Annotated in this window: 218 protein-coding genes and 3 pseudogenes (1 of these 221 only partly in view); 74 read left to right on the top strand and 147 right to left on the bottom strand. The window is 60.6% G+C overall.

What is annotated here, in order from left to right:
- Positions 1-173 precede the first annotated feature (173 nt).
- The 6 genes from HFK74_RS06175 to HFK74_RS06200 all read right to left on the bottom strand — a co-directional run bounded on the left by HFK74_RS06175 (position 174) and on the right by HFK74_RS06200 (position 5,501).
- Entirely contained in the window at positions 174-827 is a 654-nt protein-coding gene (locus HFK74_RS06175) for an O-methyltransferase (RefSeq protein ID WP_180202773.1), read from the bottom strand.
- A gap of 18 nt (positions 828-845) precedes the next feature.
- Complete coding sequence (locus tag HFK74_RS06180) at positions 846-1,382, bottom strand: C40 family peptidase (protein ID WP_180202774.1); 537 nt, start codon at positions 1,380-1,382, stop codon at positions 846-848.
- Between the two features lie 165 nt (positions 1,383-1,547).
- Entirely contained in the window at positions 1,548-2,195 is a 648-nt protein-coding gene (locus tag HFK74_RS06185) for a C40 family peptidase (protein ID WP_180202775.1), read from the bottom strand.
- 228 nt (positions 2,196-2,423) lie between these two features.
- The gene (gene hda / locus HFK74_RS06190; RefSeq protein ID WP_008063324.1) at positions 2,424-3,128 is read right to left on the bottom strand and encodes a DnaA regulatory inactivator Hda; all 705 of its coding nucleotides are present in this window, start codon (positions 3,126-3,128) and stop codon (positions 2,424-2,426) included.
- A gap of 197 nt (positions 3,129-3,325) precedes the next feature.
- Entirely contained in the window at positions 3,326-4,399 is a 1,074-nt protein-coding gene (locus tag HFK74_RS06195) for an AI-2E family transporter (RefSeq protein WP_180202776.1), read from the bottom strand.
- 37 nt (positions 4,400-4,436) lie between these two features.
- The gene (locus tag HFK74_RS06200) at positions 4,437-5,501 is read right to left on the bottom strand and encodes a DUF2066 domain-containing protein (RefSeq protein ID WP_180202777.1); all 1,065 of its coding nucleotides are present in this window, start codon (positions 5,499-5,501) and stop codon (positions 4,437-4,439) included.
- 387 nt (positions 5,502-5,888) lie between these two features.
- On the opposite strand from HFK74_RS06200, the gene purM reads away from it, so the two are divergent.
- The 5 genes from purM (at position 5,889) to HFK74_RS06225 (ending at position 9,834) form a co-directional block, all read left to right on the top strand.
- Positions 5,889-6,947 (top strand): phosphoribosylformylglycinamidine cyclo-ligase, encoded by a 1,059-nt coding sequence (gene purM, locus HFK74_RS06205; RefSeq protein ID WP_180202778.1) that lies wholly within the window; start codon positions 5,889-5,891, stop codon positions 6,945-6,947.
- Positions 6,947-7,597, top strand: a complete 651-nt coding sequence (gene purN / locus HFK74_RS06210; RefSeq protein WP_180202779.1) for a phosphoribosylglycinamide formyltransferase — start codon at positions 6,947-6,949, stop codon at positions 7,595-7,597. The genes purM and purN overlap by 1 nt, the downstream gene beginning before the upstream one ends.
- Positions 7,598-7,605: 8 nt before the next feature.
- Positions 7,606-8,319, top strand: a complete 714-nt coding sequence (locus HFK74_RS06215) for a DUF3108 domain-containing protein (protein ID WP_180202780.1) — start codon at positions 7,606-7,608, stop codon at positions 8,317-8,319.
- Positions 8,320-8,467: 148 nt separating this feature from the next.
- The gene (locus HFK74_RS06220) at positions 8,468-8,884 is read left to right on the top strand and encodes an OsmC family protein (protein WP_180202781.1); all 417 of its coding nucleotides are present in this window, start codon (positions 8,468-8,470) and stop codon (positions 8,882-8,884) included.
- A 62-nt stretch (positions 8,885-8,946) separates the two neighbouring features.
- Positions 8,947-9,834, top strand: coding sequence for a pirin family protein (locus HFK74_RS06225; RefSeq protein WP_180202782.1), 888 nt, complete (start codon positions 8,947-8,949; stop codon positions 9,832-9,834).
- A gap of 120 nt (positions 9,835-9,954) precedes the next feature.
- Here the strand turns inward: HFK74_RS06225 and HFK74_RS06230 are convergent, their stop codons facing one another.
- From HFK74_RS06230 to HFK74_RS06245, 4 genes are all read right to left on the bottom strand, one after another.
- On the bottom strand, positions 9,955-10,683 hold the full coding sequence (locus tag HFK74_RS06230) for a dienelactone hydrolase family protein (protein WP_180202783.1): 729 nt from the start codon (positions 10,681-10,683) through the stop codon (positions 9,955-9,957).
- 67 nt (positions 10,684-10,750) lie between these two features.
- Positions 10,751-12,655: a molecular chaperone HtpG gene (gene htpG / locus HFK74_RS06235; RefSeq protein WP_008063312.1), complete on the bottom strand. Its 1,905-nt coding sequence runs from the start codon at positions 12,653-12,655 to the stop codon at positions 10,751-10,753.
- An 81-nt stretch (positions 12,656-12,736) separates the two neighbouring features.
- On the bottom strand, positions 12,737-13,189 hold the full coding sequence (locus tag HFK74_RS06240; RefSeq protein ID WP_008063310.1) for a PaaI family thioesterase: 453 nt from the start codon (positions 13,187-13,189) through the stop codon (positions 12,737-12,739).
- Positions 13,186-13,662 (bottom strand): PaaI family thioesterase, encoded by a 477-nt coding sequence (locus HFK74_RS06245; protein WP_180202784.1) that lies wholly within the window; start codon positions 13,660-13,662, stop codon positions 13,186-13,188. The genes HFK74_RS06240 and HFK74_RS06245 overlap by 4 nt, the downstream gene beginning before the upstream one ends.
- Before the next feature lie 159 nt (positions 13,663-13,821).
- Between HFK74_RS06245 and HFK74_RS06250 the strand changes: the two genes are divergently transcribed.
- Positions 13,822-14,058, top strand: coding sequence for a hypothetical protein (locus tag HFK74_RS06250; RefSeq protein WP_180202785.1), 237 nt, complete (start codon positions 13,822-13,824; stop codon positions 14,056-14,058).
- Positions 14,059-14,125: 67 nt separating this feature from the next.
- Here the strand turns inward: HFK74_RS06250 and HFK74_RS06255 are convergent, their stop codons facing one another.
- The 12 genes from HFK74_RS06255 to sdhC form a co-directional block, all read right to left on the bottom strand.
- Positions 14,126-14,527 (bottom strand): MAPEG family protein, encoded by a 402-nt coding sequence (locus tag HFK74_RS06255; protein ID WP_180202786.1) that lies wholly within the window; start codon positions 14,525-14,527, stop codon positions 14,126-14,128.
- A complete protein-coding gene (locus HFK74_RS06260; protein WP_180202787.1) occupies positions 14,527-15,264 on the bottom strand; it encodes a DUF599 domain-containing protein in 738 nt (245 codons plus the stop codon). The genes HFK74_RS06255 and HFK74_RS06260 overlap by 1 nt, the downstream gene beginning before the upstream one ends.
- 250 nt (positions 15,265-15,514) lie before the next feature.
- Complete coding sequence (gene brnQ, locus HFK74_RS06265) at positions 15,515-16,828, bottom strand: branched-chain amino acid transport system II carrier protein (RefSeq protein ID WP_008063303.1); 1,314 nt, start codon at positions 16,826-16,828, stop codon at positions 15,515-15,517.
- A gap of 401 nt (positions 16,829-17,229) precedes the next feature.
- A complete protein-coding gene (sucD, locus tag HFK74_RS06270; RefSeq protein WP_007919877.1) occupies positions 17,230-18,111 on the bottom strand; it encodes a succinate--CoA ligase subunit alpha in 882 nt (293 codons plus the stop codon).
- Positions 18,111-19,277 carry an ADP-forming succinate--CoA ligase subunit beta gene (gene sucC, locus HFK74_RS06275; protein ID WP_007919879.1) on the bottom strand — a complete coding sequence of 389 codons (1,167 nt, stop codon included), beginning with the start codon at positions 19,275-19,277 and terminating at the stop codon, positions 18,111-18,113. The genes sucD and sucC overlap by 1 nt, the downstream gene beginning before the upstream one ends.
- A gap of 196 nt (positions 19,278-19,473) precedes the next feature.
- Positions 19,474-20,910, bottom strand: a complete 1,437-nt coding sequence (gene lpdA, locus HFK74_RS06280; RefSeq protein ID WP_008063301.1) for a dihydrolipoyl dehydrogenase — start codon at positions 20,908-20,910, stop codon at positions 19,474-19,476.
- A gap of 98 nt (positions 20,911-21,008) precedes the next feature.
- The gene (gene odhB, locus HFK74_RS06285) at positions 21,009-22,229 is read right to left on the bottom strand and encodes a 2-oxoglutarate dehydrogenase complex dihydrolipoyllysine-residue succinyltransferase (RefSeq protein ID WP_008063300.1); all 1,221 of its coding nucleotides are present in this window, start codon (positions 22,227-22,229) and stop codon (positions 21,009-21,011) included.
- 42 nt (positions 22,230-22,271) lie between these two features.
- Entirely contained in the window at positions 22,272-25,103 is a 2,832-nt protein-coding gene (locus HFK74_RS06290) for a 2-oxoglutarate dehydrogenase E1 component (RefSeq protein WP_008063299.1), read from the bottom strand.
- A 253-nt stretch (positions 25,104-25,356) separates the two neighbouring features.
- Positions 25,357-26,061 (bottom strand): succinate dehydrogenase iron-sulfur subunit, encoded by a 705-nt coding sequence (locus tag HFK74_RS06295; protein WP_008063297.1) that lies wholly within the window; start codon positions 26,059-26,061, stop codon positions 25,357-25,359.
- A gap of 11 nt (positions 26,062-26,072) precedes the next feature.
- Positions 26,073-27,845, bottom strand: coding sequence for a succinate dehydrogenase flavoprotein subunit (gene sdhA / locus HFK74_RS06300; RefSeq protein ID WP_008063296.1), 1,773 nt, complete (start codon positions 27,843-27,845; stop codon positions 26,073-26,075).
- 3 nt (positions 27,846-27,848) lie between these two features.
- On the bottom strand, positions 27,849-28,217 hold the full coding sequence (sdhD, locus tag HFK74_RS06305; protein WP_180202788.1) for a succinate dehydrogenase, hydrophobic membrane anchor protein: 369 nt from the start codon (positions 28,215-28,217) through the stop codon (positions 27,849-27,851).
- A complete protein-coding gene (gene sdhC, locus HFK74_RS06310) occupies positions 28,211-28,585 on the bottom strand; it encodes a succinate dehydrogenase, cytochrome b556 subunit (RefSeq protein ID WP_016773673.1) in 375 nt (124 codons plus the stop codon). Before sdhC ends, sdhD begins: the two co-directional genes overlap by 7 nt.
- 363 nt (positions 28,586-28,948) lie before the next feature.
- Between sdhC and gltA the strand changes: the two genes are divergently transcribed.
- On the top strand, positions 28,949-30,238 hold the full coding sequence (gene gltA / locus HFK74_RS06315) for a citrate synthase (protein ID WP_007959044.1): 1,290 nt from the start codon (positions 28,949-28,951) through the stop codon (positions 30,236-30,238).
- 1,070 nt (positions 30,239-31,308) lie between these two features.
- Here the strand turns inward: gltA and HFK74_RS06320 are convergent.
- From HFK74_RS06320 to HFK74_RS06330, 3 genes are all read right to left on the bottom strand, one after another.
- Positions 31,309-32,967, bottom strand: coding sequence for a cation acetate symporter (locus HFK74_RS06320; protein ID WP_180202789.1), 1,659 nt, complete (start codon positions 32,965-32,967; stop codon positions 31,309-31,311).
- Positions 32,964-33,275, bottom strand: a complete 312-nt coding sequence (locus HFK74_RS06325; RefSeq protein WP_180202790.1) for a DUF485 domain-containing protein — start codon at positions 33,273-33,275, stop codon at positions 32,964-32,966. Before HFK74_RS06325 ends, HFK74_RS06320 begins: the two co-directional genes overlap by 4 nt.
- Positions 33,276-33,515: 240 nt before the next feature.
- Complete coding sequence (locus HFK74_RS06330; protein WP_008061176.1) at positions 33,516-34,367, bottom strand: glycine betaine ABC transporter substrate-binding protein; 852 nt, start codon at positions 34,365-34,367, stop codon at positions 33,516-33,518.
- 288 nt (positions 34,368-34,655) lie between these two features.
- On the opposite strand from HFK74_RS06330, the gene HFK74_RS06335 reads away from it, so the two are divergent.
- Positions 34,656-36,251 carry a beta (1-6) glucans synthase gene (locus HFK74_RS06335; RefSeq protein ID WP_180202791.1) on the top strand — a complete coding sequence of 532 codons (1,596 nt, stop codon included), beginning with the start codon at positions 34,656-34,658 and terminating at the stop codon, positions 36,249-36,251.
- Between the two features lie 152 nt (positions 36,252-36,403).
- On the opposite strand, the gene HFK74_RS06340 is transcribed toward HFK74_RS06335, so the two are convergent.
- The gene (locus tag HFK74_RS06340) at positions 36,404-36,772 is read right to left on the bottom strand and encodes a hypothetical protein (RefSeq protein WP_180202792.1); all 369 of its coding nucleotides are present in this window, start codon (positions 36,770-36,772) and stop codon (positions 36,404-36,406) included.
- Between the two features lie 223 nt (positions 36,773-36,995).
- Here HFK74_RS06340 and HFK74_RS06345 point away from each other — a divergent pair, with 223 nt between their 5' ends.
- Both HFK74_RS06345 and HFK74_RS06350 read left to right on the top strand, forming a co-directional pair.
- Positions 36,996-38,294, top strand: a complete 1,299-nt coding sequence (locus tag HFK74_RS06345; protein WP_180202793.1) for a serine/threonine protein kinase — start codon at positions 36,996-36,998, stop codon at positions 38,292-38,294.
- Positions 38,287-39,075, top strand: coding sequence for a VacJ family lipoprotein (locus tag HFK74_RS06350; protein WP_180202794.1), 789 nt, complete (start codon positions 38,287-38,289; stop codon positions 39,073-39,075). The genes HFK74_RS06345 and HFK74_RS06350 overlap by 8 nt, the downstream gene beginning before the upstream one ends.
- Positions 39,076-39,265: 190 nt before the next feature.
- On the opposite strand, the gene HFK74_RS06355 is transcribed toward HFK74_RS06350, so the two are convergent.
- Positions 39,266-40,180: a DUF808 domain-containing protein gene (locus HFK74_RS06355; protein WP_180202795.1), complete on the bottom strand. Its 915-nt coding sequence runs from the start codon at positions 40,178-40,180 to the stop codon at positions 39,266-39,268.
- A gap of 134 nt (positions 40,181-40,314) precedes the next feature.
- On the opposite strand from HFK74_RS06355, the gene HFK74_RS06360 reads away from it, so the two are divergent.
- The gene (locus HFK74_RS06360) at positions 40,315-40,920 is read left to right on the top strand and encodes a TetR/AcrR family transcriptional regulator (protein WP_180202796.1); all 606 of its coding nucleotides are present in this window, start codon (positions 40,315-40,317) and stop codon (positions 40,918-40,920) included.
- A gap of 100 nt (positions 40,921-41,020) precedes the next feature.
- Here the strand turns inward: HFK74_RS06360 and HFK74_RS06365 are convergent, their stop codons facing one another.
- A complete protein-coding gene (locus tag HFK74_RS06365; protein WP_180202797.1) occupies positions 41,021-41,479 on the bottom strand; it encodes a transposase in 459 nt (152 codons plus the stop codon).
- A gap of 211 nt (positions 41,480-41,690) precedes the next feature.
- A complete protein-coding gene (locus tag HFK74_RS06370; protein ID WP_180202798.1) occupies positions 41,691-42,131 on the bottom strand; it encodes a heme-binding protein in 441 nt (146 codons plus the stop codon).
- Positions 42,132-42,399: 268 nt separating this feature from the next.
- On the opposite strand from HFK74_RS06370, the gene gcl reads away from it, so the two are divergent.
- The 8 genes from gcl to HFK74_RS06410 all read left to right on the top strand — a co-directional run bounded on the left by gcl (position 42,400) and on the right by HFK74_RS06410 (position 51,864).
- Complete coding sequence (gene gcl / locus HFK74_RS06375; RefSeq protein ID WP_180202799.1) at positions 42,400-44,175, top strand: glyoxylate carboligase; 1,776 nt, start codon at positions 42,400-42,402, stop codon at positions 44,173-44,175.
- Between the two features lie 135 nt (positions 44,176-44,310).
- Positions 44,311-45,093, top strand: coding sequence for a hydroxypyruvate isomerase (gene hyi, locus HFK74_RS06380; protein WP_008026777.1), 783 nt, complete (start codon positions 44,311-44,313; stop codon positions 45,091-45,093).
- A gap of 147 nt (positions 45,094-45,240) precedes the next feature.
- On the top strand, positions 45,241-46,134 hold the full coding sequence (locus tag HFK74_RS06385; RefSeq protein ID WP_180202800.1) for a 2-hydroxy-3-oxopropionate reductase: 894 nt from the start codon (positions 45,241-45,243) through the stop codon (positions 46,132-46,134).
- Between the two features lie 68 nt (positions 46,135-46,202).
- The gene (locus HFK74_RS06390; protein WP_180202801.1) at positions 46,203-47,477 is read left to right on the top strand and encodes a glycerate kinase; all 1,275 of its coding nucleotides are present in this window, start codon (positions 46,203-46,205) and stop codon (positions 47,475-47,477) included.
- The gene (pyk, locus tag HFK74_RS06395) at positions 47,474-48,889 is read left to right on the top strand and encodes a pyruvate kinase (RefSeq protein WP_180202802.1); all 1,416 of its coding nucleotides are present in this window, start codon (positions 47,474-47,476) and stop codon (positions 48,887-48,889) included. The genes HFK74_RS06390 and pyk overlap by 4 nt, the downstream gene beginning before the upstream one ends.
- 114 nt (positions 48,890-49,003) lie before the next feature.
- Positions 49,004-49,918, top strand: coding sequence for an urea transporter (locus tag HFK74_RS06400; protein ID WP_180202803.1), 915 nt, complete (start codon positions 49,004-49,006; stop codon positions 49,916-49,918).
- Positions 49,919-49,939: 21 nt separating this feature from the next.
- Positions 49,940-50,764: an ion transporter gene (locus HFK74_RS06405; protein WP_180202804.1), complete on the top strand. Its 825-nt coding sequence runs from the start codon at positions 49,940-49,942 to the stop codon at positions 50,762-50,764.
- Between the two features lie 104 nt (positions 50,765-50,868).
- Complete coding sequence (locus tag HFK74_RS06410) at positions 50,869-51,864, top strand: sulfate ABC transporter substrate-binding protein (RefSeq protein ID WP_180202805.1); 996 nt, start codon at positions 50,869-50,871, stop codon at positions 51,862-51,864.
- Between the two features lie 124 nt (positions 51,865-51,988).
- Here the strand turns inward: HFK74_RS06410 and HFK74_RS06415 are convergent, their stop codons facing one another.
- On the bottom strand, positions 51,989-52,432 hold the full coding sequence (locus HFK74_RS06415) for a hypothetical protein (protein WP_180202806.1): 444 nt from the start codon (positions 52,430-52,432) through the stop codon (positions 51,989-51,991).
- Positions 52,433-52,647: 215 nt separating this feature from the next.
- On the opposite strand from HFK74_RS06415, the gene HFK74_RS06420 reads away from it, so the two are divergent.
- Positions 52,648-53,853 (top strand): MFS transporter, encoded by a 1,206-nt coding sequence (locus HFK74_RS06420; protein WP_180202807.1) that lies wholly within the window; start codon positions 52,648-52,650, stop codon positions 53,851-53,853.
- Positions 53,854-53,913: 60 nt separating this feature from the next.
- Here the strand turns inward: HFK74_RS06420 and HFK74_RS06425 are convergent, their stop codons facing one another.
- Positions 53,914-54,318, bottom strand: coding sequence for a type II toxin-antitoxin system HicB family antitoxin (locus tag HFK74_RS06425; protein ID WP_008061213.1), 405 nt, complete (start codon positions 54,316-54,318; stop codon positions 53,914-53,916).
- Positions 54,318-54,530 carry a type II toxin-antitoxin system HicA family toxin gene (locus tag HFK74_RS06430; RefSeq protein WP_180202808.1) on the bottom strand — a complete coding sequence of 71 codons (213 nt, stop codon included), beginning with the start codon at positions 54,528-54,530 and terminating at the stop codon, positions 54,318-54,320. Before HFK74_RS06430 ends, HFK74_RS06425 begins: the two co-directional genes overlap by 1 nt.
- Before the next feature lie 251 nt (positions 54,531-54,781).
- Between HFK74_RS06430 and HFK74_RS06435 the strand changes: the two genes are divergently transcribed.
- Together HFK74_RS06435 and HFK74_RS06440 are read left to right on the top strand one after the other, a co-directional pair.
- Complete coding sequence (locus HFK74_RS06435) at positions 54,782-55,249, top strand: helix-turn-helix domain-containing protein (protein WP_180202809.1); 468 nt, start codon at positions 54,782-54,784, stop codon at positions 55,247-55,249.
- The gene (locus tag HFK74_RS06440; protein ID WP_180202810.1) at positions 55,246-55,821 is read left to right on the top strand and encodes a PIN domain-containing protein; all 576 of its coding nucleotides are present in this window, start codon (positions 55,246-55,248) and stop codon (positions 55,819-55,821) included. Before HFK74_RS06435 ends, HFK74_RS06440 begins: the two co-directional genes overlap by 4 nt.
- Positions 55,822-55,839: 18 nt before the next feature.
- Here the strand turns inward: HFK74_RS06440 and phnP are convergent, their stop codons facing one another.
- The 23 genes from phnP to ccmA form a co-directional block, all read right to left on the bottom strand.
- Entirely contained in the window at positions 55,840-56,589 is a 750-nt protein-coding gene (gene phnP / locus HFK74_RS06445) for a phosphonate metabolism protein PhnP (protein ID WP_180202811.1), read from the bottom strand.
- Positions 56,580-57,146, bottom strand: coding sequence for a phosphonate metabolism protein/1,5-bisphosphokinase (PRPP-forming) PhnN (phnN, locus tag HFK74_RS06450; protein WP_180202812.1), 567 nt, complete (start codon positions 57,144-57,146; stop codon positions 56,580-56,582). Before phnN ends, phnP begins: the two co-directional genes overlap by 10 nt.
- Positions 57,146-58,291: an alpha-D-ribose 1-methylphosphonate 5-triphosphate diphosphatase gene (locus HFK74_RS06455; protein WP_180202813.1), complete on the bottom strand. Its 1,146-nt coding sequence runs from the start codon at positions 58,289-58,291 to the stop codon at positions 57,146-57,148. Before HFK74_RS06455 ends, phnN begins: the two co-directional genes overlap by 1 nt.
- The gene (gene phnL, locus HFK74_RS06460) at positions 58,281-59,000 is read right to left on the bottom strand and encodes a phosphonate C-P lyase system protein PhnL (protein ID WP_180203300.1); all 720 of its coding nucleotides are present in this window, start codon (positions 58,998-59,000) and stop codon (positions 58,281-58,283) included. The genes HFK74_RS06455 and phnL overlap by 11 nt, the downstream gene beginning before the upstream one ends.
- Positions 59,000-59,809, bottom strand: a complete 810-nt coding sequence (phnK, locus tag HFK74_RS06465) for a phosphonate C-P lyase system protein PhnK (protein WP_180202814.1) — start codon at positions 59,807-59,809, stop codon at positions 59,000-59,002. Before phnK ends, phnL begins: the two co-directional genes overlap by 1 nt.
- Positions 59,806-60,678, bottom strand: a complete 873-nt coding sequence (locus tag HFK74_RS06470) for an alpha-D-ribose 1-methylphosphonate 5-phosphate C-P-lyase PhnJ (protein WP_180202815.1) — start codon at positions 60,676-60,678, stop codon at positions 59,806-59,808. Before HFK74_RS06470 ends, phnK begins: the two co-directional genes overlap by 4 nt.
- On the bottom strand, positions 60,671-61,747 hold the full coding sequence (locus HFK74_RS06475) for a carbon-phosphorus lyase complex subunit PhnI (RefSeq protein ID WP_180202816.1): 1,077 nt from the start codon (positions 61,745-61,747) through the stop codon (positions 60,671-60,673). Before HFK74_RS06475 ends, HFK74_RS06470 begins: the two co-directional genes overlap by 8 nt.
- Positions 61,747-62,337, bottom strand: a complete 591-nt coding sequence (phnH, locus tag HFK74_RS06480; RefSeq protein WP_180202817.1) for a phosphonate C-P lyase system protein PhnH — start codon at positions 62,335-62,337, stop codon at positions 61,747-61,749. Before phnH ends, HFK74_RS06475 begins: the two co-directional genes overlap by 1 nt.
- Complete coding sequence (gene phnG / locus HFK74_RS06485) at positions 62,337-62,786, bottom strand: phosphonate C-P lyase system protein PhnG (protein WP_180202818.1); 450 nt, start codon at positions 62,784-62,786, stop codon at positions 62,337-62,339. The genes phnH and phnG overlap by 1 nt, the downstream gene beginning before the upstream one ends.
- An 11-nt stretch (positions 62,787-62,797) precedes the next feature.
- A complete protein-coding gene (gene phnF, locus HFK74_RS06490; RefSeq protein ID WP_180202819.1) occupies positions 62,798-63,502 on the bottom strand; it encodes a phosphonate metabolism transcriptional regulator PhnF in 705 nt (234 codons plus the stop codon).
- Positions 63,503-63,539: 37 nt separating this feature from the next.
- Positions 63,540-64,322 carry a phosphonate ABC transporter, permease protein PhnE gene (gene phnE / locus HFK74_RS06495; protein WP_180202820.1) on the bottom strand — a complete coding sequence of 261 codons (783 nt, stop codon included), beginning with the start codon at positions 64,320-64,322 and terminating at the stop codon, positions 63,540-63,542.
- Positions 64,323-64,480: 158 nt separating this feature from the next.
- The gene (gene phnD, locus HFK74_RS06500; protein ID WP_180202821.1) at positions 64,481-65,494 is read right to left on the bottom strand and encodes a phosphonate ABC transporter substrate-binding protein; all 1,014 of its coding nucleotides are present in this window, start codon (positions 65,492-65,494) and stop codon (positions 64,481-64,483) included.
- A 41-nt stretch (positions 65,495-65,535) separates the two neighbouring features.
- Entirely contained in the window at positions 65,536-66,369 is an 834-nt protein-coding gene (gene phnC, locus HFK74_RS06505; RefSeq protein WP_180202822.1) for a phosphonate ABC transporter ATP-binding protein, read from the bottom strand.
- A gap of 388 nt (positions 66,370-66,757) precedes the next feature.
- The gene (locus HFK74_RS06510) at positions 66,758-67,165 is read right to left on the bottom strand and encodes a hypothetical protein (protein WP_180202823.1); all 408 of its coding nucleotides are present in this window, start codon (positions 67,163-67,165) and stop codon (positions 66,758-66,760) included.
- A 14-nt stretch (positions 67,166-67,179) separates the two neighbouring features.
- Positions 67,180-68,382 carry a c-type cytochrome biogenesis protein CcmI gene (gene ccmI, locus HFK74_RS06515; protein ID WP_180202824.1) on the bottom strand — a complete coding sequence of 401 codons (1,203 nt, stop codon included), beginning with the start codon at positions 68,380-68,382 and terminating at the stop codon, positions 67,180-67,182.
- On the bottom strand, positions 68,379-68,849 hold the full coding sequence (locus tag HFK74_RS06520) for a cytochrome c-type biogenesis protein (protein ID WP_180202825.1): 471 nt from the start codon (positions 68,847-68,849) through the stop codon (positions 68,379-68,381). The genes ccmI and HFK74_RS06520 overlap by 4 nt, the downstream gene beginning before the upstream one ends.
- Positions 68,846-69,382, bottom strand: coding sequence for a DsbE family thiol:disulfide interchange protein (locus HFK74_RS06525; protein WP_008055373.1), 537 nt, complete (start codon positions 69,380-69,382; stop codon positions 68,846-68,848). The genes HFK74_RS06520 and HFK74_RS06525 overlap by 4 nt, the downstream gene beginning before the upstream one ends.
- Positions 69,379-71,367, bottom strand: a complete 1,989-nt coding sequence (locus HFK74_RS06530) for a heme lyase CcmF/NrfE family subunit (RefSeq protein WP_180202826.1) — start codon at positions 71,365-71,367, stop codon at positions 69,379-69,381. The genes HFK74_RS06525 and HFK74_RS06530 overlap by 4 nt, the downstream gene beginning before the upstream one ends.
- 3 nt (positions 71,368-71,370) lie before the next feature.
- A complete protein-coding gene (ccmE, locus tag HFK74_RS06535) occupies positions 71,371-71,826 on the bottom strand; it encodes a cytochrome c maturation protein CcmE (RefSeq protein WP_180202827.1) in 456 nt (151 codons plus the stop codon).
- Complete coding sequence (gene ccmD, locus HFK74_RS06540) at positions 71,823-71,999, bottom strand: heme exporter protein CcmD (protein ID WP_008055370.1); 177 nt, start codon at positions 71,997-71,999, stop codon at positions 71,823-71,825. The genes ccmE and ccmD overlap by 4 nt, the downstream gene beginning before the upstream one ends.
- On the bottom strand, positions 71,996-72,751 hold the full coding sequence (locus HFK74_RS06545) for a heme ABC transporter permease (RefSeq protein WP_008055369.1): 756 nt from the start codon (positions 72,749-72,751) through the stop codon (positions 71,996-71,998). The genes ccmD and HFK74_RS06545 overlap by 4 nt, the downstream gene beginning before the upstream one ends.
- A gap of 80 nt (positions 72,752-72,831) precedes the next feature.
- Complete coding sequence (ccmB, locus tag HFK74_RS06550; protein WP_007980754.1) at positions 72,832-73,500, bottom strand: heme exporter protein CcmB; 669 nt, start codon at positions 73,498-73,500, stop codon at positions 72,832-72,834.
- Entirely contained in the window at positions 73,497-74,132 is a 636-nt protein-coding gene (gene ccmA / locus HFK74_RS06555) for a cytochrome c biogenesis heme-transporting ATPase CcmA (protein WP_032831327.1), read from the bottom strand. The genes ccmB and ccmA overlap by 4 nt, the downstream gene beginning before the upstream one ends.
- 198 nt (positions 74,133-74,330) lie before the next feature.
- On the opposite strand from ccmA, the gene HFK74_RS06560 reads away from it, so the two are divergent.
- On the top strand, positions 74,331-75,899 hold the full coding sequence (locus tag HFK74_RS06560; protein WP_180202828.1) for a flagellar hook-length control protein FliK: 1,569 nt from the start codon (positions 74,331-74,333) through the stop codon (positions 75,897-75,899).
- A complete protein-coding gene (locus HFK74_RS06565; RefSeq protein WP_180202829.1) occupies positions 75,896-76,225 on the top strand; it encodes an EscU/YscU/HrcU family type III secretion system export apparatus switch protein in 330 nt (109 codons plus the stop codon). The genes HFK74_RS06560 and HFK74_RS06565 overlap by 4 nt, the downstream gene beginning before the upstream one ends.
- A gap of 148 nt (positions 76,226-76,373) precedes the next feature.
- Here the strand turns inward: HFK74_RS06565 and HFK74_RS06570 are convergent, their stop codons facing one another.
- The 14 genes from HFK74_RS06570 to flhA form a co-directional block, all read right to left on the bottom strand.
- Positions 76,374-76,766 carry a DUF2802 domain-containing protein gene (locus HFK74_RS06570; protein ID WP_180202830.1) on the bottom strand — a complete coding sequence of 131 codons (393 nt, stop codon included), beginning with the start codon at positions 76,764-76,766 and terminating at the stop codon, positions 76,374-76,376.
- Entirely contained in the window at positions 76,767-77,252 is a 486-nt protein-coding gene (locus HFK74_RS06575) for a chemotaxis protein CheW (RefSeq protein WP_007980742.1), read from the bottom strand.
- Between the two features lie 42 nt (positions 77,253-77,294).
- The gene (locus HFK74_RS06580) at positions 77,295-78,194 is read right to left on the bottom strand and encodes a CheW domain-containing protein (protein WP_180202831.1); all 900 of its coding nucleotides are present in this window, start codon (positions 78,192-78,194) and stop codon (positions 77,295-77,297) included.
- A 123-nt stretch (positions 78,195-78,317) separates the two neighbouring features.
- A complete protein-coding gene (locus tag HFK74_RS06585; protein WP_180202832.1) occupies positions 78,318-79,106 on the bottom strand; it encodes a ParA family protein in 789 nt (262 codons plus the stop codon).
- A 38-nt stretch (positions 79,107-79,144) separates the two neighbouring features.
- Positions 79,145-80,035 (bottom strand): flagellar motor protein MotD, encoded by an 891-nt coding sequence (motD, locus tag HFK74_RS06590; protein WP_180202833.1) that lies wholly within the window; start codon positions 80,033-80,035, stop codon positions 79,145-79,147.
- A 15-nt stretch (positions 80,036-80,050) separates the two neighbouring features.
- Positions 80,051-80,791: a flagellar motor protein gene (locus HFK74_RS06595; RefSeq protein ID WP_180202834.1), complete on the bottom strand. Its 741-nt coding sequence runs from the start codon at positions 80,789-80,791 to the stop codon at positions 80,051-80,053.
- Positions 80,791-81,927, bottom strand: a complete 1,137-nt coding sequence (locus HFK74_RS06600; protein ID WP_180202835.1) for a chemotaxis response regulator protein-glutamate methylesterase — start codon at positions 81,925-81,927, stop codon at positions 80,791-80,793. Before HFK74_RS06600 ends, HFK74_RS06595 begins: the two co-directional genes overlap by 1 nt.
- Before the next feature lie 51 nt (positions 81,928-81,978).
- Entirely contained in the window at positions 81,979-84,258 is a 2,280-nt protein-coding gene (locus HFK74_RS06605) for a chemotaxis protein CheA (protein WP_180202836.1), read from the bottom strand.
- A 37-nt stretch (positions 84,259-84,295) separates the two neighbouring features.
- On the bottom strand, positions 84,296-85,084 hold the full coding sequence (locus HFK74_RS06610; RefSeq protein ID WP_180202837.1) for a protein phosphatase CheZ: 789 nt from the start codon (positions 85,082-85,084) through the stop codon (positions 84,296-84,298).
- Between the two features lie 19 nt (positions 85,085-85,103).
- Entirely contained in the window at positions 85,104-85,475 is a 372-nt protein-coding gene (locus tag HFK74_RS06615; RefSeq protein WP_007975363.1) for a chemotaxis response regulator CheY, read from the bottom strand.
- 166 nt (positions 85,476-85,641) lie between these two features.
- The gene (fliA, locus tag HFK74_RS06620; RefSeq protein WP_008055347.1) at positions 85,642-86,382 is read right to left on the bottom strand and encodes an RNA polymerase sigma factor FliA; all 741 of its coding nucleotides are present in this window, start codon (positions 86,380-86,382) and stop codon (positions 85,642-85,644) included.
- A complete protein-coding gene (fleN, locus tag HFK74_RS06625; protein ID WP_007975361.1) occupies positions 86,379-87,209 on the bottom strand; it encodes a flagellar synthesis regulator FleN in 831 nt (276 codons plus the stop codon). Before fleN ends, fliA begins: the two co-directional genes overlap by 4 nt.
- Before the next feature lie 116 nt (positions 87,210-87,325).
- Entirely contained in the window at positions 87,326-88,651 is a 1,326-nt protein-coding gene (gene flhF / locus HFK74_RS06630; RefSeq protein ID WP_180202838.1) for a flagellar biosynthesis protein FlhF, read from the bottom strand.
- An 11-nt stretch (positions 88,652-88,662) separates the two neighbouring features.
- Complete coding sequence (gene flhA / locus HFK74_RS06635; protein WP_180202839.1) at positions 88,663-90,792, bottom strand: flagellar biosynthesis protein FlhA; 2,130 nt, start codon at positions 90,790-90,792, stop codon at positions 88,663-88,665.
- A 389-nt stretch (positions 90,793-91,181) separates the two neighbouring features.
- On the opposite strand from flhA, the gene HFK74_RS33065 reads away from it, so the two are divergent.
- Positions 91,182-92,243, top strand: coding sequence for an RHS repeat-associated core domain-containing protein (locus tag HFK74_RS33065; protein ID WP_257230265.1), 1,062 nt, complete (start codon positions 91,182-91,184; stop codon positions 92,241-92,243).
- A gap of 275 nt (positions 92,244-92,518) precedes the next feature.
- Here the strand turns inward: HFK74_RS33065 and flhB are convergent, their stop codons facing one another.
- From flhB to HFK74_RS06815, 35 genes are all read right to left on the bottom strand, one after another.
- A complete protein-coding gene (flhB, locus tag HFK74_RS06645) occupies positions 92,519-93,658 on the bottom strand; it encodes a flagellar biosynthesis protein FlhB (protein ID WP_180202840.1) in 1,140 nt (379 codons plus the stop codon).
- 3 nt (positions 93,659-93,661) lie between these two features.
- Positions 93,662-94,447, bottom strand: a complete 786-nt coding sequence (gene fliR / locus HFK74_RS06650) for a flagellar biosynthetic protein FliR (protein WP_008058628.1) — start codon at positions 94,445-94,447, stop codon at positions 93,662-93,664.
- A gap of 3 nt (positions 94,448-94,450) precedes the next feature.
- A complete protein-coding gene (fliQ, locus tag HFK74_RS06655) occupies positions 94,451-94,720 on the bottom strand; it encodes a flagellar biosynthesis protein FliQ (RefSeq protein ID WP_008058625.1) in 270 nt (89 codons plus the stop codon).
- Positions 94,717-95,475 (bottom strand): flagellar type III secretion system pore protein FliP, encoded by a 759-nt coding sequence (fliP, locus tag HFK74_RS06660; protein ID WP_180202841.1) that lies wholly within the window; start codon positions 95,473-95,475, stop codon positions 94,717-94,719. Before fliP ends, fliQ begins: the two co-directional genes overlap by 4 nt.
- Positions 95,475-95,927 (bottom strand): flagellar biosynthetic protein FliO, encoded by a 453-nt coding sequence (fliO, locus tag HFK74_RS06665; RefSeq protein WP_180202842.1) that lies wholly within the window; start codon positions 95,925-95,927, stop codon positions 95,475-95,477. Before fliO ends, fliP begins: the two co-directional genes overlap by 1 nt.
- Positions 95,928-96,386: a flagellar motor switch protein FliN gene (gene fliN / locus HFK74_RS06670; RefSeq protein ID WP_180202843.1), complete on the bottom strand. Its 459-nt coding sequence runs from the start codon at positions 96,384-96,386 to the stop codon at positions 95,928-95,930. It lies immediately after the preceding gene.
- Between the two features lie 63 nt (positions 96,387-96,449).
- On the bottom strand, positions 96,450-97,418 hold the full coding sequence (gene fliM / locus HFK74_RS06675; RefSeq protein WP_180202844.1) for a flagellar motor switch protein FliM: 969 nt from the start codon (positions 97,416-97,418) through the stop codon (positions 96,450-96,452).
- Between the two features lie 9 nt (positions 97,419-97,427).
- Positions 97,428-97,925, bottom strand: coding sequence for a flagellar basal body-associated protein FliL (gene fliL / locus HFK74_RS06680; protein WP_180202845.1), 498 nt, complete (start codon positions 97,923-97,925; stop codon positions 97,428-97,430).
- A gap of 271 nt (positions 97,926-98,196) precedes the next feature.
- Positions 98,197-99,483: a flagellar hook-length control protein FliK gene (locus HFK74_RS06685; RefSeq protein WP_180202846.1), complete on the bottom strand. Its 1,287-nt coding sequence runs from the start codon at positions 99,481-99,483 to the stop codon at positions 98,197-98,199.
- A gap of 101 nt (positions 99,484-99,584) precedes the next feature.
- A complete protein-coding gene (locus tag HFK74_RS06690; protein WP_180202847.1) occupies positions 99,585-99,935 on the bottom strand; it encodes an Hpt domain-containing protein in 351 nt (116 codons plus the stop codon).
- A gap of 30 nt (positions 99,936-99,965) precedes the next feature.
- Entirely contained in the window at positions 99,966-101,672 is a 1,707-nt protein-coding gene (locus HFK74_RS06695) for a fused response regulator/phosphatase (protein WP_180202848.1), read from the bottom strand.
- Between the two features lie 5 nt (positions 101,673-101,677).
- The gene (locus HFK74_RS06700; protein WP_180202849.1) at positions 101,678-101,977 is read right to left on the bottom strand and encodes an STAS domain-containing protein; all 300 of its coding nucleotides are present in this window, start codon (positions 101,975-101,977) and stop codon (positions 101,678-101,680) included.
- A 217-nt stretch (positions 101,978-102,194) separates the two neighbouring features.
- Positions 102,195-102,644 (bottom strand): flagellar export protein FliJ, encoded by a 450-nt coding sequence (gene fliJ, locus HFK74_RS06705; protein WP_042955322.1) that lies wholly within the window; start codon positions 102,642-102,644, stop codon positions 102,195-102,197.
- 6 nt (positions 102,645-102,650) lie between these two features.
- A complete protein-coding gene (fliI, locus tag HFK74_RS06710) occupies positions 102,651-104,009 on the bottom strand; it encodes a flagellar protein export ATPase FliI (RefSeq protein WP_008058601.1) in 1,359 nt (452 codons plus the stop codon).
- Positions 103,999-104,781, bottom strand: a complete 783-nt coding sequence (fliH, locus tag HFK74_RS06715; protein WP_180202850.1) for a flagellar assembly protein FliH — start codon at positions 104,779-104,781, stop codon at positions 103,999-104,001. Before fliH ends, fliI begins: the two co-directional genes overlap by 11 nt.
- 4 nt (positions 104,782-104,785) lie before the next feature.
- Complete coding sequence (fliG, locus tag HFK74_RS06720; protein WP_180202851.1) at positions 104,786-105,805, bottom strand: flagellar motor switch protein FliG; 1,020 nt, start codon at positions 105,803-105,805, stop codon at positions 104,786-104,788.
- Positions 105,798-107,585: a flagellar basal-body MS-ring/collar protein FliF gene (gene fliF / locus HFK74_RS06725; protein WP_180202852.1), complete on the bottom strand. Its 1,788-nt coding sequence runs from the start codon at positions 107,583-107,585 to the stop codon at positions 105,798-105,800. The genes fliG and fliF overlap by 8 nt, the downstream gene beginning before the upstream one ends.
- Before the next feature lie 15 nt (positions 107,586-107,600).
- On the bottom strand, positions 107,601-107,930 hold the full coding sequence (gene fliE, locus HFK74_RS06730) for a flagellar hook-basal body complex protein FliE (protein WP_180202853.1): 330 nt from the start codon (positions 107,928-107,930) through the stop codon (positions 107,601-107,603).
- A 225-nt stretch (positions 107,931-108,155) separates the two neighbouring features.
- Entirely contained in the window at positions 108,156-109,532 is a 1,377-nt protein-coding gene (locus HFK74_RS06735; protein ID WP_180202854.1) for a sigma-54 dependent transcriptional regulator, read from the bottom strand.
- Between the two features lie 5 nt (positions 109,533-109,537).
- Positions 109,538-110,743: a PAS domain-containing sensor histidine kinase gene (locus tag HFK74_RS06740; protein WP_180203301.1), complete on the bottom strand. Its 1,206-nt coding sequence runs from the start codon at positions 110,741-110,743 to the stop codon at positions 109,538-109,540.
- A 130-nt stretch (positions 110,744-110,873) separates the two neighbouring features.
- On the bottom strand, positions 110,874-112,349 hold the full coding sequence (locus HFK74_RS06745) for a sigma-54 dependent transcriptional regulator (protein WP_008058586.1): 1,476 nt from the start codon (positions 112,347-112,349) through the stop codon (positions 110,874-110,876).
- A 173-nt stretch (positions 112,350-112,522) separates the two neighbouring features.
- Positions 112,523-112,819: a flagellar protein FliT gene (gene fliT, locus HFK74_RS06750; RefSeq protein WP_180202855.1), complete on the bottom strand. Its 297-nt coding sequence runs from the start codon at positions 112,817-112,819 to the stop codon at positions 112,523-112,525.
- A gap of 24 nt (positions 112,820-112,843) precedes the next feature.
- On the bottom strand, positions 112,844-113,233 hold the full coding sequence (fliS, locus tag HFK74_RS06755) for a flagellar export chaperone FliS (protein ID WP_180202856.1): 390 nt from the start codon (positions 113,231-113,233) through the stop codon (positions 112,844-112,846).
- 113 nt (positions 113,234-113,346) lie between these two features.
- Positions 113,347-114,711, bottom strand: a complete 1,365-nt coding sequence (gene fliD / locus HFK74_RS06760) for a flagellar filament capping protein FliD (protein WP_180202857.1) — start codon at positions 114,709-114,711, stop codon at positions 113,347-113,349.
- Positions 114,712-114,792: 81 nt separating this feature from the next.
- Complete coding sequence (locus HFK74_RS06765) at positions 114,793-115,137, bottom strand: flagellar protein FlaG (protein ID WP_180202858.1); 345 nt, start codon at positions 115,135-115,137, stop codon at positions 114,793-114,795.
- A gap of 73 nt (positions 115,138-115,210) precedes the next feature.
- Positions 115,211-116,932 (bottom strand): flagellin, encoded by a 1,722-nt coding sequence (locus HFK74_RS06770; protein WP_180202859.1) that lies wholly within the window; start codon positions 116,930-116,932, stop codon positions 115,211-115,213.
- A 241-nt stretch (positions 116,933-117,173) separates the two neighbouring features.
- Positions 117,174-118,100, bottom strand: coding sequence for a ketoacyl-ACP synthase III (locus HFK74_RS06775; RefSeq protein WP_020796943.1), 927 nt, complete (start codon positions 118,098-118,100; stop codon positions 117,174-117,176).
- A 350-nt stretch (positions 118,101-118,450) separates the two neighbouring features.
- Positions 118,451-120,040, bottom strand: coding sequence for a flagellar hook-associated protein 3 (locus HFK74_RS06780; RefSeq protein ID WP_180202860.1), 1,590 nt, complete (start codon positions 120,038-120,040; stop codon positions 118,451-118,453).
- Positions 120,041-120,054: 14 nt separating this feature from the next.
- Positions 120,055-122,079, bottom strand: coding sequence for a flagellar hook-associated protein FlgK (gene flgK / locus HFK74_RS06785; RefSeq protein ID WP_180202861.1), 2,025 nt, complete (start codon positions 122,077-122,079; stop codon positions 120,055-120,057).
- Between the two features lie 17 nt (positions 122,080-122,096).
- Complete coding sequence (gene flgJ / locus HFK74_RS06790; RefSeq protein ID WP_180202862.1) at positions 122,097-123,380, bottom strand: flagellar assembly peptidoglycan hydrolase FlgJ; 1,284 nt, start codon at positions 123,378-123,380, stop codon at positions 122,097-122,099.
- Positions 123,381-123,391: 11 nt separating this feature from the next.
- Positions 123,392-124,465 carry a flagellar basal body P-ring protein FlgI gene (locus tag HFK74_RS06795; RefSeq protein ID WP_180203302.1) on the bottom strand — a complete coding sequence of 358 codons (1,074 nt, stop codon included), beginning with the start codon at positions 124,463-124,465 and terminating at the stop codon, positions 123,392-123,394.
- 42 nt (positions 124,466-124,507) lie between these two features.
- Positions 124,508-125,212 (bottom strand): flagellar basal body L-ring protein FlgH, encoded by a 705-nt coding sequence (gene flgH, locus HFK74_RS06800; RefSeq protein WP_180202863.1) that lies wholly within the window; start codon positions 125,210-125,212, stop codon positions 124,508-124,510.
- Between the two features lie 52 nt (positions 125,213-125,264).
- Positions 125,265-126,050: a flagellar basal-body rod protein FlgG gene (flgG, locus tag HFK74_RS06805; RefSeq protein WP_008055493.1), complete on the bottom strand. Its 786-nt coding sequence runs from the start codon at positions 126,048-126,050 to the stop codon at positions 125,265-125,267.
- A 45-nt stretch (positions 126,051-126,095) separates the two neighbouring features.
- Positions 126,096-126,836, bottom strand: coding sequence for a flagellar basal body rod protein FlgF (locus HFK74_RS06810; RefSeq protein ID WP_180202864.1), 741 nt, complete (start codon positions 126,834-126,836; stop codon positions 126,096-126,098).
- Positions 126,837-127,141: 305 nt separating this feature from the next.
- Positions 127,142-128,704: a sigma-54-dependent transcriptional regulator gene (locus tag HFK74_RS06815; RefSeq protein WP_180202865.1), complete on the bottom strand. Its 1,563-nt coding sequence runs from the start codon at positions 128,702-128,704 to the stop codon at positions 127,142-127,144.
- 352 nt (positions 128,705-129,056) lie between these two features.
- On the opposite strand from HFK74_RS06815, the gene phhA reads away from it, so the two are divergent.
- The 6 genes from phhA (at position 129,057) to HFK74_RS06840 (ending at position 133,460) form a co-directional block, all read left to right on the top strand.
- A complete protein-coding gene (gene phhA, locus HFK74_RS06820) occupies positions 129,057-129,848 on the top strand; it encodes a phenylalanine 4-monooxygenase (RefSeq protein ID WP_180202866.1) in 792 nt (263 codons plus the stop codon).
- Between the two features lie 104 nt (positions 129,849-129,952).
- A complete protein-coding gene (locus HFK74_RS06825) occupies positions 129,953-130,309 on the top strand; it encodes a 4a-hydroxytetrahydrobiopterin dehydratase (protein ID WP_008055502.1) in 357 nt (118 codons plus the stop codon).
- Positions 130,306-131,502, top strand: coding sequence for an amino acid aminotransferase (locus tag HFK74_RS06830; RefSeq protein ID WP_180203303.1), 1,197 nt, complete (start codon positions 130,306-130,308; stop codon positions 131,500-131,502). Before HFK74_RS06825 ends, HFK74_RS06830 begins: the two co-directional genes overlap by 4 nt.
- A gap of 266 nt (positions 131,503-131,768) precedes the next feature.
- On the top strand, positions 131,769-131,900 hold the full coding sequence (locus tag HFK74_RS33070; protein ID WP_007984112.1) for a hypothetical protein: 132 nt from the start codon (positions 131,769-131,771) through the stop codon (positions 131,898-131,900).
- Positions 131,901-131,972: 72 nt separating this feature from the next.
- Positions 131,973-132,155, top strand: a complete 183-nt coding sequence (locus HFK74_RS06835; protein ID WP_020796929.1) for a hypothetical protein — start codon at positions 131,973-131,975, stop codon at positions 132,153-132,155.
- Positions 132,156-132,260: 105 nt separating this feature from the next.
- On the top strand, positions 132,261-133,460 hold the full coding sequence (locus HFK74_RS06840; RefSeq protein WP_180202867.1) for an MFS transporter: 1,200 nt from the start codon (positions 132,261-132,263) through the stop codon (positions 133,458-133,460).
- On the opposite strand, the gene arfB is transcribed toward HFK74_RS06840, so the two are convergent.
- The 7 genes from arfB to HFK74_RS06875 form a co-directional block, all read right to left on the bottom strand.
- Entirely contained in the window at positions 133,457-133,870 is a 414-nt protein-coding gene (arfB, locus tag HFK74_RS06845) for an alternative ribosome rescue aminoacyl-tRNA hydrolase ArfB (protein ID WP_180202868.1), read from the bottom strand. The genes HFK74_RS06840 and arfB overlap by 4 nt on opposite strands.
- A 187-nt stretch (positions 133,871-134,057) precedes the next feature.
- A complete protein-coding gene (locus HFK74_RS06850; protein ID WP_180202869.1) occupies positions 134,058-135,470 on the bottom strand; it encodes an amino acid permease in 1,413 nt (470 codons plus the stop codon).
- An 877-nt stretch (positions 135,471-136,347) separates the two neighbouring features.
- Complete coding sequence (gene rluB / locus HFK74_RS06855) at positions 136,348-137,559, bottom strand: 23S rRNA pseudouridine(2605) synthase RluB (RefSeq protein ID WP_008055514.1); 1,212 nt, start codon at positions 137,557-137,559, stop codon at positions 136,348-136,350.
- 274 nt (positions 137,560-137,833) lie between these two features.
- On the bottom strand, positions 137,834-138,799 hold the full coding sequence (gene scpB, locus HFK74_RS06860; RefSeq protein ID WP_180202870.1) for an SMC-Scp complex subunit ScpB: 966 nt from the start codon (positions 138,797-138,799) through the stop codon (positions 137,834-137,836).
- 11 nt (positions 138,800-138,810) lie between these two features.
- Positions 138,811-139,509, bottom strand: coding sequence for a ScpA family protein (locus tag HFK74_RS06865; protein ID WP_172901685.1), 699 nt, complete (start codon positions 139,507-139,509; stop codon positions 138,811-138,813).
- Between the two features lie 120 nt (positions 139,510-139,629).
- The gene (locus HFK74_RS06870) at positions 139,630-140,259 is read right to left on the bottom strand and encodes an L-threonylcarbamoyladenylate synthase (RefSeq protein ID WP_032831338.1); all 630 of its coding nucleotides are present in this window, start codon (positions 140,257-140,259) and stop codon (positions 139,630-139,632) included.
- Positions 140,260-140,272: 13 nt separating this feature from the next.
- Positions 140,273-141,136, bottom strand: coding sequence for a PHP domain-containing protein (locus tag HFK74_RS06875; RefSeq protein WP_180202871.1), 864 nt, complete (start codon positions 141,134-141,136; stop codon positions 140,273-140,275).
- A gap of 87 nt (positions 141,137-141,223) precedes the next feature.
- On the opposite strand from HFK74_RS06875, the gene HFK74_RS06880 reads away from it, so the two are divergent.
- The 6 genes from HFK74_RS06880 to HFK74_RS06905 all read left to right on the top strand — a co-directional run bounded on the left by HFK74_RS06880 (position 141,224) and on the right by HFK74_RS06905 (position 145,527).
- Positions 141,224-141,820: a septation protein A gene (locus tag HFK74_RS06880; RefSeq protein ID WP_008055521.1), complete on the top strand. Its 597-nt coding sequence runs from the start codon at positions 141,224-141,226 to the stop codon at positions 141,818-141,820.
- Between the two features lies 1 nt (position 141,821).
- Positions 141,822-142,121, top strand: coding sequence for a YciI family protein (locus HFK74_RS06885; RefSeq protein WP_007944409.1), 300 nt, complete (start codon positions 141,822-141,824; stop codon positions 142,119-142,121).
- Positions 142,122-142,231: 110 nt separating this feature from the next.
- Positions 142,232-142,645: a translation initiation factor 2 gene (locus tag HFK74_RS06890; RefSeq protein ID WP_180202872.1), complete on the top strand. Its 414-nt coding sequence runs from the start codon at positions 142,232-142,234 to the stop codon at positions 142,643-142,645.
- Positions 142,646-142,652: 7 nt separating this feature from the next.
- Positions 142,653-143,330 carry a response regulator transcription factor gene (locus HFK74_RS06895; RefSeq protein WP_180202873.1) on the top strand — a complete coding sequence of 226 codons (678 nt, stop codon included), beginning with the start codon at positions 142,653-142,655 and terminating at the stop codon, positions 143,328-143,330.
- Between the two features lie 229 nt (positions 143,331-143,559).
- A complete protein-coding gene (locus tag HFK74_RS06900) occupies positions 143,560-144,006 on the top strand; it encodes a Spy/CpxP family protein refolding chaperone (protein WP_180202874.1) in 447 nt (148 codons plus the stop codon).
- A 177-nt stretch (positions 144,007-144,183) separates the two neighbouring features.
- Positions 144,184-145,527, top strand: a complete 1,344-nt coding sequence (locus HFK74_RS06905) for a HAMP domain-containing sensor histidine kinase (RefSeq protein ID WP_180202875.1) — start codon at positions 144,184-144,186, stop codon at positions 145,525-145,527.
- A 108-nt stretch (positions 145,528-145,635) separates the two neighbouring features.
- On the opposite strand, the gene HFK74_RS06910 is transcribed toward HFK74_RS06905, so the two are convergent.
- Positions 145,636-146,202 (bottom strand): NAD(P)H nitroreductase, encoded by a 567-nt coding sequence (locus HFK74_RS06910; RefSeq protein WP_180202876.1) that lies wholly within the window; start codon positions 146,200-146,202, stop codon positions 145,636-145,638.
- Between the two features lie 119 nt (positions 146,203-146,321).
- Between HFK74_RS06910 and HFK74_RS06915 the strand changes: the two genes are divergently transcribed.
- Complete coding sequence (locus tag HFK74_RS06915; protein ID WP_180202877.1) at positions 146,322-147,776, top strand: TrkH family potassium uptake protein; 1,455 nt, start codon at positions 146,322-146,324, stop codon at positions 147,774-147,776.
- Here HFK74_RS06915 and HFK74_RS06920 read toward each other — a convergent pair.
- A complete protein-coding gene (locus HFK74_RS06920; RefSeq protein ID WP_218953590.1) occupies positions 147,733-148,794 on the bottom strand; it encodes an AraC family transcriptional regulator in 1,062 nt (353 codons plus the stop codon). The genes HFK74_RS06915 and HFK74_RS06920 overlap by 44 nt on opposite strands.
- A 161-nt stretch (positions 148,795-148,955) precedes the next feature.
- Between HFK74_RS06920 and HFK74_RS06925 the strand changes: the two genes are divergently transcribed.
- Together HFK74_RS06925 and HFK74_RS06930 are read left to right on the top strand one after the other, a co-directional pair.
- Complete coding sequence (locus HFK74_RS06925) at positions 148,956-149,267, top strand: DUF962 domain-containing protein (RefSeq protein ID WP_180202878.1); 312 nt, start codon at positions 148,956-148,958, stop codon at positions 149,265-149,267.
- A gap of 18 nt (positions 149,268-149,285) precedes the next feature.
- Positions 149,286-149,876, top strand: coding sequence for an HD domain-containing protein (locus HFK74_RS06930; protein WP_008055538.1), 591 nt, complete (start codon positions 149,286-149,288; stop codon positions 149,874-149,876).
- A 148-nt stretch (positions 149,877-150,024) separates the two neighbouring features.
- Here HFK74_RS06930 and HFK74_RS06935 read toward each other — a convergent pair whose 3' ends face one another.
- Positions 150,025-150,840: a UDP-2,3-diacylglucosamine diphosphatase gene (locus HFK74_RS06935; RefSeq protein WP_180202879.1), complete on the bottom strand. Its 816-nt coding sequence runs from the start codon at positions 150,838-150,840 to the stop codon at positions 150,025-150,027.
- Positions 150,841-150,999: 159 nt separating this feature from the next.
- Here HFK74_RS06935 and HFK74_RS06940 point away from each other — a divergent pair, with 159 nt between their 5' ends.
- Positions 151,000-151,758: an AraC family transcriptional regulator gene (locus HFK74_RS06940; protein WP_180202880.1), complete on the top strand. Its 759-nt coding sequence runs from the start codon at positions 151,000-151,002 to the stop codon at positions 151,756-151,758.
- 76 nt (positions 151,759-151,834) lie between these two features.
- Positions 151,835-152,728, top strand: coding sequence for a DMT family transporter (locus HFK74_RS06945; RefSeq protein ID WP_180202881.1), 894 nt, complete (start codon positions 151,835-151,837; stop codon positions 152,726-152,728).
- Here HFK74_RS06945 and HFK74_RS06950 read toward each other — a convergent pair.
- The 4 genes from HFK74_RS06950 to recQ form a co-directional block, all read right to left on the bottom strand.
- On the bottom strand, positions 152,722-153,012 hold the full coding sequence (locus tag HFK74_RS06950) for a SelT/SelW/SelH family protein (RefSeq protein ID WP_008055542.1): 291 nt from the start codon (positions 153,010-153,012) through the stop codon (positions 152,722-152,724). The genes HFK74_RS06945 and HFK74_RS06950 overlap by 7 nt on opposite strands.
- A gap of 512 nt (positions 153,013-153,524) precedes the next feature.
- Positions 153,525-154,709 carry a FimV family protein gene (locus HFK74_RS06955; RefSeq protein ID WP_180202882.1) on the bottom strand — a complete coding sequence of 395 codons (1,185 nt, stop codon included), beginning with the start codon at positions 154,707-154,709 and terminating at the stop codon, positions 153,525-153,527.
- A gap of 129 nt (positions 154,710-154,838) precedes the next feature.
- Positions 154,839-155,273, bottom strand: coding sequence for a MarR family transcriptional regulator (locus tag HFK74_RS06960; protein WP_008055544.1), 435 nt, complete (start codon positions 155,271-155,273; stop codon positions 154,839-154,841).
- Between the two features lie 120 nt (positions 155,274-155,393).
- Complete coding sequence (gene recQ, locus HFK74_RS06965; RefSeq protein ID WP_180202883.1) at positions 155,394-157,520, bottom strand: DNA helicase RecQ; 2,127 nt, start codon at positions 157,518-157,520, stop codon at positions 155,394-155,396.
- A 304-nt stretch (positions 157,521-157,824) separates the two neighbouring features.
- Between recQ and HFK74_RS06970 the strand changes: the two genes are divergently transcribed.
- The 4 genes from HFK74_RS06970 to lapD are packed head-to-tail and all read left to right on the top strand — an operon-like array spanning position 157,825 to position 161,543.
- Positions 157,825-158,412, top strand: a complete 588-nt coding sequence (locus HFK74_RS06970) for a YecA family protein (RefSeq protein WP_008055546.1) — start codon at positions 157,825-157,827, stop codon at positions 158,410-158,412.
- 10 nt (positions 158,413-158,422) lie between these two features.
- Positions 158,423-158,818 carry a YbaN family protein gene (locus tag HFK74_RS06975; RefSeq protein ID WP_180202884.1) on the top strand — a complete coding sequence of 132 codons (396 nt, stop codon included), beginning with the start codon at positions 158,423-158,425 and terminating at the stop codon, positions 158,816-158,818.
- Between the two features lie 54 nt (positions 158,819-158,872).
- On the top strand, positions 158,873-159,580 hold the full coding sequence (gene lapG, locus HFK74_RS06980) for a cysteine protease LapG (RefSeq protein ID WP_180202885.1): 708 nt from the start codon (positions 158,873-158,875) through the stop codon (positions 159,578-159,580).
- A gap of 22 nt (positions 159,581-159,602) precedes the next feature.
- Positions 159,603-161,543, top strand: coding sequence for a cyclic di-GMP receptor LapD (lapD, locus tag HFK74_RS06985; protein ID WP_180202886.1), 1,941 nt, complete (start codon positions 159,603-159,605; stop codon positions 161,541-161,543).
- 74 nt (positions 161,544-161,617) lie between these two features.
- Here the strand turns inward: lapD and HFK74_RS06990 are convergent, their stop codons facing one another.
- The gene (locus HFK74_RS06990) at positions 161,618-168,052 is read right to left on the bottom strand and encodes a retention module-containing protein (RefSeq protein ID WP_180202887.1); all 6,435 of its coding nucleotides are present in this window, start codon (positions 168,050-168,052) and stop codon (positions 161,618-161,620) included.
- A 596-nt stretch (positions 168,053-168,648) separates the two neighbouring features.
- On the opposite strand from HFK74_RS06990, the gene HFK74_RS06995 reads away from it, so the two are divergent.
- From HFK74_RS06995 to HFK74_RS07005, 3 genes are read left to right on the top strand one after another with little or no spacing between them, the layout of a single operon-like run.
- The gene (locus HFK74_RS06995) at positions 168,649-170,016 is read left to right on the top strand and encodes a TolC family outer membrane protein (RefSeq protein WP_180202888.1); all 1,368 of its coding nucleotides are present in this window, start codon (positions 168,649-168,651) and stop codon (positions 170,014-170,016) included.
- A 17-nt stretch (positions 170,017-170,033) separates the two neighbouring features.
- Positions 170,034-172,193, top strand: coding sequence for a type I secretion system permease/ATPase (locus tag HFK74_RS07000; protein WP_180202889.1), 2,160 nt, complete (start codon positions 170,034-170,036; stop codon positions 172,191-172,193).
- Between the two features lie 9 nt (positions 172,194-172,202).
- A complete protein-coding gene (locus HFK74_RS07005; protein WP_180202890.1) occupies positions 172,203-173,567 on the top strand; it encodes an HlyD family type I secretion periplasmic adaptor subunit in 1,365 nt (454 codons plus the stop codon).
- 115 nt (positions 173,568-173,682) lie between these two features.
- On the opposite strand, the gene HFK74_RS07010 is transcribed toward HFK74_RS07005, so the two are convergent.
- Together HFK74_RS07010 and HFK74_RS07015 are read right to left on the bottom strand one after the other, a co-directional pair.
- Positions 173,683-174,276 (bottom strand): tRNA-uridine aminocarboxypropyltransferase, encoded by a 594-nt coding sequence (locus HFK74_RS07010; RefSeq protein ID WP_180202891.1) that lies wholly within the window; start codon positions 174,274-174,276, stop codon positions 173,683-173,685.
- A gap of 5 nt (positions 174,277-174,281) precedes the next feature.
- Complete coding sequence (locus tag HFK74_RS07015; protein WP_007972518.1) at positions 174,282-175,175, bottom strand: LysR family transcriptional regulator; 894 nt, start codon at positions 175,173-175,175, stop codon at positions 174,282-174,284.
- Positions 175,176-175,525: 350 nt separating this feature from the next.
- On the opposite strand from HFK74_RS07015, the gene speB reads away from it, so the two are divergent.
- The 6 genes from speB to HFK74_RS07045 all read left to right on the top strand — a co-directional run bounded on the left by speB (position 175,526) and on the right by HFK74_RS07045 (position 181,125).
- Positions 175,526-176,476, top strand: a complete 951-nt coding sequence (speB, locus tag HFK74_RS07020; RefSeq protein WP_008060136.1) for an agmatinase — start codon at positions 175,526-175,528, stop codon at positions 176,474-176,476.
- Positions 176,477-176,485: 9 nt separating this feature from the next.
- The gene (locus HFK74_RS07025; protein WP_180202892.1) at positions 176,486-176,908 is read left to right on the top strand and encodes a nuclear transport factor 2 family protein; all 423 of its coding nucleotides are present in this window, start codon (positions 176,486-176,488) and stop codon (positions 176,906-176,908) included.
- Positions 176,909-176,963: 55 nt separating this feature from the next.
- Positions 176,964-178,472 (top strand): cytosine permease, encoded by a 1,509-nt coding sequence (locus HFK74_RS07030; protein WP_180202893.1) that lies wholly within the window; start codon positions 176,964-176,966, stop codon positions 178,470-178,472.
- Positions 178,473-178,617: 145 nt separating this feature from the next.
- Entirely contained in the window at positions 178,618-179,997 is a 1,380-nt protein-coding gene (locus HFK74_RS07035) for a sodium:solute symporter (protein ID WP_008060130.1), read from the top strand.
- An 85-nt stretch (positions 179,998-180,082) separates the two neighbouring features.
- On the top strand, positions 180,083-180,808 hold the full coding sequence (locus HFK74_RS07040) for an MBL fold metallo-hydrolase (RefSeq protein ID WP_180202894.1): 726 nt from the start codon (positions 180,083-180,085) through the stop codon (positions 180,806-180,808).
- 65 nt (positions 180,809-180,873) lie between these two features.
- A complete protein-coding gene (locus tag HFK74_RS07045; RefSeq protein WP_180202895.1) occupies positions 180,874-181,125 on the top strand; it encodes an acyl carrier protein in 252 nt (83 codons plus the stop codon).
- An 84-nt stretch (positions 181,126-181,209) separates the two neighbouring features.
- Here HFK74_RS07045 and HFK74_RS33075 read toward each other — a convergent pair whose 3' ends face one another.
- From HFK74_RS33075 to HFK74_RS07055, 3 genes are all read right to left on the bottom strand, one after another.
- Complete coding sequence (locus HFK74_RS33075) at positions 181,210-181,338, bottom strand: PA1414 family protein (RefSeq protein ID WP_007914492.1); 129 nt, start codon at positions 181,336-181,338, stop codon at positions 181,210-181,212.
- Positions 181,339-181,524: 186 nt separating this feature from the next.
- A complete protein-coding gene (locus HFK74_RS07050; RefSeq protein WP_180202896.1) occupies positions 181,525-182,457 on the bottom strand; it encodes a DMT family transporter in 933 nt (310 codons plus the stop codon).
- A 171-nt stretch (positions 182,458-182,628) separates the two neighbouring features.
- The gene (locus HFK74_RS07055) at positions 182,629-183,465 is read right to left on the bottom strand and encodes a S1 RNA-binding domain-containing protein (protein ID WP_008060121.1); all 837 of its coding nucleotides are present in this window, start codon (positions 183,463-183,465) and stop codon (positions 182,629-182,631) included.
- A gap of 348 nt (positions 183,466-183,813) precedes the next feature.
- On the opposite strand from HFK74_RS07055, the gene HFK74_RS07060 reads away from it, so the two are divergent.
- The 3 genes from HFK74_RS07060 (at position 183,814) to HFK74_RS07070 (ending at position 185,866) form a co-directional block, all read left to right on the top strand.
- Positions 183,814-184,002, top strand: coding sequence for a hypothetical protein (locus HFK74_RS07060; RefSeq protein ID WP_177325074.1), 189 nt, complete (start codon positions 183,814-183,816; stop codon positions 184,000-184,002).
- A gap of 194 nt (positions 184,003-184,196) precedes the next feature.
- The gene (locus tag HFK74_RS07065) at positions 184,197-184,919 is read left to right on the top strand and encodes a TorF family putative porin (protein ID WP_180202897.1); all 723 of its coding nucleotides are present in this window, start codon (positions 184,197-184,199) and stop codon (positions 184,917-184,919) included.
- Between the two features lie 77 nt (positions 184,920-184,996).
- A complete protein-coding gene (locus HFK74_RS07070) occupies positions 184,997-185,866 on the top strand; it encodes a DUF6279 family lipoprotein (protein WP_180202898.1) in 870 nt (289 codons plus the stop codon).
- Between the two features lie 118 nt (positions 185,867-185,984).
- Here the strand turns inward: HFK74_RS07070 and HFK74_RS07075 are convergent, their stop codons facing one another.
- Positions 185,985-186,374 (bottom strand): transcriptional regulator, encoded by a 390-nt coding sequence (locus HFK74_RS07075; protein WP_180202899.1) that lies wholly within the window; start codon positions 186,372-186,374, stop codon positions 185,985-185,987.
- 181 nt (positions 186,375-186,555) lie between these two features.
- Here HFK74_RS07075 and HFK74_RS07080 point away from each other — a divergent pair, with 181 nt between their 5' ends.
- Together HFK74_RS07080 and HFK74_RS07085 are read left to right on the top strand one after the other, a co-directional pair.
- Entirely contained in the window at positions 186,556-187,290 is a 735-nt protein-coding gene (locus HFK74_RS07080; protein ID WP_180202900.1) for a thioredoxin family protein, read from the top strand.
- Positions 187,291-187,395: 105 nt separating this feature from the next.
- On the top strand, positions 187,396-187,671 hold the full coding sequence (locus HFK74_RS07085) for a hypothetical protein (RefSeq protein ID WP_033043015.1): 276 nt from the start codon (positions 187,396-187,398) through the stop codon (positions 187,669-187,671).
- A 328-nt stretch (positions 187,672-187,999) separates the two neighbouring features.
- Here HFK74_RS07085 and HFK74_RS07090 read toward each other — a convergent pair whose 3' ends face one another.
- Positions 188,000-189,340 carry a DEAD/DEAH box helicase gene (locus HFK74_RS07090; RefSeq protein ID WP_008060106.1) on the bottom strand — a complete coding sequence of 447 codons (1,341 nt, stop codon included), beginning with the start codon at positions 189,338-189,340 and terminating at the stop codon, positions 188,000-188,002.
- A gap of 192 nt (positions 189,341-189,532) precedes the next feature.
- Between HFK74_RS07090 and HFK74_RS07095 the strand changes: the two genes are divergently transcribed.
- Entirely contained in the window at positions 189,533-190,831 is a 1,299-nt protein-coding gene (locus tag HFK74_RS07095; protein WP_180202901.1) for a mechanosensitive ion channel family protein, read from the top strand.
- 137 nt (positions 190,832-190,968) lie between these two features.
- Positions 190,969-191,601: an isochorismate family cysteine hydrolase YcaC gene (gene ycaC, locus HFK74_RS07100; protein ID WP_180202902.1), complete on the top strand. Its 633-nt coding sequence runs from the start codon at positions 190,969-190,971 to the stop codon at positions 191,599-191,601.
- Between the two features lie 150 nt (positions 191,602-191,751).
- Here ycaC and HFK74_RS07105 read toward each other — a convergent pair whose 3' ends face one another.
- From HFK74_RS07105 to HFK74_RS07120, 4 genes are all read right to left on the bottom strand, one after another.
- A complete protein-coding gene (locus tag HFK74_RS07105) occupies positions 191,752-193,395 on the bottom strand; it encodes an acetolactate synthase large subunit (protein WP_180202903.1) in 1,644 nt (547 codons plus the stop codon).
- Between the two features lie 117 nt (positions 193,396-193,512).
- A complete protein-coding gene (locus HFK74_RS07110) occupies positions 193,513-194,379 on the bottom strand; it encodes a carboxylate/amino acid/amine transporter (RefSeq protein ID WP_180202904.1) in 867 nt (288 codons plus the stop codon).
- Positions 194,380-194,608: 229 nt separating this feature from the next.
- Positions 194,609-195,208 (bottom strand): FMN-dependent NADH-azoreductase, encoded by a 600-nt coding sequence (locus HFK74_RS07115; protein WP_008060100.1) that lies wholly within the window; start codon positions 195,206-195,208, stop codon positions 194,609-194,611.
- 150 nt (positions 195,209-195,358) lie between these two features.
- Entirely contained in the window at positions 195,359-195,673 is a 315-nt protein-coding gene (locus tag HFK74_RS07120; protein ID WP_180202905.1) for a 3-phosphoglycerate kinase, read from the bottom strand.
- Positions 195,674-195,723: 50 nt separating this feature from the next.
- Between HFK74_RS07120 and HFK74_RS07125 the strand changes: the two genes are divergently transcribed.
- The 4 genes from HFK74_RS07125 (at position 195,724) to HFK74_RS07140 (ending at position 199,951) form a co-directional block, all read left to right on the top strand.
- On the top strand, positions 195,724-196,647 hold the full coding sequence (locus HFK74_RS07125) for a LysR family transcriptional regulator (RefSeq protein WP_180202906.1): 924 nt from the start codon (positions 195,724-195,726) through the stop codon (positions 196,645-196,647).
- A 14-nt stretch (positions 196,648-196,661) separates the two neighbouring features.
- The gene (locus HFK74_RS07130; RefSeq protein ID WP_180202907.1) at positions 196,662-197,465 is read left to right on the top strand and encodes an alpha/beta fold hydrolase; all 804 of its coding nucleotides are present in this window, start codon (positions 196,662-196,664) and stop codon (positions 197,463-197,465) included.
- A gap of 3 nt (positions 197,466-197,468) precedes the next feature.
- Positions 197,469-198,026: a peptidylprolyl isomerase gene (locus HFK74_RS07135; RefSeq protein ID WP_046816816.1), complete on the top strand. Its 558-nt coding sequence runs from the start codon at positions 197,469-197,471 to the stop codon at positions 198,024-198,026.
- A 92-nt stretch (positions 198,027-198,118) separates the two neighbouring features.
- Positions 198,119-199,951: an ABC transporter ATP-binding protein gene (locus HFK74_RS07140; protein ID WP_008060090.1), complete on the top strand. Its 1,833-nt coding sequence runs from the start codon at positions 198,119-198,121 to the stop codon at positions 199,949-199,951.
- A 122-nt stretch (positions 199,952-200,073) separates the two neighbouring features.
- Here the strand turns inward: HFK74_RS07140 and HFK74_RS07145 are convergent, their stop codons facing one another.
- On the bottom strand, positions 200,074-201,198 hold the full coding sequence (locus tag HFK74_RS07145; RefSeq protein ID WP_180202908.1) for a GNAT family N-acetyltransferase: 1,125 nt from the start codon (positions 201,196-201,198) through the stop codon (positions 200,074-200,076).
- Positions 201,199-201,480: 282 nt separating this feature from the next.
- Here HFK74_RS07145 and HFK74_RS07150 point away from each other — a divergent pair, with 282 nt between their 5' ends.
- A complete protein-coding gene (locus HFK74_RS07150) occupies positions 201,481-202,800 on the top strand; it encodes a putative porin (protein ID WP_180202909.1) in 1,320 nt (439 codons plus the stop codon).
- Between the two features lie 201 nt (positions 202,801-203,001).
- Here the strand turns inward: HFK74_RS07150 and HFK74_RS07155 are convergent, their stop codons facing one another.
- From HFK74_RS07155 to aceK, 3 genes are all read right to left on the bottom strand, one after another.
- Positions 203,002-204,123: a beta-ketoacyl-ACP synthase III gene (locus HFK74_RS07155; RefSeq protein WP_180202910.1), complete on the bottom strand. Its 1,122-nt coding sequence runs from the start codon at positions 204,121-204,123 to the stop codon at positions 203,002-203,004.
- 317 nt (positions 204,124-204,440) lie between these two features.
- Positions 204,441-208,352, bottom strand: coding sequence for an ATP-dependent RNA helicase HrpA (hrpA, locus tag HFK74_RS07160; protein WP_180202911.1), 3,912 nt, complete (start codon positions 208,350-208,352; stop codon positions 204,441-204,443).
- 167 nt (positions 208,353-208,519) lie between these two features.
- Positions 208,520-210,232: a bifunctional isocitrate dehydrogenase kinase/phosphatase gene (gene aceK / locus HFK74_RS07165; RefSeq protein WP_180202912.1), complete on the bottom strand. Its 1,713-nt coding sequence runs from the start codon at positions 210,230-210,232 to the stop codon at positions 208,520-208,522.
- A 162-nt stretch (positions 210,233-210,394) separates the two neighbouring features.
- Between aceK and HFK74_RS07170 the strand changes: the two genes are divergently transcribed.
- Positions 210,395-211,294, top strand: a complete 900-nt coding sequence (locus HFK74_RS07170; RefSeq protein WP_180202913.1) for a DMT family transporter — start codon at positions 210,395-210,397, stop codon at positions 211,292-211,294.
- A 116-nt stretch (positions 211,295-211,410) separates the two neighbouring features.
- Here the strand turns inward: HFK74_RS07170 and HFK74_RS07175 are convergent, their stop codons facing one another.
- The 6 genes from HFK74_RS07175 to HFK74_RS07200 all read right to left on the bottom strand — a co-directional run bounded on the left by HFK74_RS07175 (position 211,411) and on the right by HFK74_RS07200 (position 218,890).
- Complete coding sequence (locus tag HFK74_RS07175) at positions 211,411-212,991, bottom strand: aldehyde dehydrogenase (NADP(+)) (RefSeq protein ID WP_180202914.1); 1,581 nt, start codon at positions 212,989-212,991, stop codon at positions 211,411-211,413.
- Positions 212,992-213,126: 135 nt separating this feature from the next.
- Complete coding sequence (gene araD1 / locus HFK74_RS07180) at positions 213,127-214,122, bottom strand: AraD1 family protein (protein ID WP_180202915.1); 996 nt, start codon at positions 214,120-214,122, stop codon at positions 213,127-213,129.
- A gap of 42 nt (positions 214,123-214,164) precedes the next feature.
- The gene (locus tag HFK74_RS07185) at positions 214,165-215,340 is read right to left on the bottom strand and encodes an L-rhamnonate dehydratase (protein WP_180202916.1); all 1,176 of its coding nucleotides are present in this window, start codon (positions 215,338-215,340) and stop codon (positions 214,165-214,167) included.
- Positions 215,341-215,662: 322 nt separating this feature from the next.
- A complete protein-coding gene (locus HFK74_RS07190; protein WP_180202917.1) occupies positions 215,663-216,667 on the bottom strand; it encodes a 4-hydroxythreonine-4-phosphate dehydrogenase PdxA in 1,005 nt (334 codons plus the stop codon).
- Positions 216,664-217,620 carry an amidohydrolase gene (locus tag HFK74_RS07195; protein ID WP_180202918.1) on the bottom strand — a complete coding sequence of 319 codons (957 nt, stop codon included), beginning with the start codon at positions 217,618-217,620 and terminating at the stop codon, positions 216,664-216,666. The genes HFK74_RS07190 and HFK74_RS07195 overlap by 4 nt, the downstream gene beginning before the upstream one ends.
- A complete protein-coding gene (locus HFK74_RS07200; protein WP_180203305.1) occupies positions 217,613-218,890 on the bottom strand; it encodes an MFS transporter in 1,278 nt (425 codons plus the stop codon). The genes HFK74_RS07195 and HFK74_RS07200 overlap by 8 nt, the downstream gene beginning before the upstream one ends.
- 501 nt (positions 218,891-219,391) lie before the next feature.
- Here HFK74_RS07200 and HFK74_RS07205 point away from each other — a divergent pair.
- The 4 genes from HFK74_RS07205 (at position 219,392) to HFK74_RS07220 (ending at position 223,527) form a co-directional block, all read left to right on the top strand.
- Positions 219,392-220,405: a tripartite tricarboxylate transporter substrate binding protein gene (locus tag HFK74_RS07205; protein ID WP_180202919.1), complete on the top strand. Its 1,014-nt coding sequence runs from the start codon at positions 219,392-219,394 to the stop codon at positions 220,403-220,405.
- Between the two features lie 54 nt (positions 220,406-220,459).
- On the top strand, positions 220,460-220,993 hold the full coding sequence (locus HFK74_RS07210; protein ID WP_180202920.1) for a tripartite tricarboxylate transporter TctB family protein: 534 nt from the start codon (positions 220,460-220,462) through the stop codon (positions 220,991-220,993).
- A complete protein-coding gene (locus HFK74_RS07215; protein WP_180202921.1) occupies positions 220,990-222,519 on the top strand; it encodes a tripartite tricarboxylate transporter permease in 1,530 nt (509 codons plus the stop codon). Before HFK74_RS07210 ends, HFK74_RS07215 begins: the two co-directional genes overlap by 4 nt.
- A gap of 69 nt (positions 222,520-222,588) precedes the next feature.
- Positions 222,589-223,527 carry a LysR family transcriptional regulator gene (locus HFK74_RS07220; protein WP_180202922.1) on the top strand — a complete coding sequence of 313 codons (939 nt, stop codon included), beginning with the start codon at positions 222,589-222,591 and terminating at the stop codon, positions 223,525-223,527.
- A gap of 121 nt (positions 223,528-223,648) precedes the next feature.
- On the opposite strand, the pseudogene HFK74_RS07225 reads toward HFK74_RS07220, so the two are convergent.
- The 3 genes and pseudogenes from HFK74_RS07225 to HFK74_RS07235 form a co-directional block, all read right to left on the bottom strand.
- Positions 223,649-224,008, bottom strand: a pseudogene (locus HFK74_RS07225) (EamA family transporter); the annotation flags it as partial.
- Between the two features lie 77 nt (positions 224,009-224,085).
- On the bottom strand, positions 224,086-224,442 hold the full coding sequence (locus tag HFK74_RS07230) for a helix-turn-helix domain-containing protein (protein WP_180202923.1): 357 nt from the start codon (positions 224,440-224,442) through the stop codon (positions 224,086-224,088).
- Positions 224,443-224,552: 110 nt separating this feature from the next.
- A complete protein-coding gene (locus tag HFK74_RS07235; RefSeq protein WP_180202924.1) occupies positions 224,553-224,993 on the bottom strand; it encodes a hypothetical protein in 441 nt (146 codons plus the stop codon).
- A 91-nt stretch (positions 224,994-225,084) separates the two neighbouring features.
- Between HFK74_RS07235 and HFK74_RS07240 the strand changes: the two genes are divergently transcribed.
- Positions 225,085-225,339 (top strand): helix-turn-helix domain-containing protein, encoded by a 255-nt coding sequence (locus tag HFK74_RS07240; protein ID WP_218953593.1) that lies wholly within the window; start codon positions 225,085-225,087, stop codon positions 225,337-225,339.
- 422 nt (positions 225,340-225,761) lie between these two features.
- Here the strand turns inward: HFK74_RS07240 and HFK74_RS07245 are convergent.
- Positions 225,762-226,093: pseudogene (locus tag HFK74_RS07245) on the bottom strand (histone-like nucleoid-structuring protein, MvaT/MvaU family); the annotation flags it as partial.
- 260 nt (positions 226,094-226,353) lie between these two features.
- Here HFK74_RS07245 and HFK74_RS33080 point away from each other — a divergent pair.
- Positions 226,354-226,545, top strand: coding sequence for an AMP-binding protein (locus HFK74_RS33080; protein ID WP_368738157.1), 192 nt, complete (start codon positions 226,354-226,356; stop codon positions 226,543-226,545).
- A 37-nt stretch (positions 226,546-226,582) separates the two neighbouring features.
- Here HFK74_RS33080 and HFK74_RS07255 read toward each other — a convergent pair whose 3' ends face one another.
- From HFK74_RS07255 to HFK74_RS07260, 3 genes and pseudogenes are all read right to left on the bottom strand, one after another.
- Positions 226,583-227,890 carry an OprD family porin gene (locus HFK74_RS07255; protein WP_180202926.1) on the bottom strand — a complete coding sequence of 436 codons (1,308 nt, stop codon included), beginning with the start codon at positions 227,888-227,890 and terminating at the stop codon, positions 226,583-226,585.
- 263 nt (positions 227,891-228,153) lie between these two features.
- Positions 228,154-228,311: pseudogene (prpB, locus tag HFK74_RS33085) on the bottom strand (methylisocitrate lyase); the annotation flags it as partial.
- A gap of 126 nt (positions 228,312-228,437) precedes the next feature.
- On the bottom strand, positions 228,438-228,531 hold the final stretch of the coding sequence (locus HFK74_RS07260) for an MFS family transporter (RefSeq protein ID WP_180202927.1). The gene runs 1,274 nt beyond the window's last position; only the last 94 of its 1,368 coding nucleotides appear in the window; the start codon falls outside the window, past its right edge; the stop codon is at positions 228,438-228,440.

A 228,531-nucleotide genomic window follows, 5' to 3' on the forward strand; every position in this document is an offset into this window, starting at 1 on the left:
GCAAGAGCCCTTGGTTACTTGGGGCTCTTCCAAGTGACTCGCTGTAAGAGCGAAACCCTAGGTGGCCGTTACCGCAGGAATGGATATGTACACCTGAAAGACAATCATCGAATGTCAGGCCCCCTTCACCGGCAGGCCAGCTCCCACAGTAGATCGGGTACAACCGCGAGAGATCAGCGCTTACGGCAAAGGGTCAGCCCATCCCCCAGCGGCAACAGCGACAGGTCCACCCGCGCATCATCCTTCAAGGCACGATTGAGCGCCTGGATGGCGCGGGTATCGGCGCTCTCTGGATTGTCCTCAAGCACCCGGCCACTCCACAGCGTGTTGTCGAATACCGCCAGGCCACCGATCCGCAACAGGCGTAGCGCATGCTCCAGGTAGACGGGATAATTGGCCTTGTCGGCATCGATGAACACCACATCGAACTGACCGGGCTCGTCCAGCTTGCCCAGGGTTTCCAGTGCCGGCGCTAAACGCAGGTCGATGCGCCCGGTCAGGCCGGCCTCCTGCCAATAACGGCGCGCGATGGCGTTGTAATCCCCGGGAATGTCACAGCAGATCAGCGAACCGTCATCCGGCAATGCCGCGGCCATGCACAGGGCGCTGTAACCGGTGAACGTACCGACTTCCAGTACACGTCGGGCACCGGTGAGTTTTACCAGCAAAGCGAGAAACTGCCCCTGCTCCGGTGCCACCTGCCAGCGCGCCATGGGCAGCGCCTGGGTTTCGTCGCGCAAGCGCTTGAGCACCGGCGTTTCGCGCAGGGAGACGTCGAGCAGGTACTGATAGAGCGAATCGTCGAGATTGAGCGTGCGGGCGGTCATGGCAACACCCTCCGTCTGTTACGGATTACGCGCCAGATGCTCGGGTTGCAGGACGCGCTTGGCACTCAGGTAGGCTCTCTGCCAATAAGCCTTGGACAAGCTGTCGAGCTTGACCGTGCCACCGGTAGCCGGCGCATGCACGAACCGGCCTTCACCGACATAGATGCCGGCATGGCTGACCTGGGAACCACCGTTGGTGGCGAAGAAGATCAGGTCACCGGTTTGCAGGCCTTCCTTGCCGACATCGGCCGCTTGCATGGAAATCATTTCGCGAGTGGTGCGCGGCAGGGAAATACCGGCCATGTCACGGTAGACGTAGCCAATCAGGCCACTGCAATCGAACCCGGAGTCCGGCGTGTTGCCGCCCCAGCGATAAGGCGTGCCGACCAGCCCCAACGCACGAAACAGCACGTCTTGCGCTTCAGGCGAAAAGTCCTGGGAGGAATTGAATACGATGGGCGCGCGAACCACCGGCGCAGGGGGCGGTGTACGGCTGGCACAAGCACTGAGCAGCGCTGCGAACAGCATGATTGCGAGGCGGGCCGACATCGTCATAAGCAGAGCATCCTGATCAGGCTGCGGCTAAATTTCTGCGGGAGCGCAGAAAAGAAAACCGCCTGCGGATTACGCAGGCGGTTTGCCATCATTCATGATCAGAATTTTAGCGCTTATCAGGCAAACTTCAAGTAAGACTTTAAGTTCGCCTTACGAAATGTGCGCTTACTTGCGAGCCGTGACGATTGGCGTTGCTGCAGGCGCCATGGCGAGTGCACGCTTGGCTTCGATGAAGGTCTTGCTCCAGTAGCTGTCACCGAGGTTATCGATGCGCACACCACCGCTTTTGCGGCTGCTGGAATGGATGAACTGGTTGTCACCCAGGTAGATCCCGGCGTGACTGACGCGACCGCGGCGACCGTTGGTGGCGAAAAACAGCAGGTCGCCTGGCTGGAGCTTGCTGCGCGAAACCAGCGGCGCGTCCACGTTGATCATTTCGCGGGTGGAGCGTGGCAGGTTCATGCCCGCTTCTTCACGGAACAGGTAACCGATGAAACCGCTGCAATCGAAACCGGCTTCGGAGGTGCCGCCGAAACGGTAACGGGTACCGATCAGGGACATGCCGCGTTCGAGGATGCTGTCGGCCAGGACCGGAAGCTGGTACGACTTGCCGTCGGCGAAGCTGGCCAGTTCTTTTTCGGTGGCCGCTTCTTCGAGCTCAAGCGTTTGCTTATAGAGAGCGGAAGACTGGGCAGTAACGGAATGTTGAACCTGCTGTTGTTGTGCTTGCTCGGACACCGGGGTGTGGGCAGCGCAACCGAACAACAGGGTAACGAGTGCGAGGGGCACGAGGGGTGCAAAGCGATTTAGCATGGGCACGACCGTGGCTGAATAGGTTATCAAGAGCCGAGACTATGCCTTCTATCATTCTCATTTGCAAATTCAATCGAACTTTTTGTGACTTCCTGGTTTCTCGATAACATCTAAGCGCTAAAGCCCGTTCTAGACACTTGCGCAGCCTGCACCCGACAGGAAAGCGGATTTTCTGACGCCTTGAATATGGCGAATATCCGCTGCAGGCCTTGAATTTACGGGGCTTGGCTACCAGCCCAGGGTTTCTTTGAGGAACGGAATGGTCAGCTTGCGCTGCGCTTGAAGTGAGGCCTGGTCGAGCTGCTCGAGCAGTTCAAACAGCGCGCTCATGCTGCGGGTACCGCGAGTCAGGATAAAGTGCCCGACTTCATCGGTCAGGTGCAGGCCGCGACGCGACGCACGCAACTGCAGGGCGCGCAACTTGTCTTCGTCGGAGAGTGGGCGCATCTGGAATATCAGCGCCAGGGTCAGGCGCGACTTGAGGTCCGCCAGCTTTACTGGAAGTTCGCGTGGCGAGGTCGATGCGGCAATCAGCAGGCGCCGACCACTGTCACGCAGCCGGTTGAACAGGTGGAACAACGCTTCTTCCCAGTCAGCCTTGCCTGCCACCGCCTGCAAGTCGTCCAGGCAGACCAGCTCGTATTGCTCAAGGTTGTCGAGAATCTCGATGCCGCGATCCATCAACTCGGCCAGCGGCAGGTAAACTGCCGGTTCGCCCATCTGTTCGAAACGCAGGCACGCGGCCTGCAACAGATGCGTGCGCCCTACCCCGTGCTTGCCCCAGAGGTAAATCAGGCTTTCGGTCCAGCCGGCGTCGGCTTCGCACAGCCGCTCGACATAGCCGAGTGCAGCGGCATTGGCGCCTGGGTAGTAGTTGATGAAGGTGGCGTCGTCACGCAGACGCACACCTAGGGGCAGCTGAATCGGTTTCATGCTGACTGAACAGTTCCAAAGGAACCGTTAGTGGCCTCTGTGTAAAGTTTGCGAAGTTTATACCCGTGAAGCCGACCGCACAATGCGACAGACCACAAGCAAAATCAAAGGTTTGCGTTAGCGCACCGGTTTTATGACAGATTCTTTGGCGCCATGGGCAGTCACCGGGTATCGATCCGGGCTGCCCGTGCCCCCCTCTAGAGCTCTGATTCGTCCACACCACTGTACATGCCGGAATCCTTATACAAATCATGCACATGGCGCAGCAGCACCATGATCACCGCCGCCACGGGCAGCGCCAGCAACACACCGGTAAAACCAAAGAGCTCACCCCCGGCCAGAATCGCGAAGATCACCGCCACCGGGTGCAGGCCGATGCGGTCTCCCACCAGCAATGGCGTAAGCACCATGCCCTCCAGCGCCTGACCGACCATGAACACCGCGACAATCCCCATCATGGGATACAAATCGCCGCCAAACTGGAACAGGCCGGCAATCAGCGCCGCGCCAATGCCGATGATAAAGCCCATGTACGGCACAATCGCCGCCAGACCGGCAATCATCCCGATCAACAGGCCCAACTCCAGGCCCACCAGCATCAGGCCTGCGGCGTAAATCACGCCCAACGCGACCATCACCAGCAATTGCCCGCGGACGAAAGCGCCGAGCACTTCATGGCACTCCGCGGCCAGCGACACTGCGCGCTCTTCGCGATCGCGTGGCAGCAGGCTGCGGATCTTGGCCATCATCAGGTCCCAGTCCCGCAGCAAGTAGAAACTCACCACCGGAATCAGCACCAGGTTCGCCAACCAGCCAATCAACGCCAGGCCCGAGGCCGTTGCCTGGCTCAGCACCACGCCAACGATGTCGGTGGTCTGCCCCATGTGCTCACTGATCGCCGCCTTGAGCTTGTCGAACTTCCAGAAACCCTCCGACAAGCCAAACTTCGATTGCGCCCAGGGCAATGCCGTGTGCTGCAGCCAATCGAGCATCTGCGGCGCCAGCTCATACAAGCGAAACAACTGCTTGGCGAGCATCGGCACCAACACCAGCAACAGCGTGGTGAAGATCAGGGTGAACAGGGCGAACACTGCAATCACACCCCAGGTCCGTGACAGGCCGGCGTTTTCCAGCCGATCGACCAAGGGGTCGAATAGATACGCCAACAACAACGCCACCAGGAACGGCGTGAGGATCGGGTGCAACAGCCAGATAAATGCGCAGAGCAACAACACTCCACCCAACCAGAACCAACGCCGCGTATCGGCCATGAACCACTCCATTGCTTCTATATAAAGAAAGAAAATCCTACCAGCGGAAACGCAATTGCGGCGTCGGAGCCGGCGCTGGCGTTACCGCGGGGACTGAACCAGCGACTACAGGCTGGACCGGTGCCACTGGTGCCGGTGCCGGCACCGGCTCCACCGCGACCTCCTGCAATCTGGCCAGCGACAATTGCGCGCGCAGTTGCTCGCTACTGCCGTTGACCCGATAAAGAATCCGGTCGCCATTGACACTTTGCGGACGACCGCCAAAAGGCTCCAGCAAACGCCCAAGGGCCGCATACCGTTCCAGGTTCATGCCCTGGACTTCCAGCAACTGTGCGGCCGATGCCCCGGGCTTGGTGACGAATCGCGGCGCCAGTCGCTGGTTGACCGCCAGCATCACCGCGTCCGCCAAAGCGGCTTGATCGGCGCCCTGGGCGCTGCCGGCCTCTTTCTGATCGCCCAACCACAACTGCCACTTGGCTTGCCATTGGCCACCCTCTTCACGGGCATGGACCGCCAGCAAGGCGTCGGCATTGTAACGCTGCGATGCGCTGCGCAGGGCCGACGGATCGGCACTGTCCAGATTCGGTGCGGTACCGATGATTTGTTCATTCAAGTCCGCCAGCGGCAAACGCAGGGGCAAGCCACGGTGCTGCGCGGCGCGGCGCAGGGGTGCCGCACCGGCCTGGCCATCACCCACCAGGCTCGAGCCCTCGGTATAGTCGTTCAACCACCACCCCAGGATCGACGGCCGATTGGAGCCCCACATCGCCAACCCGGCCCGACGCAAGGCCTGTGCGGTGGTGCCCGGGTCGAAATCGACTTTCAACACTTCCGGCGGGCCTGCCTCGAAGCCGTACTGGCTGATGATTTGCTGCGGGTCGTTGCGAAGCGCCGCCAGTCCCGGACTCTGTGGTGCCTTGGGATCGCCGGTCAGGCGCAACACCAGCGTATCGAGCGCCCGCTGAGTGGCTTGCTCACGCTCCTCTGGCGACTGGCCATTGACCGGCTCGCGCACCTGATAAAGGCCTTTGACGGTTTCAGCGTGGCTTATCAAGCTAACCAGCGACAAACAGCCCACAAGCAAGAATTTACAAAAACCCATGGAAGATTCCTGAAGACAAAGGCGGCTGGAACAGACCGCATGAAACGATCGGGCAAGGCTGTGACCATCGCCCGACGTAAAACATTCACACGCCCCGGGTAAGTTTTCGCACTGTGCTAACGATAGACGGTTAATGACGACAACCCGTAGAGGCGAGCAGGATGTCATTCATATCGGGTAAAGGCGGTTTTTTTTCGGCCGATATGCCCCCTGCCGTCGGCGTGAGGATGGCCGCTGCCCTTCAAGCCTGATAAAATCGCGCGCCTTCGCAGACCGGCAACAGCCGGGCACCCTCGAATATCGCGTGAGGCATTCACCTTCGTCGATTTCGGCGGTCCCGATGGACTCGGTCGTTACCCAGAAATCCCCCCCCTAAAGGCCTGGATCATGAGCAAGCAACCCTCCCTGAGCTACAAGGACGCCGGTGTAGACATCGACGCCGGTGAAGCATTGGTCGAACGCATCAAGAGCGTCGCCAAGCGCACTGCGCGCCCGGAAGTCATGGGCGGCCTGGGCGGTTTCGGCGCCCTCTGCGAAATCCCGGCCGGCTACAAGCAGCCCGTGCTGGTTTCCGGTACTGACGGCGTCGGCACCAAGCTGCGCCTGGCATTGAACCTGAACAAGCACGACAGCATCGGCATCGACCTGGTTGCCATGTGCGTCAACGACCTGGTGGTCTGCGGCGCCGAGCCACTGTTCTTCCTCGACTACTACGCCACCGGCAAACTGAACGTCGACACCGCCGCCCAGGTCGTGACCGGCATCGGCGCTGGCTGCGAACTGTCGGGTTGCTCCCTGGTGGGCGGCGAAACCGCTGAAATGCCTGGCATGTACGAAGGCGAAGACTACGACCTGGCCGGCTTCTGCGTCGGCGTCGTGGAAAAAGCCGAGATCATCGACGGTTCCAAAGTCGCTGCTGGCGATGCCCTGCTCGCCCTGCCGTCTTCCGGCCCGCACTCCAACGGCTACTCGCTGATCCGCAAGATCATCGAAGTGTCCGGTGCCGACATCGAGAACATCCAGCTCGACGGCAAGCCGCTGACCGACCTGCTGATGGCTCCGACCCGCATCTACGTGAAGCCGCTGCTCAAGCTGATCAAGGACACCGGCGCGGTAAAAGCCATGGCCCACATCACCGGTGGCGGCCTGCTGGACAACATCCCGCGCGTGCTGCCAAAAGGCGCACAAGCAGTGGTTGACGTGGCGAGCTGGAACCGCCCTGCGGTGTTCGACTGGCTGCAAGAGAAAGGCAACGTCGACGAAAACGAAATGCACCGCGTGCTGAACTGCGGCGTGGGCATGGTCATCTGCGTCGCTCAAGAGCACGTGGAAACCGCACTGAACGTGCTGCGTGAAGCCGGCGAGCAGCCTTGGGTCATCGGTCAGATCGCCACCGCTGCCGAAGGCGCAGCCCAGGTTGAACTGAAGAACCTTAAGGCTCACTGATGCCTAAGACCTGTGATGTCGTGGTGCTGTTGTCCGGCACCGGCAGTAACTTGCAGGCCTTGATCGACAGCACGCGGACCGGCGACAGCCCGGTCCGCGTCGCTGCGGTGATTTCCAACCGCGCCGACGCTTATGGCCTGCAGCGCGCCAGGGACGCGGGTATCGACACCCGCACCCTGGATCACAAGGCTTTCGAGGGCCGCGAGGCCTTCGATGCCGCGCTGATCGAACTGATTGACGCCTTCAATCCCAAACTCGTGGTGCTGGCCGGATTCATGCGCATTCTCAGCGCTGACTTCGTACGCCACTACGCGGGTCGCCTGCTCAATATCCATCCTTCGCTGCTACCCAAATACAAAGGGTTACACACTCATCAGCGCGCGCTGGAGGCTGGCGATGCCGAGCACGGCTGCTCCGTGCACTTCGTCACCGAGGAACTCGATGGCGGGCCACTGGTCGTACAAGCAGTAATACCGGTAGAGTTGCATGACTCGCCGCAGAGCCTGGCGCAGCGGGTCCATGTGCAGGAACACCTGATCTACCCCCTGGCCGTACGCTGGTTTGCCGAAGGCCGGCTATCGCTCGGTGAACAAGGTGCTTTACTGGATGGACAGTTGCTTGCGCCCAGCGGCCACTTGATTCGAACCTAGGAGATTTTATGCGTCGTGCCCTGCTCCTCGCTTGCGCTCTGCTCACCTTGCCCTTCGCACAGGCTGCAGACCTTCAACCTTTCTCCGCCAGCTACACCGCCGACTGGAAGCAGTTGCCCATGAGCGGTACGGCTGAACGCAGCCTGACCAAGGAAGCCAACGGCGTCTGGAAGCTCAACTTCAAGGCGTCGATGATGATCGCCAGCCTGTCCGAAGAAAGCACCCTGACCGTCGACAAGGACACCTTGCTGCCACAGTCCTACCACTTCGAACGGGGCGGTCTGGGCAAAGCCAAGAAAGCTGACCTGGACTTCGACTGGACCGCCAAGAAGGTCACCGGTACTGACCGTGGCGACGCGGTCAATATCCCGCTCAACCGCGGCATGCTCGACAAATCCACCTACCAGCTGGCGCTGCAGCATGACGTGGCCGCCGGCAAGAAAAGCATGAGCTATCAGGTTGTCGATGATGGCGAAGTCGATACCTATGACTTCCGCGTGCTGGGCTCGGAAAAAGTCGACACCAAGGCTGGCCAGATCGATGCGGTCAAGGTCGAGCGCGTGCGCGACCCGACACAAAGCAAGCGCATCACCGTGCTGTGGTTCGCCAAGGATTGGGATTACCTGCTGGTTCGCCTGCAACAGGTCGAGACCGACGGCAAGGAGTACAACATCATGCTCCTGGACGGCAAGGTCAACGGCAAGACTGTTAAAGGCAGCTGATCAGCCAGACATGAAAACGCCCCGCCCATGCGGGGCTTTTTTTCGCCTGTGATTACGCAAAAAAGTGGAACGCGCCCCAAGGGGAATGCTCTATAACTTCGAGGTCTTTTTTGCTCAAATGACTCTTCCCATTGCCAGCGAGGCTCCAATGACCATTACCGTCAACACCGTTTCCGCCGAAGGTTATCGCCATACCGTGCAGATCGATGACCACGAACTATTTGCCGATGCGCCCGTGTCCGCCGGCGGCGAAGGTTCGGCCCCGGAGCCACACGATTACTTCGATGCCGCGCTGGGCGCCTGCAAGGCCCTGACCTTGAAGATGTACGCGAAGAAAAAGGACATTCCGCTGACGGGTGTTGGCGTGGAGGTCAAGCGCGACAACAGCCAGGAGCAAAAAGGCAAATACGCATTGCACGTCAAGCTGACCCTCAAGGGCGTGCTCACCGACACCCAGCGCGATGAGTTGCATCGCGTGGCCGACCGCTGCCCGGTGCACAAGCTGATGACCAGCAGCGAAGTCAGCATCGAAACCCATCTCTCTGAAGGCGCGTTCAGCCAATAGCGGCAACGGTTGCGCAAGCGGGTTATGCTCGACCGCATCACCCGCTCAGCCTGGAACGCACCATGAACACTCTGCTCGTGATCCGCCCCCGCGCCGAAGATGTCGAAGGCCAGCCGATTCTGCGCCCGTTGCCATCAGCCAAATGCCGCAATGTCGGGCCCTTCGTGTTTTTCGACCATATGCTGCAAACCCGCTACGCCGCGGGAGAAGGCATGAACATCCGTCAGCATCCACACATTGGCCTGTCCACCCTCACCTACCTCTTTGAAGGCCAGTTGCAGCACAAGGACAGCCTGGGTTCGGATCAGGTGGTCAATGCCGGTGATGTCAGCTGGATGACCGCCGGTAGCGCCATCGCCCATGTCGAGCGCACCCCCCAAGCGCTGAAAGAAAGCGGCTTTACGATGCACGGCTTGCAGATCTGGCTGGCGTCGCCAAAAGACCGGGAACAGGGCCCGGGACACTACAGTCACCACCCGGCGAACACCTTGCCGGTCAGCGAGAACCTCGGGGTGAAGATCCGCATGATCGCAGGCGCGGGCTTTTGCCTGGAATCGCCAGTGCCGGTGCTTTCTCCTACGCTGTATGCCGAATTGCACCTGCAAACGGCGACGACCCTGCTGATACCCACCGAGCATGAAGAGCGCGCGCTGTATGTGTTGAGCGGTGAGGTGCAGCTGGATGGAGAGCCCATGGAGCCGCATTCGCTGGTGGTGTTGCCGCCCGGGGTAGAGATGACGTTGTTCGCCGAGAGCGACAGTCATGCGGTGGTGTTCGGCGGCGCGCCGCTGGATGGGCCGCGTCGGATCAACTGGAATTTTGTGGCGAGCGATCCGGCAGCCATCGATGAAGCGCGTCGACGCTGGGCGGCCGGGGACTGGCCGAAGGTGCCGGGGGAAGTTGAGCGGATTGAACTGCCAAAAGGGCGAAGCGAGCCAAGCCCCCTGTGATGATCGTTCCCACGCTCTGCGTGGGAATGCCTCATTGGACGCTCCGCGTCCGCTTCAGCAGGGACGCGGAGCGTCCCTGGCTGCATTCCCACGCAGAGCGTGGGAACGATCAAAAAGTGGTTAACCTTTGAACACTTCATCCAGCAGGTTGTGCATGGAAGTGAACGCGCGAGCCGCAACCTTCGCGTCGTACATCATCATGCCCGGCACATTGGCATGCGGGTCAGTGAACGAGTGGAAGGCGCCACCGTAGCTCAGCAGCTGCCAATCCACACCCGCGGCATTCATTTCATCTTCAAACGCCGGCAGCTGCTCCTTGGGCACCAATGGATCGGACGCACCGTGCAACACCAGCACCGAACCCTTGATGTTTTTCGCGTCGTTGACGTCCGGAGTATCGAGGGTACCGTGGAACGACACCGCCGCCTTCACCGGCGCACCGGTACGGGCGAACTCCAGGGCGCAGCAACCGCCGAAGCAGAAACCGAAGGTCGCCAGTTTCGACGTATCGACCGCTGCTTCCCCCTGGGCTTGCAACTGTTCGAACGCCACTTGCATGCGCTTGCGCAGCAACGGGCGGTCATTCTTCAGCGGCATCATTGCCGCGCCTGCCTCATCGTTGTTCTGCGGACGAACCGATTGGCCGTAGAGGTCTGCGATCAGCACCACGTAGCCCTTGGCCGCGACCGACTTGGCGATCTCCTCGGCACCGGCACCCACGCCCATCCAGTTCGGCGCCATCAACAAACCCGGACGCGGGCCCTTGTGGTCAGCGTCGAAGGCCAGGCGGCTTTCGTAGGACTGGCCGTCAATCTGATAGGCAACAGAACGTACAGTGATTTGGCTCATTTCTGACTCCTGATTTGTAAACACCAGAATGAAAAAACCCGCCGAAGCGGGTTTTTCTACAACGCGATTAAGCGGACAGCTCAACCAACAGCTTGTTCAGGCGGCGCACATAGGCCGCCGGGTCTTTCAAGCTGTCGCCGGCCGCCAGGGCCGCCTGGTCGAAGAGGATGTGCGACAGATCGCCGAAGCGCTCGTCGCTCTGCTCGCTGTCGAGCTTCTCGATCAACGGGTGAGCCGGGTTGAATTCGAAGATCGGCTTCGAGTCCGGAACCTTCTGCCCGCTGGCTTCCAGGATCTGACGCATCTGCAGGCCCAGGTCCTGCTCGCCGATGGCCAGGATCGCCGGAGAATCGGTCAGACGATGGGAAACCCGCACTTCAGCCACGGACTCGCCCAGCGCGGTCTTCAGGCGCTCGACCAGACCCTCCTTGGACTTGGCGACTTCTTCCGCGGCTTTCTTGTCCTCTTCCGAGTCCAGGTTGCCCAGGTCCAGGTCACCACGCGCCACGTCGACGAAGCTCTTGCCGTCGAAATCGCTGAGGTAGCTCATCAGCCACTCATCGATACGGTCGGTCAGCAGCAGCACTTCGATGCCTTTCTTGCGGAAGACTTCCAGGTGCGGGCTGTTCTTGACCTGCGCGTAGGTTTCGCCGGTCAGGTAGTAGATCTTGTCCTGACCTTCCTTGGCGCGTGCCAGGTACTCGGCCAGGCCGACCACCTGCTCGCCGTCATCACCGTTGGTCGAAGCGAAGCGCAACAGACCGGCGATTTTCTCTTTGTTGGCGAAGTCTTCCGCCGGGCCTTCTTTCATGACCTGGCCGAAGTTTTTCCAGAAGCCCTTGTATTGCTCCGGATCGTTCTTCGCCAGTTTTTCCAGCATGTCCAGGACACGCTTGGTCAGCGCCGACTTCATGGAGTCGATGATCGGGTCTTTCTGCAGGATTTCCCGCGATACGTTCAGCGACAGGTCGTTGGAATCGACCACGCCCTTGATGAAGCGCAGGTACAGCGGCAGGAACGACTCGGCCTGGTCCATGACGAACACGCGCTGCACGTACAGCTTCAGGCCTTTCGGCGCTTCACGCTGGTACAGGTCGAATGGAGCACGGGCCGGCACGTACAGCAGCGAGCTGTATTCGAGCTTGCCTTCGACCTTGTTGTGGCTCCAGCTCAGCGGGTTTTCGAAGTCGTGGGCGATGTGCTTGTAGAACTCCTGGTATTCCTCGTCCTTGATCTCGGTACGCGGACGGGTCCACAGGGCGCTGGCGCGGTTGACGGTTTCCCACTCGACGGCCGGCTTCTCTTCGCCTTCGACGGCTGCCACTTCTTTCGGCAACTCGATCGGCAAAGCGATGTGATCGGAGTATTTCTTGATGATGTTGCGCAGGCGCCAGCCATCGGCGAACTCGTCTTCACCGGACTTCAGGTGCAGGACGATACGGGTGCCGCGGTCAGCCTTGTCGATGGTTGCGACTTCGAAGTCGCCCTCACCTTTGGACGACCAGTGCACACCCTCGCTGGCATCGCTGCCGGCACGACGGCTGTACACGTCGACTTTATCGGCAACGATGAAAGCCGAGTAGAAGCCCACACCGAACTGACCGATCAGGTGCGAGTCTTTCTTCTGGTCGCCCGTCAGGTGCTTCATGAAATCGGCGGTACCGGATTTGGCGATGGTGCCCAGGTGGGTGATCGCGTCTTCGCGGCTCATGCCGATGCCGTTGTCTTCGAGGGTGACGGTCTTGGCGTCCTTGTCGAAGCTCACACGGATTTTCAGTTCAGCGCCGCCTTCGAGCAATTGAGGCTTGGCCAGCGCTTCGAAACGTAATTTGTCTACAGCGTCAGAGGCGTTCGAGATCAGTTCGCGAAGGAAAATTTCCTTGTTGGAATACAGCGAATGGATCATGAGGTGCAGCAGTTGCTTCACCTCGGTCTGGAAGCCCAGGGTTTCCTTTTGAGTTTCCACACTCATGGTCATCAAACTCCAATCAGATGGCATAAGCCGCGACCATGAGGGTCGGCGGCGGGTTGTCATCAGAGTTGGGGGCTCCATTCAGGATTTCAAGGGCTCATCGAGTTTGAAATGCGCCCGGGCCGTGGCAATGGGTTCGGCCTCCGTGCTTTGCCAGGCGGTAATCGCCACGTTGGCGACCCGGCGCCCCTGGCGACAGACCTGGCAGCGAGCCCAGGTATCACGAAACTGCCCGGCGCGCAGGTAATCGAGGGAGAAGTCGATAATCTTCGGCACGCCCGGCGAACCGGTCGCCACCAGCAGGTGCAGCGCGGCGGACAACTCCATGAAACCGGCAATTACGCCGCCATGGATGGCGGGCAATAAAGGATTGCCGATGTTGTCCTTGTTGGCCGGCAGGCGAAACAGCAACTCATCCCCCACCCGCGAGCATTCGACGCCGATCAACCTGGCGTAGGGAATCAGGTTCAACAACGGCGCGTACTCGCCCCGCTCATGGGCCAGTTGCACTTGCTCCTTGAACGACTCACTCATGCCGCACCTCCGCCGATGGCGCCGCCAAAACCCTTGGTGCCCTTGATGCCCTTGCCCATGCGCATGAACGTGCCCACGACATGGGCGATGGGCTGTTCGGGATCATCCTGATAGGCAAAGCCACGGGCAAAGATCACATCGGTGGTCACCCGATAGCATTGGGCAAAACCGTACACATCCTTATGCGGTGCGGCGGCGTGCATGTAGTCGATGCGCAGGTCGAGGGTCGGGCAAACTTCGAACTCCGGCAGCACGCAGAGGGTAGACATGCCACACGCGGTGTCCATCAAGGTGGTCAGCACGCCGCCGTGAATCACGCCAGTCTGGGGGTTGCCGACGATTTGCGGGCTGTAGGGCAACACCACGGTGAGCCCTTCGGCGCTGGCGCTGTGAACGCGCAGACCCAGCACCTGGCAATGCCGCAGCGCCGACAGAAAGCGTGTCGCACGCTCAAAAACGGGGTTTTCGGCCATTTGATAAAGACTCTTGTTTATAGTTTTGTAGTGAAGTTGAGGTCCGGGTAAAAGTTCCGTGTTAGAACAAACTTATATATCTGAGAGAATTGAGGAACTTAACCCTGAGCGCTGTGCTCTTAAGGCCAGATAGATAATTTCCATCAGGAGAAACACCCCATGCGTAAGACTTTAGCTATTGCCTTGATGTTGACCGCTTCCCTCGGTCTCGCTGCCTGCGATAAAAAATCCGAGGACAAAGCTCAAGATGCTAACCAACATGCCGAGCAAGCCCAGGAAAAAATGAGCGAAGCTCAGGATAAAGTGAACGAAGCAGCGAAAGAAAACGCCGAAGCCGCCAAAGATCAGGCTGAATCGAACGCTGCCGCACAAGAAGAAGCCGCCAAGAAGCAATAAGTCGCTTCTCGCTGCGTTAAAAGAAAACCCGCCAAGTGCGGGTTTTCTTTTGTCTGCGATTTACTCGCTAGAGCAAAATCGTTCGAAAAGTCGGACTAATCATCAGCAACAACGAGCAGATCAAACCCACCAGCCAGACCAGGCTGCGTTGCCAGGCCAGGTCCTTCCAATAGCACACTAGATAGATAACCCGCGTAACCACAAAGATGATCGCCAGCCAGTCGATGAGCCATCCCGCCGTTTGCGTGGTGTGGGCCATCAACACACCCACTGCAAACAAGATGAAAGCTTCGAAGCTGTTCTGATGGGCCGCCACCGCGCGCGCACCCAGGCCTGTAAGTTGCGCCTGTTGTTGGCGCGGCAGGTGATTGTTGTAACCACCCTGCTCTTTCATGGCCGTGGTCACGGGCATGCGCGCCACGTATATCAGCACGGCACTGATAAACACGCACCAGAATGGAATACTCATCAAGCGGCCTCTTTATTCACCTCGGGCAACGGTGCCTCTGTAGGGGTATAGACCATGACATCGAGAACGTCGGAATGAAACTCGCGGCGATACAACACGAACACCACGCCGGCACTCATCAACATGAACAACCAGGGGCTGACGAACCAGGCCAGCATGGTCATGCCGAAATAGTAAGAACGCAGGCCGAAGTTGAACTGGTTGGCGGCCATGGAGATAACCCGGGCCGCGCGGTTGGCAAAAGCCTTGCGCTCCTGCTCCGAGACATGACGCTCACCGACCATGGGTGCGGAGCCTACTAGAATGGCCGCGAAGTTGTACTGGCGCATGCACCAGCTGAAGGTAAAGAACGCATAGACGAACACCAGCGCCAGGCACAACAACTTGATCTCCGACATCCCCTGGGATGCCTGTTGCACCATCGGGATATCCGCCAGCAACGACACCGCCCTTTCCGACGCCCCGAGCACCGTGAGAATACCGGCCAGGATAATCAGGGTGCTGGAGGCAAAGAACGACGCATTGCGCTCCAGGTTGCCGATCACGCTGGCATCGGCGATGCGGTTGTCGCGCAGCAGCATGCGGCGCATCCAGTCTTCGCGATACAGGTGCAGCACGCTGGCCAGGCAGGCGGTGTCACGGCCTTTCCAGGTCGCATAGCGGGTGTATCCGCCCCAGCAGATAACGAACCAGATGGCAGCGAGGATGTGGATCAGGTTGGCTTGGATGAACGACATGCAGGTCCTTGTGATGTAGAAAACCTGTAGGAGTGAGCCTGCTCGCGATGGCGGTAGATCAACCAATATTTCTATTGAATGTAAAACCGCTATCGCGAGCAGGCTCGCTCCCACATTGGATTTTGGCAACCCTTCGACGTTAGCGCAGAAGAAAAGACACCGCATCACCCCATAAAAAAATGCCCCGTATCGATTGATACGGGGCATTTCAGTTTTGCTCACAAGCCTGCTTGTGACAGGCCGGTAAAGCTTAAGCCAGCGCTTCTTCGCGCTTGCCCAGCAGACGGTCGCAAACCACGGCAACCACCAGGGTCATTACCGACGGCACCAGCCATGCCAGGCCCTGCTCGCTCAATGGCAGGTGAGCCAACTGAGACGGCATCCAGTCCGCCAGACCCGCACCCTTGAGGGCATCGATCAGGCCGAAGATGAACGACACCAGCATCACCGGGCCGACAATGCGCCCTTGTTCATGCCAGAAGTCCTTGCAGAAGCTCAGGGCCACCAGGGCGATGCACGGTGGGTAGATCGCGGTCAGTACCGGGATCGAGAACGCGATCAGCTTGGTCAGGCCCAGGTTGGACACCAGCAGGGAGAACGCCGCGAGGATGATGACCAGCGTCTTGTAGGACAGTGGCAGCACCCGGCTGAAGTATTCGGCGCAGGCGCAGGTCAGGCCGACCGCCGTCACCAGGCACGCCAGGGAAATCAGCACCGCAAGGAATCCGCTGCCCAGGGAACCGAAGGTGTGTTGTACGTAGGCGTGCAATACCGCCGCGCCGTTGGTAGCACCAGCCGCGACTTCATGGCTGCCCGAGCCCAGGCGGAACAGGCTGATGTAGACCAGTGCCAGGCCGACACCGGCGATCAAGCCGGCAATGATCGCATAGCGGGTGATCAGCGCTGGCGACTCGACACCGCGCGAGCGTATGGCATTGACGATGACGATGCCGAACACCAGTGCACCGAGGGTATCCATGGTCAGGTAACCATTGATGAACCCTTGGGAGAATGGCGCCGCCACGTATTCAGGCGTTGCATGGCCGATGTCACCGGCTGGCAAGGCGAACGCGGCGATGCCCAGGGCGGCCAGGGCGATGATCTTCAGCGGCGCGAGGAAACGCCCGACGGTATCGAGCAAACGGCCCGGATACAGCGAGATGAAGAACACAATCAGGAAGTACACCGAACTGTAGAGGAACAACGCCAACGGGCTTTCGCCGGTCAGTGGCGCCAGGCCAACTTCGAACGACACGGTGGCGGTACGCGGCGTCGCGAACAACGGGCCGACCGCGAGGTAGCACGCCGCAGCGAGCAGGCCACCGGCGACTTTACCGATCGGGCTGCTCAAGGCATCCATGGCGCCACCGACCTTGGCCAGCGCCACGACGGTGACCACCGGCAGACCGACTGCAGTGATCAGGAAGCCCAGCGCCGCCATCCAGACGTGAGGCCCGGACTGCAAACCGACGATAGGCGGGAAGATGATGTTGCCAGCCCCGACGAACAGGGCAAACGTCATAAAACCAAGTGCCAGGATGTCCTGGCCTTTCAACACTTTCATTAAGGAAATACCACACTACTGAATCGGAATTTAGAGAGGGATTTCCCTATGGGTGAGGGAAATGCTGTCGGTCCGTATGGGACCAACCCTTTTAGCGCGTTGCAGCCTTGTGGGCGCGGACGCAAAAATGGCGCGTAGCCTAACGAATTTGGCCGATAAACGCACTGTTAGAGGGCGAACTATCCGATATACGACATCTTTGTGTCGCGTTTTCGCATGTTAATGGTTGTCGACTGCAAGTCCGTCTTCGCGAGCAGGCTCGCTCCCACATTGGAATGCACACACCTGTGGGAGCGAGCCTGCTCGCGAAGGCGTCTGTTTCATCAACACGTTTCCCGAAAAACGACAAAGGCCACCCGAAGGTGGCCTTTGCTTGGTGAAGCGTCAGCTAAGCGCGAAGCTTACTTGACAGCCCAACCGGTCAGCTCGGCCAGGGCCTTGCCGATGTCTGCCAGCGAACGCACGGTTTTAACGCCTGCGTCTTGCAGAGCAGCGAATTTCTCGTCTGCAGTGCCTTTGCCGCCAGAAATGATTGCGCCAGCATGGCCCATGCGCTTGCCCGGAGGAGCAGTCACACCAGCGATGTAGGAAACAACCGGCTTGGTCACGTGTGCCTTGATGTAGGCAGCCGCTTCTTCTTCAGCCGAACCGCCGATCTCACCGATCATCACGATCGCTTCGGTCTTCGGGTCTTCCTGGAACAGCTTCAGGATGTCGATGAAGTTCGAACCCGGGATCGGGTCACCACCGATGCCGACGCAAGTCGACTGACCGAAACCAGCGTCAGTAGTTTGCTTCACAGCTTCGTAGGTCAGGGTGCCGGAACGGGAAACGATACCGACCTTGCCTGGCAAGTGAATGTGACCTGGCATGATGCCGATCTTGCATTCGCCTGGGGTGATCACGCCTGGGCAGTTAGGGCCGATCAGGACTACGCCCAGCTCGTCGCACTTAACTTTAGCGTCCAGCATGTCCAGGGTAGGAATGCCTTCGGTGATGCACACGATCAGCTTGATGCCGCCGAAGGCAGCTTCCAGGATCGAGTCTTTGCAGAAAGGAGCCGGAACGTAGATCACGCTGGCGGTGGCGCCAGTGGCAGCTACAGCGTCTTTCACGGTGTTGAACACTGGCAGGCCCAGGTGCTCGGTGCCGCCTTTGCCTGGAGTTACACCACCAACCATCTTGGTGCCGTACTCGATGGCTTGCTGGGTGTGGAAACTACCTTGCGAACCGGTAATACCCTGGCAGATAACTTTGGTGTCTTTATTGATCAGGACGCTCATTATTTGCCCTCCGCAGCTTTGACAACTTGTTGAGCAGCGTCGGTCAGGCTGGTAGCAGCGATGATGTTCAAACCGCTTTCTGCCAGTACTTTAGCGCCCAGCTCAGCGTTGTTGCCTTCAAGGCGAACAACAACCGGGATTTTCACGCCGACTTCTTTCACTGCACCGATGATGCCTTCGGCAATCATGTCGCAACGAACGATGCCGCCGAAGATGTTAACCAGTACTGCAGCGACGTTGGTGTCGGACAGAATGATCTTGAACGCTTCGGTAACGCGTTCTTTGGTAGCACCGCCGCCCACGTCGAGGAAGTTGGCTGGCTTGCCGCCATGCAGGTTGACGATGTCCATGGTACCCATGGCCAGGCCAGCACCGTTGACCATGCAACCGATGTTGCCTTCCAGTGCTACGTAGTTCAGTTCGAACTTGGCAGCGTGCGCTTCGCGCGGATCGTCTTGCGACGGATCGTGGAAAGTCTTCAGCTTAGGCTGACGGTACATGGCGTTGGCGTCGATGTTGATCTTGGCGTCCAGGCAGTGCAGATCGCCGTCAGCCTTGATCACCAGCGGGTTCACTTCCAGCAGGGCCAGGTCGTGATCCTTGAACAGTTTGGCCAGGCCTACGAAGATCTTGGCGAACTGAGCAACTTGCTTGCCTTCCAGACCCAGCTGGAATGCCAGCTCGCGACCCTGGAATGGCTGAGCGCCAACCAGTGGATCGATAGTGGCTTTCAGAATTTTTTCTGGAGTGTCGTGAGCGATTTTCTCGATGTCCACGCCACCTTCGGTGGAAGCCATGAACACGATGCGACGGCTCGAACGGTCAACGACAGCGCCCAGGTACAGCTCTTTAGCGATATCAGTGCACGATTCAACCAGGATCTTGGTGACTGGCTGGCCATTGGCATCAGTCTGGTAAGTCACCAGACGCTTGCCCAGCCACTGCTGTGCGAAGGCTTTGGCGTCTTCTTTGCTGCGAACCAGCTTTACGCCGCCCGCTTTACCGCGACCACCGGCGTGGACCTGGGCTTTGACAACCCACTCGCTGCCGCCGATTTTGTCGCAAGCTTCTGCTGCTGCTTCCGGGGTGTCTACTGCGTAACCAGTGGAAACTGGCAGGCCGTATTCAGCGAACAGCTGCTTACCCTGATACTCGTGAAGATTCATGCTTTTTACCGTCTTCGTTAGGTACTGCGCATTCGGTGCTGCACTCATTCAAGTGCCGCACCACCTGTGACTGCTGCTTGCATGGCCTTTCCGGATACCCGGTACGGCCATGCAAGACTGCGTCCAGCGGATATTCCGCGGTGAGTCTTGCATGCAAGGCTCACGACGGGCCATTCCGCCGTGGTTTCTTATTGTCTTAACGCTTCTTGCGGTTGGCGATGTGGATGGCGCCGCCATTCACTGCCAAAGCAGCTTCGTGCAAGGCTTCAGACAGGGTCGGATGGGAGAAAACCATCATGCCCAGGTCTTCAGCGCTGGTGCCGAATTCCATACCGATCGCGCCCTGCTGAACCAGTTCTGCAGCGCTTGGGCCAATCACGTGGACGCCCAGTACGCGGTCCGTCTTGGCATCTGCGATGACCTTGACGAAACCACCGGTGTCGTTGGCAGCCATGGCACGGCCGGAGGCTGCAAACGGGAAGGTGCCGACGTTAACTTCAACGCCTTCAGCTTTCAAGGCCTGCTCGGTTTTACCAACCCATGCGATTTCCGGGTGAGTATAAATAACCGAAGGGATCAAATCATAGTTCATCTGGGCCTTGTGGCCCTTGATGCGCTCGACAACCATGATGCCTTCTTCCGACGCCTTGTGCGCCAGCATCATGCCGCGAACCACGTCACCAATGGCGTAGACGCCCGGTACAGTGGTGGCGCAGTGATCATCGACGTGCACGAAACCGCGCTCGTCCAGGGTCACGCCGCAGTCGGCAGCCAGCAGATCAGTGGTCACCGGACGGCGACCAACGGCTACGATCAGCTTGTCGAAAGTGATGGTCTGTTCGCCGTTGGCATCGGTGTAGTTCACCACGACTTCGTCGCCGTTCACTTTGGAACCGGTTACGCGAGCGCCCAGCTTGATGTCCAGGCCCTGTTTGGTCAGGGTTTTCAGTGCTTCCTTGGAAACAGCGGCGTCAGCGGCCATCAGGAAGGTGTCCAGGGCTTCCAGGACAGTCACTTCTGCACCCAGGCGCGACCAGACCGAACCCAGTTCCAGACCGATCACGCCAGCGCCGATCACGCCCAGGCGTTTTGGTACGGATTGGAATTCCAGGGCACCGGTGGAGTCGACGATCACATTCTGGTCGACCGGAGCCGGTGGAATGTCGATCGGACGCGAGCCTGGCGCCAGGATCACGTTTTCGGCTTCGATGACTTCAACCGAACCGTCAGGCTTGGTGACTTCGACTTTCTTGCCGGCCAGCAGCTTGCCGTGACCCTGGATGGAGGTCACACCGTTGGCTTTGAACAGGGTCGCAACGCCAGAGGTCAGGCCTTTGACGATGGTGGCTTTACGGCCGACCATTGCTGGCACGTCCATGGTCACGCCAGCGTGGTTGATACCGTGGATCGCGAAACCTTCTTTGGCTTCCTTGTACTTCCAGGAGCTGTCCAGCAGCGCCTTGGACGGAATGCAGCCGACGTTCAGGCAAGTACCGCCCAGAGCCAGTTTGTCATCCTTGTCGGTGTACTTCTCGATGCAGGCGGTCGAAAGACCCAGCTGTGCGGCCTTGATGGCGGCAACGTAACCGCCAGGGCCCGCACCGATCACTACTACGTCAAATTTCTGCGACATTCAAAAAATCCTCTTTAGCGAAAAGCTTGAAGCCGCAAGCCACAAGCCAGGCTGCGGGTTTTCCGACAGCCTGGGCTTGCAGCTCGCGACTGCTTCTATCAGATATCCAGCAACAGACGAGCCGGATCTTCCAGCAGGTTCTTGATGGTCACCAGGAAAGTCACAGCTTCTTTGCCATCGATCAGACGGTGATCGTAGGACAGGGCCAGGTACATCATCGGACGGATAACGACCTGACCGTTGATGGCCATAGGACGCTGGATGATGTTGTGCATGCCCAGGATGGCTGCTTGTGGCGGGTTGACGATCGGGGTCGACATCATCGAACCGAAAGTACCGCCGTTGGTGATGGTGAAGGTACCACCGGTCATTTCGTCCATCGACAGTTTGCCGTCGCGGGCTTTCTTGCCGAAGGTGGCGATGCCGCCTTCGATTTCAGCCAGGCTCATCAGTTCGGCGTTACGCAGAACCGGTACAACCAGGCCGCGATCGCTGGAAACTGCAACGCCGACGTCAGCGTAGCCGTGGTAAACGATGTCGGCGCCGTCGATCGAGGCGTTGACAGCCGGGAAGCGTTTCAGCGCTTCGGTAGCAGCCTTGACGAAGAACGACATGAAGCCCAGGCGTACGCCGTTGTGGGACTTCTCGAACAGGTCCTTGTACTTCGAACGCAGGGCCATGACTTCGGTCATGTCGACTTCGTTGAAAGTGGTCAGCATCGCCATGTTCGACTGGGCTTCGACCAGACGCTTGGCAACGGTGGCCCGCACGCGGGTCATCGGTACGCGCTTCTCGATGCGATCGCCAGCAGCGAACACTGGAGCAGCAGCGGCAGGTGCGGCAGCCTTGGCAGGCGCGGCAGCCGGAGCGGCTTTCTTGGCAGCAACGGCTGCAACCACGTCTTCCTTGGTCACGCGACCGCCTTTGCCGGTGCCGGCAACGGAAGCGATGTTGATGCCGTTTTCTTCAGCCAGCTTGCGCGCAGCAGGAGCAGCGACTGGATCGTCTTCGCCTTCGGCGGCAGGGGCAGCAGCCTGGGCAGCGGCGGCAGGTGCCGCAGCCGCTGGAGCGGCAGCAGCGCCGCCCGCTTCGATGGAGCCCAGGACTTCGTCGGACAGAACGGTGTCGCCTTCGTTCTTGACGATAGCGCCCAGCACGCCGTCAGCGGTAGCCAACACTTCGAGTACGACTTTATCGGTTTCGATGTCGACGATCAGTTCGTCGCGCTTGACCGCGTCGCCCGGTTGCTTGTGCCAGGTGGCAACGGTGCCATCGGCAACCGATTCCGGGAAAGTGGGGGCTTTGATTTCGATAGCCATTATCTGTGGGTCCTTAAATTCGGTTTCAGGTGCGCGAAGGCGTTAAACAGTAAAGGCGTCTTGCAGCAGTTTTTCCTGCTGTTCGGCGTGCATCGATGCGTAACCGCATGCTGGCGCAGCAGAAGCCTCACGGCCCGCGTACTCGAGTACGAGAGACTTGTTGAGGTTGCTGATGCTGCGACGCATGTGGTGTTGGCTGCAGTACCACGCACCCTGGTTCATCGGCTCTTCCTGGCACCAAACGGCAGCTTTGGCGTTGGTGTAAGGAGCCAGGACTTCTTTCAAGTCGTCCTCAGGGAATGGGTACAGCTGCTCGATACGCACGATGGCGATATCGTCACGGCCTTCGGCACGACGTTTTTCCAGCAGGTCGTAGTAGACCTTGCCGCTACACAGGACAACGCGCTCGACCTTTTTCGGGTCCTGGGCGTCGATTTCCGGGATAACGGTCTGGAACGAACCTTCGGCCAGATCTTCCAGGGTCGAGATGGCCAGCTTGTGGCGCAGCAGCGACTTCGGAGTCAGGACTACCAGTGGCTTGCGCAGCGGGCGAATCACCTGACGGCGCAGCAAGTGGTAGATCTGTGCCGGCGTCGTCGGCATGCACACCTGGATGTTGTGCTCGGCGCACAACTGCAGGTAACGCTCCAGACGAGCCGAGGAGTGCTCCGGCCCCTGACCTTCATAACCGTGCGGCAGCAGCATGGTCAGACCGCACAGACGGCCCCACTTGTGCTCGCCACTGGTGATGAACTGGTCGATTACAACCTGGGCGCCGTTGGCGAAGTCGCCGAACTGGGCTTCCCAGATAACCAGTGCGTTCGGCGTGGTGGTCGAGTAACCGTACTCGAACGCCAGTACCGCTTCTTCGGACAGGAACGAGTCGTACAGGTCGAAGCGTGGCTGACCGTCGTACAGGTTCTGCAGCGGGATGTAGGTGCCCGCGTCCTTCTGGTTGTGCAACACGGCATGACGGTGCGAGAACGTACCGCGGCCGATGTCCTGGCCGGTCATGCGGATCGGGTGACCTTCGAACGCCAGGGTCGCGTACGCCATGGTTTCGGCGTAACCCCAGTTGATCGGCAGGCCGCCGGCTTGCATCTTCTGACGGTCTTCGTAGATCTTCGCAACCTGGCGCTGAACCACGAAGCCTTCCGGGATCTCCAGCAGCTTGGCGGACAGTTCCTGCAAGGTCTTCAGGTCGAAGCGAGTGTCGTGACGCGCGGTCCAGGCGTGGCCCAGATACGGACGCCAGTCCACGAACAACTCTTTGTTCGGCTCTTTGACCAGGCTTTTCACTACGTGCAGACCGTTGTCCAGCGCGTTGCGGTATTCGTCGACCTTGGCCTGAACACGCTCTGCGTCCAGCACTCCGCCCTGGGTCAGGCGATCGGCATACAGCTCACGAGTGGTGCGCTGTTTGGTGATCTGCTGATACATGATTGGCTGGGTGCCGCTTGGCTCGTCGGCCTCGTTGTGGCCGCGACGACGGTAGCAGACCAGATCGATCACCACGTCACGCTTGAACTGCATGCGGTAGTCGATGGCCAGCTGGGTCACGAACAACACGGCTTCCGGATCATCACCATTCACATGGAGGATCGGCGCCTGGATCATTTTCGCAACGTCGGTGGCGTACTCGGTGGAACGCGAGTCCAGCGGGTTGCTGATGGTGAAACCAACCTGGTTGTTGATCACGATGTGCACGGTACCGCCGGTCTTGAAACCGCGGGTCTGCGACATCTGGAAGGTTTCCATCACCACGCCTTGACCGGCGAATGCCGCGTCACCGTGGATGGAGATCGGCAGGACTTTCTCACCGGTCAGGTCGTTACGACGGTCCTGACGGGCGCGAACCGAACCCTCGACCACCGGGGAAACGATTTCCAGGTGGGACGGGTTGAACGCCATGGCCAGGTGAACTTCACCGCCGGTGGTCATCACGTTGGACGAGAAGCCCTGGTGGTACTTAACGTCACCGGAACCCAGCTCGACCTTCTTCTTGCCTTCGAACTCGTCGAACAGCTCGCGCGGGTTCTTGCCGAAGGTGTTGACCAGCACGTTCAGACGGCCACGGTGGGCCATGCCGATGACGATTTCCTTGGTGCCGTAGGAGCCGGAACGCTGGATCAGCTCGTCGAGCATCGGAATCAGGCTTTCGCCGCCTTCCAGGCCGAAACGCTTGGTACCCGGGTATTTGGTGCCCAGGTATTTTTCCAGGCCCTCACCGGCAGTCACGCGCTCGAGCAGGTGGCTCTTGATGTCGGCGGAGTACGTCGGACGGCCACGCACGCTTTCCAGACGCTGCTGGAACCACTGGCGCTGCTCGGAATCGGTGATGTGCGTAAACTCAGCGCCGATGGTGCGGCAATATGTCTGCTGCAACGCTTCGTGAATTTCGCGTAGGCTCGCTTCCTCTTTGCCGATGAACAGGTCGCCGGCACGGAAGGTCGTATCAAGATCGGCATTGGTCAAGCCGTAATGATTGATCGACAGGTCTGCAGGTGCAGGACGCTGCCACAGCCCCAGCGGGTCAAGCTGGGCTGCCTGGTGGCCACGCATACGGTAGGCCTGGATCAATCGCAGCACTTCAACTTGCTTCTTCTCGTGCTCACTGCTCACGCTGCCGGCGGAAACCGGTTGAGCGCGGCGCTGGTTCTTTGCCAGCAAGACGAAATGATCGCGAATTGTGGAGTGCGAAACATCGGTGGCAGAGTTGCCGTCAGCAGGCAACTTCTGGAAGTAGGTGCGCCACTCTTCTGGCACAGCGTTAGGGTCGTGCAGGTAGAGCTCGTAGAGCTCTTCCACATAGGCAGCGTTACTACCGGATAGGTAGGCGCTGTTCCACATGCGCTGCATCACGCTTTCTTGCATGCTTGGTCACCCTCGGTTAGGGGAACACCACCGGTGTCGACACCGAGCAAACTTGCAGAAGTCCGAATGCAGCGACCAAAACAAGCCACTAGGATCACACTGATAGTCCGGGTACCAGCCCGGATGCCCCTGCTTGTCTCATTTCTTCAAAATAAGAGCCGCAGCCTTTTAAGCTGCTGCTCAGGTTAAAACTACGGCGCCGGTTGAAGCCTGCGCCGCAGCATCTACGGGTACAACGGGTACAGCAGCTGAATCACACGCCGCTGGAGAGCAGCATGTTACGGATGTGACCAATGGCCTTAGTCGGGTTCAGGCCTTTGGGACATACGTTGACGCAGTTCATGATCCCGCGGCAGCGGAATACGCTGAACGGGTCATCGAGCGAAGCCAGACGCTCGGACGTCTTGGTGTCACGGCTGTCTGCCAGGAAGCGGTACGCTTGCAGCAGGGCAGCTGGACCCAGGAACTTGTCCGGGTTCCACCAGAAGGACGGGCACGAGGTCGAGCAGCAGGCGCACAGGATGCACTCGTACAGACCGTCGAGCTTTTCACGCTCTTCAGGGGACTGCAGACGCTCGATGGCCGGAGCCGGCGTGTCGTTCTGCAGGTAAGGCTTAACCTTTTCGTATTGCTTGTAGAAGATGCTCATATCGACGACCAGGTCACGGATAACCGGCAAACCTGGCAGCGGACGAACGATCAACTTGTTACCTTTTACGACGGCAGACAGCGGCGTGACGCACGCCAGGCCGTTTTTGCCGTTGATGTTCATGCCGTCGGAACCGCAAACACCTTCACGGCAAGAGCGACGATAGGAGAAACCTTCGTCCTGCTCTTTGATCAGGGCCAGTACGTCCAGCACCATCAGGTCTTTACCACCGGTATCGACCTGGAATTCCTGCATGAACGGCGCAGCGTCCTGATCAGGGTTGTAACGATAAACACTGACTTGCAACATGGCGGCCACCCTTAATAAGTCCGAATCTTAGGTTCAAAAGTCGGAACAGTCTTCGGCGAGAAGTTCACGGCACGCTTGGCAACGCGCTTCTCACCCGGGAAGTACAGGGTGTGGCACAGCCAGTTTTCGTCGTCACGATCTTCGAAGTCTTCACGGGCGTGAGCACCGCGGGACTCTTTACGTACTTCGGCAGCGATGGCGGTGGCTTCGGCCACTTCCAGCAGGTTCTGCAGTTCCAGAGCTTCGATACGCGCAGTGTTGAACGCCTGCGACTTGTCGTTGATCTTCACGTTGGCGATGCGCTTGCGCAGATCGGCCAGCTGGGCAATACCCTTCTGCATGTATTCGCCGGTACGGAATACACCGAAGTAGTTCTGCATGCAGCTTTGCAGCTCGCGACGCAGGGTTGCCACGTCTTCGCCATCAGTACGCTCGTTCAGAGCGGCAAGGCGCGACAGGGCCGCGGTGATGTCGGCTTCGGTGGCGTCGTCGTATTCGATACCGTCGGTCAGCGCCTTTTCCAGGTGCAGGCCGGCAGCACGGCCGAAGACCACCAGGTCGAGCAGCGAGTTGCCGCCCAGACGGTTGGCACCGTGAACCGATACGCAAGCCACTTCGCCTACAGCGAACAGGCCTGGGATGATGGTGTCCACGCCTTCGGCGTCCTGGGTGATCGCCTGGCCGTGAATGTTGGTGGCAACGCCGCCCATCATATAGTGGCAGGTCGGAACAACCGGAACTGGAGCGACAACCGGGTCAACGTGCGCGAAAGTCTTCGACAGTTCGCAGATGCCTGGCAGACGGCTGTGCAGCACTTCCTCGCCCAGGTGGTCGAGTTTGAGCATCACGTGGTCGCCATTCGGACCGCAACCGTTGCCAGCGATGATTTCCTTAACCATCGAGCGGGCTACAACGTCACGACCGGCAAGGTCCTTGGCGTTCGGAGCATAACGCTCCATGAAACGCTCGCCGTGCTTGTTGATCAGGTAACCACCTTCACCACGGCAACCTTCGGTTACCAGTACACCGGCGCCGGCGATGCCGGTCGGGTGGAACTGCCACATTTCGATGTCTTGTACCGGAACGCCAGCACGCAGGGCCATGCCAACGCCGTCGCCGGTGTTGATCAGGGCGTTGGTGGTGGACGCATAGATACGACCTGCACCGCCGGTGGCCAGAACGGTAGCCTTGGCACGGATGTAGGTGGTTTCGCCGGTTTCGATGCAGATGGCGATAACGCCGACGAATTCGCCAGCCTGGTTTTTCACCAGGTCAACGGCGTAGTACTCGTTCAGGAACGTGGTACCGGCTTTCAGGTTGCCCTGATAAAGGGTGTGCAGCAGCGCGTGACCGGTACGGTCGGAAGCGGCGCAAGTACGAGCAGCCTGCCCGCCTTTACCGTAATCCTTCGACTGACCGCCGAACGGACGCTGGTAGATACGGCCGGTTTCGGTACGCGAGAACGGCAGGCCCATGTGGTCCAGCTCGAAAACGGCGGCCGGGCCTTCCTGACACATGTATTCGATAGCGTCCTGGTCACCGATGTAGTCGGAACCCTTGACGGTATCGTACATGTGCCAGCGCCAGTCATCGTTCGGGTCAGCGGACGCGATGGCGCAGGTGATGCCGCCCTGGGCGGATACGGTATGCGAACGGGTCGGGAAAACCTTGGTGATTACCGCAGTCTTGTGACCGCCTTGCGCCAGTTGCAGCGCAGCGCGCATGCCGGCACCGCCACCACCAATAATGATGGCGTCGAAAGAAATCGTTGGAATGTTAGCCATGAATCAGATACCCCAGAGAATCTGCACGCCCCAGACGAAGTAAGCGAACATCGCAACGCCGCATACTGCCTGGAAGAGGAAACGTATAGCCGTTGCGGACTTGCCGAACGCCATTGGCGTCAGGTAGTCGGTCGCGATGGTCCACATGCCGACCCAGGCGTGAGCGCCGAGGGCAACGAGGGCCAGGAGGCTGAAGATACGCATCCAGTTACTGGCGAACAGTTCATGCCATTGGGCATACTCGAGGCCAGGATGGGCCACGACGTATCCGATCAGGAAGATGAAGTAAGCCGCGAGAACGACCGCAGACACACGTTGCGCCATCCAGTCATAGAGGCCCGAACGCGACAGGTTCGTGACGTTAGTTACCATATCCAAACTCCTGCCAGAACGATTACCACCACGGAAACGGCGATAACGATTTTCGAGCCCAGCTTGCCGCCTTCCAGCGTCTCACCGATGCCCATGTCCATGATCAAGTGGCGCACACCGGCTACCAAGTGATACAGCAAGGCGGACAGGATGCCCCAAATCACTAGCTTGGCTAGCGGACTGGTCAGACACGCTTTCACCTGACCGAAGCCTTCCTCGGAGCTCAGCGACTTGTCCAATGCGTAAAGCATGATGGCAAGGCACACGAAGAGGATGACACCGGAGATACGGTGAAGAATGGACGTGTAAGCAGTGACTGGGAGTTTGATGGTCCTTAGGTCTAGGTTTACAGGTCGTTGGCTTTTCACGGCTTTTTTTTCACACTGAAGAGCCCCTAACAATCAGGGCAAAGTTGTTGGGGAGCGCACTGGTCAGGTAACCACTACCCAGGGAGGCGACCCCCAATAACGCAAGCCCAAAAGCCCTTGGCGGTCGGTGGCCGAGTATAGACAGTTAGGCTACTAATGACAACGGACATACCTTCCCAAAACGGCGCATTGCGCAACACGTATAAAAGGCGTAAATGGCGGTCAATTTCGATAAAAAAGTAGGGTTAAAGCCTTCTGGAGCAAGACTTTAGGCAAATTGACATTCAAATTTATCTCACTATAGTGGTGCGGGCCCTGCGTGGGGGGTCTGTCTGATGATTTCAAGCATAAATAGGAGGCCACATGGCTGACAAAAAAGCGCAGTTGATCATCGAGGGCGCAGCCCCCGTCGAGCTGCCCATTTTAACCGGCACCGTTGGTCCCGATGTTATCGATGTTCGGGGCCTGACGGCCACGGGCCGCTTCACTTTCGACCCCGGTTTCATGTCGACCGCTTCCTGCGAATCGAAGATCACCTATATCGACGGCGACAACGGCATCCTGCTGCACCGCGGCTACCCGATCGAACAGCTGGCTGAAAAGTCGGACTACCTGGAAACCTGCTACCTGCTGCTCAACGGCGAACTGCCGACCGCAGAACAGAAGGCCCAGTTCGTCGGCACCGTGAAGAACCACACCATGGTTCACGAGCAGTTGAAGACCTTCTTCAACGGTTTCCGTCGCGACGCCCACCCGATGGCCGTCATGTGCGGCGTAGTCGGCGCCCTCTCGGCCTTCTACCACGACTCCCTGGACATCAATAACCCGCAGCATCGCGAAATCTCCGCGATCCGCCTGGTTGCCAAGATGCCAACCCTGGCCGCGATGGTTTACAAGTACTCCATGGGTCAACCCATGATGTACCCGCGCAATGACCTGTCGTATGCGGAAAACTTCCTGCACATGATGTTCAACACCCCGTGCGAGATCAAACCGATCAGCCCGGTACTCGCCAAGGCCATGGACCGGATCTTCATCCTCCATGCCGACCACGAGCAGAACGCATCGACTTCCACCGTACGCCTGGCAGGCTCCTCGGGTGCCAACCCGTTCGCCTGTATCGCTGCCGGTATCGCTGCACTGTGGGGCCCTGCCCACGGCGGCGCCAACGAAGCCGTACTGACCATGCTCGACGAAATTGGCGATGTCTCGAACATCGACAAATTCATCGCCAAGGCCAAGGACAAGAACGATCCGTTCAAGCTGATGGGCTTCGGTCACCGCGTTTACAAAAACCGCGACCCACGCGCCACCGTGATGAAGCAGACCTGCGACGAAGTGTTGAAGGAACTGGGCATCCAGAACGATCCGCAACTCGAACTGGCCATGCGCCTGGAAGAGATCGCCCTGACCGACCCGTACTTCATCGAACGCTCGCTGTACCCGAACGTCGACTTCTACTCGGGGATCATCCTCAAGGCGATCGGCATTCCAACCAGCATGTTCACCGTGATCTTCGCCCTGGCGCGGACCGTCGGCTGGATCTCCCACTGGAAGGAAATGCTCTCCAGCCCGTACAAGATTGGCCGTCCACGCCAGCTGTACACCGGCTACGAGTCGCGTGACATCACCAAGCTGGAAGACCGCAAGTAAGATCTTTCTTGCGATAGCGTGTTGAGTTGTACCGGGAACGGCCTCTATATATAGGGGCCGTTTTTGTTTGTGCGATGGTGGCTGTTTGGGATTGGGGTTGGGGTTGGATACATATCCATTCCTGCGGTAACGGCCACCTGCGGTTTCGCTCTTACTGTAGGAGCCCGGCTTGCCGGCGAAGGCGTCCTGACGACCAATGGGTTTTTGTTGACTGAGTACATATCCATTCCTGCGGTAACGGCCACTTAGGGTTTCGCCCTTACGGCGAGTCACTTGGAAAAGCCCCAAGTAACCAAGGGCTCTTGCCCCTGGCGTTCGGCCCCTCGCTGGGGCAAGAAAATCAAAAACCAGATCAAGATCAAACGCGAAAGCGAGGCGGCCTTAAAGCCGACCTGATTACAGGCTTGTCCCCGATCCCCTGTGGGAGCCAGCCTGCTGGCGATGGACTTACAGGCAACGTGTTCATCCAGACGTCGCGCGTTATCGTTGACGTCCATCGCCAGCAGGCTGGCTCCCACAGGGAATTGGGGGTATCTACAAAAATCATGTCGGCCGCAGCCCCCATCACGGGCAACTCCTCCTACAAATACACTTTGGCGCACACCCGCCCCTCACCACTCATCAGGCCGAGCGTTAGCTCGCCTCCAGCTTTTGATCTTGATCTACCCGCCCCTTCGGAAGGCTGAGTGGAGGTGTTCATCCGGGGATTGGCGCGCAGCGCCGTTCGACGCAGTCGAACACATCGCATGTAGGTGCCAGCGAAGCCAACCGGAGGGCGATGCCCCCGGATGAATGCCAGAGCGAAGGAACGCCGAGCCTTAGCGAGGGGCCGGACGCTGGGGCGAGCGTTTTTTTGCTTACTTTTTTTTGGCGCTTGTAAAAAAAGTGAGTCGCCGTAAGGCGAAACCATAAGTGGCCGTTACCGCAGGAATGGATATGTACTCGCCCAACAACACCCAGGTCGGCTGTAAGGCCGCCTAAACGTCCGATAACCGCCCAATAAAAAATGCCCCAATCTCTCGACCAGGGCATTTCTGTTTAACCCAACCTACACAGACAAACCTGAAGCCTTAGTGCGAAACCGCCCCACTCGCCCCCAAACCAGTCTGCGAACGAACGAACTGCGGGAAGAACAGCGCCCGCTCGTTATCGGCCGCAGTCGACTTGTCGGTAATCGAGAAGAACCAGATCCCGACAAAGGCAATGATCATCGAGAACAGCGCCGGGTACTCATACGGGAAGATCGCCTTCTCGTGATGCAGGATCTGCACCCAGATGGTTGGCCCAAGGATCATCAGGCCCACTGCACTCACCAAGCCCATCCAGCCGCCGATCATCGCACCGCGGGTGGTCAGCTTCTTCCAGTACATGGAAAGCAGCAGGACCGGGAAGTTGCAGCTCGCCGCGATGGAGAACGCCAGGCCCACCATGAACGCGATGTTCTGGCTTTCGAACAGGATGCCCAGGGCAATCGCCAGCACCGCCAGGGCGATAGTGGTGATTTTCGAGACGCGGATCTCATCCTTCTCGTTGGCCTTGCCCTTCTTGATCACGCTGGCGTACAGGTCGTGGGACACCGCCGAGGCACCAGCCAGGGTCAGGCCGGCAACCACTGCCAGGATGGTCGCGAACGCTACCGCCGAGATGAAGCCCAGGAAGATACTGCCACCGACCGCATTGGCCAGGTGCACCGCCGCCATGTTGTTACCGCCCAGCAACGCGCCAGCCGCGTCTTTGAAGGCAGGGTTGGTGCTGACCAGCAGGATCGCGCCGAAGCCGATGATGAAGGTCAGGATATAGAAGTAGCCAATGAAGCCGGTTGCGTACAGCACGCTCTTGCGTGCTTCTTTCGCGTCACCCACGGTGAAGAAGCGCATCAGGATGTGCGGCAGGCCCGCGGTACCGAACATCAGTGCCAGCCCCAGGGAGAACGCGGAGATCGGATCTTTCACCAGACCGCCCGGGCTCATGATCGCTTCACCTTTAGGGTGAACCTTGATCGCCTCGGAGAACAGCATGTTGAAGTCGAAGTTGACGTGCTTCATTACCATCAGCGCCATGAAGGAGGCGCCGGACAGCAGCAATACAGCCTTGATGATCTGCACCCAGGTGGTCGCCAGCATGCCGCCGAACAACACGTAGGCACACATCAGGATACCGACCAGAATCACCGCTACGTGGTAGTCGAGACCGAACAGCAGCTGGATCAGCTTGCCGGCACCGACCATTTGCGCGATCAGGTAGAACGCCACCACCACCAGCGAACCGCAAGCGGACAGCGAGCGAATCTGGGTTTGCCCGAGGCGATAGGACGCCACGTCGGCAAAGGTGTATTTACCCAGGTTACGCAGGCGCTCGGCGATCAGGAACAGAATGATCGGCCAGCCCACCAGGAAGCCGATCGAGTAGATCAGGCCATCGTAGCCAGAGGTGAATACCAGCGCGGAAATACCCAGGAAGGACGCCGCCGACATGTAGTCACCGGCAATCGCCAGGCCGTTCTGGAAACCGGTGATCTTGCCGCCCGCCGCGTAGTAGTCGGAGGCCGACTTGTTTTTCTTGGACGCCCAGTAGGTGATGCACAGAGTTGCACCGACGAATGCGACGAACATCAGGATTGCGGACACGTTAAGCGGTTGTTTCTGCACGGCGCCGGTCAGGGCGTCAGCCGCCCAGGCGCCCGGTGCGAATGCTGCGATGCTCAAGAGAGCCATTAGACGCCGGATCATTGCTGAGCCTCCTTGAGAATCGCATTGTTCAGGTCGTCGAATTCGCCATTGGCGCGTCGCACGTAGATACCGGTCAGGATGAAGGCCGAAACAATCAGCCCGACACCGATCGGTATGCCCCAGGTAATCGATGACTCAGGGCTGATTTTCGCCCCCAGTACATGCGGCCCGTAAGCAATCAGAAGGATGAATCCGGAGTAAAGCCCTAGCATGACCGCCGAAAGAATCCAGGCGAATCGTTCCCTCTTGCTAACCAGCTCCTTGAATCGCGGGCTGTTTTGAATCGAGAGGTAAATGCTGTCGTTCATTGTTTTTATCCTCGCAGCACAGATTTAGTTGGAACGGTATCCACTCTATGCGGCTGCGAGCCGGGTTCCAGACGACCTTAGTCTTAGAGCCACGTGACGTATTTGCCAATTTCCAGCACACCTGAAACAACTGTAGGAGCGAGCTTGCTCGCGAAGGCGGCGTAACAGACAACAATGATGTTGAATGTCATGACCCCTTCGCGAGCAAGCTCGCTCCTACAGGGTGCAGCGAGATGCCTGTTACTTGATCCAGTCAGCCACGCGCTCCGGGTGCTTGGCGACCCAATCCTTGGCCGCCGCTTCAGGCTTGGCGCCTTCCTGGATGGCCAGCATGACTTCGCCGATTTCGTCTTTCGAAGCCCACTGGAAGTTCTTCAGGAACTTGGCCACTTCCGGTGCCTTGGTCGCCAGCTCTTTGCTGCCGATGCTGTTCACGGTTTCAGCCGCGCCATACACGCCTTTCGGGTCTTCCAGGAAACGCAGTTTCCACTTGGCGAACATCCAGTGCGGCACCCAACCGGTGACGGCAATGGATTCGTTTTTCTTCTCGGCACGGGTCAGCTCGGCAATCATGCCGGCGCCGGAACTGGCCTTGAGTTGATAACCGGTCAGGTCGTAGTCCTTGATCGCCTGCTCGGTCTTGAGCATCACGCCTGAACCGGCGTCGATGCCGACGATGCGTTTCTTGAAGCTGTCATCGGTTTTCAAGTCTTCAAGGGACTTGGCCTTGACGTACTCCGGCACGATCAGGCCGATTTTCGCGTCCTTGAAGTTCGGGCCATAGTCGACGACCTGGTCCTTGTTCTTGGCCCAGTAATCGCCGTGGGTCACCGGTAGCCAGGCCGACAGCATGGCGTCGAGCTTGCCGGTGGCCACGCCCTGCCACATGATCCCGGTGGCGACGGCTTGCAGCTTCACATCATAATTCAACTTCTGCTTGATCACTTCAGCGGCCACGTGAGTAGTCGCGACGCTGTCGGACCAGCCGTCAACGTAACCGATGCTCAGGGTCTTGTTCTCGGCATTGGCGAATGTGGAGCCCATCGCAAGCACCAGAGCGGCACCCGCGCCTAAAAGTCGTCGCATCTTCATCGTTACTTCCCCGAAAGTGCTGCGCTCGACGGATGCCGAGTCGCGTCAACGTATAGTTATAGTGCACAGCGCCCCCATCACGCCCCACCGCAAACTCGTTCGAACGTCAGTGGAGTACTGACACTAGCGATCATCAACCTGACGCTATCGGCGACCTGCTCTGCCAGCGACCTCAAGGCAGCGAGAAACGACATCAGAAAGCCATTAACGTTGAGCGCGTGAAACCTCCCGGGCAATCCGCCCGAACTTTGCATGTCAAAATCATGCAGGCCACCAAGCGTGCGACAAATGCAGGTAACATGCGCCGCTTTGCTCCCAGACGGCCCGACCATGCCTGCGACATCGCGCTTTCCTTTTTTTGCTTATCTATTCGCCTGCCTGCTGGGGCTGTTTGCCCTGGGTGGCTTCTGGTACGGCCTCGGCAAACCGGTGATCCTGCCGGACGTCGCCAGCGCGACGCACAAGTTGCAATGCGCCTCCTACACCCCGTTCGACAAGGACCAGTCGCCGTTCGACGTGCCGTTCAACCTGCGTCCCGAGCGCATGGATGCCGACCTCGCGCTGCTGGCAACTCGCTTCGAATGCATTCGAACCTATTCGATGACCGGGCTCGAAGCGCTGCCGGACCTGGCGCGCAAGCACGGGCTGAAAATGATGATCGGCGCCTGGATCAACAGCAATCCGGTGGACACCGAAAAGGAAGTCGACCTGCTGATCGCCTCGGCCAACGCCAACGCAGACGTGGTCAGCGCGGTGATCGTCGGCAATGAAACCCTGCTGCGCAAGGAAGTCACCGGCGCCCAGCTGGTGAAGCTGATCAACAAGGTCAAGAGCCAGGTCAAGCAACCCGTTACCTATGCGGATGTGTGGGAGTTCTGGCTCAAGCACCCGGAGATCGCACCGGCCGTGGATTTCCTGACCATCCACTTGCTGCCGTATTGGGAAGATGACCCGTCGAACATCGATGCCGCACTGCAACATGTGGCGCAAGTGCGCCAGGTGTTCGGCAACAAGTTCGCCCCCAAGGACGTGATGATTGGCGAAACTGGCTGGCCGAGCGAAGGCCGCCAGCGTGAAACCGCGCTGCCGAGCCGGGTCAATGAAGCCCGGTTCATTCGTGGTTTTGTCGCCATGGCCGAGCAAAATGGCTGGCACTACAACCTCATCGAAGCCTTTGACCAGCCGTGGAAACGGGCCAGCGAGGGGGCTGTCGGCGGTTATTGGGGGCTGTTCGATGCCGATCGCCAGGACAAGGGCGTGCTCGCAGGGCCGGTGACCAACGTGCCGTACTGGTCGCAGTGGCTGGTGGTGGGCGGCTTGATCTTCCTCGCAACACTGATCCTCGGCGGACGCGTGAACAACACGCGCTCCGCTCTGATCTTGCCTCTGCTCGGCGCACTGGCGGCCTGTTCGATAGGCGCCTGGGGCGATCTGGCACGGGTCACCACGCGCTTTACCAGTGAGTGGTTGTGGGTTGCTGTGCTGACCGCGTTGAATGTGTTGGTGCTGGCCCATGCCGCGCTGACGCTGAGCCCTCGCACCGGCTGGCGTGGCTGGGCGTTCAATGCGTTGGAACGCCGGGCTGGCTGGATACTGGCAGTGGCGGGATTTGCCGCGGCGGTGATGATGCTGGAACTGGTGTTCGATCCGCGTTATCGGAGTTTCCCAAGCGTCGCCTTCATCCTGCCAGCGCTGGTTTACCTGTGTCGCCCGGTGAGCGTGCCGCGTCGGGAGATCGCCTTGCTGACCTTTATCATCGGTGCCGGCATCGCGCCGCAGCTGTATAGGGAAGGATTGCAGAACCAGCAGGCCTGGGGATGGGGGTTGGTGAGCGTGTTGATGGTGGCGGCATTGTGGCGCAGCTTGCGGGTTCGCAAGGCTTAAGCTTTCAGCGAGCTTCCCGGCCTCTTCGCGGGCAAGTCGAATCGTCGCACCGCCACTCCCACAGGATTTGTGTCGATCGCACAAAATGTGTACGACTCTAATCCTGTGGGAGCGGCGGTGCGACGATTCGACTTGCCCGCGAAGGCTATCTATCAGGCGCTATGGGAGGCCCTGACCAACCGCAACCCGGCAATCACCACCGCAAACACCGCCATCGTCGTGTTGTACAACGCCAGCGCCGGAAACCCCAGCACCAGCGCCAGTGCCGCCAACCACCACCCCGCCCGCCCGGGCAACACAAAACCGATCACGGCGGCGGCCAACGCCCCCCAGCCCAACACCTGGAAATGAATCATCAGGCCCAGGTTCGAACGCACCTGGCATTCCCAGCGGCTTGCCTCATCCACGCAGATGCCAACCCACTGCGCGTCTTCCATGAAGCCATAACGCGCGCCATAACTGGCGGCCAGCCAGAGGGGCAGCAGGACAAGCAGCAGAATCACGGGCAGACGGCGGGACATGGAGCACTCCAATACACGAAAACGGCGGCCAGCTTAATCGCCCGGCAGCCCGACGCAAGCAATAACAACGGTTAACTGGTCATTCATTCACTGCAAAGTGTATCGTCGAGCTACTATTACTCGGAATTCAGGCCTGTTTGGTGCCGATGCGTGGCACTTTGGCGCAGATCCAATGGTCATAGCCTGCGAACTTCATTCGGCACCTTCTCTAAGGGATCTAGTCATGCTCCGTTCCTTGCGCTTCGCCGCCCTGTTTGGCGGCCTTATCTTGAGTGCGTCCGCACTGGCGGTCGATATCGACGCCGCCAGTTATGGCTACCCCTTGACCAACCCGTTTGAGGCGACGATTGCCACGACGCCGCCGGACTTGCGTCCGGAACTGCCGCTGGACGACGACATCGACCAGGCGGATCGCAGCGTCACCTTGCGTCCAGAACGCGCGTTCGAACTGCCGGACAACTTCTGGCCAGTGAAGAAACTCACCTATCGCATTGCCACCCAGGATAAAGCCGCGCCGTTGATTTTCCTGATCGCCGGCACCGGTGCGCGCTACGACAGCAGCCTCAACGAATACCTGAAAAAGCTCTATTACAAGGCCGGGTACCACGTGGTGCAGTTGTCGTCGCCCACCAGCTTCGATTTCATGAGCGCCGCCTCACGCTTTGCCACGCCCGGCATCACCAAGGACGATGCTGAAGACATGTATCGGGTGATGCAGGCGGTGCGGGCGCAAAACCCGAAACTGCCCGTCACCGATTACTACCTGACGGGCTACAGCCTGGGCGCACTGGACGCGGCGTTCGTCGCGCACCTGGACGAAACCCGCCGCAGCTTCAACTTCAAGAAAGTCCTGCTGCTCAATCCCCCGGTCAATCTCTACACCTCGATCACCAACCTGGACAAGCTTGTACAAACGGAAGTCAAGGGCATCACCAACACCACCACCTTCTATGAGCTGGTGCTGAACAAACTCACCCGTTACTTCCAGCAGAAGGGCTATATCGATCTCAACGACGCCCTGCTCTACGACTTCCAGCAGTCCAAGCAGCACCTGAGCAACGAACAGATGGCCATGCTGATCGGCACCTCGTTCCGTTTTTCGGCCGCCGACATCGCCTTTACTTCGGACCTGATCAACCGTCGCGGCCTGATCACTCCACCGAAAACGCCCATTACAGAAGGCACCAGCCTCACGCCGTACCTCAAGCGTGCGCTGCAGTGCGACTTCGACTGCTACATCACCGAACAAGTGATCCCGATGTGGCGCGCCCGCACCGACGGCGGCAGCCTGCTGCAACTGATCGACCAGGTGAGCTTGTATGCCTTGAAAGACTACTTGCACGACAGCCCGAAAATCGCCGTGATGCACAACGCCGACGATGTGATCCTCGGCCCTGGAGACCTCGGTTTCCTGCGCAAGACGTTTGGCGATCGCCTGACCGTGTACCCGCTGGGCGGCCACTGCGGCAACCTTAACTACCGCGTCAACAGCGACGCCATGCTGGAGTTCTTCCGTGGCTAAATACCTCCTGCTCATCGCCGCGCTCCTCAGTGCAGGCATTGCCCACGCGGACAACAGCAAAGCCAACGCCCCTGTCGTCATCGACAGCGACGGTTTCAAGGAACCCCTGAGCAAACTCAAGTTCAACCCGGGCCTGGACCAGCGCGAATTCGAACGCTCGACGCTCAGCGCCCTGAACGTCTACGACCCCCTGGAGCAGTGGAACCGCCGCGTCTACCACTTCAACTACCGGTTCGACCAATGGGTATTCCTGCCGGTGGTCGACGGCTATCGCTACATCACGCCGAGCTTCCTGCGCACCGGCGTCAGCAATTTCTTCAACAACCTCGGCGACGTACCGAACCTGCTCAACAGCCTGTTGCAGTTCAAGGGCCAGCGTTCGATGGAAATCACCGGCCGGCTGCTGCTCAACACCACCATCGGCATCGCCGGCCTGTGGGACCCGGCCACCGCCATGGGCCTCCCGCGCCAGAACGAAGACTTCGGCCAGACCCTGGGCTTCTATGGTGTTCCGGGCGGCGCCTACTTCGTACTGCCGATCCTTGGACCGTCCAACCTGCGTGACACGGGCGGATTGGTGGTCGACTTCAGTGCCGAGAATGCAATCAACTTCCTCAACGTGGCCGAAGTCAGCTCCAACCATCCGGAAGTGTGGATCCTGCGTGGCATCGACAAGCGCAATCAGACCAGCTTCCGTTATGGCCAGCTGAACTCGCCGTTCGAGTACGAGAAGGTGCGCTACGTGTACACCGAGTCGCGCAAGTTGCAGATCGCCGAGTAATTACGGCGAACATAAAGCACTGTAGGAGTGAGCCTGTGTGGTGAGGGGATTTATCCCCGTTCGGCTGCGAAGCAGTCGCTAAGCCAGACAATTCGGTGTGCCTGAAGGAATGCTGGGGCCGCTTCGCGGCCCAACGGGGATAAATCCCCTCACCACACAGGCTCACTCCTACATTTGTTATGCGTTGCTCTTAGCCTTTCAGCGCTTTCCAGATTTTGCTGACGGCCATCACCCCCACCAAAACCACCGCCCCCGCCACAATCCCCGCCACGGCATTGAGCAGCGTCGGCACGATAAACCCGGCACCGCCGGCGCCTGCGCTGACAGTTTCGATCCAGTGATGCACCACCGGAACACCGTGGGTAAGGATGCCACCACCGACCAGGAACATCGCCGCCGTACCAATCACCGACAGGCTTTTCATCATGTACGGTGCCGCGCGCAGGATGCCGCCGCCTATGCTTTTGGCTATCTGCCCCGGTTTCTGGGTCAGCCACAGGCCCAGGTCGTCGAGCTTGACGATGCCCGCCACCAGCCCGTAGACACCAACCGTCATGACGATGGCGATGCCCGAGAGCACGATGACTTGTTGGGTCAGCGCCGAATCGGCCACGACGCCGAGGGTGATGGCGATGATCTCCGCCGAGAGAATGAAGTCGGTGCGGATCGCGCCCTTGATCTTGTCCTTTTCGAACGCCACCAGATCGACCGCCGGATCCGCCACGGCCTCGACCAGTTCGGCATGTTCGGCCTGGTCTTCCGCCTTGCTGTGCAGGAACTTGTGGGCGAGCTTCTCGAACCCTTCGAAGCACAGGTAAGCGCCACCGACCATCAACAACGGCGTAACCAGCCACGGGATGAACGCGCTGATGGCCAAAGCCGACGGCACCAGGATCAGTTTATTGACGAACGAGCCCTTGGCGACCGCCCAGACTACCGGGATTTCCCGCTCGGCACGCACGCCGCTGACCTGCTGGGCGTTGAGCGCCAGGTCATCGCCCAGCACCCCGGCGGTCTTCTTGGCGGCCATTTTAGTCATCAACGCCACATCGTCCAGCACCGCGGCGATGTCGTCGATCAGCACGAGCAAACTGCTTCCTGCCATGAATCGGCTTTCCTTCTTGAGTGAATGCCGTGCAGCATAGCGCGGCCCGACGCCGCGCGGAGCATTCTTGAGCGGTGCCGAAGGCCGGTGATACCATGCGCCACCGCCAGTACAGGCAAGGAACCCCCTGGTTTATGAGCACCATCCGCGAGCGCAACAAACAACTGATCCTGCGTGCCGCCAGTGAAGAATTTGCCGACAAGGGCTTCGCTGCGACCAAAACCAGTGACATCGCAGCCAAGGCGGGATTGCCCAAGCCCAACGTCTACTACTACTTCAAATCCAAGGAAAACCTCTATCGCGAGGTCCTGGAAAGCATCATCGAGCCGATCCTGCAGGCCTCGACGCCGTTCAACCCCGAGGGCGTGCCCAGTGAAGTGCTGAGCGGCTACATCCGCTCGAAAATCCGCATCTCCCGCGACCTGCCTTTCGCCTCCAAGGTGTTCGCCAGCGAAATCATGCACGGTGCCCCGCACCTGAGTTCCGACCTGGTCGAACAGCTCAACGGCCAGGCCAAGCACAACATCGACTGCATCCAAACCTGGATCGACCGTGGCCAGATTGCGCCCATCGACCCCAATCACCTGATGTTCAGCATCTGGGCCGCGACCCAGACCTACGCCGACTTCGACTGGCAAATCACCGCCATCACCGGCAAGGCCAAGCTGGACGAAGAGGATTATGAAGCGGCGGCGCAGACCATCATCCGGTTGGTGCTCAAGGGGTGTGAGCCGGACTGATGGACCGCGGTGCGGCTATCGCGAGCAGGCTCACTCCTACAGGGAGATGGATTTTCTGTAGGAGTGTGCCTGCTCGCGATGAAGGCAACTCGATTTCAGCTCAAACCCAAACAGCATCCCACAACGGATAATCGCCAAGCCTCTCGACCAGTCCAGCCCGTAACGGGTTGGCTACTACATATCGAGCCAGCTTCACCAAATCCTCTTCCCGTCGCAGTGCCCGATCATGAAATCCTCTCTGCCAGATACTGGTGCTTCGACCGGTAGACTGCTTTATGGCTTTGGTACTCATCGACTTGGTTTTTTGCATCAATTCACTCAGAGATCCCTTCTGCAACTCAATTAACCAGTGAAAATGATCTGGCATGACCACCCAGGCCAACGAGTTCGCAAAACCTAGATTCTGTGCATTGCGAAATTGATCGACCACCAGCCGGCCCAAGGTGAAATCCTTGAAAACGGGGACTCTGTGAGCTGTGTTGGTGGTTAACAGGTAAATTCGGCTGGTTTCTGCATAGCGACCGATTCGCAATCGATTTGCGGCAGGTAAATCCGGCATTCCATTGCCTCCCATGATCAAGTCATGGGAAGACTAGCTCTGTGGATTCGAGTGGGTGGGGCAATCTGTTGTCTAGGTGTGTCTGGTAGATAGCTATCGCGAGCAGGCTCACTCCTACAGTGGATTTGTGGCGTTCAGACATTTTGTGTCCAACCCCCGATCCTTGTAGGAGTGAGCCTGCTCGCGATGGCTTTGGATCAGGCGCTACAGATCAAGCAGCAACCCCAGCATCCGCCCTCAACCCCAACGCCTCGATCGCATTGATCGCACACTGCTCATCAACATCCGACAAATCCCCGCTGATCCCCACCGCCCCCAACACATTCCCGCCCTGATCCCGGATCAGCACACCGCCCGGTGCCGGCACGACGCTGCCCTGCCCCAGGCTATTCAATGCCGCGATGAATGCCGGACGCTGTTGGGCGTCCAGTGCCAGCAGGCGTGAGCCTTTGCCCAGGGCGATGGCGCCCCAGGCCTTGCCGATGGCGACGTGCGGGCGCAGCAGGCTGGCGCCATCCTCGCGCTGCAAGGCGATCAGGTGCCCGCCGGCATCCAGCACTGCAATGGTCAGGGGTGCCGCGGAGATGGCGCGCCCTGCGTTGATGGCTTCGTTGACCAGGTTAACTGCGACTTTCAAGGTTAAAGCGCTCATGGTGCCGTCCTCATTTTGTTTTTCGGAAAGCCGGTGACCTGCTTCGTTCTGCCGCAGGCCGATGCAACAAATAGAACACAATGAATTATTTTTTTGTATACAATAATTCTCGAAAAGCGCCGCATGCGACGAAAAGCCACAGTAGAACGGGCTTCCGACGAATGAAACGACCGCTTGAGAAAATGGATTGACCTGCGCCGTCCGCCGTGAATACACTCTGCGCAAAGCCACTTGTATACAATTACAAAACGTAAAGAGGCACAAAACCATGAGCAAAATGAGAGCAATCGAAGCCGCCGTTCTGGTGATGCGCCGTGAAGGGGTTGATACCGCTTTTGGCATCCCCGGTGCCGCCATCAACCCGCTGTACTCCGCCCTGCAAAAGGTCGGCGGCATCGATCACGTACTCGCTCGCCACGTTGAAGGCGCCTCGCACATGGCCGAGGGCTACACCCGCACCAAGGCTGGCAACATCGGCGTGTGCATCGGCACCTCCGGCCCTGCCGGTACCGACATGGTCACCGGGCTCTATAGCGCCTCGGCCGACTCGATTCCAATCCTCTGCATTACCGGCCAGGCACCCCGCGCCCGTATGCACAAGGAAGACTTCCAGGCTGTCGACATCACCAGCATCGTCAAGCCAGTGACCAAGTGGGCAACCACCGTCCTGGAACCGGGCCAGGTGCCTTACGCGTTCCAGAAAGCGTTCTATGAAATGCGCTCCGGCCGTCCAGGCCCAGTGCTGATCGACCTGCCGTTCGACGTACAGATGGCGGAAATCGAATTCGACATCGACGCCTACCAGCCGTTGCCATTGGCCAAACCAACCGCTAGCCGCGTTCAAGTCGAGAAGGCCTTGGCCTTGCTGGACCAGGCCGAGCGCCCATTGCTGGTGGCCGGCGGCGGCATCATCAACGCCGACGCCAGCGACCTGCTGGTGGAATTTGCCGAACTGACCGGCATCCCGGTCATCCCGACCCTGATGGGCTGGGGCACCATCCCGGACGATCACCCATTGATGGTGGGCATGGTGGGTCTGCAAACCTCGCACCGTTATGGCAACGCCACGATGCTGAAGTCCGACGTAGTACTGGGTATCGGTAACCGTTGGGCCAACCGTCACACCGGTTCGGTCGACGTCTACACCGAAGGCCGCAAGTTCATTCACGTCGACATCGAAGGCACGCAGATCGGTCGCGTATTCACCCCGGACCTGGGCATCGTGTCCGACGCCGCCGCCGCGCTGACCGTGTTCATCGAAGTCGCTCGCGAGTGGCAAGCTGCCGGCAAGCTGAAAAACCGTAGCGCCTGGCTGCAAGACTGCCAGCAGCGCAAGGCCAGCCTGCAGCGCAAGACCCACTTCGACAACGTGCCGGTCAAGCCGCAGCGCGTTTACGAAGAGATGAACCAGGTGTTCGGCAAAGACACTTGCTACGTCAGCACCATTGGCCTGTCGCAGATTGCCGGCGCGCAGTTCCTGCACGTCTACAAGCCGCGCCACTGGATCAACTGTGGTCAGGCAGGCCCTCTGGGCTGGACCATTCCTGCCGCGCTGGGCGTGGTCAAGGCTGACCCGAGCCGCAAAGTCGTGGCCCTGTCGGGGGACTATGACTTCCAGTTCATGATCGAAGAACTGGCGGTGGGTGCGCAGTTCAAGCTGCCGTACATTCATGTGGTGGTGAACAACTCGTACTTGGGCCTGATCCGTCAGGCGCAGCGCGGGTTCGAGATGGACTACTGCGTGCAGCTGTCCTTCGACAACCTGAACGCACCGGAACTCAACGGTTATGGCGTCGATCACGTCGCAGTGGCCGAAGGCCTGGGCTGCAAGGCACTGCGTGTGTTCGAACCGACTGACATCGCCCCTGCCCTGCGCAAGGCGCAAGAGATGATCGAAGAGTTCAAGGTTCCGGTGATCGTCGAGATCATCCTGGAGCGCGTGACCAACATTTCCATGGGCACCGAGATCAACGCCGTCAACGAATTCGAAGACCTGGCGCTGGTCGGCAACGATGCGCCAACGGCGATTTCGTTGCTCGACTGATTGATCGCCCCCCCTGTGGGAGCGAGCCTGCTCGCGATGAGGCCGGTACATTCAACATCAATGTTGACTGACATTACGCTATCGCGAGCAGGCTCACTCCTACAGGGGGCCTACACAAATTTACGGGAGACCACCATGCCGCGTTTCGCAGCCAACCTGTCCATGCTGTTCACCGAACAGGACTTTCTCGCCCGTTTCGAAGCGGCCGCCAAGGCCGGCTTCAGTGGTGTCGAGTACCTGTTCCCGTACGACTTCAGCTCTGCCGAAATCAAGGCCAAGCTCGACGCCAACGGTCTGACCCAAGTGCTGTTCAACCTGCCGGCCGGTGACTGGGCCAAGGGCGAGCGCGGTATCGCCTGCCTGCCGGATCGGGTTGAAGAGTTCCGCGCCGGTGTCGACCTGGCGATCGCCTACGCACAAGTGCTGGGCAACACCCAGGTCAACTGCCTGGCCGGCATCCGCCCACAAGGCGTTGACGATGCCACCGTGGAAAAAACCTTCGTCGCCAACCTCAAGTACGCGGCCGACAAGCTGCAAGCGGCGGGCATCAAGCTGGTGATGGAAGCGATCAACACCCGTGACATCCCAGGCTTCTACCTGAACAACACGGCGCAAGCCCTGTCGATTCGCGAGCAGGTCGGCAGTGCCAACCTGTTCCTGCAATACGACATCTATCACATGCAAATCATGGAGGGCGACCTGGCCCGCACCCTGCAATCGCACCTGGGCGAAATCAACCATGTGCAGCTGGCAGACAACCCGGGGCGCAACGAACCGGGCACCGGTGAAATCAACTACCGCTTCCTGTTCGAACACCTGGACCGCATCGGGTATCAGGGCTGGGTCGGTTGCGAATACAAGCCGTTGACCACCACTGAAGCGGGTTTGGGCTGGCTCAAAACCCATAACGCGATCTGATCCGAGACCGCGTCATCGTTCTTCGCGGGCAAGCCTCGCTCCTACGGGATAGGGGGTTGTCTGTAGGAGCGAGGCTTGCCCGCGAAGGCGCCCTCGCTGACACCCCCACGAATTTTGCGAACAAAGCAATAAAAAGAGGATTTTCTCATGGCTAAAATCGGATTTATCGGCACCGGCATCATGGGCCACCCAATGGCGTTGAACCTGCAGAAAGCCGGTCACAGCCTGTTCCTGTCGGCGCACCACGATGCCGCCCCTGCCGACCTGGTTGCCGGTGGCGCCGTCGCCCTGGCGAACCCGAAGGAAGTGGCCCAGGAAGCCGAGTTCATCATCGTCATGGTGCCGGATACCCCGCAGGTCGATGACGTGCTGTTCCGCGCCGACGGCGTTGCTGCCGGTGTTGGCAAAGGCAAAGTTGTGATCGACATGAGCTCGATCTCGCCGACTGCCACCAAGGCTTTCGCCGCCAAGATCAACGAAAAAGGCGCCCAATACCTCGACGCGCCAGTGTCCGGCGGTGAAGTCGGCGCCAAGGCGGCGACCCTGAGCATCATGGTCGGCGGCGATGCCGATGCCTTCGAACGCGCGCTGCCGCTGTTCCAGGCCATGGGCAAGAACATCACCCTGGTGGGCGGCAATGGTGACGGTCAAACCGCCAAAGTGGCGAACCAGATCATCGTCGCGCTGAACATCCAGGCCGTAGCCGAAGCCCTGCTGTTCGCTTCCAAGAACGGTGCCGATCCAGCCAAGGTGCGTGAAGCACTGATGGGCGGTTTCGCTTCGTCGAAGATCCTCGAAGTGCACGGCGAGCGCATGATCAAGGGCACCTTCGATCCAGGCTTCCGCATCAGCCTGCACCAGAAGGACCTGAACCTGGCCCTGCAAGGCGCCAAGGAACTGAACATCAACCTGCCAAACACCGCCAACACCCAGCAAGTGTTCAGCACTTGCGCGGCCATCGGTGGCAGCAACTGGGACCACTCGGCGCTGATCAAGGGCCTGGAACACATGGCGAATTTCTCGATTCGCGATAAGAACTAAGCCCTGCCCCGCCCCTATAAGAGCGAACCGAGTTGCCCCTCCAATAACAAGAATTCCGGGAGCCCGCCATGTCGGTCGATCCGCAACAATTGCTGCGTGAGCTGTTCGCCACAGCCATCGACGCGGCCCATCCGCAACAAGTCCTCGAAGCCCATCTGCCTGCCGACCGCAGTGGTCGGGTGATCGTCATCGGTGCCGGCAAAGCCGCGGCCGCCATGGCCCAGGTGGTCGAGCGTTGCTGGCAGGGTGATGTGTCTGGCCTCGTGGTGACGCGTTACGGTCACGGCGCCCCCTGCGAAAAAATCGAAGTGGTTGAAGCCGCGCATCCGGTTCCGGATGCCGCCGGTCTGGCCGTGGCCAAACGCGTGCTGGAACTGGTCAGCGACCTCACCGAACAAGACCGCGTGATATTCCTGCTTTCCGGCGGCGGCTCTGCGCTACTCGCCCTGCCGGCTGAAGGCATCACCCTGGCCGACAAGCAATCGATCAACAAAGCCCTGCTCAAATCCGGCGCGACCATTGGCGAGATGAATTGCGTACGCAAACACCTCTCGGCGATCAAGGGCGGCCGCCTCGGCAAGGCTTGCTGGCCAGCCACTGTTTATACCTATGCGATTTCCGATGTACCGGGCGACCTCGCCACGGTCATCGCCTCCGGCCCTACCGTGGCCGACCCGAGCACTTCGGCCGAAGCGCTGGCGATCCTCAAGCGCTACAACATCGAAGTGCCTGCCTCTGTGCGCACCTGGCTGCAAAGCCCGGAATCGGAAACCGTCAAACCCGGCGATCCGAGCCTGGCCCGCAGTCACTTCCAGCTGATCGCCCGCCCGCAGCAATCCCTGGAAGCCGCGGCGGTGAAGTGCCGTCAGGCCGGGTTCAGTCCGCTAATCCTCGGCGACCTCGAAGGCGAATCCCGCGAGGTGGCGAAAGTCCACGCCGGCATCGCCCGACAGATCGTCCAGCACGGTCAGCCGCTGGCCGCGCCCTGCGTGATTCTCTCTGGCGGCGAAACCACGGTCACCGTTCGCGGCAGCGGCCGTGGCGGGCGTAACGCCGAGTTCCTGCTCAGCCTGACCGACAGCCTCAAGGGCTTGCCCGGCGTCTATGCCCTGGCCGGTGACACCGATGGCATCGACGGTTCCGAAGACAACGCCGGGGCAATCATGACCCCGGACAGTTACGCCCGCGCCGCGGCCCTCGGCTTGAGCGCCAGCGATGAATTGGACAACAACAATGGCTACGGCTATTTCGAGGCGCTGGATGCACTGATCGTCACCGAGCCGACCCGCACCAACGTCAACGACTTCCGCGCCATCCTGATTCTTGAGAGCCCTAAACCATGACGCCTGACAAAAAGGTCAAGATCCTCGCCACCCTCGGCCCCGCCACCAACGGGATCGATGACATTCGTCAACTGGTGCAAGCCGGAGTCAACATCTTTCGCCTGAACTTCAGCCACGGCGATCACGCCGACCATGCTAAACGCTACCAGTGGATCCGTGAAGTCGAGCGCCAGCTGAATTATCCGCTGGGCATTCTGATGGACCTGCAAGGGCCGAAACTGCGGGTCGGCAAATTTGCCGCCGGCAAGGTGCAACTGCATCGCGGGCAAGCCCTGCGCCTGGACCTCGATGCCACGCCGGGCGATGAACGCCGGGTCAACCTGCCGCACCCGGAAATCATCGCGGCGCTGGAGCCGGGCATGGATCTGCTGCTGGACGACGGCAAGCTGCGCCTGCGGGTGGTCACCAAGTACGCCGACGCCATCGATACCACCGTGCTCAATGGCGGCGAACTGTCGGACCGCAAGGGCGTGAACGTGCCGCAAGCGGTGCTCGACCTGAGCCCGCTGACCGCCAAGGACCGTCGCGACCTGAGCTTTGGCCTCGAACTGGGGGTGGACTGGGTGGCCCTGTCGTTCGTGCAACGTCCTGAAGACATCCGCGAGGCCCGTGCCCTGATCGGCGACAAGGCGTTCCTGATGGCCAAGATCGAGAAGCCGTCAGCGGTCACGCAATTGCGCGAAATCGCCGAATTGAGCGACGCGATCATGGTCGCCCGCGGTGACCTGGGCGTGGAAGTGCCGGCCGAAAGCGTGCCGCAGATCCAGAAAAACATCATCGCTACCTGTCGCCAGCTCGGCAAACCGGTGGTGGTGGCGACGCAGATGCTCGAATCGATGCGTTTCTCCCCGGCGCCCACCCGCGCCGAAGTCACCGATGTCGCCAATGCGGTGGCCGAAGGTGCCGACGCGGTGATGCTGTCGGCGGAAACCGCCTCCGGCGAATACCCGCTCGAAGCCGTGCAGATGATGAGCAAGATCATCCGCCAGGTGGAAAATGGCCCGGACTATCAGAACCAACTGGACGTCAGCCGGCCGAAAGCCGAAGCGACTGTTTCCGATGCGATCAGCTGCGCGATTCGCCGCATCAGTAATGTGTTGCCGGTGGCGGTATTGGTGAACTACAGCGAGTCCGGCACCTCGAGTTTGCGCGCGGCGCGGGAGCGGCCGACGGTGCCGATCCTCAACCTGACGCCGAACCGGCAAACCGCTCGTCGCCTGACCGTGGCCTGGGGTGTGCACTCGGTGGTCAACGATCGCCTGCGCCAGGTGGACGAAGTGTGCTCTACGGCGCTGGAAATTGCCCAGGCCCAGGGCATGGCGCAGCGTGGCGATACGTTATTGATCACTGCGGGTGTGCCGTTTGGGCAGCCGGGGTCGACTAACTCTTTGCGTATCGAGACGTTGATCTAGAACGCACACCGGCCTCTTCGCTGGCAAGCCAGCTCCTACAGGAATGCGCTGCCCCTGTAGGAGCTGGCTTGCCAGCGAAGCAGGCGACTCGGCCCCCTTTGACACACTGAAAAAATGCCTGCCAATCACTTCAACACCCACTGCCCCGACTGGGCCGAGGCCTTGCTCAACGGCTTCAGTCAAATCTTCCTCCAGCGTCATCCGCTGTTTGGCCTGCTGTGCCTGCTCGCCATCCTGTTTACCGCGCCAGCCTTGCTCGGCGGTGCGCTGCTTGGCGGCGTCGCCGGGTTGCTCACCGCGCAACGTCGCGGCTACGCCAAGGCCGATCGCCAAGCCGGGCTCTACAGTTACAACGGCGTCTTGCTGGGCTTGCTGGTCAGCCTGTATTTCCCATGGTCAGCGATGTCGCCGCTGCTGATCCTCGCCGCTGGCGGCCTGAGCGCCATGCTCACGCAACAGTGGCTCAAACGCGCCCGTTTCAGCCAATACCTGCCCGCCTATACCGCGCCTTTCGTGGTGCTCAGCTGGGTGCTGCTGTGCTTCGCCACGCCCTCGACCGAGGCGCATCTGATCGAAGTCAGCACGCTGAACATGCTCGCCGCCCCCCTCAAAGGCCTCGGCCAGGTGATGTTCCTCGGTCATCCGCTGGCTGGTGCAATGATTGCCGCCGGCTTGCTGATCGCCGACCGTCGCGCCTTCTGCTGGGCGTTGCTGGCGTCCGTCGCGGGCATGGGTTGGAGCCTGCTGCACCACGACTTCTACACCGCACTGCTGGGCCTGGGTGGCTATAACGCCGTGCTCGCCGCCCTCGCCTTCAGCGCGCAGCGCCAGCAACGCTGGCTGCCACTGGCCGGCATTGCCTTTGCGCTGCTGCTGACGCCAATGTTTGCCGCGATTGGGCTGCCCACGCTGACTGCGCCGTTCATCCTCGCCTGCTGGCTGATCCGTACGGCCGCTCAAGTGTTCGGCAAAGCGACGGGCGCCACTGCGCCTTGCGCTCCCGGGGAGAATCAACCTAGGCTGCGCTGATCATTGAGTCAGGCGTTATCCATGGACAGCAGCAAACACTGGCGTGAAGACCTCTACGTCATGATTTTCCAGAGCGACACCAAGGCGGGTCGGCGCTTCGACGGCATTTTGCTGTTGATCATCCTCGCCAGCCTGGTGATCGTGATGCTCGACAGCATCGATACCGTTCACCGTAACTACGCCGACGTGCTGGCGTATATCGAGTGGGGCTTCACCGTCATCTTCGCCATCGAATATGGCCTGCGCCTGTACTGTTCGCCCAAGCCCCTGCGCTACGCCTTCAGCTTCTATGGGCTGGTGGATTTGCTGGCGATCGTGCCCGGCATACTGGCGTTGTATTACGCCGATGCGCAGTACCTGTTGATTATCCGGATCATCCGGATGCTGCGGATTTTCCGCGTGCTCAAGCTCAGCCCTTACCTGAAGCAAGCCAACTACCTGATGTCTGCGCTGCGCGGCAGCAAGCAGAAGATCGTGGTGTTCCTGGTCAGCGTCTGCACCCTGGTGACGGTGTTCGGCACGCTGATGTACGTGATCGAAGGACCGGAGCACGGCTTTACCAGCATTCCCAAAGGCATCTACTGGGCCATCGTGACCCTGACTACCGTGGGTTTTGGCGACATCGTGCCAAAAACGCCATTGGGCCAGGTGATTTCCTCGCTGGTCATGATCACCGGTTATTCGATCATCGCCGTGCCCACCGGTATTTTCACCGCCGAACTGGCCAACGCGATGCGTGGCGAACAGCTGCAACATGATTGCCCGGTGTGCAAGAAGAACAACCACGAACACGGCGCCGCGTTCTGCTCTCGCTGCGGCAACGCATTGTTCAAGAAAATAGAATAAGCACAGAGCTTTTTAATCTTTAAACGACTATGCGAGCCCGGCTATAGTCGCTGGCAAATTGCCTCGTTGTTTACAAAAACATCTTCTCGAACAAGGAATTCGCAGTGAAAAAACTCTTTGGCGCCTCACTTCTGGCCGCTGGCCTGGCACTGGCCAGCGTGGCCCAGGCCGCACCGACCCTGCTCAACGTTTCCTACGACGTGATGCGTGATTTCTACAAGGACTACAACACTGCGTTCCAGAAACACTGGCAAGCGGAACACAACGAAAACATCACCCTGCAGATGTCCTTCGGTGGCTCCAGCAAACAGGCACGTTCGGTCATCGATGGCCTGCCCGCTGACGTGATCACCATGAACATGGCCACCGACATCAACGCCCTGGCCGATAACGGCAAACTGGTCCCGGACAACTGGGTCACCCGCCTGCCGAACAACAGCGCGCCGTTCACCTCGGCCACCGTGTTCATCGTGCGCAAAGGCAACCCCAAAGCCCTGAAAGACTGGCCGGACCTGCTCAAGGACGGTGTGCAGGTCATCGTGCCAAACCCGAAGACTTCAGGTAACGGCCGCTACACCTATCTCTCGGCCTGGGGCTACGTGCTGAAAAATGGCGGCGACGAAAACAAGGCCAAGGAGTTCGTCGGCAAGCTGTTCAAGCAGGCTCCGGTGCTCGATACCGGTGGCCGCGCCGCGACGACGACCTTCATGACCAACCAGATCGGCGACGTGCTGGTGACCTTCGAGAACGAAGCGGAGATGATCGCCCGCGAGTTTGGTCGCGATCAGTTCGAAGTCATCTACCCAAGCGTCTCCGCCGAAGCCGAGCCACCGGTGTCGGTGGTCGACAAGACCGTCGACAAGAAAGGCACCCGCGCCGCCGCCGAGGAATACCTGAAGTACCTGTGGTCGCCGCAAGGCCAGGAAATCGCCGCCGCCAACTACCTGCGTCCGCGTGACCCGGCCGTGCTGGCCAAGTACACCGACCGCTTCCCGAAAGTGGACTTCCTGTCGGTGGAGAAAACCTTTGGTGACTGGCGCACCGTGCAGAAAACCCACTTCAATGATGGCGGGATTTTCGATCAGATTTACGCCCAGTAACCACCACCTGTAGGAGCGAGCCTGCTCGCGATGGAAGCCGGGACAACGAGGGCATTCAGACAGCCCGCGTCATCGTTGACGTCCATCGCGAGTAGGCTCGCTCCTACAGTGTTCCGTGGGTGTTTCAGCTCAGATTGCCGCAAAAGATAGCCTGGTGACCATCGGCCGGGCTTTCACGCACTACCAGCGCATAGCCCCCCGCTCGAAGTGTCTCGACCGGTACGGGTGCGCTTTTCCAGAAATATTGCATGGAGGCTTGCGAATAGAACCGCGCATTCGGGCCGTCATTCATGTCATAGGTGGGTTTGGCACCCAGGCTTCCACAGCTTCCCGGGTAGATGTAGGCCTGCAAACGACCTGGTAATGCGCTACCCATGGATTCTCCACTGACAGCAAACCAGAACACTGTTGTTTGCCCATCGGGCATCATGATTGGCCGGGCGATATTTCCGGCGTTGATGGAAGTAGCGTTCATGGGAACGTTGGTGACCTGACGATCAGGCACTGTCGAGCACCCGAAGATCGACCCAACCGCTACCACCAACGCCAGCGAAGATACGATTTTCATCGTGATACTCCCGCTTTGTAAGGACACGTTGAAGTGATCCCCCTGTAGATTTTAGCTGTCACGGTAAAACGGGCCGTTCTTCGGATAGCCGGTGTTGCTTGCATCGGCGGTGTCACATTGCGCAACGAAATGATTACTATCACTCCAATTACCTTCCGCTGCCTCATTCAGCCCTTTAGCCTGCGCGCATTCCCTTATTTCCATCGAGACACGTTATGAACCCAGCGACCCAGCTGCCCCATGGCACCGCGACAATGACCCGAGGCATGGTGCTGCTGTTCGCCTTCTGCTGTGGTGCGATCGTCGCCAACATCTACTATGCGCAGCCAATCATTGGCCTGATCGCACCGGACATCGGCCTGACCAGCACCATGGCCAGCCTGATCGTGTCGCTCACCCAGATCGGCTATGCCCTGGGCCTGTTTTTCCTCGTGCCCCTGGGTGATCTGCTGGAAAACCGCCGGCTGATGATCATCACCACCCTGGTGGCCATTGCCAGCCTGCTGGGCGCGGCGTTTACCGATCAGCCGAACGTGTTCCTGCTGATTTCGCTGCTGGTGGGCTTCAGCTCGGTGTCGGTGCAGATCCTGATTCCGCTGGCCGCGCACCTGGCGCCGGAAGAATCTCGTGGCCGCGTGGTCGGCGGGATCATGGGCGGTTTGTTGCTGGGGATCTTGCTGGCGCGACCGGTGTCCAGCGTGGTGGCGGATCATTTCGGTTGGCGGGCGATGTTTGTGATTGCCGCACTATTGATGGCGGCGATCAGCATCGTGCTGGCGGTGACCATCCCCAAGCGCCAGCCTGACCACAGCGCCTCCTACGGCCAATTGCTGGGCTCGCTCTGGACGCTGCTGCGCCAACAACCGGTATTGCGCCAGCGGGCGTTCTACCAAGGGTGCATGTTCGCCACGTTCAGCCTGTTCTGGACCGCCGTGCCGCTGGAACTGGCGCGCAATCATGGCCTGTCGCAAAGCCAGATCGCGATTTTCGCCCTGGTCGGCGCTATCGGCGCCATCGCCGCGCCTATCGCCGGACGCCTGGCCGACGCCGGTCACACCCGCATCGCTTCACTGCTGGCCCTGCTGGGCGCCAGCCTGAGCTTCCTGCCCGCCTTCATCCATCCGGCCTACAGCGTGATCGGCCTGGCCGTGACCGGCGTGCTCCTGGACTTCTGTGTGCAAATGAACATGGTCCTCGGCCAACGCGCGGTCTACGCCCTGGACGCCAAAAGCCGCAGCCGCCTGAATGCGTTGTACATGACCAGCATCTTCATCGGCGGCGCATTTGGCTCATCCGTGGCCAGTGCGGTGTACGAACACGGCGGCTGGTTGTGGATCGTGGTGGTCGGCAGCGCGTTCCCACTGTTGGCGTTGTTGCGGTTCCTGAGTGTTTCGCAGAAGCCTTCGTTGGCGACGGCGTAAAGACTCAAGCACCTGGCGGGCGAGTCGGATTGCCCGCCAGGTCTACGTTGCGAGTCCCCCTCAATTGCGCACCAGTTTCTCCATCGCCGCATCCGCCAGGAACGACGACCGGCTTTTGACATTGTGCTCGCGCACATAGCGGTCAATGCGCTGGATCACATAACCAGGCAACGTCACGTTGACCTTCTCGGTCTTGCCCAGGTACGGCGAGATGTCCAGCTCCAGCATGCCCCAGCCCATGTCGGCGAACTCGGGATTACTGCGATGCACCGAAGCCGAAGTCGGCATCGGAATCGGCTCTCCGTCCGCCGCCAACTCCTGCAACATGATGTGGGCGATTTCGACGGCTGCGTTGTAGGCCTCTTCAAAGCTGTCCCCGGCGGTTACCGCACCTGGGATATCGGGGATCTGGATACCGATGGCGGTGTTCTCATCGCCCCATTCGATACAGATTGGATATTGCATTATGGATCTCCTGCGTAACTGGCTGGCGGGCAGTACAGCCCGGCTCGCCTCCTGATGCTCTTGACCGTTCCGACCGGCAAATCCTTTTTCGGATGGGGAACGGGAATGGTGTACGGGTTGTAACGGTGGGTGAAGATGTGATGACTGCCAGTGACCCGGTCCAGGGCCCAACCCGCCTCCATCAGTTCCTTGATCAATAGCCTGCTCTGCACCACCAGCCTCCTTGCTTTGGTCTAAACAAAAATAACTCTAGAGTTATCTTTACTCAAGCACAAAAACCGCAAGTGCGACGTTCGGTTGTATTGCGGGGTGTGATGAAAGAAGGCCTCATGCCAGCGTGTTATGCAGTTGGTCGCAGGGTAGCTGAGAAACGAGGAGGGAATTTTGTCCGTTTCGTTTATTGCGATTTTCGATTATTTCGAATAATCTGCCAACATCGATTATCAAGATATGGAAAACCGTCATGTCGACAGTCATTCATCCGTCAATCAACCTGCCCGTTGAGCGAGAAGTTAAGGCAGCAATCGAAGGGCAACGTGCCTTGGCCGCCTATGTCGCCACTCAACTGGAAACCCAACCCATCCAGATTTTCGACGAGCAGAACGAGGCACATACCGTCGAACTTCCGACCTCGGCACTCCGACTATTGGTCGACATCCTGGCAGCACTCGCTGCGGGCAACGCCGTCATGGTGGTTCCGGTTCACGCCGAGCTAACCACGCAGGAAGCAGCAGACCTGCTCAACGTCTCACGTCCGCACCTGATCAAACTGCTCGAATCCGGCGAATTGTCCTACCACAAAACCGGCAAGCACCGACGTGTGCGCTTTGCCGATCTGATGGACTATAAAAAACGGCGCGATGCAGCCAGCGAACAAGCAATGATGCTCCTCGCCGAGCAGGCACAAGCGTTAAGGACAGGATACGAGTGAGGCACTCCTCTTTTACCGCTGTATATGACGCTTGTGTGCTTTATCCCGCGCCCTTGAGAGACTTTCTGATGTGGCTCGCACTCTGCGGCCGTTTCAGAGCGCGATGGTCAATGGAGATACATGACGAATGGAAACGCAATCTGCTGAGAAACCGTCCGGACCTGACCGCAAGCCAACTGGATCGCACATCCGAGTTGATGGATCAGGCCATACCTGACGCTTGTGTCACCTGTTATGAGGCGCTGATCGAAGGGCTGACTCTGCCCGATATCGATGATAGGCATGTGCTCGCAGCCGCGATTCGCTGCAATGCCAGTGTCATCGTGACTTTCAATCGGAAAGACTTTCCCTGTGCAGCACTGGCTCCATACGGTATCGAGGCTCAACATCCAGATGAGTTCGTTGATAATCTTTTTGACCTGGATCCCGCGGCAGTGATCTCAGCGGCCGAACGGCAACGCAAGCAGTTGAAAACACCTCCGATGGATGTCAGCACCTATCTCGACCTTCTGTTGCGCCAAGGGTTGGTTCGGACGGTGAAAGGACTGAACAGGTACCGAGCGATGCTTTGAAGGCAATTGCACCCGCCGCTACAGCACACACCCGTCAAAGCCCACACTGACATTGCCCGGCAAATCGTGGCGATGCTCGATCAGCCACGCATCCAGCGTATGCCCGACATGCGTCAACACCGTCGACGAGGGTCGCAACTCGTCAACGCACTGCAACGCCAGGTTCAGGTCGTTGTGGTTACGCGGCGCCTGGGGTTGTGGGGGCATCGAGCAATCGAGCACCAGTAAATCCAGTGACTGGCGTTGCAGCCAACTCATTGTTTGCGGCGGCAGGCCCACGGTATCGGTCAGGTAGGCGATCCGGCGGCCTTCGCCCTCCAGCAGGTAACCGAGGGTCGGTTTTGAATGCAACAAGGGCAACGCGGTAACGCTCAGCGTGCCGAAGGCGCGGGTTTCAAAAGCCTCGAATGGCTGGCTGAAGTCGAGAATGCCCGGGTGCTTGTAGAGGTCGGCCAGGCCTTGCGGGTCGATCGGGCCGTGAACCGGAATCACCAAACCCTGCCCCCAGCGCAGATGCAGTAAACCCTGGGCATGATCGGCGTGGTAGTGGGTCTGGAAAATGCCGTTGAAGCTGCGCGGCGGGAAGCGTTCGGTGAGGTCTGGCAGGCCGCTGTCGATCAACCAGCGCTGATCGCCGCATTCGATCAGCGCGCAGCACGGGCGACGTTGCAATTGCCCGTCGATACGCGCCCGGGCGCAGGCCAGGCATTCGCAGCCATACACCGGGACCTGCCGGGCATCGCCGGTGCCCAACAAGGTCAGGCGCATTGGGCGGGCTCGTCGAGGCAGGCCAACAGTCGATCGACGGTGTGCTCCAGCGGCCCGGAGTTGTCGAGCACATGCACTGTCGGATCATCGGCCAGCAGGTGCTCGTTGAAACGGGCATTGCGCGCCAGGCGCTGATCGATCTCGGTCACGGACTCACGCCCACGCGCCAGCAAGCGCTGGCGCAACACCGCCTGGTCCACGGTCAGCAACACCGCCAACACCTGCGGATAACGTTCGCGAGTGTTCTGCAGATGCCCCCGCGAGCCGTTGACCAGCACATCCTGGCCGGCAGCCAGCCAGTCGTCGATTTCCCGCGGGATGCCGTAGTACAAGCCATTGGCGTGCCAGCTCAGGGCAAAGGCGCCCTGGGCCTGCATCTCGGTGAACTGCTGCGGGCTGACGCCCAGCGCCGCCTCGCCCACAGCTTCCGCCGAACGGGTGATGACCCGTCGCACGATACGGCAGCCGCGCTCGGCCAACCGCTCGCGCGCGGCATCGAGCAGGCTGTCCTTGCCCGAACCCGAAGGCCCGATGAGATAGATCAACCTGCCTGCCATCAAAACACCCTCTTCGCTTGTCGCCATACTTGCTGGACCACCGGTAAACCCTCCTGGCTGCGCGCTTGCACCAGGTCGGCGCGCAAGCCCGCTGCAATCTCGCCGCGATCATTGAGCCCGGCGGCTCGCGCCGGGTTCAGGCTGACCATGCGCACCGCTTCGGCCAACCCGATCCGATCACTCTGCGCCGCCAACGCGAACGCCGATTGCAGCAGGCTCGCCGGGTAGTAATCGCTGGACAGAATGTCCAGCAGCCCTTCGGCGGCCAGATCGGCGGCGGCCACGTTACCCGAGTGCGATCCACCGCGCACGATGTTCGGTGCGCCCATCAACACTTTCATGCCCCGCTCCCGGCATCCGCGCGCCGCCTCGACGGTGGTCGGGAACTCGGCGATGGTCATGCCATAACGCGCCGACTCTTCGACGTGGGCCAGGGTCGCGTCATCATGGCTGGCCACCGATAACCCGCGGGCCAGGCAGTGTTCGACAATCGCGGCGCGATAACGGTCGCTGTAGCTGCGGGAGTTGGCCATTTGCAAGGCGATGAATTCATCCATCTGCGTCGTGGTCAGGTGGTACTTGCCCATGTAGTACTCACGGTACTTGGATTCCAGCACGAACTGGCGCTGACCCGGCGAGTGGTCCATCACCGACACCAGTTGCACCAGCGGGTTTTCCACCAGGTCGCGGAACACGCTCAGGGTGTCCGGGTGGCACAACTCGCAGCGCAAGTGCAAACGGTGTTCGGCGCGGGTCAACCCGGCGCCCGCGGCGCTGGTGATCGCTTCCAGCATCGCCGGCAACTTCTGCATGCGATTGCCTTTGGGGTTCACGTCGCCGATGGACACCGCGTCGAACACCATGGTGATGCCGGCTGCGATGATCTGTGCATCGTGGCTGAGCACCGCCGGGACGGACGGCCAGTCCACCCCCGGGCGCGGGGTCATGTGGCGTTCCAGGTTGTCGGTGTGCAGCTCCACCAGGCCGGGCAGAAGGTAATCGCCGTTGAGGTCCTGGGCCTGGGGCAAACGGCTCGGACCTTCGCCGACATCGGCGATCAAACCGTCGCGCAGCACCACGGTGCCGTAGAACACGCGGTCAGCGGTGACCAGTTGGGCATTGCTGAGGATCTGTTCAACGGGCATCGGCGCATTCCTTTTCGGTCACAGCGGCTGGCGTCATGTCGAGATGGCGATCGGCGACCGCCTTGCGGGCGACGTGGTCGTGGAAGATGCCGATCAACGCGGCACCGGCTTCCTTGGCTTCATTGATCAGTTGCAGCACCACTTGACGATTGCTGTCGTCGAGGGAAGCCGTCGGCTCGTCGAGCAGCATCACCGGCCACGCCACCATGAAACCGCGGGCGATGTTGACCCGCTGCTGCTCGCCCCCGGAAAAGGTGCCGGGCGCCAGTTGCCACAGGCGTTGTGGAATATTCAGGCGGCTGAGCAGCAGCTCGGCACGGGATTGCGCCAGGTGTCTCGACCAGCCACGGGCCAGGGCCGGCTCCATCACCACGTCCAGGCAGGCGACTCGCGGGATCACCCGCAGGAACTGGCTGACATAACCCAGGGTACGTTGGCGAACCTGCAGAATGTCCCGGGGCTCGGCGCCCACCAGCTCCAGCCACTGCCCGTCGTGCTGCACGCGGATGCTGCCGCCCGCTGGCAGATAGTTACCGTACAAGGTACGCAGCAAGGTGCTCTTGCCGGCGCCGGACTGGCCGTGCAGCACCAGGCATTCACCGCCCGCCACACTGAAATCGACCCCGCGCAAGACGTTGAGGACTACGCCGTTCTGCTGATGCAGGGTGAAGGTTTTCGAGAGGTCACGGACCTCGATCAAGGTATTCATCATGGCTGCAACACCGAAGACACCAGCAGTTGAGAGTAAGGGTGCTGCGGATCGTCGAGGATCTGATCGGTCAGCCCGGTTTCCACCACCCGCGAGCGGCGCATCACCATCAAGCGATCGGCCAGCAGCCGCGCCACCGCCAGGTCGTGGGTGACGATCACCACCGCCAGGTCCAGCTCACGCACCAGCCCGCGCAGCAAGTCGAGCAAGCGCGCCTGCACCGACACGTCGAGGCCACCGGTCGGTTCGTCCATGAACACCAGGCGCGGGCTCGACACCAGGTTGCGGGCGATCTGCAGGCGCTGCTGCATGCCGCCGGAAAAGGTCCGGGGCAAGTCATCGATGCGCTGCGGGTCGATTTCCACCTGACTCAGCCAGTCCAGCCCGGCGCCACGCAGTTGCTGGTAATTGCGCACGCCCTGGGCCATCAGCCGTTCGCCGATGTTGGCCCCGGCGGACACGCCCATGCGCAAGCCGTCCCGCGGATTCTGTTCGACGAAGCCCCATTCGGTGCGCAGCAAGGTGCGGCGCTCGGCTTCGCTGGCGCTGTAGAGGTCCAGCCATTGGCCCTGTTGGTCGCGATACCCGATGTTGCCGCGCAGGGGTGGCAGGCGTCCGCTGAGCAACGAGAGCAACGTCGACTTGCCCGAGCCGGATTCGCCAACAATGCCCAGCACTTCACCGGGGTACAGATCGAAGCTGACGTCCTGGCAGCCCTTCTCGGGCCCGTACAACAGCGACAGCTCGCGCACTCGCAGCAGCGGCTCGGCGGTGGATACGGACAGTCCGTTTTTCAGCGCCTGGTTCATTGGCCCTGCTCCTGCTGGCTGACGCGCTGGGCGCAGTAATAAGTGTCGGAACAGACGAAGCTCTGGGTGCCGGCGTCGTCGAGGATCAGCTCGTCGAGGAACGAATCACAGCTGCCGCAAATGGCGCAGCACTCGTCCCACTTCTGCGCTTCGAAGGGGTGGTCCTCGAAGTCGAGACTGGTGACCCGGGTATACGGCGGCACTGCGTACAGGCGCTTCTCGCGGCCAGCACCGAACAGCATCAGCGCCGGGCTCATGTCGAGTTTCGGATTGTCGAATTTGGGGATCGGCGACGGATCCATCACGTAGCGCTCGTCGACCATCACCGGGTAGGCGTAGGCGGTGGCGATATGGCCGAAGGTGGCGATATCTTCGTAGAGCTTGACGTGCATGACCCCGTAATCGTTGAGGGCGTGCATGGTCCGGGTCTCGGTTTCCGACGGTTCGATAAAACGCAACGGCTCCGGAATCGGCACCTGGTAGACCATGATCTGATCGGCGTGCAGCGGCGTTTCCGGGATGCGGTGACGGGTCTGGATCACCGTCGCCTGCGGCGTGCTTTCGGTGGTGGCGACGCCAGCGGTACGGGCAAAAAAACGACGGATCGACACGGCGTTGGTGGTGTCGTCGGCGCCCTGGTCAATGACCTTGAGCACGTCATCGTCGCCGAGAATCGCGGCGGTCAACTGCATGCCGCCAGTGCCCCAGCCGTAAGGCAACGGCATCTCGCGGCCACCGAACGGCACCTGGTAACCGGGGATCGCCACGGCCTTGAACAAGGCGCGGCGGATCATGCGCTTGGTCTGCTCATCGAGGTAGGCAAAGTTGTACGCCGCGTCGCGGACCGGCGCTTGGGTCATGTCATTCATGGCTTTGCCCCTCGGCAGGCTTGCGCAATTTGCGGATCAGTTCCAGTTCGGCCTGGAAGTCGACGTAGTGAGGCAGTTTGAGGTGGGAAACGAAGCCGGCGGCCTCGACGTTGTCGCAGTGCATCAGCACGAATTCTTCCTGCTGCGCCGGGGACACGATCTCTTCGTTGTACTCGTCGGCGCGCAATGCCCGGTCGACCAGCGCCATGCCCATGGCCTTGCGCTCGGCATGCCCGAAGGCCAGGCCATAGCCACGGGTGAACTGTGCAAGCTCGGTGGCCGAGCCGACGAACTGGTTGACCATCTCGCACTCGGTGACTTCGATGCTGCCCAGGTTGATCGGGAACCCCAGTTCTTCAGGGTCGATCCACACCTCGACTTCACCGATGCGGATTTCCCCGGCGAACGGGTGGTTGCGCCCGTAGCCACGCTGGGTCGAATAGCCCAGCGCCAGCAGGAAACCTTCGTCGCCACGGGCCAGGGCCTGCAAGCGTTCGGCGCGGCTGGCGGGCAGTTCCAGCGGATCGCGGGTGATGTCGGCGACGTTGTCGCCGTTGTCCGATTCGTTCTTGATCAGGCCTTCCTTGGCCAGCAGGCCGAGCACGCGCGGGCAGGCCTCCAGGCTGGCGTTCGGCGTGGTTTGCGGCCCCGGATATTCGCCTTCGGCAAGCAGCGCGAAGTCGAGCAGGCGATGGGTGTAGTCGAATGTCGGTCCCAACAGCTGGCCACCGGGTACGTCCTTGAATGTGGCGGACAGACGACGGCTCAGTTGCATGTTCGAGGTGTCGATCGGCAGGCTCGGGCTGAAGCGCGGCAACGTGGTGCGGTAGGCACGCAACAGGAAGATCGCCTCCACCAGATCCCCCGCCGCCTGCTTGATCGCCAGCGCGGCGAGTTCTTCGTCGTACAGCGAGCCTTCACTCATTACCCGCGCTACCGCCAGCGGCAGTTGCTGGCGGATCTGCTCGACACTCAGCTCAGTGACCGAGGTATCGCCCCGGCGCTTTTTCGCCAGCAGGCGATGGGCATTGTCGATGGCCTGTTCGCCACCCTTGACGGCTACGTACATCAGGCACGCTCCTCTGTGATGCGGGTACTGCGCGGCAAGCCGATCAGGTCATGGCCGGCGGCAAAAAACAGGTCGAGCCCGCGGGGGAATTCGTTGCGTCGTTGACGTTCGTGCCAAAAGCCATCGGCCACTGGCAGCGCAACGTCGTTTGCGGTTTCGATCCCCGGCCCGCGCCAGGCCAGGCCTGCCCCGCCGTCGAGACTTTGCAGCTGGACCAGCAAGGTGCAGGACTGATCGGGATAGCGGTCGTTGCCATGGTCGAAACCGCTCAGGTCGAGCAGGTCGTCGGCGGCGAGCAAGGCAAACCGCGCGTCTTCACGATTGGCGGTCATTGGGCAGCCGCAGTGGAACGCCAGGTTGGTGCGGATCAATGGCGTGTCGAACGTCGGCGCCAACCACAGCGGCGTGTCGACATCCAGCAACGAAAGGCACAGTGCGTAGGTCGCAGGCATAAGGCCTTCGAGGCTCGGCGTGGCCTGCAGGGTCTGGATCAAACCGGGACCGGCGAGTGCCTTGAGCGCCGCGCGAAACCCGCGCTGGGCATCCAGTACCGGGTCGGCGAACGCCGGTTGCAATAGCTGTGCGCTCATCAGTTTTCTCCTCGCACCAGGGTGAAGAATTCGACTTTGGTGGCGGCGGTCTCCGCCTCTTTCCGGGCCCGGCGTTCGGCCTGGGCTTTGGCCAGCGGCGTGATCACTTGATCGAGCCAATGGCGCTGCTGTGTGCCCTGCAAATGCGCATCGGCGAGCGCGGCCAGTTCGGCGTGGACCTTGTCGCGGCCCGCCAGGTAGCTGTAGCCGGTGCGACCATCGGCCAGGCGCACCACGCAACGGGTGACGCTCATTTCGCCGACGTTGAACGGCGCGCCGTTGCCACCCATGCGGCCACGGACCAGGGTCATGCCGATTTCCGGGGCGCGGATCAGTTGGTACTCGATGTCGCGCAGTGCGGCTTCATGGGGCTGCAATTCATCGCGACGGGCACGGGCCAGCACACCGATCCAGTGCTGCCGCTCGGTGTGGGGTACAGGGTTGTGCATGGCGTTCTCCATCAGGTGACGACCTGGTACTGGAAGCGATCCGAGCGGCTGGTGGACTGGGCCAGCTCCACCGCACGGCCATCGCGATCGCGGGAAAGGGTAAACACGCTCAGCGCCGGCAAATGCCGGGGCATCATCAGCAACGCGGCTTCTTCGCGGTTGGGCAAACGGGCGCCGATCAGGCTCTGGGTGCGGGTCAGCGGCAGGTCGCGTTCGCTCAGGTACTGGCGCAAAGACCCACCGGTGTAGTCCGCCAACAACGGCGCATGACTGGCGCAATAGCGATGACGAATCAGGCTGACGGGCTGACCGTCGAGCTTGCGCAGGGTCTGCAGTTCGATCATCGGTGCCATCTCGGCAATTCCGAGGTGCTGCGCTTCTTCACGACTGGCGAAGCAGTAGCGGCGCTTGAGCAACACCGCCTCGACGCCCAGGCCCTGGGCCGACAACGACTGGCTGTAGGCACTGTCGGCGGTCATCGAATAAATCAGTGGCCGCTCCAGTACTTGGGTGCCCTTGCCCTGGCGCCGCAGCAGGCTGCCTTCGAACACCAGCTCATCGATGGCCCGGCGCAAGGTATGGCGATTGACCCCGAAGCGTTCTGCCAACTGCACTTCCGCCGGCAGGAAATCCCCGGCGCGGTAGTCCGCCAGTTCCCGACGCAGGATGTCGGCCAATTCGCGGTACACCGGCTCATCTTGTCTAGACAACTGCATACTTTAAAAAAAGCGCCCGGGGGCACCCCTCCGAAAATCAGATGAACTGCTTGCGCAGGCGTTGCGACAGGATGTCGATCAGGCTGACGACGACGATGATCACCAGCAGGACGGCGCAGGTTTGAACGAACTGGAAGGCGCGGATGTTCTCCCACAGGATCACGCCGATCCCGCCGGCACCGACCATCCCCACCACCGTCGCCGAGCGCACGTTGGCCTCGAAGCGGTACAGCGCGTAGGAAACCCACAGCGGCATCACTTGCGGGATCACGCCGTAGATCACTTCTTGAAGGGCGCTGGCACCGGTGGCGCGTACGCCTTCGACCGGGCCTGGGTCAATCGCCTCGACCGCTTCGGCGAACAGCTTGGCGAGTACGCCAGTGGTGCTGATCCACAACGCCAGGACACCGGCAAACGGGCCCAGGCCGACCGCCACCACGAACAACATGGCGAACACCATTTCGTTGATCGAACGGAAGGCGTCCATCACCCGGCGCAACGGTTGGTGTATCCACCAGGGGGTGATGTTTTCCGAGCAGAGAATGCCCAGCGGGACTGAGCAGACAATCGCCAGCACCGTGCCCCACAGGGCGATTTGTACGGTGACGATCATTTCCTTGAGGTACGAGCGCCATTCATGGAAGTCCGGCGGGAAGAAATCCGCGGCGAACGTCGCCATGTTTCCCGAGTCGCGGTACAGCGCCATCGGATTCATTTCGGCGCCATGCCAGGCCCAGGCCAGCAGGACCAGGAACAGGCCCCAACCGGCGTATTGAGGCCAGGTACGCTTGTCGACAGCTTCAGCGTGCAGAGTGGTCATAAGGGTTCTCTAAAAAAGGCGCGACACATCAGAAATTGCCTGGTGCAAAACCTGTAGGAGTGAGCCTGCTCGCGATGGCGGTATGCCAGTCGACATCGATGGCGCATGTGCCGCCGTCATCGCGAGCAGGCTCGCTCCCACAGTTGTCCTGCGGTGAATCAACCGGCGGTGGCGGCGGTCTTTTTGTCGCTCTTTTCAAGCGAGGTGATGCGCTCTTGCAGCTTGGCCAGCTCGGCGTCGATCTCGGCCAGTTTTTTGGCTTTTTCGCCAGCCTCAAGCTTGCTGTCAGCACTGATCGTGCTGCGCTGCTTGAACAGCTCCAGCTGACGGATCGGCAACAGTTGGTCGTCGCTGGACTTGAGGAACTTGCCCAGCTGCATACCCGCAAGCACGGCTTTCTCGGCATCGGTATCGCCGTAGCTGAAGATGAAATCGCGGATCTTGGCCTTCTCGATGTCGCTCAGCGCCTTGCTCCACACCAGCGGGTCGGCGGGAATCAGCGGCGACTTCCAGATCACCTTGAGCAGTGCAGCCTTGTCCGGCTGGGTGACTTCCAGGCGATCCCAGCTTTCGGTGTTGAAGGTCGCCACGTCCAGTTGCCCCTTGGCCACGCTCAAGGCATTGACCTCATGGCTGGAGTTGAGGGTGCGTTTGAACGCGGTGGCGGCATCGACGTTGTTCTTGGCGAACACGTAGTAGCCCGGCACCAGGTAGCCCGAGGTGGAGTTCGGATCACCGTTGCCGAAGGTCAGGGTCTTGGCGTTCTTGAGCATGTCATCGACAGAATTGATCGGGCTGTCCTTGCGCGCGATCAGCAGGCTCCAGTAACCGGCTGCACCACTGGCAGCGGCGGTCTGGGCGAAGATCTCGCCATTGGAGCGGTCCACCGCCTCGATGGCAGCCTTGTTGCCCAGCCAGGCGACGTCGACCTTGTTGAAGCGCATGCCCTGGATCAACCCGGCATAGTCCGAGGCGAACGTGGCGTTGATCTTCAGGCCGGTCTTCTTCTGCATGTCATCCAGGAACGGCTGCCAGATGCTCTTGAGGTTCTGCGAGGACTCGGTGGACATGATGCCGAAGTTGATGGCTTTTTCTTCAGCCTGGGCGGTGCCCAGCACACAGCCGGCGAGCAGTGCTGCACCAGCAAAAACGCGACCGATACGGTTCAACATGGAAAGGTTTCCTGAGGGTGAACGGTTGGGAAAAAGAGGATTCACGCGCGCGCCAACACCAGCCGGGGCGCGGCTTCAGCTGGGCGAAGCTGGTCGGAACACATCAGGCTGGTGTCGATGTCGGCACCGTACAAATCGTTGAGGAACTGGCTGCTCAGCTCGCTGGCACGGCCATCGAAATGAATGCGTCCGCCCTTGAGCGCTACGGCACGCGGGCAATAACGGGTGGCGTAATCCACTTGATGCAGGGTCACCACCACCGTCTTGCCGTCGCGGCGATTGATATCGGCGAGGATCTCCATGACCTTGCGTGCGGACTCCGGGTCCAGGGAAGCGATCGGCTCATCCGCCAGGATCACCTCGGCACGCTGGGTCAGCGCCCGGGCAATCGCCACGCGCTGCTGCTGACCACCGGACAGGGTCGAGGCCCGTTGCCCCGCCAGATCGGCCAGGCCAACACGGTCCAGGGACTCCAGGGCGAACTGTTTTTCCTCGGCGTTGAACAGGCACAAATTGCCCCGCCAGCGCGGCATGCGCCCCAGGCAACCGAGCAGCACGTTGTCGAGCACGCTCAGGCGATTGACCAGGTTGAACTGCTGGAAGATGTAGCCGATGTCGGCACGCAAGCGCCGCACCTTGCCATTGAGCCGGCCGCTGGCCTGCACTTCGCGCCCCAGCACCTTGACGCTACCGCCGTTGTTGCGATCGCAACAGGCCAGGCCGGCCAGATGGCGCAGCAACGTGGATTTGCCGGAGCCGGACGCGCCGATCAGCGCGACCATCTCACCGGACGCGATGGTCAGCTCGAGGTCGACCAGTGCGGTTTTACGCGCAAAGGTCTTGTTCAGATGATCGACATGGATAGCTGCGTTCATGGGCTTCTCTGTCTGGTTGAACAGCCGTCCGTGGCCGTATTTGAGTTCAACCGACTTTAGGCACCGGGCGTGTCAGCCCTATGACTCGCACAAGTCGCTGGAATAACTATTTGATGAAGGTTTTGTGAAAGGTTGAGCGGGAGGGATCAGCGCTGAACCTATGGGGGTGAGCCTGCTCACGAATGATCGTTCCCACGCTCTGCGTGGGAATGCCGCCAGGGACGCTCCGCGTTCCGCTGACGACGCATGACGTGAGCCGTGCGCAATGGTGACGCGGAGCGTCACAGGACGCATTCCCACGCAGAGCGTGGGAACGATCAGATCAGAGCGGTGATCCCACGATTTTCCGCATGCACAAAAAAGGCGACCCCGAAGGTCGCCTTTTGCATCACTGCCCGAATTGCCGTCCCAAACCACCCGGCACTCCATGAATATCCGTCTCCTCCCACGGCCCTTTCGGGCTGATCGAGCGGCTCCAGCCGTTGTCCCAACGGTAGTAGGTGCGTTGGCGGTAGAAGGTGTTCGGCTGATCGTCGAGCACGTACACACCCAGTTTCGGGTCCCAATGACTATTGCCCCCCGGTGGCGGCGCAAAGCTCGCCGAGGTGCGCGGCAGCGGCTTGGCCGGTTTAGCGGGAGCCGTCGGCTTGCTTGGCGCCGTCGAGGGCGCCGGTTTGGTGCTGGGCTGCGACGGCGGGATCCGTGGCGGGGTCGGCTCTTCAGGTGGCCGTTGGACCGCACAAGCGCTCAGCCCCAAAACAACGCTGAGCAGGGTGATACGAGCAATGGCGGTCATGGTGGCGTTTCCTGTTATTTATCCGGGCTGTCGATGGTCAGTTCTTGCGGCGCGGTGGTGCTGCTGGCCAAGGGCTGGCTGCGACCGATCCACTCACCCGCCGTCGGTTGGCCGGCGCGGGAAATGCGTGCAACCAGTTGGACTTCAGGGAAGTTCGACAGTTTCAATTGCGGCATCATTGCATCGCCATCACCCAACTCGACAGTGGCCGGCAGATCGGCCACGGTCAGGCGCTTGGCCGCCAGTGGCGCGGGAGGGCCCGAGGTGGCGCGGGCGAAGATGAACACGCTGTCGCCCGGCTGGACCTTGGCCTTCAGGTCGGCCGCCAGGTCCACCCGAACCTTGAGCAGCGCTGCCGGCTTGACCGCTGGCGCTTGGGCCACCTTGCCACCGCTGGCCACCAGTTTCTCGCTGGCGCGGGTAATACCACCCTGCAGCGCGATACGGGACTGGTCGTCCGGCGGCAGTTGCTCCAGCAGGCGATTCCAGTAATCGATCGCTTCCTGATAACGCTGGCCTTCGAAGGCAGCGATGCCCAGCAGGCCAAGGCTGGTGACTTCTTTCGGATCGGCCTTGAGTGCTTCGTCAGTCAGGGCCTGGACCTTGTCCGACCACTTCTTGCCATCGGCGAAATACTGGGCCTGGGCCCATTGTCCCAACAGTTCAGGTTGGCGCCCGGCGAGGTTCACGGTGCGCTCGAAGACTTTCGCCGCATCAGCCGGACGATCCTGGGTCATGTAGGTGCGACCGAGGAAGTACAACGCTTCGGCGGAATCGGGTTGCGCCGCGACCGCGCGCTCCAGGCGCCGGGTCATTTCTTCCATCGACTGCGGCGCCTGGGCGAATTCCCGGGTCAGCTCGACTTTGTCGCTGGCACCGAAATGCAGGTACAGCCCCAGGCCCAACACCGGGACCAGGATGGCGGCCAGCAATGGTGCCACCTTGCCCAGGCGCGTCACCCGCGGCGCAGCGACGCCTTCGGTGTCGGCGAGCAATTCACGGGCGGCTTCGGCGCGGCCAGCGTCCATTTGCGCGGCATCGAGAACACCCTCTTGCTGCTGAACCTGAAGCTCAGCCACGCGCTCCTGATAGAGCGCCACGTTCAGGGCAGTACGATCCTCTTCGAGCTGGGCGCGACGGCTACGCAGAACGGGGATCAGCAGAAAACTCAGGGCCACCAGGAGCAGCAGGCCTGCAGCGAGCCAGAAATCAATCATTCTTGGTTTTTATCCAACAGTTGATCGAGGCGCTTGCGCTCCTCGGCAGAAAGCGAGCCCGGCGTTTCGGCGCGTTGCACGCGGCGACGGCGCACGATCACCGCGATGATCACCACACCGCCCAGCAGCAGGCCGGCGGGGCCGAACCAGAGCAGCGCGGTCTTGGCGTTCAGGGCCGGTTTATAGCGGACGAAATCACCATAGCGATCGACCATGAAGTCGATGATCTGCTGGTTGTCCTTGCCCTCACCGAGCATGCGGAAAATCTCTTTGCGCAGGTCGGCGGCGATCGGTGCGTTGGAGTCGGCGATGTCCTGGTTCTGGCACTTGGGGCAACGCAGCTCCTTGGTCAGCTCGCGAAAACGCTCGCGATCACCTTCCTTGGCGAACTCGTAGGTGTCGATGGCGGCGTGGGCCACGCCGGCCAGGCTCAAGCCCAGGATAACGGCGGCAATCCAGCGCTTCATGGCTTGGCCTCGTCGACCAGCGCCTGGTACTTGGCCGCCAGTTTTTCGCGCCAGACCTGCTCGTCGATCACGCCGACGAATTTGTCGCGGATGATGCCCTTGGCGTCGATGAAGAAGGTTTCCGGGGCGCCGTACACACCGAGGTTCAAGCCCAGGGTGCCGGCGTCGTCGCGGATGTCCAGTTGATAGGGGTTGTGGAAATCCGCCAGCCACTTCAGGGCGTCGGCGTTGACGTCCTTGTAGTTGATGCCGTAGATCACCACGCCCTTTTCGGCCAGCTTGTTCAACACCGGGTGCTCGACCCGGCAGGAAATGCACCAGGTGCCCCAGACGTTGACCAGCGCCGGCTTGCCGAGAATGTCGGCGCGGGTCAGGGTCTTGTCGCCCTGCACTGCCGGCAGGGAAAACTCCGGAAAGGGTTTGCCGATCATCGCCGAGGGCAACTCGGCCGGGTCCAGGTACAGACCGCGATACAGGAAAACAGCCACCACCAGGAAAATCGCCAGTGGCAAGAGCATCAACCAACGCTTCATGCAGTCGCTCCAGACATGCCCAGTGCTTCACGCACACGGGTTTTCACCTTGACCCGATAACGCCCGTCCAGCGCTGCCAGCAAGCCGCCGAGACCGGTGAGCAAACCACCGAACCAGATCCAGCGCACGAACGGCTTGACGTGCACGCGTACCGCCCAGGCGCCATCTCCCAAGGGTTCGCCCAGTGCGACGTAGAGGTCACGGGTGAAACCGGCGTCGATCCCGGCCTCGGTCATCACCGAATTCTGTACCGTGTAGAGGCGTTTTTCCGGGTGCAGCACGCTGACTTCCTTGCCGCCCTTGATCACCCGGACGGTGCCCTTGTCTGAGGTGAAGTTCGGGCCTTCGAAGTGTTTGGCGCCTTCGAAGATGAACTGATAACCGCCCAGGGCCATGGATTCGCCGGGCGCCAGGCGCAGGTCGCGCTCGGCACTGTTCTGGCTCGACAACACCACGCCCAGGGCGCAGACGGCGATGCCCAGGTGTGCAACCTGCATGCCCCAGTAGCTGCGGGTCAGGGTCGGCACGCCTTTGATCAGGCCTTTGTGCCGAGTCTTGTCGAAGATGTCTCGCACACCGGCCAGCAACACCCAGGCTGCGAGCATGAAGGTCGCCAGCACCGCCCAGTTGAAATCGCCGTAAGCCACGCCAGCCACCACCGCCAGCGCGGCGCTGCCGAGCAGTACCGGGGTCAGCATGCTCAGCAGCCACTTCACCGGGGTGTCTTTCCAGCGCACGATCACGCCGACCGCCATCACCAGCATCAACAAGGCCATCAACGGAATGAACAGCGCGTTGAAGTACGGCGGGCCGACCGACAGCTTGGCGCCGGTCATGGCATCGAGAATCAACGGATACAAGGTGCCCAGCAGGATCATCGAAGCCGCCACCACCAGCACCAGGTTGTTACCCAGCAACAGGGTTTCCCGGGACCAGAGGTTGAAGCCGACCTGGCTCTTGACCACCGGAGCGCGCAAGGCGAACAGCGTCAGCGAACCACCGACCACGAACAGCAGGAAGATCAGGATGAACACGCCGCGCTCGGGGTCCGAGGCAAAGGCATGCACCGAGGTCAACACGCCGGAACGCACGAGGAAGGTGCCCAGCAGGCTCAACGAAAAGGCGGCGATGGCCAGCAACACGGTCCAGCTCTTGAACACGCCACGTTTTTCCGTGACCGCCAACGAGTGAATCAGCGCGGTGCCCACCAGCCAGGGCATGAACGAGGCGTTTTCCACCGGGTCCCAGAACCACCAGCCGCCCCAGCCGAGTTCGTAGTAGGCCCACCAGGAGCCGAGGGTGATGCCGATGCCGAGGAAGGCCCAGGCGACGATGGTCCACGGACGCGACCAGCGCGCCCACGCGGCATCCAGGCGACCGCCCATCAGCGCTGCGATCGCGAACGCGAACGCCACCGAGAAACCGACGTACCCCATGTACAGCATCGGCGGGTGTACGATCAGGCCGATATCCTGCAGCAACGGGTTGAGGTCGGCGCCATCGCTGGGCATTTGCGGCAGGATGCGCTTGAACGGGTTAGAGGTGAGGATCAGGAACAGCAGGAAACCGGTGCTGATCATGCCCATCACTGCCAGCACCCGTGCCAGCATCACCTGCGGCAACTGCCGGGAGAACACCGACACGGCAAACGTCCAGCCGCCGAGGATCAGCGCCCACAACAGCAACGAACCTTCGTGCGCGCCCCATACGGCGCTGAATTTGTAGTACCAGGGCAAGGCACTGTTGGAGTTGCTGGCGACATAGGCGACGGAGAAGTCGTCGGCCATGAACGCATAGGTCAAGCATGCAAAAGCGAACAGCAGGAAGGCAAACTGCCCCCAGGCCGCTGGCTGGGCCAGGCTCATCCAGAAACGGTCACCGCGCCAGGCGCCGACCAATGGCACGACGGCCTGAACCAGCGCAAAACACAGCGCCAGGATCATGGCCAGGTGGCCCAGTTCGGGAATGAAGATGCCGGAAGTCATGGATCAACCCTCCTTAGCGGGTGTTGGGGCGGATTGACCACTGTCTTTCAAGGCCTTGGTCACTTCCGGCGGCATGTACTTTTCATCGTGCTTGGCCAGCACTTCATCGGCTACCACCACGCCTTCGGCATTGAGCTTGCCCAAGGCGACGATGCCCTGCCCTTCGCGGAACAGGTCAGGCAGGATGCCGCGATAGGTGATGGTCACGGATTTGTTGAAGTCGGTGACGACGAACCTCACGTCCAGCGAGTCGCTGGAGCGCTGCAGGGAGCCCGCCTCGACCATGCCGCCGGCGCGGATGCGCGTGCCCTGCGGGGCTTCGCCATTGGCGATCTGGGTCGGCGTATAAAACAGGTTGATGTTCTGCTGCAGGGCGCTCAGGGCCAGGCCCACGGCGGCGCCGACCCCGACCAGGATCGCCAGAATAATGATAAGACGCTTTTTACGCAGCGGATTCACTTGCCGTTCTCCCGGCGCAGACGACGCGCCTCTTGTTGCAGATACCGCTTGCGGGCCAGGATCGGCGCCGCCACGTTAAGGGCCAGCACCGCCAGGCAGATGCCATAGGCCGACCAGACATACAGGCCATGATGGCCCATGGCGAGGAAGTCGCCGAATGAAGCAAAACTCATCGAACGACCTCCAGGCTGTTTTCCACTTCGGCTTTCACCCAACTGGCCCGAGCCTCGCGCTTGAGCACTTCGAGGCGCATGCGCAGCAGCAACACCGCGCCGAAGAAACAGTAGAAACCCAGCGCCGTCAGCAGCAACGGCAGCCACATCTCGGCGGGCATCGCCGGTTTTTCCGTGAGGGTGAAGGTCGCGCCCTGGTGCAGGGTGTTCCACCACTCCACCGAGTACTTGATGATCGGGATGTTGATCACGCCGACAATCGCCAGCACCGCGCAGGCCTTGGCCGCGCTGTCACGATTGCTGATGGCGTTGCCCAGCGCAATAAGACCGAAGTACAGGAACAGCAGGATCAGCATGGACGTAAGGCGTGCATCCCAGACCCACCACGAGCCCCAGGTCGGCTTGCCCCAGATCGCCCCGGTGACCAGCGCCACGGCGGTCATCCAGGCACCGATGGGCGCCGCGCACTGCAGGGCGACGTCGGCCAGCTTCATCTTCCACACCAGCCCGACGATGCCGCACACCGCCAGCATCACGTAGATGGACTGCGCCAGCATGGCGGCCGGAACGTGGATGTAGATGATGCGGAAGCTGTTGCCCTGCTGGTAGTCAGGCGGCGCGAAGGCCAGGCCCCAGACCACGCCGACGCCGATCAGCAGCAACGCCGCGACGCTCAACCATGGCAGCAGTTTGCCGCTGATGCCGTAAAACCATTTGGGCGAGCCGAGCTTATGAAACCACGTCCAGTTCATTACTGTTTCCATCACGGTTGCCGCTCGTTGTCACGAGACAGCCAAAGGGTCTTTACTGGTCAATTTTTGACCAGACCTCATTATTCGCCGACGCTGATCTTCAGGCCAGCGGCTATTGCAAAGGGTGTCAGGGTTATCGCCAGGGCGGTCAGGCTGCCAAGCCACAAGAGATAACCGGTCGCCGGCATGCCCTGCAAGGCTGCCTGCAAGGCGCCACTGCCAAGGATCAACACCGGGATGTACAACGGCAGAATCAGCAAGGCCAGCAACAGGCCGCCACGCTTCAAACCGACCGTCAACGCCGCGCCCACCGCACCGAGCAGGCTCAGTACCGGTGTACCCAGCAATAAAGAAAGCAGCAACACCGGCAGACAGGCGGCAGGCAAACCGAGCATTAACGCCAGCAAAGGTGCGAGCAAAACCAGTGCCAGGCCGGAAAAAGCCCAGTGTGCCAGCACCTTGGCCAAAACCAGAAGAGCCAGGGGGTGCGGCGAAAGGACCCACTGTTCCAGCGACCCATCCTCGAAATCACTGCGGAAAAGCCCGTCCAGCGAGAGCAGGACCGATAAAAGGGCCGCCACCCAGACCAGTCCCGGAGACAAGGTTTGCAACAATTGAGACTCGGGACCGACCGCCAGCGGGAACAGCGAAACGACGATGGCGAAGAACACCAACGGATTGGCCAGTTCAGCCGGGCGGCGGAACAGCAGACGGGCCTCACGGGCGACCAACAGGCCGAAAACACTCATACGGCCCAGTTCCCCAGATCAATGTCGCGATAAGCGGCCGGCAGGCGGCTCAGCGTGTGGTGAGTAGTCAAGACCACCATGCCACCGCGCTCGCAGTGGCCGGCCAGATGTTCTTCGAGCTGCGCCACGCCTTGCTTATCGAGGGCGGTGAACGGCTCATCGAGTATCCACAGCGGCGGACTGTCCAGATACAACCGCGCCAGTGCCACGCGGCGCTGTTGACCCGCGGACAGCGTGTGGCAGGGAACATCCTCGAAACCACGCAGCCCGACAGCCGCCAGGGCCTGCCAGATCGCCTCGTGTGAAGCCGGTTGATGCAGGGCACACAGCCAGCTCAGGTTCTCTTGCGGGGTCAGCAAGTCCTTGATGCCGGCAGCATGGCCGATCCACAAGAGATTGCGTGCAAGCTCCGCACGTTGCTCGCTCAGCGGCTGACCGTTGAGCAGCACTTGACCGGCGGTCGGGTGCATCAGGCCGGACAACAGGCGCAACAGACTGGTCTTGCCACTGCCGTTGGGACCACTGATTTGTACCATTTCGCCACTGGCCATTCTCAAATCGAGATTTTCGAAGAGCAGCCGAAGGTCTCGCTCACAGGCAAGGGCAACGGTTTGCAGGACTGGACTGGTCAAGGGTTCACGGGCCTTATACGGTTCAAGTCGGCGCTGGTGCGGCCGTTAAAGAGATGCAGGATAAAGGTATTGGCGGCCCGGACGAGAGAGCTGCGTCAATTAACTGTGAAATTTTCCGCATTCTGTATACAACGGGGCGGCATTATACATGCCATTTCCTACTCTCAAGCGTGCATTTTCCCAAGGTTGTGACCGCGTATGACAGGCGAAATGAACATCCTCCCGCTCCCGCAGGCCACCGCGACGACCCCGCGTGCGCCGGCGGTCAGTGGCGAGTTGCTCAAGCTGCTGACGCCGACGGAGGGCCTGATCACTGCCGGCCAGACCGCCAAGGCTGAAGTGCTGTCGCTCAAGCAGGCGGATCAGGCCTTTCAGTTACTGCTCAAGCTCACCCTCGAAAACGGTCGGCAGACCATGCTCCAGGCCATCAGCAATCAGCCCTTGGCCCAAGGCACCCGCATCGCGGTCACCCAGCCTTCAGCGGGTAACCTGGCGGTCACCGTGCAGCAAGCCATCGCCGCAAGCGTCGCCACCCTCACCCGCATCGACACGGCGCAACTGCCGGCGGGCACCCTGCTGCAGGGTAAAGTGCTGACCTCCCAGGCGTTGCCGCCTGTACCGGGGCAAGCCACGGTGTTCCGCTCGATGGTCAGCCTGCTCAACACTGTGCTGAGCGGCAGCACCCTTAGCATCGACAGTTCGCAGCCGTTGCGCATCGGCACCTTGCTCAGCGCCCAGGTGCAGGACGCTCAGACCTTGAAGTTCGTACCCTTGAGCAGCCGCCAGGAACAATTGGCCGTGACCCAGCAACTTGTCAGCCAACAAAGTCGCCAGGGCTCGCTGGACGGCTTGCTCAAACTGCTGCAAAACCTGCCGCCCTCGACACAGACTTCAAGCGACCTGCGCACGGCCGTGGACAGATTGCTCGCCGGCCTGCCGGACATCCAGCAATTGAGCAGCGCCAAAGGCCTGGCCCAGGCGCTGGCCAGCAGCGGTGCATTCCTGGAATCGAAACTGCTGGGCGGCCAGAACCTGGCGCCCGACATGAAAGGCGACCTGCTCAAACTGATCGGCCAGCTGTCATCCGGGCTGCCTGCCAGCACCCAGCTCAGCGCGATCATCGCCGCCAACACCCTGGCCCAGGCCATGCCGAGCTTTGTGCGCAATGCCTTGGGCATGCTCGGCCAGGTCAGCGCCAAGCCGTCGCCGACCGGATTCCCGCTGCCTGAGCGGCTGTTGCAAAGCGCCGAAGGCGAAGACGACCTGGAACACCTGCTGCGCCTGGCCGCCGCCGCGGTTTCACGCCTGCAAAGTCACCAGCTGTCCAGCCTGGAGCAGAGCGGTGTCACGCCGGACGGGCGCCTGATGAGTACCTGGCAGCTGGAGATTCCGATGCGCAACCTGCAGGACATCGTGCCATTGCAGGTCAAATTCCAGCGCGAAGAGGCTCCCGAAAGAGAACAACCCAAGGAACGCCAGGAGGAACGAGCGCCCAAGCAACAACTGTGGCGCATCGAACTGGCGTTCGCCATGGAACCGCTCGGGCCGTTGCAGGTTCAGGCACAGCTGATCCAGGGCAGCCTCAGCAGCCAACTGTGGGCCGAACGCGCCTACACCGCCAGCCTGATCGAAAACAACCTGGCGGCCTTGCGCCAACGAATGCTGGCCGCAGGGCTGAACGTCGGTGATCTCGACTGCCATTTGGGCAAACCACCCCAGGGTCCGCAAACCCGCCTCGAACAACGCTGGGTCGACGAAAACGCATGAAAAACCCCAACGCCCCACGCCAGGCCATCGCCCTCAAGTACGACGGCACCCACGCCCCTACCCTCACGGCCAAGGGCGACGAAGAACTGGCGGAAGAAATCCTGCGCATCGCTCGCGACTGCGAAGTGCCGATCTACGAAAATGCCGAGTTGGTGAGCCTGCTGGCGCGGATGGAGTTGGGGGACAGTATCCCGCAGGAGTTGTATCTCACGATTGCCGAGATCATTGCGTTTGCGTGGAACTTGAAGGGGAAATTTCCGGCGGAGCAGGATGCGGATGGGCTGATGGTCGAGAAGGACATCACCGAACGCGGGGATGACTACTGAAGGTTCCAGGACGCCATCGCGAGCAGGCTCGCTCCCACAGGTGATCTTCGCTGAACACATGTTCTGTGCCCGACATGGAACGACTGTGGGAGCGAGCCTGCTCGCGATTGATCGTTCCCACGCTCTGCGTGGGAACGATCCGGGCGGCTCAGTTCTTGTGCACCTTGCTCATCAACTCCGCCTCGGCCTGGGTCAGGCCGCAGGACTGGGTCAGTTCGTCGACGCTGGCGCCCATGCCGACCAGTTTTGCCGCCTGGTCAAAAGACAGGCTCTTGGGATCGCGTTGTTCCAGCCGGGTCAGCTTGTCCGGCAATGGCTCGACGAGCGCACGCAATTCCTGCAGCTCTTCGCCCATGCGCACATTGCCGTCCTGGTAATTGTCGACGCGCCTGCCCAGGTCCTTGATGCGCTGGTCGCGCTGCGCATCGCCCTGGGCCTGTTGCGCGGCGATCAGCTTTTGCCCGCGGATGTAGGCCAAAAACATTGCCAGCGTGCCTGCCCAGAACAGAAAGAGGACAATGACCGCCACTTCGAGAATCAATCAGATACTCTCCAGTTCCGACCATTCTTCTTCGCTCATCATCTTGTCCAGTTCGACAAGGATCAGCAGTTCGTTGTTCTTGTTGCACACGCCTTGAATGAACTTGGCGGATTCTTCGTTACCGACGTTCGGCGCTGTCTCGATTTCCGACTGACGCAGGTAAACCACTTCGGCCACGCTGTCGACCATGATCCCGACCACTTGCTTGTCGGCTTCGATGATGACGATGCGGGTGTTGTCGCTGATTTCGGCATTCATCAGGCCGAAGCGCTGGCGGGTGTCGATCACGGTGACCACGTTGCCGCGCAGGTTGATGATGCCCAGCACATAGCTCGGAGCGCCCGGTACCGGGGCGATTTCGGTGTAGCGCAGGACTTCCTGGACGCGCATCACGTTGATGCCGTAGGTCTCGTTGTCCAGCTTGAAGGTGACCCATTGCAGGATCGGATCTTCGGAACCCTTTGCCGCCGTCGCCTTGTCATTCATACCCTGATCCCCTCAAGAAACCGCCCTGGCGGTATTGTTCTGTTATTTGGTTTTATGGGGTGGCTTCGTGCCACCCATGTGCCTGGCCCCACCGCTGGCGATCAACTCGGCCAGTTCGGAGACATCGAGCAATGCACACATGTGTTCAATCACCGTGCCCGCCAGCCACGGCCGTTGGCCACGGTGGCTGCGCCATTTGATTTCGTTCGGGTCCAGGCGCAACGAGCGACTGACCTGATGCACCGCCAGCCCCCACTCGTAGCCCTGGACGGAAATCACGTATTGCAGGCCCTGCTTGAAATCCTCGCGGTAACGATCGGGCATGACCCATCGTGCCGTGTCCAACACCTTCAGGTTGCCTGCCTGGCTCGGCAAGATGCCGAGGAACCACTCCGGCTGGCCGAACAACGACGTCAGCTCGTGACCGGCCAGTGGATAGATCGAACCCAGGCACACCAGCGGCACCGCCAGGGTCAACCCGGCGACATCGAACAACAGGCATTCGAAAGGTTCGGCGGCCCAGGCGGGTCGACCGTCGGTTTCTGCCGGTGGTGGCGTGTCAGCGGGTGGCAGATGCACTTCCACCACGGGTGGTACCAGTACCTGTTGGTCTTCGACGGCGGGTGGCACCCAGGTTTGCAGCAAGGGTGCGATCGTCGAGACCGGTGCCAGAACAGGTGTCGGGGCATCGATCACCGCAACAGGTGCTTTCACTACCGGCGCTACCGCCGGGGCAGCCACGACGACGATGTTCTGTGCATCGCGAGCCTGCTCTTCGAGAACTGCCGCCTGGAATTCGTCCAGCACAACTTCAGCCTCAATCACCTCGGGAGGCGTTTCGGTGGGCGTTTCAAATTCTTCGGTGATGTCTTGCAGCAGGCTGTCCAGATAGGACTGCAGCGCCAGTTGCGGGCGTGAGGTGGTCTTCAATAATGAATTCATAAGCGTGCCCCTGTAGGAGCGAGGCTTGCCCGCGAAGAACGATAACTCGGTACGCCTGCAGAAACTGCGGCGTCTGGTTCGCGGGCAAGCCTCGCTCCTACAACGGTCAGGATCGGTGTCATTTCATGCCACCTGCGCGACAAGTTGCGCCGCCAGCAGATGCTTGAGCAGCGCGCGGTAGGCGACGACGCCGCGGCTCTTGCCGTCGAATTGCGAAGGCGTCAGCCCCGCCCGGCTGGCATCGCGCAAGCGCGTGTCGACGGGGATATAACCCTGCCAGATTTCGTCTGGAAACTTGTCGCGCAACACCCGCAGCGTACCGAGGGACGCCTGCGTGCGGCGATCGAACAGGGTCGGCACGATGGTGAACGGCAAGGCCTGCTTGCGCGAACGATTGATCATCGCCAGGGTGTTGACCATGCGCTCCAGCCCTTTGACCGCCAGGTGTTCGGTCTGCACCGGGATCACCAATTGCTGGCTCGCCGCCAAGGCATTGACCATCAGCACCCCGAGCAACGGCGGGCTGTCGATCACTGCGTAATCGAAGTCCTGCCACAACTGCGCCAGGCTCTTGGCGATCACCAGGCCCAGGCCACTCTGGCCCGGCGACTGGCGTTCCAGGGTGGCCAGCGCGGTGCTCGATGGCAACAGCGAAATGGATTCGTGACTGGTGGGCAGCAACAGCTGGCCGGGCAGGCCTTGGGGCACGCTGCCTTTATGCAGGAACAGGTCGTAGCTGCTGTGTTCCAGGCTGTCGGGGTCGTAACCGAAATAGCTGGTCATGGAGCCGTGGGGGTCGAGATCGACCACGACCACGCGCTTGCCCGCCTCGGCCAGCAACCCGGCTAAAGCGATGGAAGAAGTGGTTTTACCGACACCACCCTTTTGATTGGCAACTGCCCAGACTCTCATTCGATTGTTCCTCCCGGCCGGGTCGACCGGGAATTAGCTCAACGTGTTAATGCGGGCGACGGAGAATTGACGGCGTTCTCCCGTACCGGCGACTTGACCTGGGTCGGTGCAGTTTGTGTGCCAGCACGCTTCAAGGCGGCATCCGGTTGTGCATTGGCCGCCCCCGTAGCGGTGAGACTGCGCCGCACGTCGAGGTTGCGCGACACCACCAGCACCACGCGACGGTTGCGTGCCCGGCCCTCGGCCGTGGCGTTATTGGCCACCGGCTGGAACTCGCCATAGCCCACCGACGCCAGGCGTCCGGGATTGACCCCCTGCATGGCCAGCATGCGCACGATGCTGGCCGAGCGGGCCGAGGACAGCTCCCAGTTGGTCGGATACTGCGCGGTGCGGATCGGTTGATCGTCGGTGAAGCCCTCGACATGGATCGGGTTGTCGAACGGCTTGAGGATCGCCGCGACCTTGTCGATGATGTTGAAGGCGATGTCGCTGGGCATGGCATCGCCGCTGCCGAACAACAGGCTGGAATTGAGTTCGATCTCGACCCACAGCTCGTTGCCGCGCACGGTCATCTGCTTGGAGCTGATCAGGTCGCCGAAGGCCGCACTGATGTCATCGGCAATGCTTTTGAGCGGATCGCTGGCACCCGAGACACCGGCATCGACCTGGTCACTGTCCTTGACCAACGGCTTGGCCGGGGTCACGGTCTTCGGCCGCTCGTCACCGATGGGGATCGGCTTGAGCGCGCGATCGCTATCGGTGAAGACGCCGATCAATGCCTCGGAGATGACTTTGTACTTGCCTTCGTTGATCGACGAAATCGAGTACATCACCACGAAAAACGCGAAGAGCAAGGTGATGAAGTCGGCGTAGGAAACCAGCCAACGCTCATGGTTTACATGTTCATCATGTTGACGACGACGAGCCATAGTCCATTACCCCCATCAATCCATGAAGCCCTGGAGCTTCAACTCGATAGAGCGCGGGTTTTCACCTTCGGCGATCGACAGGATTCCTTCCAGCAACATTTCGCGATAACGCGACTGGCGCAACGCGATGGACTTGAGCTTGGCGGCAATCGGCAGCAACACCAGGTTGGCACTGGCCACGCCATAGATGGTGGCGACGAAGGCCACGGCGATGCCATTGCCCAACTGCGACGGATCGCCCAGGTTGCCCATGACATGAATCAGGCCCATCACCGCACCGATGATGCCGATGGTCGGCGCATAACCGCCCATGCTTTCGAACACCTTGGCGGCTTCGATGTCGCGGCTTTCCTGGGTGTAGAAATCCACCTCGAGGATGCTGCGGATCGCTTCCGGCTCAACGCCATCAACCAGCAATTGCAGGCCTTTGCGCGAGTAGCTGTCGGGTTCGGCATCGGCCACCCCTTCCAGCCCGAGCAGGCCTTCCTTGCGAGCGGTCAGGCTCCAGTTGACAACGCGATCGATGCCACCGGCCAGGTCGACCCGCGGAGGAAACAGGATCCACGCCAGGATCTGCATGGCCCGCTTGAAAGCGCTGATGGGCGATTGCAGCAACGCCGCGCCAATGGTCCCGCCCAGCACGATCAACGCGGCCGGACCGTTGGCCAGCGCCCCGATATGTCCGCCTTCGAGGTAGTTGCCGCCAATGATGGCGACGAACGCCATGATGATGCCGATGAGACTTAAAACGTCCATCAGACACACGCCTCGACGATGTGCCGGCCGATGTCGTCCAGTGCATACACCGCGTCGGCCAGTTCGGCCTTGACGATGGCCATGGGCATGCCATAGATCACGCAGCTGGCTTCATCCTGGGCCCAGATCGAACTGCCACTCTGCTTGAGCAGGCGCGCGCCTTCGCGACCGTCGGCGCCCATGCCGGTCAGTACCACCGCCAGAACTTTGTCGCCATAGGACTTGGCCGCCGAACCGAAGGTGATGTCCACGCACGGCTTGTAGTTCAGGCGCTCGTCGCCCGGCAGGATTTTCACCGCACCCCGGCCGTCGATCATCATCTGTTTGCCACCCGGCGCCAACAACGCCAGGCCCGGGCGCAGGATATCGCCGTCCTCGGCTTCCTTGACGCTGATCCGGCAGAGCTTGTCCAGGCGCTCCGCGAACGCCTTGGTGAAGGCTGCCGGCATGTGCTGGACCAGCACGATCGGGGCCGGGAAGTTGGCTGGCAACTGGGTCAAAACCCGCTGCAACGCCACCGGGCCGCCGGTGGACGTACCGATGGCCAGCAGTTTGTAGGCTTTGCGTTTCGGCGCAGGCGATGACGGTGCGTGCGCAGGTGCACGGCTAGGGATCGGTGCTGGAGCCGGGCGCACCGGCGCGCTGCTGCCATAACCGAGGGTGCTCGAAGGCGTTGGCGTTGGCATCGGAGCCGGCGCGGCCACCGGCGCCGGCGCGCTGTAGCTGCTGACGCGACGATTGCTGCGCGAGATGCTGAGGATCTTCTCGCACAGCAGTTGCTTGACCTTCTCGGGGTTGCGCGAGATGTCTTCGAAGTTCTTCGGCAGGAAGTCCACCGCGCCGGCGTCCAGCGCGTCCAGGGTGACCCGGGCGCCTTCATGGGTCAGCGAGGAAAACATCAGGACCGGGGTCGGGCAGCGTTGCATGATGTGCCGTACCGCGGTGATGCCGTCCATCATCGGCATCTCGTAGTCCATGGTGATCACGTCCGGCATGAGGGCCAACGCCTGATCGATCGCCTCTTTGCCATTGGTCGCCGTGCCGACGACCTGGATATTGGAATCCGCTGAAAGAATTTCCGAGACGCGGCGACGGAAAAACCCCGAATCGTCCACCACCAGGACCTTGACTGCCATAAACACTCCATTAGACGCAGCGAGGCGTCAGTCGCCACCGCTGCGCCAGAATCAAATACGCCGTGTGGCGTAACGCTTGAGCATGCTCGGAACATCGAGAATCAGCGCGATGCGACCGTCACCAGTGATGGTGGCGCCCGACATGCCGGGGGTTCCCTGGAGCATTTTGCCCAATGGCTTGATGACCACTTCTTCCTGGCCCACCAGCTGGTCGACGACAAAGCCGATCCGCTGGGTGCCCACCGAAAGGATCACCACGTGGCCTTCGCGCTGCTCTTCGTGAGCGGCGGAGCTGACCAGCCAGCGCTTGAGGTAGAACAACGGCAGTGCCTTGTCCCGAACGATCACCACTTCCTGGCCGTCCACCACGTTGGTGCGCGACAGGTCGAGGTGGAAGATCTCGTTGACGTTCACCAGCGGGAAGGCGAACGCCTGGTTGCCGAGCATGACCATCAGGGTCGGCATGATCGCCAGGGTCAGCGGCACCTTGATGACGATCTTCGATCCCTGGCCCTTGGCCGAGTAGATGTTGATAGAGCCGTTGAGCTGGGAGATCTTGGTTTTCACCACGTCCATGCCCACGCCACGACCCGACACGTCGGAGATCTCGGTCTTGGTCGAGAAGCCCGGGGCGAAGATCAGGTTGTAGCACTCGGTATCGCTCAGGCGATCGGCCGCGTCCTTGTCCATCACACCGCGTTTTACCGCGATGGCACGCAGGACATTCGGGTCCATGCCCTTGCCGTCGTCTGAGATCGACAACAGGATGTGATCGCCTTCCTGCTCGGCCGCCAGGATCACCTTGCCGCCACGGGCCTTACCCGACGCTTCGCGTTCTTCCGGCGATTCGATGCCGTGGTCGACCGCGTTGCGCACCAGGTGGACCAGCGGGTCGGCCAGGGCCTCGACCAGGTTCTTGTCGAGGTCGGTGTCTTCGCCGACCAGCTCCAGATTGATCTCTTTCTTGAGCTGGCGTGCCAGGTCGCGAACCAGGCGCGGGAAGCGCCCGAAGACTTTCTTGATCGGCTGCATCCGGGTCTTCATGACCGCGGTCTGCAGGTCGGCCGTGACCACGTCGAGGTTCGACACGGCCTTGGACATGGCTTCGTCGGCGCTGTTGGCACCCAGGCGCACCAGGCGGTTACGCACCAGCACCAGTTCACCGACCATGTTCATGATTTCGTCGAGCCGCGCGGTATCGACCCGCACGGTGGTCTCGGCTTCGCTGGCCGGCTTTTCCGCGGGCGGCGCGGCCGGGGCACGGGCCGCAGCCGGTACCGCGGCGGCAACCGGCGCGGGTGCTTTGGCTTGCGGTTCTGGCGCCTTGGCCACGGGCTTGGGTGCAACAATCTTGGCAGTCGATGCCGCCACTGAGGCGTTCGGGCCGCTCGCCGCTGTCGCGGTGCCGACTTCGCTGAACTTGCCTTTGCCATGCAACTCGTCGAGCAGAGCCTCGAATTCATGGTCGGTGATCAGGTCACTGCCGGCCGCTGCTGCGGTGGGCGCTGCCGGAGCAGGCACCGATGCAATGGCCGATTCCAGCGCCTCGACGGCAAAGTTGCCCTTGCCGTGCAGTTGGTCGAGCAAGGCTTCGAATTCTTCGTCGGTGATGTCGGAGCTATCACCCGCGGTTTTCTGTTCTGGCGGCGCGGCGGGCGCCGGGGCCACTGCATCGACGGCGAACTTGCCTTTGCCGTGCAGTTGATCGAGCAACGACTCGAACTCGGCATCGGTGATTTCGTCGCTGCCAGCCGTATCGCTTGCAGCCACTTCGCTGGCAGGTGCAGGAACAACTGCCGGCGCCTCTGCCTGGGCCTTGACGGCGTTCAGCGAGTCCAGCAACTGTTCGAATTCGTTATCGGTAATATCGCCTGAATCAGCTTCAACCACAGCCGCTTCGACCACTGCGGCAACAGGCGCAGCAGCCACCTCGTCAGCCGCTTGCGGCTCGGCCAGACGCGCCAGCGCCGCCAGCAGCTCAGGTGTTGCAGCCGTGATCGGGCAACGTTCGCGCACTTCGCTGAACATGCCGTTCACCGCATCCAGCGCTTCGAGGACCACATCCATCAATTCCGAGTCGACGCGACGTTCGCCCTTGCGCAGGATGTCGAACACGTTCTCGGCGATGTGGCAGCACTCCACCAGCTCGTTGAGCTGGAGGAAGCCGGCGCCCCCTTTTACAGTGTGAAAACCGCGAAAAATTGCATTGAGCAGGTCCGCATCATCCGGACGGCTTTCCAGCTCGACCAGTTGCTCGGACAGTTGCTCTAGAATCTCGCCGGCCTCAACCAGGAAATCCTGAAGGATCTCTTCATCGGCGCCGAAGCTCATTAAGGGGGTGCTCCTAAAGGTCTAAAAACCCGAAAACCTAAAATCCAAGACTGGATAACAAATCGTCCACATCGTCCTGACCGGACATAACGTCTTCTCTTTTATCGGCATGAATCTGCGGACCTTCACCCTTCGAGAGATGTTTTTGTGGATCTTTTTCTGCAAGCATCGCCGCACGGTCATGTTCGATGCCCGCAAAGCGGTCCACCTGGCTGGCCATCAGCACGAGCTTGAGCAGGTTGCTTTCTACTTCGGTGACCAGTTGGGTCACGCGCTTGATCACCTGGCCGGTGAGGTCCTGGTAATCCTGGGCGAGCAGAATGTCATTGAGGTTGCTCGACACCGCGCGGTTGTCGGCGCTGCTGCGCGCCAGGAAGCCGTCGACGCGCCGGGCCAGCTCACGAAACTCTTCAGCCCCGACTTCGCGACGCATGAAGCGCCCCCAGTCGGTGCTCAAACCCTGGGCTTCGTCAGCCAGGCTGTTGACCAGCGGCGTGGCGTTTTCCACCAGGTCCATGGTGCGGTTGGCGGCGGCTTCGGTCAGCTTGACCACATACCCCAGGCGCTCGGTGGCGTCGGTGATCTGTGACACTTCCTCGGCCTGCGGCATGTGCGGGTCAATCTGGAAATTGACGATCGCGCTATGCAGCTCGCGGGTGAGCTTGCCCACTTCCTGATACAGGCCTCGGTCACGGGTCTGGTTGAGCTCATGGATCAATTGCACAGCATCGCCGAACCTGCCCTTTTCAAGGCTCGCGACCAATTCGACGGCGTGTTTTTTCAGGGTCGATTCAAAATCGCCCTGGGATGATTCGTTATGCCCCATAGCTCCCCCGTGGCGCAGTTCAACCGATGCGTTCGAAAATCTTCTCGATTTTTTCTTTCAACGCCTGGGCCGTGAAGGGTTTGACGACATAGCCGTTTACGCCGGCCTGGGCCGCTTCGATGATCTGCTCGCGCTTGGCTTCGGCAGTCACCATCAGCACGGGCAGGTGCTTGAGCCTTTCATCGGCGCGCACGTGGCGCAGCAGATCGATACCGGTCATGCCAGGCATGTTCCAGTCCGTCACCAGAAAGTCGATGCTCCCGCTGTTGAGTACCGGAATGGCGGTAGTGCCATCGTCGGCCTCGACCGTGTTGGTGAACCCAAGGTCACGCAACAGGTTCTTGATGATCCGCCGCATCGTTGAGAAGTCATCAACGATGAGGATTTTCATGTTCTTGTCCAATTCGACCTCCAAGCAGACTAAAACGCGCCCAGCACCTGGACGCGCCATTTCAATCAATCTGGCGAAACACTTGATGAGTGTTTGGGTTACAACGGATCGAGGCCGGCACGGTTCATCACCCCACCAACCGCGTCGCAGTGCCCCCACACTGCCTTCAGCGCGCTCGCCACTCTCCCAGACGCCCCCGCAAACGGGCCGCGCACTGGCTGTGTAACTGGCTGACCCGGGATTCGCTGACCCCCAGGACCTCACCGATTTCCTTGAGATTCAGTTCTTCGTCGTAGTACAGCGCCAACACCAATCGCTCACGCTCCGGCAAGTTGGCGATCGCGTCCGCCAGCGCGGCCTGGAAGCGTTCATCTTCCAGATCGCGTGACGGTTCCAGATGAGCACTGGCGCCGTCCTCGTGCAGCCCTTCGTGTTCGCCGTCCTGCAACAGGTCGTCGAAACTGAACAGGCGGCTGCCCAGGGTGTCGTTCAAAATCCCGTAGTAATCGTCAAGACTCAATTGGAGTTCGGCCGCAACTTCGTGATCTTTAGCGTCACGGCCGGTTTTCGCTTCAATCGTGCGAATGGCGTCGCTGACCATCCGCGTATTGCGGTGGACCGAACGTGGTGCCCAATCGCCCTTGCGCACTTCATCGAGCATGGCGCCGCGGATGCGGATGCCTGCGTAGGTTTCGAAACTGGCGCCTTTGCTGGCGTCGTATTTGGTCGAGACTTCCAGCAGGCCGATCATCCCGGCCTGGATCAGGTCTTCGACCTGGACACTGGCCGGCAGACGCGCCAGCAAGTGATAGGCAATGCGTTTAACCAGCGGCGCGTAACGCTCGATCAGCTCGTACTGCGCGTTACGCGCCGATGCCTTGTAGAGGTTGTAACCGCTTGCGGTCATAGCACCGGTCCTGCCGTTTGTTGCACGAGGCGCTCGACGAAAAACTCCAGGTGCCCGCGCGGGTTGGCGGGCAGCGGCCAGGTATCGACCTTCTGCGCGATCGCCTTGAATGCCAGCGAGCACTTGGAGCGCGGGAAGGCCTCGTAGACGGCGCGCTGCTTCTGCACGGCCTTGCGCACGCTTTCGTCGTAAGGCACCGCGCCGACGTATTGCAGGGCGACGTCGAGGAAGCGGTCGGTGACCTTGGTCAACTTGGCGAACAGGTTGCGCCCTTCCTGGGGGCTCTGCGCCATGTTGGCCAGCACGCGGAAACGATTCATGCCGTAATCGCGGTTGAGCAATTTAATCAAGGCGTAGGCATCAGTGATCGAGGTCGGCTCGTCGCAGACCACCAGCAACACTTCCTGGGCCGCGCGCACGAAACTGACCACCGATTCACCAATGCCCGCCGCCGTGTCGATCACCAGCACGTCGAGATTGTCGCCGATGTCGCTGAAGGCCTGGATCAGGCCGGCATGTTGGGCCGGGCTCAAGTGGACCATGCTCTGGGTACCGGACGCCGCCGGCACGATGCGGATGCCGCCAGGGCCCTGCAACAGCACGTCGCGCAATTCACAACGGCCTTCGATCACGTCGGCCAGGGTACGTTTGGGTGTCAGCCCCAACAGAACGTCGACGTTCGCCAGGCCCAGGTCGGCGTCAAGCAGCATGACGCGCCGGCCAAGCTCAGCCAAAGCCAGGGACAAGTTCACTGACACGTTAGTTTTGCCGACGCCACCTTTGCCGCCGGTCACCGCGATCACCTGTACAGGATGCATGCTGCCCATGTTATTTCTTTACCTTGTTCTGCATAGACGGGGCCACATAACTGGCTGCGCGTTCACAACCGGAACAATGCATGGCAGGCCATCGATGTAGGGTACAAAAACTATTCATTGTTACCTCAGCCAACCTGCTTGGTCGGACTGTGGTAGATATCAGCGAACATGTCAGCCATGGCTTCTTCGCTGGGTTCTTCCTGCATTTGCACGCTGACGGCCCGACTGACCAGTTGATGACGACGCGGCAGATGCAGATCATCTGGAATCCGCGGGCCATCGGTCAGGTAGGCCACCGGCAACTCATGGCTGATGGCCAGGCTCAACACCTCGCCCAGACTTGCCGTTTCATCCAGTTTAGTCAGGATGCAGCCAGCGAGCCCGCAACGCTTGTAACTGTGATAAGCGGCGGTTAGAACCTGTTTCTGGCTGGTGGTTGCCAGGACCAGATAATTTTTTGACCGAATGCCTCGAGCGGCCAGGCTTTCGAGCTGCATGCGCAGGGCCGGGTCGCTGGCTTGCAGGCCGGCGGTATCGATCAGCACCACACGCTTGCGCAACAAGGGATCCAGCGCCTGGACCAGCGACTGGTTCGGATCGACGTGGGTCACCGGCACATTGAGGATCCGCCCGAGGGTCTTGAGTTGTTCCTGGGCACCGATGCGGAAGCTGTCCATGCTCACCAGGGCAATGTTCTGCGCGCCGTACTTGAGCACGTAACGGGCCGCCAGCTTGGCCAGGGTGGTGGTCTTGCCCATGCCGGCCGGGCCGACCATGGCGATCACACCGCCCTCTTCCAGCGGTTCCATTTCCGGCGTAACGATCATCCGCGCCAGGTGCGCCAGCAACATGCGCCATGCCTGACGGGGTTCTTCAACTTCGCTGACCAGCGCCAGCAAGTCCCGCGACAACGGGCCGGACACGCCAATGCGTTGCAGGCGACGCCACAGGGTCGCCTGGTCCGGGCGGCTGCCCTGCAGCTGGTTCCAGGCGAGGGAACCGAGTTGCACTTCCATCAGTTCACGCAGGCTGTTGAGCTCCGAACGCATCGAGTCGAAGATCCGCGTATCGATCGCGGCCGCCGGGGCAGGTGCTGGCGCGGGACGGTGCGCTTCGGCCATGGTCGGTTCGATCAACGGTTCGGCAGCGGTCAGCGGCAGGCCGGCAAACAACTGTTGATTGGTGCCCTTGTCGCTATCGCCCTCGCCGCGCAGGCTCAATTCGGCCTGGGCTGTGACGATCCGCGACTGAGTCTTGCGCAGCTCGTCCTCGAGCTCCATGTTCGGGACGCGCGGGGCCAGCGCCGACAGTTGGTAATCCAGGGCAGCCGTAATCTCGACACCACCGGCGATGCGGCGGTTGCCAATGATGGCAGCATCGGCGCCCAGTTCTTCACGAACCAGCTTCATGGCCTGACGCATATCGGCGGCGAAAAAACGCTTAACTTGCATGAATCACTACCTCAGCCGTTGGGCCCTACTGTCGCAACGATGGTCACTTGCTTGTTGTCAGGAATTTCCTGATAAGCCAACACATGCAGACCCGGGACCGCGAGCCGGCCAAATCGCGAGAGCATCGCGCGAATCGGACCGGCTACCAGCAGAATCACCGGTTGACCTTGCATCTCTTGCCGCTGCGCCGCATCGATCAATGAGCGCTGCAGCTTCTCAGCCATGCTTGGCTCCAGCAGAACGCCCTCTTCAGAGCCTTGTCCTGCCTTCTGCAGACTATTGAGCAATATTTGTTCCAACCTGGGTTCCAGCGTGATCACTGGCAGCTCGGAGTCAGTGCCTACAATGCTTTGCACGATTGCGCGGGATACGCCAACGCGCACCGCGGCGACCAGTGCGGCGGTATCTTGACTCTTGTTGGCATTGTTCGCGATGGCTTCGGCAATGCTGCGAATGTCGCGTACCGGCACCTGTTCGGCCAACAGCGCCTGCAGGACCTTGAGCAATTGCGACAGCGACAGCACACCCGGCACCAGCTCTTCGGCCAGCTTTGGCGAGTTTTTCGCCAGCAATTGCATGAGTTGCTGGACTTCTTCGTGGCCGATCAGCTCGCTGGAGTGCTTGTACAGGATCTGGTTCAGGTGGGTGGCCACCACGGTACTGGCATCCACCACGGTATAGCCCAACGATTGCGCCTGGGCGCGCTGGCTGATTTCGATCCACACCGCCTCCAGGCCAAAAGCCGGATCTTTGGCGGTTATGCCGTTGAGCGTGCCATAGACCTGCCCCGGGTTGATCGCCAGTTCGCGATCCGGGTAAATCTCCGCCTCGGCCAGGATCACCCCCATCAGCGTCAGGCGATAGGCACTCGGGGCCAGGTCGAGGTTGTCGCGGATGTGCACCGTGGGCATGAGAAAGCCCAGGTCCTGGGACAGCTTCTTGCGCACGCCCTTGATCCGCGCCAGCAATTGACCACCCTGGTTGCGGTCCACCAGCGGTATCAGCCGGTAGCCCACTTCCAGGCCAATCATGTCGATCGGCGTCACATCATCCCAGCCCAGCTCCTTGGTTTCCTGGGCGCGGGCCGGCGATGGCAACAGCTCCTGCTGACGCTTGACCTCTTGCAGGGCCTGCACCTTGGCCGTGTTCTGTTTTTTCCAGAACAGGTACGCACCACCCGCGGCCAGGGCCGCCATGGACAGGAAGGAAAAGTGCGGCATGCCAGGCACCAGCCCCATCACCGCCATCAAGCCCGCCGACACCGCCAACGCCTTGGGCGAGGCGAACATCTGCCGATTGATCTGCTTGCCCATGTCTTCGGAGCCCGAAGCACGGGTCACCATGATCGCCGCCGCTGTGGATAACAACAGTGATGGCAATTGCGCCACCAAACCGTCACCGATGGTCAGCAGGGCGTACACCTTGCCGGCATCGGCGAAGGTCATGTTGTGCTGGAAGATACCGACCGCCATGCCGCCGATCAGGTTGATGAACAGAATCAGCAGGCCGGCGATGGCGTCACCGCGCACGAACTTGCTGGCACCGTCCATGGAGCCATAGAACTCGGCCTCCTGCGCCACTTCCGAACGCCGGGCCTTGGCCTGGGCCTGGTCGATCAGGCCGGCGTTGAGGTCAGCGTCGATGGCCATTTGCTTGCCGGGCATCGCATCGAGGGTGAAACGCGCGCTCACCTCGGAAATACGCCCGGCCCCCTTGGTCACCACGACGAAGTTGATGATCATCAGGATCGCGAAGACCACGATACCAACCACGTAGTTACCGCCGATCACCACCTCGCCGAAGGCCTGGATCACCTTGCCCGCGGCGGCATGACCATCCTGGCCGTGAAGCATCACCACCCGGGTGGACGCCACGTTGAGCGCCAACCGCAAGAGCGTCGCCACCAGCAGAATGGTCGGGAACACCGCAAAATCCAGCGGCCGCAAGGCGTAGACGCACACCAGCAGGACGACGATCGACAGGGCAATGTTGAAGGTGAAGAACACGTCAAGCAGGAACGGCGGCATCGGCAACATCATCATCGCCAACATCACCAGCAACAACAGCGGCACGCCCAGATTGCCTCGGCTGAGGTCTGCCATGTTCGTGCGGGCACTGTTGATTAACTGAGAGCGATCCACCGGTATTCCCCGTTCCTTTGAAGCAAAACTTTTGACGCCAGAAGCTGGCGCAAAGCGGCTACTGCAAGAAGCCTTCCAACTTTTGTGGGGGGGTGAAATAGAGGGGTAGGTCAGAAATTTGCATCGCCAATACCGACGCCTTCGCGGGCAAGCCTCGCTCCTACAGGGGATCGGCTCTGGCCACATGCCTTGTGTACAACACTGATCAAATGTGGGAGCGAGCCTGCTCGCGAAGGCGTCGGCACTGCCAACGATTTTCTTGGAAAACACGATGCCGACCCGCAAATCCAACGCGAAAGCCCAGCACACCTATCAGTTCTGCTAGTTCCCAACTTTTGTGATGAGACCAATACTGACCTCCCGCACTTCGGACCTTGGGGTAACTACCCATGACATCATCACCAAGCGAAACCGTGCTCTGCCATTACCACTACGACCCCCTCGATCGCCTGATCAGTCATGCATTGGCAGACACCCCCGGGCGCCAGCGCTTCTACTGTAAAAGCAGGCTGACCACCGAGATACAGGGTGCGATGTGCTACTCGATCGTCCAGCAAGATGACCAGTTGTTGGCGCAACAACGAAGTGGGGGTGATGTGCCTGACACCACGCTACTGGCCACCGATCAGCAGCGTTCGGTTCTGCAGACGGTCAAGGCCAATCATCCAACGCAGCCCATCGCTTATTCGCCCTATGGCCACCGCTCTGTTGAAAGCGGATTACTCAGCCTGCTCGGTTTTAACGGCGAACGGCCGGATCCGGTGACGGGGTGTTATTTGCTGGGGAATGGGTATCGGGCGTTTAATCCTGTTCTGATGCGTTTCAACAGCCCGGACAATTTTAGTCCATTTCAGGAGGGCGGCCTGAATTCATATGCATATTGCAAAGGCGAGCCAGTAAACAACTCGGATAGCTCCGGACACCTGACAGATAAAATAATGCTGCGCATGCTTAACACATGGCGCAACAATACAAAAATTTTAAAACAACGATCAATAACCCCAAAACTATTCATCACCAATGAGAAAACCACATTCGAACACCGGATGATAGAGTTCCCTTATTACCCACTGGATCACACAAAAACTTTCCCGATCACAAAAATATCCTCCGCACAAGACATCGCTACCATGCCATCCCCGGCCAAGCTAGCGAGGTTAAATACTTCCAGAAACCACATAATGCACCCACTCAGAAACAAACTTGACTTCATTTACACATCAAAAAAGGAACTTTATATCTCAACCACCGGACATCAATATTTAAGTGACATGACTGGCAACCCTGAACTAATCAGCGCAGGCTCATTATTTAAAGAGAGCAACTCAAGAATAACAATTGATAACTTTTCAGGACATTTCATACCCGACTTTACGTCTCTAAAACCCGTCAGAGAATATTTAGAAAAGCTTGGCGTAAAGAAGATAACGACCATACGCAAATGGAAGTAAAAACAAACAAAAAACAAAAAACAAACGAAGGGGACAGATTTATTTAAGCACCACGTACAACAAAGAAACGAGACATCGCAAACAAATACCTTGAAGAAAATGACATCTTTTAGCGCCAACTTGGCAATAGGGGTTCCCAATTCACTGATTTACCGGCCTCCCCCAATCACTGTAGGAGCTGGGCTTGCGCGCGGTGAGGACTGTCAGCCAACTTCAATGTTGGATGTCCCGGCCTCTTCGCGAGCAAGCTCGCTCCTACAGGGTTTGTTGCTGGATCAGGAATCCCGGCGCAGGTCCGGCGGGATAGGTAGATCATCCTTAAGCGGATCCGGGCGTTTTCCCTTGCCTGCGCGGTACTGGCGAATCTGATAGACGTAGGCCAATACCTGGGCGACGGCGAGGTACAGGCCGCCTGGAATCTCCTGCTCCAATTCCGTGGAGTAGTAAATCGACCGCGCCAGCGCCGGTGACTCCAACAGCAGAATTTCATTGGCCGTCGCAATCTCGCGAATCTTCAACGCCAGGAAATCGCTGCCCTTGGCGATCAGCATCGGCGCCCCGCCCTTGTCCGGGTCGTACTTGAGCGCCACGGCATAGTGGGTCGGGTTGGTGATGACCACGTCGGCATCAGGCACCGCTGCCATCATCCGGCGCTGGGACATCTCGCGCTGCAGCTGGCGAATCCGCTGTTTGACCTCCGGCCGCCCTTCCTGGTCCTTGTGCTCGTCGCGGATTTCCTGCTTGGTCATCTTGAGCTTCTTGATGCTTTCCCAGATCTGGATCGGAACGTCGACGGCGGCGATGATGATCAGCCCGCAGGCCATCCACAGGGTGCTCCAGCCGACCACTTGCAGGCTGTGAGTGATGGCGCGGTCCAGCGGTTCGTGGGCGATGCGCAGCAGGTCGTCGATGTCCGCCGACAACACCGCCAGGGCCACGAACAGGACGATGAAGAACTTGGCAAGGGCCTTGAGCAGTTCGGTCAGGGCCTTGGCCGAGAACATGCGCTTGAGACCCGCGCCAGGGTTCATGCGGCTGAACTTGGGCGCCATGGTGCCGGCGGAGAACAGCCAGCCGCCGAGGGAGATCGGGCCGATCAGCGCGGCCAGCAGCAAGGTGATCATCACCGGCTGAATTGCCAGCAAGGCGATCTGCCCCGAGTGCAGCAGGTAGGTGCCCATTGAGCGCTGGTCCAGCACCACGTCCCGCGATAGGGAAAAATTCAGGCGCATCAGGTCCATCAGGTCCTGGGCCAGGGCGCCACCGAACACCAGCAGCGCACCGGCGCCGGCGAGCATGATCGCCAAGGTATTGAGCTCTTTGGAACGGGCAATCTCACCCTTCTCACGGGCGTCCTTTTTCTTTTTCTCCGTGGGGTCTTCTGTCTTGTCCTGACCGCTTTCGCTCTCAGCCATGCCTCAGCGCGCCTGTGCCAGTTCGCGTAAAAACTGCAGGGCCTCGGAGGCCAGCGGTTGATACTGGTTGAGAATGTCCGCCAGTCCGACCCAGAGGATAAACATCCCCAGCACCAGGGTCAGCGGGAAGCCGATGGAGAAGATGTTCAGTTGCGGTGCCGCCCGGGTCATCACGCCAAACGCGATGTTGACCACCAGCAACGCGGTGATCGCCGGCAGCACCAGCAGCAGCGCCGCGCCGAGCACCCAACCGAGCTTGCCGGCCAGCTCCCAGTAATGGTTGACCATCAGGCCGCTGCCGACCGGCAGCGTGGTGAAGCTCTCGGTCAGGACCTCGAACACCACCAGATGACCGTTCATGGAGAGGAACATCAGCGTCACCAGCATGGTGAAGAACTGCCCGATCACCGCCACCGAGACGCCGTTGGTGGGGTCGACCATCGAGGCGAAGCCCATGCCCATCTGGATCGCGACAATCTGCCCCGCCACCACGAAGGCCTGGAAGAACAGTTGCAGGGAAAACCCCAGGATCGCACCGACGAGGATCTGCTCGGCAATCAGCAGCAGCCCGCTCAGGTCCAGCGCGTTCACCGGTGGCATCGGCGGCAGGCCCGGGGCGATGACCACGGTGATGGCCAGGGCGAAGTACAGGCGGATGCGCTTGGGCACCAGGGCGGTGCCGAACACCGGCATGACCATCAGCAAGGCGCCGACGCGAAACAGCGGCAACATGAACGTCGCCACCCAGGTGCTGATCTGGGTATCGGTCAGTTGCAGCAGCGACGACATGGTTTAGCCGATGACCTGCGGAATACTGCCGTACAACTGCAGGATGTATTCCATGAAGGTCTGCACCAGCCATGGGCCGGCCACGATCAGCGTTACCAGCATCACCAGCAGGCGCGGCAGGAAGCTCAAGGTCTGTTCGTTGATCTGGGTCGCGGCCTGGAACATCGCCACGATCAGGCCAACCAGCAGGCTCGGGATCACCAGCACCGCGACCATCAGCGTGGTCAGCCACAGGGCTTCGCGGAAGATGTCGACGGCGACTTCAGGCGTCATGGCGACACACCGCCGAAGCTGCTGGCCAGGGTGCCGATGATCAGCGCCCAGCCATCGACCAGCACGAACAGCATGATTTTGAACGGCAGGGAAATGATCAGCGGCGAGAGCATCATCATACCCATGGCCATCAGCACACTAGCCACGACCAGGTCGATGATCAGGAACGGGATGAAGATCATGAAGCCGATCTGGAACGCGGTCTTGAGCTCCGAGGTGACGAACGCCGGCACCAGGATGGTCAGCGGCGCCTGGTCCGGCGTGGCGATGTCGGTGCGCTTGGACAGGCGCATGAACAGCTCCAGGTCACTGGTGCGCGTCTGGGCCAGCATGAAGTCCTTGATCGGCACCTGGGCCTTGGCTACGGCATCCTGGGCGGTCATTTTTTCCGCCAGGTAGGGCTGCAAGGCGTCCTGGTTCACCCGGTCGAACACCGGTGCCATGATGAACATGGTCAGGAACAGCGCCATGCCGGTGAGGATCTGGTTCGACGGCGTCTGCTGCAAGCCCAAGGCCTGGCGCAGGATCGAGAAGACGATGATGATCCGGGTGAAGCTGGTCATCAGCATGACGAACGCCGGGATGAAGCTCAGCGCGGTCATGATCAGCAGGATCTGCAGGCTGACCGAGTACTCCTGGGCGCCTTCGGCGTTGGTGCCCAGGGTGATGGCCGGGATCGACAATGGATCGGCGGCGAACGCCAGCGGCGCGGCCAGCACCAGGGCCAGCGTCAAGATGATGCGCAGCGCACCCATTACTTCTTATCCTTCTGATCCTTGCCCATCAACTCCATCAGGCGCTGGGCAAACTCGGGGGTGGCTTTTTCAGTCCCGCTCGGCACTTGCACCGGCTCCTTGAGCACATGCAACGCGGTGATGGTGCCCGGGCTCAGGCCGAGCAGGATCTGCTCGTTGCCGACCTGCACGAGCATCAAGCGATCACGGGGCCCCAGCGCACGGGAGCCGATCAACTCGATCACCTGCCCCTTGCCGGCCGGCCCGGCCTGTTGCACCCGGCGCAATAGCCAGGCGAGGAAGAAAATCAGCCCCAGCACCAGCAACAAACCGAACACCAGTTGCGTCAGTTGCCCGGCCACGCCGCTGTTGACCGCAGGCGCGGCGGTGGCATTGGCGACGGGCTCGGCGGCCAGCACAAGGCACGGCAACGCCAGCGCCAACCCCGGCAAAACACCCAGAAGCCTTTTCACTCAGCGCAACTTCTTGATGCGTTCGCTTGGGCTGATCACGTCAGTCAGGCGGATGCCGAACTTCTCGTTGACCACCACCACTTCGCCATGGGCGATGAGGGTGCCGTTGACCAGCACGTCCAGCGGCTCACCGGCCAGGCGATCGAGTTCGATGACCGAACCCTGGTTGAGCTGCAACAGGTTGCGGATGTTGATGTCGGTGCTGCCGACCTCCATGGAGATCGACACCGGGATATCGAGGATCACGTCCAGGTTCGGGCCTTCCAGGCTCACCGGATCGTTGTTCCTCGGCACGCTGCCGAACTCTTCCATGGGCATGCGGTTGGACGAAGAACGGCCAGCATCGGCGGCCAGCAAGGCGTCGATATCGGCCTGCCCGGCGTCACCGGTTTCTTCAAGGGCCGCAGCCCATTCATCAGCCAGCGCCTGGTCGTCCAGGGTATTCATATCGTCAGCCATCATTTGTCCTCGGCGGGCAACTCTTCAATGAAGAGTGAATTAATAGGGGGGCGTTGCGCCGCTTCAACGGCGCTCGATCGGCTCGATCACTTGCAGCGCAAGGTTGCCCTTGTGCGAGCCCATCTTGACCTTGAAGGCCGGCACGCCGTTGGCGCGCATGACCAGTTCTTCCTGCATGTCCACGGGAATCACATCCCCCGGCTGCATGTGCAGGATGTCGCGCAGCTTCAACTGGCGACGGGCAACTGTGGCGTTGATCGGTACATCGACGTCCATCACATCCTGGCGCAAGGCGTTGACCCAACGCTCGTCCTGGTCGTCGAGATCGGACTGGAAGCCGGCATCGAGCATTTCGCGGACCGGTTCGATCATCGAGTAAGGCATGGTCACGTGCAGGTCACCGCCACCGCCATCGAGTTCGATGTGGAAGGTCGACACCACAATGGCTTCGCTCGGGCCGACGATGTTGGCCATGGCCGGGTTCACTTCCGAGTTGATGTACTCGAAGTTCACTTCCATGATCGCCTGCCAGGCCTCTTTCAAGTCGACGAAGGCTTGCTCCAGGACCATGCGCACCACACGCAACTCGGTCGGGGTGAATTCACGCCCTTCAATCTTGGCGTGGCGACCATCGCCACCGAAGAAGTTGTCTACCAGCTTGAACACCAGCTTGGCGTCGAGGATGAACAGCGCAGTGCCGCGCAGTGGCTTGATCTTGACCAGGTTGAGACTGGTCGGCACGTACAGCGAGTGCACGTATTCGCCGAACTTCATCACCTGCACGCCACCGACCGCCACGTCTGCCGAGCGGCGCAGCATGTTGAACATGCTGATGCGCGTGTAGCGGGCAAAACGCTCGTTGATCATTTCCAGGGTCGGCATGCGTCCACGGACGATGCGATCCTGGCTGGTCAGGTCGTAGCTCTTGACGGTGCCGGGTTCGGCAGCGGTATCGGTCTGTACCAGACCATCGTCGACGCCATGCAGCAGCGCGTCGATCTCATCCTGGGACAGCAGGTCCTGCACGGCCATGTCGTGTTCCTACTGCAGTACGAAATTAGTGAAAAGCAACTGTTCGATCACCACTTTGCCGAGCTCTTTCTGCGCCACTTCCTGGACGCTGGCCGTGGCCTTCTGGCGCAACATTTCCTGGCCGACAGGCGAGGCCAGGGTCGCGAAATCCTGGCCGGAAAACAGCATCACCAGGTTGTTGCGGATCACCGGCATGTGCACCTTGAGCGCGTCCAGATCCGCCTGGTTGCGCGCGAGCATGGTGATGCTCACTTGCATGTAGCGCTGGCGACCGCCCTGGTTGTAGTTGGTAACGAACGCCGGGGCCATTGGCTCGAAAACGGCAGGCTGTTTGCCCACGGGGGTGGTTTCGGCCACGACGGCAGGCTTGCTGGCACTGTGCATGAAGTACCAGGTCGCCCCCACGGACAAGCCGATCGCCAGCAGCAGCGCCACCACGATCAAGATGATCAGCTTGAGTTTGCCTTTGGTTGCGGGGTCTTTTACTGCTGCGTCGCTCTTCGCCATGCCAATAATCCGTCACTATTCGGTTTTTACAGTCGCGCGACAAGGCAGGAGCAAGTGTTATGCCAACGATCGGATCTGCAAGCCCCACAAACCCATGTGGGAGCCTTTGTGGTGAGGGGATTTATCCCCGTTGGGCTGCGAAGCGGCCCCAAAACCATCACTCGCATTGGATCGGGTAAACCGCATATAACGTTTTTACGACAGCTGCGCTGCCGAACGGGGATAAATCCCCTCACCACAAAGGCTCCCACAGGGTTAGTGCGGCCCTTGATCAGGCGTAGTAGTCGACGGCGCTGGAGCCGATCACTCGGGTAGCCGTTGCGGCCACTTCAGTCACGCTCGGGGTGATCTCGTCATCCATCGAATCAAGGCGACCGTTGCCAGCACCGGCACGTCCACTCTGCGCCTGCTGCTGCCCCTGATCCTGCGATCCCCGGGACTGGTCGGAGACGTTGACGTCGACCTGGCCCATGCCCTGCTGGGTGAACATGTCGCGCAAACGCTGCATCTGGCCGTCCAGTGCTTCACGCACGCCCGGGTGCGCGCTCATGAACGTCACCTGGGTCTGTTGATCGGGCACCATGTTCACCCGGATGTCGAGGCGGCCGAGCTCGGCCGGCTGCAACTGGATGTCGGCGGCCTTGAGATTGGCGCTGGACAGGTACATGACCCGGTTCACCACTTCTTCGGTCCAGCCGCCCTGATGCATGGCGATGGGCTGGTTGACCGGCAGGGCATTGGCGGTTTTTGGCGTGGCCGCCTGGGTCAGTGCCGCCAGACGGTTGGCGAAATCGTCGACCCGGGTATCACTGCTGGCAGACTTGAGGTCCTTGAGCCCCTCATCGATCAGGCCACTGAAGGCCTGGTCGCCACCCTGGCCGGTACGGTCCTTGTCGGCTTGCACATCGAGCATGTTCGCCATGCCGGCGGCGAAGGTCTGCGCCGCGGTGCGCTCGCCGTCCACCTCTGCCGTTGCCGCCTTGGGTTGTGCCTGGCTTGAGGCCGAGACATGGCCGCTCTGCTCCATGGCCATGCGCAGTGCTGGCAAGGCGTCGAGCGGGTCGGCTTCGGGATCGAAACCAGCGTCGGTGGCCGGGACGGCTGGCGGGATGACCGACGCAACGATCGCTTCGACAGCGGGCGAATCAGCCACGTCAGGCGTCGCGACCGCAGGCAACGGGGCAGGATCAACAGGCACGGTATCGGCGACCACTGCCTGCCCGGCGTCCGTCGAATCGCTGGCGGGCTTGTCGTCGGCTTGCGCCGGTTTGTCCGCGGGCAAGCTTTTGCCGCTATCGGCAACGGCAGGCTTCTCGGCGGCAGCGTTATCCTTGACGGCTTCCTTTTTACCGGCGCTGTCGGCCACCTTGTCACGTGCTACTTTCGAAGGTCCGTCAGCAGTCGCTACAGATGCGTTGCGGCCTTGTCTGGCGTAGACCTGAGAGAAGCTGGACGCCTTGTCCCCAGGCTCGGCGGCCACCTTCGTGGAAGGCGCGGCGGCGGCCTGACTCTTGGCCTGGGCGGTGGCCTGGAGGAGAGAATTTGGGGTAAAGGGCATTTAACGGTCTCCGCTGCACTGGGATCGTAGGTGCAGTTAACAGAGTTGATAGCAAGGGGCGGGCCAGTTTCACTCGATGCCGACGAAAAGCGCCTGAGGCTTCAACTTTCCGCCAGGGACCGCTGCCGCTCAGCTTCGTAAAGAGGTCGAACGATCGCGAACTCAACGTCGATCGCAGCGACCAGCGCCTGGATTTGGGAGCGCGAAAGCTTTTCAGCATTTTTCTCAAGCTCGCCACATAGCGCGACAAGCTTGACCGCCCCCATATTGCTGCTGCTGCCTTTGAAGCTGTGCGCCACGTCTACCAGCTGCGCAGCGTTCCCCGCCTTGTGCAACGCTTGCAGGCGCTCTTCGGAATCGGCGAGAAAGGTATCCAGCAACTGCGGATACGCGTCCTCCATGACCTCGCGCAACGCGCTCAACGCGTCCAGGTCCAGATGTTTGTCAGTCACTTGTTCGCTCCCTGATCAAGAATTTACGGATTATGCCAGAGCCTTCCAGAGAAACTCCACGCGGGCACTTCGTCCATCGTCGGACCAGCTTGCGTTCTGCCCCAGCTGACGGATCAAACTGACGCCGCGCCCGGACAGACGGACAGGATCGACGGGACGCTCCAGCACCCGTCCGACATCGAATCCCTTGCCGCTGTCCTCGACACGAATCACCAGGCACCCGCCCTCGCCGTCCGGCGTGACCTGCAAATGCACCCGGACATAACCGTCCTGCAGCTCGTCCAGACGTGCATTGCGTTGTTGATAGTAGCGGGTGAAACCCGACACATCGCGCTTGAGGCTGGAGTCCAGCCCCAGAACGCCATGCTCCAGGGCGTTGGAGTACAACTCCGCCAGAACACTGTAGAGCGCCCCGCTCTGAGCCCGCAGACCGTGCACTTCCTGTAGCAATTGCAAGAGGTAGGGCAATGGATTGAAGCGTTTGAGCGTTGCGCCGCGAAACTCGAAAGTGGCCGACCAATCCAGGGGGCAGGACTGGCCGCTGTCGGAATACACCGGCACCGGCGCATTCGTCTGCGCGGGCGCAGGCAGGCTGACCTCGACCATGCTGACGTCGTCGCGTGCCTCACCGCGAAAGTCTCGCAGCGCCTGCTCGATGTCCTCGAACAAGGTGTCGGGCTGACGATTGGCAGCAAATACCTGCTGCAACCGCTGCACACCGAACAGCTGTTCATCGGCATCGCAGGTATCGATCACGCCGTCGGACAACAGGAACACCCGATCACCCACGGCCATCGGAAACACTTCGGTGCGATCATCGAAAGTTTGCGGGCTCAGCACGCCCAACGGTAGATGCCGCGCCGTCAGTTCCGTTCGCGTCCCGCTGGTGACGCTGTGCAGGTAACCGTCCGGCATGCCGCCATTCCAGACCTCCACCGAGCGGCTCTGGAAACTCAGGCACAGCATCGTGGCGCAGCAGAACATGTCCACCGGCAGGATGCGCTTGAGCTTGGCGTTCATCTCGCGCAGGGTTTCCGCCAGGCCGTAACCCTTGGCGGTCATGCCGTAGAAGACTTCGGCCAGGGGCATGGCACCCACGGCGGCGGGCAGGCCATGGCCGGTGAAATCACCGAGCAGGACATGCATGTCCCCTGCCGGGGTGAACGCGGCCAACAGCAAGTCGCCGTTGAACAATGCGTAGGGCGATTGCAGGTAGCGGATATTGGGTGCATTCAGGCAGCCGGAATGGGCCACCTTGTCGAACACCGCCTTGGCCACGCGCTGCTCGTTAAGCAAATACTCATGGTGCCTGGCGATCTGGTCGCGCTGCTGCACGACGGTGGCCTGCAGGCGCCGCAAGCGGTCCATCGCCTTGATTTTGGCGGCGAGGATCACCTGGTTGTAGGGTTTTGCCAGAAAATCGTCACCCCCGACCTCCAGGCAGCGGGCCAGCGCCTGGCTTTCCGACAGCGAGGTGAGGAAGATGATCGGCACCAGGGTTTCCCCGGCCAATTCCTTGATTTGCGCAGCGGCCTCGAAGCCGTCCATCACCGGCATCATCGCGTCCATCAATACCAGCTGCGGGCGTTGCTGGCGAAACACGTCAACCGCTTCGGCGCCGTTGGCGGCCGTCAGCACTTGATGCCCCTGGCGGCGGACGATGCTCGACAGCAGCATACGGTCGGCCGCGCTATCTTCGGCGATCAGGATCATCAGCGATTCGAGTGCCGGTTGCACGCTGGTCAACTGATGTCGAACAGCTTGTCGAAGTTGGAAATGGCGAGGATTTTCCTCACGTCACAACTGCTGTTGACCACGCGGATATCGGAATCGTCGCCGCCAGCGTGATCACGCAACAGCAGCAACATGCCCAGGGCGGAACTGTCGAGGTAGGTGGCTTCTTTCAAGTCGACGACGACTTCCGCGAGCGCCTTGTCTTCGTAGGATTGACGAAATTCCTGATGCTTGGCGAAATCGAATCGTCCCTTGACCGATATCGTCAACTTTTGCCCATCCGGGGAGACTTCCGTAACGACTGACATGTCATGGCTTCCTTGTCGTTGGTAAGAATGCTTGTACAAGGTTTAGCATTTGGTAGAGGTTGGGGCAAGGTAGCAAATTTCGGTGCCTGTGGGATTGTTCGCCTGTAGGAGCGAGGCTTGCCCGCGAAGAACGATGACGCGTTGCTGCAGATACACCGCGGCGTCTTGTTCGCCGGCAAGCCTGGCTCCTACAAAGCGAGAACGATGACGCGGATAATTAATACGCATCATGCCGCGGCAACCGCTGGGACAATTCATCCAGCAGCTTCTGCTCGCGCTTGTCCTCCAGCGCCCGCGCTTCGTCCTGGTAGCGCTGTACCAGCTTACGCAAGCCTTCGACCCGGGCGAACGCCTGCTGCCAGGTATCCCGCGCCTTGTTCAGATTGTTCTGGTGCCAAGCCAGGCTTTGCCGCTGTTGATCGATGGCCGTGCCCAACTGCGCGAGGAAACCCTGGTACCCCAGCAACCATTGGCCGGACACGCCGCTGCTGCCGCGTACGATCCACTGCTCCTGATAGTCGAGCCGAAAGGCCTCGAGGTCGGCCAGTTTGCTTTCGGCCAGTCGCACCTGCCCCTGGAAGTGCCCCAGGCGCTGGACCGCGGTTTTCTCGGCCTTCTCGGCCATTTCCACCACGGGGGCCAGGCGGCCCGCCCGAGTCTGGGCCATGGCCGGTTAACCGCCCGCCGCGGGCGCGAAGATCGAGGCGAGATACGCTTCGCTTTCGCCCAGGCTGATGCTGTCGTTGAGGCCCTGGCGCAGGTATTTTACCAGTTGCGGCTGCAGGGAAATTGCCAGGTCGGTCTCGCGGTCACCGCCGGCCACATAGGCGCCGACGCTGATCAGGTCGCGACTTTGCTGATAGCGCGACCACAACTGCTTGAAGTACTGCGCCCGGGTCATGTGTTCGGGCGACACCACCGCCGGCATGACCCGGCTGATGGAGGCCTCGATGTCGATGGCCGGGTAATGGCCTTCCTCGGCCAGGCGCCGCGACAGTACGATGTGCCCGTCGAGCACGCCCCGCGCCGAGTCGGCGATCGGATCCTGCTGGTCGTCGCCTTCGGACAGCACGGTATAGAACGCGGTGATCGAACCACCGCCCTTCTCGGCATTGCCCGCGCGCTCCACCAGTTTCGGCAGCTTGGCGAACACCGAGGGCGGATAACCCTTGGTCGCCGGCGGTTCGCCGATGGCCAGGGCGATTTCCCGCTGGGCCTGGGCGAAACGGGTCAGCGAATCCATCAGCAGCAGGACGTTCTTGCCCTTGTCGCGGAAATACTCGGCAATGCGCGTGCAGTACATGGCGGCCCGCAGGCGCATCAGCGGCGCATCGTCGGCGGGCGACGCCACCACCACCGAGCGCTTGAGCCCTTCTTCGCCGAGGATGTGCTCGATGAACTCCTTGACCTCACGACCCCGCTCGCCGATCAGGCCGACGACGATGATGTCGGCCTCGGTGAAGCGCGTCATCATCCCCAGGAGTACGGATTTACCGACGCCCGTACCGGCGAACAACCCGAGCCGCTGACCGCGCCCGACCGTCAACATGCCGTTGATGCAACGAATGCCCACATCCAGGGGCTCGCTGATCGGCTCGCGCTTGAGTGGGTTGATGGTCGGGCCGTCCATAGGCACCCAGTCTTCGGCCTTCATCCCGCCCTTGCCGTCCAGGGCGCGGCCAGCACCGTCGAGTACGCGCCCGAGCATGCTCATGCCCATCGGCAAGCGACCGCTGTCGGACAAGGGAACCACCCGGGCACCGGGGGCGATGCCAGCCACGCTGCCCACCGGCATCAGGAAGACCTTGCTGCCGGAAAAGCCCATGACTTCGGCTTCGACCTGCACCGGATGGTAACTGTCATCGTTGATGACCATGCAGCGGCTGCCCATGGCCGCGCGCAAACCCTCGGCCTCGAGGGTCAGGCCGACCATGCGCAGCAGGCGGCCTTCGAGGATCGGAGCGCCTGCCAGTTCGATCGCCCCGGCATAACTGCCCAGGCGCTTGGCGAAACTGGTGCGTTCAAGGCGCATCGGGAGCCGCCACGGGTTTGCTTGCGCCGGACAACTCGATGCTCAAATCCGCCGCCGCCGGGTGCAAGGCTTGTTCGTGAAGCTGGTCGAACAGCTTGTCCATCACCTGCGCGACACGAGTTTCGACTGTGGCGTCGATGCGGCTGTGTTCGGTTTCGACCCGGCAACCACCGGGCAACAGCGCCTCGTCCTCGACGATGCGCCAGGTTTCCTCATGCCGCTCGCGCAGGGCTTTGACCTGGGCGAAATCCTGCGGATTGATGTACAGTCGCACGTTGTTAACGCCCAACGGCAACAGCTTGAGGGCTTCGCGCATGACGTGCTCGATCTGTGTCGAATCCATCGCCAGTTCGCGCTGAATCACCTGTTTGGTCATGTGCCGCACGAGTTCGACCAGGGCCTTTTCAATCTGGGTGTCTTGTTCGGCGATGGGCTCGAACAGCTGCGCCATCAATTTATCAAGGGCGGCGATCTTGGCCGACAACGCCACTTCAGCTTCCTGACGAACCTTGAGCGTGGTGCTATGGAACCCTTCCTTCTCGCCCACCGCGAAGCCTTCGTTGTAGGCTTCCTGGCGAATGCTCTCGAGTTCCTCGAGGGTCAGTGGCTGGACTTCCTCCAGCGGCACTTCCTCCATTTCCGGCGGCTCGGGTTCGGGCTCGGGCTCAGGCTCGGGGGCCGGCGGATCGAAGCTGGGCAGCGCCCAGGTATCGAACCCACTGACATCCCTGGCCCGGATCAGGTCAGAGGGCTGCTCATCGTTCTTGGCCATGGCGTTAGATCATTTCCTCGCCGCCCTTGCCGCCGAGCACGATTTCGCCCGCCTCGGCCATGCGACGGGCAATGGTGAGGATTTCTTTCTGCGCGGTTTCCACATCGCTGACGCGCACCGGGCCCTTGGCCTCGAGATCGTCGCGCAACAGCTCGGCCGCACGCTTGGACATGTTCTTGAAGATCTTCTCCTTGACGCTTTCGTCCGAGCCCTTGAGGGCCAGCACCAGCACGTCGGAGGACACTTCACGCAGCAACGCCTGGATACCGCGGTCGTCAACATCGGCCAGGTTGTTGAACACGAACATGAGGTCTTCGATCTGACCGGAGAGGTCTTCATCGACTTCGCGGATCGAGTCCATGAGCTGGCCTTCGATCGAGCTGTCGAGGAAGTTCATGATGTCTGCCGCGCGCTTGATGCCGCCCAGGTTGGTGCGCGAAGCATTGGAGTTGCCGGAGAACTGCTTCTCGAGAATCTGGTTGAGTTCCTTGAGGGCTGCAGGCTGCACGGTGTTGAGCGAGGAAACCCGCAGGATGATGTCCAGGCGCACCTTGTGGTCGAAGTTGCCCAACACTTCACCGGCCTGATCCGGATCGAGGTACGCCACCACGATCGCCTGGATCTGTGGGTGCTCGTAGCGAATCACGTCGGCGACCGCGCGCGGTTCCATCCACTTCAGGCTGTCCAGGCCGCTGGTATTGCCGCCCAGCAGGATACGATCGATCAGGCCGTTGGCCTTGTCTTCGCCCAGGGCCTGGGTGAGCATTTTGCGCACGTAGTCATCGGAACCGACGCCCAGGCTGGTCTGGTCGCCGACGATGTCGACGAACTCGCTCATCACCTGCTCGACCTGCTCGCGGTGCACGTTACCCATCTGCGCCATGGCCACGCCGACACGCTGGACCTCTTTGGGCCCCATGTGGCGCAACACCTGGGCAGCGTCGGTCGAGCCCAGCGACAGCAGCAGGATCGCGGCTTTGTCGACCTTGCTCAGTTTGGCGGCAATGGCTCGGTTATCACTCATCTGCGTTAATCCACTCTTTCACGACCTGGGCGACACGACCCGGATCTTCTGCCACCAGGCTCTTGATTGCGTTCAACTGCGCGTCATAGCCTTCGCTCGGGCTCGGCAGCAGGATGCTGGTCGGGCCACCGAGGCTGATACGGTCGTTGCCCAGCTCGCCGTCCAGGCCGCCCATGCCACCGAGCTCGACGTCGCTGCCGATACCCGCCAGCTGCTTGCCCTTGCCGCCACCGGTGATGTTGTTGAGCACAGGGCGCAACACACCGAACACCAGCACCAGAATGAACAGGACGCCCAGCAGTTGCTTGACGATGTCCCAGAACCACGGTTGGGAGTAGAACGGAATATCGGCAATCACTTCACCGCGCTCGGCGGAGAACGGCATGTTGATCACGCTGACGCTGTCGCCTCGGCTGGCATCGAAACCGACCGCATCCTGGACCAGGCGGGTGAAACGCGCCAATTCATCGGCAGTCCACGGCGCACGGGTGGTTTCGCCGTTGGCCGGGTTGATCTTGACCTGGTCATCGACCACCACCGAGACCGACAGGCGATTCAATCGACCCTGCTGTTGCTTGGTGTGGCTGATGGAGCGGTCGAGCTCAAAGTTCTTGGTCGATTGCTGGCGCTTGTCCGCCGGATACGGTGCGAGCATTGGCTGGCCGGTGGCCGGGTCCATGACTTGCTGGCCGTTGGCATCGAGCAATGGCTGGCCAGGCTGCACCATGCCGGCCGACGCGGTGGCGCCACCGGTGGTTTGCGGCGCCGAGGCTGGCGACGGTGGCTGGTTGCTCAGGGCACCCGGCACACCTTGTGGTCCGTTGCTGGCGGTACGCTGTTCGTTGACCGACTGCTCGCTTCGCAACGCCGGCTGGTCCGGGTTGAATTGTTCGGAGGTGGACTCGACGGCGCTGAAGTCGACATCGGCCGAGACTTCAGCCTTGTAGCGGTCGTTGCCCAGCACCGGTTGCAGAATATTGTGCACGCGCTGGGTGAGCATGCTCTCCATGCGGCGGCTGTAATCGAATTGCTTGCCGGCCATGGTCAGTTCGGAGTTTTCCGCCTGATCGGACAGCAGGTTGCCTTTCTGGTCGACGACGGTGATCTGCGATTTGCTCAGTTCCGGAACGCTGGTCGCCACCAGATTGACGATGGCCACGACCTGGCCCGGCTCCAGCGAACGCCCGGAATACAGCTCGACCAACACCGAAGCGCTCGGCTTGCGCTCATCGCGCACGAACACCGAACTTTTCGGGATCGCCAGGTGCACGCGGGCACCCTTGACGTTGTTCAGGCTGGAAATGGTGCGCGCCAGTTCGCCTTCAAGGCCGCGACGATAACGGGTCGCTTCCATGAACTGACTGGTACCCAGGCCCTGTTCCTTGTCGAGGATCTCAAAACCGATGTTGCCGTCGCTGGGAGTGACACCAGCGCCCGCGAGCTTGAGGCGCGCACGGGACAGGTCTTCGGCCTTGACCAGCAAGGCACCGGAATTGGGTTCGACGCTATAGGCGATATCGGCGGCAGCCAGGGTATCCATCACCTGCTTGGCGTCCATGCCGGCAAGGCTACCGTACAATGGACGGTAGTCCGGCTGCTGGGACCACAACACCACGGCAAAGCCAATCGCCACGCTCGCGGCCAGGCCGACCATCAGGCCCACCTGGCGCAGCATGGTCATCTCGGAGAGGTTTTCCAGGAAGGACAACCCGAACAGCGGCGGCTTGCCGTCTACGGAGTTGGCCTTGGCCGGAACATTGTCAGCGATTGCATCTGCCATGACTCAATCTCGTCCTTAAACCGGCATCTGCATGATGTCCTGGTACGCCTGAACCAGCTTGTTGCGCACCTGGGTCAATGCCTGGAAAGACACACTGGCCTTCTGCGAGGAAATCATCACGTCCGTGAGGTCGACACCGCTCTTGCCGATCTCGAAGGCATTGGCCAACGCAGTGGAAGCCTGCTGGGTGTCGTTGACCTTGTTGACGGCCTGACCGAGCATGTCGGCAAAGCTGCTGCCATTCACTTCAGGGACGGCGGCAGTCGATTTCGGCGCAGACATGGCGTCCATTTGCATGGCGCGCATATCCAGCATCAATCGATTGAATTCAATACCTTGGCTCATGCTCTATTCTCTCTGGCGGCCCGCAATTTTTTGACGCTCACTCAGCGGGTAACGAGGTGTTAGCAACAAGGGTGCCAGCTCCGCGCCCACCTCAAACAAAAGGGCCTTGCATCAAACGCTCCATTGTGGGAGCCGGCTTGCCGGCGAAGGCGTCCATGAAAGCGGTGCAAATCTCTAGGGCCTCTTCGCTGGCAAGCCAGCTCCTACAAGGGCTGCATTGCCGCGTCAGGTGGCAAACAAATACGCTTCCACATCCATGCCGGCATCGCGCATCTGCGCCAGCTTGTAGCGCAAGGTGCGCGGGCTGATGCCCAGGCGCTCGGCGGCCTCTTTGCGGCGACCGCGCTCGGTGCGCAAGGTGTCGATGATCATCTGGAACTCGCGGCGCCGCAGATCGTCGCCCAGCGCTCCACCAGACTCGGCCTCGACCACCACCACTGGCGTCGCTACCGACGGCAACGGCGCGCAAGCGATCGGTCCGCTCAGGCAGAAATCCTGCGGTTCGATGATGCCGCCCTGCTGCAGGATCAGCGCGCGCTGCAGCGCATTGTCCAGCTCACGCACATTGCCCGGCCACGGATAGGCGATCAGGCACGCCTGGGCCGCGGGCGAAAGCCTTGCCGCCGCATGCTTCATTTTATTGACGTGCTTGGCTAACAGTCGCTCGGCCAACGGCAGGATATCGGCGGTACGCTCGCGCAAAGGCCGCCAGGCCAGGGGGAATACCGACAGGCGATAGTACAGGTCTTCACGGAAACGCCCCGCCGCCACCTCACCCGCCAGGTCCCGGTTGGTGGTCGCGACCACGCGGATATCCAGGGCTATCGGCTTGCGCCCACCCACTCGCTCAACCTCGCGCTCTTGCAGCACCCGCAGCAATTTGGCCTGCAGGCCCAGGGGCATTTCGGAGATTTCATCGAGCAGGATTGTCCCGCCATCGGCCTGTTCGAACTTGCCGGCCTGCGCCGCGATAGCGCCGGTGAACGAGCCCTTTTCGTGACCGAAGAGCGTGGCCTCCAGCATGTTGTCCGGAATCGCCGCGCAGTTGATCGCAATGAACGGCTGACTGGCCCGATGAGAATGTTGGTGAATGTAGCGCGCCAGCACCTCCTTGCCGGTGCCGGACTCTCCGGAGATCAGCACCGTGGAATCACTGCGCGCCACCCGCGCGGCCAATTCCAGCAACTGCGCACTGGCCGGCTCGAATGCTACAGGCCCTTCATGATCGGTACTGCCGATACGGCCCAGCGCATGCCGTGCGACCAGGTCCAGCAGCGCCTTGGGCTCGAACGGCTTGACCAGGTAATCCGCCGCGCCCTGGCGCATCGCATCCACCGCGCGCTCGACGGCACCGTGCGCCGTCATCAGCAACACCGGCAGTTGCGGCTGTCGTGCCCGCAGCAAAGCGAGCAATTGATGACCATCCATGCCCGGCATGTTGACGTCGCTGACCACCAGGTTGAACGCCTCGTCCGCCGCAGCTGCCAGGGCTTCCTGCGCCGACGCCACGGCCTTGTAATCGTGGCCGGCGAGCAACAGCGTGTCTGCCAGCGCTTCGCGCAACGCGCGGTCATCCTCGACCAGTAGAACCTTGATAGCCATGAGCCTCACTCCACTCCCTGGGTGCCGGGTTTTTCACTGTCAAAAAGCGGCAGGAGCACCTGCGCACAGGTGCCGCGACCGATCCGCGAGCGCAACCGCAACTCGCCCTGGTGCGCCCGCGCGACCGCCTTGACCACGGTCAGGCCCAGGCCGGTCCCGGTGGCCTTGGTGGTAAAAAACGGCTCCCCCAGACGCGCCAGCACCGCACCGTCGATACCACTGCCGCTGTCGCTGACGCACAACCGCAGGTTGTTGCCACGGGTGTACAGGTGCACCTTCAAGCGCACATCGGCGGCGCTGGCCTGAATGGCGTTCTCGATCAGATTGAGGACCGCACCGACCAGGGTGTCGCGATTGCACAGCAGTTCGCCGGCATGGGCATCGCATTGCCAGCGAATCGGCAGGTCCTGCACATGCGTCAAGGCCGCCGCCTGCAGGGATTGCATCAGCTGCGCCGGCGTCACACGGTCGGTCAACGGCAGTTCGCCGCGGGCAAACACCAGCATGTCGCGCACCTGATGCTCCAGCTCATGCAAGCGCTCCTTGAGCCGACCGGCAAAGCGTTGCTGGGTGTCCACCGGCAGCGCCTGCTCGGTCAAGTGACTGGCGTAGAGCAAGGCTGCGGATAACGGCGTGCGAATCTGATGCGCCAGCGACGCCACCATGCGCCCCAGGGAAGACAGGCGCTCGTGGCGCGCCAGTTGATCTTGCAGATGACGGGTCTCGGTCAGGTCGTTGAGCAGCACCAGCTGCCCGGGTTCGGCATCCAGCGAACGCGTGGCAATCGACAGGCGCCGACCATCCTTGAGGGAGACTTCATGACCGTCGTCTTCACGGGGTGCAAAGCAACGGGCAATGACCACCCGCCACAGCTCACCTTCGAGGGGCAGGCCGAGCAGTTCGCACGCCGCCGGGTTGGCTTCGCGCACGATACCCTGGGCGTCAATGACGATGATGCCACCAGGCAAAAGGTCGAGCAGATGTTGCAGGCGATTGGCCAGGCGCTCTTTCTCCGCCAGTTCCTGCATGCGCTGGGCGCTGACCACCGCCAACTCCCCCTTGAGCTCGGTCACCCGGGCTTCGAGCATGCTGTAGGAGGAGGTCAATTGGCTCGACATCTGGTTGAACAGGGCAAACGCCTGCTCAAGGCCAAGCCGGCTCGCCTGCTCTACCGACGACGATTGCCCCAGGGCATCTGGAGCAGGAGACATCTTGGCGGATGGGGGCATGGCGTGCTCTCTCGCTTGGCTGACCGTCAGTGAAACGGAACGTTGCGAGGGATGTAGCAATACCCGTGCCTAAAAAAAACCGCTTGAAAATGAACTAGTTGAAAAACAGGCGTCAATCATCCGCCTGCTCATCTCCGTCACGCCTGCTCATGCCGTACTTGCGCATTTTCTCCACCAGCGTGGTACGGCGGATGCGCAGGCGTTCGGCGGCGCGCGCGACAATGCCGTTGGCGTCATCCAGCGCCTGCTGGATCAGGCCTTGCTCCAGGCCACCCAGGTAATCCTTCAGGTCCAGGCCTTCAGGCGGCAGCATGGCGTGAGTGGTGAAGTCCGGGGTATGGCCGTTGATTGCCACCCGCTCTTCGAGATCACTGCGCAGGGTGTCGACCATTTGCTCGTCTTCGTCGTCGACGTAGCGGAATTTCTTCGGAAGCTCGACCACGCCGATCACCCCGTACGGATGCATGATCGCCATGCGCTCCACCAGGTTGGCCAGCTCGCGGACGTTGCCCGGCCAACCGTGACGGCACAGCGACATGATGGCCGCGGAGTTGAAGCGGATCGAACCGCGCTTCTCGTGCTCCATGCGCGAGATCAACTCGTTCATCAGCAACGGAATGTCTTCGACACGTTCGCGCAGCGGCGCCATCTCGATCGGGAACACGTTCAGGCGGTAGTACAGGTCTTCGCGGAAGGTGCCGATCTCGATCATGCTTTCGAGATTCTTGTGGGTCGCCGCGATGATGCGCACATCGACGCTCTGGGTCTTGTTGCTGCCCACGCGCTCAAACGTACGCTCCTGCAACACGCGCAGCAGCTTGACCTGCATCGGCAGTGGCATGTCGCCGATTTCGTCGAGGAACAGCGTGCCGCCATTGGCCAGCTCGAAACGCCCGGCGCGGCTAGTGATCGCTCCGGTGAACGCGCCCTTCTCATGGCCGAACAATTCGCTTTCCAGCAGCTCGGCCGGAATCGCCCCGCAATTGACCGGCACGAACGGTGCCTCGCGGCGCTTGGAGTGGTAATGCAGGTTGCGCGCGACCACTTCCTTGCCGGTCCCGGACTCACCGAGGATCAGCACGCTGGCATCGGTGTCGGCCACTTGCTGCATCATCTGGCGCACATGCTGGATCGCCCGGCTGGTGCCGACGAGGCTGCGGAACAGATTGGGTTCGCGATGCCGACCGCGCTCGCGGGCCTGGTCGTACATCTCGCGATAGACCTGGGCACGGTGCAGCGAATCGAGCAACTTGCTGTAGCTGGGTGGCATTTCGAGGGTCGAAAGCACACGGCGACGCTGGTCTTCCGGCAGGTCGATGGAAGAATTATCGCCCATCAGCAAAATCGGAAGGAACTCATCCCATGTCGAGAGTGTCTTAAGCAAGCCCTGAAGCGAGCCCGGAGCATTGACCGTCCCGATGAGGACACAGATCACTTCACGACTAGACGACAAAGAGACGACAGCCTGCTGCCAGTCGTGGCTACCGCAGGGTAAATTTTCTTCGCCAAGAAAATTTAAAATCACCGCCAGGTCGCGGCGGCGGACGCTATCGTCATCGATCAGCAGAATTTTGGTTTCACGCCACATGCAATCGTAACTTCCCTAGTCGACCCGGTGCCCGAAATGAGTGGGCAAGCTAGACGCTTGCAGACCGTTAATGCCTGTAGACGCCTGAAATCTGGAAACAGCCACTAGTAAAGTCAAAAAACCGTTCACAGTCAAATTTATGGCGCAACAAGCACGGATTAAGCAGCAATTAATTAACCAAACAGATGGTAAACCTTTGCGGCGCTCTTCGCTTGGTTGATCTGCGACATCTCATCGACTATTGCCTGACGCTCGCCCATCGTCACCGTCAATAAATCTTTGTACACCGCCAGCAGGCTCTCCAGATTGGCGCGCAGCGCTTCTTCGTCGATGGGGGCCTCAGCGAGCACTTCGTCGACGCATTCGCGGCAGGCCGAATCCAGCTCACCGATTGCATCCCAGTTACGCTCGGCCAGCGCATAGATCAGCGCTTCGCGGGTTTGTTCGATCCGTTGCAGTGCTTGGCTCATGGCATCACCCTCAGACCTTCAGGCCTATTGCGGCGCAATCGCGTCCCAACCACTTTTCAAGGTGGTCAGCAGGCGGACGACTTCGTCGATGATTTCTGGATCGCTGCTGACGTTTGCCTTCAGCAGTTGCGAGTTCATGTACTCATACAAACTGTCCAGTTGCTGAATCGAGGCCGGATCTTCAGCCTTCTCTTCATGCAGGCCCTGGCGCAGACCGGTGATGATGTCGATTGACTTGGTGATCATCAGGCACTTTTGCGCGATATCACCGCGAGCGATCGCACCTTTTGCTTGCGCCAGGCGATCGAGGCCGCCTTCATACAGCATCTGGATCAGACGATGAGGGCTGGCCTCGGAGATCTGCGCGTGGGAGTTGACCTTCTGGTACGCGCGAAGGGCTTTCATCGGATTCATGTTTCTACCTCGTTACCGGCCGCAGTCGGACACTGCTCAATATCAAGTTTGTCGACTGCGTCACGAAAAACTTTAATCCGGGCCCGCAGGCCCAGGTCCCCACCCACGATTAATTAATCCGATTTCGGATTATTCAGCGAGTTGAGGGTGGTCATGATGCTGGAGCTGCTGGCGTTGAGCTGGGCGATCAGGGTGTCCATGGCCGTGTACTTGGCGGTCAGGGAGGTCTGCAGGCTTTCCATGCGTCGATCCAGCTCTGCCTGCTGGGTGGTGAGGTCGGTCAACTTTTCGTTGAGGTCGGTCACCCGGCCAGCCAGCGAACCGGTCGTGCCGACATACGAGGCCGTCGCCTTGGTCATGCGGGTCACCAGGCCAGTATCACCGGTAAACATCTTGGCAATATCACTGGCGCCCTTGACCACCGCTTTGTCCCATGTCTTGTCATCCAGGCTCAGCAGACCGGTTTTCTGGTCGGTGGTAATGCCCATCTGTGCCAGGCTGCTGATCGTACCCGCACCCGAACCACTCACCAGCTCGCTACGCAGATTGTTGACCAACTGACGCATCGATGCATCACCGGTCAAGGCGCCCGCGGTGGTGGTCGATGCGTCGCCGGTGGCGGTGACCTTGGTCTGGGTATTGATGCTGGTCATCAACGCGTTGTAGGCCGTGACGAAGGACTGGACCGAGGTTTTCAGCGTGTCGGTGTTGCTCGCCACGCTGATGGTGATCGATTTGTCCTTGTCCTTGGCCAACAGTTCCAGTGACACCCCGCTGATGGCGGAAGTGACATTGTTGCTGGTGGACTCCATCGCGATACCGTCGATGGTGTACTTGGCATTTTGCGCTGGCGTCCCCGCGTCATAACCCTGGGCCAGTTCCGAGTCACCACTGAGGGTGATGTCGGTGTCCACGCCCGTGGTATTCGAGCCGATCACCAGGCGCGCGCCGTTCGCATCGCTCAAGACGTTGGCACTGATGCCCTGGGCCGAAAGCTGGGTATTAATCGATTCACGCACTTCCTGCAGGGTCGCACCACCAGGCACCAGTACGTCGTAGCTCTTGCCCGACTGGTTGATGGTCAAGGTCTGCGCTTCATCGGTGGAGTTGGCAGAACCCGAAGCCCCACCCGTGAACACCTTGCTGGTGACTTTCGACGACGTCGCCAGCTCGTTGACGACCACCACGTACTTGCCGCTGGAGGCGCCATCACCCAGGGTGACCTTGACATTTTTATCTTCGGACGAAGTAGCAGCCAGGCCGTTGAACGCGGCCACGTTGTTCAACTTGGCGATTGCCGCCTGGTAAGCCTCCAGCGCACTTTTCACCGCGCCGACAGCCGACAATTGAATCGTCGTGGTTTTTTGCTGATCGGTGATCTGGGCTTGTTTAGGCGCCTTTTCAGCCCCCACCAATGCCTTGACGATGGCTTGGGTGTCGTAGCCTGAACCCGGGCCGGAAATCGTTGAACTTGCCATGGGTGTTCTCCTTGTCCTGTGGCTGCCGCTTTATTGGCGAATACTGCCGTAGCGGCAGTCAGAAACACATTTCATGCCAGCTCAGGCTTTGGTATCAAACAGCAGGCTGCTGGCATCACTCAGGTTTTGCGCAAGCTTGAGCGCCGTCTCCGATGGAATCTGTCGGATCACTTCACCACTTTCGGTGGCAACCACCTTGACCACGACCATGCCGGTCGAGTCATCGATGGAAAAATCGAGGTTGCGCTGAGTCGACTGAACGAACTCGCGAATATCGGTTACCGCTTTTTCCAGCGCCACACGCTGGCTTTCTTCAGCTGCTGCCGGCTCTTTCTCAACCACAGGCGGTGCCTGAGTGGCAGAGGTATGGGTGGCCTGGGTTGTACCAGCAGGGTAATGCGCGTTCAGCTTGATGCTCATATCCATGTCATCACCTCAAAACTGAAAAAAACGAAAGGGCACGTAAACGCGCCCTTCCGTTATTCAACCGATACCGGGATTACTGAAGCAGCTTCAGAACAGCGGATGGCAGTTGGTTAGCCTGGGACAGGATCGCGGTGGAAGCCTGTTGCAGGGTTTGTTGCTTGGTCAGCTCAGCCGCTTCAGAAGCGAAGTCAGCGTCTTCTACACGGCCTTTGGCGGCGGTGGAGTTCTGCGAAATGCTCTGCAGGTTGGCTACGGTGCTGGCGAAACGGTTTTGTACCGCACCCAGCTGGGAACGCTGGCTGTCGATCTGCTGCAGGGCGCCGTCCAGTGCCTGAATGGCCTGCTGCGAAGAAGCGGCACTCAGGATGTTCAGGTCGGAAACGCTGGTTTCCATGGTGGTGGCTTTCTTGGTGCCATTGGCAGCAACAGTGGTCAGACCCAGTGCAGCCAGACCAGTACCGGCGCTGCCGTCTTTGACAGTGATGTCTTTGTCGGCGAACAGGTTCAAGGTGCCGTCAGCGTTTTTGCTGGCCATTACGCCGGTGCTGGCGCTGTTGATCGAAGCAACGATCGCGTCAGAGGTATCACCTTTCTTGAACTTGACTTCAACGCCGTTCAGGTCGATCGAAGTATCTGCGGTCAGTTTGGCTTGAGTGGTACCAGCCGACAGACCCAATTGCGACAGCGAGCCGCTGGAGGTGTTAGCCAGCTTGATATCGGCGCCATTACCCGAGGTCAGCTTGATACGACCGTCAGCGAGTTCAGCCTTAGCACCATTAGCAGTGCCGCCCGCAGCGGTTTCGAGGGCCGTCAGAACGGTCGCCAAGGTGTCAGTGGCAGCCCAAGTCACAGCAGTGCCGTTGACAGTGATGCCGCCGGTTGCGTCCATGGTGCTGGCGGTGGTGGTCGGTACAGCTGCTTGAGTACCAGCAGCCAGGCCGAGCGAGGTCAAGCCGGCAGTGGCTGCACCATTGGCAGAGGCAGCAAGAGTAATGTCACTCTTCGACGTCAGGGTCACCTTGCCAGCAGCATCGGAGCGAGCAGTAACACCGGTCTGAGCTGTTACTTTGTTGATCTCAGTTACAGCAGCAGGACCAGCAAGAGCCGCGGTACCAGCGGCGGTCAATTTAACTGTAACGCCGTTGATAACCAGCTCGTCGGTAGCAAGGGTAGCACCAGGGCCCGTGCCTGCCACAGTGGCCTTATCGCCCAATACGGAACCGGTAGCAGTAGCTGCCAGGCCTTTCATCGCGGTACTGTCAACCGAAGCTTCGCTGTAGTTACCTTTCAGCGCAGTCGAGCTGATGTCGGTCATACCGAACGAAATGGTTTCGTTGGCGTTGGCGCCGATCTGGAAGCCTACGTTGCTAAACGAACCATCCAGCAGGTTACGACCACCGAAGGTGGTGGTGCTGGCGATACGGTTCAGTTCGCCGACTTTAGCGGTGAATTCTTGTTGCAGGGAAACACGGTCAGCGTCGGATTTATCACCGTTCGCCGCTTGCAGGGCGAGTTCACGCAGACGCTGCAGGGTGTTGGTGGATTCCTGCATGGCGCCTTCAGCGGTCTGGGCGATCGAAACACCGTTGTTGGCGTTAGCGATGGCAACGTTCAGGCCTTTGACCTGGTTGTTCAGACGGTTGGCGATCTGCATGCCAGCAGCGTCGTCTTTGGCGCTGTTGATTTTCAGGCCGGAAGACAGACGATTCATCGAGTTGCTCAGGGCATCGGAAGCCTTGTTCAGGTTTTTCTGAACGCCCAGGGAGGTGATGTTGGTATTAACAGATAAAGCCATGACGAATTCCTCGTTGGTTGGGTGCTGCGGCTTCCGGCCCTGGCAACCGCCGGGTGTGGCCTAGAGAACCTTCGTAATAGTTATCGTCGTGAAAGCAGGTTGCTTGAGCGCTTTTTTGAATATTTTTACTAGCACCGTGCCATCCCTTGCATTTCAAGGCCTTGGATCCACGCCCAAAATGCAAAAACGCCCATGACCTTGCGGCCATGGGCGTTTTTTTTGGCGTTATTTAACTGACGCGTCAGGTGCGATGGATCAGCGCCGAGCCCCAGGACAGGCCCACACCAAAACCACTGATCGCTACGCGCTTCCAGCTGGAGTCGAACATGTGCTTTTCCAGCAACAGCGGAATGCTCGAAGACACGGTGTTGCCGGTCTCGACCATGTCCTTGATGAACTTCTCCGGCTCGCTCTCAAAGCGGCGCGCCACGGCATCGACGATGGCCGCACTGCCCTGGTGAATGCAGAAGGCATCGATGTCCTGGGACGTGAGGCCTGACTGATTGAGCAATTCGTGCAAGTGCGCCGGCACCTTGAGCAGGGCGAAGTTGAACACCTGACGCCCGTTCATGAAGAACACACCGTCAGTCACCTTCAGATGCGGAGCACCGGAGCCGTCGGTGCCGAACTTGGCCTTGCCCAGCTGCCAGATGGCGTCTTCGCCCATCCAGGTGGCGGTGGCGGCATCACCGAACAGCATGGTGGTGTTGCGGTCTTCCGGGTCGACGATCTTCGAATACGGGTCTGCGGTGATCAGCAGGCCGTTTTTCAGCCCGGCAGCTTCCATGAAGCCCTTGATTGCATAGATACCGTAGACGTAACCGGAGCACCCCAGGGAGATGTCGAAAGCGGCGACGTTGGTCGACAGGCCCAGTTTGTCCTGGACGATCGCCGACGTGTGCGGCAGGCCTTCTTCGTCGCCGTTCTGGGTGACGACGATCAGCACGTCGATGGATTGACGGTCGAGCTGAGGGTTGTTGGCGAACAACGCATTGGCCGCTTCGACACACAGGTCCGAGGTTTCCTGTTCAACGTCCTTGCGCGGCAGGAACGCCGAACCGATTTTCCCGAGGATGAACTCTTCATCCTTCTCGAACTTCGCACCCTGAGCATAGTTATCCAGCCCACTCGCTGGCACGTAGCTGGCAATGCTTTTTATGCCAATCATTGTGGCTTCCCAATACTAGATAGCTGGAGATCACCGCTCGCATGACCGAACGGTACGACAATACTGGATTTCACCGAGCGAAAAAAATACGGCACAGACGCTCCAGAAACCCTGAAAACACGCCTGGCAAGGGTCGACCCCCTGCCCATCCTTTTTGACACAATACAGTGAAGATGCACTTCATGACTCGCAGGTCACGCATTATGCGTGCCTTGCGCAAAACATCCAGCCACAAACAAGCGCTCAACCGCCTGAAGGAGGACGAAAAATACACCAGTGAGCGGGTCGAAAAGCAAATTACAGACAGACGAGGCGTTGCCGGCATCAGAGATACCGGCAATCGAAGGGGATCAAAGCTTGTTGAACAGGCTCAACTGGGCAATCTTCACGAAGGCCAGTTGTGAGGCTTGCAACAACGATTGCTGAAAAGCCAGGTCTATGGAGGCCGTCGCCACATCGGTGTTACCAATGGCGGCCTGAGTGCTGCTATTCGACAATCCCAGACTGATGTTTTCAGAGGTCTGGATATCGACCGAGTTCAGGCGTGCGCCAATCGCGCCGCGTACGGTCAGCACCTGTTCGCTGGCATTGGCCAGGTTGCTGACGGCCGAATTCAATGCATCCTTGAGCTTGATCTGTGCCAGGTCGTTGCCATCGGAAGGGGTTTCCAGCGTCTGGCGCAACTGACTCAACGTGTCGAGGGCACTCTGGGTCTGATGGCTGCTGGCACCCACCACGAACTGATCGTCCGCCCCCGGGGCGCCAGTGAAATCAAGCTTCACCCCCGCTACCGTGATCGATCCCCCCGCTAACACACCCTCGGCGATCGACTTGCTGTCTGCGCCCATAGGCTGGGCATACACTTTGTAATTGGTAGCGTCGGTAAATTTAATGACCACGCCACTGTTGGGGAATCCGCTGACGTAAGCCGCCTGGTCAGTCACGCCAGAACCCGTGACCTGAGCCGTCGAGCCATTGCTCGGGGTGCGGGAGGCATTGAAGGAGTCAGGCTTGGTGCCCAATGAGAAAATATGGTCCTTGACCTCTGCGTCGGGCGTCATCGGCAGGTTGGTCACCGGATCCAGGGGCGCTTTGAGTCGCAGCGTGATATCGAACTCCACACCGCGCAGGCTGATGGTCGAACCACCTTCTTTCTTCGAATCGAAAGTACCGTTACCGGAAACTTCGGCAGTGACGTCATTACCGTCTTTATCCGCGATGGTGTAGTGCGTACTGTCCACGAACTTCAGCTCGTAGGGTTCACCGGCAGCAAAGTCCTTGGTGTACGCCGCGCTCGACTTCAACAACCCTGCCGATACCGAAACAGTCCCGTCGTTGGGTTTCGACGGATCGAGTACGGCCTGGGTACGCCCGGAGTTGATCGCCGATTCGAGGACGCTTTTACCGGTGTCATTGGTGGCGATGGACAAGGTATCCGACACCTGCAGGCTCAACTGGGTATCGTCGCCCTGATACGAGTAGGTGCCGTCGTTGTTGCGCACGTAAGGCGGCGTCGAGGTTTTCGAGCCGGAAAACATGTAGTTGCCTGCCGAATCCTTGCTGTTGAGCAAACTCAACACGTTGGCTTCAATCTCGCCCAACTCTTCGGCAATCGATTTGCGGTCGGCGTCGCTCTTGCTGCCATCACCGGCACTCAGGGCCAACTCACGAGCACGCTGCAGCGCCGTGTTGACGCCATCGAGCACGCTCTCTTCGTTCATCAGCGAATTCTTGATACTGCCCATGTTGTTGCTGTACTGCCCCAACATCTCCTTCTGCTGCTGCAACATCAGCAACTGCGCAGCACCGACAGGATCATCACCGGCACTCTGGATCCGCACGCCCGACGTGATCTGCTCCTGAGTCTTCACAATCGAGGAGAAGTTGTTCTGGTACTTGGCCGCACTCGTCTCAAAGTACTGGGCTGTAGAAATTCGCATCGTCGAAGACTCCCTTAAAGACTGTTGATCAGCGTGCTGAACGTTTCTTGCGCGGCCTTGATAATCTGCGACGACGCGGTGTAGTACTGCTGGAACTTGAGAAGGTCGGCGGCTTCGTCGTCCAGGTTGACCTGGGACACCGACGCGACCTCGGATTTGGCCCGGGACAGGATCGCGCCACTGGCGGTGCTGTCACCCAGGGCCTGGCTGGCCTTTGCGCCCACCTGTTCGACCAGGCGGCTGTAGGCGGTGGTCATGCTCATCCCGGCGTTGCCGCCCGTCACACCCACCGTTGCCTTGGTTTGCAAAGCCAACAACTGATTGGCGTTGCTATTGTCTTTCTTGCCGTCCGCGTTGAACGCGATTTCGTACTTGTCATTCTTCGACGGCGAGCCACTGACCGTGGTGTTGAACGAGAACGACTGGCCGGGGATCGGAGCACCTGAGGCATCAAGCATCGGCACATTGATGGTCAGGTCATTGCTTTGGCCAGGCACGATGGTGCCCGTGCCGATGCTCTGCCCTTTCGCGTTGAACACTTCGTAGGCTTGACTGCCACCCGCCGCATCCTTGAAGGCCAGGGTCACTGGCATCGAGTCCTTGATGCCTGCCTGCAGCGCGGCCAGATCGGCACCGCCATAGATATCCAACGGGGTGGACAGCACCGGCGGGGTCAATGCGCCGGTGCCGCCATTGCTCGTGCTGCCGGTGGCAACCAGAGGGCCGGCAAACGCGAGCTTGTTCGAGTCGGTCATCTGGGTCTTGATGGAACTCGCGGCGTTGCGAGTCGGCGTCACCTTGAACGAATCACCCGCACTGAGACCACCACCGTTCAGGTCCAGCTTGAAACCATCGATTTCTGCTGCCGGGGACAGGTCGAAAGAGCCCATGTCCTTGCCGTCGGAACGCTTGACCGTGTACTTGTCGGCCGCGGTAAAGGTGACCGAATAATCGAAGGTGGTCAGTGCGCTGGAATTGGTGATCGTGACATCCAGGTTGCCCGAACCGGTACTGTTGTTCGACGACCCCAGGCTACGCTGGCTGATCGCGGTGGCGCTGTTGATGTTGGAGAACAGCGAAGCACCAAACTCGCCATTGGCGTCGAGCCCTTGGCCCAATTGGCTATTGATCTTGTCAGCCATCACCAGGGCAGTTCGGCCCAGGTCGTTCTGCGCCGGCACCAGCACATCGTCACGATAACGCAGCAGGCCGCCAATCTTGCCGCCGCTGATGACCGAGGTGACGTCACTGGTTTTAGACGGCGAGTTGAGCTGAATATTCAGCTGGCTTTTGTCGATGCCGGTGCGGGCGGTCGAAAGGGTGTTGGACGTGTTGCCCAGCACCAGGGGCTGGCCGTTCCCCAGGGAGACGTTGTAACTGCCGTTCTGATCCTGGACCGTGACTCCCACCAACTCGTTGAGCGAGCGCACCGCTTCATTGCGCGCATCGAGCAAGTTGCTCGGGCCACTGCCGGAAGAAGTGCTGGCCTGGGCGATCTGCTGGTTCAACGAAGCGATCGACGCCGTCAGCTGGTTGACCTGTCCGGTCAAGGTCGTCAACTGGCTGTTGATCCCTTCGTTCTGTTGCGTCATCTGTGACGCCAGGGCGTTGAAGCGATTACTCAGGGTTTGCGCATTGGTCAGCAGCAGCTGCCGGGCGGCCGTGTCGCTCGGTGTACCGGCGGCCGTCTGGACCGAAGTGAAGAAGCTGCTCAACACCGCACTGATCCCCGTGTTCTTGTCGGAGAAGAGCTTGTCGAGCGGGTTCACCTGATCGAGGTAGGCGTTGGCATCACTGCTCAGTGATGTGGAGGTCTGCAACTGGTTATCGAGGTAGGCGTTATAGACCCGACGCACATCGGCCAGGGTTGTACCGCTGCCGATGAACACGCCGCCATACAGGTTCGACGCGTTGCTCACCTGAGTGGTCTGCTGACGTGAATAGCCGGCCGTGTTGGCATTGGCAATGTTGTTGCCGACGGTCGCCAGTGAAACCTGGCTGGCATTGAGCCCCGACATTCCGATGTTGAGCAAACTCATGGTTCAGACCCTTATGTCTATAAAGGCGTTGTGGAAACGCCCGCCGCAGCGTAGTTCTGATAACTCGTCATCTGCCTGGCTATCTGCGAAATCTTGCTGGCGTAAGCCGGGTCGGTTGCGTAACCGGCCTTTTGCAGCTCGCGCACAAACTGTTCCGGGTTATCGGCCGACTTCACTACATCTTGATAGCGATTATTGGTTTGCAGCAGCGTGACAAGGTCATGGAAGCTGTCCTTGTAGGAGTCGTAGGAACGGAACTCGGCCGTCTCCTTGACCATCTCGCCATTCCTGAATTCGCTGGTGATCGCCCGCGCCGAATCACCCTTCCAACTGCTGCCGGCCTTGATGCCGAACAGGTTGTGACTGCTGCTGCCGTCCTGGGCGCGCATGACCGATTTGCCCCAACCGGTTTCCAGGGCGGCCTGGGCCACCAGGTAGCGCGGATCGACGCCAATGCGATCGGCCGCTTCCTTGGCCATCGGCAGCATGGTATTGACGAATTCGTCGGCGCTGCCGAAGGCTTTTTTCGCCGGCGCCAACGGGATCTGCGCGATGGCGCGACCGTGAATCTGCAGGGATCCGCTTTGCGCTGCCTGGGCATTGGCCAGCCAGTCGCCGTTGTACAAGGGTCCAGAACCGTTGCTCGCGACGCGTTCGGGCAATGGCGCCTTGTTGACCGCGCCAGCATTGTTCGACGTGGCGGAAGGCACCAGACCCGCGAGCAGGCGGTCGGCCAGCTTCGGCGGCAAGGCCAGGCGTCGCTGATTGATCAGCGCCATGTCATTGCGATGCGCGCCCTCGCCTGTCGGCGCACTGACCGAGCGCGAAGCCCACAATGGGCGTTCGCCATTGACCCGCGACAGCGGCCCGAAGAGCGCCGTTGTGCCGGCGGCCACCGGGGTTTGCGCAGCGGCTTTGGCGGCCTCCTGCTTGGCGGCGGACAACGTTGCCGCCTCACCCGGCGCCAGCGGCTTGTTCTTCGACATCTGGCGCATCAGCACGTCCGCCAGGCCAATACCGCCGCCCTCGCGGGACATGGAAACCGCCAGTTGCTGGTCGTACATTTCCTGGTACTGCTTGGCCTCCGCGGTGTTCATCGGATTGTCCTTGCCCAGGGACTCGGTGGCCGAACGCATCGACTTGAGCATCTCGCCAAGGAACAGCGACTCGAATTCCTGCGCCACCTTGCGCATGTTGGCGTCGCTGTTCTTGTCGCCGACCTTGAGCTGGTTCAGCCGGTTCAGGTCGGAAAACGCACCGGAATCGCTACTGCTGACCCGACCGCTCTTGAACATGTCCATGGTCGCCGTCCTCAGATCACGATCAGGTCGGCTTGCAAGGCGCCAGCCTGTTTCAGCGCTTCAAGAATCGCCATCAGGTCGCCCGGTGCCGCGCCGACCTGGTTCACCGCACGCACGATTTCGTCGAGGGTGGTGCCCGGGCCGAACTTGAACATCGGCTTGGCTTCCTGCTCGGCGTTCACCCGCGAGCGCGGCACGACCGCCGTCTGGCCATTGGACAGAGGGCCTGGCTGGCTGACGATAGGGTCTTCGGTAATGGTCACGGTCAGGCTGCCGTGGGTGACGGCGGCCGGGGAAACCTTGACGTTCTGGCCGATCACGATGGTGCCGGTGCGCGAGTTGATGATGACCTTGGCCACCGCCTGCCCCGGATCGATCTCGAGGTTTTCCAGGATCGACAGGTAATCGACACGCTGGCTCGGATCCAGCGGCGCCGTGACGCGCACCGACCCGCCGTCGATGGCCTGGGCCACGCCTGGGCCGAGCATGTCGTTGATCTTGTCGACGATGCGCTTGGCCGTGGTGAAGTCGGAACGGTTGAGGTTCAGGGTCAGGCTGTTGCCCTGGTTGAAACCGCTCGGCACCGCTCGCTCGACCGAGGCACCGCCCGGGATGCGGCCGGCCGATGGCACGTTGACCGTGATCTTCGAACCATCGCGACCTTCGGCATCGAAACCGCCGACCACCAGGTTGCCCTGGGCCACGGCGTAGACGTTGCCGTCGATACCCTTGAGCGGCGTCAGCAGCAAGGTGCCGCCGCGCAGGCTCTTGGAGTTACCGATGGATGAAACGGTGATGTCGACCTGCTGCCCCGGCTTGGCGAACGCTGGCAAGTCAGCACTGATCGAGACCGCCGCGACGTTCTTCAACTGCACGTTGCCCGAACCCGGCGGCACCTTGATGCCGAACTGCGAGAGCATGTTGTTGAAGGTCTGCAGGGTGAACGGAGTTTGCGTCGTCTGGTCGCCCGTGCCGTTAAGCCCGACCACCAGGCCGTAGCCGATCAATTGGTTGGAGCGCACGCCGGAAATGCTGGCGATGTCCTTCAGGCGCTCGGCTTGAGCGTTGAAGGCTGCTGACAGCATCAGGGCAGCAACGAAGAGATTTCTGAAATTCAACGCGACCACCTAGAAAGGGAACAGCGGGCTGAGGAAGAAACGGTCGAACCAGCCCGGCTGACTCGCATCGGCAAAGGAACCGGTGCCCGAGTAGGTGATGCGCGCATCGGCGACGCGGGTCGACGACACGGTGTTGTCGGTGGAGATATCGTCCGCCCGGACCAAGCCGGCAATCCGCACCAGTTCGTCGCCGGTATTGAGCGTCAGCCATTTCTCGCCGCGCACGGCGATGATGCCATTGGGCAAGACGTCCGCCACCGTCACGGTGATCGAACCGGTCAGGCTGTTGCCCTGCCCGGCCTTGCTGTCGCCCTTGGTCGCGCGGTCGCCTTCATAGCTGGCGCTCAGGCTCAGGTCGTTGCTGCCAAACGGGTTGTTGGTGGTGGCGCTGCTACCGAACAGCGAGGTCAGGCCGATGCCGGTCTTGCTGTTCTTGCCAATTTGCGAGTTGGCGTTCTTGCTGGCCTGGGTTTTCTCGTTCAGGGTGATGGTGATGATGTCACCCACCCGGAACGCCTTGCGGTCGCTGTACAGGTTCTGCTCGAAACCGGCCTGGTAGATCGAGCCGTTGTTGGCCGCAGCCGGCAACGGCGTGCGCGGCAACACCGGGGCGTAGTAAGGGTCATTGGGCTTGGGCGTCACAGGCACACAGCCTGCGAGCGCAGCGAGAGCAGCAATCCCACTCAATGCCAGAACAGAGACGAAGCGATTCATGACCCTACCTCACGGTGTTGCAGGCGACCGCGTGGCCGCCCCATAGACTTGATTACAGATTCTGCGTTACGAACGAGAGCATCTGGTCGGCGGTGGAGATCACCTTGGAGTTCATCTCGTAGGCGCGCTGCGTGGTGATCATGTTGACCATCTCTTCAACGGTGCTTACGTTGGAAGTTTCCAGGGTGTTCTGCAGCGTGGTGCCGAAACCGGCCAGGCCCGGCGTGCCGACTTGCGGCGCGCCACTGGCGGCGGTTTCCAGGAACAGGTTGTTGCCCACGGCCTGCAAGCCGGCCGGGTTGATGAAGTCGGCGGTCTGCAGGTTGCCGATCACCTGGGAGGCCGGGTTGCCGGCGACGGTGATGGACACGGTGCCGTCCTTGCCCACGGTGAAGGTCTGGGCGTCGTTCGGAATCACGATCGCCGGTTCCAGGGCAAAGCCACTGGCGTTGACGATCTGGCCGTTGGAGTCCAGGTGGAAGGTACCGTCACGGGTGTAGGACGTGGTGCCGTCCGGTTGCAGGATCTGGAAGAAGCCACGACCGTCGATGGCCATGTCCAGGGGTTGCTCGGTGGTTTGCAGGCTGCCGGCGTTGAAGTTTTTCTGGGTGCCGACAATACGCACACCGGTACCCAGTTGCAGGCCCGACGGCAGTTCGCTGTCCTGGGTCGACTGGGCACCTGGCTGACGCTTGATCTGGTAGAGCAGGTCCTGGAACTCGGCGCGGTCACGCTTGAAACCCGTGGTCGACACGTTGGCCAGGTTGTTGGAAATGGTGGTCAGGTTGGTGTCCTGGGCGGACAGACCGGTTTTGGCAACCCATAGAGCCGGAAGCATTCAATTCTCCTCGTGCGCCTGTTTTACGGCGCGACGTTCTGGTAATTAGCTGATCTGCAAGACCCGAGCCATGGCCTGGTCGTCTTCTTTGGCGGTATTCATCATCTTGATGTGCAGTTCGAACTGCTTCGACAGGGCCAGCACCTGAGTCATCTCGTCCACCGCATTGACGTTGCTCGACTCGAGGAAACCGGACACCAGCTTGACGTTGGCATCGGCTTGCGCAGGCTGGCCGTCCTTGGTGTGGATCGAACCGTCCAGGCCCTTGGTCATGTTCTTGATGTCCGGGTTGACCAGCTTGATGCGGTCGACTTCCGCCATGACGCGAGGGCCTTCGCCCATCGCGCGGATGCTGATGGTGCCGTCCTCGCCCACTTCGATCTGCTGCTCGGGCGGCACGGCAATCGGTCCGCCATTGCCGATCACCGGCATGCCGTTGCCAGCCCGCAGCACGCCTAGGGCGTCCACCACCAGGCTGCCGGTACGCACATAGCTTTCGCCGCCATCAGGGTTCTGCACCGCCAGCCAGCCGTTGCCTTGCACGGCGACGTCGAGGTCGCGGCCGGTTTCTACCAGCGAGCCCGGGGAGAAGTCGGTGGCCGGGCGTTCGGACAGGGCAAACGCACGCGCCGGAAAGCTGTCGCCGAACACCGGCATCGAGCGCGCCTGCTCCAGGTCTTTCTGGAAACCGTTGGTAGAGATGTTCGCCAGGTTGTTGGCATGAGCCTTTTGCGCCAGTGCGTTCTGGCTGGCACCGGTCATTGCCACATAAAGGTACTTGTCCACACGCTTTCCTCTGCCTGCCGGACGTTTGCCGCCCGATGCTGTACTGACGTGGCATAAGCAATTTGCAGACCAAGTTGTTTTTGGCGGCGCGAGGCCCGGCAAATACAGGACTTGAAGGGATTTACAGGGGATTGGGGGATTGTGTCAGAGACGAAAAACCGGCGGTGTCATGCCGCTTCGCGGCAACAGTCGCTGCCGTCGATCGTTCCCACGCTCTGCGTGGGAATGCAGCCCGGGACGCTCCGCGTCCCAAGAGCGGACGCAGAGCGTCCATTGAGGCGTTACCACGCAGAGCGTGGGAACGATCAGTTATCAAGGTTTTTGCCCACCTCATAGTCACGCAACTTGTTGGCAATGGTGGTATGCGAAACCCCCAGTCGCTTGCCCAGTTGCCGACTGCTCGGATGCTCGGAATACAAACGCTCCAGCACCGCTTTCTCAAAGCGCCCGACAATCTCGTCCAGCCCACCCTCCAGGGAAAAATCGCCAAGTGGCTGACGCACGCCATAATCCGGCAGGCGAATATGCTCGGCCTTGACCGTCCCGCCATCACACAGGGAAACCGCCTGGAACAGCACGTTTTCCAACTGCCGTACGTTGCCCGGCCAATGGTAATGGCTGAGCCGGTCCATGGCCGCTGGCGCAAGTTTTGGCAGCGGGCAACCGATCTGCCGGCTGGCCTGATCGAGAAAATGCTCCACCAGCGGCGTCAAGCCGTCGAGGCATTCGCGCAGCGGCGGGATATGCAACGACAGCACGTTCAAACGGTGATACAGGTCCTGGCGAAACTCCCCGCGGGCACAGAGCTCGGACAGGTCGACCTGGGTCGCGCAGATCACCCGCACATCGAGGTAAACCTCCTCATCGCTGCCGACGCGACGGAAGCAGCCATCCTGCAGGAAGCGCAGCAGCTTCACCTGCAGGCGCGGGCTCATTTCCCCGACACCATCGAGAAACAGCGTACCGCCCGCCGTCAACTCCAGCAGCCCGAGCTTACCCTCGGCCCGGGCCCCCTCGAAGGCACCCGGGCCGTAGCCGAACAGCTCGGTCTCGGCCATGGATTCCGGCAGGCCGGCGCAGTTGAGCGCCATCAGCGGCGATTGCCCGCGCGGGCTGGCCAGGTGGCAGGCGCGCGCCAACAACTCTTTACCGGTACCGGTTTCGCCTTCTATCAATAGCGGTGCATCGAGCGGCGCCATGCGCCGGGCTTCGCGCACCACCGCCGCCATCACCTTCGAGCTTTGGAAGATGCTGTCGAAGCCGCGCAACTCCTGCTTGCGTACGTTATAGATGCGCTCGCCCACCCGATCGGCGCGATGCAGGGTCAGCACCGCCCCGGCCATGGCTTCGCTGTCGTCATGCTCCGATTGCAGTGGCGCAATGTCGGCCAGGAACACATCGCCCTTGACCTTGACCCGCAGCCCGTTGATCCGCGATTTGTTGGCGCGCACCAGTTCCGGCAAGTCGAAATCCTCGGCATAACGCGACAAGGGAATCCCCGGCACTTCATCCACCCGCACGCCCAGCAACTGCGCCGCCGCGCGATTGGCCGCGACGATCGAGCCTCCCATATCGATCGACAGCACCGGAAACTCCAGTGCGCCGAGCAACGCATTGAGCTCCATGTGCCGCCGTTCGCTGGGCATCAGCCCTACGCGCTTGACCCCGAACACCCCGGCAATCGCCTCGAATTTCGGGCGCAGCGCCTGGAACTGAATATTGATGAGGTTCGGGCAGTGCAGGTAAATGGCATTGCCATGTTCACCACCCACTTCGCCTCGGGCGACGTTGATGCCGTACTCGACCAACAGGTTGAGAATGTCGCGCAGGATGCCGATGCGGTTCTGGCAGTGGACTTTGATACGCATATGAACGACCTGATAAACGATGATTGACCTGTGGGAGCCAGCCTGCTGGCGATGGCGTCGTCGAATGACACACCGCTATCGCCAGCAGGCTGACTCCCACAGGGTTAGCGCCCGACTTTTCTGATTCGGCGCTCAGATAGTCGTCAAGATTATGTGACAGCTGAAGGGCTTTTCCCACCCGCCAATCTCAACATCTGCGCGATTACTCCCCATACGTAACGAAAACTTTACGATTTTGCCGCGCTTTTCCCGCGCAGGTCGCGCTTCACCGGCTGCAAGAATGCAATTGTTGGGGTATTTCTAGGTCCATAGCAGTACATAACAAGAACGAATCCCCTAGCAGGAGAGCAGCATGAAGCAGACGCAATACGTGGCTCGTGAGCCCGATGCGCAAGGTTTTATCGACTACACCGCCGAAGAACACGCGGTGTGGAACACGCTGATCACTCGCCAACTGAAAGTGATCGAAGGGCGTGCGTGCCAGGAATACCTGGACGGCATCGAAAAACTCGGTCTGCCCCACGACCGCATTCCGCAACTGGGCGAGATCAACAAGGTCCTCGGTGAAACCACCGGCTGGCAAGTCGCCCGCGTTCCGGCGCTGATTCCCTTCCAGACCTTTTTTGAATTGCTCGCCAGCAAGCAGTTTCCAGTGGCTACCTTCATTCGTACCCGCGAAGAGCTGGATTACCTGCAAGAGCCGGACATTTTCCACGAAATCTTCGGCCACTGCCCATTGCTGACCAACCCCTGGTTCGCTGAATTCACCCACACCTACGGCAAGCTCGGCCTGCAGGCTTCCAAGGAAGAACGCGTGTACCTGGCGCGCCTGTACTGGATGACCATCGAATTCGGCCTGCTCGACACCCCGCAAGGCCAGCGCATCTACGGTGGCGGTATCCTGTCTTCACCGAAAGAAACCGTGTATTGCCTGTCGGATGAGCCTGAGCATCAGGCATTCAATCCGCTGGAGTGCATGCGCACGCCTTACCGCATCGACATCCTGCAACCGCTGTATTTCGTGCTGCCCAACCTCAAGCGCCTGTTCGACCTGGCCCACGAAGACATCATGGGCATGGTCAAGCAAGCGATGCAGATGGGTCTGCATGCGCCGAAATTTCCGCCAAAACCAAAAGCCGCGTGAACCGCAGCTTTTAGAATCAAGTGAGCCTGTCCGGAACCGACGCTTTGCTTTAGCGTGGTGACATTGACGGCCGAATTCCAATAATACGATTTCAGGAACCCATCATGACCGCACTTACCCAAGCCCACTGCGAAGCCTGCCGCGCCGATGCCCCACAAGTCAGCGACGAAGAACTGCCGATCCTGATCAAGCAGATCCCCGACTGGAACATCGAAGTTCGCGACGGCATCATGCAGCTGGAAAAGGTTTTCCTGTTCAAGAACTTCAAGCACGCCCTGGCGTTCACCAACGCCGTCGGTGAAATCTCCGAGGCCGAAGGCCATCACCCAGGCCTTTTGACCGAGTGGGGCAAAGTCACCGTGACCTGGTGGAGCCACTCCATCAAGGGCCTGCACCGCAATGACTTCATCATGGCGGCGCGTACGGACGAAGTAGCCAAGGACGCCGAGGGCCGCAAATAATGCATTTCGACGCCATCGGCCGGGTGCCCGGCGACCCGATCCTCGGCCTGATGGAGGCCTATGCGCAGGACCCCAACCCGCGCAAATTCGACTTGGGCGTGGGTGTCTATAAAGACGCCCAGGGCCTGACCTCGATTCCCCAGGCCGTGAAACTCGCCGAGGCGCGACTGGTGGATCGCCAGACCACCAAGACCTACATCGGCGGGCATGGCGACCCGGCCTTCGGCAAGGTCATCAACGAGTTGGTGCTCGGCGCCGACTCGAAGCTGATCAGCTCACAACGCGCCGGCGCCACCCAGACCCCGGGCGGCACCGGGGCGCTGCGCTTGAGTGCGGACTTCATCGCCCAGTGCCTGCCGGGCCGTGGCGTCTGGCTGAGCAACCCGACCTGGCCGATCCACGAAACGATTTTCGCCGCGGCCAAGGTCAAGGTCAGCCATTACCCGTACGTGGGCAGCGACAACCACCTGGACGTCGATGCGATGCTCGCCGTGCTCAACGAAGCCCCCAAGGGCGACGTGGTGCTGCTGCACGCCTGCTGCCACAACCCGACCGGCTTCGATCTGTCCCATGACGACTGGCGCCGGGTGCTGGAGGTGGTGCGTCGGCGCGAGTTGCTGCCGCTGATCGATTTCGCCTACCAGGGCTTCGGCGACGGCCTGGAGCAGGACGCGTGGTCGACTCGACTGTTTGCCGCCGAGTTGCCGGAAGTCCTGATCACCAGCTCCTGCTCGAAGAACTTCGGCCTGTACCGCGACCGCACCGGTGCGCTGATTGTCTGCGCGAAATCCGCGGACAAGCTGACCGACATCCGCAGCCAACTGGCCAACATCGCCCGCAATCTGTGGTCGACGCCGCCGGATCACGGCGCTGCCGTGGTGGCGACCATCCTCGGCGACCCGGAACTGAAAAACCTCTGGGCCGACGAAGTGGACACCATGCGCTTGCGCATCGCGCAACTGCGCAGCGGTTTGCTCGAAGCGCTGGAGGATTACGGTTTGCGTGAGCGCTTTGCGCACATTGGCGTGCAGCGCGGGATGTTTTCCTACACCGGTTTGTCACCGGAGCAGGTCAAGCAACTGCGCGATCATCACAGTGTGTACATGGTCAGCTCGGGGCGGGCGAACGTTGCCGGGATAGATGCAACGCGTCTTGATCTGTTGGCCGAGGCGATTGCCAAGGTCTGCAAATAACCTCAAGCACGCTGTAGCCCCCTGTGGGAGCGAGCCTGCTCGCGATGGAGTGTCAGTCGAAACAATTGCGCCTGATACACCATCGCGAGCAGGCTCGCTCCCACATTGGTTTTTGTCGCCCCTCCAGATTTGTATAGACAACCCCATTCGTCGAAACAAATGGATATAAAAGTCTGTTTGTCATTTCTCGTGCTGTATCCTGCCCAGGCTTTTTTGAAAGCGCGGATCTACCAGATCTATCAACAGACTTAGCGAGGAGCGCGACCATGCACGAGATTCCTAATCTCCCCTTCCCAAGCCTGCACGTACCTGAGCAGACGACCACGCAGCAAGCCGGCGCCCAACAGCCCGAGCCGAAAGAAGCCACTGGCAGCCGCCAGGCTGACAGCGAAGACTGATACACCCGCCGTACAGACTGTGTGGAAAGCGCTAACATGCGCTTTCCACACCGCCTGAACTGTGAGCCCGCCATGACCGACGAATTTTCCGAAGCCCAAGCCAGCGTCCTGATCGGCACCGCCGAGAAAATGATCGAGATCTGGAATCGCCTCTCCCCCGAAAAGCAAGCCGCCCTGCTCGCCCGCTTCGGCAGCGAAGAAAATGCCCTGGCCGCCCTGGTCACCACACAACTGGTAGCGCCTGCCAAGCCCTGATCGATCCCGCCAGGCAAATAGTTTTACTTTTTCCACGACCAGCAGCCACTCGCGCCGCTATCATAAGCAGCCTATCTAATCCTGCTTTCCCGTGGACCTTTACCCATGTCTGAAAACCAGCGCCCCCTGGCGGTCACGCTGCAAGTTGTTTCCATCGTCCTGTTCACCTTCATCGGCTACCTCAATATCGGCATTCCATTGGCGGTACTGCCGGGTTATGTCCATAGCGACCTGGGCTTTGGCGCCGTGATCGCCGGGCTGGTGATCAGCGTGCAATACCTCGCCACCCTGCTCAGCCGCCCCTACGCCGGGAAAATCATCGACAACAAGGGCAGCAAACTGGCGGTCATGTATGGCCTGGCCGGCTGTGGCTTGAGCGGCGTGTTCATGTTGCTGTCGGCCTGGACCCAAAGCCTGCCGATGCTCAGCCTGATCAACCTGCTGATCGGTCGCCTGGTGCTCGGCAGCGCCGAAAGCCTGGTGGGTTCCGGTTCGATTGGCTGGGGCATCGGCCGGGTTGGCGCGGCGAACACCGCCAAGGTTATCTCCTGGAACGGCATCGCCAGTTACGGCGCATTGGCCGTGGGCGCCCCCTTGGGCGTGCTGCTGGTAAAACAGTTGGGCTTGTGGAGCATGGGCGTGAGCATTGTGCTGCTGGCAGTGCTTGGCCTGCTGTTGGCCTGGCCGAAAACCGCGGCGCCGATTGTTGCCGGTGAACGCTTGCCGTTCATGCACGTGCTCGGTCGGGTCCTGCCCCACGGTTGCGGCCTCGCGCTGGGCTCGATCGGCTTTGGCACCATCGCCACCTTCATCACCTTGTATTACGCCACCCAACACTGGGACAACGCCGTGTTGTGCCTGAGCCTGTTCGGTGCGAGCTTCATCGGTGCGCGCCTGTTGTTCGGCAACCTGATCAATCGCCTCGGCGGCTTTCGCGTGGCGATTGCCTGCCTGTCGGTGGAAACCCTGGGCCTGTTGTTGCTGTGGCTGGCACCCGACGCGCATTGGGCGTTGGCGGGCGCTGCCTTGAGCGGTTTCGGTTTCTCCCTGGTGTTTCCAGCGCTGGGTGTCGAAGCGGTCAACCTGGTACCCGCCTCCAGTCGCGGCGCGGCGGTCGGGGCCTACTCGCTGTTCATCGACTTGTCGCTGGGGATCACCGGGCCAGTCGCCGGCGCGGTGGCGGCGGGATTCGGCTTTGCGTCGATCTTCCTGTTTGCCGCCATTGCTGCGCTTTGCAGCTTGATGCTCTGCCTCTACCTGTATCGGCAAGCGCCAAAGCATCGCAAGACGCGCGACGCTCGCTAGAAATCCACCTTGCCGCGCCCGGCCTTGATGTTGCCGCGCTTGCTCTTGGACTCGAGCCGACGGGTTTTCGAACCGAGGGTCGGCTTGGTCGGCCGGCGTTTCTTCTCGACCTTGGTGGCGCTCTGGATCAACTCGATCAAACGCTCCAGCGCATCGGCGCGGTTCTGCTCCTGGGTCCGGTATTGCTGGGCCTTGATGATCAACACGCCTTCGCTGGTGATGCGACTGTCGCGCAGCGCCAGCAGACGCTCCTTGTAGAACTCGGGCAAGGACGAGGCCGGAATGTCGAAGCGCAGGTGCACGGCGCTGGAAACCTTGTTGACATTCTGCCCACCGGCCCCCTGGGCGCGAATGGCGGTCAACTCGATCTCGGCATCCGGTAGATGCACGTTGTTGGAAATTACCAGCATGGAAAAAGGTCCAATATCAGGACCGCCAGAATACCCTGTAGGAGCGAGGCTTGCCCGCGAAGAACGATGGCGCGGGTTGCCTGATTAACCGCGGTGCCTTCTTCGCGGGCAAGCCTCGCTCCTACAGTTTTCTGCAGCGGCCACAAAAAACCCGGCACTAGGCCGGGTTTGTTGTTTCTGTGCAGCGTTACTCCACAGCTGGCTGCAACGCGCGCTGTGCACTGCGCTTGTTCTTGATGCCGTAGCAGACCCACATGAACACGAGCCACACCGGAATCGCGTACACCGACGTCTGGATCCCCGGAATCAACAACATCACACCGAGAATGAACAACACGAACGCCAGGCAGATGTAGTTGCCGTACGGATACCAGAAGGCCTTGAACAGCGGCGTTTGTTTGGTCTTGTTCATGTGCTGGCGGAACTTGAAGTGCGAGTAGCTGATCATCGCCCAGTTGATCACCAGGGTGGCCACTACCAGCGACATCAGCAGTTCCAGCGCGTGTTGCGGGATCAGGTAATTGAGCAGTACCGCGATCAGGGTCACGGCAGCCGAGGCCAGGATCGAACGCACCGGCACGCCGCGCTTGTCGATCTTCGCCAATGCTTTCGGCGCATCGCCCTGTTCGGCCATGCCCAGCAGCATGCGGCTGTTGCAGTAGGTGCCGCTGTTGTACACCGACAACGCTGCGGTCAGGACCACGAAGTTGAGGATGTGCGCGGCGGTGTTGCTGCCCAGCATCGAGAACACTTGCACGAACGGGCTGCCGCTGTAGGAATCACCGGAGGCGTTCAGGGTGGTCAGCAGGCTGTCCCACGGGGTCAACGACAGCAGGATCACCAGTGCACCGATGTAGAAAATCAGGATCCGGTAGATCACCTGGTTGATCGCTTTCGGGATCACGGTTTTCGGCTTGTCCGCTTCGGCCGCGGTGAAACCGAGCATTTCCAGGCCACCGAAGGAAAACATGATGAACGCCATGGCCATCACCAGGCCGCTAACTCCATTGGGGAAGAAGCCGCCGTGGGACCACAGGTTACTGACCGCCGCTTGCGGGCCGCCATTACCGCTGACCAGCAAGTAGCTGCCCAAGGCAATCATGCCGACGATCGCCACGACCTTGATGATCGCGAACCAGAACTCGGCCTCGCCAAACACTTTGACGTTGGCCAGGTTGATGGCGTTGATCAGCACGAAGAAAGCGGCTGCGGATGCCCAGGTCGGGATGTCCGGCGCCCAGTAGTGGATGTATTTGCCGACTGCCGTCAGCTCCGACATGCCGACCAGAATGTACAGGATCCAGCAGTTCCAGCCCGACAGGAAGCCGGCAAAGCCGCCCCAGTACTTGTGCGCGAAGTGGCTGAAGGAGCCGGCCACCGGATCTTCGACGATCATTTCGCCCAGCTGGCGCATGATCATGAAGGCGATGAAGCCGCAGATGGCATAGCCGAGGATCATCGACGGCCCGGCGGACTTCAGTACCCCGGCCGAGCCGAGAAACAGACCGGTACCGATCGCGCCACCGAGGGCAATCAATTGGATATGGCGATTTTTCAGGCCGCGTTTCAGCTCGCCTGAATGCGAGTTTTGTCCACTCATGAAAAGGGTCTCACGCAAGGTTTGATGATGTTCAGTTGACGTTGCTACTCAGAAGGACGTTAAGCAGCGTCGATCAAACCCCAGCGCAGGCACCAGGAGTTCAGCGTATTTACAACGGTCATGCGTCACCTGTTTGTTTTTATCTGTGACGAAATCGAACCCGACACGCTTGTGGCGCGGCGGAGTGAACAAGGCGGATAGCCTTGAGGTTTGCGCAGATGCGCAGGAGGTCACAGGTAAAACGCGGCGCATTGTACACCTGTAACCCCCTGCTGCCAGACCCCGCTGGATCAGCGTGTCGGTAACCGGGATTGCATGTGTCCACCCCGAAGCGATCGGGCGGCGGCAAAAAGGTGGTCAGACCTTTGCAGGTCTCGGACGGGGACGGCGGAAAAACCGGCCCGCGATGGGAGCTGGAAACGGATTGCGGCGGTCATTGCGCCTCCTTTTTGTTATGCACCTGCACGACAGGCATGGGGCGCATGACACCTTGCATGGGGTGGGGAAACAAGCGGGATAGAGGGGTGGGAGAAGGACCCGAAACTCTGGATCGTAAGAATTTTCTTACGACATTCGAGGAGCGGCGAATCTACGGGACCGATTCGCTAATTTCGTCAGGAATTCTTTACAGCATGTAATTTTGGCTTTCCACTGCGGACATCTCCGTGCTGCGGCTGACGCCTTCGCGGGCAAGCCCGCTCCTACAGGGTTACAGGTGTACGCAAAATTTTGGCTCGCCACGAATCACTGTGGGAGCGGGCTTGCCCGCGAAGAGGCCCTTGAATACACCTCATCGCTAAAGCCAGACCAAAAAAAAACACCAACCCGAAGGTTGGCGTTTTCACTTGCAGCTTGCCGCTTGAAGCTTACCGCTGCTTCACTCCGGCTTACGACGACCAAACCCCGGACGCTGGCCGGAACCCGCCGGCGCGCCGCGACGCTTGCCCGACGGCTTGTCACCGTCGACCAGGCTGATGCCAGGACGCTTCGACGCCGGCTTGGCCGGACGCTTGCTGTCGACCGGACGATCGGCTACTGGCGTACCACGACCCTCACCGCGCTCGGTACGGCCATTGGCCGGACGTGGCGTGCGTGGACCGCGCTCGCCGTCCTGACGGGCGGCTGGCTTGCGTGCTGGACGCTCGCCTTCGATCTGCGGCTCGCGGTTGGCACGGGGGGCGGCTGGCGCAGCAGTGGCTGGACGCAAGGTACGTACGCGCTCGGTCTTGGCCATTGGACGCGACGATTTACGCTGCATCCGATCGAGCTTGTCTTTGCTCTTGGCGTTCATCTGCGGCATCGCCACCGGGGTCAGGCCGACTTCGGCACTGAGGATGTCGACTTCGTACTGGCTCATTTCGCGCCAGCGACCCATCGGCAGGTCCGAATTGAGGAACACCGGACCGAAACGCACGCGCTTCAGGCGGCTGACCACCAGGCCCTGGGATTCCCACAGGCGACGTACTTCGCGGTTGCGACCTTCCATCACCACGCAGTGGTACCAGTGGTTGAAACCTTCGCCGCCCGGTGCCTGCTTGATGTCGGTGAACTTGGCCGGGCCGTCTTCGAGGACCACGCCGGCTTTCAGGCGCTCGATCATCTCGTCGTCGACTTCGCCACGCACACGTACCGCGTACTCACGGTCCATTTCGTAGGAAGGGTGCATCAAGCGGTTGGCCAGCTCACCGTCGGTGGTGAACATCAGCAGGCCAGTGGTGTTGATGTCGAGGCGGCCGATGTTGATCCAGCGACCTTCTTTCGGGCGCGGCATCTTGTCGAACACGGTCGGACGGCCTTCCGGGTCAACGCGGGTGCAGATTTCGCCATCGGGCTTGTTGTACATGATCACGCGGCGGACCGACTCGGCGGCCTCTTCACGCTTGATCACCTTGCCATCGATGGTGATGGCGTCGTGCATGTCGACGCGCTGGCCAAGGGTGGCGTCTTTGCCATTGACCTTGATCCGGCCGTGGCTGATCCAGGCTTCCACGTCACGGCGCGAGCCGACGCCGATACGGGCGAGGACTTTCTGCAGTTTTTCGCCTGCTGGGCCGATTTCCTGGTCGTCTTTCTGGTCTTTGATACTCATCTGGGCACCTCCCGGTGTGTTCTGGAAACTGGGTACTTTGGCGAAGGTATCGCCGAAGGGTCGCGAATCATACGCGCATGCGGGCGATTGCGCATCAGAGACTAGCTGATTGAGGCAAGGTTATTGGTTTTTCCGCCGGCCGGCGGCACAAGGAAACCTGTAGGAGCGGGCTTGCCCGCGAATGCGGTGGATCAGACAACAATGATGTCGACTGACACGTCCCCTTCGCGGGCAAGCCCGCTCCTACAGAGGGCGTAGATGTCCGAATTTCCAGTCAGTCTTCGAATTCGCGGCGTTCGGCTTCGATGGCTTCGGCCAGGGCCAATGCTTCGGCCTCCTCGTCGCTAAGCTCGGGTTTCGGCTGTTCCAGGGCAGCAACGGCGGCGAGCAGTTTTTCACGGGCCTCGGCAACACCGAGAATGTCGTCTTCCTGCTCGGGTTCAATTTCCGGTTCAGGTGCAATCTGCAACACTTCAGCTTCCGGCTCGATGTCGGGCTGCTCCGGATCAATCCCCGGCACCTCGCCATCACGCAACAAATCATCGAAATCCGTCTTGATCCCCTCCTCCATGCTGTCCAGCTCCAGCAACAGCGTATGGAAACTGGTCTCTTCCTTGGGTTCTTCCGGCTCGGCGCTGGCGTCGGCCAGTTCCTGCAGCCCGGCGGGTACTGGCGCGTCGTCGAAATCGAGCACCGGATCGGGCTCCAGTTCGCGCACTTCGGCCAGCGGCGGCAAGTCATCGAGGTTCTTCAGGTTGAAGTGATCGAGAAACGCCTTGGTGGTGGCGAACATTGCCGGCTTGCCCGGCACGTCGCGGTAACCGACGATGCGGATCCACTCGCGCTCCATCAGGGTCTTGACGATCTGGCTGTTGACCGCCACACCCCGCACATCCTCGATCTCGCCCCGGGTGATCGGTTGGCGATAGGCGATCAAGGCAATGGTTTCGAGCATGGCGCGCGAGTAACGCTGCGGCCGCTCTTCCCATAGACGCCCGACCCACGGCGAAAACTTTTCACGGATTTGCAGGCGATAGCCGGAAGCCACCTCCTTCAACTCGTACGCGCGGCCATCGCAGGACTTGCCCAGGATAGTCAGGGCTTTCTTGAAGACCGCCGGTTCCGGGCGCTCGGCCTCTTCGAAGAGCTCGAACAAGCGCTCCAGGGATTGCGGTTTTCCGGAGGCCAACAGAAAGGCTTCGAGCAGTGGCGCCAGCTCGCGGGGTTCACTCAGGTTCATGATTGGACTCGTTATTCGGCTCGTGCTCGGACGTGGATCGCGGCGAACGGCTCATTCTGCACCAGCTCGACCAAGGATTCCTTGACCAGTTCGAGGATCGCCATGAAGGTCACGACAACCCCCAGGCGCCCTTCCTCGGCGGTGAACAGCTCGACAAAGGGCACGAAACCGCCACCCTTGAGCCTTTCCAGCACGTCGCTCATGCGTTCGCGGGTGGACAGCGCCTCGCGGCTGACCTGATGGCTTTCGAACATGTCACCGCGGCGCAGCACCTCGGCCATGGACAGCAACAGCTCCGACAATCGCACGTCCGGCAACAGTTTGCGCGCCCGCGCTTCCGGGGCATCGAGCTTGGGCACCACCACGTCGCGACCGACCCGGCTGAGGCCGTCGATGCCTTCGGCGGCGGCCTTGAAGCGCTCGTACTCCTGCAAGCGACGGATCAGTTCGGCGCGCGGGTCTTCTTCCTCGTCCTCGACGGTTTCGGCCCGCGGCAGCAACATCCGCGACTTGATCTCGGCCAGCATCGCGGCCATCACCAGGTATTCGGCGGCCAGCTCCAGGCGCACCGACTGCATCAATTCGACATAGCCCATGTACTGCCGGGTGATTTCCGCCACGGGGATGTCGAGGATGTTGATGTTCTGTTTGCGGATCAGGTACAGCAGCAGGTCGAGGGGGCCTTCGAAGGCTTCGAGAAAGACTTCCAGCGCATCCGGCGGGATGTACAGGTCCAGCGGCATTTCCATGACCGCCTGACCATAGACCATGGCGAAAGGCAGCTCTTGCTGGGCGCCGGCCTGACTGTCGACGGGTTCTACTGCGGACATCTAGGCCTCGACCATGAACGGCGCAGGGTCGCCACAACCGACACGGATCACTTCCGGCTCGCCATCGGCGAGGTTGATCACGGTGGACGCCTTGATCCCGCCGAAACCGCCATCGATGATCAGGTCCACCTGATGCTCGAGCAACTGGCGCATTTCGTAGGGGTCGGTCATCGGATCATCGTCGCCCGGCATGATCAGCGTTACGCTCATCAGCGGCTCGCCCAGCTCTTCCAGCAGCGCCAGGGCAATCGGATGGCTCGGCACCCGCAGGCCGATGGTGCGTTTCTTCGGATGCAACAGCAGGCGCGGGACTTCGCGGGTGGCATTGAGGATGAAGGTGTAAGGGCCCGGAAGATGGGCCTTGAGCAGGCGAAAAGTGCCCGTGTCGATCTTGGCGAACAGCCCCAGCTGTGACAGATCGCTGCAGATCAGCGCAAAGTTGTGTTTTTCGTCAAGCTGACGCAGGCGGCGAACGCGTTCCACGGCGACCTTGTCGCCGATCTGGCAACCGATTGCGTAGGAAGAGTCCGTGGGATAAATCACCACCCCGCCCTTGCGGATGATCTCTACAGCCTGCTTGATCAGGCGCGCCTGCGGGTTTTCCGGATGAATCTGGAAAAATTGACTCACATTCTCTACCTGTTCAGACGGCGGCAATAATTGGGTCATGTTTGAATCGACACCACAGTGGTGGCAGATCCTCCGGGAGCGGGCGGTATTCACCGATCTCGGACCAGCCTCCAGGGCCATGAAAATCACTGCCGGCGCTGACCAGCAGACCAAACTCGCGGGCCAGGATCGCCAGACTGCCCACTTGCTCGGCAGGCTGATGGCCATTGACCACCTCAATCGCGTGGCCCCCTGCTTGAATATAGTCGGCAATCAGGCGGCGACGCTTGCTGCGAGTGAATTCGTAATGGCAAGGATGCGCCAGGCTGACCCAGGCCTTGGCCGCGCGCAGGGTTTCGACGGTGTCTTCCAGGGTCGGCCAATGTTGCTTGACGTCCCCCAGCTTGCCGGCGCCCAGCCATTTGCGGAACGCTTCGGCGCGATCCTTGACGAAACCTTCGCGCACCATCCAGTCGGCGAAGTGCGGTCGGGCCGGTGCGTTGCCGCTGTCACCCAGGGTCTGCTGGATTTCCCGGGCGCCTTCAAGCGCACCTGGCATGCCCTTGAGCGCCAGTTTGCGGCTGATTTCCTCGGAACGCAGCCAGCGACCATCGCGCAACTTGGCAATCGCCTCGACCAACGGCGCGGCATTGACGTCAAAACCGTAGCCCAGCACGTGAATGGTCGCACCGCCCCAGGTGCAGGACAACTCGACGCCGTTGACCAGTTGCATCCCCAGCGAATTCGCAGCGTGGCGGGCCTCGTCGAGGCCTTCCAGGGTGTCGTGATCGGTCAAGGCCAGGACCTGCACGCCTTTCTCGAACGCACGCGCGACCAGGACAGCAGGCGCCAGGGCGCCATCGGAGGCCGTGCTATGGCAGTGCAGATCAACATTCACAGGGCTTTGTAACCTCAAATCAGCTGGCGCTATCGCGCGCCCATATGTTTGTTATTATGCCGCCACATCCTGCTTCTGGCTGCCACTGTGAAACAATTCATCGATTTCATCCCGCTCCTGCTGTTTTTCATCGTCTTCAAAATCGATCCACGGGTCGTCGACATTGCCGGCCACGAGGTCACTGTAGGCGGTATCTACAGCGCCACCGCGATGCTGATCATCAGCTCCCTGGTGGTCTACGGCACGCTGTTCATCAAACAGCGCAAGCTGGAGAAGAGCCAGTGGCTGACCCTCATCGCCTGCCTGGTCTTCGGCAGCCTGACCCTGGCCTTCCACAGCGAGACCTTCCTGAAATGGAAAGCCCCGGTGGTCAACTGGCTGTTCGCCCTGGCCTTTATCGGCAGCCACTTCATCGGTGACCAACTGCTGATCAAGCGCATCATGGGCCACGCACTGAGCCTGCCAGAACCGGTCTGGACGCGCCTGAACATCGCCTGGATCGCGTTTTTCCTGTTTTGCGGCGCCGCCAACCTGTTCGTCGCGTTCACCTTCCAGAGCTACTGGGTCGACTTCAAGGTCTTCGGCAGCCTGGGCATGACTTTGCTGTTCCTGGTCGGCCAGGGCATCTACCTGTCCCGCCACCTGCACGACGCCGATACCACAACGCCGAAAACCGAGGACTGACATGCTTTACGCAATCATTGCCACAGACGTCGCCAACTCCCTGGAAGCCCGCCTGGCCGCACGGCCTGCACACCTGGAGCGCCTGCAAGTGCTCAAGGGCGAAGGCCGCATCGTATTGGCCGGCCCGCATCCGGCGGTCGACAGCAATGATCCGGGGGCAGCGGGTTTCACTGGCAGCCTGATCGTCGCCGAATTCGACTCCCTGAACGCCGCACAGGCCTGGGCCGACGCCGACCCGTACATCGCCGCAGGCGTCTACGCCAACGTTCTGGTCAAGCCTTTCAAGCAAGTACTGCCGTAACCTCCCTCTGCGCGATGAACCTTATCGGTTCATCGCGTTCTCAATCGCTCATTATTCTCGTTTGCCTGCCGACAAACTCCCCAATATCCGTATTGGAACCAGGAGTCGCGATGCGCAAAGGTCCGTTGTGTCTGATGTTGGTCACGTTGTCGATCGTGGCGCCCGCCCACGGTGAAGAAACCGCCGAGGGCGCGAACTCCACGCCGCTGTCCTTGAGCGCCGGCAGCCAGATCAACGAACTGCAGCAACGCTTGAAAGAAAGCGAGCGGCAACGAGAAGAACTGAGCAAACAATTGAACACTGCCGATGGCGAACGCGAAAGCGCCCAGCTGGTTCGCTTGCGCCAGGAGAATCAGCGACTCAAGCTGCAACTTCGGGAAGCGCAGGCCGGCAGTTCGATCCCTCGCTGGTTGACCGATCAGCAACAGTGGTTCGTCGTTGGCGCCGGGGTGGCGCTATTGGCGCTGCTCTGCGGTATCTTCGCCAGTGGGGCGAGTCGAAAACGTCGACAATGGCTAAATTGAGTGATTCATGAGCGAGTTGTTACTGATTGATGATGACCAGGAGCTGTGCGAGCTCCTGGTCAGTTGGCTGAGCCAGGAAGGGTTTCAGGTGCGCGCCTGTCATGACGGCCAGAGCGCCCGTCGCGCGCTGGCCGAAAACTCCCCGGCGGCCGTGGTGCTGGACGTGATGTTGCCGGACGGCAGTGGCCTGGAACTGCTCAAGCAACTGCGCAGCGACCACCCGGACTTGCCGGTGCTGATGCTTTCAGCCCGCGGCGAACCCTTGGACCGTATCCTCGGCCTGGAGCTCGGCGCCGACGACTACCTGGCCAAACCCTGCGACCCACGGGAACTGACAGCCCGCCTGCGCGCGGTGTTGCGCCGCAGCCATCCCGCCGCGGTGTCCAGCCAGTTGGAGCTGGGCGACCTGTGTTTCAGCCCGGTGCGCGGCGTGGTCAGCATCGATGAACAGGAATTCACCCTGACGGTCTCCGAAAGCCGCCTGCTCGAAGCCCTGCTCAAGCAGCCCGGCGAGCCGCTGGATAAACAGGAACTGGCGCAAATCGCCCTCGGCCGCAAGCTGACCCTTTACGACCGCAGCCTCGACATGCACGTGAGCAACCTGCGCAAAAAGATCGGCCCGCACCCCGATGGCCGCCCACGCATCGTGGCCCTGCGTAGCCGTGGTTACTACTACAGCCTTTAAACCAACGCCTCCCTGTAGGAGCTGGCTCGCCAGCGAAGGCGCCCGCAAGGCCAACGCACGACTCAAGGACGCCTTCGCCGGCAAGCCGGCTCCTACAAGGTCAGGTTTTGTCAGGGCGGCGAGAAATCGTCTTTACCCAAGCTTTACGTACCGCTGACCGCCGCTGACCTTGAACTCAGTAATCTGCACACATCCGGAACGTACCGGGAATGAGACAAGGAGATTCACCATGCGCAAGACTCTTATCGCTCTGATGTTCGCCGCCGCCCTGCCGACCGTTGCCATGGCCATGCCTGAAGGCGCAGGCCCGAGCGGCCCGATGGACGGTTCTCGCCACGGCGGTCAGATGCACGGCATGCACGGTAAAGGCCCGTACAGCCAACTGGACCTGAGCCGCGAGCAGCGCGAGCAGATCCGCAAGATCATGGGCGAGCAGATGCATGAGCGTAAGCAAGTGGTCGACAAGTACCTGGAAAAACTCTCGCCAGCCGACCAGAAAGCCATGAAAGATGAAATGGCCGCCAACCACAAGAAAGCCGAAGCCGACGTGCGTGCCTTGCTGAAGCCGGATCAACAGAAGAAATTCGACGAGATCCAGAAAAAACAGGCTGAACGTCGCGCCGAGTGGGCCGAATTCAAGGCCTGGAAAGCGCAACAGGCGCAAAAAGCGCAATAATGCGCTAACCCGGACCCAACGGCTGAACGTCGTTGGGTCTGATGCTTTTGATCTACTGTAGGAGCGAGTTTGCTCGCGAAAGCGGTGTACCAGACAGCCCTGGTGTCGTCTGACACACCGCTTTCGCGAGCAAGCTCGCTCCTACAAGGGATTTTTGTGTTTGCTTGAGGAATTTCTGTGCGCTCATTGTTCTGGCGGATCCTGGCCAGCTTCTGGCTGGCCATCGCCCTGGTTGCAGGGCTCTCCATTCTGCTGGGGCACATGCTCAATCAGGATGCGTGGATTCTCAGCCGCCACCCGGGCCTCAATACCCTGGCCGAGCAATGGACGCAGACTTACGAATCCCAGGGTGAGGACGCCGCGCAGGACCTTCTGCAGGAGCGTAAACACCAGTACCACATCGACGTCCAGGTGCTCAACGAAAGCGGTGACCCGGTGGTTCGCGGTACCTTCCCGCGCCGCGCGGCGGCCTTCGAGGCGCGGCAGAACAACGATGATCGTCGCCTGCCATGGCGGCGCCTGACCGATGAGTTCACCAGCGAAAAAAGCGGTGACACCTACCTGTTCATCTACCGGATTCCACACCCGGAACTCGACGCCTGGCACCGTGAAAGCCTGCTCTGGCCGTTGAGTGCGCTGGGGATCGCGTTGGTGGTGCTGACCCTGTTCAGCCTGCTGGTGACCTTCTCCATCACTCGCCCCCTCAGCCGTTTGCGCGGTGCGGTGCATGATCTGGGACAAACCACCTACCAACAGAACAGCCTGGTCAAACTGGCCAACCGCCGCGACGAATTCGGCGTGCTGGCCAACGATTTCAATCGCATGGGCGCACGCCTGCAAAGCCTGATCGGCAGTCAACGACAGTTGCTGCGCGATGTGTCCCACGAACTGCGCTCGCCCCTCGCTCGCCTGCGCATTGCGCTGGCACTGGCCGAGCGGGCCACGCCCCAGGAGCGGGAAAAGCTCTGGCCGCGCCTGACCCGCGAATGCGACCGCCTCGAAGCGTTGATCAGCGAAATCCTCGTACTGGCACGGGTCGATGCCGATAACGCCAGTGCCGAAGACGTGGACCTAAACGCCCTGCTCAATACACTGCAAAAGGATGCCCAACTGGGCTCACCCGATCAGCTCGTGCACCTTGAAGCCGAGTCGCAGCTGACCCTCAAGGGCTGGCCGACCATGATCGAGCGCGCCGTGGACAATCTGCTGCGCAACGCCCAACGCTTCAACCCGTTGGGCGGCCTGCCGATTGAAATGCAGGCGTTGCGTCAGGGCGAACGGATTGTGGTGACCGTGCGTGACCATGGGCCAGGGGCGGACGCTGAACATTTGAGCCAGTTGGGTGAGCCGTTTTATCGTGCGCCCGGGCAGACGGCGGCCGGGCATGGCCTGGGACTGGCGATTGCCCGCCGTGCGGCGGAACGGCATGGCGGGAGCCTGGTCCTGGCCAATCATCCTGAGGGCGGGTTCATTGCCAGCCTGGAATTTCCTCTGGTGCCGGGAGCAGTGGTCCAACCCTAAACCCCTGTGGGAGCGAGCCTGCTCGCGATGGCGGCAGCACATTCAACATTGATGTGCCTGTCAGATCGCTATCGCGAGCAGGCTCGCTCCCACATTTAATCGGTAGCGTCAGGCCTTGCCGGGCCAAGCGCTGACGAACTGGGCCAGGTCTACCTTCTCCGCTACCCGCGGCTCTTTCAGCGGCGTGCCAAGGTACAGGAAGGCAATCACCTCTTCGCCCTCTGCCAGGCCCAAGCCCTTGGCCACATGCGGCGAATAGGCCAGGTCACCGGTCCGCCAGACCGCACCGATGCCTTGCGCATAAGCCGCCAGCAAAATCCCGTGGGCCGCACAACCCGCCGCCAGCAACTGCTCGGACTTCGGATACTTGACGTGCTCCTGCACCCGCGCGATCACGACCACCACCAAGGGCGCCCGCAGCGGCCCGTTACGCGCCTTGTCGATCGCCGCTTCAGAGACTTCAGCGTCCTGCAACTTCGCCGCTTCGGCCAGCAACTCGCCCATTTGCTCGCGCGCCGCGCCTTCGACCGTCAGGAAACGCCAAGGCTGCAAATGGCCGTGGTCCGGGGCGCGCATGGCCGCGCCAAACAGCACTTCGCGTTGTGCCTGGGTGGGTGCCGGTTCGATCAGGCGCGGGACGGAAACACGGTTGAGCAAAACGTCGAGAGCCTGCATCGGCCACCTCCAGAAAAAATTGTGCGGCTATTCTAGCTGTAACTACTGAGGCAGTGCGGTTTACATGCCCCACCTCGCAGGTAGAATGGCGCCCTCCTTACTTCAGCCGAGCGGATTTCATGGCGTTGCCGACCTTACGTCTCATTGGTTTCATCATCGGCATCTTCCTGATAACCCTGGCCATCGCCATGGTCGTGCCCATGGCCACGCTGGTGATCTTCGATCGCACCGGCGATCTGCCGTCGTTCCTCTGGGCCAGCATGATCACTTTTGTCGCCGGCCTCGCCCTGGTCATTCCCGGGCGCCCCGAGCATGTGCATCTGCGGCCACGGGACATGTACCTGCTGACCGTCAGCAGTTGGCTGGTGGTGTGTATCTTCGCCGCGCTGCCCTTCCTGCTGACCCAGCACATCAGCTACACCGATTCGTTCTTCGAAAGCATGTCCGGGATCACCGCCACAGGTTCCACGGTGCTCAACCACCTGGACGACATGTCCCCCGGCATCCTGATGTGGCGCTCGCTGCTGCACTGGATCGGCGGCATCGGGTTTATCGGCATGGCGGTGGCGATCCTGCCGCTGCTGCGCATCGGTGGCATGCGGCTGTTCCAGACCGAGTCGTCAGACCGCTCCGAAAAAGTCATGCCCCGTTCACACATGGTGGCGCGCCTGATCGTGGCGGCCTATGTCGGTATCACCATTGTCGGCAGCCTGGCGTTCTGGTGGGCCGGGATGAGTCCGTTCGACGCGATCAACCATGCGATGTCGGCGATCTCCACCGGTGGTTTTTCCACCTCGGACCAGTCCCTGGCCAAGTGGACGCAGCCGGCGGTGCATTGGGTGGCCATCGTCATCATGATTCTCGGCAGCCTGCCGTTCACCCTGTACGTGGCGACCCTGCGCGGTAACCGCAAGGCGCTGATCAAGGACGAACAGGTCCAGGGTTTGCTCGGCATGTTGCTGGTGACCTGGCTGGTGCTCGGCACCTGGTACTGGTGGACCACCAAGCTGCATTGGCTCGAAGCGTTGCGGCACGTGGCGCTGAACGTGACGTCGGTGGTCACCACCACCGGTTTCGCACTGGGGGACTACAGCCTGTGGGGAAATTTCTCGCTGATGCTGTTCTTCTACCTGGGCTTTGTTGGCGGCTGCTCCGGCTCGACCGCCGGCGGGATCAAGATTTTCCGCTTCCAGGTTGCCTACATCCTGCTCAAGGCCAACCTTAACCAACTGATTCACCCGCGGGCGGTGATCAAGCAGAAGTACAACGGCCACCGCCTCGATGAAGAGATCGTGCGCTCGATCCTGACCTTTTCGTTCTTTTTCGCCATCACCATCTGCGTGATCGCGCTGTTGCTGTCGCTGCTCGGGGTGGACTGGATGACCGCCCTGACCGGCGCCGCCAGTACCGTGTCCGGCGTCGGCCCGGGGCTGGGCGAGACCATCGGCCCGGCCGGCAACTTCGCCTCGCTGCCGGACGCCGCCAAGTGGATTCTCTCGTTCGGCATGCTCCTGGGCCGACTGGAGATCATTACGGTGTTTGTGCTGTGTATTCCGGCGTTCTGGCGTCACTGACCGGCGCAGGCGTTCCCGTCAATCGCGCCCGGTACTCGCCGGGCGTGGTGTCGAACCAGCGGCGGAAGGCGCGGAAAAAATTGCTCGGATCAGCGAACCCCAACAGGTAGGCAATTTCCAGCAGGGTCATGGTCGGCTGCGCCAGATACTGCTCGGCCAGCTCACGACGGGTGTCGTCGAGCAACGTCTGGAAACTCGTGCCCTCCTCCTGTAAACGTCGCTGCAAGGTGCGTTGCGACAGGTGCAGCGTCTGCGCCACCGCATCGCGCTTGGGCTCGCCCTGGGGCAGCAATCGGCACAACACCTGCCGCGCCTTGTGCGTGACCCGACTCTCGGAAAACCGCGCCAGGTATTCGCCGGCAAAGCGGTCATGCAGCAACGCCATGGCCTCATTGGCCGTCGGCAGCGGCGCTTCCATGTCCGCGCGTTCGAAAATCAGCGCATCGTAGGGCGCATTGAACACCAGCGGCGCATGGAAGGCTTGTTTGTAGGGTTCGAGATTGACCGGTTGATCGCCCTGTACCAGCACCTTGCGCGGGTGCAGCGTGCGCCCGGTCAGCCAGCCGCACAGTGCCAGGGCGCAAGCCAGCGAGGCTTCGGCGCTTTGACGGGTGGGTGGCAAATGGTCGCCATGCACCGTCAGAATCAGCGCATAGCCCTCATCCAGCAGGCGGAAGCTCAGGTCGGCGCTTTCGGCGATGATCCGCTGGTAACGCACCAGGCGCTTGAAACCTTCGGCCAGGGTCTGGCTGGACATCAAGGCGTAGCCGGTCACATGAAACTGCGCGGGTCGCACCACCTTGCCCATGTTCAGGCCAATCGCCGGGTTGCCGGACAGTTCAACCGCCCGTTGCCACAGTCGTGTCATGGAATCTTGCGGGAAGCGTGCATCCGGATCATCCAGTGCCGCGTAGTCGAGCCCCAGCTGCTTGAACAGAACCCGGCAATCCAGGCCGTCCATTTCCAGTGCTTTGACAATCCCCATCGCCCAGCTTGCAGAAGTCGTTCGTTCGCTCATGGCGTTTACTGTCTTGGTGAGCCGTCTGTCGCGGCAAGTTTTCCGAAGGATACTAAAGTGGCGCCCATTGTCACTGGCTGATGCCATTGATCACTCTAGACTCAAATAAGCTACCCGCCGAACAACTTGCAGCCAGAACAATAACCACAGAGATTGCAGTCGTGGAAAACATCAAGCGTTTCAACAGTTTCGCTGAGTTTTACCCGTATTACCTCAGCGAACACAGCAACAGTACCTGCCGACGATTGCACTTCATCGGCACGACGCTGGTCATTTTCATTCTGGCGCTGACCATCGGTCGGGGCGCCTGGATGTTGTTGTGGGTATTGCCGGTTGCGGGTTACAGCTTCGCCTGGGTCGGGCATTTTTTCTTTGAGAAGAATCGCCCTGCGACCTTCCAGAACCCTTTCTACAGCCTTCTCGGCGATTTCGTCATGTACCGCGACATGATCCTGGGACGCGTGCCGTTCTAGACCACCAGAGGATTGCCGATGAATGCCAACGCCCGTTTTACCCACATGAAGGATGGTACGCAGGAAGACTGGGCGATCATCGCCGCGGACTTCAGCGCCTACGCTCGCCAATTGCCGATACGGATCGTCGCGCACCTGAAGCTGCTGGAAGGTGACTTCGGCGGTTTCCCCGTGGACCGCCTGACCCACTCGCTGCAAACCGCCACCCGTGCCTGGCGCGATGGCCGCGACGAAGAGTACGTGGTCTGTGCCCTGCTCCACGACATCGGCGACACCCTGGGCTCCTATAACCACCCGGACATCGCCGCCGCGATCCTCAAGCCTTTCGTCAGCGCCGAGAATCTGTGGATGGTGGAGAAACACGGGATTTTCCAGGGCTATTACTTCTTCCATCACCTGGGCATGGACCGGCACCTGCGCGAGCAATTCAACGACCACCCGCAGTATCAGGCGACCATCGAGTTCTGCGCGAAATACGATGCCGCAGCCTTTGATCCAGCGTACGACACGCTGCCGCTGAGTTTTTTCGAGCCGATGATGGAGCGCTTGTTTGCGCAGCCCAAGAATTCGATCTACAAGGCGGCGATGGAAGAGCACTCGCCAGCCTGATCAATCGAGCGGGACCGCTGCGCGCTCCATTCGCGAGCAGGCTCGCTCCCACATTGGATCTCCAGTGCACCACCTATTTTGTGACCACCCGCGATAAACTGTGGGAGCGAGCCTGCTCGCGATGGGGCCAGATCAGGCAGCCTGATTTTCAGGCCGGTTCCGCGATTTTTACTGCCTTCAACTGCGCCTCCCGCGCCTGGGCATCGGCCAACCGATACAACTCGATCGTGCCATCCCAATGCTCGATCAACGCCGTGCACGACTCCACCCAGTCGCCGCAATTGAGGTAATCCACCTCGCCGACCTTGCGGATCTCGGCATGGTGAATGTGCCCGCACACCACCCCATGCAACTCGCGCTTGACGCACTCATGGGCAATGGCCTCTTCAAAATCGCTGATGAAACTGACCGCGGTCTTTACCTTGTGCTTGAGGTACGCCGACAGCGACCAGTAGCCGTAGCCATAGCGGGCGCGCCAATGGTTGAGCCAGCGGTTGAGGGTCAGGGTGAATTCGTAGGCCGAGTCGCCGAGAAACGCCAGCCAGCGGTGATAGCGAGTGATCACGTCGAACTGGTCACCATGAATGACCAGCAAGTGCCGGCCATCGGCAGTCACGTGCACCGCTTCGTCTACCAACTGGATGTTACCCAGGATCAGTTTCGAATAACGGCGCAGGAATTCGTCGTGGTTGCCGGTGACGTAGATCACCTCGGTGCCGCGCTTGCTCATGGTCAACAGGCGCCGGATCACATTGGTGTGCGCCTGGGGCCAGTACATGCCGCCGCGCAGTTTCCAGCCGTCGATGATATCGCCGACCAGATAGATCTTGTCCGCGTGATAACCCTTGAGAAACTGCGACAGGTGCTCGGCCTGGCAATCGCGCGTGCCCAGGTGCACGTCGGAAATCCACAAGGTGCGCACACGTTGCTTACGACTGGGTTTGGCGAGCTCGGCGCTGGTCATGGGCGACCCTCAGGACAAGTTTTGGCAAGCTTGACCCGGTCGGGTTAATGACCCATGACAGCCGCAAGTCAGTCCTGTGACAGCGCGCACAAGCCGTGTCGGTGTAGACTGCGTCCTGACTCATCAACCCTGCAATGAGAGCCAGTAAAGAGAGCCGCGATGAGACCGATCCTTACCCTGCGCCAGTACACCGAAGACCTGATCGTGCACAGTCACGAGCACGCCCAACTGGTGTTCGGGCTGTCGGGTGCGCTGGATTTCGAAGTCGATGGGCGCGGCAGCCAGGTGGTCCAGCAAAGCTTCGTGGTGATTCCCTCCGGGTTCCACCATGCCTGCGGCAGCCCCAACGGCAGCCGCTGCCTGGTGCTGGATGTGCCCGGTGATCAATGGCTCGGCCAGTCCCTGGGCGATCATGCCGATGCCAGTCGACGCCTGCTCGACAACGCCGGTCGCTTGTCGCTGGATGCGGGGCAGAGCCAGTTGGTGGAGTGGCTGGCCAACAGCCCGGTCGATGACCCGGTGATTGCGCAACAGGGCGCGGTGCTGTTGCTGGCCAGTCTCAACAACGCCAGGCCCGACCCGGTCGGTGGACGGCGCCTGCCCTACGCCGCCTTGAATGCGCACATTGACCAATACGCCGCCTACCCGTTGCAAGTCGCCGACCTGGCCCGCGTGGCCGGTCTTTCCAGCGCCCGCTTGCATGCACGGTTCGTGGCCGAATGCGGGCAGACACCGATGGACTACATCCGCAGCCGCCGCCTGCACAAGGCCGTGGGATTACTGCGCAACTCGGTGCTGCCCATTGGCGAGATTGCCTGCCGGGTCGGCTACAGCTCCCAAAGCGCCTTTGCCGCCGCGGTGCTGCGCGAGTTCGGTGTATCGCCGGGCAAACTGCGACGCGAGGCTGGCGACAAATAACGCGAGTCTGGCGACAGACACGGTGGCGGCCGGCGCGGTTAAATGACCGGACTCACCACCTTTACCAAGGATTGCCATGACTCCCCGTACCGCCCTGGGCGCCCTGCATATCGGCGCATTGATGTTCGGCCTGACCGGCGTGTTCGGCAAACTCGCCGCCGCCTCTGCGCCCATCATCGTCTTTGGCCGGGCGGCGTTCGCGGTGCTGGCGCTGGCGTTCTTTGCCCGCTTTGCCAGCCAGACCCGCTGGCAGAAACTCGAAGCCGTGGATGTGCGCCGACTGCTGCTCAGCGGTTTGCTGCTGGCCGGGCACTGGGTGAGTTTCTTCATTTCGGTGAAGATCGCCGGCGTGGCCATCGCCACCCTGGGCTTTGCCAGTTTCCCGGCCTTCACCGTGATCCTTGAAGGGCTGATTTTCCGGGAGCGCATCCGCGCCAATGAAATCCTCCTGGTAGCGCTTGTCAGTGTCGGGCTGGTGCTGGTCACGCCTGAGTTCGATCTGGGCAGTGGCGCCACCACCGGCCTGCTCTGGTCGATCGCCTCGGGCCTGCTGTTTTCCCTGCTGTCGCTGACCAACCGCGCCAGCTCCGCGCGCATCCCGCCGGTGCAGGCGGCGCTGTGCCAGAACGTGGTGGTCGGTTTATGCCTGCTGCCGGCGGCGGCCCCGCACCTGAGCGAAGTGCGCGCCATAGACTGGCTGTGGATCGGCCTGCTCGGGGTGTTCTGCACCGGCGTTGCCCACAGCCTGTTTGTCGCCAGCCTGGCGGTGATCAAGGCGCGGACCGCCGCGGTGGTCTTCGCCCTGGAGCCGGTTTACGGGATCACCGTGGCCTGGTTGCTGTTCAATGAAAACCCGACCCTGCGCATGCTGCTCGGCGGTGCATTGATCATCGTCGCGATCGTGGTGTCCAGCAGGCTTTCCAGCGGTTCAAGCAAGAAAACCGTTACCGCGGAGGCGGTGTCTCACTGAGTGGTGCGATCGTTGTGCCCCAGGTCGCGGTCCGGATCGATCTGGTCGCGGACTCGCTGCTTGAGCACCTTGGCCTCGGGAAAACCACCGTCAGCCTTGCGCTCCCAGAGCTGCACCTGGTCACAGAAAATGTGAAAGACCCCGCCCGTACCGGGCACCAGCGACACCTTGCCCAGGTCATCGCCAAAGGTGCTGAGCAGTTCCTGGGCCAGCCAGGCCGCACGCAACAGCCACTGGCATTGGGTGCAATAGGTGATGACGATTTCCGGTTTGCTGGCGGTCATGATGGGCGAAATTCCTGAGGCGGAGGGCGTTAACATGATAACGGCCTTTGTTGCCTGGGATGAACGATTACGCGGTTCAACAGATACACCGTGGTGCGTGGTTCACCTGTAGGAGCCAGGCTTGCCGGCGAAGAACGATAACGCGGTGCGACAGATACACAGCAGCGCCTGGTTCGCCTGTAGGAGCGAGCGGTGCGGCGATCCGACTTGCCCGCGAAGAACGATGACGCGGTGCAACAGACACACCGCAGCGTCTGGTTCGCCTGTAGGAGCGAGCGGTGCGGCGATCCGACTTGCCCGCGAAGAACGATGACGCAATGCGGCAGACACACCGCAGCGTCTGGTTCGCCGGCAAGCCTGGCTCCTACAAGCGAAGAGCGATAACGCGCTGCAACAGAAACACCGCAGCGCTTGGTTCGCCGGCAAGCCTGGCTCCTACAAGCGAAGAACGATTACACGGTACAGCAGGTACACCGCGGCGACTTGTTCGCCGGCAAGCCTGGCTCCTACAGTTACGTGTTGGCGCGAAGGCTGTCGTCAAGGGAAGCGGGTTCGATGGTCCATTCGATCTCAGGCTCGGGTAGCGCTGGCACTTCGCGGGGCTGAGTGTTTTCCATCGGGCCCAAATCCCAATTCGTATCCATCGACAAGTCGTCCAGGTTCAACTGGAACTCATCGGTGGGTGACGGCTGCGAAGGCGTTGCCGGGAGCAACGTCGCGGATGTAACAAGCGCGACTGGCGCAAGAGTGCTCAATTGTGGAGGGTGGACGCGGACTTCCTGAAGTGCCTGCTCACCTTGCGCTACGGGTGGATTGGCCTGGAGGTCATGTTGCGATGGCTCTGGCGAGGTCTGATCTTGCTGTCGTTGACGACGCCCCCATGCAAGCAGCAGCGCCAAGGCCAGCAACGCCACAAACCCAAGCATCCATAGCCAATTCACCCCTGGCTCCTCAACTACGACCGGCACCGGTGCCACGACAACCGGCTCCGTCGGTGCCTGCTGGACCTCCGCCAATCGGGTTTGCAACTCGCTCACCTGCCTTTTCTCAACGGCAATCTGCTCGTCCTGTGCCTGGAGCTTCGCGTTGAGTTCATCGAGGCTCGCCTGCAACTGCTGGCTGTGCAGGACACTGGCGGCCAATTGTTCAGCCAGAGGATCCACAGGCGCTGCCAGCGTTTCCCTGTTTACAGGTGAGGGTACGACTGCCGGCTGAACCCTCGGGAATGCCGAAGCAGGACGGTCCGGCGGCAGCTCATCGTCAATCAGTGCAATGTCCGCGGCACCCGGAGGATCGATCAGCACAGTGTATTCGCGCAACAAGCGGCCATTGGGCTGGTCGAGCTGAACCAGAAAGTCCAGATAGGGTTCCTTCACCGGTTTTTTGGAGCTGACCCGGATCAGGCGGCGATCGCCCCGCAGGATGGGCGTGAACGTCAGGTCGTTGAGGAAAGACACGCGCTCGACCCCGGCGCTCCTGAACTCGTCCACTGTCGCCAGGCGGACGGACAACTCGTCCTCCCCCACTGCGCCAGCATCCACCAGGGCGATGTCGGCGCGCAGCGGTTGATTCAACGCCGAGTGCAGGGTGATTTCACCCAGGCCCAACGCCGGCACCCAGGCCGAGTAAGTGACGGCGGCACCGGCCAGCAATAGCCTGGCACCACACCGTACAACCAATAGCCGACTCTGGAGCATGAACATCCCTTAGGTAACCAAAAAACCAATCTGCACGTGTTCGCACATCCGGTACGAACACGATATTGCCGAGTAGTTCTTATAGTCTGCCCAATGCGTTCACTCAAAAGTCTGGCGTGAAGCTTTGTCTCAGGATTTTTCGAGGTTGGCCAGGATGTGCCCGTGAACCCGCATGCACACCTTTACATCGGCCTCATCGACACCCTCGAAGAGTTCATGACGTAGTTGAGTGGCAATGGTTTCAATTTGTTCGATCAGGGGACGCGCCGGGGCACACAACACGATTTTTTTTGCCCGACGGTCTTCTACCACTGCCTGGCGTTGCACCAGGCCCTGGCTTTCCAGGCTGTCGAGCAGCCGAGCCAGGGTCGGCCCTTCGACACCGACGCTTTGCGCCAGCTCACGCTGGGTCGGGGCTTGTTCGAAGCGCGCCAGGTGCAGCAGCACCAGCCAGCGGGCCTGGGACAATCCGAGCCCGGCAAGGCGACGGTCGAGTTCAGCACGCCAGCCACGCGACATCTGGGCCAGTTGCATGCCAAAACGGTGTTGATCGGTCAACGGCATAAAACACTCATGATTAGACTGAAAAAAGGGAAATACTAATAATTAGTCAGCTAAGCATGAGCCTTGGCTGGAGGCAAGGCTTGTTCTGTACTGAATCGTTACATCAGCGGGACCGATCGCTCAAAGTTCGAATTCGGACTGCAGGGCGGCGCGCACACAGTACAAAACCCCTTCCGGCACGCGCCCCGCAAACAGCGCGGAAATTTCCGACACGGGTGGCAGTTCGCCCTCCCCGTCGAGGAATGCATCCTGGACTTCGCCCATCAAGTCCTCCGGCAGATCCAGCGCCTGCTCCAGTGACAGCTGCTGCTTGCCAATCGCCTCGGCGAGCAGGGTGTAGACGTTTTTTTCCGAGCACTGCAACTGCCCGGCGATCTGCAACGGCGTCATGCCGGCACGCGCCAGGGTGATCAGCTCGTGGCGCAGGTCTGCCACGACTTTCGGTGCTTCGGCCTGGCCCCCGAGGACCTCGAGGAACGCCTCGCCATAACGCTCCAGCTTGCGTGCGCCGACGCCGCTGACCCGGGCCATTTGCGCCATCGTAGTCGGTTGGCTGCGCAGCATTTCCAGCAAGGTCGAGTCGGGAAAAATGACGTACGGCGGTACGCCATGTTCTTCGGCCAGCTTGCGACGCAGGGCTCGCAAGGCTTCCCACTGTTCGCGCTCTTCGCCGCGCACCAGTTGGCTCGCCTGGCTCTTGCTGCTCTTGGCGGTCGTTTGCGCCTTCAGGTCGCGCCGCAGTTCCAGGGTCACCTCGCCCTTGAGCAGCGGCCGGCACGTGTCGCTCAGGCGCAGGCCGCCGTAGCCTTCCAGGTCGATATCGGCCAGGCCGCGGGCCACCAGCTGGCGAAACAGCGAACGCCACTCGCCTTCGGCCATTGCCTTGCCGACCCCATACACCGAGAGTTTCTGATGCCCGAAGTTGCGCACCTTTTCGTTGTCCTTGCCCAGCAGGACATCCACCAGGTGCCCGACGCCGTAGCGCTGGCCTGTGCGGTAGATCGCCGACAGCGCCTGACGGGCAGGCTCCGTGGCGTCCCAGGTCTGCACGCCGTCGACGCAGTTATCGCAATGCCCGCAGGGCTCGGGCATGTCTTCGTCAAAGTAGGCCAGCAATGTCTGGCGGCGGCAGCGGGTTTCCTCGCACAGCGAGAGCATGGCATCGAGCTTGTGTTGCTCCAGGCGCTTGTGACGCTCGTCGCCTTCGGAGTTCTGCAACATCTGCTTGAGCATCACCACGTCCTGCAGGCCATAGGCCATCCAGGCATCGGCCGGCAGACCGTCACGGCCGCCGCGACCGGTTTCCTGGTAATAGGCTTCAAGTGACTTCGGCAAGTCGAGGTGAGCGACAAAGCGCACGTTGGGTTTGTCGATGCCCATGCCAAAGGCCACGGTGGCGACCATGATCAGGCCTTCCTCGTTGAGGAAGCGTTTCTGGTGGTGCGCACGCAGGTCGTTGGGCAGGCCGGCGTGATACGGCAGCGCCGGGAAACCTTGTTCGGTGAGGAACGTGGCCACTTCCTCGACCTTCTTTCGCGACAGGCAATAGACGATGCCCGCATCGCTGCGACGCTCGGCGAGGAACGCCAGCAACTGCTTGCGCGGCTGTTCCTTGGGCACGATGCGATAAAAGATGTTGGGCCGGTCGAAGCTCGACAGGAAGCGCTCGGCCTCCTGCAGGTGCAGGCGCGTGACGATCTCTTCACGGGTGCGCTTGTCGGCGGTGGCGGTCAGGGCGATGCGCGGGACGTCGGGGAACAGTTCCGCCAACTGGCCCAATTGCAGGTATTCCGGGCGAAAGTCATGGCCCCACTGGGACACGCAATGGGCTTCGTCGATGGCGAACAGCGAGATATTCAGGCCTTGCAGGAAGCTCAGCATGCGTGGCTGGACCAGACGCTCGGGCGCGAGGTAGAGCATTTTCACCTCGCCGCGCCGGATCCTGGCCGCCAGGTCACGCTGTTGTTCGGCACTGAGCGTGGAGTTCAATGCCGCGGCGGCCACACCCAGTTCTTCCAGGGTCGCGACCTGATCGTCCATCAGCGCGATCAGCGGCGAAACCACGACCGCCAGGCCGTCGCGCAGCAGCGCCGGCACCTGGAAGCACAGGGATTTACCACCCCCGGTAGGCATCAGGACCAGGGCATCGCCGCCACTGGCCACGCGCTCAATGATCGCACCCTGGCGGCCACGGAAACTGTCGTAGCCGAAGATGTCCTTGAGGACGCGCTGAGCCTGTTCGAGCATAAAAACTCCAAAAATCACCGAAACATCCCTGCAAGGCTGGTACAGGACCCGCAACTTTGCACCGACAAATCGTAAGTACGGATTGCATGACGCTGTGCATTTAAGCCGCGAAACCAGCAGGGCATCACAAAACGCGCGAGTATACCCGACCCCTGTCCGGCAAAGGGCGCCGCTGAGAAGACACACGAAGACCCATGAGCCTCGCTTCCACGGGGAATGCGCTGCAAATATGCCGTGCGGCTGGCCCAAGCGCTCAAGAAGGCCTAGAATTCCCGCATCGAATATTCCCCAAGGTAGCCCTTTAATGTCCTTCGCTGAGCAACTAACCCGCTTGCAAGTCTTCCTCGACGCCGATGAACTGCATGACGAGGCGCTGGACTACGTGGCCGCCCACGGCTACCTGACCGCGCTGTCGATCTGTTCGGAAGACGTTCCCGATCGTGAATGGATCGATGCCCTGTTCGCTGAAGAGCCGCATTACAGCAGCGAAGCCCAGCGCGAAGAGATCGAAGCCACGCTGATCGGCCTCAAGGCGCACATCGCCCGTCAACTGGCCTCCGATGAAGAGTTCGAGCTGCCGTGCGACCTCGACCTGGGCGACGACCCGGACGATTCCGAGCTGCGCGGCTGGTGCATCGGTTTCATGGAAGGCGTATTCCTGCGCGAAGAAGCCTGGTTCGAAACCGCCGAAGACGAAGTCAGCGAAATGCTGCTGCCGATCATGGTCGGTTCCGGCCTGTTCGACGAGCAACCGGAGTTCTCCGACATCGCCGCCGACGCCAACCTGATGGACGACATGATCGTGCAGATCCCGGAAGCCCTGACTGCGCTGTACCTGCTGTGCAACGCACCGGACGAAAAACCGGCGATCCTCAAGCCACGTCACCACTAAGGTTTTGCCTATGGACAACCCCATAGGCAACCGCTCCCTGATGTTGCGCTACGTGCTGCTGGCCATCGGCTGGCTGAGCGTAGCGTTGGGGGTGCTCGGGATTTTCCTGCCGGTGTTGCCCACCACGCCCTTCCTGTTGCTGGCGGCTGCCTGTTTCGCCCGCAGTTCACCGCGTTTCTATCAATGGCTGGTCGAGCACCCGCGGCTCGGGCCATGGATTCGTGACTACCTCGAAGGTAATGGTATTCCGCTCAAGGGCAAGGTCTACGCCATCGGCCTGATGTGGGCGAGCATCCTGTTCTCCTGCTACCTGGTGCCGCTACCTTGGGCACGGGGGTTCATGCTGACCAGTGCAGTGCTGGTGACCCTGTACATCCTTCGGCAGAAAACCCTGCGTAAATCCTGACTGTCGTTGTAAACACCACCTAGACTTCAGATCTCTGCATTCGAGCAGCCACACATGCCGCGCAGGCCGGGTAGTCCAGGATGGCCAACACGCCGACTTCGGTTTGGCGGATGGTTATTGCTCGCCAGTTTTCCGCTGGCCGTGCCTGGTAATGTCTGGCCCAGCTGGGATTTCGCGAAGATTGAGCAAACCGCCGAAAAACGCTATGCCAGCCTGGGGCCGACGCAGGGACGTATCCAGTCCTGGAGTGAAATGCTCCAAGGCGAACGCGACCTGCCCGAGCAAGCGCAATTGACTGCGGTCAATCGCTACTTCAACCAGCAGTTGGATTTCCAGGACGACGCCCGCATCTGGCACCAGAGCGATTACTGGGCCACGCCGGTCGAGGCGCTGATCAAGGCCGCCGGCGATTGCGAAGACTATGCCCTGGCGAAGTATTTCAGCCTGCGCCAGCTGGGCATTCCCAGCGACAAGCTGCGCATAACCTATGTGAAAGCCCTGACCCGAAACCAGGCACACATGGTGCTGACCTATTACAGCAGTCCGGGTGCCGAACCGCTGGTGCTCGATAACCTGATCAGTGAAATCCGCCCCGCCTCGCAGCGCAAGGACCTGCTCCCGGTGTATGCATTCAACGCCGAAGGCCTGTACCTGCCGGGCAAGCCTGGCAATCAGCGCAGCGGCGACTCGAAAAAACTGTCGCGCTGGCAAGACGTCTTGAAAAAAATGCAAACCGAAGGATTCGCCGTGGGCGACGGTTAGCCGCCACGCCAAGGAGCGCTCGATGAAACTGCGCAACCAGTTGTTTCTCGCCATTTGCCTGTTCTTGCTGGTGGCCTTCAGCGGCAGTTTTTATGCCAGCCTGGAAAGCTCTCGCGAGCAGACGCTCGGGCAGTTGCGCGCCCATGCCCAGGACGCCGCGACCGCCCTGGGCCTGACCTTGACCACACAGGTCGACGACCCGGCCATGATGGAGTTGATGGTCAGCTCTATTTTCGACAGCGGCTATTTCAGCGACATCCGCGTGACCCACCTGGAAAATCGGCAGGTGCTGGTGCAGCGCAGCATCCCCGAGCAAATCGATGGCGTGCCCGGCTGGTTCGTCAACCTGGTGAATTTGCGTCCCGAAGGTGGCGATGCACTGATCACCCGTGGCTGGCAACAGGTGGCGCGGGTCGAAGTATTGAGCAATCCACAATTCGCCCTGGCGAAACTCTGGGACAGCACACTGGGCAGCCTCGTCTGGTTGCTGCTCTGTGGGCTGCTCAGTGCGGTGTTCGGTGGCTGGCTGCTGCGTCGACAATTTCGCCCCCTCGACAGCATGGTCCGCCAGGCCGACGCTATCAGCAAACGCGAGTTTCTCAGCGTGCCGACACTGCCACGCACACCGGAATTGAAACGTGTGGTGCTGGCGATGAACCAGATGGTCGAGAAGCTCAAGACGTTGTTCGCCGAAGAGGCTGCGCGTAGCGAAAAACTGCTCAATGAGTCTTATCAGGACAGCCTGACAGGGCTGGCCAACCGGCGATTGCTCGATGAACAATTGGCCGATCAATTGCTGGTCACTGAGCAAAATGGCGACGGTCACCTGCTGATGCTACGGCTCAACGATCTGGCCGGCCTCAATCAACGCCTTGGCGGTGAACGCACCGACGCGCTGATTGGCGCGGTTGGCGACTTGCTCAAGCGCCTGACTCAAGTTCCAGAACGTCGCACCTGGCTGGCAGCGCGCAATCGCGGGGGCGAATTCAGCCTGCTGGCACCGGATCTCGATAGCGAGGATGCGACACGCCTGGCCGCCGAGATCAGCGCCTCTCTGGAAAACCTGCGCCTGACCGGCGACAGTGATTGCATACCCGTCGCCCATCTGGGCGTCGTCGCTTACCACCCCGGCGACCCGTCGAGCCACGTTCTGCATCAACTGGACCAGGCACTGAACGAAGCCCGGCAACAACCTGAGCGCCCTTGGGCCGTGTTGGGCCGCAGCGACAGCCCGCCAGGCCAGGCCCAACACCACTGGCATACCTGGATCGACGATGCCCTGAACGAAGGCAAGCTGCAGTTGTATTTCCAACCGGTGGTGCAATGCGCCGACACCCGCCAGGTGCTGCATCACAAAGTCCTCGCGCGCCTGCTCGATCCACAGGGCGAAGCGATTGCCGCCGGCCAGTTCCTGCCGTGGATCGAGCGTTTTGGCTGGACGGCGCGCTTCGACCTGGCGATGCTCGAAGCCACCCTCGAATACCTGGTCATCAACCGTTTGCCCCTGGCATTGAGCCTGTCCGGCAGCACCTTGCGCGATCAGGCGCAGCTGCGATTGATCCTCGACACGCTGGAATCCCTGCCGGAACTGGCGCCCCTGCTGACCCTGGAAATCGATGAACGCCAACTGCCACCCCCGGACCAACTGCAACGCTTGAGCCACAGCCTGCTCGACACCGGTTATCGCATCGGGCTGCAGCATTTTGGCGGTCACTTCAGCCAGATTGGCAACCTCACCCAGCTGGGGTTGGCCTACCTTAAAATCGACGGAGTCTATATCCGTGGCATCGATGTGGAGCGTGACAAACGGCTGTTCATCGAGGCGGTTTGCCGCACGACCCACAGCATCGACCTACCCTTGATAGCGGAGAAAGTAGAAACCCAGGGCGAGTTGGACACGATCAGGGCACTGGGGGTGTTTGGCGTGATGGGGCGCTTGGTCGGGCAGCCGCTGCCGATGTGATTTGCAGAGGTTCGCACACAGAAAAAAACCGCCCCCTTGCACAGGGAGGGCGGTTTTTTCGTTGCGGTTTCAGGTCACACGGTATCCACCTTCAGCGAGTGGTCATTGAGCATGCCGTTGATGATGGTGGCCGTGTCCGCGCCGCCGATGACTCCGTCCGCCCCCGGCGTAACCCCATAGTGACTGGCCAGGTTGACACCCGCCAGGTCGATGGTCTGGTTCGGTGCGGCGCCGGCCATGGCGCTGACGTCGATGCTGGTCACCAGTGAAGCGCCGCTGCCACTGACGGTGAAGTGCAGATAGTCATCCAGTGAGGCGGCGGTGCTGTTCTCCCCTTGCAGCAGTTGCGACAGGTCGAGCTTGTCGGCCCCCGGCTTGAAGTCGGTGATGATGTCGTGGCCGCTGTTGCCGTTGAGCCACTGGAAAGTGTCGGCGCCACTGCCGCCGGTCAGGGTGTTGTTACCCAACCCGCCGATCAGGAAGTCGTCGCCACCCTCGCCGTTGAGCACGTCGTTGCCCAGGCCACCGGTGATGATGTTGCTGTGGTTGTCTCCCGTGAGTGAGTCATTGAAGTTGGAGCCAGTCAGGTTTTCGATGGCGACCAGGGTGTCGGTGCCGGCACCGATGGTGTTCTGTGCGCCGGCTTCGCCGAGATTGACCGTGACGCCAGCAGTTGCGTGGGCATAGCTGGCGGTGTCGCTGCCCGTACCGCCATCGAGGAGGTCGTTGCCCGTGCCGCTGTAGAGCAAGTCATTGCCGGCATCACCGTGCAGCTCGGTGTTGCCGGTGCCTGCGGTCAGCACGTCGTTACCGTCGCCGGCATGGATGATGTGCTCGCCGTTGCCGGCCACCAGGGTGTCATCCCCCGCCGTTCCGGTGAGGGCGTGGCCATCCTGGGAGGTCAGGTGGGCGCTGGTGCTGCCGCCATGGTTGTCGCTGGCGGTGTAGGTGTGGTCTGGAGCCGTGTCGTGGGCTCCGGCGTAATCGACGGTCATCTTCAACTGGTAGTTTTCAGCACCGTTTGCGCCTTGGCCCGGACCATCGGGGATATTGGTGATGTGGATGCGGTAGGTGGCATCCGCCGTCGCCGTGATGGTCTGGCCGTCAGCGATGGCGACATAGGCGCCATCGTTGATCGAGTACTCCATGCCGATGTGGCCGGCTGCGAGGTTGTGATCCAGGTTGAGGGTTTCCCCCTGCTTGAGATTGACGGTGATCAGGTTGTCGTTGTGGTTGCCGTTGGCCGCACCCAGCGCCCCGCTGACCACCAGCACCGCGGTCATGGCCGCCGTGTTGGCGACGAAGGCGCTGCGGGCTATGGCGGCATTGCTGCCGGAGACGTTGTAGTTCTGTTGGGTCCCCGTAAAGTCCGCCCCTTTTGCTACCAGGTCCTGGCCGGCAGCTTTTCCATGGACGTTCACGTCGCTGTCACGGCCCGCCACCTTGCAACTGTTGTTGTACACATCGATGGTCACGGTGGTGGTGCTTTCATCACCGTCACCATCGCGCAGGGTGTAGGTGAACACGTCACTCGCACCCTGGCCGCCCACCGAGTTCGGGTAGCTGTGGTACAGCGCGTTGCCCGCCGCATCCAGGGTCAGGTAGCCGTAGGAGCCGTTGATCTGGCTGTTCAAGCCGCCATGCACCGGGGTCGAGGTGTCGTCGCCGGCGCGCACGCCGACTACGCCACCACCGGCGAACTGGCCATCGGCCCCCACGTTGTCGTTCCACAACACATTGCCGCCGATGTAGCCGCCCTCTCCCACCGTCGCTTTATCGGGTGTTGCGGTGGGCACGTCATCGACGATGTTGACCACGATGGTGCTGGTGGCGATGTTGCCCAAGGCGTCGATGGCCTGGTAGGTGAAGCTTTCGTGCACGGTGTTGGCGCCGTCGTTGGCTGGCGGCGTGGTGCTGGCCGGCGACGTCAGAGTGTAGGTGTAGCTGCCGTCGGGGTGCAGTAACAGTTGGCCGTAGGTGCCGATGGCGTTGCTGACCAGGCTGTAGGTGATGGCGCCACTGCCGCCATGGACTGCGCCGACCAGGGTGCCGCTGGCGGTTTCGCCGGGGTTGCAGGGCTGGGCCAGGGCATTTTCGTAGACGGTCACGTCCTGGTCACTGGCCGCGACCAGGCAGCTGTTGTGCACGTCAATGATGATGGTGGTGGTGCTTTCGTCACCGTCACCGTCACGCAAGGTGTAGGTGAACACATCGCTCGCGCCCGGACCGCTCACCGAGTTCGGGTAGCTGTGGTACAGCGCGTTGCCCGCCGCATCCAGTGTCAGGTAGCCGTAGGTGCCGTTGATCTGGCTGTTCAGGCCGCCATGCACCGGGGTCGAGGTGTCGTCGCCTGCGCGTACGCCGACCACGCCACCGCCGGCGAACTGGCCGTCGGCCCCCGTGTTGTCGTTCCACAGCACATTGCCACCGATGGAACCGCCCTCTCCCACCGAGGTGTGGTCGATGTTAGCGGTGGGCACGTCATCGACGATGTTGATCACGATGGTGCTCGTGGCGACATTGCCCTGGGCATCTGTGGCCTGGTAGGTGAAGCTTTCGTGCAGGGTGTTGCCGCCGTCGTTGACTGGTGGCGTGGTGCTGGCCGGTGAGGTCAGGGTGTAGGTGTAGCTGCCGTCGGGGTGCAGCAACAGCTGGCCGTAGGTACCGATGGCATTGCTGAGCAGGCTGTAGGTGATGGCGCCGCTGCCGCCATGGACCGCGCCGACCAGGGTGCCGCTGGCGGTTTCGACCGGGCTGTTTGGCTGGCTGCCATTCACGCTGCCGGGGGCCAGGTCCTGGCCGTCCTGCTGCAGGTCCAGGGCTTTTTCGTAGACGGTCACGTCCTGGTCGCTGGCCGCGACCAGGCAGCTGTTGTGCACGTCGATGATGATGGTGGTGGTGCTTTCGTCACCGTCACCGTCGCGCAGGGTGTAGGTGAACACGTCGCTCGCGCCGGGGCCGCTCACCGAGTTCGGGTAGCTGTGGTACAGCGCGTTGCCCGCGGCATCCAGTGTCAGGTAGCCGTAGGTGCCGTTGATCTGGCTGTTCAGGCCGCCATGCACCGGGGTCGAGGTGTCCCCGCCTGCACGCACGCCGACCACGCCGCCGCCGGCGAACTGGCCGTCGGCCCCCGTGTTGTCGTTCCACAGCACATTGCCGCCGATGGAGCCGCCCTCTCCCACCGAGGTGTGGTCGATGTTAGCGGTGGGCACGTCATCGACGATGTTGATCACGATGGTGCTGGTGGCGACATTGCCCTGGGCATCGGTGGCCTGGTAGGTGAAGCTTTCGTGCAGGGTGTTGCCGCCGTCGTTGGCCTGCGGCATGGTGCTGGCCGGTGAGGTCAGGGTGTAGGTGTAGCTGCCGTCGGGGTGCAGCAACAGCTGGCCGTAGGTACCGATGGCATTGCTCAGCAGGCTGTAGGTGATGGCGCCGCTGCCGCCATGGACCGCGCCGACCAGGGTGCCGCTGGCAGTTTCGACCGGGCTGTTTGGCTGGCTGCCATTCACGCTGCCGGGGGCCAGGTCCTGGCCGTCCTGCTGCAGGTCCAGGGCTTTTTCGTAGACGGTCACGTCGTGGTCGCTGGTCGCCACAAAGCAATTGTTGTGCACGTCGATGGTGATGGTGGTGGTGCTTTCGTCACCGTCACCGTCGCGCAGGGTATAAGTAAACACGTCGCTCGCGCCGGGGCCGCTGACCGAGTTCGGGTAGCTGTGGTACAGCGCGTTGCCCGCGGCATCCAGGGTCAGGTAGCCGTAGGTACCGTTGATCTGGCTGTTCAAACCGCCATGCACCGGGGTCGAGGTATCGGAGCCGGCACGCACGCCGACCACCCCGCCACCGGCGAACTGGCCGTCGGCCCCCGTGTTGTCGTTCCACAGCACATTGCCGCCGATGTAGCCGCCTTCTCCCACCGAGGTGTGGTCGGCGTTAGCGGTCGGCACGTCATCGACGATGTTGATCACGATGGTGCTGGTGGCGACGTTGCCCTGGGCATCGGTGGCCTGGTAGGTGAAGCTTTCGTGCAGGCTGTTGGCGCCATCGTTGGCCTGCGGCATCGTGCTGGCCGGTGAGGTCAGGGTGTAGGTATAGCTGCCATCAGGGTGCAGCAGCAGTTGGCCGTAGGTGCCGACGGCGTTGCTGACCAGGCTGTAGGTGATGGCACCGCTGCCGCCGTGAACCGCCCCGACCAGGGTGCCGCTGGCGGTTTCGGCCGGGCTGCCCGGCTGGCTGCCATTCACGCTGCCGGGGGCCAGGTCCTGGCCGTCCTGGTGCAGGTCCAGGGCTTTTTCGTAGACGGTCACGTCGTGGTCGCTGGTCGCCACAAAGCAACTGTTGTGCACGTCGATCGTGACGGTGGTGGTGCTTTCGTCACCGTCGGCATCGCGCAGGGTGTAGGTGAATACGTCGCTCGCGCCCGGGCCGCTCACCGAGTTCGGGTAGCTGTGGTACACGGCGTTGCCCGCCGCATCCAGCGTCAGGTAGCCGTAGGTGCCATTGATCTGGCTGTTCAGGCCGCCATTCACCGGGGTCGAGGTGTCCCCGCCTGCACGCACGCCGACCACGCCGCCGCCTGAGCCATCGGCACCGCCGACGTCGTTCCGCAGCACGTTGCCGGTGACGGTGCCGCCCTCGACTACCGACGTCGCATCGGGGTTGGCGGTCGGCAGGTCATCGACGATCTTGACGTTGATTTCCCCACGCGCCTCGCTGCCGTCGGCATCGATGGCGATGACTTCGAAGTTCTCGCTGATGCTGTTGGCGCCGTCGGCGTTGGGGTGGGTCTCGGTGTAGTTCAGGGTGTAGCTGTAGCTCACCACGCCGGTGGCCGGGTCATAGCCGGTGACGGTCAGGGTGCTGCCCAGCCAGGTGCTGCCGGAGATCGGCAAGGGCTGCACCACGCCACCGCTGATGATCGCGACCCCGGAAATGCTCAGGCTCTGCAGGCCGTCCGGGGCGTTGACGGTGAAGGTCCCGTGCTGGGTCAGCGCCGGGGCGTCGGGGTCGCTGCCGTACATGAGATTTTTCTCGTAGACGGTCAGTTCGCCGCCCACGACGTCCAGGCCACCGAGGGTCACCCCGTCATCGTTGTTGTGCACGTTCAGCACCAGCTGGGCGGTGCTGCTGTCGCCATCGGCGTCGGTCAGGACGTAGGTGAACGTCTCGGTGCCGTTGCCACCGGCGTGCAAGGCCTTGAAGTCGGCATCGCCGGGATTGAGGGTGTAGGTGTAGGTGCCATTGGCGTTGAGCACCAGGGTGCCGTAGGTGCCGATGAAGGTGCCGGGGGTGATCGGGCCACTTGCAGGACCGGTTGTTATACGGTCGGCGCCTTGCACGTCATTGCCCAGGACGTTGCCTTCGAGGGTGAGCCGGGTTTCCGAAGCGGTGTCGGGGTTGCTGTCATCGTACGCCTTGGGCATGTCGTCTAGGATGGTGACGTCCAGGGAACCGGTGGCGGTGTCGCCGTTGCTGTCACCGGCAACCACGGTGAAGTGCTCGCTGAGATGGGTGCCGTCACCGCTCGAATGGTTTTCGTTGTCGTTGAGGGTGTAGCTGTAACTCACCACGCCCGTGGTCGGGTTGTACCCGGTGATGGTCAGGGTGCTGCCCAGCGGCGTGGTGATCGACTGCGGAAACCCGCTGGCCACACCAGCGCTGATCACGCTGATCCCGCCGATGGTGAGGCTGGTCAGCCCGTCAAGCGCCGTGACGGTGAAGGTGCCGTTCTGGGTCAGCGCGGCGGGATTGCTTGCCGAACCGTCAGGCAGGTTGGCTTCCTTGACGGTCAGCTCACCGCCCGCCACCGACAGGCCGTCGAGGGTGACCGGATTGTTCACGGGTGGCGTGACTGTTGGTGGCAAGACTTCAGGTGGCGTGACTACAGGAGGCAAGACAGGCGGCAAGACAACAGGCGGTGTGCCGTCTGGTGGTGGGACTTCGGGCAACGTGACCACTGGCGGTGTAATCAGCGGTGCACCCGCACCGTCGTCGGGGTTTCGATCGCCGTCGTGCCGCGCAATCGGAAACTCCGGAATGCCATTGAACCCGGCAGTGGGAAAGCCAATGGTCGGCTCGACCCGCCCACCCACTTCCTCGAGCATGACGAAACTGTGGCCCCCACCCTGTGCTCCATCGGCAGGACCAGTCGAACCCGGGCCAGCCGCCGTGGCTTCAGCGGTCTGGGTCGGGTCGTCACCGGCAGCAATGGCTTTTTGCAATTGCTCGACATCGGTCAATTGCGCCTGGCTCGGGGTCGTCGCTTCAGCCGTTTCCACATGGGGCGACGTCTGCGCCAGCAACTGGGCGGTCATTTGCAGGCTACTGCCACGACCCAGCGTCAGTTCATCGCCATTTTGCAGATGCACCGCCACCGCGCCTTCGGCCCCGGTCACCAGTTGATCGCCGGCAAACAACCGGTCCCCCTCGATCAGCACTCGACGGGTGCCGTCACCCGCCACCGCGAAGACCTGACCGATAACCTTGCTGACGATACCGATGAGCGTAGCCATGTGCATTCCCTCCGCTGCCAACGCTTTGTCGGCACCCTGTCTGAATGCGGAGAACATGCCCATGGGCTCAAGCGGATTAACTGGTCGATCGCCTGCCGGTCAACACGGATTACCCCAAGTAAGCCGTTGCCCTGGCGTCGATCTCATCCAGCGTAATGCTCGCGGCCGGTGCCCGCGACCGGGATAAACCCTTTGCAATCAATGGCATTGGGCTACCAGTCGCGAACAACGTCATCCGCCAGCGTTGCGTAACAGTCCTGAATCACCTTGGCGACAAAAAACCGTCACCCCAGTCTGCGCCGCATCCCTCCCCTCCAGCACTTCTCCGCTCTTTGTCGATAAGTGGACTTGAACTTTCCTCAAGCTCTGATGAGGGCCATAAGGCGCATAAATCAAGGGCTTTCGCAGTGAACAATGTGCTGGATTTGGCAGAGTACATAAGTTTTTTTTGGCATAATCCTTATGAGAAAAACTTCTTAGGTTCGCCTCAAAATGTTCTTAGCTCTGATGTTACAAGCATGAAACGGTTTTACCTATAAATGTCGTCAAATAATTGGCGACTCATAAAGCATCATTAGGATTCAGGGAGATGAACCATGCGTCTTTTAACCCCCCTATGCAGCGCGGTTCTGCTGGCAATTGCCTGCAGTACCCAGGCGCATGCCATGTCACTGACCGAAGCGATCCAGAGCACTATTGCCACCCACCCGGAACTGGCATCACGGGTGGACAGCCGTCTGTCGGCTGATGAAGACGTGAAGGTCGCCAAGGGGGGCTTTTATCCATCGGTGGACCTCAATGCCGCGTACGGGCGCGGGTACAGCGACAACACCAACACTCGCAACACTCTGCCGCTTGGCAATCACCACACCGAAATCCTCAACTACACCCAGTCGGAACTGCGCCTGCGGCAGATGCTCTTCGATGGCTTCAACACCGCCAACGAAGTCGAGCGCACCAAGGGCGTCGTCAACTCCCGGGCGTATTACGCCCAGGGCACCGCCCAGGACCTGGCCCTGCGCACCATCGAGGTCTACCTCGAAGTGCTCAAGCGCCGCGAACTGGTGACGCTGGCCAAGAACAACCTGCAAGCGCACTTGCGGGTCAACGACCAGATCGGCCTGCGCACCCAGCGTGGGATCGGCAGCAACGCCGACGCCGACCAGTCCACTGCCCGTCGGGCGCTGGCGGAAAACAACCTCGACACCGCCGAAGTCGACCTGGCCGACGCCGAGTCGAACTTCGCCGCCGTCGTCGGGCGCCTGCCTGATGAACTCGAAGCTCCGTCGTCGATCCGTGGCGAGCTGCCAGCCTCCCTGTCCGATGCCCAGCAAAGCATGGTGGACAACAACCCGTACCTGAAATCCGCCCAGGCCGACGTGCAATCGGCCGAGAGCCAGTACGAAGTCGCCAAGTCGCCGTTCTACCCGCGCTTCGACGCCGAAGCCGCGGTGGGCGCGAACAACAACATCGCGGGCGAAGAAGGCCATGACAACGAATGGCGAGTGGGCGTAGTGATGAACTACAACCTGTTCCGCGGCGGCAGTGACAAGGCGCGCCTGCAGTCCGATGCCCACAAGATCAACCAGGCGATGGACATCCGCAACAACGCCCTGCGCCAGCTCAACGAAAACATCCACCTGGCGTGGAACGCGATGGTCAACGCCAAGAAACAAACCCCGACCGCCCGCGAGTACGCCGAAACCAGCCGACGCGTACGCGTGGCGTATCAGGATCAGTTCGGCCTCGGCCAACGGACCCTGCTCGACCTGCTGGACAGCGAAAACGAGCTTTACAACGCCAACCGCCGCTACACCGAAGTACGCTACATCGAGGAGTTTTCGATGTACCGTGTGCTGGCGAACATGGGGCAGTTGCTGAGCAAGCAACGCGTGGTGCTGCCCGCCGACGCCATCGCCCAGGCGGAAGTGAAAAGCGAAGCTCGCCTGCCTGAACTGAAGTAGTACCAGGAGCGATCAATGTGACCAGCATGGAAACCGCCAACACCGGTGTCGATCCACGCCTGAGCTTCGATGACCCGCTCCTGGACGGTCTGTTGATCCTCTGCAAACTCCACGGCGCGACGGTCAGTCGCGCCAGCCTCAGTGCCGGGCTGCCTATGGCACACCAACGCCTGAGCCTGGACCTGCTGCCCCGCGCAGCGGCCCGGGCGGGATTGCAGGCGCGCCTGCTGCGCCGCGATCTCAAGGACATCTCTGCGCTGAACCTGCCGGTGCTGCTGTTGCTCAACAATGGCCGTACCACCGTGTTGCGCCGCTTCGGCGAGGATGGCCGGGTCCTGATCCTGCCCAGCGAAGCCGATGGCGGCGAACAATGGACCACCGTTCAGGAGCTTGCCGGGCATTACAGCGGCCAGGCGCTGTTCGCCCGGCCACGGCATGAACTCGAAGACCTTCGCTCACCGCTGGTGCCACGGGTACAGGCGTGGTTTCGCGACACCCTGAAGCTGTCGAAATGGTTGTACAGCGATGCGATCCTGGCGAGTTTCCTGATCAACCTGCTGGGGCTGATGGTGCCGCTGTTCGTGATGCAGACCTACGACCGCGTGGTGCCGAACCAGGCCACCTCGACCTTGTGGGTGCTGTCCATCGGCCTGCTGATCGGCACCGGCTTCGAACTGGTGCTGCGGGTGGTGCGCGCGCATTTGCTGGACACCGCCGGCAAGAAGACCGACGTGATTCTTTCGGCGACCCTGTTCGAACGCATCACCGGCATGGCGATGAAAGCCAAGCCTGCAACCATCGGTGGCTTTGCCCAGAGCATTCACGATTTCCAGGGCCTGCGCGAGTTCCTCACCGCCGTGACCCTCACCAGCCTGATCGACCTGCCCTTTGCCCTGTTGATGCTGGTGGTGATCGGCCTGCTGGGTGGCTGGCTGGTGGTGATTCCGGTCCTGGCGTTCCCGATCACGATCATTTTCGCCATGATCATCCAGGCGCGCCTGCGCGACACCGTGCAGAAAAGCCTGAGCCTGGGCGCCGAACGCCAGGCCCTGCTGATCGAAACCCTGGGCGGCCTGGAAACCCTCAAGGCCTGCAGCGCCGAAAGCGAGCGCCAGCACAAATGGGAAAGCACCCACGGCGCCCTCACCCGCCTGGACAGCCACGCACGCAACCTCTCGGCGCTGGCCACCAATGGCACGCTGTTCATCCAGCAGTTTTCCGGCATGGCGACCATCGTGGCCGGGGTCTACAGCATCATCGCCGGCAACCTCAGCGTCGGCGCGCTGGTGGCGACCTACATGCTCGGCAGCCGGGTCCTGGCGCCGCTGGGGCAAATCGCCGGCCTGATCACCCGCTACCAGCAAGCGCAACTGACCATGAAAAGCACCGACGCGCTGATGTCCCTGCCCCAGGAGCGCGACGCCAGGCAAAGGCCGCTGGAGCGCACGCAACTGCAAGGCGCCCTGGATGTGGTCGGCGTGACCTTCCACTACAACGGCCAGAACGCCCCCGCGCTGGCCAACGTCAGCTTCAGCGTGAAACCCGGCGAACGCATCGGCATCATCGGTCGCAGCGGCTCGGGCAAAAGCACCCTGGCGCGCCTGGTGATGGGGTTCTACGAACCGGCGCAAGGCCAATTACTGCTCGATGGCCTGGACCTGCGCCAACTGGACGTCGCGGACCTGCGACACCAGATCGGCTACGTCGCCCATGACCTGCCGCTGCTGGCCGGCAGCCTGCGTGACAACCTGACCCTGGGCGCGCGCTACATCAGCGATGCGCGCATGCTCGAAGTGGCCGAACTGACCGGCGTCACCGAACTGGCCCGGCAGCACCCGCAAGGCTTCGACCGCCCGGTCGGCGAGCGCGGACAGTTGCTGTCCGGTGGTCAACGCCAAGCGGTGCTGCTGGCCCGCGCCTTGTTGCTCGACCCGCCGATCATGCTGCTCGACGAGCCCACCAGTGCCATGGACAACAGCAGCGAAGACGCCTTGCGGCAAAAACTCCACACCTGGGTCCAGGGCAAGACCCTGCTGCTGGTGACCCATCGCACCTCGATGCTCAGCCTGGTCGATCGCCTGGTGGTGCTGGACAACGGGCGAATCGTCGCCGACGGCCCGAAAGAAGCGGTCATCGATGCACTGCGCAAGGGCCGTGTCGGCTCTGCGGCCGTCTAGGAGTTGCCTATGTCTGCTTCATCGGATGCTTCGAAAGCACGTGGCTACTTCGACAGCTTCGGCAAAAGTGCCGAAGCCGAGTTCATGCCGGAAACAGCCGGCGCCGCGTTGCAGGACTCCCCGCGCTGGTCGCGGATCACCGTGTGGCTGGCCGCCGCGTTGCTGATCAGCGCCTTGGTCTGGGCCAAGTTCGCCGTGCTGCAGGAAGTCACCATGGGCGAAGGCAAGGCGATTCCGTCGAGCAAGGTCCAGGTGATCCAGAACCTTGAGGGCGGCATCGTCACCGAGATCTTCGTGCGTGAAGGGCAAATGGTGAACAAGGGCGACACCTTGCTGCGCCTGGATGACACGCGCTACCTGTCGAACAAAGGCGAAAGCGAAGTCGATCGCTACGCGCTGACCGCACAGGTCGAACGCCTGTCGGCCGAAGCCGAAGGCCGGCCGTTCAAGCTGTCGGAAGAAGTGATCGCCAAAGCGCCACAAGTCGCCGAAGACGAACGCTCGCTGTACGAACAGCGGCAACGGCGACTGGCCAGCGAACAACGCACGCTGACCGAACAACTGCGGCAAAAAACCCAGGAACTGGCGGAGTTTCGCTCGAAAGCCGGGCAATACGGCTCCAGCCTGGCGCTGGTCAACCAGGAGATGGCGATGTCCGAGCCACTGGTCAAGACCGGTGCCGTGTCGCCGGTGGAGATCCTGCGACTCAAGCGCAGCGCGGTGGAAATCCGCGGTTCGCTGAACGCCACCACCCTGGCCATTCCCCGGGCGGAATCGGCGATTGCCGAGATCAGGAGCAAGATCGACGAGTCCGAACAGTCGTTCCGTTCGGACGCGGCGAAGGAGCTGAATGAGAAACGCACCGACCTGTCGAAAATCACAGCCTCGAGCATTGCCATCGACGACCGCGTGACCCGCACCACCGTGGCCTCGCCGGTCAAGGGCATTATCAAGCTGTTGAAGGTCAACACCATTGGCGGTGTCGTCCAGCCGGGCAGTGACATGGTGGAAATCGTGCCGCTGGAAGACAACCTTTTGATCGAAGCCAAGGTGCGGCCACAGGACGTGGCGTTCCTGCATCCGGGCCAGAAAGCCATGGTCAAGTTCAGTGCCTACGACTACACGATCTACGGCGGCTTGAGTGCCAAGCTGGAGCTGATCGGCGCGGACACCATCACCGACGACAAGGGCAACAGCTTTTACCTGATCCAGGTGCGCACCGATAAAAACCACCTCGGCGGGGACGCGAAACCACTGCTGATCATTCCGGGGATGGTGGCGACGGTGGATATCATTACCGGGGAGAAGACTGTGCTGGATTATCTGCTTAAACCGGTGTTGAAAGCGCGGACCGAGGCGATGCGCGAGCGTTAACCTCCGATCGTTCCCACGCTCTGCGTGGGAATGCAGCCCGGGACGCTCCGCGTCCCTTCTACAAGCGTGACGCAGAGCGTCACAGGATGAATTCCCACGCAGAGCGTGGGAACTATCAGTCGGTGTGATTGCGTAGGAAAACCTCCTCCCCCATCGCCGCAATCTGCCCCTCGATCAACGCCTCGAACGGCTTGAGCAACGGCGCAAACGAGGTCGGCGCCTCAAGTGTTTCCAGCGCCTGCACGATCGCCTCCACCGTCGACAACGCCCCGGGCCCCGGCGCCTTGCGCAGCCGATAACGGGACACGCCACCCTCGGCCAGGGTCACCCGTGGCAGCGCCGCCAGCAGTGGATTGAGGTGCAGCATCTTGCGCGCCTTGCGCCAGGTGCCGTCCGGGACCACCAGCAACAGCGGCTCATCGGATGCGCCATACGCCTGCATCGGCTGCGCGTCCTCGCCGGGAAACAACAGCCGCGCCCGATACCCCGGTTGATTCAACAGGGTCGGCAAATCCTCGAACACCTCACCGACGATCAACTCGGCATTGCTCAACCCAAGCGCCGCCAACCGCGCAGTGTTCAATGCATGGTTCACTTCGCTGGGGTGCTGCAACAGCAACACCCGGGTGCGACTGTCGAGGTTGGGAATCAGCGGGCACAGGCAATGGCTCTGCGGACGCAGGCAGCGGGGACATTGAATTCTCGGCATCTTCTTCACGCCTGGTTGAGTTGTGCTTTGAGCAGATCGCGAAAGGTCTGGATCAACGGCTCACGGCTACGCCCACGGCGCACGATCATCGAGAACGGGGCCTGATAACCGAAGGTGGCCGGCAGCAACACGCGCAGGTCACCCTTGTCGGCCCAGGCCTGGGCGTAGTGTTCCGGCAAGTAACCGATGTAGGCGCCGGACAGCACCAGGATCAGCTGCGCCTCCATGCTTTCCACGGTCGCGGCGCTGTGCTTGAAGCCGTGTCGGGCCAGCTCGGCCTGGCTCCAGTAGCCGCGACCGACCATGCGTTGCTGGGTGATCACCTGCTCGGGGATGCGCCGCTCGTTGAACAGCGGATGCCGCGTGCTGCAATACAACCAGTGCTGTTCGCGGTACAGCGGCATATAAACCAGACCGCTCATGCGCGTGGAAAACGCGCCGATGGCCAGGTCGAGGCGGTTGTCCTGCACGCCCAGTTGCAGTTCATAAGGACTCATCACCGACAGGTGCAAGTGCACCGCCGGGTGCTCCTGGCTGTAGGCGCCGATGGCTTCGGCGAACGGCAAGGCCTTGTCGCTGACCGTGGAATCGATCACCCCCAGGTTCAGCGTGCCGCGCAATTCGCCCTTGAGCGCGGCGGCATATTGTTCGAAACCTTCGAGCTCACCCAATAGACGCAGGGTTTCCTGATGAAACAGTTCACCCTTGCTGGTCAGGCTGAACCCGCCACGGCCGCGATGGCACAACACCAACCCCAGGGCTGCTTCGAGCTGGCTCATGTAGGTGCTGATGGCCGACGTCGAGAGGTTGAGCTCTTGCTGGGCGTTGGCGAAGCCCTGATGCCGCACCACGCTGACGAAAATGCGCAAAAGTTTCAGGTCGGGTAAAGCGTTGGCCATGTAAAGGCTCCAATCATGGACTGACGCGCAGTGTTCAAGTCAATGCAGATCCTTGTGGGAGCGAGCCTGCTCGCGATGAGGGCGTAACAGCCAACATCAATGTTGACTGACCCGCCGCTATCGCGAGCAGGCTCGCTCCCACAAGAGTTGTTCCTGGCATCGGGTTTTGTGTGTGAGGAGAAGTCTACCGCCGCCACTTCCATTAGTTTAGAAAAATCTGAACTAAGTATTTGCCCGTAGCGATTCTTCCCGGCCACTACATTTCGCAGAATCGGCACCTACTCGTGGTACCCGTCCCTCCGTGAACGGTGTAACCCAATAAATAAAACAACGACGATGAGGCCCTACCCGTGGACAAGATTCTTCACCAACCACTGGGCGGCAACGAAATGCCGCGCTTCGGCGGCATCGCCACCATGATGCGACTCCCCCATGTACCGACCGCTGCAGGTCTGGACGCTGCTTTTGTCGGCGTGCCGCTGGACATCGGTACCTCCCTGCGCCCTGGCACCCGTTTCGGGCCTCGTGAAATCCGCGCTGAATCGGTCATGATTCGCCCGTACAACATGGCCACCGGCGCTGCGCCGTTCGACTCGCTGTCGGTTGCCGATATCGGCGACGTGGCGATCAACACCTTCAACCTGCTGGATGCCGTTCGGATCATCGAAGAATCCTACGACAACATCCTCGAACACGATGTGATCCCCCTGACCCTGGGTGGCGACCACACCATCACCCTGCCGATCCTGCGTGCCATCCATAAAAAGCACGGCAAGGTCGGCCTGGTGCACATCGACGCCCACGCCGATGTGAACGATCACATGTTCGGCGAGAAAATCGCCCACGGCACCACCTTCCGTCGCGCCGTCGAAGAAGGCCTGATCGACCCGGACCGTGTGGTCCAGATCGGTCTGCGTGCCCAGGGCTACACCGCTGACGACTTCAACTGGAGCCGCAACCAGGGCTTCCGTGTGGTTCAGGCCGAAGAGTGCTGGCACAAATCCCTGGCCCCCCTGATGGCCGAAGTGCGCGAGAAAGTCGGCGGCGGTCCGGTGTACCTGAGCTTCGACATCGACGGTATCGATCCGGCCTGGGCGCCTGGCACCGGCACCCCGGAGATCGGTGGCCTGACGACCATCCAGGCAATCGAGATCGTGCGTGGCTGCCAAGGCCTGGACCTGGTCGGTTGCGATCTGGTAGAAGTCTCGCCCGCTTACGACACCACCGGCAACACCTCGCTGCTGGCCGCCAACCTGCTGTACGAAATGCTCTGCGTACTGCCTGGCGTAGTCCATCGCTGAGGATCGGTCATGAATGAACGCGATCAGGTCTTGAAAGCGGCCGCCGACCTGGTGTCCGCCTTCGCCCGCAACGATCGCGAAGCCTACTTCGGCGCGTTCAGCGCCGATGCCAGCTTCGTCTTCTACACCCTCGAACAGCCCCAGCTGTCGCGCGATGCCTACCAGGCGTTGTGGGACAGCTGGCGCGCCGAGGACGGCTTCGAAGTGCTCTCGTGCACCTCGAGCAACGCTTTCGTCAGCCTGCAGGGTGACGTGGCGATTTTCATCCATGACGTGGCCACCGAGCTGCGCATGCAAGGGGAGCAGCACTTTAGCCAGGAGCGCGAGACGATTGTTTTCAAGAAACAAGCGTCTGGCCAAGAACAACAAGGCCTATGGCTGGCCTGCCACGAACATTTGTCCGCGATGCCGGAAGGGCTGCCAACCCCTTAGCCAACACAGGTGACGCTCACACACGATGAGCGCGCCTTTATGATCGGAGCAGATCATGAATAACAAAAACAACGAAAACAGTCTTAGCATCGAAACAAACGGGGTCGAACAGATCCCGGACAATGAGCGCACCGCCCGGCCCAGCGACCTGTTTCGCTTGATCTTCGGTGGCGCCAACACCTTTGCAACCGCCGTGCTCGGCAGTTTCCCGGTACTGTTCGGCCTGTCTTTCCAGGCGGGCGTCTGGGCGATTGTGCTGGGCGTGGTGCTCGGTGCATTGATCCTCGCGCCGATGGGCCTGTTCGGGCCGATCAACGGCACCAACAACGCCGTGTCTTCCGGGGCGCACTTCGGTGTGCACGGGCGCATCGTCGGTTCCTTCCTGTCGCTGCTGACCGCCATCGCGTTCTTCTCGCTCTCCGTCTGGAGTTCGGGTGACGCACTGGTAGGCGGCGCCAAGCGCCTGATCGACCTGCCGGAAACCGACCTGACCCTGGGCCTGGCCTACGGTTTGTTCGCGCTGCTGGTGTTGACGGTGTGCATCTACGGTTTCCGCTTCATGCTGTGGGTCAACCGCATCGCGGTGTGGGCGGCCAGCCTGTTGTTCCTGCTGGGCATCTTCGCGTTTGCCCCGGCGTTCGACAGCCAGTATGCCGGCACCGTGGCCATGGGTCAGGCCGGTTTCTGGGCCGCATTCATCGGCGCTGCGCTGGTCGCCATGAGCAACCCGATTTCCTTCGGCGCGTTCCTCGGCGACTGGTCACGCTACATCCCGCGTGAAACGCCGAAAGGCCGGATCATGGTGTCGGTGATCGCTGCGCAACTGGCCACGCTGATTCCGTTCCTGTTCGGCCTCGTCACCGCCACCATCGTAGCGGTCAAGGCACCGGACTACATCGCGGCCAACAACTACGTCGGCGGCCTGCTGGCGGTTTCGCCGAGCTGGTTCTTCCTGCCGGTGTGCCTGATTGCGGTGATCGGCGGCATGTCCACCGGCACCACTTCGCTCTACGGCACCGGCCTGGACATGTCCAGCGTGTTCCCCCGGGTGCTGTCGCGGGTCAAGGCCACGCTGCTGATCGGTGTGATGTCGATTGCCTTCATCTTCATCGGGCGCTTTGCGGCGAACCTGGTGCAGAGCGTGTCGACCTTCGCCGTGCTGATCATCACCTGCACCACCCCGTGGATGGTGATCATGATCATCGGCCTGCTGGTGCGTCGCGGCTTCTACTGCCCGGATGACCTGCAAGTGTTCACCCGCGGCGAGAAAGGCGGCCGCTACTGGTTCACCCACGGCTGGAACTGGCGTGGCCTGGGCGCCTGGATCCCGAGCGCGGCCGTCGGCCTGTGCTTCGTGAACCTGCCAGGGCAGTTCGTCGGACCACTGGGCGAAATGGCCGGCGGTATCGACATCAGCCTGCCGGTCACCCTGGGCCTGGCCTCGGTGGTGTACCTGGTGCTGCTGAGCCTGTTCCCGGAATCGAGCGCGGTGTTCGGCCCGAATGATTCACGTAGCAAGAGCACGGATTCGCTCGTTAAACCGGCTATCAGCCAAACAGCTTGATCCACCTGTAGGAGCGAGGCTTGCCCGCGAAGAACGATAACGCGGTCGGCCTGACTGTCCGCGGCGCTCAATTCGCGGGCAAGCCACGCTCCTACAGGAATTGATTTCAGCCTCACATAAAAAAGACAATCGGAGACACGCCACAATGGCTTTGGATTTATTCGTCGTACTCATCTACGCCGCCGCGATGCTGATACTCGGCTATTACGGCATGCGCAAGGCCAAGACCAACGAAGACTTTTTGGTCGCCGGTCGTAACCTCGGCCCGAGCCTGTACATGGGCACCATGGCCGCCACCGTCCTCGGCGGCGCGTCCACCGTGGGCACCGTGCGCCTGGGCTACGTGCATGGCATCTCCGGTTTCTGGCTGTGCGCCGCACTGGGTTGCGGCATCGTCGCGCTGAACCTGTTCCTGGCCAAGCCGCTGCTGAAACTGAAGATCTACACCGTTACCCAGGTGCTGGAAAAACGCTACAACCCGATGGCCCGCTCCGCGAGCGCGGCGATCATGCTGGCGTACGCACTGATGATCGGCGTGACCTCGATCCTGGCCATCGGCACCGTGCTGCAAGTGCTGTTCGGCCTGCCATTCTGGGTCTCGGTACTGCTCGGCGGTGGCGTCGTGGTGGTTTACTCGGCCATTGGCGGCATGTGGTCGCTGACCCTGACCGACATCGTCCAGTTCGTCATCAAGACCGTAGGCCTGATGTTCATCCTGTTGCCAATCTGCCTGTACCGCGTCGGCGGTTGGGATGAACTGGTGTTGAAACTGCCGGCGGCAAGCTTCAGCTTCACCACCATCGGCTGGGACACCATCATCACCTACTTCATGATCTACTTCTTCGGCATCCTGATCGGTCAGGACATCTGGCAACGGGTGTTCACCGTCAAGACCGCCAAAGTGGCCCAGGTTGCCGGTACGTTCGCCGGTGTCTACTGCATCCTCTACGGTCTGGCCTGCGCCCTGATCGGCATGGCTGCCCACGTACTGATCCCGGATCTGGACAACGTCAACAACGCGTTCGCCGCCATCGTCAAACTGTCCCTGCCGGACGGCATCCGTGGCCTGGTGATCGCTGCCGCACTGGCCGCCATGATGTCCACCGCCAGCGCCGGCCTGCTCGCCGCCGCCACCACCCTGACCGAAGACCTGCTGCCAAAACTGCGCGGCGGTAAACAGTCGAGCCTGGGCCTGAACCGCCTGGTGACCATGCTGACCGGTATCGTGGTGCTGGGTATCGCCCTGGTGGTGAACGACGTGATCAGCGCCTTGACCCTGGCCTACAACCTGTTGGTAGGTGGCATGCTGGTTCCGCTGATCGGCGCGATCTTCTGGAAACGCGCCACCACCGCCGGCGCCATCGCCAGCATGGGCCTGGGCTTCGCCACCGCGCTGCTGTTCATGTTCAAGGACGGCCTGGACGCCAACACGCCGATCTACTACAGCCTCGGCGTAGGCCTGGTGAGCTTCGTGGTGGTCAGCCTGCTGTCCCCACGCCCGGCGATGCAGGCCAGCGCCGCCTAAGCTGAATATAACGACTTGATGCTTTCTTCGACGAGTGTGGCGTCGGTTGCCACACTCGTTTTTTTTCGCCTGAAGGAAACTGCCCATGAAGATCGTCAGCCGCGATCAGTGGTTCGAAGTCAAACAGCTCAGCGATGGCATCCGACTGATTCACGAGCCTTACATTCGCCCCTTCTATCGCTGCAACCTTTGGCACATTCAAGGCCGCGACAAAGACTTGTTGCTCGACAGCGGCTCGGGGCTGGTCAGCCTGCGTGAGCAACTGCCGTGGATCACCGAGCGGCCCCTGGTGGCGGTGGCCAGCCACTGCCATTTCGACCATATTGCCGGGCACCACGAATTCGCCGAGCGCCTGGTGCACCCGGCCGAAGCGGATATCCTGGCCGCACCGGACGGCGAAAACGACTTGAGCAAAGCCTTCGTCGGCGACGACATGTTCGAAGCGCACCCCGATTGCCCATTGTGCTACGCCGAGTATCGGGTCAAGGCCGCACCGGCCACCAAAACGATCGACGAAGGCGATGTACTGGACCTGGGCAACCGGGTGCTGCAAGTGCTGCACACCCCGGGGCACTCCCCAGGCGGCATCAGCCTGTACGAAGCGGCCACCGAGACCCTGTTCAGCGGCGACATCATCTACGACGGGCCGTTGATCGAAGACGCCTACCACTCCAACCTCGATGATTACGCACGCAGCCTGCAGCGCTTGCGCGCCCTGCCGATCCGTACGGTGCATGGCGGGCATTTCGGCAGTTTTTCCGGCACCCATCTGCGTGACATGATTGACCAGTGGCAACGCTCGCACGCCTGAAGCCTGCTGTACTCAACCTGAGGAACAAACAGCAGGTATCACCACAACGCCGTGGAAGAGCTGCCATGAAAAGAGATGCCGTGCGTGCCGCCGTCCATCACTACATCAGCCGCCTGCTTGACGGCCGGGATGACTTCGACGACAACGCCAGCCTTGCTCAATTGGGATTGGATAAAGCGGATATCGAAGACCTGATCTTCCATCTGGAAGACGAACTCGGCTTGACGGCATTCACCGCGGAGGAAGACCAGATGCTCAAGACCGCCAGGACGGCGAACGACTTGAGCCGGTTCTTGATGGAGATCGCGCGGCATTGACCGGGCTGACCTCCCTGCAAGCATTATTGCGCATGGAGCAGCGAGCAGCAGCCCTTGGCTGCTGCTGCAGGGACGACGTCGCGTTTACCGGCGACGCTGCTGGCGTCGGCGCTGTTCGTCGTCGGTGCGAATAGGCACAGGTTGCAGAGGCGGTTCAATCAAACCGAGTGCAACACCCAGGTCGTGCAGCCAGTTTTGAATTTTCTCTTTCATGATGCCCCCTTCAGGGTAGTGCCGGGCGACCGGAATTCTATAGTCGCTTCGCACTGATAATAGTCCGAAGTGTCGAGCAATGCTCGTCGAACATGACAACGATCTGTTACTGAATGGATCATAATCCGACGACATGAGTCCAGCCGGGCGCATTGCCAACGGCGGACGGCATGCCTGGCAGCCCACTCAAGACTGCCCAAGGACTCTGCGCAATCGACGACGGACCCACTGTTCGGCGCTGACAAAGGTAATCCCCAGCAACACCAGCACGGCACCGATGACGAAATTGAGGCTCAGCGCCTCCCCCAGCAGGACCACCCCAAACGTGACGCCAAACAAGGGCGTCATGAACGAAAACACCGCAAGGTTGGCCGCCAGATACCGGCGCAGCAACCAGAACCACACCAGGTAGCTGAAAAACGACACCACGATGCCCTGGAACAGCACGCTGGCCACCGCCACGCCGGTCAAGCTGACGTGGGTGATCTGGCCGCTGAGCAACGCAATCAGCAGCAGGCCGACGAAACCGACGATCAACTGGTAAAACAACGTCAGGGTCACCGGCGCCTCCGACAGGCGCGAAGCGCGCACCACCACGGTGGTCGCGCCCCAGCAAGCCCCCGCCAGGACGCCCAACGCATCGCCCAGCAACAGGCGGCGATCGAGGTTATCCCAGGACACCCCCCCGGCAAACGCAATCCCGATGCCGACGAAGGCCAGGAAAATGCCCAGCCATTGCACAGGCCGCAAACGCTCACTCGGCAACAGCCAGTGCACGCCCAACGCGGTGAAAATCGGCGCGGTATAGAGGAACACCGACATGTGCGCCGCGGTGGTCAGTTGCAGGCCTTCGGAAATGAACAGGAACTCCAGGCCAAACAAGGCCCCGGCCAGCAGGCCGCCGCGCCAGGTGGCGCCCACCTGGTCCCAACCGCCCTTCCAGCAGATCAATAATCCCACCAGCAGCGCGGATATGCCCGAACGCCCGGCCGCCTGCATGACCGGCGCAATATCGGGCGCCGCCCACTTGATCATTACCTGCTGGATGCCCCAGACCAGGCACAACCCCACCATCACTTGCAGGGCGAATCCATCGGCGCTGCGCCGGGTGGCGCTCACCTTGATACCTCGACAACACAAAACATGGCAGTGGCTCGACAGTCAAAAACAAAGCCCCGGTACGATGCCGGGGCGTCAATATCATGCTGTCGATTATTAACCAGATGGACAGAAATTGCCGTCTGTTAGAGACCTTTACTTCTCTGCGCACGTCATTGTGCGAGGGTGCGCTCAGCTCAATTCGATACGGTCGGCATGAATCACGATCTGGCCGTTCTTGTACAACGCACCGATGGCCTTCTTGAAGTTGCCCTTGCTGACGCCGAACATGCTGCTGATCAGGGTCGGATCGCTTTTGTCGCTGACCGCCAGGCTGCCGTTGTTCTCGCGCAACTTGGCGAGGATCTTCGAGTTCAGGCTGCTGGCCGCTTCGACGCCAACCGGTTGCAGGCTCAGGCTGATCTTGCCGTCGCTGCGAACTTCCTTGATGAAGCCCTTCTCTTCCTTGCCGGCGCGCATGAACTTGAAGATTTCGTTCTTGTGAATCAGGCCCCAGTGCTTGTTGTTGATGATGGCCTTGAAACCCATGTCGGTGGCTTCGGCCACCAGCAAGTCAACTTCCTGCCCCGGGGTGTAGTTGGCGGGCGTCTTGTCCAGGTAGCGGTCCAGGCGCGCGGTCGCGGTGATGCGGCGGGTATGCTTGTCGAGGTAGACATGCACCACGGCGTATTCACCGGCCTGCATCTGGCGCTTTTCTTCCGAATACGGCAGCAACAGGTCTTTGGGCAGGCCCCAATCCAGGAACACACCAATGCTGTTGACTTCAACAACTTTCAAACTGGCGAATTCGCCAACTTGAACTTTCGGCTTTTCAGTAGTTGCGATGAGTTTGTCATCGCTGTCCAGATAAACAAAAACGTTGAGCCAGTCTTCATCTTCGCTGGGAATATCTTTTGGAATATAACGATTAGGCAACAGGATTTCGCCATCCGCGCCACCGTCCAGATATAAACCGAAGTTAGTGTGTTTAACCACTTGCAAACTGTTGTAACGCCCGACTAAAGCCATGTCCAATACCCTCATTGCGTGGCGGCATTCTACCCGTTTTTGGCGGCCAGGTTCGCCAGTCAGCCCGGTGGCGCCAGAAATTCCCCGCAAAGCCCTGATTTTTCCCGGTTTTGCCATTTTCTGGCCGCCGCTCGTCAGACCGGGGCCGACGATCATCCTGCCGCCTGCCCTGGGCGAAACGCAGTCTTCCCCACCAGGTTCTTAGTTAAAACAGCGGCTTAGGGCGATATTTCAATTATAACTTGCAATTTGTGCTGTCCCCACTCAATGTCGCCCAGCGGATATTTGCCAAGCAAATATCAAGTCAATCCTGTACGATGCCTGGCCAAGTTAATTTTCTACAGGTTAATGGCCGCCATGCGCGTAAAAGCATCCAACAGCAAAGCAAAGCCAGCTCCAGCCGTCGAAACCAGCGAGTCGATCAACAGCCAGATCGCTGCGTTCCTCAAATCCGGCGGTGAAATCCAGCAAATTGCCAAAGGTGTGAGCGGCCAGTCGTTCGGCCCATCCAAGCAGATCACCCTGGGCAAGAAGTAATACCCCGCGCTGCACCTGGTCCCTAAGCGCTTTGAACTTCGAAGCGCTTGGACTGGAACCTCGCAACACCCTCCCCATCTTGTAGAAATCGACGAACGGCCCACCCGGCCTGTCATTCGTCGGTATCCTTGCACGCGTCTAGATCAAGCGTTACAGCAGGCTGAAACCTGCCCGCGCGGTTCATGGAGTGACGCATGCGCACACCCTCTTGTTTATCCTTGCTGCTCGGCGGCCTGCTGGTCTGTTCGGGAGTGCAGGGGCAAATCTTTCAACGCGAGCTGGGGGATTTCGACCTCAAGCTCGGGACCAGTCCCAGCCGCAGCATGGCCCAGGGCCTCGTCAAGCCATCGGCCGTCGGTTCGTTTCATGGCGGCCTGGACCTGACCCATGACAGCGGGTTCTACGTCGGCCAATGGTCGCCAAGCATGGGCATCAGCCCGGGAAAAAACCTCGAGATCGACTCCTACGCGGGTTTCAAACAACCCTTCGACCAGGTCCTCGGCTACGAAGTAGGCATCATCCATTACAGCTACCCCGAAGTTGACACCCTCGACAGCCAGGAAGTGTTCGGTGGCCTGACCCTGCTGGGCAGCCGTTTCGGCGCAGCCTTGAGCAACGATCCAGACAAACGCAACAACACGCTGTTTGCCGACCTGCGCGGCAACCAGCCGTTCGGCATCGGGGTCAGCATGAAATACACCACCCACCAGTTGAACACGCCCGTCGCCGTGGACGGCGGTTACGTCGGCAGCTTCACCGATTGGTCGGTAAAACTGTCCCGACCGTTCATGGGCATCGACCTCGATCTGATCTACAGCGATTCGAGCCTCAACGGCAGCTATTGTTCAGCCTATACCGGGCAGAATAGCCAGTGCGACGCACTCCTCACCCTCAAGGCCGAACACACGTTCTACTGACGGGCTGAACTGCCGGGTTCATTGCGCGTTCAGATGAGCATCAGCTCCGCAAGCCAGGCTTTCGCAAGGATTCGCCCATGTCTCGCTGGATTAAACACATTGCCTTTGTGCTCATGTTCACCCTTGCCCTCGGCGCGTGCAACCGCATGGGCCTGGCTTATCGCAACCTCGACGTGATCATTCCCTGGACGCTCAGCGATTACCTGGACATGAACGGCGAGCAGAAAAGCTGGCTCAACGAACGCCTGAAGGAACACTTGAGTTGGCATTGCACCACACAAATGCCGGGGTATCTCGACTGGCTGGACCGCCTGCAGACCATGATCGCGACCAATCAGGTCACCGATGCCGCGCTGCAGGCGCGCACGGCAGAAGCCGAAGCCGCCATTGCCGAGACCGCCCGGGAAATCACGCCATCCGCTATCGAGTTGCTGCAGGGCCTGGATGACAACCAGGTCGCAGAAATGAACGAGGCCTTCGCCAAGGACCAGCGCAAGCGCCAGGAAAAATACCTGAAACCGCCACTGGAGCAGCAGATCAGGCAGCGTGGCGAGCGCATGGAGAAACGCCTGAATGAATGGCTCGGGCCACTCAGTGCCTCGCAACAACAACGGGTCATGGCCTGGTCGAATGACTTGGGCGACCAGAACACGCAATGGATCGCCAACCGCATTCACTGGCAGAAACAGTTCAGCGCCGCCGTCGCGCAGCGCCAGACGCCACAATTCCCACAGCGAATCGAGACGCTTCTGGTCAACCGCGAGAGCTTATGGACACCGGCCTACCGCCAGGCCTTCGCCAAAACCGAAGCCCAGGCGCGGGCGCTGTTTGTGGATTTGATGGCGCAAAGTACGCCGCAACAACGTCAGCGCTTGTTGACGAAGATCGAGGGCGTGAAGAAGGATTTCAGTGACTTGAAATGCCTGAAAGCAGCGAAGCAGAGTTGAACGCAACAAAAATCCCTTGTAGGAGCGAGCTTGCTCGCGAATGCGGCGTGCCTGTTTACATTGATGTCACTACACTACGCATTCGCGAGCAAGCTCGCTCCTACAGGTTGGATGAACGTCAGGCAATCTGCGCCTTCGAAGCCACTTCATCAAACGTCTGTTCGTCCAATGCATCCTCCTGCTCATCCAGCACCTGCCGCGGATGCTCATCGCCCGGAATACAGCTGTCGATCAGGCTCAACAACCTCGAACCACGCATCGTCAAAATGTAATTCGAACCGGTGCCTCCCTGTTCCTCGGGTCGAGGCTCGATATAACCGCGCAGGAGCAGCAACTTTTCATACTCGCCGGCCAGCGCTTTCAAGTGATCCAGGTTTTCAATCTGCTCACCTTGCGCTGCTTTCTGCGCGGCGTACTGCTCGGCATAGGGCCGTGGCGTGAAGCTGCTCGCACCGTTCTGCACTTCGTGCAGCAAGTGCTCAATCAAATCCCAGTTGTAAGTGGTCATCCTGATTCAACCTCCGGTGCCCGTGAAAGAGAGGGCCTTCATAGGGTGTAACAAAAGCGCACGGCAGCCGTTCAGCCCGCGTTCCTTTCACGCGACCGACCGGCGGTATGTCGATTTACCGGCAGGTCAAACGACTAGGCTGTGTAAGTCACCTCCCCCGCATCACGCAGGAGAACGCCAAATGAACATTCAGAACCACCCCGTTGTGTCGCGGGAAGAATGGCTCGCCGCGCGCAAACAACACCTGGCACACGAAAAGGCCTTCACCAAGGAACGGGACAGGCTAAGCGCCGAGCGCCGCGCCCTGCCCTGGGTAAAAATCGACAAGGACTACCACTTCCAGGGCATCGACGGAGAACTGAAACTCGCCGACCTGTTCGGTGGCCGCAGCCAATTGGTCATTTACCATTTCATGTTCGCCGACGGCTGGGACGAAGGCTGCCCCGGTTGCTCGTTCCTGTCCGACCACATCGACGGGGCCAACCAGCATCTGTCACACCACGACGTCTCGGTCGTGGCGGTGTCCCACGCACCGTTCGCCCAATTCCAGGCGTTCAAGCGGCGCATGGGCTGGAAATTCGACTGGGTATCCTCCGAAGGTTGCGATTTCAACTATGACTTCGGTGTAACGGCCCGCGCCGAAGACGTCGCCGCCGGAAAGGCCACCTACAACTACGAAAAAACCGACGGTTCGGAAGAAGAACTTCCCGGCCTCAGCGTGTTTTATCGCAACGAAGCCGGCGAGATTTTCCACACCTACTCCACTTATGCCCGGGGTCTGGACCTGCTGGTGGGTACTTACAACTACCTCGACCTGATGCCCAAGGGCCGTAACGAAGAAGAAATCATGGATTGGGTGCGGCACCATGACCAGTATGAGGAGAAGGCAACGGCGAGCTGCTGCCATGGCGGATAGAGCTCAAAAAACCGACTCGTGAGCCACAGGAGATGGCGGTGAACTTTTTGCCTGCGGCAACCCTCAACCGGTTAACCCGCCTTAACCGGAACTGAGGCCCGACAGATGAAAATCCTGCTGAAGCTTACCCTCGCCACCACCCTCGCCTGCGCCCTGCCCGTTTGGGCCTGCACGCCGGAGGAGGCCACTCTCAAACGCGAGCAGCTGGCCAAGGAAGTCACCAAGCTCACCGAACAGAACCCGGCCAAGGCCAAGGAGATCAACGACGAGCTGCAGAAAATGGACCTGGGCACTGCCTCCAAGGATTTGCCGGACAAGTGCCAGTTGATCGATCAGCGGCTCAAGGAATTGGGTACGGCCGAGAAGAAAGCCGAGAGCTGAAGACACGAAAAAAACCCCGGACACTGTCCGTAATACTGTTCACTTTAGTGGCTCGATGTGGCAAGAAAATCAATAGCCAAAGCGAGGCGCCCTACAGCCGACCTGATTGCAGGTCTGTTCGGGATCTGATCGTTCCCACGCTCTGCGTGGGAACGCCGCCAGGGACGCTCCGCGTTCCGCTGACGACGCATGACATGAGCCATGCGCAACGGTGACGCGGAGCGTCACAGGGTGCATTCCCACGCAGAGCGTGGGAACGATCAGATCATTCTTTTGATGTAAAAAAACCCGGACACTGTCCGGGTTTTTATTGGGCTAGCCGAAGCGCTTATTCAGCAGCCGGCGCTTCCGGCTTGCGGCGCTTGAGCGGGGCCATGCCGTCCTTGCTGACCAGAGAGTCGCTCTTCGGGCGGTTGACGCTCTTGCGCTTGGTCGGGGTCTTGGCGGCGACTTTTTTCTTGTCGCCCTTGGCATCGGTCTTTTTCTTCTTCACGCCGACAGCCTTGCCGGAGGCCTTGACCTTTTTCGGTCCGCCGTAGGCGCCTTTGACTTCCTTGATGGTGCGGCGCTCGAAGCTCTGCTTGAGGTAGCGCTCGATGCTCGACATCAGGTTCCAGTCGCCGTGGCAGATCAGCGAGATGGCCAGGCCATCGTTGCCAGCACGGCCGGTACGACCGATACGGTGTACGTACTCGTCGCCGCTGCGTGGCATGTCGAAGTTGATCACCAGGTCCAGGCCGTCGACGTCCAGGCCGCGAGCGGCAACGTCGGTGGCCACGAGGATTTTCACCCCGCCCTGCTTCAGACGGTCGATCGCCAGTTTGCGATCCTTCTGGTCCTTGTCGCCGTGCAGCACGAACGCCTTGTATTCCTGGGCCACCAGGCGGCCGTAGATGCGGTCGGCCATGGCACGGGTGTTGGTGAAGACGATGGCCTTCTGATAGGTCTCGTTGGCCAGCAGCCAGTTGACGATCTGTTCTTTGTGCTGGTTGTGGTCAGCGGTGATGATTTGCTGACGGGTGGTCTCGTTCAGCTGGCTGACCGCGTTGAGCTGCAGGTGCTCAGGGTTGTTCAACACCTTGGCGACCATCTCGCGCAGCCCCGAACCACCGGTGGTGGCGGAGAACAGCATGGTCTGCTGACGGTTGGTGCACTCGTCCACCAGACGCTGCACGTCTTCAGCGAAACCCATGTCGAGCATACGGTCGGCTTCGTCGAGCACCAGCACTTCAACTTCTTTCAAGTCGAGGTTGCCGGCGTTCAGTTGCTCGATCATCCGCCCCGGCGTACCGATCAGGATGTCCGGCACCTTGCGCAGCATGGCGGCCTGGACCTTGAAGTCTTCACCGCCGGTGATCAGGCCGGACTTGATGAAAGTGAACTGCGAAAAGCGTTCAACTTCTTTCAGGGTCTGCTGGGCCAGCTCACGGGTTGGCAACAGGATCAGGGTCTTGATGCTGACGCGGATCTTGGCCGGGCCGATCAGGCGGTTGAGGATCGGCAAGACAAATGCAGCGGTCTTGCCGCTACCGGTTTGCGCTGTCACCCGCAGGTCACGCCCTTGGAGCGCCAGCGGAATAGCCGCTGCTTGCACAGGCGTTGGCTCGACAAATTTCAGCTCGGCCACGGCTTTGAGCAGGCGTTCGTGCAAGGCGAATTCGGAAAACACGGGTGCTACCTCGAAGAAATACAAAAAAACAGCTGCATAGGGTACCGGTTTCGAGCGCGTAGGCCGAGTTTCTTTGTACAAATGGCGGTAAACAGTGGTTTTTTTATTGCCCGATTTGTCACCGACGGTAATACAAAGCGTCTTAAATGCTCTAATCGCCCCTCGTGTCCCCTAGAAGAATCTTTTTTGCCCATGGATATCAAACAGCTCTGGCTCAATGCCCAAGACCTCTGGGGTGCCCTCGACCAGCATCCGCTCGTGCATGCCAGCCTGGCATTGATGGTGTTGCTGGTGATTGCCCTGGCCCTCGGACGAGTGGCGCGCTACCTGATCCTGCACGCCAGCAAAATACTGGGCCGCCAGCCGGCGCTGCACTGGATCAACGACCTGCGTCACAACAAGGTGTTCCAGCGCCTGGCACAGATCACTCCGTCGCTGGTGATCCAGTTCGGCCTGCATCTGGTACCGGAGCTGAGTAAAACCGCGATGGTTTTCCTCGGCAACGTGGCGCTGGCGTTCACCATTCTGTTCCTGCTGTTGTCGATCACGGCCCTGCTCAATGCCCTGCTGGACATCTACGCCCGCACCGAACACGCCCGTACGCGCTCGATCAAGGGCTATGTGCAGTTGGCGAAAATGGTGCTGTACGTGTTTGGCGCGATCATCATCGTCGCCACATTGATCGACCGTTCGCCGTTGTTGCTGCTTTCAGGCCTGGGCGCCATGTCGGCGGTGATTCTATTGGTCTACAAGGACACCCTGCTGTCGTTCGTCGCCAGCGTGCAGCTGACCAGCAACGACATGCTGCGGGTCGGCGACTGGATCGAGATGCCGCAGGTCGGTGCCGATGGCGATGTCGTGGACATCACGCTGCATACGGTCAAGGTGCAGAACTTTGACAAGACCATCGTTTCGATCCCGACCTGGCGCCTGATGTCCGAGTCATTCAAGAACTGGCGCGGCATGCAGCAGTCCGGTGGCCGGCGGATCAAGCGCAGCCTGTTCATTGATGCCAGTGGCGTGCGGTTCATCCGCGATGATGAAGAGATGAAGCTCGCCCAGGTGCATCTGCTGACTGACTACATCAGCCGTAAACAGGCCGAACTCAAGGCTTGGAACGAAGCCCAGGGCAATGTCGCGGCGATGTCGGCCAACCGCCGGCGCATGACCAACATCGGCACCTTTCGCGCCTATGCGCTGGCCTATCTCAAGAGTCATCCAGAGATTCAGCCGAACATGACCTGCATGGTCCGGCAAATGCAGACCACGGCCCAAGGAATTCCGCTGGAAATCTACTGCTTCACCCGCACCACCGCGTGGGCCGATTACGAGCGGATCCAAGGGGATATTTTCGATTACCTGCTGGCGGTGTTGCCGGAGTTTGGCTTGAGCCTGTATCAACAGCCGAGTGGCGGGGATTTACGGGCTGGCTTGTTGCCGGCGGTGTTGGGCGCGAGCCATATGCCGGAGTCCGAAAAGCACATCATGTAGCAGCGCAAACCCAATCCCTATTGTCTCCTCCAGGTTGACAGTTAAACACTTTTCAGCGGCTTTTTCTACCTCATCGCAAACCCTAATCTGTGCTCATGTTGAACGAAGCCACTCACCCACCTCGAAAGGAATTCATCATGAGCAACGCTACCTACAACCGCCTGAACAAAGACGACGCAGTAGTTTTGTTGATTGACCACCAGACTGGCCTGATTTCCCTGGTTCAAGACTTTTCGCCCAACGAATTCAAGAACAACGTACTGGCCCTGGCCGACGTGGCAACGTTCTTCGAGCTGCCAACCATCCTCACCACCAGCTTTGAACAAGGCCCCAACGGCCCACTGGTACCTGAACTCAAAGAGATGTTCCCGGACGCGCCTTACATTGCCCGACCTGGCCAGATCAACGCCTGGGACAACGAAGACTTCGTCAAGGCCATCAAGGCGACCGGTCGCAAGCAATTGATCATCGCCGGTGTGGTGACTGACGTCTGCGTGACTTTCCCGACATTGTCTGCCCTCGCCGAAGGCTTTGAAGTGTTCGTGGTCACGGATTCTTCCGGCACCTTCAACACCACCGTACAACAGGCTGCCTGGAACCGTATGACCCAGGCAGGGGCTCAAATGATGAACTGGTTCTCGGTCGCTTGCGAATTGCAGGGCGACTGGCGCAACGACATCGAAGGCCTGGGCAACCTGCTGTCCCAGCGCATCCCGAACTACCGCAACCTGATGAACAGCTACTCGGCATTGGTAGCGCGCCAGGCATGATCGGGCATTGAGTTCAGAAGACGCATACAACAAAAGGGCCCTCGAAGGGCCCTTTTGTATTTGAAGCTGCCAGGACTTCAATGCTTCAGCCTGCGCCCGCCGATGCTCGTGATCAGGTATACGAACCCGTCGACAAATCTCGCTATGAGATCAAAGGGCAGCGCTACGCTGACGCAACTCCATGTTCAGGATGCGGTCGTTTTCGCTGTAATCGACAGGACAGTCGATCACATGCACACCGGGTGTCCTGACACAGTGCTCAAGCAGCGGCAGGAAACCCTCGGCGCTCTCCACGCGATGGCCATTGGCGCCATAGGCCTCGGCGTACTTCACGAAATCGGGGTTGCCGTAATCCAGGCCGAAGTCGGTGAAGCCCATATTGGCCTGCTTCCAGCGGATCATGCCGTAGCCGTCGTCCCGCAGGATGACCACGGTCAAATGCATTTTCAGGCGAACCGCTGTCTCCAACTCCTGGCTGTTCATCATGAAGCCGCCGTCCCCGCACACGGAGATCACCGGACGATCCGGGTACACCAAATGTGCAGCCATGGCCGAAGGCAGACCCGCCCCCATGGTCGCCAGCGCGTTGTCCAACAGCACGGTGTTGGGCTTGTGCGCCTTGTAGTTGCGGGCAAACCAGATCTTGTAGATGCCGTTGTCCAGGGCAACGATGCCCTCGGACGGCAATACGCGACGAATGTCGGCAACCAGGCGCTGCGGGTAGACCGGGAACCTGTTGTCGTCCGCCCCTTCAATGATCTGGGCTTCGTTCGCATCACGAATCGCCATCAGCCGGGTGAAATCCCAATGGCTGGTATCGTTCAGTGCTTCGCCGATCTGCCAGACGGCGTTGGCGATATCACCGATCACTTCAATCTGCGGGAAATACACGGCGTCGACTTCAGCGGAGCGAAAGTTGATGTGGATGACTTCGGTGCCGCCACGCACCATGAAGAATGGCGGCTTCTCGATCACATCGTGGCCGATGTTGACAATCAGGTCGGCGGCCTCGACGGCGCGGTGCACGAAGTCTCCCGACGACAGCGCGGCATTGCCGAGGAAACGCGGGTGGCGCTCATCAACCACGCCCTTGCCCATCTGGGTGGTGATAAAGGGAATGCCGGTATCGTCGATCAGTTGCTTCAACACCTTGGCGGTCATCTTGCGGTTGGCACCTGCGCCAATCACCAGGATTGGACTGCGCGCGTTCTGCAACTTCTCGACAGCGGCCTCGACAGCCTTGTGCTCGGCCAATGGCCGGCGATGCAGGCTCCGCGGCATCGGCATGCTATCGGTTTGCTCGGCGGCGATATCTTCCGGCAACTCCAGGTGGACTGCTCCGGGCTTCTCCTCTTCAGCGAGACGAAATGCTTCACGCATTCGCGCCGGAATGTTGTCGGCCGAGGCGAACTGGTGGGTGTACTTGGTGATCGGCGCCATCATGCCGCAGACGTCAATGATCTGAAAACGGCCTTGCTTGGACTTCTTGATCGGCTTCTGGCCGGTGATCATCATCATGGGCATGCCGCCCAGATAGGCGTACGCGCTGGCCGTCACCAGATTCGTTGCGCCCGGGCCGAGGGTCGACAGGCTGACGCCAGTCTTACCCGTGAGGCGGCCGTAGGTGGCGGCCATGAAGCCGGCGGATTGCTCGTGACGCGTCAGCACCAGCTTGATCGTCGACTTGCGCAGGGATTCAAGCAGGTCGAGGTTTTCTTCGCCGGGAATGCCGAACACATACTCGACGCCTTCACTTTCCAGGCATTGCACAACCACATCGGCAGCTTTGGCCATTTCTTGTCTCACCTACGCTCGGCGGAAAAAAAAAAGCAACGGCGTTCTGTTTTTGCAGGCCGTCAATTTGAGGGCGCACGCTAGAATGATAGTCGGCAGTTTGCTTATGCCAATGGATCAATGTGCGATAGCTGGTTGGCGTACACCCAACCGGCTAATCCACACCGCCATCAATATGACCGAACCACCGAGGAGCAACCGCCCCAGCTCCTCATGCTGATTCCAGATCAACAGATTGATCAGCAGCCCCACCGGCACATGCAGGTTGTTCATCACCGCCAGCGTCCCGCCATTCACCAGGCACGCGCCCTTGTTCCACCAGTACAGCCCCAGCGCCGTCGAGACCAGCCCGAGGAACAGCAGCACGCCCCATTGCAACGGTGCTTCAGGCAGGAAGTTCTGCTTGCCGAACAGCAGGAACGCCGGCAACGCCACCGCCAATGCGCCCAGGTAGAAATAGCCAAAACGCCGGTAATGCGGCAAGTCGCTCGGATGGCGCGCGACCAGATGTTTGTACAGCACCTGCCCGGCGGCGTAGGTGAAGTTGGCCAGTTGCAGCAGCAGGAACCCCATGAAGAAGTCCGGGTTGATCCGGTCGAAGCGAATCACCGCCGCCCCCGCCACTGCCACCAGTGCCGCGATCAAGGCCCAGGGATTGAAGCGACGGTTCAATGCGTCTTCGATCAGCGTCACATGCAGTGGCGTGAGGATGGTGAACAGCAGCACTTCCGGCACCGTCAGCACGCGAAAGCTCAGGTACAGGCAGACGTAGGTCACGCCGAATTGCAGTGCGCCGATCAGCAGCATGCCGCGCATGAACACCGGCTCCACCGAACGCCAGCGGGTCAGCGGGATAAACACCAGCCCCGCCAGCAGCACGCGTATCAGCACTGCGAAGTAACTGTCGACGTGACCGGCCAGGTACTCGCCGATCAGACTGAAGGAAAACGCCTGGATCAGCGTGACAAAAAGTAGATAGCCCATGCTCGCCTCATTTTGAATGGTGGCGAAGATAGCGGTTTTTGCCGTTTATCGCGAACAGTCAAACGATACAAAAACCCAGGCAAAAAAAAGCCCGATCTCGCTAAAGCGTTCAATCGGGCAAGAGCACTCAGGAGCAACAAGTGCAAAGGGAGGTTCGATGCGCGTGCAGGCTTGAAGGGTTGCGCGCCAGGTCACTAGACCATCCGGTGATTATCTGGCGATTAACGGCTCAGGCCACTTGGGAAAGCTTGGCGTTCGCCTGGTTCAGGCCTTTCTCCTGGAAGTCGCCGCCCAGGTTCATGCCTTCGGCGTGAATGAACGTCACGTCGTGGATGCCGATGAAGCCCATGACCTGGCGCAGGTAGGGTTCCTGGTGATCCGCGGTGCTGCCGGCGTAGATCCCGCCGCGAGCGGTCAGTACATAAGCGCGCTTGCCACTGAGCAAACCTTGCGGACCGGTTTCGGTGTACTTGAAGGTCACGCCGGCACGCAGCACATGGTCAAGCCAGGCCTTGAGGGTGCTCGGGATGGCGAAGTTGTACATGGGCGCGGCCATCACCAGCACGTCGGCGGCGAGCAACTCGTCGGTCAGCTGGTTGGAGCGCTCCAGGGACAGTTGTTCGATGTCGCTGCGCTGATCGGCAGGTTTCATCCAGCCGCCCAACAAGTTGATGTCCAGGTGTGGCACCGGGTTGACCGCCAGGTCACGCACGGTGATCTGATCGCCGGGGTGTGCGGCTTGCCATTGGCTGATGAAGGTCTGGGTCAGTTGACGGGAAACCGAGTCTTGCTGACGGGCACTGCTTTCGATGATCAGAACGCGGGACATGGGATGTAGGCTCCATCTGAGAATGCTGTAAGTCGATGGAGTGAAGGTTATACAGAGTCATATCGATGAAAAAGCGCAAATAACTGCTATAACCGATCAAGAAATTCGTTTATAAGCGGAGCGTCGGCGATTGGCGTACTCCGCTGGATGTCATTTCGGCTTGCAGGTCATGCTGATGTACAGCTTGATGATCTTGCGGTTGAACTTGGCTGAAAGATCCGCGCTTTTACCCGCGTCCAGATTGACCCTGCGGGTCTTGGGCGATTCGGGACCGTTGCGAAACACCACCGAGCATTCGGCAGCGGTGTCGCCGTAGTTGTTCACGGTGATCGAGCCCATGTCGTAATCGGAGGCGTAGGTGGTGTAGTCGATCTTCAGTCCATTGAGCTCTTTCTGGACGTCGATTGGATAAGCAAACGCAGTCAACGGCAACATCGCCAGTAAAGCACAACACATTTTTTTCATTCAGCAGTCTCCAATAAGAACTGCGCAGCTTAGGACAACAGGAGCCCATCATGAAAGCGCCCCGCGTGACCCTTGATCAATGGCGAACGCTTCAGGCCGTGGTCGACCACGGCGGCTTCGCCCAGGCCGCCGAAGCGCTGCACCGCTCGCAATCGTCGGTCAGCTACACCGTGGCGCGCATGCAAGACCAGCTCGGCGTGCCGTTGCTGCGCATCGACGGGCGCAAGGCGGTACTCACCGAGGCTGGCGGCGTGTTGCTGCGCCGCTCGCGGCAACTGGTGAAACAAGCCAGTCAGCTCGAAGACCTGGCCCATCACATGGAGCAAGGCTGGGAGGCCGAAGTGCGCCTGGTGGTCGATGCCGCCTACCCGAGCGCCCGCCTGGTCCGCGCGCTGACCGCGTTCATGCCGCAAAGCCGCGGCTGTCGCGTGCGTCTGCGCGAGGAGGTGCTGTCGGGTGTGGAGGAAGTCCTGCTCGAAGGGGTGGCCGACCTGGCCATCAGCGGTTTCAGCATTCCCGGTTACCTGGGCGCGGAATTGAGCGACGTCGAGTTCGTCGCGGTCGCCCATCCGGAACACCCCCTGCACCGCCTCAATCGCGAACTGAATTTCCAGGACCTGGAAAGCCAGTTGCAAGTGGTTATCCGCGACTCCGGGCGCCAGCAACCACGGGACGTCGGCTGGCTCGGTGCCGAACAACGCTGGACCGTCGGCAGCCTGGCCACCGCCGCCACGTTCGTCGGCAGCGGCCTGGGGTTCGCCTGGTTGCCCAGGCACATGATCGAACGGGAACTCAAGGAAGGCACGCTCAAGGTGCTACCGTTGGATCAGGGCGGCAGCCGCAACCCGAGTTTTTACCTGTATTCGAACAAGGACAAACCGCTCGGCCCGGCGACGCAGATTCTGATCGAACTGCTTCGCACGTTCGACACCGCCCCACTGGACGCACCGTTCGCCGCCCCAGAACAAGCCTGACAAGGAGGTAATGCATGGCCTATTTCGAACACGAAGGTTGCAACCTGCACTATGAGGAATATGGCCACGGCACGCCGTTGCTGCTGGTCCACGGCCTGGGTTCCAGTACCCTGGACTGGGAAGAACAGATCCCGACGCTGGCCGCCCGCTACCGGGTCATCGTCCCGGATGTGCGCGGCCACGGGCGTTCCGACAAACCCCGCGAGCGCTACAGCATCGCCGGGTTCAGCGCCGACCTGGTGGCGCTGATGGAGCACCTGAACCTGGGGCCCGCCCATTACGTAGGGTTGTCGATGGGGGGCATGATCGGCTTTCAACTGGGCGTGGACCAGCCGCAATTGCTCAAGAGCCTGTGCATCGTCAATAGCGCGCCCGAGGTCAAGTTGCGCAGCCGCGACGATTACTGGCAGTGGTTCAAGCGCTGGAGCCTGATGCGTGTACTGAGCCTTCACAGCATCGGCAAAGCCCTGGGCGCCAAGCTGTTCCCCAAACCCGGGCAGGCCGATTTGCGACAAAAGATGGCCGAACGCTGGGCAAAAAACGACAAACATGCTTATCTCGCAAGCTTCGATGCCATTGTTGGCTGGGGGGTTCAGGAACGACTTTCGAAGGTCACCTGTCCAACCCTCATCGTCAGCGCCGACCGCGACTACACGCCGGTCGCGCTAAAGGAAAACTACGTCAGGCTGCTGCCGAATGCGCGGCTGGCAGTGATCGAGGATTCACGTCACGCCACCCCGCTGGACCAGCCCGAACGCTTCAACCAGACGCTGCTCGAGTTTCTCGCCGCAGTCGACACCACCCATCAGGATCACTGACCCATGCTGAAAAAAATCGCCCTCGCCGCTGGCTCCGTTCTGTTTGCCGCCAACCTGATGGCGGCAACGCCTGCCAAGGCGCCGCACGTGCTACTGGAGACCACCAACGGCCAGATCGAAATCGAACTGGACCCGGTCAAGGCCCCGATCAGCACCAAGAACTTCCTTGAGTACGTTGACAGCGGCTTCTACAACAACACGATTTTCCACCGCGTAATTCCGGGCTTCATGGTCCAGGGCGGCGGCTTCACCCAACAAATGCAGCAAAAGGAAACCAAGGCGCCGATCAAGAACGAGCACAAGAACGGCCTGGTCAACGTTCGTGGCACTTTGTCCATGGCCCGTACGTCGGTACCTGACTCGGCCACCAGCCAGTTCTTCATCAACGTCAAGGACAACGATTTCCTCGACCAGGGTGATGGCTACGCGGTATTCGGCAAGGTGGTCAAGGGCATGGACGTGGTGGACATCATCGTCAACTCGCCAACCACCGTGCGCAGCGGCATGAAGGATGTGCCTGCGGACCCTGTGTTCATCAAGTCGGCCAAGCGCATCGACTGAGACTAAGCTGGACAAGGATGTCCGAGCTGTTGCCGGTGTTGCCGGCAACGCTCAAACCGTTGAAGGAGAGCCCGTTCGCGGGTGAATAACCAATGCTTTATCGCCGCTTCGAAAAACTGATCGACGTCTTCCGCGATGCCCCGACAGCCGCACCGCCGGATCGGGTCCTGCCTTTCTATACCTATTACCTCAAGCAGGTCTGGCCCAGTTTTGCCGCCCTGTTGATCGTCGGCCTGGTCGGCGCATTGATTGAAGTGGCGCTGTTCAGTTACCTGAGCCGCATCATCGACCTGGCCCAGGGCACGCCTAACGCCGACTTCTTCAAGGAACACGGCGTTGAATTGACCTGGATGGTGGTAGTAGCACTGGTCTTGCGCCCGGTTTTCGTCGGCCTGCATGACCTGTTGGTGCACCAGACCCTGAGCCCCAGCATGACCAGCCTGATCCGCTGGCAGAACCACAGCTACGTGCTCAAGCAGAGCCTGAATTTCTTCCAGAACGACTTCGCCGGGCGCATCGCCCAGCGCATCATGCAGACGGGCAACTCCCTGCGCGATTCGGCGGTGCAGGCGGTGGATGCGCTGTGGCACGTGCTGATCTACGCCATCAGCTCGCTGGTGCTGTTCGCCGAAGCCGACTGGCGCCTGATGATCCCGCTGCTGACCTGGATCATCGCCTTCATCAGCGCGCTCTACTACTTCGTGCCACGGGTCAAGGATCGTTCGGTGGTGGCCTCCGATGCGCGCTCCAAACTCATGGGGCGGATCGTCGACGGCTACACCAACATCACCACCCTCAAGTTGTTTGCCCACACTAACTTCGAGCAGCAGTACGCTCGCGAAGCGATCAAGGAACAAACCGAAAAAGCCCAACTGGCCGGCCGTGTCGTCACCAGCATGGACGTGGTCATCACCAGCATGAACGGCCTGCTGATCGTCAGCACTACCGGCCTGGCCCTGTGGCTGTGGACGCAGTCGCTGATCACCGTCGGTGCCATTGCACTCGCGACCGGGCTGGTGATTCGCATCGTCAACATGTCCGGCTGGATCATGTGGGTGGTCACCGGCATCTTCGAAAACATCGGCATGGTCCAGGATGGCCTGCAGAGCATCTCGCAACCGGTCAGCGTGACCGACCGCGACCAGGCCAAACCCCTGGCCGTGGCCCGTGGCGAGGTACGCTTCGAAGACGTCGACTTCCACTATGGCAAGCAGAGCGGGATCATCGGCGGCCTCGACCTGACCATCAAGCCCGGCGAAAAGATCGGCCTGATCGGTCCGTCCGGTGCGGGTAAGTCAACCTTGGTGAACCTGCTGCTGCGCCTGTATGACGTGGAAGGCGGACGCATCCTCATCGATGGCCAGAACATCGCCGACGTCAGCCAGGAAAGCCTGCGCGAACGCATCGGCATGATTACCCAGGACACCTCGCTGCTGCATCGCTCGATCCGCGACAACCTGCTCTACGGCAAGCCCGACGCCACCGATGCCGAACTCTGGGAGGCGGTGCACAAGGCCCGGGCCGACGGGTTCATCCCGCTGTTGTCGGACGCTGAAGGCCGCAGCGGTTTCGATGCCCATGTCGGGGAACGCGGGGTGAAGCTTTCCGGTGGCCAGCGCCAGCGCATCGCCATCGCCCGCGTGCTGCTCAAGGACGCGCCGATCCTGATCATGGACGAGGCGACGTCGGCCCTGGATTCAGAGGTGGAAGCCGCGATCCAGGAAAGCCTCGAGACCCTGATGCAGGGCAAGACTGTGATCGCCATCGCCCACCGGCTCTCGACCATCGCCCGGATGGACCGGCTGGTGGTGCTGGAGAATGGCAGGATCGCCGAAACCGGCACTCACGCCGAACTGCTGGCCCACGGCGGTTTGTATGCGCGGTTGTGGCAGCACCAGACGGGTGGGTTCGTCGGGATCGATTGAGCATCACCGGAACCTTTGTGGGAGCGAGCCTGCTCGCGAAGACGGAGTGTCAGACAACACATTTGTCGGCTGATAGACCGCCTTCGCGAGCAGGCTCGCTCCCACAGGATAAGGTGCGATGTTCAGGTTTGGCGATAGGGCAACGCCGTCCTCGCGTCCTCGGCGTAGGCCAGCACGCCCACCCGTTCCTGGCGCAGGAAATCCTTGACCGCGGCTTTCAACCCGGGATGGCGCAGGTAGTGCCAGGAATGGGTGATCACCGGTTCAAACCCGCGAATCAACTTGTGCTCACCCTGGGCGCCGGCATCGAAGCGCTGGTAACCGTTGGCAATCGCATAGTCCATGCCCTGGTAGAAACAGGTCTCGAAATGCAGACGATCGAACTCCGCCAGGCAGCCCCAATAACGACCGTAGAAACTGTCGCCACCGACCAGGCTGAAGGCCATCGCCACCGGACGTGAGCCTTGCTTGGCCAACACCACTCGAATCGCCTGCGGCATGCGCTCGGCCAGCAGGCTGAAAAACTCTCGCGTGAGGTAAGGTCGTTGCCGGCGAACCGCGTAAGTGTTGGCGTAGCAGGCATAGACAAAATCCCACTGTGCCTCGGTCATTTGCCGACCTTCGAGCCATTCGAATTCGATCCCCTGCCCGGCCACCTGCTCGCGTTCCTTGCGCATCTGCTTGCGTTTGCGCGAACTGAGTACGTCGAGAAAATCCTGGAAGTCCCGATAGCCGCGGTTCTGCCAGTGGTACTGGCAGCCGATGCGTTGCAGCCAGCCCGGTTGTTCGGCCAGTGCGGCGTCGGTGAACGGGTCGGTGAAATTGATGTGGGCGCTGGAAAGTTCTTCGATCTCCAGGTAACCCGGCAGGCTCTTGAGCAGTTCGAAACCGTCTTCGACCCTGGCCGCCAGCAAGCGCGGGCCGCTGACCGGGCTGAACGGCACGGCCGTCAGCAGTTTGGGGTAGTAATCGATGCCCGCGCGCTCGCAGGCATCGGCCCAGGCGTGATCGAACACATACTCGCCGTAGGAATGCCACTTGCGGTAACTGGGCAACGCAGCGATCAGTCGATCGCCTTCAACGTGCAGCAAATGTTCAGGTTGCCAGCCGGAATGCGGACCGACACTGCCACTGTCTTCCATCGCACCGAGAAACCCGTGACGCAGAAAGGGCTGATTCTCGGGTACCAGTGCGTCCCACGTTTGCGGGTCGATTTCCGACAGGTTTTGCAGGCGTTGCAACGGCATCACCATCCTCACTCTTCATGGTGTGAAAGCCCCGCGAGTATCGCCTATCGGTGTGCTTTGCACACGGGCATTTCGACGACAGCGCTCTAGATCAATAGTTCGCAACGACTTTGCATCGTCACAGACATGCCATCACATTGCCACCGCACTGTAATAAACCATCGCGATACTGGCGCCTGTTTTTAGAGCGCCGGGTTATATCCGGCCACTGTTTTCCGTCCACCCCATGGTCGGTTGTGCCCAGGATGGTCCAGCCATCCACTCTCATCTTCGGAGATTGATATGCGTCTTGCTTCCACGAAAACTGCGGCGGCCTTGTGTGGCGGCCTGTTGCTGGCCATGAGTGTTCCTGCCAGCGCTGCAGTCGACGCCAAACTGCTCGACATGCTCAAGGCTAACGGCTCGATTACCAACGCCCAGTACACCGAACTGCAAGCCGAGCTGGCACGTGATCAGAAAGACCAGCAAATCGCTCGTCAGGCCCAGCAAGAAACCAACGAGCAGATCGCGGCCACCGCGAAGAAAACCAATGAGCTGAGCACCTTCGACCAGAAACTGGCGTGGGCGGCCAAGACCCAATTCAAGGGCGACGTGCGTTTCCGCCAGGAGAACGTCCACAACGATGGCGTTTCCAACAACAAGGACCAGGATCGCCAGCGCATTCGTGCCCGCCTGGGTGCGTACAGCGAAATCAACCCGCAAGTGGACACCGGCATCCGTATTGCCACCGGCAGCAGCGACGACGCTCGCTCCACCAACCAGGACCTGAACAACTACTTCGACAAGAAGCAGATCTGGCTGGACCTGGGTTACGTCGATTACCACCCCGATGCCATCAAGAACCTGCACGTGATCGGCGGCAAGATGCTGCAGCCATGGGTGAGCATGGGCGACATCATCTGGGATAGCGACGTCAACCCGGAAGGCCTGGCCCTGACTTACAAATACCCGCTGGGCAACACCGAACTGTTCGGTAGTGCCGGTCACTACACCCTCAAGGACAACGTCGACGGCGATGGCGTGCAGTTCAAGCACGACCTGCGTCTGTACGCTGGCCAGTTGGGTGCGCGTTTCGCCATTACCGACAACCTGAAAATGACCGTGGGCGGCAGCCTCTACAACTACGACAACGACGAAGACAGCGTCTGCACCGCCACCACCACGCCATGCGCACTGGCCGTCAACGGTAACAGCCCGGGCGAAGAATTCCGTCTGTGGGAAGGTTTCAGCCAGATCGACATCGGCGGCCTGCCGATGCCGCTGTCGCTGTACGGCCAGTACGTGCACAACGCCGAAGCCAGCAACGACCAGGACACTGGCTGGCTGGCCGGCGTCAAGACCAAGATCTACGGCTTCGGCCTGGACTACAACTACCGCGACGTGCAGCAAAATGCGGTGGTGGGTGCCTTCACCGACTCCGACTTCGCCAACGGCTTCACCGGTTCGCGCGGCAGCAAGTTGAAAGTCAGCTACGAGCTCGACAAGAACTTCACCCTGGGTGCGACGTACTTCATGGCGAACTCCGACTACACCAACGCCAGCGTCAACCTGAAAGACTCCGACATCAACACCCTGCAACTGGATGCCGAAGCAAAGTTCTGATGCCCCCGCTGCACGACTCCAGCATGGACGCCTGAGTCGCTTTTACACACTCGCGTTGCCGTATCGGTCCCCATCATCCGTCCGATACGGCAACGCGAGTTTTTTTCTGCGCAAAAAAAGATCGCAGCCTGCGGCAGCTCCTACAGGGTTAAGTAATCCCCTGTAGGAGCTGCCGCAGGCTGCGATCTTTCAGTTGCGAAATCAGCGTTTGCGCAACAGCACGCTACCGATCGAATAACCGGCGCCGAACGAGCTGAGCACGGCCAGCGAGCCGGCAGCCAGGTCGTCCTGGTGCTTGTGGAACGCAATCACCGAACCTGCCGAACTGGTGTTGGCGTAGGTATCGAGAATCACCGGCGCTTCCTGCTCGGTGGCTTCACGGCCCAGCAGCTTCCTGACGATCAGGTGGTTCATGCTGAGGTTCGCCTGGTGCAGCCAGAAGCGCTTCACGTCGCCTACGTTGAGTTGATTCTCTTCAAGATGCGCAGCGATCAGCTCGGCGACCATCGGGCAGACTTCCTTGAACACCTTGCGGCCTTCCTGCACGAACAGCTTGTCCTTGGCACCGACGCCCTCTTCCGCCGCGCGGTTGAGGAAGCCGAAGTTGTTGCGGATGTTGTTGGAGAACTTGGTCAGCAGCTTGGTGCTGACAATGTCGAACTGGTGACTGGAAGTGGCCAGGTCAGCGCGTTCGATGATCACCGCGGTCGCGGCATCGCCAAAGATGAAATGGCTGTCGCGGTCGCGGAAGTTCAGGTGGCCGGTGCAGACTTCCGGGTTGACCATCAGGATCGCCCGGGCCTGGCCCAACTGGACGCTGTTGGCCGCAGCCTGGATGCCGAAGGTGGCCGAGGAGCACGCCACGTTCATGTCGAAACCGAAACCCTGGATGCCCAGCGCTTCCTGGACTTCGATGGCAATCGCCGGGTAGGCGCGTTGCAGGTTGGAGCAGGCGACGATCACGCCGTCGATGTCCGCAGCGGTCTTGCCCGCGCGTTGCAGGGCTTGTTCGGCGGCACCGATGGCCATCTGGCAAAGCACCGACCATTCGTCGTTGGAACGCTCCGGCAAGCGTGGTGCCATGCGTTGCAGGTCGAGAATGCCTTCCTTGTCCATGACAAAGCGGCTTTTGATACCGGAGGCTTTCTCGATGAACGCTGCGCTGGACTCGGTCAACGCCTCGACTTCACCGCGGGCAATGGCCTGGGCGTTGTCGGCGTTGAATTGAGCGACATAAGCATTGAAAGACTGCACCAGCTCTTCGTTGGAGATGCTGTTGGCCGGGGTGTACAGGCCGGTGCCGCTGATGACGACGTTATGCATGGTCGTGTCTCTAATCTGTTCAGGCAGAAAGTATTGGTACAGTCGTGCCAATACACAAAGGGTCTATTCCCATCCTGGGGACGCAAACCTGGCATCGCTTGATCCGTCGCGCGAGCTGGCCGAAGGCTCTAGGCCGCGAAACCGGCGCTTATGGTCGCGAAGTTTGCCATAAACCTTGGATTTTGGCGCCTTTTTGCAATACATGGCGGCATACACAATCCCTGTAGGAGCCCGGCTTGCCGGCGAAGGCGTCATCATGGGCGATGCAGGACTCAAGGGCCCCTTCGCTGGCAAGCCAGCTCCTACAAGGGTTCGTGTCAGGGCTCGACCTGGCTCCACTGCTTGCTCAGGCGCTTGTCGGAGATCGGCACCTTGGTTCCCAGTTGCTGGGCAAACAGCGACACCCGGTATTCCTCCAGCCACCAGCGATACAGTTCCAGCTGCGGATCGCGCTTGCCTTCCTGGGCGTGTTTGTTGGCGCGGGTCTGGTATTGCGTCCAGAGGCCGGACAACTCGCCGCTCCAGACCCGATCCCGTTGCACCTGGGCGCCGATTTTTTCGAAACGCTGCTCGATGGCCTTGAGGTATCGCGGCAGTTCCTTGAGCCACTGCATCGGCGTTTCCCGGACAAACCCCGGGTACACCAGGTGGCTGAGCTGCTGCTTGATGTCGTTCAGGGCCACGGCTTGCGCCAGGTCGATCTTGCCCTTGAAGCGTTTTTGCAGGCCGTGCCAGTGCTTGAGGATTTCCAGGGTCAGCCTGGCCACGCGTTCGGCATGTTCGGTCCAGGCGCCGCGCTTGCGTTCAGCCAGCGATGCCAGGCCGGCACCGTCGCGTGGCAAGGGCTCTTCACCTTCGAGGATGCAGCTGTCGAGGCTGGCCAACAGAATGTCTTCCACCAGTGCATCGACACGCCCCAGGTCGCGGTACAGCAGGCCCATTTCGGTCAGGCCCGGCAACTTGCCGCGCAGGAACTTCGCTGGTTCCGCCAGTTGCTGCATCAGCAAGCGCTGCAAGGCGCGGCGATGCTGGAACTCGGCTTCGGCCGGCGTCGAGAATCGTCCTTCCTTGACCGTCCCCGCCTCTTCCACGAGTGCCGGATAGACCGTCATCGACAGGCCGGCGATCTTCTGCTGGGTTTTCTCGGCGACGGCAGCGAACACTTTCGGTTCGACCGGCTGCTGGCTTTTCGCGGTTTGCGGCACGGCCAGGGCGGCCTGGCTGGCCTCGGCGAAACGCGCCGTCAGCTCGGCCAGGTCGCGCCCTTCGCCGAGGAACTTGCCCTGGGCGTCGACGATTTCCAGGTTCATCCGCAGGTGGCTTTCGACCTGCTGGGCCGCCTCGCTCCAGGCTTCATCGCTGACACGGGCGCCGGTCATGCGCAACAACTCGCGACCCAAGGCCTGGGGCAACGAGCCTTCGGCGAAGGTCATGCGCTGCAACGCGGCCTTGACGAAATCCGGCACCGGCACGAAATTCTTGCGTAACGCCTTCGGCAGGTTGCGCACCAGCGCAATGCACTTGGCTTCGATCACCCCCGGCACCAGCCACTCCAGGCGTTCCGGCGGCAGCATCGGCAACAGCGGTGCCGGCACACGCAGGGTCACGCCGTCGCGCGGGTGGTTCGGTTCGAAGTGGTAGCTCAGGGCCAGTTCCAGGTCGCCGATGTGCAGCGTGTCCGGATAATGCTGGGCGGTGACTTCACTGGCTTCGCGGGCCAGCACGTCTTCTTCGCGCATGATCAGCAATTGCGGGTCTTTCTGGCTGTTGATCCGGTACCAGCTGTCGAAGGTCGCGGTCTGGTGGATCTCTGCCGGAAGGCGCGCATCGTAGAAGGCGTAGAGGGTTTCTTCGTCAGCCAGGATGTCCCGGCGACGGGCCTTGGCTTCCAGTTCGTCAAGTTGTTCGAGCAACTGCTTGTTGGCCGTCAGGCACCTGGCTTTCGACTGAATCTCGCCACGCACCAAGGCTTCACGGATGAACAGTTCACGGGACACCACCGGATCGACCGGACCGTAGTGCACCGGCCGGCGGCCGACCACGATCAGCCCGAACAGGGTGATCTGCTCGAAGGCCACGACCTGGCCACGCTTCTTCTCCCAATGGGGTTCGAAGTGGTTTTTCTTGATCAGGTGCCCGGCCAGCGGCTCGATCCAGTCGGCATCGATCTTGGCCACCATCCGTGCATACAGCTTGGTGGTTTCCACCAGTTCGGCGGTCATCAGCCATTGCGGGCGCTTCTTGCCGATACCTGAGGAGGGGTGAATCCAGAAACGGCGCTGACGCGCGCCGAGGTAGTCGCCGTCTTCGGTTTTCTGGCCGATCTGGCTCAGCAACCCCACCAGCACCGCTTTGTGCAGCTTCGGATAGTCCGCCGGCTCTTTATTGAGGCTCAACTGCATGTCGCGGCAGATCAGGCTCAACTGGCGATGGGAATCGCGCCACTCGCGCAGACGCAGGTAATTCAGGAAATTCTTGCGACACCAGTTGCGCAGCGGGCTGGCGGTCAGTGCCTGGCGTTGCTCTTCGAACCCGCGCCACAGGTTGACCAGCCCGGCGAAGTCCGAGTCGGAGTCTTTCCATTGCGCGTGGGCCTGATCCGCCGCTTGCTGGCGCTCCGGCGGACGTTCGCGCGGGTCCTGGATCGACATGGCGCTGGCGACGATCAGCACTTCCTGCAGGCTGCCGAGTTTCGCCGCTTCCAGCAGCATGCGCCCCATGCGCGGGTCCACCGGCAGCCGCGCCAATTGACGACCGAGCGGGGTCAGTTGGCTGTTGCGGTCCACTGCCGAGAGTTCTTGCAGCAGGTTGAAACCGTCGCTGATCGCCTTGCCGTCCGGCGGTTCGATAAACGGGAACGCGGTGATCTCGCCGAGGCGCAGATGCAGCATCTGCAAGATAACGGCGGCCAGGTTGGTGCGCAGGATTTCCGGATCGGTGAACTCCGGGCGCCCGAGGAAATCCTCTTCGCTGTACAGGCGCACACAGATGCCCGGCTCGACCCGTCCGCATCGGCCTTTGCGCTGGTTGGCACTGGCCTGGGAAATGGCTTCGATGGGCAGGCGCTGGACCTTGGCGCGGTAGCTGTAGCGACTGATGCGCGCGGTGCCACTGTCGATCACGTAACGGATGCCCGGCACGGTCAGCGAGGTTTCCGCGACGTTGGTCGCCAGGACCACGCGCCGGCCCGGGTGCGACTGGAAGATCCGCTGCTGCTCGGCCGGCGACAGGCGCGCGTACAAAGGCAGGATCTCGGTGTGCTTGAGCTGGGCCTTGCGCAGCATGTCGGCGGCGTCGCGAATCTCGCGCTCGCCGGGCAAGAACACCAGCACGTCACCGGGGCTGCGGCGTTCGCTGCGCTCGTAGGCGGCGATTTCGTCGAGGGTGGCGAGGATCGCCTGGTCCACCGTCAGGTCGTCCTCGACCCGGTTGCCTTCCTCGTCCTGTTCCAGGGTCAGCGGCCGATACCAAGTGTCCACCGGGAAGGTACGACCGGAGACTTCGACAATCGGCGCATCGTCGAAATGCTTGGAGAAGCGCTCCAGGTCGATGGTCGCCGACGTGATGATGACCTTCAGGTCCGGACGACGCGGCAGCAGGGTTTTCAGGTAGCCGAGCAGGAAATCGATGTTGAGGCTGCGTTCGTGGGCTTCGTCGACGATGATGGTGTCGTAGCGTTCCAGATAACGGTCGTTCTGGGTTTCCGCCAGCAGGATGCCGTCGGTCATCAGTTTGATCAGGGTATTGGAATCGCTTTGATCCTCGAACCGCACCTGATAGCCGACCAGGGCGCCCAATGGCGTGCCGAGTTCTTCCGCCACCCGGGCGGCCACGCTGCGCGCGGCAATTCGGCGCGGTTGGGTGTGGCCGATCAGGCCATGCTGGCCGCGCCCGATTTCCAGGCAGATCTTCGGCAGCTGGGTGGTTTTACCCGAACCGGTCTCGCCGGCGATGATCAGTACCTGGTGCTTTTCCAGCGCCTTCTTGATTTCGTCGCGCTTGGCGGCGATCGGCAGGCTGTCGTCGTAACGAATCACCGGCAGGCTGGCCTTGCGTGCCTGCACCTGGTCACAGGACGCCTGCATGCGCGCCACCCACTGGGCCAGCTTGGCCTCGTCGGGTTTCTTGCGCAGCTCAAGCAACTGCCGCCGCAGCCGGTGGCGGTCGGCGAGCATGGCGTGATCGAGGTTTTTCAGCAGTTTGTCGATGGAGGGCGATTCGTCGGTCATCGGGTACGCAATTCAGTCGTCTAGTGGCGCAGGTCGGGGATTGTCGCAGATTTTACGACCGCTGCGCGGCCGATCGCGAGCAGGCTCGCTCCCACAGTGGACCTGCGGCGTCCACACAATTGGGTGCACCACATTCAAATGTGGGAGCGAGCCTGCTCGCGATGGCGTCAGTCCAGGCCCTTGCGTCGATACGGGAATACATCGATCACCTTCCCCGCCCGAATGGCTTCTTGCAGGCTTTTCCAGTAATCGGCGTTATAAAGCTCACCATGCAGTTGATCGAACAACTTGCGCTGCCCCGAATCGGCAAAGAGAAACGGCGGGAACTCCTCGGGGAACACATCCAGCGGCCCGATCGAATACCACGGCTCGGACGCCATCTCATCTTCCGGTGTACGCGGCTGCGGGATGTGCCGAAAGTTGGCTTCGGTCAGGAAGCAGATCTCGTCATAGTCATAAAACACCACCCGCCCATGTCGCGTGACGCCGAAGTTCTTGAGCAGCATGTCACCGGGAAAGATGTTCGCCGCCGCCAGTTGCTTGATCGCCAGGCCGTAATCCTCCAGGGCCTCGCGCACCTGCGCCGGGCTGGCGTTTTCCAGGTACAGGTTCAGCGGCGTCATCCGCCGCTCGGTCCAGCAGTGACGGATCAGCACCGTGTCGCCTTCCACCGACACCGTGGACGGCGCGACCTCCAGCAGTTCCTCCAGGCACGCCGGCTCGAACTTGCCCAGCGGGAAGCGGAAGTCGGCGAACTCCTGGGTGTCAGCCATGCGCCCGACACGGTCGACGCTCTTCACCAGCCGGTACTTCTCGATCACCGTGGCGCGGTCGACGTTTTTCGACGGCGAGAAGCGGTCCTTGATGATTTTGAACACGGTGTTGAAACCCGGCAGGGTGAACACGCTCATGACCATGCCGCGCACGCCGGGGGCCATGATGAACTGGTCGTCGGTGCTGGCCAGGTGGTTGATCAGCGCCCGGTAGAACTCGGACTTGCCATGCTTGTAGAAACCGATCGAGGTGTACAACTCGGCGATGTGCTTGCCCGGCAGGATGCGCTTGAGGAAGCCGATGAACTCCGCCGGCACCGGCACATCCACCATGAAATACGAACGGGTGAAGGAGAAGATGATCGACACGTCGGCTTCGTCGGTGATCAGTGCATCGATCTGGATGCCCCGCCCCTCGAGGTGCAGCAGCGGGATCGCCAGCGGCCATTGCTCATCGGCCGTGTAGATGCGCCCCACCAGGTAGGCGCCCTTGTTGCGGTAGAGCACCGAGGAAAACAGTTCGACGCTGAGTTGCGGGTCCTTGCACACCCAGTCCGGCAGGTTCTCGCGCAGTTGGGCTTCAAGGCGGCGCAGGTCGCCCGGCAGGTCGGCGTACTCCTCGCTGAAGCGATAATCGGCAAAGATGCTCGCCAGCATGCCCGACAGCTGGCCCTGGGGTTTGTAGGTGCGGGTTTGCGCGGCACGGGCCCGGCGCAGGCTCGGCCGCGTGGTGTGGATGAACATGCAGCCGTCGCTGATCAGGTCATGGCTGAACAGCCCGCAGAAAATCGAGTTGTACCAGGTCTCGGACAATTCATCGTCGAAGCGCAGGTCGATCAAGGTGATGTACGCGCTCTTGACCAGCGGCCAGCAACTGACGTCCAGCGTGTCGGTGTCAAAGGCGGTGTGCAGGCGCGCCACCGTTTCACTGACCTTTTCTTCGTAGAGATTGATCCGCGCCGCCGACGCCGACTGCGTCTCCTGCCACTTGGCCTGCTCGAAGCGGGCCCGGGCGCCGTCGGTGATCTGGCGGAAATGCTCGCGGTAATCGTCAAAGCCATCGAGGATCAGGCGGGCGATGTCGGCGGCTGGCCATTGCTGCGGCATGGTGAGACCTCTGCGGGAATTCGTGAGCCCTGAGCTTAGCCAGTGAAGCGGGTGCAGGAGAAGTGTAATTTCGACGCCCTCGGGAGTTATATGCGCGTTTTGCGGTTGCCATCGTTTAGAGGCTCGGCAACACTCTCGACCCCATCAAGCAAGGAACACGCTGTGAACCCCGTCGATCTATTGCGTTTACTGTCACTGGCGGCCATCTGGGGTGCGAGCTTTTTGTTCATGCGCATCATCGCCCCGGTGATAGGCACGATTCCCACGGCCTTTTTCCGCGTGTCGATTGCCGCTACCGGCCTGTTGCTGATCCTCGGGCTGATGCGCATCAGCTGGGATTTCAAAGGCAAACTCAAGACTGTGATGCTGCTCGGAGTGATCAACTCCGGGATTCCGGCAACCCTGTATTCCGTGGCCGCGCAGGTGCTTCCGGCCGGGTACTCGGCCATTTTCAACGCCACCACACCGCTGATGGGCGTATTGATCGGCGGGTTGTTCTTCCATGAAAGACTCTCGGGCGCCAAGCTCGCAGGTGTATTCCTCGGGTTGCTCGGCGTCGGCGTGCTGACCCGCGCGGGTCCCATGGCCTTCGACCTGCAATTGCTGATGGGCGCCCTCGCCTGTCTGCTCGCCACCACCTGTTATGGCTTTGCCGGGTTTCTTGCCCGCCGCTGGCTCGACCAGGCCGGTGGGCTGGACAGTCGCCTGTCGGCGCTGGGCAGCATGCTCGGCGCCACGCTGTTCCTGTTGCCGTTGTTCGGCTACAGCGTGATCAGCCAGCCGCCGGCGAGCTGGGGCGGCTGGAGTGTCTGGTTGTCGTTGTTGGGATTGGGGCTGGCGTGTACCGCGTTTGCCTACATCATTTACTTCCGCCTGCTCAGCGCGATCGGCCCGGTCAAGTCGTCGACCGTGACCTTCATGATCCCGCCGTTCGGGGTGTTGTGGGGGGCGCTGTTTCTCGATGAACCGCTGTCGATGGCGCATGTTTATGGCGGGGTGTTGATCGCGGCGGCGTTGTGGTTGGTGTTGAAGCCTGCTGCGGTGAAGGTGGCTGGCAGGTAAATTTGCGGCGCCGCTGATGACGCCTTCGCGGGCAAGCCTCGCTCCTACGGGGTTTTATGGCGTGCATAGAACCACTGTAGGAGCGAGGCTTGCCCGCGAAGGCGATCGCTCAAGCACTACAAAGCAGACTGACTCACCTCCCCATCCACCAACCGCCGAATCCCCAGCGGATTGCCATTCTGCAAAGCCTCGGGCAACAACGCATCCGGATAATTCTGGAAGCACACCGGGCGCAGGAAGCGGTCGATGGCCAGGGTGCCGACCGACGTTCCCCGCGAGTCGGACGTGGCCGGATACGGCCCGCCATGCACCATCGCTTCGCACACCTCGACACCGGTCGGGTAGCCATTGAGCAGAATCCGCCCGACCTTCTCCTGCAGCATCTCCGCCAGCCAGCGGTACTCCAGCAACTCGTCAGCCTCGCCGATCAAGGTCGCCGTCAACTGCCCGCGCAGGCCCTGCAGCGCCGCCGCCAACTGCGCGCGGTCCTCGACTTCGATGACGATGGTGGTCGGCCCAAAGACTTCTTCCTGAAGCAGTTCATCACCCTTGAGCAACAGGCTGACATCGGCCTTGAACACTTGCGGCTGCGCCTGGTTGCCTTGCTGTGGCTTGCCCGCCAGATGGCTCAGCCCCGGATGTTCGTGCAGCTCACCCAGGCCTCGGCTGTAGCTGGCCAGCGCCGGGGCATTGAGCATGGTTTGCGCAGGTTGCTGGTTCATGCTCGCGCAAAAGGTTTCGAGAAAAGTGCTGAACTGCGGTGAGCGCAGGCCGATGACCAGGCCCGGATTAGTACAGAACTGCCCACACCCCAGGGTCACGGAACCGGCGAGCTGCGCCGCGATCTGTTCACCGCGCACGGCCAGCGCCTCGGGCAGCAGGAACACCGGGTTGATGCTCGACATCTCGGCGAACACCGGGATCGGCTGTGGCCGGCTCGCGGCGATGTGGCTCAGGGCATTGCCACCCTTGAGCGAACCGGTGAAACCCACCGCCTGGATCGCCGGGTGCTTGACCAGCCATTCACCCACGCCAGCGCCATAAATCATGTTGAACACCCCGGCCGGCATCTCCGTGCGCTCGGCGGCGCGGATGATGGCGTCCGCCACCCATTCGGCGGTTGCCATGTGCCCGCTGTGGGCCTTGAACACCACCGGGCACCCGGCGGCCAGGGCCGAGGCGGTATCGCCACCGGCCGTGGAGAATGCCAACGGGAAGTTGCTCGCGCCGAACACCGCGACCGGCCCCAGGGCGATGCGGTACTGCCGCAGATCCGGGCGTGGCAATGGCTGGCGATCCGGCAACGCCCGGTCAATGCGTGCGCCGTAGAAATCACCGCGACGCAGCACCTTGGCGAACAAGCGCAACTGGCCGCTGGTGCGACCCCGCTCCCCCTGGATACGCCCGGCCGGCAACGCGGTTTCGCGGCATACGGTGGCGACGAAGTCATCGCCCAGCGCATCGATTTCATCGGCGATGGCATCGAGGAACGTCGCGCGTTTTTCCGCGCTCAGGTTACGGTAGATCGGATACGCCGCGGCGGCGGCTTTGGCAGCAGCGTCCACTTCGGCTTCGGAGGCCTGGAAGAAGGTGCCGGGCAACGGCTCGCCGGTGGTCGCATCGAGGCTTTGCAGTTGCAAGGTGCCGTTGGCGCTGCGGCGGCCGCCGATATAGTTGTGTCCGAGTATCGTGGTCATTTCGAATTCCTTGATCGATTGCAGACCTGTAGGAGCCGGCTTGCTGCGGGCGGCGTTCCGACGAAGGCCATGGCATGGCAAACAACAACGTCGCGTGCCGGATCGCTTTCGCCGGCAAGCCGGCTCCTACAGGGATCAGAGGGCACGCACCTGACCGATGGGCAACGGCTGGGCACTTTCGCCGATGCCGTTCACCAGTGGCGCACCGAACTCTTCGAGGCTGATCTGGAAGCGATCCCCCGGCTGGGTCTTCACGCCATCGGCAAACGACAGCGTGGCGGTACCGAAGTAGTGCACATGAACATCACCGGGCCGCAGGAACTGCGCATACTTGAAGTGGTGGAACTCGAGGTTGGCCAGGCTGTGGCACATGTTGTCCTCGCCACTGAGAAACTCCTTTTCCCAGATCGTTTCGCCATTGCGCTTGATGCGACTGGTGCCCACCAGGTGCCTGGGCAATTCACCGACTCGCAGCTCCGGCCCGTAGGCGCAGCAGCGCAGTTTCGAGTGGGCCAGGTACAGGTAGTTGCGCCGTTCCATGACATGGTCGGAGAACTCATTGCCCAAGGCATAACCTACGCGATACGGCTGGCCGTCGTCGCCGATCACGTAGAGCCCGGTCAGCTCCGGCTCTTCACCGGCGTCTTCGGCAAACGGCGGCACCGGGAAGTCCGCGCCGGGGCGCACGACGATGCTGCCGTCGCCCTTGTAGAACCATTCCGGCTGCGCACCGACCTGCCCGGCCGCTGGCTTGCCGCCCTCCAGACCCCATTTGAACATGCGCATGGTGTCGGTCATGCCGGCTTCGACGGCGCCCTCCTGCTGGTGCATTTTGTCCCGCGCCGAGGCGCTACCCAGATGGGTCAGGCCGGTGCCGCTGATCAGGCAATGGGCCGGGTCTTCATGGTCCAGCGGGGGCAGGACCTGGCCCTGCTTCAACAGCTGTGCGTAGTCCGGGCCCGGCTCGGTACCGCGCAAGGCGACTTCTTCTTGCAGGCTGCGCTCGGCGCGGATCGCCGCGAGTGCCAGTTCGCGGGTGTTGCGGGTGCCCTTGAGCACCTGGACCTGGGCCCCGTCGACGAGCCCGACCTGGCGTTCACCGGCAGTGTTTTCGAATTGAATCAGGCGCATGTCGCCCTCCGGAAAGTCGTGGATAAGTGGCTCACCACAGGGTCACTCGATGATGTTGAAGTCGCTCAAGTACTCATCGGAGATTTCCAGGCCCAGGCCCGGCTTGTTGTCGTCGAGTTGGATGTAGCCATTGACCGGTTGCGGCTCGCCCTTGAACACGTAGTAGAAGAGCTCGTTGCCGACTTCGACGTCGAACACCGGGAAGAACTCGGCCATCGGCGAAGCGGTGGTGGACATGGTCAGGTGGTAGTTGTGCATCTGCCCGGCATGGGGGATGACCGGCACTGACCAGGCCTCGGCCATGGCGTTGATCTTGCGCGCGGCGGTGATGCCGCCGACGCGGTTGGTGTCGTACTGGATCACGTCGACGGCACGACGTTCGAGCAGGTCCTTGAAGCCGTAGGAGGTGAACTCGTGCTCACCGCCGGAGATCGGCATGATCCCCATTTTTTTCAGCTCGATGTATCCCTCGATGTCGTCGGCGATCACCGGCTCTTCCAGCCAGCGCGGCTCGAACTCGGCCAGTTTCGGCAACATGCGCCGGGCATATTCGAGGGTCCAGCCCATGTAGCATTCGAGCATGATGTCAACGTCGGGGCCGGCCAGGTTACGCAAGGCGCGCACTTGTTCGATGTTCTTGCGCATGCCCGCCGGGCCGTCTTTCGGGCCGTAGCCGAAGCGCATTTTCAGCGCGGTGAACCCCTGGTTCAGGTAGCCCTGGGCTTCTTCGAGGAACAGGTCGAGGTTGTCGTTGGCGTAGAGCTTGGAAGCGTAGGTCCAGATCTTTTCCTTGGTACGGCCACCGAGCAACTTGAACACCGGCTTGTTGACCGCCTTGCCCATGATGTCCCAGATGGCGATGTCGATCGCCGATATGGCCGCCATGCCGATGCCTTTGCGCCCCCACGCATGGCTCTGGCGGTACATTTTCTGCCAGATGTATTCGTTGTCGAACGGGTCTTCGCCAATCGCGATGGGTGCGAGGTAAGTGTCGATGATTTCCTTGGCCACCCGCGGCGCCAGGGCGCAGTTGCCGATGCCGATGAGGCCGTTGTCGGTCTCGACTTCCACCACCAGCCAGCCGTGGAAACGGAACGAGCCCATGGCGTCGCCGCGCTCGAACAGGATGTCGCTGGCGTTGGTGCAGAAGTGCGCCTGAGGTGGGACGACTTTGCCTTTCCACTCGAAAACGCGGGTACGGATCGCTTTGATTTTCATGAATACAGTTTCCTTGCGCTGCCGGCTTCTTGTCATTGTTGTGTCGCTGCCTGGAGCCGCTCGGCTGACCGGTGCCAGGCATTCGATGGAGCGACTGTAGCCAGCGCCCGGGGGCTGCGGATAATCACTTATGCGTATCCGGCGATAACCTGGGGTGATAGGAAAAAGCAGTTATCCGGTAGATCGAGTTATCAGGCATTCCATAAAACTGTAGGAGCTGGCTTGCCAGCGAAAGCGCCATGTCAGTCACCTGTGTGCTGACTGATAGACCGCTTTCGCTGGCAAGCCAGCTCCTACAAGGGTGTTGCGTATTTTTTGAAATTCAGTAGCTGTTGCCACCCATCCGGCAGGCAATCTCGAACGCCTGGCGCGTCGCGCCGACGTTGGCCTTGCCCTGCCCCGCGATGTCGAAAGCAGTGCCATGGGCCGGGGTGGTGATCGGGATCGGCAAGCCGCCCTGCACCGTGACGCCACGGGAGAAGCCCATCAACTTGATCGCGATCTGCCCCTGGTCGTGATACATCGTGACGACCGCGTCAAAGGCACTCGCGTCACCCTGGACCTTGAGGAAAATCGTGTCGCCCGGGTACGGTCCTTCCGCTGCGATTCCCAGCGCCTGGGCCTTGCGCACCGCCGGGCCGATGATGTCCAGTTCTTCGCGGCCGAAGGAGCCGTTGTCGCCGTTGTGCGGGTTCAATCCGCAGACGCCGATGCGCGGTTTCTCCAGGCCATTGCGCTTCAACGCGGTGTCGATCAGTTGAATCGCTTCCACCACCCGCTCCTGGCTGAGCAACCCCGGGACTTCGGCCAACGCCACGTGAGACGTCACCCGTGAAGTCCAGAGGTTGTCGAGCACGTTGAATTCGCAGAACGGCCCATGGAAATCCAGCAGCTCGGCGAACCAGTGCAACTCATCGTTGTGGGCCATGCCGGCCATGTGCAGCGAGGTCTTGTTCAACGGCCCGAACAGCACCGCGTCGGTGGTCCCGGCCTCGGTCAGGCGCAGGGCGACTTCCAGGGTGTCGAGGCTGTAGCGACCGCCAATGACACTGGCCTCGCTGCGGGGAAATTCACCCACGGTGTCACCGCGAAAATCGTAGAACAGCGGTGTGTCATCGACGAACGAAAGCTGTTCCAGCGACTCCACCCGGCGATAGGGAAACTCCACCCCGGCGATGCGCATGCCGCGGCGCATTTCCGCTTCGTCGGCAATCAGGATCACGTTGGCCTGGCCGCGTACATCGGGCTCGCCGAGCAAGCGTGCGATCAGTTCCGGGCCGATGCCCGCCGGGTCACCCAGGACCATCGCGATGGTTGTCTTGTTCATGCTTCACTCCTCAAGGATTCAGGCAGCGCCCGGTCAATGGCGCAAGGTTCGCAACGATAGATTCGCTGCGCGTTGCTGTAGAACAGTCGCTCCTGATCGGCCAGTGGCAGATCGGCGACGATGAATTTGAAACCGCTGTAGATGTCATCGAACGAGCCACACAGGCTGTCCACCGGAAAGTTGCTGGCAAACATCGCTCGCCGGGTGCCGAACATCGCGATGATTTCGCGCACGATCCAGGCGTTGTCGATGGCGCGCCACGCGCGGCCCGCCTGGCCCAGGCCGGAGATCTTGACCTGAACATTCGGCCACTGCGCCAACCGCGCCATCGCCGCCCGCCACCCCGCCAGGCCTTCGGCGCTGCGGTCGTTGGGCAACCCGGCGTGATTGAGAATCAGGGTGATGCCGGGGAAGTCCCGGGCCAGCCGTTCGGCCTCGGGCAGGTTCCACCAGGGAGTCTGCAAGTCAAAGTGCAGGCCCAGCCCCTCCAGCGCGGCGTAACTGCGCCGCCAGTGCTCGTCGCTCATCAGGCTGCGCACCCGCCCGAACTGTTCGGGCGACGTCGGCCCGCCGGGTTTGTGCCGCACGCTGCGCACGCACTTGTAGGTGGCCTGCTCGGCCAGCACCGCAATGGCGTCCGGGTGGTCGAGCCAGGCTTGCGCGACGATCGCATTCGGCACCCCGTAACGGGCGGCCAGTTGCTCGATGAAACGGGTTTCGCCAATCGGGTCCCGGGGGTTCCATTCAGTCTCGACATACACCGTTTGCACCACCCGATGTTCACCGGCATCGGCGAAATAATCCTCGGGAAAATAGCGGCGCTTGATCGCGGTGTAATCGCCGTAGCGAAACGCTATGTTGGCTTCGGGCGCCAGCCACGGATGGTCATTGATCGTTGGGTCCCAGAAGTGATGATGGGCATCGATGATCGGTCCATTCCAACGCTCAGCCATAACGCACCTCGTCGAGACTGATGAACAACGTCGCCAGCACAAACACTGCCGAGCACGCGGCAAAGAACCCGAGCACGGGGGCGAAGCCACCGCTCATTTGCAGGATCACCCCCACCAGGATCGGCACCGCGATACCGCCGGTGCTGCCGGCCATGTTCATCACGCCGCCGATCAACCCGACCCGCGCCGGCGCTGCCAGCAACGCCGGGAAGCTCCAGTAGAGGCTGCCCCACATCAGGAAAAACGCGGTCATGGCCAACAGCGCCACGGCCGCAAAAGGATCGCTCAGGGTCGGCAACAGCAGGAACGCGCCGAGGGCCACCAGGCCGGAAAACGCCAGCAGGCTCTTGACCGCCACCCCGCGACGCACGCCCTTGCGGATCAAGCCGTCGCAGAGGAAACCACCGGTCAACGAACCCAGTGCGCCGCAGACGAAAATCACGAAGGTCGCCGCACCAATGCCCTTGATATCAAAGCCCCGGGCTTGCGCCAGATAGCTCGGCCCCCAAGTCAGCAGGCCGAAATACACCATCGCCCAACTGGCACGACCGATCAGCAACCCGCTCAGGGAGCGGGCGGCAATGCCCAGGCCTTTCACCGGTGCACGGGCGGCTTCGGCGGCCGGCGTAGCACGCCCGGCGTTGATCTTCGCCAGTTCCAGGGGATTGACCTGCGGGTGACTGGTCGGGTCATCACGCAGATAACGCCGCGCCAGCCAGGCCAGCAACAGGGTCGCCACACCGGCGATCACGAAGGCCAGGCGCCAGGAGTCCAGCGACGCAATCAGGTAGGCAATGATCAACCCGCCGAGCGCCACGCCCAACGGGCTGCCGCTGTCCATCAACACCGCACCGCGACTCCGTTCGCTGGGCGCCAGCCACGAGCTGATCAACTTGCCGCCAGACGGAAACAGCGGCGCTTCCGAGGCCCCCAGCGCCACGCGGGCGAACAACAACGACAGGCCACCTGTGGCGAACGCCGCCAGCACCTGGAACGTGCCCCACAACCCGGTGGACCAACTGATGACCCGATGCGGTCCAAAGCGATCGATCAACCAGCCGCCGGGAATCTGCAACAGCGCGTAGGCCCAGAAGAAGCTGCTGAGGATCAAGCCCTGCATGCTCGGGGTGAGGGAAAATTCATGGGCGATGGTCGGCATGGCGATGGACAGCGATACCCGATCGATCAGGTTGACCATGGTCAGCGCAAAGATGATCGCAAAGATCCGCCAACGCACATTGCTGGCCTTGGCAGTACCCGCTTGGGGCATTGCCGCGGCGGCGGTCGGAGCACCTGCGCCAGGCAGATGCAGGGAAGCACTGGGACGAGCCATGGTGCGTACCTCGATTTTTTATTGTTGTGGTTGCAAGCGCGTCGCGTCGTGGCGACCTGTGTGGGCACTATCGAAGGCCCGGTGATAACCGTCTAATCAAAACTTGAAATCAGGTGATAGCTTCGGGTTATGGCATGCCGTGCTTTCAATCAGCTTTCAACGTCGACATGCATTTTCTGTAGGAGCGAGCCTGCTCGCGATGGTCGTCAACGAAAACGCGTGCTTCCTGAATCAACTCAGCGCCCTTGAGTCCATCGCGAGCAGGCTCGCTCCTACAGAAATCCTGCTTCGTTTGCCGCGCTATAACCCCAGGCTATCGGTGTATGTATTGTTTTGACTAGACGCGGCGGCGGCGCCTTCCCACACTCTGGCCAGGCTTGCAGCTTTCGAACGCCAACAAGTCACTCATAACAACTACAAAAACGAGGCTCTTCCATCATGCGAAATGCATTCGTCCGTCGCACATCCCGTCTGTTTCTTGGCTGCACCCTGGTCGCCGCAGGTGCCCTCCCCGCCCTGGCCCACGCCTGGCAACCGGACAAGAACGTCGAAATCGTTGTCGCCGGTGGCCCCGGTGGCGGTACCGACCAGCTCGGTCGCCTGATCCAGTCGATCATCACCACGCACAAACTGCTCGACGTTAATACCATCGTCCTCAACAAGGGCGGCGGCAATGGTGCCGAAGCCTTTCTCGACATGAAAATGAACAAGGGCGATGCCGAGAAACTGGTAATAGGCACCAACAACATCTACCTGTTGCCGCTAGTGTCCAAGCTCGGCTATCAATGGCAGGAGCTGACGCCGATTGCCGCCGTGGCCGAGGATGACTTCATTCTCTGGAGCTACAAAGGCGCACCGTGGAAGGATGCGAAAAGCTTCTACGAAGCGGTCAAGGCCGACCCGTCCAACCTGCGCATGGGGGGCAGCCAGTCCAAGGATGTCGACCAGACCCTGACCCTGCTGCTGAACCAGACCACCAACAGCAAACTGGTGTACATCCCGTTCAAGAGCGGCAGCGAAGCGGCCACCCAGCTGGCCGGCAAGCACATCGCCGCCAACGTCAACAACCCCAGCGAAAGCATCAGCCAATGGCGTGGCGATCAGGTCGAACCGCTGTGCGTCTTCAGCAAGGAGCGCATGAGCTACACCGACAAAGTCGCCGGAGACAAATCCTGGGCCGACGTGCCGACCTGCCACGAACAAGGCCTGGGCATCGATCAATACCGCTTCCCACGCACCGTGTTCATGCCCGGCGACATTTCCGCCGAGCAACGCGCGTTCTATGTCGAGCTGATGCGTAAAGTCACTGAAACCCCGGAGTTCAAGGCCTACGTCAAGCAGAACGCGCTGGTGCCAACCTTCCTCGAGGGTGAACCGCTGACCGCCTACATCGAAAAAGACACCGCCCGCGTCACCCCGGTCTTCAAGGAAGCCGGCTGGTTGAAAAACTGAGGTTGTCGCGGCCGCCCCGCCTGCGGGCGGCCGTCATCTGCTGGAGGTGTCTGCATGTCCCATTCTTCGGATTCACCCGCGCTGGTCGGCACCCGTTGGGTCGAACTCGGCCTGACACTCTTCACCGCGCTGATCGGCGTGGTGGTGATGCTCGGCAGCGTCGAACAAGGTATCGGCTGGGGTGATGCCGGCCCCGAGCCGGGTTACTTCCCCTTCTACATCGGCCTGATGCTTAGCGCCGCGAGCGTGGCCAACGGCGTGTTGACCGTGGTGCGCTGGCAAGCGCTGAGCATTGCCTTTGTCAGTCGCGGTGCGTTCAGGCAAGTGCTGTCGGTGTTCATCCCGATTGCGCTGTTCGTCGCGGCCATGCCGTTGACCGGTATCTACGTCGCCTCGGCGTGCTTCATCGCCTGGTTCATGTGGCGTGACAAGGTCCGCGCCAAGCCCTACGGCAAATGGATGATCGCCACGGTATCCCTCGGCGCGGTCCTGGCCAGCTACCTGATTTTCGCGCTGTGGTTCAAGGTCCCGCTGGATGCCGGCCCGTTGGGCGACTGGATTGCCCTGGTCGGGAGAAACTTCAAATGAGCGAATTCGATTCCCTGCTGCAAGGCATGAACCTGATCCTGACCCCGGGCCACATCGGCCTGATGGTGATCGGCGTGCTGCTGGGCATCCTGGTCGGCGTGTTGCCCGGCCTCGGCGCCCCCAATGGCGTGGCACTGTTGCTGCCGCTGACGTTCACCATGTCGCCCGTGTCGGCGATCATCCTGCTGTCTTGCATGTATTGGGGCGCGCTGTTTGGCGGCTCGATCACCTCGATCCTGTTCAACATCCCCGGTGAGCCCTCATCGGTGGCGACGACGTTTGACGGCTACCCGATGGCCCGCGAAGGCCGCGCCGCCGAAGCCCTGACCGCAGCGTTCAGTTCGGCGTTGCTGGGAGCACTGGCCGGAGTGTTGTTGCTGACCTTCCTGTCGACCAGGATTGCCGCATTCGCCATGTCGTTCAGTTCGCCGGAGTTCTTTGCGGTGTACCTGTTGGCGTTCTGCACCTTCATCGGCATGAGCAAGAACCCGCCGCTGAAAACCGTGGTGGCGATGATGATCGGTTTCGCCATGGCCGCCGTTGGCATGGACACCGTGTCCGGCAACCTGCGCCTGACCTTTGACCAGCCGATCCTGATGACCGGCATCAGCTTCGAAGTGGCGGTGATCGGCCTGTTCGGCATCGGCGAAATCCTCTGCACCGTGGAGGAAGGCCTGGTGTTCCGTGGCGAACATGCGCGCATCACCCCGATGGTGATCCTGCGCACCTGGGCCAAACTGCCGCGCTACTGGTGGACCATCGTGCGCAGCACCCTGGTCGGTTGCTGGATGGGCATTACGCCGGGCGGGCCAACCGCCGCATCGTTCATGAGCTATAGCCTGGCGCGGCGTTTTTCGAAGAACCGCGACAACTTTGGCAAGGGTGAACTCGAAGGCGTGATCGCCCCGGAAACCGCCGACCACGCGGCCGGCACCAGTGCCTTGCTGCCGATGCTGACCCTGGGGATTCCCGGTTCGGCCACCGCAGCGGTGATGCTCGGCGGCTTGATGATCTGGGGTCTGCACCCGGGGCCAACGCTGTTCGTCGAACAGCATGACTTCGTCTGGGGCCTGATCGCCAGCATGTACCTGGGCAACGTGGTGAGCCTGATCGTGGTGTTGGCCACCGTGCCGCTGTTCGCCTCGATCCTGCGTATTCCGTTCTCGATCATCGCGCCGATCATCATCATGGTCTGCGCCATCGGTGCCTACTCGGTGCACAACTCGTTCTTCGACGTGGTGCTGATGCTCGGTTTCGGCGCGCTGGGTTATCTGTTCAAGAAGCTGGGCTACCCGATTGCACCGCTGGTACTGGCGGCGGTACTGGGCGACAAGGCCGAAGATGCGTTTCGCCAGTCGATGCTGTTCTCTGACGGGCACCTGGGAATCTTCTGGTCCAACCCATTGGTGGGCGGCCTGACCACGGCGGCGCTGCTGATGCTGTTCTGGCCGTTGATTTCCAAGGCGCTGCAAACCCTGATCGGCCTGCGTAAAACCCCGGTCGCCAAGCCAAAATCGGTGCTGTGACACGGCAATGCTGGCAACGCCTGGCATTTGTTGTCAGGCTTGCCGCAGTCTTGATTGCGAGTACGGCCCATGTCCCGAATTCCTGATGCCAATGTGATCCACAGTCGACTGCGTCTGCGCCAGCTGCGGCTGATGCTGGCGCTGGAGGAATTCGGCTCGTTGCGCCGTGCCGCCGACCACATCGGCATGACTCAACCGGCAGCGACCAAAATGCTGCACGAGGCAGAAGATTTGCTCGGCGTCGAGCTCTTTGAACGCCTGCCGCGGGGCATGCGCTCGACCCCGTTCGGGGAAACCGTCATCTACTACGCCCGCATGGTCTTCGCCGAACTCAGCGGCATGCGCGAAGAACTGGTGGCCCTGCAATCGGGCAACCTGGGCCGGGTGGCCGTTGGCGCGATTCCGGCGCTGGCCTCGGGGTTGTTGACCCGCACCATCGCGACCTTGAAGCAAAGCCATCCACGCCTGTCCATGAGCATCCAGGTCGACACCAGCGACGTGCTGGTGCAAGCGCTGTTGCAGGATCAACTGGACATCGTGCTGGGGCGTATTCCACCCGGAGCACGGGCCGAAGAACTGCTGTTCGACAGCCTGGGTGAAGAAGAGCTGTGTGTGATTGCCGGTGCGCAAAATCCGCTGGCGCAAGAGACGCAACTGGGTTGGGCAGAATTGCAGAACATGACTTGGGTGCTGCAGCAACAGCCAAGCCCGATGCGCGCGATCATCAACCAGGTGTTCCACAATGCGCGGGTCGACATTCCGAGCAGCATCGTCGAAACCACCTCGATCATGACCTTGCTCTCGCTGATTCAGCAGACCGATATGCTCGGTGTCACGCCGGTGTCGGTGGTCGAGGATTATCCCGGTCGTGACCTGCTGGCGGTGCTGCCGATCAAGTTCGAAGCACGTTTGCCACCCTACGGGCTGATCACCCGCCGCCACCGGATTCAGTCGTCGGCGATGCAGGCATTCATGAACTCGGTGCGCGCCGAACATGCGAAGGCCTGAAATGAAGCCCGATTCCCTGTGGGAGCGAGCCCGCTCGCGATGGACGTGAACGATAACGCGTGCTGCCTGAATGATCGCGTTGTCTGGACGTCCATCGCGAGCAAGCTCGCTCCTACAGGGTTTACGCGGTTTTACGGAACACGAACACCAGCCCGACGATAATCAGCAACATGCCGAGGAGGCTCAACATCGCCAGCCGGTTGCCGAAAGTCAGGTAATCCATCACGGCCGTCACGGCCGGTACCAGATAGAACAGGCTGGTGACATTCACCAGATTGCCCCGGGCGATCAAGCGGTACAGCAACAAGGTCGCCAGCACCGACACCACCAGCCCCATCCACAACACGGGCACGATGAAACCGCTGCCGTGTTCGAAATGAAAGGGCTGGAACGGCACGAAGATCACGCAGAGCAACAGCCCGGCGAGGTACTGCACCGGCAGCGTGCCGAGGGGATTGTCGGTGATGCGTTTCTGCATGATCTAATGTAGTCAAGCGTTTTTTTATAAAATGAACAAAGTAGCTAAAGGTTCAGAGGGCATCGGGCCAAGGGATTCCGTTACCAATCGCGATTTGTAGTGATAGGAACGGTGGAATCCTTCCTATTAGACGCTTTGCGATTACCCGTAGCACGCTGACGCTTCCGGCCTTCCATTAGGACAATTTGCAACGGGCTTGGGCGTACCTCTTCCAGTAATGAACTCAATCGTTCAAGCTCCTTCAGAGCTCGAAGAATAGCTATCATATTCACCACCGTGCCCTTCCCATGATTAAGCAATAAGTTAAGAGTCTGACGACTTACTCCAGACCCTTTTGCTACATCTTCCAAGCTCATGTTCTTTTTTAAGCGTATTGCCTGGATATACGCCCCCACTTCTTTTGCAATCGCTTGATCTGTGTGCCTTGAAAATTTCATAGTGTATTGATTCCCGCACATTACTTAGCAAAGCATCACTTTGCGTCAGCCATTCGTTACGTTAATTTCGATTACATTACAGGAGTATACAACCCAAAATTATTGAACACTCAAACCGAATAGAGAGAATATGATTCCATTCCGCATGTATCTATGGACGAGCTGTCGATATAGCAACCACTTTCCGTCTCGTAGCGGTATCCAAAATCTCGTGTATCATGATCAATTAAAAAGCTGGCCGATATAAGCTTTTCAATTACCCAAGGTGTCGCTTTTGTGACTCGGCCTGGCAATGCGATAAACACTTGATCAATACCCAATTTTTGGCTGAACGAGTAGGAGCGCGTGATATTTTGAAGCTCTTGAGCATCAGCCACAATCGAGAGTCGCCGACTGATATTTGACTCGTCGCCATGCCAATAGAAAATCAAAAATATCGGATTTCCTCGATCGTACTCAACACGACGAATAGTACGTTCTGCATCACAAAATTCCTCGCTGTCTCCAAGAACATCCCAAAGCATCCCGAATTGATCCACTACGTTGAACATTGGCTCTCTCGTATTTCTTTAAGGTTAAGGCAAAATTCACATTATACTGTGAAGACTGTAACGGCAAGGTGGACCACAGTTCTTCCCCTCAATGGAGGGGCTTGTGAACGTCGCTACAGCTTTTGGATTAGTTTTACGAAATGTGAGAAAGCGAGCGAACCTCACGCAGGAGCAATTGGCTCTTCAGTGCGGCTATCAGCGGAATTACATCAGTTTGATGGAGCGCGGGCATAACCAGCCTACATTAGAAACGCTCCTATCCCTCGCTAGCGCCTTACATTGCGACCCTGCTGATTTGGTGGTGGAGACGGTTCGTGCTTTGGGATCTGATTCCGTAAACGTTTAGGGCTTCTGGCGATCAAGCTTATAGGATATGAAATCTCCAAGATCTTATCGTTTTCAGAGTCGCTGCTTGACTGAAGCCAATGGGTGATGATCCCTAGACCATCTCGTGTTGTGTCGATGTAGCTAGGGCGATGCTTGTATGGCTAGTTTCAAGGTCTAGCTCATGGCTGAGGGCTTGAGAACAGACTGGCACTCAAAGAAGAGCCACCCTTCTCTCCGTTCGATTTCCCCTGTTTGAACGCGCAAACATGAATCGGGTGCTGCAGATGGGCATCCGCTATTGATGTGGTTTGGTCACCCACGTTTTGTGTTCAACAGTTGGCTTTAGGAGCAATCGGGAGGCTTTTTTTGATGACTAGAAATGGTTCATTCGTTAATCAAAAAGGGCCCTCGAAGGACCCTTTTTTTGCACTCAAGCTAAGCTCACTTTGTTAGCCAGGACTCAACGGTCGTGGAGCCGTGCTGTGCTTTCCATTCTTTCAGAATTTTGTGATTGCCGCCTTTGGTTTTGACGACTTCACCGGTATGAGGTTTTTTATAAACCTTCACTTGGTGGGGCTTACGAATGCCGGCTCCGGACTCGACAACTGGAGCGCGACGGCCCGCCTGCGGGTCCAGCAAATTGATCACGTTCTGCAGGCTGTAGCCGTACTCAACGAGCAACGCACGCAGCTTGCATCTAATTCGATTTCTTTCTTCAGACCGACATCTCCTTTCAACGCGTCTAGGGCCTGGAGCTGCTCGGCAAGGTGTTTTACAGCAGGTCACCGAAGTCGACTGAATGGGCCTGGAATAGGCAGCAATCAGCCAGGAACTGCCGGTGAAGATAACGCCGTGCCTGTGCGGCACTTCAACGGCTCGAATGCCGCCCCGCAGTGATCAACATTCGCGATTTGCGGCCGCTGCGTGTGCCGACTCGTAGGTACTCCACTAAGAAACACTTCTCGCCGAGGGCGATGCGATATTCGAAGGGCTTTGGCCGAGTACCGAATGGCACCCTATTGCCTTCAATTACATTTCAGGTACCACGGGATCCCCAAAAGGCATGGTGGTCAGTCACCGTGGTACCTACTTGATGAACCTGGAACAAATGACCAATTGGTCGCGCACTCATGCACCTCGGCACCTGTGGACATTACCTATGTTCCACGCCAACGGTTGGTGCTTCATATCGGCGATTACAGGAATGGCAGGCAGACCAGCTTAAAACCCTCGAAATACACGCGATACATTATGCTGCGCCCTTAAAGAAGCGGAATGCTGTAGCTTACAAACACCCGGTTCTGATCTTGATCACGGGACGCTTCGCTATTGGATTTACCGTTACGCCAGCCGAAGCCAACACCTTTTAGCGCTCCCGACTGAAGTACGTAGTCCAGGCTGAAGTCTCGTTCCCATTCTTTCTCATTTTCGCCGGCTTTCGTCTTGATATTGTCCCCGGAGAGGTATATGACCGAGGCTTTCAAGCCAGGGATACCCAAAGCGGCAAAATCATAGGCGTACTGACCAAATGATGTGCGTTCCCCGGCGCGGGTGAAGCTCTGGATCAGGCGATCCGTATAAAGGTACAGACTGGTGCCTCCGGCGCCTTTGTTTGCCAGGCTGCCCTGATTGAGCTGGGTGAAGCTACTGCCGTCCGAAACGCTTTGATAACCCGCAGTAATCGCATGGCCACCTAAGGTGTAAACTAGCGTAGCGCTCCATGTACGGTTGTCGATCTTGCCGTCGCCATTTTTGGTATAGCCGCTGATTTTGTACCCAGACGTACCGGAGTCGTTTTCACCTGACGAGTCTGTATTGAAGTAGCGCAGGTCGGTTTTCAAGGATTGACCGTCCGCGATCGCCAAGGTGTGAATAAGGCCGAAAAATTGCTGGGTGTAGTAGTTGTCGAGGTTGGCGTAGTAATACTGAGCGGTCAGGTCTTTCGTGACTTTCCAATCGCCACCTGCGAAGTCAAACTGGTTGCTTTCACGCGTACCGCCCATAGCGGCCAAACCCGTTTGATCGGTCGAACCGCGACCAGTTGCGTGTTCGATTCGACCACCGGTCAGGGTCAGATCCTTAAATTCGCTTGAGGTGACCTGTCCACCTTCGAAGGTTTGGGGAAGCAGGCGCCCATCATTGGCAACCAAGATTGGAAGTTTCGGAATCAAAGTGCCATAGCGGAGTTCAGTCTTCGACATTTTGATTTTGCCGGTCACGCCGAGTCGGCTCCATTCGTCGACGGCGGAGTTGTCGCTGTCAGAAGGAATCATCGAGCTGCCGACATGACGTCCTTTCCCACTGTCCAAGGTGACACCCATTAACCCGAGGGCGTCAATACCAAACCCTACCGTGCCATCGGTATAACCAGACTTGTAATCCAGCATAAAACCCTGCGCCCACTCTTCGGTTTTCGAAGGGGCTGCGGTGCCATCACGGTTGTCGTTATTGAAGTAGAAATTCCTAATCCCCAAGGTAGCTTTGCTATCACTAAGAAAGTCAGCAGCCGCTTGTCCACTCAGGGCAATACTGCCAAGTAACAAAGAGGCAGACATTTTATTTATGCTCACCTACAACACTCCATTTTTTAAAATTATTAGTAACTGAAGGCACGAAAAGCTTGTTAAAACCACCACCAAACACACGAACAATTGACAAATAGAAAAAGCCTTTACCCACACAATAAATGACATACTGTTTTCTTTATTCTTCTCCTAGCGAAGAAAAAATTTAAAACACCCTACTTCTATGTCATATCGCACAATGCAAACTAAAAATTTACTCATAGCATTTAATAAAATTACGTTCTCAATACCCTATTACGATTATCTCTATCAACATCCATCAGCAGAAAAATATCGTAAACATCGGTGATACGCCTGACATCGGTTAGAACGTCGGCAAGGCTATTGATATCAAGAACTGGCATGCCAAGAGATCCGCAGCAACTCCTCCAGACACATAGATGGCTAGGAACCGGGCACCTTTAGCGGCTGACGGCCAAGCGAGAAAATCAGGCGCGCTATTTTATTTACCCAGATACGAGTACGCCGCCTGAACTGCCTATCGGCCTGTCAGCGCGGCGCACGTTGTTTGTTTCAGACAAGGAGACCTGAATCAGCTGCGGGCATCCGAATATGTGGTTTTCGAATGCCACCCGGTATTTTGTTCCACTGCACCAGAACCATCCAGATAACCATGTTTTCGCAAG

The sequence above is a fragment of the Pseudomonas sp. SbOxS1 genome (assembly GCF_013416725.1).
Lineage (GTDB): Bacteria > Pseudomonadota > Gammaproteobacteria > Pseudomonadales > Pseudomonadaceae > Aquipseudomonas.

Excerpts from the sequence above, each read along its gene's own strand:
- HFK74_RS06175 (WP_180202773.1), bottom strand. The coding sequence starts at position 827 with ATGACCGCCCGCACGCTCAATCTCGACGATTCGCTCTATCAGTACCTG.
- HFK74_RS06180 (WP_180202774.1), bottom strand. The coding sequence starts at position 1,382 with ATGACGATGTCGGCCCGCCTCGCAATCATGCTGTTCGCAGCGCTGCTC.
- HFK74_RS06185 (WP_180202775.1), bottom strand. The coding sequence starts at position 2,195 with ATGCTAAATCGCTTTGCACCCCTCGTGCCCCTCGCACTCGTTACCCTG.
- hda (WP_008063324.1), bottom strand. The coding sequence starts at position 3,128 with ATGAAACCGATTCAGCTGCCCCTAGGTGTGCGTCTGCGTGACGACGCC.
- HFK74_RS06195 (WP_180202776.1), bottom strand. The coding sequence starts at position 4,399 with ATGGCCGATACGCGGCGTTGGTTCTGGTTGGGTGGAGTGTTGTTGCTC.
- HFK74_RS06200 (WP_180202777.1), bottom strand. The coding sequence starts at position 5,501 with ATGGGTTTTTGTAAATTCTTGCTTGTGGGCTGTTTGTCGCTGGTTAGC.
- purM (WP_180202778.1), top strand. The coding sequence starts at position 5,889 with ATGAGCAAGCAACCCTCCCTGAGCTACAAGGACGCCGGTGTAGACATC.
- purN (WP_180202779.1), top strand. The coding sequence starts at position 6,947 with ATGCCTAAGACCTGTGATGTCGTGGTGCTGTTGTCCGGCACCGGCAGT.
- HFK74_RS06215 (WP_180202780.1), top strand. The coding sequence starts at position 7,606 with ATGCGTCGTGCCCTGCTCCTCGCTTGCGCTCTGCTCACCTTGCCCTTC.
- HFK74_RS06220 (WP_180202781.1), top strand. The coding sequence starts at position 8,468 with ATGACCATTACCGTCAACACCGTTTCCGCCGAAGGTTATCGCCATACC.
- HFK74_RS06225 (WP_180202782.1), top strand. The coding sequence starts at position 8,947 with ATGAACACTCTGCTCGTGATCCGCCCCCGCGCCGAAGATGTCGAAGGC.
- HFK74_RS06230 (WP_180202783.1), bottom strand. The coding sequence starts at position 10,683 with ATGAGCCAAATCACTGTACGTTCTGTTGCCTATCAGATTGACGGCCAG.
- htpG (WP_008063312.1), bottom strand. The coding sequence starts at position 12,655 with ATGAGTGTGGAAACTCAAAAGGAAACCCTGGGCTTCCAGACCGAGGTG.
- HFK74_RS06240 (WP_008063310.1), bottom strand. The coding sequence starts at position 13,189 with ATGAGTGAGTCGTTCAAGGAGCAAGTGCAACTGGCCCATGAGCGGGGC.
- HFK74_RS06245 (WP_180202784.1), bottom strand. The coding sequence starts at position 13,662 with ATGGCCGAAAACCCCGTTTTTGAGCGTGCGACACGCTTTCTGTCGGCG.
- HFK74_RS06250 (WP_180202785.1), top strand. The coding sequence starts at position 13,822 with ATGCGTAAGACTTTAGCTATTGCCTTGATGTTGACCGCTTCCCTCGGT.
- HFK74_RS06255 (WP_180202786.1), bottom strand. The coding sequence starts at position 14,527 with ATGAGTATTCCATTCTGGTGCGTGTTTATCAGTGCCGTGCTGATATAC.
- HFK74_RS06260 (WP_180202787.1), bottom strand. The coding sequence starts at position 15,264 with ATGTCGTTCATCCAAGCCAACCTGATCCACATCCTCGCTGCCATCTGG.
- brnQ (WP_008063303.1), bottom strand. The coding sequence starts at position 16,828 with ATGAAAGTGTTGAAAGGCCAGGACATCCTGGCACTTGGTTTTATGACG.
- sucD (WP_007919877.1), bottom strand. The coding sequence starts at position 18,111 with ATGAGCGTCCTGATCAATAAAGACACCAAAGTTATCTGCCAGGGTATT.
- sucC (WP_007919879.1), bottom strand. The coding sequence starts at position 19,277 with ATGAATCTTCACGAGTATCAGGGTAAGCAGCTGTTCGCTGAATACGGC.
- lpdA (WP_008063301.1), bottom strand. The coding sequence starts at position 20,910 with ATGTCGCAGAAATTTGACGTAGTAGTGATCGGTGCGGGCCCTGGCGGT.
- odhB (WP_008063300.1), bottom strand. The coding sequence starts at position 22,229 with ATGGCTATCGAAATCAAAGCCCCCACTTTCCCGGAATCGGTTGCCGAT.
- HFK74_RS06290 (WP_008063299.1), bottom strand. The coding sequence starts at position 25,103 with ATGCAAGAAAGCGTGATGCAGCGCATGTGGAACAGCGCCTACCTATCC.
- HFK74_RS06295 (WP_008063297.1), bottom strand. The coding sequence starts at position 26,061 with ATGTTGCAAGTCAGTGTTTATCGTTACAACCCTGATCAGGACGCTGCG.
- sdhA (WP_008063296.1), bottom strand. The coding sequence starts at position 27,845 with ATGGCTAACATTCCAACGATTTCTTTCGACGCCATCATTATTGGTGGT.
- sdhD (WP_180202788.1), bottom strand. The coding sequence starts at position 28,217 with ATGGTAACTAACGTCACGAACCTGTCGCGTTCGGGCCTCTATGACTGG.
- gltA (WP_007959044.1), top strand. The coding sequence starts at position 28,949 with ATGGCTGACAAAAAAGCGCAGTTGATCATCGAGGGCGCAGCCCCCGTC.
- HFK74_RS06320 (WP_180202789.1), bottom strand. The coding sequence starts at position 32,967 with ATGATCCGGCGTCTAATGGCTCTCTTGAGCATCGCAGCATTCGCACCG.
- HFK74_RS06325 (WP_180202790.1), bottom strand. The coding sequence starts at position 33,275 with ATGAACGACAGCATTTACCTCTCGATTCAAAACAGCCCGCGATTCAAG.
- HFK74_RS06330 (WP_008061176.1), bottom strand. The coding sequence starts at position 34,367 with ATGAAGATGCGACGACTTTTAGGCGCGGGTGCCGCTCTGGTGCTTGCG.
- HFK74_RS06335 (WP_180202791.1), top strand. The coding sequence starts at position 34,656 with ATGCAGGTAACATGCGCCGCTTTGCTCCCAGACGGCCCGACCATGCCT.
- HFK74_RS06340 (WP_180202792.1), bottom strand. The coding sequence starts at position 36,772 with ATGTCCCGCCGTCTGCCCGTGATTCTGCTGCTTGTCCTGCTGCCCCTC.
- HFK74_RS06345 (WP_180202793.1), top strand. The coding sequence starts at position 36,996 with ATGCTCCGTTCCTTGCGCTTCGCCGCCCTGTTTGGCGGCCTTATCTTG.
- HFK74_RS06355 (WP_180202795.1), bottom strand. The coding sequence starts at position 40,180 with ATGGCAGGAAGCAGTTTGCTCGTGCTGATCGACGACATCGCCGCGGTG.
- HFK74_RS06360 (WP_180202796.1), top strand. The coding sequence starts at position 40,315 with ATGAGCACCATCCGCGAGCGCAACAAACAACTGATCCTGCGTGCCGCC.
- HFK74_RS06365 (WP_180202797.1), bottom strand. The coding sequence starts at position 41,479 with ATGCCGGATTTACCTGCCGCAAATCGATTGCGAATCGGTCGCTATGCA.
- HFK74_RS06370 (WP_180202798.1), bottom strand. The coding sequence starts at position 42,131 with ATGAGCGCTTTAACCTTGAAAGTCGCAGTTAACCTGGTCAACGAAGCC.
- gcl (WP_180202799.1), top strand. The coding sequence starts at position 42,400 with ATGAGCAAAATGAGAGCAATCGAAGCCGCCGTTCTGGTGATGCGCCGT.
- hyi (WP_008026777.1), top strand. The coding sequence starts at position 44,311 with ATGCCGCGTTTCGCAGCCAACCTGTCCATGCTGTTCACCGAACAGGAC.
- HFK74_RS06385 (WP_180202800.1), top strand. The coding sequence starts at position 45,241 with ATGGCTAAAATCGGATTTATCGGCACCGGCATCATGGGCCACCCAATG.
- HFK74_RS06390 (WP_180202801.1), top strand. The coding sequence starts at position 46,203 with ATGTCGGTCGATCCGCAACAATTGCTGCGTGAGCTGTTCGCCACAGCC.
- pyk (WP_180202802.1), top strand. The coding sequence starts at position 47,474 with ATGACGCCTGACAAAAAGGTCAAGATCCTCGCCACCCTCGGCCCCGCC.
- HFK74_RS06400 (WP_180202803.1), top strand. The coding sequence starts at position 49,004 with ATGCCTGCCAATCACTTCAACACCCACTGCCCCGACTGGGCCGAGGCC.
- HFK74_RS06405 (WP_180202804.1), top strand. The coding sequence starts at position 49,940 with ATGGACAGCAGCAAACACTGGCGTGAAGACCTCTACGTCATGATTTTC.
- HFK74_RS06415 (WP_180202806.1), bottom strand. The coding sequence starts at position 52,432 with ATGAAAATCGTATCTTCGCTGGCGTTGGTGGTAGCGGTTGGGTCGATC.
- HFK74_RS06420 (WP_180202807.1), top strand. The coding sequence starts at position 52,648 with ATGAACCCAGCGACCCAGCTGCCCCATGGCACCGCGACAATGACCCGA.
- HFK74_RS06425 (WP_008061213.1), bottom strand. The coding sequence starts at position 54,318 with ATGCAATATCCAATCTGTATCGAATGGGGCGATGAGAACACCGCCATC.
- HFK74_RS06435 (WP_180202809.1), top strand. The coding sequence starts at position 54,782 with ATGTCGACAGTCATTCATCCGTCAATCAACCTGCCCGTTGAGCGAGAA.
- phnP (WP_180202811.1), bottom strand. The coding sequence starts at position 56,589 with ATGCGCCTGACCTTGTTGGGCACCGGCGATGCCCGGCAGGTCCCGGTG.
- phnN (WP_180202812.1), bottom strand. The coding sequence starts at position 57,146 with ATGGCAGGCAGGTTGATCTATCTCATCGGGCCTTCGGGTTCGGGCAAG.
- HFK74_RS06455 (WP_180202813.1), bottom strand. The coding sequence starts at position 58,291 with ATGCCCGTTGAACAGATCCTCAGCAATGCCCAACTGGTCACCGCTGAC.
- phnL (WP_180203300.1), bottom strand. The coding sequence starts at position 59,000 with ATGAATACCTTGATCGAGGTCCGTGACCTCTCGAAAACCTTCACCCTG.
- phnK (WP_180202814.1), bottom strand. The coding sequence starts at position 59,809 with ATGAACCAGGCGCTGAAAAACGGACTGTCCGTATCCACCGCCGAGCCG.
- HFK74_RS06470 (WP_180202815.1), bottom strand. The coding sequence starts at position 60,678 with ATGAATGACATGACCCAAGCGCCGGTCCGCGACGCGGCGTACAACTTT.
- HFK74_RS06475 (WP_180202816.1), bottom strand. The coding sequence starts at position 61,747 with ATGTACGTAGCCGTCAAGGGTGGCGAACAGGCCATCGACAATGCCCAT.
- phnH (WP_180202817.1), bottom strand. The coding sequence starts at position 62,337 with ATGAGCGCACAGCTATTGCAACCGGCGTTCGCCGACCCGGTACTGGAT.
- phnG (WP_180202818.1), bottom strand. The coding sequence starts at position 62,786 with ATGCACAACCCTGTACCCCACACCGAGCGGCAGCACTGGATCGGTGTG.
- phnF (WP_180202819.1), bottom strand. The coding sequence starts at position 63,502 with ATGCAGTTGTCTAGACAAGATGAGCCGGTGTACCGCGAATTGGCCGAC.
- phnE (WP_180202820.1), bottom strand. The coding sequence starts at position 64,322 with ATGACCACTCTGCACGCTGAAGCTGTCGACAAGCGTACCTGGCCTCAA.
- phnD (WP_180202821.1), bottom strand. The coding sequence starts at position 65,494 with ATGTTGAACCGTATCGGTCGCGTTTTTGCTGGTGCAGCACTGCTCGCC.
- phnC (WP_180202822.1), bottom strand. The coding sequence starts at position 66,369 with ATGAACGCAGCTATCCATGTCGATCATCTGAACAAGACCTTTGCGCGT.
- HFK74_RS06510 (WP_180202823.1), bottom strand. The coding sequence starts at position 67,165 with ATGACCGCCATTGCTCGTATCACCCTGCTCAGCGTTGTTTTGGGGCTG.
- ccmI (WP_180202824.1), bottom strand. The coding sequence starts at position 68,382 with ATGATTGATTTCTGGCTCGCTGCAGGCCTGCTGCTCCTGGTGGCCCTG.
- HFK74_RS06520 (WP_180202825.1), bottom strand. The coding sequence starts at position 68,849 with ATGAAGCGCTGGATTGCCGCCGTTATCCTGGGCTTGAGCCTGGCCGGC.
- HFK74_RS06525 (WP_008055373.1), bottom strand. The coding sequence starts at position 69,382 with ATGAAGCGTTGGTTGATGCTCTTGCCACTGGCGATTTTCCTGGTGGTG.
- HFK74_RS06530 (WP_180202826.1), bottom strand. The coding sequence starts at position 71,367 with ATGACTTCCGGCATCTTCATTCCCGAACTGGGCCACCTGGCCATGATC.
- ccmD (WP_008055370.1), bottom strand. The coding sequence starts at position 71,999 with ATGAGTTTTGCTTCATTCGGCGACTTCCTCGCCATGGGCCATCATGGC.
- HFK74_RS06545 (WP_008055369.1), bottom strand. The coding sequence starts at position 72,751 with ATGAACTGGACGTGGTTTCATAAGCTCGGCTCGCCCAAATGGTTTTAC.
- ccmB (WP_007980754.1), bottom strand. The coding sequence starts at position 73,500 with ATGAGTGTTTTCGGCCTGTTGGTCGCCCGTGAGGCCCGTCTGCTGTTC.
- HFK74_RS06560 (WP_180202828.1), top strand. The coding sequence starts at position 74,331 with ATGACAGGCGAAATGAACATCCTCCCGCTCCCGCAGGCCACCGCGACG.
- HFK74_RS06565 (WP_180202829.1), top strand. The coding sequence starts at position 75,896 with ATGAAAAACCCCAACGCCCCACGCCAGGCCATCGCCCTCAAGTACGAC.
- HFK74_RS06575 (WP_007980742.1), bottom strand. The coding sequence starts at position 77,252 with ATGAATGACAAGGCGACGGCGGCAAAGGGTTCCGAAGATCCGATCCTG.
- HFK74_RS06580 (WP_180202831.1), bottom strand. The coding sequence starts at position 78,194 with ATGAATTCATTATTGAAGACCACCTCACGCCCGCAACTGGCGCTGCAG.
- HFK74_RS06585 (WP_180202832.1), bottom strand. The coding sequence starts at position 79,106 with ATGAGAGTCTGGGCAGTTGCCAATCAAAAGGGTGGTGTCGGTAAAACC.
- motD (WP_180202833.1), bottom strand. The coding sequence starts at position 80,035 with ATGGCTCGTCGTCGTCAACATGATGAACATGTAAACCATGAGCGTTGG.
- HFK74_RS06595 (WP_180202834.1), bottom strand. The coding sequence starts at position 80,791 with ATGGACGTTTTAAGTCTCATCGGCATCATCATGGCGTTCGTCGCCATC.
- HFK74_RS06600 (WP_180202835.1), bottom strand. The coding sequence starts at position 81,927 with ATGGCAGTCAAGGTCCTGGTGGTGGACGATTCGGGGTTTTTCCGTCGC.
- HFK74_RS06605 (WP_180202836.1), bottom strand. The coding sequence starts at position 84,258 with ATGAGCTTCGGCGCCGATGAAGAGATCCTTCAGGATTTCCTGGTTGAG.
- HFK74_RS06610 (WP_180202837.1), bottom strand. The coding sequence starts at position 85,084 with ATGGGGCATAACGAATCATCCCAGGGCGATTTTGAATCGACCCTGAAA.
- HFK74_RS06615 (WP_007975363.1), bottom strand. The coding sequence starts at position 85,475 with ATGAAAATCCTCATCGTTGATGACTTCTCAACGATGCGGCGGATCATC.
- fliA (WP_008055347.1), bottom strand. The coding sequence starts at position 86,382 with ATGACCGCAAGCGGTTACAACCTCTACAAGGCATCGGCGCGTAACGCG.
- fleN (WP_007975361.1), bottom strand. The coding sequence starts at position 87,209 with ATGGGCAGCATGCATCCTGTACAGGTGATCGCGGTGACCGGCGGCAAA.
- flhF (WP_180202838.1), bottom strand. The coding sequence starts at position 88,651 with ATGCAAGTTAAGCGTTTTTTCGCCGCCGATATGCGTCAGGCCATGAAG.
- HFK74_RS33065 (WP_257230265.1), top strand. The coding sequence starts at position 91,182 with ATGACATCATCACCAAGCGAAACCGTGCTCTGCCATTACCACTACGAC.
- flhB (WP_180202840.1), bottom strand. The coding sequence starts at position 93,658 with ATGGCTGAGAGCGAAAGCGGTCAGGACAAGACAGAAGACCCCACGGAG.
- fliR (WP_008058628.1), bottom strand. The coding sequence starts at position 94,447 with ATGTCGTCGCTGCTGCAACTGACCGATACCCAGATCAGCACCTGGGTG.
- fliQ (WP_008058625.1), bottom strand. The coding sequence starts at position 94,720 with ATGACGCCTGAAGTCGCCGTCGACATCTTCCGCGAAGCCCTGTGGCTG.
- fliP (WP_180202841.1), bottom strand. The coding sequence starts at position 95,475 with ATGGGTGCGCTGCGCATCATCTTGACGCTGGCCCTGGTGCTGGCCGCG.
- fliN (WP_180202843.1), bottom strand. The coding sequence starts at position 96,386 with ATGGCTGACGATATGAATACCCTGGACGACCAGGCGCTGGCTGATGAA.
- fliM (WP_180202844.1), bottom strand. The coding sequence starts at position 97,418 with ATGGCCGTGCAGGACCTGCTGTCCCAGGATGAGATCGACGCGCTGCTG.
- fliL (WP_180202845.1), bottom strand. The coding sequence starts at position 97,925 with ATGGCGAAGAGCGACGCAGCAGTAAAAGACCCCGCAACCAAAGGCAAA.
- HFK74_RS06685 (WP_180202846.1), bottom strand. The coding sequence starts at position 99,483 with ATGCCCTTTACCCCAAATTCTCTCCTCCAGGCCACCGCCCAGGCCAAG.
- HFK74_RS06700 (WP_180202849.1), bottom strand. The coding sequence starts at position 101,977 with ATGTCAGTCGTTACGGAAGTCTCCCCGGATGGGCAAAAGTTGACGATA.
- fliJ (WP_042955322.1), bottom strand. The coding sequence starts at position 102,644 with ATGGCCCAGACTCGGGCGGGCCGCCTGGCCCCCGTGGTGGAAATGGCC.
- fliI (WP_008058601.1), bottom strand. The coding sequence starts at position 104,009 with ATGCGCCTTGAACGCACCAGTTTCGCCAAGCGCCTGGGCAGTTATGCC.
- fliH (WP_180202850.1), bottom strand. The coding sequence starts at position 104,781 with ATGGCCAAGAACGATGAGCAGCCCTCTGACCTGATCCGGGCCAGGGAT.
- fliG (WP_180202851.1), bottom strand. The coding sequence starts at position 105,805 with ATGAGTGATAACCGAGCCATTGCCGCCAAACTGAGCAAGGTCGACAAA.
- fliF (WP_180202852.1), bottom strand. The coding sequence starts at position 107,585 with ATGGCAGATGCAATCGCTGACAATGTTCCGGCCAAGGCCAACTCCGTA.
- fliE (WP_180202853.1), bottom strand. The coding sequence starts at position 107,930 with ATGAGCCAAGGTATTGAATTCAATCGATTGATGCTGGATATGCGCGCC.
- HFK74_RS06735 (WP_180202854.1), bottom strand. The coding sequence starts at position 109,532 with ATGGCTATCAAGGTTCTACTGGTCGAGGATGACCGCGCGTTGCGCGAA.
- HFK74_RS06740 (WP_180203301.1), bottom strand. The coding sequence starts at position 110,743 with ATGTCTCCTGCTCCAGATGCCCTGGGGCAATCGTCGTCGGTAGAGCAG.
- HFK74_RS06745 (WP_008058586.1), bottom strand. The coding sequence starts at position 112,349 with ATGTGGCGTGAAACCAAAATTCTGCTGATCGATGACGATAGCGTCCGC.
- fliT (WP_180202855.1), bottom strand. The coding sequence starts at position 112,819 with ATGAGCCAAGCACTGCAACGGATCGAACAAACCCGCGAAGCGCTGATC.
- fliS (WP_180202856.1), bottom strand. The coding sequence starts at position 113,233 with ATGAATCCGATGAAAGCCCTTCGCGCGTACCAGAAGGTCAACTCCCAC.
- fliD (WP_180202857.1), bottom strand. The coding sequence starts at position 114,711 with ATGGCAAGTTCAACGATTTCCGGCCCGGGTTCAGGCTACGACACCCAA.
- HFK74_RS06765 (WP_180202858.1), bottom strand. The coding sequence starts at position 115,137 with ATGGATATGAGCATCAAGCTGAACGCGCATTACCCTGCTGGTACAACC.
- HFK74_RS06770 (WP_180202859.1), bottom strand. The coding sequence starts at position 116,932 with ATGGCTTTATCTGTTAATACCAACATCACCTCCCTGGGCGTTCAGAAA.
- HFK74_RS06775 (WP_020796943.1), bottom strand. The coding sequence starts at position 118,100 with ATGATTGGCATAAAAAGCATTGCCAGCTACGTGCCAGCGAGTGGGCTG.
- HFK74_RS06780 (WP_180202860.1), bottom strand. The coding sequence starts at position 120,040 with ATGCGAATTTCTACAGCCCAGTACTTTGAGACGAGTGCGGCCAAGTAC.
- flgK (WP_180202861.1), bottom strand. The coding sequence starts at position 122,079 with ATGAGTTTGCTCAACATCGGAATGTCGGGGCTCAATGCCAGCCAGGTT.
- flgJ (WP_180202862.1), bottom strand. The coding sequence starts at position 123,380 with ATGGACATGTTCAAGAGCGGTCGGGTCAGCAGTAGCGATTCCGGTGCG.
- HFK74_RS06795 (WP_180203302.1), bottom strand. The coding sequence starts at position 124,465 with ATGCTGTCAGCAGCCTTCAACGCTCAAGCCGAGCGCCTGAAGGACATC.
- flgH (WP_180202863.1), bottom strand. The coding sequence starts at position 125,212 with ATGAATCGCTTCGTCTCTGTTCTGGCATTGAGTGGGATTGCTGCTCTC.
- flgG (WP_008055493.1), bottom strand. The coding sequence starts at position 126,050 with ATGCTTCCGGCTCTATGGGTTGCCAAAACCGGTCTGTCCGCCCAGGAC.
- HFK74_RS06815 (WP_180202865.1), bottom strand. The coding sequence starts at position 128,704 with ATGCGTATCAAAGTCCACTGCCAGAACCGCATCGGCATCCTGCGCGAC.
- phhA (WP_180202866.1), top strand. The coding sequence starts at position 129,057 with ATGAAGCAGACGCAATACGTGGCTCGTGAGCCCGATGCGCAAGGTTTT.
- HFK74_RS06825 (WP_008055502.1), top strand. The coding sequence starts at position 129,953 with ATGACCGCACTTACCCAAGCCCACTGCGAAGCCTGCCGCGCCGATGCC.
- HFK74_RS33070 (WP_007984112.1), top strand. The coding sequence starts at position 131,769 with ATGCACGAGATTCCTAATCTCCCCTTCCCAAGCCTGCACGTACCTGAG.
- HFK74_RS06835 (WP_020796929.1), top strand. The coding sequence starts at position 131,973 with ATGACCGACGAATTTTCCGAAGCCCAAGCCAGCGTCCTGATCGGCACC.
- HFK74_RS06840 (WP_180202867.1), top strand. The coding sequence starts at position 132,261 with ATGTCTGAAAACCAGCGCCCCCTGGCGGTCACGCTGCAAGTTGTTTCC.
- arfB (WP_180202868.1), bottom strand. The coding sequence starts at position 133,870 with ATGCTGGTAATTTCCAACAACGTGCATCTACCGGATGCCGAGATCGAG.
- HFK74_RS06850 (WP_180202869.1), bottom strand. The coding sequence starts at position 135,470 with ATGAGTGGACAAAACTCGCATTCAGGCGAGCTGAAACGCGGCCTGAAA.
- rluB (WP_008055514.1), bottom strand. The coding sequence starts at position 137,559 with ATGAGTATCAAAGACCAGAAAGACGACCAGGAAATCGGCCCAGCAGGC.
- scpB (WP_180202870.1), bottom strand. The coding sequence starts at position 138,799 with ATGAACCTGAGTGAACCCCGCGAGCTGGCGCCACTGCTCGAAGCCTTT.
- HFK74_RS06885 (WP_007944409.1), top strand. The coding sequence starts at position 141,822 with ATGCTTTACGCAATCATTGCCACAGACGTCGCCAACTCCCTGGAAGCC.
- HFK74_RS06890 (WP_180202872.1), top strand. The coding sequence starts at position 142,232 with ATGCGCAAAGGTCCGTTGTGTCTGATGTTGGTCACGTTGTCGATCGTG.
- HFK74_RS06895 (WP_180202873.1), top strand. The coding sequence starts at position 142,653 with ATGAGCGAGTTGTTACTGATTGATGATGACCAGGAGCTGTGCGAGCTC.
- HFK74_RS06900 (WP_180202874.1), top strand. The coding sequence starts at position 143,560 with ATGCGCAAGACTCTTATCGCTCTGATGTTCGCCGCCGCCCTGCCGACC.
- HFK74_RS06910 (WP_180202876.1), bottom strand. The coding sequence starts at position 146,202 with ATGCAGGCTCTCGACGTTTTGCTCAACCGTGTTTCCGTCCCGCGCCTG.
- HFK74_RS06915 (WP_180202877.1), top strand. The coding sequence starts at position 146,322 with ATGGCGTTGCCGACCTTACGTCTCATTGGTTTCATCATCGGCATCTTC.
- HFK74_RS06920 (WP_218953590.1), bottom strand. The coding sequence starts at position 148,794 with ATGAGCGAACGAACGACTTCTGCAAGCTGGGCGATGGGGATTGTCAAA.
- HFK74_RS06930 (WP_008055538.1), top strand. The coding sequence starts at position 149,286 with ATGAATGCCAACGCCCGTTTTACCCACATGAAGGATGGTACGCAGGAA.
- HFK74_RS06935 (WP_180202879.1), bottom strand. The coding sequence starts at position 150,840 with ATGACCAGCGCCGAGCTCGCCAAACCCAGTCGTAAGCAACGTGTGCGC.
- HFK74_RS06940 (WP_180202880.1), top strand. The coding sequence starts at position 151,000 with ATGAGACCGATCCTTACCCTGCGCCAGTACACCGAAGACCTGATCGTG.
- HFK74_RS06945 (WP_180202881.1), top strand. The coding sequence starts at position 151,835 with ATGACTCCCCGTACCGCCCTGGGCGCCCTGCATATCGGCGCATTGATG.
- HFK74_RS06950 (WP_008055542.1), bottom strand. The coding sequence starts at position 153,012 with ATGACCGCCAGCAAACCGGAAATCGTCATCACCTATTGCACCCAATGC.
- HFK74_RS06955 (WP_180202882.1), bottom strand. The coding sequence starts at position 154,709 with ATGCTCCAGAGTCGGCTATTGGTTGTACGGTGTGGTGCCAGGCTATTG.
- HFK74_RS06960 (WP_008055544.1), bottom strand. The coding sequence starts at position 155,273 with ATGCCGTTGACCGATCAACACCGTTTTGGCATGCAACTGGCCCAGATG.
- recQ (WP_180202883.1), bottom strand. The coding sequence starts at position 157,520 with ATGCTCGAACAGGCTCAGCGCGTCCTCAAGGACATCTTCGGCTACGAC.
- HFK74_RS06970 (WP_008055546.1), top strand. The coding sequence starts at position 157,825 with ATGTCCTTCGCTGAGCAACTAACCCGCTTGCAAGTCTTCCTCGACGCC.
- HFK74_RS06975 (WP_180202884.1), top strand. The coding sequence starts at position 158,423 with ATGGACAACCCCATAGGCAACCGCTCCCTGATGTTGCGCTACGTGCTG.
- lapG (WP_180202885.1), top strand. The coding sequence starts at position 158,873 with ATGCCGCGCAGGCCGGGTAGTCCAGGATGGCCAACACGCCGACTTCGG.
- lapD (WP_180202886.1), top strand. The coding sequence starts at position 159,603 with ATGAAACTGCGCAACCAGTTGTTTCTCGCCATTTGCCTGTTCTTGCTG.
- HFK74_RS06990 (WP_180202887.1), bottom strand. The coding sequence starts at position 168,052 with ATGGCTACGCTCATCGGTATCGTCAGCAAGGTTATCGGTCAGGTCTTC.
- HFK74_RS06995 (WP_180202888.1), top strand. The coding sequence starts at position 168,649 with ATGCGTCTTTTAACCCCCCTATGCAGCGCGGTTCTGCTGGCAATTGCC.
- HFK74_RS07005 (WP_180202890.1), top strand. The coding sequence starts at position 172,203 with ATGTCTGCTTCATCGGATGCTTCGAAAGCACGTGGCTACTTCGACAGC.
- HFK74_RS07010 (WP_180202891.1), bottom strand. The coding sequence starts at position 174,276 with ATGCCGAGAATTCAATGTCCCCGCTGCCTGCGTCCGCAGAGCCATTGC.
- HFK74_RS07015 (WP_007972518.1), bottom strand. The coding sequence starts at position 175,175 with ATGGCCAACGCTTTACCCGACCTGAAACTTTTGCGCATTTTCGTCAGC.
- HFK74_RS07025 (WP_180202892.1), top strand. The coding sequence starts at position 176,486 with ATGAATGAACGCGATCAGGTCTTGAAAGCGGCCGCCGACCTGGTGTCC.
- HFK74_RS07030 (WP_180202893.1), top strand. The coding sequence starts at position 176,964 with ATGAATAACAAAAACAACGAAAACAGTCTTAGCATCGAAACAAACGGG.
- HFK74_RS07035 (WP_008060130.1), top strand. The coding sequence starts at position 178,618 with ATGGCTTTGGATTTATTCGTCGTACTCATCTACGCCGCCGCGATGCTG.
- HFK74_RS07040 (WP_180202894.1), top strand. The coding sequence starts at position 180,083 with ATGAAGATCGTCAGCCGCGATCAGTGGTTCGAAGTCAAACAGCTCAGC.
- HFK74_RS07045 (WP_180202895.1), top strand. The coding sequence starts at position 180,874 with ATGAAAAGAGATGCCGTGCGTGCCGCCGTCCATCACTACATCAGCCGC.
- HFK74_RS33075 (WP_007914492.1), bottom strand. The coding sequence starts at position 181,338 with ATGAAAGAGAAAATTCAAAACTGGCTGCACGACCTGGGTGTTGCACTC.
- HFK74_RS07055 (WP_008060121.1), bottom strand. The coding sequence starts at position 183,465 with ATGGCTTTAGTCGGGCGTTACAACAGTTTGCAAGTGGTTAAACACACT.
- HFK74_RS07060 (WP_177325074.1), top strand. The coding sequence starts at position 183,814 with ATGGCCGCCATGCGCGTAAAAGCATCCAACAGCAAAGCAAAGCCAGCT.
- HFK74_RS07065 (WP_180202897.1), top strand. The coding sequence starts at position 184,197 with ATGCGCACACCCTCTTGTTTATCCTTGCTGCTCGGCGGCCTGCTGGTC.
- HFK74_RS07070 (WP_180202898.1), top strand. The coding sequence starts at position 184,997 with ATGTCTCGCTGGATTAAACACATTGCCTTTGTGCTCATGTTCACCCTT.
- HFK74_RS07075 (WP_180202899.1), bottom strand. The coding sequence starts at position 186,374 with ATGACCACTTACAACTGGGATTTGATTGAGCACTTGCTGCACGAAGTG.
- HFK74_RS07080 (WP_180202900.1), top strand. The coding sequence starts at position 186,556 with ATGAACATTCAGAACCACCCCGTTGTGTCGCGGGAAGAATGGCTCGCC.
- HFK74_RS07085 (WP_033043015.1), top strand. The coding sequence starts at position 187,396 with ATGAAAATCCTGCTGAAGCTTACCCTCGCCACCACCCTCGCCTGCGCC.
- HFK74_RS07095 (WP_180202901.1), top strand. The coding sequence starts at position 189,533 with ATGGATATCAAACAGCTCTGGCTCAATGCCCAAGACCTCTGGGGTGCC.
- ycaC (WP_180202902.1), top strand. The coding sequence starts at position 190,969 with ATGAGCAACGCTACCTACAACCGCCTGAACAAAGACGACGCAGTAGTT.
- HFK74_RS07105 (WP_180202903.1), bottom strand. The coding sequence starts at position 193,395 with ATGGCCAAAGCTGCCGATGTGGTTGTGCAATGCCTGGAAAGTGAAGGC.
- HFK74_RS07110 (WP_180202904.1), bottom strand. The coding sequence starts at position 194,379 with ATGGGCTATCTACTTTTTGTCACGCTGATCCAGGCGTTTTCCTTCAGT.
- HFK74_RS07115 (WP_008060100.1), bottom strand. The coding sequence starts at position 195,208 with ATGTCCCGCGTTCTGATCATCGAAAGCAGTGCCCGTCAGCAAGACTCG.
- HFK74_RS07120 (WP_180202905.1), bottom strand. The coding sequence starts at position 195,673 with ATGAAAAAAATGTGTTGTGCTTTACTGGCGATGTTGCCGTTGACTGCG.
- HFK74_RS07125 (WP_180202906.1), top strand. The coding sequence starts at position 195,724 with ATGAAAGCGCCCCGCGTGACCCTTGATCAATGGCGAACGCTTCAGGCC.
- HFK74_RS07130 (WP_180202907.1), top strand. The coding sequence starts at position 196,662 with ATGGCCTATTTCGAACACGAAGGTTGCAACCTGCACTATGAGGAATAT.
- HFK74_RS07135 (WP_046816816.1), top strand. The coding sequence starts at position 197,469 with ATGCTGAAAAAAATCGCCCTCGCCGCTGGCTCCGTTCTGTTTGCCGCC.
- HFK74_RS07140 (WP_008060090.1), top strand. The coding sequence starts at position 198,119 with ATGCTTTATCGCCGCTTCGAAAAACTGATCGACGTCTTCCGCGATGCC.
- HFK74_RS07145 (WP_180202908.1), bottom strand. The coding sequence starts at position 201,198 with ATGCCGTTGCAACGCCTGCAAAACCTGTCGGAAATCGACCCGCAAACG.
- HFK74_RS07150 (WP_180202909.1), top strand. The coding sequence starts at position 201,481 with ATGCGTCTTGCTTCCACGAAAACTGCGGCGGCCTTGTGTGGCGGCCTG.
- HFK74_RS07155 (WP_180202910.1), bottom strand. The coding sequence starts at position 204,123 with ATGCATAACGTCGTCATCAGCGGCACCGGCCTGTACACCCCGGCCAAC.
- hrpA (WP_180202911.1), bottom strand. The coding sequence starts at position 208,352 with ATGACCGACGAATCGCCCTCCATCGACAAACTGCTGAAAAACCTCGAT.
- aceK (WP_180202912.1), bottom strand. The coding sequence starts at position 210,232 with ATGCCGCAGCAATGGCCAGCCGCCGACATCGCCCGCCTGATCCTCGAT.
- HFK74_RS07175 (WP_180202914.1), bottom strand. The coding sequence starts at position 212,991 with ATGACCACGATACTCGGACACAACTATATCGGCGGCCGCCGCAGCGCC.
- araD1 (WP_180202915.1), bottom strand. The coding sequence starts at position 214,122 with ATGCGCCTGATTCAATTCGAAAACACTGCCGGTGAACGCCAGGTCGGG.
- HFK74_RS07185 (WP_180202916.1), bottom strand. The coding sequence starts at position 215,340 with ATGAAAATCAAAGCGATCCGTACCCGCGTTTTCGAGTGGAAAGGCAAA.
- HFK74_RS07190 (WP_180202917.1), bottom strand. The coding sequence starts at position 216,667 with ATGAACAAGACAACCATCGCGATGGTCCTGGGTGACCCGGCGGGCATC.
- HFK74_RS07195 (WP_180202918.1), bottom strand. The coding sequence starts at position 217,620 with ATGGCTGAGCGTTGGAATGGACCGATCATCGATGCCCATCATCACTTC.
- HFK74_RS07200 (WP_180203305.1), bottom strand. The coding sequence starts at position 218,890 with ATGCCCCAAGCGGGTACTGCCAAGGCCAGCAATGTGCGTTGGCGGATC.
- HFK74_RS07205 (WP_180202919.1), top strand. The coding sequence starts at position 219,392 with ATGCGAAATGCATTCGTCCGTCGCACATCCCGTCTGTTTCTTGGCTGC.
- HFK74_RS07210 (WP_180202920.1), top strand. The coding sequence starts at position 220,460 with ATGTCCCATTCTTCGGATTCACCCGCGCTGGTCGGCACCCGTTGGGTC.
- HFK74_RS07215 (WP_180202921.1), top strand. The coding sequence starts at position 220,990 with ATGAGCGAATTCGATTCCCTGCTGCAAGGCATGAACCTGATCCTGACC.
- HFK74_RS07220 (WP_180202922.1), top strand. The coding sequence starts at position 222,589 with ATGTCCCGAATTCCTGATGCCAATGTGATCCACAGTCGACTGCGTCTG.
- HFK74_RS07230 (WP_180202923.1), bottom strand. The coding sequence starts at position 224,442 with ATGAAATTTTCAAGGCACACAGATCAAGCGATTGCAAAAGAAGTGGGG.
- HFK74_RS07235 (WP_180202924.1), bottom strand. The coding sequence starts at position 224,993 with ATGTTCAACGTAGTGGATCAATTCGGGATGCTTTGGGATGTTCTTGGA.
- HFK74_RS07240 (WP_218953593.1), top strand. The coding sequence starts at position 225,085 with ATGGAGGGGCTTGTGAACGTCGCTACAGCTTTTGGATTAGTTTTACGA.